The organism is Pseudomonas sp. CFII64, from assembly GCF_000416235.1.
Taxonomy (GTDB): Bacteria; Pseudomonadota; Gammaproteobacteria; order Pseudomonadales; family Pseudomonadaceae; genus Aquipseudomonas.
The window spans coordinates 57,672-231,492 of the sequence record NZ_ATLO01000053.1 but is presented as its reverse complement, the minus strand read 5'-3'; the positions used below and the strand labels follow the sequence as shown (position 1 = coordinate 231,492).

Below are 173,821 nucleotides of genomic sequence, written 5' to 3'. Positions count from 1 at the left end.
ACCAGCTATGGAGCAAAGGTGAACTCGCGACAAAGGAAACGCATACAGCTATCCTGGCCTCACGCGACGCCGCCCGCCAAGCGCAGGAAAAGGCTGAGGCCGAAACTGCAAAGGGCCGAGACTTTGCTAAGTATTGAGCACCGCTTTCGGTTATAAAAATGCAAGCGTCCAATAATCACATCTCGCCGCCTTGTGCTTAGCGAACGCTAAACACCGGCCGGTAGATGTTTGGTGACCATCGCTACTGCTTGCGCCGGCGAAGTTAAAGCGATGTCTGACGTTGGCGTAGCACGTTACCGGTATTTTCAGGTGCTAGCTGATCTATACTAAAATAATTCATTTAAACCTCTTCCGCTCTGTCAGGATCAGTTATGTTGGCAGCATTGGCAAATACAACTAGAGATAATCCGGCTACCTGAAGATAGGTCAGTGTTTGACCCAGCGTTATAACTCCGATAGCTAATGCTATTACAGGTTCTGCACTAGTCAGCATGCCGAACGTAGAATGCTTGAGAGTTTTCAAAGCTAGAAAATCTAAAAAGTATGGGGCAAGAGGTGGCTCTGCCGGCTGACGCATGACCGGGTGCCGCGATAGATCCATTCCCCGTTTACCCTTCTCGACCTAGAGGGTCGAAAGTGCCCTGCTTCTACTACTGCCGAAGCCTGCCAGTCGTCGGGCTGCCTTTTCCTATTTTCCCTAGATCCAAGGAGGTAGCACGCCCTTTGGTTACTAAATCTCCTCTAACCCTCCGTTGCTGCTGCTTGATAGGTCATAGGCACACTGCGCTCTTTCCAGCGCGGGGCCGTTGGCGAGCGACCAGTTGTAAAGGGCAGCAAAGGGCTCGCGTAGCGAGCAGCCAAGAGCGGTAATTGTGTATTCGACACCGATCGGGCGCGTCGGCAGGACTTTGCGACTGATAAGGCCGTTGCGCTCCAAACGCTTCAATGCGTCAGACAAAGCCTGTGGGTGATGCCGTCGAGGCGGCGCTTGAGGTCGTTGAACCGCGCCGGTTGCGTGCAGAGGACGCTCAGGATCAGCACCGTCCACTTATTGGCGATATGTTCGAGGATGGGCCGCGTCGCGGTGACATCAAGCGGCAGTTCGAGAACGTCTTTGGACATGGGTATACGCCTCAATATCTAAGCACCATCTGGTGCCTTCTTGTGATTAGATATAGGAATGATACCTTGTTCGTCACTATTAGCGATGGGTGGGCGTATGAGCAGGCTTTCAGGAAAAATCGCCGTCGTGGTCGGAGGCCATGGCGGCATCGGTGGCGCTATCGCAGAGCGGTTCGCGGCGGAAGGCGCCACCGTTTATGCAACCAGTCGCCGCGCCGAAGACGGGGAGGCCGAGCTTGGAGCCGGCAAGCTGCGTGCGCGCCGAGTCGATGCTTCCGACTTGACGGCGCTCGCCGCTTTCTTCGAGGCGGTGGGCAGCGAGGCCGGACGGGTGGACGTGCTCGCCGTCAACGTCGGCATCTCCGAGTTCGCGACCCTCAACGACATCAGCGAGGACCATTTCGACCGGACCTTCGACCTCAACGTGCGCGCGCTGCTGTTTGCCGCCAAGGCTGCGACGGCGATTATGCCGGATGGTGGCTCGATCGTGTTGGTGGGCTCGATCGCCGACGCGATCGGCACAAAAGGCTATGGCGTCTACGGGGCAACCAAGGCCGCCGTGCGCTCGTTGGGGCGGACCTGGGCCAACGAGCTAGCGCCCCGCAACATCCGTGTCAACGTCGTGGCACCGGGACCAACCGACACCGCCATGATGGCGGCGGCGTCCGACGAGGTCCGCGAGACGCTGAAGAAGCTGATCCCGCTCGGCCGTATGGGGCGTGCCGACGAAGTGGCCTCGGCCGCGCTGTTCCTCGTCAGCGACCAAAGCAGCTTCATCACCGGGGCCGAGCTGCCGGTTGACGGCGGCATGGCGCAGGTCTGATCTGTGCCTCCTGCCAAACGACATGGCGGGCCGTCGCAGACGTCGGCGTTCTCGGCATGACCGGATTCATCGCCTGGTGAGGACTGACCGCTCAGATGCCGGGGCGCTGTTCGTCGAGCGCCTCAATCCTCCCCAGACTGTCGGCGACGGTCTTCGAAAGGTTGATGATCAGGCGCCACGCACTGGCGCCTTTACGAAACTGGTAGAGCAGCATGGCGCCTCCGGTTTGACGGCCAAGGATGATTTCTTCGTCGACACCGTCCGAAGCTAAAAGGTGTGTAGTGCTTGGCTCGCTAAGGAGTGCACGGCCTGACGGGTCGTACGCATGCGCGTGGCAGAGTGGTTCGCTACGGCTTGCTCCTTCTGGCCGAAAGCGACGGAGTGCGAGCGGCTTGCCTTCAAGGCAGCAGGTAGGTTGAGGTCGGCTGGGGCTTTTTTCGGAGGCGACTCCAGCCCTACCCATTTTTTGCAAACCGGATTGCCCATAGCATCCATTGCCTTCCTGACTGAAGTTTCAAGTCAGAAAATATAATTCTGGTTATACAAAATATTTCTCATGACTGGCCGATACTGTTAAAGGGTGCCCGGACTCTTTTGCAGTCGCGCCCGCGTTGACAAGCCTGTCTACTTGTTAACGAACGACGCACGGAGTGCATTTCGTTGTCTTCCAATGAGAATAATTCATGTACCTGAGAAATATAAATATCGCACCGCGGGCGTTTCTGGGATTTGCATTTATCGCTTTGTTGGTCATTGCTCTGGGTTTTTTTGCCCTCAATCGGATGTCTGTCATCCGGGAAGCGACTATTCAGATGGAGACGAATAGTCTGCCCAGCGTAGGCTACCTTGGGGATATCACGGAAAACGTGTTGCGTTTGCGCATTACCTCATTCCGTATTTTGATCAATCGTGAGCCCGCGCTATTAAAAGGCACCGACGAAAGAATGCGTGAGCTTGCCGGCAAAGTTCAGCAAGCCAAAAGCAACTACGCGGCACTGCCTTCTGCAGGCGAAGAACTTGATTTGTATAAACAATTCGATGCCACGCTGGACAAGTACCTGGTCGCGCAAAACGAGGCGCTGGAGCTGTCGCGGCAAGATAAAGTCGACGAGATGCGGACACTGATCAACTCCCGGATGAAGGACGGTTCGGACTTGATGGGTGAGCAACTCAGAAAATTGGTGGCGATTAACAAGACCAATGCCAGCGCGGATTCAAAAATTGCCGGTGAGCAATACAGCGGGGCTATCAAGGCGATCATTGCCGTGGCGGTCGCTGCGGCACTGTTGACTGTGTTGTTGGCCTGGCTGTTGACCCGCAGCATCGTGACGCCTCTGAACCGGGCTGTGCGCGCGGCACAGGATATTGCCGGGGGCAACCTCACCATGCCCATCGAGGTCGATGGCAAGGATGAATCCGCCCGCTTGCTTGAAGCACTGGCAATCATGCAGCGCAATCTGCGCCAGACCATTGAACAGATTTCCGGATCTGCCACGCAACTGGCCTCGGCGGCCGAAGAATTGAGCGCCGTCACTGAAGAGTCCTCACGAGGACTGCAGCAGCAAAATAACGAGATCGAACAGGCGGCCACCGCCGTCAACGAGATGACCGCCGCGGTGGAAGAAGTCGCGCGCAACGCGGTCTCGACCTCCGAGGCTTCCCAGGCGTCGAATCAGACGGCACGCCAGGGCCGCGATAAAGTGCTCGAAACCGTCAAGGCCATTCAGGCCATGACTCAGGACGTGCAAACCACCTCCAATCTGGTCGAAGGCCTGGCCGAGCAAGGTCGGGATATCGGCAAGGTGCTGGATGTAATTCGCTCCATCGCCGAGCAGACCAACCTGTTGGCCCTCAACGCGGCGATTGAAGCGGCACGGGCAGGCGAAGCGGGACGCGGGTTTGCGGTAGTGGCCGACGAAGTTCGCGCCCTGGCGCACCGCACCGCTCAATCCACTCAGGAGATCGAGCAGATGGTGGCCGGGATTCAAAGCGGCACCGGCAACGCCGTGCAGTCCATGGCGCTCAACACCAACCGTACGCAGTCGACGCTTGAACTGGCGCGCTCTGCTGGCGACGCACTGGAGCAGATCACCGAAGCCATTTCGCAGATCAACGAACGCAACCTGGTTATCGCCAGTGCGTCAGAGGAGCAGGCTCAGGTTTCCAGGGAAGTGGACCGCAATCTGGTCAACATCCGCGATCTGGCGACCCAGTCGGCTGCCGGCGCCAACCAGACCAGCGCGGCCAGTCATGAGTTGTCACGGCTGGCAGTGGACCTGAACGCAATGGTCGCGCGTTTCGTGGTTTGACCTGGCCTGCATGTCGCACGCTGAGCCGGTCCTACGAAATGCATCCAATTCAATGACTATACACACGTATGAATGAAGCCGGCTTCAAGACTGCGTATCTTGCCTGGGATTGAGCCTGCCAAGGCTCCAACCCGGGCGTTGCATGCCAAGGAAGGATAATGAACACCATCTCTACGTCAGCGGGCCTGACGACGTCGGCGTCTACCTATTCGGTGCAGACCGCGTCAGCCGCCTATGGGCAGAAACGTCCTGCGTACGATGACTCGGCCACCCAGCAAACCGGCAATGAAGACGCGGTCAGCTTCTCCCGCACCGCCAGCGATTACAGCAGTGCCATCGGCAGCAATGCGCCTTACTTCCCCATCCGCTCGGGCATGAATGCCGACGCGCTGATTCTGGGTGTATCCAGGCCAGGCACGGTGTCCAGTTCCAAAGATAAAACCTTTACTGAAGTGGCCACCGATGCCCGCAAGCGCATGGATGACAAATACGCATTGATGAATGCCAGCGGCAAGCCTTACGACAAGAGTGATCAGGATCGCAACTCACTGATGGGCGATCTTGACCGGCGTTCGCTCAATGCCGTCGCCACCAATAAAGACGGGAAGTTCACGGCAGAAGAGCAGGATGCGGCCAAAGGCCTGATGCGCCAGCAATCGAGGCTCGCAACCGGCTATTACGTCGGGCCGGACGACCAGAAGAAAGGCTGGAAGGATCCCTTTGCCAATGATCCTGTCGGCCGTGCCAATGCGGCGTTGAGTTTCCTGGAAGGCATGAGCCCCGAGGAAAAAGCCACGCCAGAATGGTTGTCCCAGCACCAGACGCTGCAGTCGGCACTGGCACAGGTCGATCAGACGGATCCGACCCGCGCCGCCCCTAAAAAGCACTTCCCGATCCTTGCGGAAATCCTTGCCGAGAGCGGCAGTTACTTCGATTAAGCCAATACCTGTCAAAAAACAGCGTTCCCGAAGGCCCCTCTGGTGGGCCTTTTTGGTGTCCGGGCCCGTGCAAATCGGCCTGAGACATACCTGAGTATGAATAGCTAAGACCTATACATGACGCAGCCGACCGTGAGTAGGACAGACGCGACCCAGGCCAGTCGCTAAATTGGACCCATGCACCAGCGCCTGCGGAACCCGCTCGGAAGTTCCGGACCTGGCACTGAAATCAGGGTTCACACCGTCTTATCCATCGACCGGAGTCATTGCCATGTCTGTATTAAACGCACCCGTCGAACTTCAGGTATCGACGCGCAATATCGAGGTAAAGGGCAATTGGCTCGAACGCATAAACCTGCCCTTTTTCTTTTCGCCTGATTTGCCTGGCAGCGTTGGCAACGTAGTCGATCAGCGCAGTGACCTGCTGGAATCCCGGTTATTGCACGCGTCGATGTCAGCGCGACTTCTGTATGACGGCCAATCGAATCAATACGCTTTACCGCTTTGATCTAACACCCCGGTTTGGCCTCTCCTTCCATGGCCGGGTTTCAGCGCTCACCCCATTGGGGCTGAGCGCTTTTTTTATGGGGCGCCCGTTTTCCGAACACTGACCGCAACAGATAAACATCAAGGAACCGCTATGCATCCGGACTCATTACGAACTAATCGGCTCAGGGGCGGATTAGTAAAACTTTCCAACCGGCAAACTATGGAGGTGCTTCATGGATGAATACCGCAAGTTATGGTGGGGCTTGATCGGCATCCTGGGCATCACGTTTTGCCTGTTGGGCTGGTTTGGCCGCGAAATCTACCGCCAGGCGCCGCCTATCCCTGAACGCGTGCAAAGCGTCGATGGACAGCTGTTGTTCGATGCCAAGACCATCCTCGACGGTCAAACCGCGTGGCAAAGCATCGGCGGCATGCAGTTGGGATCGATCTGGGGCCATGGTGCCTATCAGGCGCCGGACTGGACAGCTGACTGGTTGCATCGCGAGCTGACCGCCTGGCTGGAGCTGGCCGCAGAGCACGCCTATGGCAAAGCCTACAACGAGACCAGCGACGATCAGCAGGCCTTGCTGCGCCATCAACTCAAGCGCGAATACCGGGGCAACCGTGTGGTCGACGGGACGCTGGTTTTGAGTGATCGCCGGGTCCAGGCGATTGCACAAACGGCCAGCTACTACGACGCACTGTTCAGCGGCGATCCCGCCCTGCACGCCAGCCGTGTCAGTTTCGCCATGAAAGAAGTCACGCTGCCTGATCCCGCCCGCCGCCAGCAAATGACCCGCTTCTTTTTCTGGACGGCCTGGGCCGCTGCAACCGAACGCGACGGGCAACCGGCGACATACACCAACAATTGGCCGCACGAGCCGTTGATCGACAACACTCCCACTGCGGAAAACATGATCTGGTCCATGGTCAGCATCATCGTGCTGCTTGCCGGGGTGGGTTTCCTGGTCTGGGCCTGGGCCTTCCTGCGCAAACATGACGAAGCCGAGCCGGTCGTGCCGAGCCATGACCCCATCTGTCTGTTGACTCTGACTGCGTCACAAAAAGCCTTGGGCAAGTACCTGTTGCTGGTGGGCGCGCTGTTTGGTTTCCAGGTCATGATGGGCGGCCTGACGGCGCATTACACCGTTGAGGGCCAGGATTTCTACGGCCTGCCCCTGTCCAAGTGTTTCCCCTATTCGCTGACCCGCACCTGGCATCTGCAAAGCGCGATGTTCTGGATTGCCACGGGCTTTCTGGCTGCCGGACTGTTTTTGGCGCCGATCATCAACGGTGGCAAGGATCCAAAATGGCAGAAGCTGGGAGTTGATCTGCTGTTCTGGGCGCTGGTCGTGGTGGTCATTGGTTCTTATACCGGCAACTTCCTGGCCATCGCGCAACTGATGCCGGCCGAGTGGAGTTTCTGGCTGGGCCACCAGGGTTATGAATACGTGGACCTTGGCCGGGTGTGGCAAATCGGCAAGTTTGTCGGGATCGTGTTCTGGCTGGTGTTGATGCTGCGCGGCATGGTGCCAGCCCTGCGCAATCCGGGGGACAAGAACCTGCTCGCGCTGTTGGCGTGCTCGGTCATTGCCATCGGCCTGTTTTACGGCGCCGGTCTGTTTTATGGCGAACGGACGCACCTTTCGGTCATGGAATACTGGCGTTGGTGGGTGGTACATCTGTGGGTTGAAGGCTTCTTCGAGGTGTTCGCCACCAGTGCGCTGGCCTTTATCTTCACCAGCATGGGCCTGGTGTCGAGAAAACTGGCGACCACCGCCACCCTCGCCTCGGCCTCATTGTTCATGCTGGGCGGCGTACCGGGCACTTTCCATCACATGTACTTTGCCGGCACCACCACGCCGGTGATGGCCGTGGGCGCGACTTTCAGTGCTCTGGAGGTCGTGCCGTTGATTCTGCTGGGGCATGAAGCCTGGGAAAACTGGCGCTTGAAGGACCGGGCCCCGTGGATGGAGCGCGTCCGCTGGCCGCTGCAGTTTTTCGTCGCCTGCGCATTCTGGAACATGCTCGGCGCCGGGGTATTCGGCTTTCTGATCAACCCGCCTATCTCGCTGTTCTACATTCAAGGACTCAACACCACGCCCCTGCATGCCCATGCGGCACTGTTTGGCGTCTACGGCTTTCTGGCGCTGGGGTTCGGCTTGCTGATCCTGCGCTATATCCGTCCTGACCTGCGGTTCAATGAGCGGCTGATGAAAGTTGCCTTCTGGTGGCTCAATGGCGGCCTGCTGCTGATGATCTTGACCAGCCTGCTGCCGATTGGCCTGATCCAGTTCTACGCCAGTGCCAGCCAGGGTTTGTGGTACGCACGCAGCGAAGCCTTCATGCAGGGAGATTTGCTGCAAACCCTGCGCTGGTTCAGAACGTTCGGCGACGTTGTCTTCATGATCGGCGCCTTCGCGGTAATCTGGCAGTTCGTCAGCGGGTTGCTGTGGTCGTCCGCCAGGCTGCCGGTGAATGAAGCGGTGCTGCCAGGCCAGCCTTGATTCGCTCTTGCTGAAAACCTTGAAAAACGCTGATCGGGCCTGACCCGGTCAGCGTTTTTTTCGACAGCTCGTAACGCTATCAGCTACGCCCAGCTACACAAAAGCTACACAAAAGCTACACAACTGACTTGTCATTGGCCTCGCCAAGCAAAGCAGCAATTGAGTCGGGGCCAAAACCAAAGGCAATCACCATGCGCACAATAACTTCAGAAGTACCCAATGAAAAACCGTCGCTATCAACATGCGAGCCAATATCAGTAAACGCAACTTGATCGACGTGGCAGCACTCTCCAGTTCAGCACCCTGTAACCATTCTTGGGCAAATGGGCGTGAGCATCGACGCACAAGGACAGGGGATTGCTGTTGATCTGTTGCAGGACGCAATTGAGCGTGCGCTCGCCGCGTCAGCTGGAATCGGTTCAACAGCCATGATCGTTCACCCGCTGAATGAACGGCTGAAAAGTTCTACGCCAAAAATGCAGGTTTTATTCCTTGCCCCGCCATATCCCCGATGACGATGATGCTTGCACTCGTTTGATTGGGAGAATCAGCCCCGTTATTGCCTGGGCAAACAATGGGTTCAAGAAAGCGTTGTTGGCGAGGCGGACTTAGCGTTTCTGCAACCAGCCCAGAAATCCCGTTTTCCTGACTTGAATCGGCGTTTTCATCACCACCGACTCGCGGATTTCTTCGCGTTGGTGCTGCAAGTTGTCGAGTGCCAGGTAGAGTTCCCGGCAATGCTCCAGTTGCGCACCAAACGTGGCCTTTTCGATGCGGAACAAACGGCCGCTGGTGAGGCTGCGGAACTCGCCGCGTGAGCGGCCGTCACCCAGGATGCCTTCTTCGCCGATCACTTCACCCGGCCCCAATCGACCCACTTCAATGAACCGCTCGCCGTCGTGGATCGACACCGAGATAACCCCGGTGCTGATCACCATCAGGCTATCGGCAATGTCATCGAATGCGAGTATGACCTGGTCGGCCTGGTAATCCACCGGGCTCATGTCGGCGGCGAGTCGGTCACGGTCGTCCTGGCTCAAGGAACGGAAGATCCGCACCTCTTCCAGCAGCCGGCGCTGGCGAGTCCAGGCCAGGGAGGTCGGGCCGGAACCCCAGGTGACGCCTGATGCTTCGAGATGACGGTGCGCGAGGTCGAACATCAGGTTGCGCACTTCGGTTTTGTGCGCGATCGACTCGATGAAACCTTTGAGTTCGTATTCGTTGTATTCCAGATGGGAAGCCTTGACTGATGCCTTGGCCTTGCGCCCGGGCAACAACGCACGCGTGCCGCGCAGGGCTTTATCCAGCGCATCGAGCGCCTGGCGCGGCCGCACGCTGCTGGGAATGGCAATGGTGATACTGACGCCATGCGCGCTGCCCGGACTGCTGAAGTTCAGCACCTTGGCCTTGGCGGCCAAAGAATTGGGGACCACGGCCATGCTGCCTTGATCGGTCAGCAGATGAGTGGAGCGCCAGTCAATTTCCACAACCTTGCCTTCAACCCCGTCAATGCTGATCCAGTCATCGAGCTGATAAGGCTTGGTCGTGTTAAGCACGATGCCGGAGAACACGTCGCTCAACGTACTCTGCAGGGCAAGACCGACGACGATGGCCATCACCCCAGACGTGGCCAGCAACCCTTTGACCGGCAATTGCAGGATATAAGCGGCGGCGCCGACGATGGCCAGCAGGAACACCACTGCGCCGATCACATCATGCAACAGGCGCGCGGTATGACCGACCCGCGACATCAGGCCATGACCCATGATCACCGTCAGGGTTCGGGCGGCGAACAACCACCAGGCAACGCCCAATACGGTCGCCATCAGGTTCAGGATCGCATCGTCCGGCCACAGCGGTGGCTGCAGCGGGCTGATACCTGCCGCCATCATCACCCAGCAGAACGCTACGAACGCCAGCAGGCGCGCACACATGCGCAGGTTGCGCCGAGCATTGCCAAGGATCTGCCACAGCGACAGGTCGATAACGATCAGGAAGGTGCCGAAAATCAGCGGATGCGCCTGCAGGAACGTCAACACAAAGCCACTCCATCAGCCCGCCTGGGGCCGATTCATGCCACAGCGGAAATAAAGGACCGGTTCATTGCAGGGTGGATCTGCACTTCGGTTTGCTCGCCAAGGAATGCGCTGCAGCGCGCGCGCAACCAGCGTTCACCCGGATCATTGTGGGTCGCTGCGCGCCAGACCATCGAAAGCTCCTGCTGCGGCAGCTCTAGCGGGGCGAACTCGGCTCTCAATCCGCCGGAACCGGACATCGCCAGAGCGACGTAGTCCGGCACGATGGCGATCATGTCGCTGTCGGCCAGCAACATCGGCAAGGCGCTGAACTGCGGCACGGCCAGCACGACTTTGCGCTGCCGGCCGATCAAGCCCAGGGCGCGGTCGGAATCGTCGATGACATTGCCCATGGACGATACGACAGCGTGGGGACGACGACAGAATTCATCCAGGCCCAGTTCGCCGGGCTGGCCATCAGCGCGCAAAAGCATGGGCCGAATCGGCCGCAGGCCTTTGCGGCGGGCATTGGCCGGCAGCTCCAGGGTCTGGCTGATACCCAGGGAAATCTCCCCGGAAATCAGCATCTGTGACATCTGCCAGTGATCGGCTCGCCGCACCACCAGCGCCATGTTAGGCGCTTCGCTGCGCAGACGACGCAACAGAACGGGGAGCAACGCGTATTCGACGTCGTCGGAGAGGCCGATATGAAAGGTGGCCTCGCTGGAAGCCGGATCGAATGCCTGGCAGCGACTCAGCGCGGCAGCAATGCTGTCCAGTGCCGGAGAAAGCCTGGAGAAGATCTCTTCGGCCCGCGAAGTAGGCTCCATGCTGCGGCCTGAGCGAACAAACAGTGGATCATCGAACATCAAGCGCAGACGCCCAAGTGCGCTGCTGATGGTCGGTTGGCCGAGGAACAGCTTCTCGCCGACACGACTGACATTGCGCTCGTGCATCATGGATTCGAAGACAACCAGCAAGTTGATGTCAGCACGACGCAGGTCATTTCTGTTCATCATGGTAGCCGCCCAGGCCGAAGCCAGTAACTGAAGTGAATATGAACGTCGCTTCGCCATTCCCCTCAAGCCGGAGCAGCAATGCGCGGTGTATGAACAGGTTATGCAGGGCGGTGGCGCACGTCTGTCCTACCTGAGGTCATCTCACTCATCCCTTGGGTGCGTCCGTACATACTTGGGTATGTACAACCGCGGCACCCCGGAATTTTTTACCGGATTTCGGGCAGCACTGGCGTGGGCCGATATGCTTTAGAGGTTCAGCCATACGACTCAGGTTGAAACATGGCCGAAATTCAGGGTTTTATACCCATTCAAATGAGAAGAATTGCTATAAATTAGCCTCACAATGCCTCTATCTCCGATAACAGAAGTGTATGACCGACATGAAAAACAACAGGTCTTCGGATGTACTCAGCCGCTGGCCGCTTTTTTTCAGGCGCCTGTACGGCAACATGGCGTATGACCCGCACCGGATAAACTCCCGTCGACCGATCGGCATCAGCCCCAATCCGTGGGTCAATGGCCTGGGCTGGGTGGTGGGTTTGATCGTGGCGTGCGGCATTGTCATCATCAATTCCGAAACCCATACCGACTGGGCGCCGACCATCCTTTACATCACGTTGCTGCTGATGGCGGCCAACCTGTTTTCGATCAACCTGGTGATCAGCGTCGCGGTGATGTGCATCATGCTGTTGACCGCCATTTATGTTTACAACGGCGGTTATCAACGCTGGGAATCGACCACGGGGTTTTTCCGCTGTCTCACCGCCTTGTCAGCCATCACTTTCCTGGCCCTGCGCAGCAAGTACGCGTCCGACACCCTGCGCCATAACGAAGCCTATCTGATCGGCGCCCAGCGTCTGAGCCAGACCGGCAGCGTGACCTTCAGCGGCGACAGTGAAGCGATGTCCTGGTCGGACGAGCTGGCGAGGATTTTCGAATACCCTCTGGGCGAAGAACCCACGGCGTCGATGATTCTGGAGCGGACTCATCCCGATGACCGTTATCTGGCCCACGAGGTTTTCGCCAAAGCGGCGCGGCATGAGCCGCAGATAGAAGTCAGACACCGCCTGTTGATGCCCGACGGTCGCGTCAAGCACATCCATATGATCGCCAGCCCTCAATCCGCCCATAAGGGCCACGTCGAATACCTCGGCGCGGTGATGGACATCACCGCCAGCAAGCAGGCCGAAGAGGGTTTGTTCCGCGCACAGATGCAGCTGGCCCACGTCACCCGCGTGACCTCACTCGGCGAACTGGCAGCCTCCATCGCGCATGAAGTCAACCAGCCGCTGACCGCCATCACCAGCAGTGGCGAAGCCTGTCGCCGCTGGATCGACCGGCCGGAACCCGATCTGGACGAAGCCCGCCTGTCGCTGGATCGCATCATCGCCAGTTCCTGTCGGGCCAGCGATGTCATCAGCCGGGTCAGGGCGCTGTCGCGCAAATCCGATCCGCTGCGCCGGGACGAGTCGCTGGATGACATCGTCAGCGAGACGCTGGGCCTGGTTCAGCATGAGTTGGGGCATCACAAGATCAGCGCGAAAATCGAGCTGACGGCGGTCAACGTGCAGATCAGCGCTGATCGGGTGCAACTGCAGCAGGTAATCATCAACCTGATCATCAATGCCTGCCATGCCATGGAGGCGATCAAGGCGCGTGACCGGATTTTGCACGTCAGCACCTGGGTCCAGGACAACGAAGCCGTGCTGGAAGTGACGGACCATGGTTCAGGCATCAAGCCGGATGTGCTGCCTTCACTGTTCACTGCGTTTTTCACCACCAAGGAAAGCGGTCTGGGCATGGGCCTGTCGATCTGCCGGTCGATCATCGACTATCACGGCGGCAGGATCTGGGTCACCAGTGAAGTGGGCCAAGGCACCTCGTTCCGCTTCGCGCTGCCGGTACTGGCCAGTTGAGTCCAGACCCCCGCTCATACCAAAGTATGAAGCCTGTGTATTTTGGTGTTAGCGGATCGTCTGGTGGTAGGAGTGTCAGCGGTCCGGCATGGGATTAATGTGACGCTGGCGCATAGGAATCTGAACCCGGCGTGCGTGTTTTCATTCCTCTGAGTCAGGACAATCACCCCAGGGAAGCCCCGTGAACGAACATCACCCCATGAACAGAGTCATCAACACCGAACCCATGGTCTTCATCGTCGACGACGACGCGCCCCTGCGTGAATCCCTCGGCAGCCTGCTGCGCTCCATAGGCCTTCAGGTAGAGCTGTTCGGTTCGGTGGGCGACTTCATGAAGTTCACCCGCCCCGACATACCCAGCTGCCTGGTGCTGGATGTGCGCTTGCAAGGCGCCAGCGGGCTGGATTTCCAGAACGAGCTGGTGGCGGCCAATATCAATTTACCAATCGTGTTCATGACCGGGCACGGTGATATCGCCATGACCGTGCGGGCCATGAAAGCCGGTGCGGTGGATTTTCTGGCCAAGCCTTTTCGCGAGCAGGATCTGATAGATGCCGTCTCCGCCGCCCATGCGCGGGACAAAGTGCGTCGCGAGTCCGAGCGCGGCAACGACGAACTGCGCAACCGCTATGCAACCCTGACCGCGAGGGAGCAGACGGTGATGGCATACGCAGTGTCCGGCCTGATGAACAAACAGATCGCCGGCGAAATCAGTTTGAGCGAGATCACCGTCAAGATTCACCGGGGCCAGGCGATGCGCAAAATGGCCGCACGCTCGTTCGCCGACCTGGTACGCATGGCCGAAACCCTTGGGGTAACCCGCCCTCAGTGAAAGGCGTTCATACCCACGTATACTATGCCCCCCCTCAGGACAGCGTATCTTGCAGCGATGGCGGCGCCTTTCATGAGGCAGCCGATATCACCCCAGGTACCGAAATGTCTAATACGGCCATCATTTCCATTGTCGACGACGACGAATCAGTTCGAATAGCGCTGGACAGTCTACTGCGCTCCAATGGATTTACCGTCCGGACGTATTCCAGTGCCGAAGAATTCCTCGCGTCCAGCGGGCCGCAAAATACTTCTTGCCTAATTTCCGACATACAAATGCCCGGTCTGTCAGGGATTCAGATGTATGAAACGTTATCCATCAAAGGCCTGCACATTCCGGTCATCTTCATTACCGGACTGCCGGGCGAGCCGCCACCGATCAGTGCCCAGGCCGTCGAACCGATTGCGTTCTTCCCAAAGCCTTTTCCCTGCGCCCCATTGATCGCCTGCATCAATAGCGTATTGGATAACCAGGCGGATACTTTCCGCGCCTGATAGCACCCGTTCATGAATCCATTGTTTCTGCGACTTCATTCATTTTAATACTTTGGTATATCGACTTCACACCTAGGCGTGTGGGCACTGACCCTATGTAGAAGTGCCCTGCCCTTTGCCTCTGGATATTATCTTCTACAGCGAACCGGCCTTGAGTTGTTCTTGCGGTCAACCATTGAAGCATGCACTTCGATAACCACCGCACTTACGGTCACGCTTAAACAGACAACTATTCGCACTAATAACTTTGTCTCAGGAGCATACCCATGAAACAGCATATTCTCATTATTGGCGCAGGGTTCGGTGGGGTCTGGAGCGCACTGGGCGCGGCCCGTCTGTTGGACAAGCATGATCGTAATGACGTGCAAATCACTGTTCTGGCACCTCAGGCCGAACTGCGCATCCGTCCGCGCTTCTACGAAGCGGATGTACACAGCAAAATGGCCCCGCTTGGCGATCTGTTCGACGCCGTTGGCGTGAAGTTCGTCCAGGGCTCGGCCGACGGCATTGATGCGCAAAACAAGCAGGTCACCTACAGCGATGTGTTCGGCACACAGGGCAAATTGAGCTACGACCGCCTGGTGATGGCCGCCGGTAGCCGGGTGGTTCGTCCGGATCTGGAAGGCATGCTCGAACACGCTTTCGACGTCGACAAGATCGAACAGGCGACCGAGCTCGAAGCCCACATCAAGGCCCTGAAGAACCAGCCTGCCAGTGCTGCACGCAATACGGTCGTGGTCGCCGGCGGTGGCTTCACCGGGATCGAAACCGCTACTGAAATGCCAGCGCGACTGCGTGCAGCCCTGGGCGACGATGCCGCTATCCGCGTGATCGTTGTTGATCGCGGTCCGCAGATTGCCGCATCGATGGGCGATGGCATTCGTCCTTCGATTATCGAGGCTTCCGAGAAACTGGGCATCGAATGGGTGCTCAACGCCTCCGTTGCTTCGGTCGATGCCAACGGCGTCACGTTGGCCGACGGCCAGCGGATCGAGTCGAAAACAGTGATCTGGACCGTGGGTTTCCGGGCCAGCCCGCTCACTCAACAGGTTACCGGCACCCGCGACCCACAAGGCCGCCTGCATGTGGATGGCAACCTCAAGGTCAAGGGTTTGAACGACGTGTTCGCTGCGGGCGACGTCGCCTATGCCGCCTGCGACGACATCGGAAATTTCGCCGGAATGTCCTGTCAGCACGCTATTTCCCTGGGCCGTTACGCCGGTAACAACGTGGCGGCAGACCTGATCGGCGTTGCGCCGACCGCTTACAGCCAACCCAAATACGTGACATGCCTGGACCTGGGCGCCTGGGGCGCGGTGTACACCGAAGGCTGGGATCGCCAGCTGAAACTGGTCGGGCAGGAAGCCAAGGAACTCAAGACCCAGATCAATACCGTGTGGATCTACCCGCCGGTGGCTGATCGCGCCATTGCCCTGGCAGCGGCCGACCCGTCGATTCCGGTGGCATAACCCGCTGGCAATTGAATTGCTCACAACCCATGGCAACGCCATTTCAGGTGACCGACATGTATGGTTTTTTCGAGAGTCCGTATCGAGTATTGAAGTTGTCTCACACGCTGTTGATCGGTGGGCTGTTCATTCTGATCGCCGGGATCATCCTGGCTTACTTTCTTGATGCCTACCTGTCGCTGCCCGCTCTGGTGGGCGCTCATGCCCTGACGATTCTCGGTCCGACCGCGATCAAGCTGGGGTATGTGGCGCGTCTGCTGGCGTTCCATCGCCTGCGCCTGAATCTGCTGGTCAAAGTGCGTGGCTTCGCTGCGTGATCCTCGCCTCATTCCCTGTCCGGTCAGTGCTTCCCTGTGCTGACCGGCATTTCCAAAGCCCGTCACTGGTTATTTGCGGCGGGCTTTTTTTTTATTCAAGGACGACGACTGAACGTCGCCGACATGGAATATCTCCCAGTCACTCGACGCGCGACCACTCAGGTGCGCAACGGGTCATCTCCTGATAGTCACCGGATACCCTCATGACCTCCTTGAGCCTGAAAAAAGCTTATTTCGATACCGATGCAATGGCCTTGTTGATAGCACTGGCCGTCGCAACGTTCGTTGTGGTTTTCAAGTTCTTTACCAACTTGAGCGTGGCGACCACCGTGTTGTACGTCACCCTCGTGCTGATGTCCGCCAATGTCTTTTCCATCAGGATGGTCATTGCGGTGGCGTTGTCGTGTCTGTTGGTATTGACCGTCATTTTCGTCGTTGATCGGGACTATCTGGTGACCGAGGCCATCGGCGCCTATGTGCGCTGTGTGATTTCCCTGTCGGCGATCACCTTCCTGGCGCTGCGCAGCAAATATATGGCCGATGCCTTGCGGCGCAACGAAACCTATATGGTGAGTGCGCAACGCCTGAGCCAGGTGGGCAGCATCAGTCTGCGGGTCGATCGTTCGGAGATTTTCTGGTCAGCGGAGGCGGCGCGCATCTTCGGTTACCCGCCCGGAGAAACCCCGACCATGTTCACCATTCTGACCCGCACCCACCCTGATGACCGTTATCTCATCGACACTTTTTTCGAGCAGGCAACACGCCACGAACCACGCCTGGAGGTCGAACACCGCCTGCTGATGCCTGACGGCGCGGTCAAATACATCCACCTGATTTTCAACCCGCTGCCAGTGCAGCATGAGGGCTTTGAATACGTCGGCGCGGTCATGGATGTAACGGCAACCAAGGAAGCCGAGCAAGCCCTGTTCCAGTCCCAGGCGCAACTGGCCCACGTCACCCGTGTGACATCGCTGGGCGAGCTGGCCGCCTCGATTGCTCACGAGGTCAACCAACCGTTGGCCGCCATCCGAACCAGCGGCGAAGCCTGCCATCGCTGGCTCAATCGCAGCGAACCTGATCTGGGCGAAGTGCGCATATCCCTGGACCGCATGATCAGCAGTTCGACCCGAGCCAGCGAGGTCATCCGGCGCATTCGAACGCTGTCGCGCAACTGCGATCCCGAGCGCCAGAAAGAGTCGTTCAACGACATCGTCAGCGAGACGCTCGGCCTGGTGCAGTACGAATTAAGCCGCAGCCACGTCAAGTTACGTGTGGAGCTGGATGTGACTGCGGTAGCCATCAGTGCCGACCGCGTGCAGCTGCAGCAGGTTATCCTCAACCTGATCATCAATGCCTGTCAGGCGATGACCGAAGTCGATCCCCGAGAGCGAATCCTCAAGGTGCGCAGCTGGCAATACGACGGCGATTCCATGCTGGAAATCAGCGACTGCGGCATCGGGATTCCCGATCAGGCGTTGCCTTCGCTGTTCCAGCCGTTTTTCACCACGAAATCAGATGGCCTGGGCATGGGTCTGTCGATTTGTCGTTCAATTATCGAGTATCACGACGGTAGAATCTGGGCCAATAACAACGAGGGCGGCGGTGCCGTATTCACGTTGGCTATTCCAGTATTGAAAAATCAGCCAGTCGTCACCTGAACATACTCACGTATGATGTTACAAATTGCCACTAGTGCGAAACTTTAATTAAGCGAGGCTTTATTCAAAAGCTCCGAACTATTTAAGGTTGTCCTAATTGATAAACACTCCAATCATTACGATCGTTGATGACGACGACGTTGTTCGAATATCAATGGACAGCCTGGTGCGCTCAATGGGGTATGTCTCTCATTCTTATTCGTGCGCTGAAGACTTCCTGGCTTCTCGCTCCCTTGACGTCACGTCCTGCCTTATTTCAGATATTCGAATGCCCGGTCTCAGCGGCCTGCAACTTCTTGAAGAAATGCTCGCGCGTTCGATCCGTTATCCGGTGATATTCGTGACCGCCTGCATCGGCGACCTACCCGAACTCAAGGCGCGGGAACTGGGCGCGGTGGGCTACTTCAAGAAACCTTTCAATGGCGCTCAGCTGATGTCCCATATTCGAGGCGTACTGGATGCCGAACAGATTCTTGAAGCCTAATGCCCGGATTGGGGTCGTGCGACTCAGCGGCTCTTCAGCCTCAGCATTCTGCTAGGGCAACGTGTCGCGCTGGGCAAAGATGCTTGCCACTTGCACCGCGTTCTCGGTTCCCCAGGCGCACAGCGGCATGATCGCTTCAGCCAGGCTGCAACCCAGCGGGGTCAGCGTGTAGTCCACGCGCGGCGGCACTTCCTTGTAGTCGGTCCTCGCCAACACGTGGTCGGCTTCCAGATCCTTCAATTGCTGGATCAGCACCTTGTCGCTGACACCCGGGATCAAGCGCTTGAGTTCGCCGTAGCGCTTTGGACCGTCGCGCAGAAAAAACAGGACCAGCGGTTTCCACTTGCCCGAGATGATGCGCAGCGTGGCGTTGAGCCCGCAGCCGGTACCGCAGATTTCAGGAATTCTCGTCATTTTTTGATACTTACCAAAAGGTGCATACTTGTCCTTAGGTTAGCAGAGCTGCATCCTCGTCCTCAAGCAAACAGTTCCCTGTTTGCATACAACTCCAACGAAGGATGCACGACATGACCAGACTGAATGGAAAAACCGCGGTGATCACCGGCGGCGCTACCGGCATCGGCCTCGCCGCAGCAAAGCGTTTCATCGAGGAAGGCGCTTTCGTCTTCATCTTCGGCCGTCGTCAGGAAGCGCTCGACGCCGCTGTGGCTGACCTTGGGCCTAACGCCCGTGCGGTGAAGGGCTCGGTCTCCGACGAGGCCGACCTCGATCGACTCTACGCAGCAGTGAAGGCCGAGCGCGGCAGCCTCGACATCGTCTTCGCCAATGCCGGAGCGGGAAGCCCGCTTGCCCTTGGCCAGATCACCGCCGAACACATTGACGAAACTTTTGACACCAATGTGAAGGGTACGATTTTCACGGTCCAGAAAGCGCTGCCGCTGATGGGCCAGGGCGGTTCGATCATCCTGACCGGGTCGAGCGCCGGCACCACGGGCGCCCCGGCATTCAGCGCCTACAGCGCGAGCAAGGCGGCAGTGCGAAACCTCGCGCTGTCCTGGGCCGAGGACCTGAAGGGCACCGGCATCCGGGTAAACGTGCTGTCGCCTGGCCCGACTGCGACCGACCTAGCCAAGGCCGCGCTAGGCGAGGAAGGCATGAAGGTCTTCGCCTCGATGAACCCGCTCCAGCGCATGGCGGAACCGGCAGAGATCGGAGCGGTGGCCGCCTTTCTCGCGTCCCGGGACAGCAGTTTCATGACCGCCAGCGAAGTCGCCGTCGACGGCGGCCTGGCGCAAATCTGACTGGCTACGCCTCCCCGCCCGGGGAGGCATCGCGTTTTCCATGCCTGCACGCGGACCTGTTCCCGGCGCCCGGAAAACCTTGGCGTAGGTTATCCCGAGCTCTGCGCGCGCCCATCCTGCGGCGATGCGCGTCCGAAACGGCCACGGTAATCGCGCGGAGAAACAGCCAGATGCCGCTGGAACGTCGCGCGCATACGCTCCTCGTCGCCGAAGCCACAAGCGCAGGCAATCTGATCAATGTTTTGCAGGGAATTTTCCAACATTCGCCGAGCAGCGATCAGGCGGAAGATTTCGATGGTCTTGGCCGGTGTGCGACAGGTTTTTTCTTTATAGCGGCGGGCGAAGTTTCGACGGCTCATGTGCATCTGGCGCGCCAGCAGATCCACGCAAAGATCACTGCGACTGAGGTTGTCAGCCAGCCACAGGTGCAAGCGGTCGAAAACGCAGCGCCGCGTCACAGTGAGCAAGTCACCGGTTTCAGGCCGTGGAGCCTCCTTCTGTGTCACGTTTTCCGCCCCCTGCGCTCGCACCATGACTCCGAACAGGTGCAACGACCGGTCGGAGGAAAATCAACGCGGTCGATGCTAGGGCGTTTGCACAAAAAGATAAGCACCGCAGAGTGCGACGGGTTGTATGACCAAATTGCACAATGCCGACCAGCAACAGCGGCTCAGCCCTCGTGTTGCTTGAGGAAATCGATGAACACTCGAAGCTTTTGCGGCATCGCTGTGCGATTGAAGTAATACAGCGATAGGCTGCGCTGCGGGCTCCAGTCTTGCAGGACTCGCACCAGCCGACCGTCCGACAGATGATCGGCGACGTAGCGGTCATAGAAATAAGCAAAACCGCAGCCTTGCAGCGCGGCATTGAGCATGGTCATGCCGTCATTGCTGGAGATGCGCCCTTTGGTATCGACATCGACATCCTGCCCATCCCGGGAAAACTGCCAGCGCTCGTAAGCCCCGGTCACCGCGCTGTTGTAGCGAATGCAGTCATGCAGCAGCAGATCCGTCGGCACCTGGGGAATGCCACAACGAGCGATGTAATCCGGCGACGCCACGACGGCCATGCGGATGTCTGCGCCCAGCGGTACGGTAACCATGTCCTGTTCCAGAATCTTGTTGACCCGAATGCCCGCGTCATAACCGTCATTGACGATATCGACGAGGCGACTCTCGATAGCGATGTCCAGGTTGATTTCTGGATACGCCGCCAGAAATTTGGGCAGCATGGGTTCAAGAAACATGACGTAGGCGCTGCGGGACATGGTCAGGCGCAACGTGCCTGAAGGCGTGGCGGCCACCTGTTCAAGATCGGTAAAAGCAGTTTTCAGCTCCCTGACCAAGGGCGCGACCTTGCGATAAAAGGCTTCTCCCGCCTCGGTCAGGCCAACGCTGCGCGTGGTTCGATTGAACAGCCTGACCCCGGCGCGCTTCTCCAGTTGGCGCACCGCATGACTGATGGCTGACTTGCTGACCCCCATGATCACTGCCGCTGCGGTGAAACCACGGGCATCGGCCACACAGACGAACACCGTCAACAACTCGAATCCATCACTGTCTATTGTCAAGTTCGGCTTCACAGGCTGTGGCAGAGGAAATGATTATCGGTCCATCCTGAAATTATACAATCGCGTGGCAGTCGCCTCGCGCTGCAGCGTGTCGCCAGGAGAACCCTCGTCGCGCAGCAAGCACCGGCCCCCGTTGGAGCGAGGCTTGCCCGCGAAGGACGATGACGCGGTGGAGCTGGGTCACCGAGGCGCCTGATTCCCGGACAGGTCCGGTCCTACCTGATGCGTGCAGCGCCGGTAGGCAGTTCACCCTCCAGCCAGGCCTCGAACTGGTTGGCCGGCATCGGTCGGCTGATCAGGTAGCCTTGGCCATTATCGCAGCCGGCGCCTTGCAGGAACGCCAGTTGCTCGGGCGTTTCGATGCCTTCTGCGGTGACGGTAAAACCCAGGGCGTGGCCCAGGTCGATGATTGCCCGGGTGATCGCGATGTAGCCCGCGCCATGGGGCAGATCCGATATGAACGTGCGGTCGATTTTCAGATTATCGATGGGCAGGTCTTTCAGGTAGGCCAGCGAGGAATAGCCGGTACCGAAATCATCGACCGCCACCTTCAGGCCCATGGCCTGTAAACGACCTAGAACGTCCTGGGCCAATTCCTGGCGCTCCATGACCAGACTTTCCGTGACCTCGATTTCCAGCGCCTGAGGTGTAAGGCCATGGCGCTGCAAGGCCTGTCTGACTGCTTCCACGAAGTCGCTGCGCTCGATCTGCAACACCGCCACATTGACGGCTATTCGCTGGCTGAAACACCCGCTTTCGCGCCAGCGTCGAGCCTGACTGCACACCTCATCGAGCACCCATTCGCCAATCGGAATAATCAGCCCGGTGCGTTCGGCCAGCGGGATGAAATCCGCCGGCGAAACCAGGCCCAACTCAGGATTGCGCCAGCGGATCAATGCCTCCACGCCATCCAGAGCGCCCGTTGCGAGATCCAGCTTGGGTTGATACCAGATCTCGAACTCGTTGTGCTCCAGCGCGCGACGCAACGCTCTTTCAAGGGAAACCCGGGCCTGGATGAGTGTGGTCATCTGCGCCTCATAGAATCGGTAATCGTTGCGGCCCGACTCCTTGGCCGCGTACATCGCCGTATCCGCCTGGGTCAGCAGGCCTTGCGCGGTGACCCCGTGTTGCGGGCCCATGGCCACGCCGATACTGGCGGTCACCAAGGCAGCGGTCCCTTGCAAGTCAAAGGACTGATGCAGCGCTTGCAACAGCGTTTGCACCACGGGAATGGCATCGGCTGCGCTGTGCAGGTCATAGAGGATGAAGGCAAACTCGTCACCGCCCAATCTGGCCACGATGCCAGCCGGCCTGACGGCATCGCTGAAACGATGGGTGGCCTGTTGCAACAGCAAATCGCCCATGGGATGACCCAAGCTGTCGTTGACCAGCTTGAAGCCATCCAGATCCAGAATCAGCACGGCGAGGCTGGTATTCGCCTCGGTCGCTCGCTCAATGGCCTGGGTCAGAGACTTGTAAAAAAAAACCCGGTTGGGCAGGTTTGTGACGGAATCGAAATGGGCCAGGCGCTCAAGCTCCTGCTTGGCTTTCTTGCGTTCGGAAATATCCCGCACGATGGCGTAAGTGACGTGTTCGTGCGCCAGTTGCAGCGCGCACAGCGTCACTTCAGCCGGGAAAACACTGCCGTCGGCGCGCTTGTGCAGCCACTCAAAGCGCAGCGAACCTTCGTTTTTAAGCTGCTCCAGCACAACTTTCACTTTGTCCTCCGAGCGCTGACCATCGGCCTGAAACTCCGGAGAAATATCGAGTACGGTGATGCCCTGAAACGCTTCGCGATCAAAGCCCAAGGCCTGCAAAGCAGCTGAGTTGGCAAGATTGATCACGCGGTCCGGTCCGACAATCCAGATCGGATCGGGAGAACGCTCGAACAACGCGCGAAAGCGGTCTTCGCTCTGCACCAGTGACGAGGTGATGCTCTGGCGCTCGGTGATTTCTTGCCACAGTTCTCTATTGCGTCGGCGAATCAACCGGTGGCTCACACTGACCTGCAAAGCAAAAAGGCTCAGCAGCAGCGTGCCGCCCAAGGCCATGATGAACAGCGAGGAATCCAACAGCGAAATCGACGGCCAACCTGCAATGGGCTGGCCAGCCAGTTGCCAACTTCCGCCCGGGATATTTACCGAGACCAGGACCGGTTGGCCCTGAAACAACGCCGGGTCGCCGTGAATGATGTCGCCCGCCTCACCCAGCCCGTCATGGCCACGCAGCGCCAGCGCCAACTCGTCGTTGGCGTTGATGCCGCCGGCCAGCAAGAGCCGATCAATATCGGCGACCACTGAAATACTGCCCCAATACAGATCGCGCCCGGTATGGCCTGACAGAAAGACCGGACGCCGATAAATCAGCGCTCGTCCGCCTTGATAAAGGGATAAAGGACCTGCAATCAGGGCAGACCTGGACAGTTGGGCTTTCTGCAAAAGAGGGTATTGATCAGCCAGGGTTCGATAATCCAGGCGAACAACACTTTCATTGCCATCCAGGGGATACACATCACTGACGATGTCATTGGGTGCCAGGACGACATGCCGGATATAGGGCACTGAATCAATCGCGCTTTGCGCCATGCTGCGCAAATGCGTCGACGATATAAAACCATCGGAGCTCAACAGTTGGGCAATACCTTCGGTCTCGCTGAAAGCGGAGCGAATATGGTTTTCCAGTTGCGCGCCCACTCCGCTGACTTTCAGGGCGATTTTTGCTCGTTCACTGTTTTTTTGCCGTTCGTTATCGAGCCGTCCCACGCCGTAGGAAAGCATCGCGCCAATAAGCAAAACGCCAACGGGCAATAAACAGGTGCTATAGAAGCGAGCAACATATCGTGCAGTCAACGGGGCATTATTCACACAACTACTCTTTTATGCCTTTCGGGATTCAATCAGACTTTCAGCACGGTACGACGCCATTGCAGGTTTGCCTGCCGGGATCTGCCAAACCGAACCTATGATGCCATCTCCACGCACTATTCAGCAGTGCACACGACACACGGCGTATCAGCGGTGCCTTGCACCATGACGGACCACAGAAGCGTTGCAACTATCAATTTGAGCAATGATGGGTACCAATCGCAATGAGTTCTCAATAAATCTCAGCGGCGTAGCATTGCCTCCATACCGAGTTAACACCCCCATTATTCGATCTGGAGCAACTACCATGAAAACTTCAAAACTGATCTTCGGCCTGGCTTTCTCTGTATTGGCTTCGAGCGCTTTCGCTTTGCCAGCCGTGAATGGCCACGAACAACTGAACGCAACCGTCATCGCTGCTGATGGCGCTGATCGTGTCGGTGCAAACCGCGTTGCTGCTGATGGTGCCGATCGCGTTGGTGCAAACCGCGTTGCTGCTGATGGTGCTGATCGCGTTGGTGCAAACCGCGTTGCTGCTGATGGTGCTGATCGCGTTGGTGCAAACCGCGTTGCTGCTGATGGTGCTGATCGCGTTGGTGCAAACCGCGTTGCTGCTGATGGTGCCGATCGCGTTGGTGCAAACCGTGTTGCCGCTGACCCGCGTTGCTGCTGATGGTGCTGATCGCGTTGGTGCAAACCGCGTTGCTGCTGATGGTGCTGATCGCGTTGGTGCAAACCGCGTTGCTGCTGATGGTGCTGATCGCGTTGGTGCAAACCGCGTTGCTGCTGATGGTGCTGATCGCGTTGGTGCAAACCGCGTTGCTGCTGATGGTGCTGATCGCGTTGGTGCAAACCGTGTTGCTGCTGATGGTGCCGATCACGTTGGTGCAAATCGCCTGAGCTAATCCCTTCCCTGCTCTTCTCCAGCCCGGCTTTTGCCGGGCTTAATTGTTTCTGGGCATAAGGTTTAGCAAGTGCCTGAGGTTTGCCCCAGATAATCGGCGACCGCAATCTGATCGGCCTTGCGCTTTCCGGCTGCAAGAAATGCTGCAAAAGCCACGTCTTGCCATAACCGATCCAGCTCTGCGCCCATCTCATCCAACGCCCATTGCGGGACTTCGTCGCAGTCGAGTTCTACCCGATAGGCGTGCTGCAGGACCGTCAGCATTTTGCTGCGCAACTTATCCAGACCTTTACCGCTGGCCACGCGCTTGTAGGTCGACAGGAAGAATGTTTCCCCGCGACCCGGACCTTTGCTGGTGACATAAGCCACCGCACACAACCCAACGCCACTGCGTTTGCGCCAATGAACGGTTGAGCGCTGGTTCAAGGTCAGAACATCGCTGCCCTGCCAGGCATGGCCACTGTGGGTCAGATGGCCAATGGCGCACTCCAATGCCCGCAACGTGCCGCCAAAACGGGCATCGTTGAAACGCTCGGAGAGGACCAACTGCTTGTCTTTGATCGCCCGCACAATCCAGGCGTTACCCTTGGCGTCGCGGTTGATTCCGCGCGGCACGTTATAGGTAACACCGTCCACGACCTTGGCATAGGTTCTGAGGCCTGAAGCAGACACGCCAGCATCAGATTCACTCTGATCCTGCTGAAAAAGCGGCTGATTGAGCGGCTGACCGTTCTTGTGCAGAAAGCGGAGTATTTCAACCGAGCCTGCGGTGACCTGAAAACTGGTCAGGAAGGGCCAGCGTTGATGGATGAACTCCCTGACAGCGGGCACGTCGGTAGGTCGACCGGTGCTGGCAAGCCCAGCTTCCTGCAGGGCCTTGGCTTCATGAACCACATCATTCACGACCGCCTTCGCCTGATCAGGTCCCAGCAGCTCTTTGTAATGTTCGTAAATGCCGTCCAGGTCCGAGCTCGCCTTACGCGTTAATCTAAGAATCACTCCAGGCCCCACTTGCGTTCAATATCAGTCAATTCAATGAAGTTCCCTACCTTTGCATCATCCAAACCTTCCTGAATGGATCCAATCTGCCAGATCTGCTGTTCGATATAGTTAGCCAGCGCTTGTCGCAAATGATACGGCCGGTCCCGGTGAGTCGCTGCCACCAGAAGATTGAGCTGCTCAAAAAGTGCTGGATCCATACGAAACGAAACGACAGGGTTCATCGATTATGTCCTGCTCACCTTGAATTCAGGGTGCAGCGTCATCTGCACGCAACCTGAAAAAACCTATAACCTGATAGCATCCTGCCATGCGCTTACTTGGAAACTTTCGAAACCATAACAACTTTACAGCATATTGATCAACTTAGCATATAGTCGCTATAGGCCATCACCCTGTATGCAATTCAATACAAAGTCATTACATAGCCTTTATAAAACTCCATGATTCTTCTGAAAGACTAATAGTTTTCAAGCGTTCTACTAGTCAAATCATCGCCAGCCTGCGACATTCAATCACTTGCTATTTTGAACACAGGGATAAAACGTGAGTTATTGCTCATCAAGATTGGCAATATAATGGACAACGACAATGTGATCGGCTTTTCGTTTGCCGGCAGCCAGGAATAATCTGAAATCATCGCTCAGCAATAACGCATCGATCTGCGCGACCACTTGTTGATGCATCACTTCTGGCCCATTTGGCACTTGCTGCGCCGTCATGTAAGCGCTCTGCAGCACCTCGATCAGCCGCATGCGAAACTTCTCCATGCCGCGCCCGCTGGCCACGCGCTTGTAAGTCGAGAGAAAAAAGGTCCCGCCACGCCCGCGCCCCGGACTGGTGACATAGGCCACAGCGCACAGCCCAATCCCGCTGCGCTTGCGCCAATGCACCACCGCCGTGTCACTCAGTTGCAACACTTCATCGCTCAGCGAAGCATGCCCACTGTGCAACAGGTGAATAATCGCTGCATCCAGCGCATGCCGGACACTGCCAAACCGCGCATCGGTAAACCTGGCATTGACCACCAGCCGCGTATTCTTGATCACACGAACAATCCACACCCGACCTCGCGCATCGCGCGTGATACCGCGTGGAACCTTGTAGGTGACAGCATCGACAACCTTGTCGTAACACCTTAGACCCGATGTATCGGTTTCTGAGGGTGTGGTCATTGGGGTTTCAATTAGCTAATGACAAAACGGGACTGACAGTGACTTTAGAAATATAGCTGCACATCGGCCGAGCACAATATAACGCGACTGTATCGATACGTACCAGGGAACAACGCTTGCGTTGCATTTTTGAAACATAAATACCCAGGCTTTTTATCCGATTAGGCTGCACAACAATCGATGTCCTACTATGACTATCCGCTACACCTTTACAGGGAGTTTTAAGCATGTTCTCTAAAAAAGCGAAAATCCTGTCGGCCTTCATGATCTTTACAGTAACGCCAACATTGAGTTGGGCCGGGACATTTGACTGTGCGGTCCATGACAGGAAAATCACCAACGGCCTAGGTCCAGACGCTCGACAGGGCGACGTTCCTGTTGAAGCCGCCACTCTCGCAAAGGCTGTCAAGCAGACCCGCATCGACTACCCGGCCTGGAAAAATGCCAAACGCTACAAGATCGAGTGCCGCCCGAGCGAGGAAGGATAAAAAGCCCAATGGCCCTGGCAATCAGCCGATAAGCGCGCGTGGAGGATGACTTTCCCACATAATCCACCGCGTTCCTTTCACTGCCAGGTTTATCTTCAAATGAAAAAAATTCTTCCTTATTTGCTCAGCGCCGCCCTTTCTTTCGTTCCGGTGGCCTTTGTTCACGCTGCAACGGTGGCCAAACCCGTTGAGCTTATCGTTCTCAGCTCCGGCGGCATCATGGGTGCATTCAAAGCGATCAGCGCCGATTACGAACAGCGCACCGGCGTACGCCTGGTGGCTGAGGTCGCGCCGTCCATGGGCGCTACGCCGCAAGCCATTCCCAACCGGCTGGCACGTCATGAGCCCGCCGATGTGGTGTTGATGGTCAGCTCGGCCCTGGACAAGCTGATCAAGGATGGTCAGGTCGACCCCAAGAGCCGCGTCGACCTGGGCAAATCCTACATTGCCATGGCCATCCGTCACGGTGATCCGAAACCCGATATCAGCACCATGGACGCGTTCAAGCAAACGTTGATCGACGCCAAATCCATTGCCTATTCTGACAGTGCCAGCGGTGTTTACCTGTCTCGCGTGCTGTTCAATCAGATGCACATTGCCGACCGGATCAAGGACAAAAGCCACATGATCCAGGCCACTCCCGTGGGAGAAGTGGTGGCCCGTGGCGATGCGCAGATCGGCTTTCAGCAGCTGAGCGAACTCAAACCTGTGGAAGGCATCGATATCATCGGCCTGATCCCTGATCAGGCGCAGCAGATGACTCTGTATTCCGGCGGTGTGGCGTCACGCAGCGCTCACCCGGAGCAGGCCAGACAACTGCTGGATTATCTGGGCTCCCTGGCGGCTGCCCCGGCGATCAAAAACAGCGGACTGGACCCGATCGCCAAGTAATTACAGCGTCAGTTCAATCAACTCGCCACGCACGCCTTGCTCGTCGATGTGCAGCAAGCCCACCGCAATCGGTAGCTTGAAACGTCGCGGACCGGCGCTGCCCGGGTTGATGAACAACACGCCGTCCCGTTGCTCGATCAGCGGCTTGTGGGTGTGGCCAGTGACGACCACGTCGATGTTGGCTGGCAGCGTCTGCGGTACGTCCGCCGGGATATGGGTGACGTAGATGCCGACGTCCCCCGCACGCAGCATTGCCGAATGCGGCACATCGCCGGCCCAGGCGTCGTCCAGGTCGTTATTGCCACGCACCACGGTCAGCGGCGCAATGGCGCGCAAGGCGTCGAGGATCTGTGGCTTGCCGATATCGCCGGCGTGAATCAGCTGGGCGCAGCCGCGCAACGCCTCCAGGGCTTGCGGGCGTAACAGCCCGTGGGTATCGGAAATCAGGCCGATTTTCATGGGTATCGTTTATCTCATGGGAAGCGATGGGATTGATTCGACCCTTCATTGCCTGCACTGGCGCTATCGGGGACAAGTCCCCTCCTACCGGTATAACGCGGACCGGTAGGAGGGGACTTGTCCCCGACCAGCCGCCCGTACCTAGACTCCCGTATCGGGCGCGGATGTCGGCGGCGAGTTCATTTCCAGCGTCGCCAGATCAACCAGCGTGAAATAACCACTGCCATTGGAGCGCCAGCCTCCGGTGTCGATGTGCAACACATTGCCTAAGGTTTGCGGCTCTGGCAGCGGCGTATGGCCGACGATCAGCGCGCGCAGGTCGGGAATACCGCTCATGTCCTGCAACTGCAGACGCTTGCGCGACCATTGGCAGAATTCCTCAAGCCCGCTCTGCTCGGGCATGTGCCCCAATAACGTCGTGCGTAATAAATCCCAGGTCGGCAACGGGCAATCGGCATGCACCAGACCAATCAGCCCGCAAGCCGTTTCCACTTCCAGCGCCAGAGGCATGCGGGCGAATTGCGCCGCGAAAAGCGCCTGGGCATCAGGCTTGAGTTCAAGAAACCAGGCGCCACCGCTGGCTTTGTACATTCGGTAATCCAGCGGCCGGTGCTGGACATGCTGAATCGCCAGAAACTCATGGTTGCCCTGAATGGCAAAGAACCACGGTCTGGCCAGCCAATCCAGCGCCAGCTCGCTTTCCGGGCCACGGTCGACCAGATCACCCACGCTGAACAACCGGTCCACGACAGGATCAAAACCTGCCTCATCCAGCACCCTTTGCAGCCGACTGAAATGCCCGTGGATATCGCCCACCGCAAAATCGCGGCCATCCGGATTAGCGTCAAAATGCTCGAACTTGCTCATGTCACAACCCCTTGGGTCAGTAGACGAAGGCCGATCGACCACGACAGCTTTCCCTGAGTCGGCTCATGTACAGCACACCCGCGATGATTGGGGGTCTTTAATTGACTGGGTTTTGGGGGGCGGGTTCAGTGGCCACTATAGGACTCTGTAAGGACCCCACCGTTGACATGCCACTTGATAGAATCGGCGTGCCCCCATTATTTGGGATGCATGGGATATCCCAAGGAGAGGTCATGGAACAATCCACGGTATTCAAGAGCAACCGAAGCCAGGTCATACGCCTACCCGAAGCATTGGCACTACCTGATGACGTCAAATATGTCGATATCGTGGCCGTGGGTAGAACACGCATCGTCACTCCGGCGGGGGAAAGCTGGAACAGCTGGTTTGATGCAGAAAATGTCACTGTCGACTTCATGGATGAGCGCAATCAGCCTTCAGAACGGTCTGCCACATCGTCATCTTCACCCTCCTCGTCCTGAAGCCAGAGTGCGCCCCCAGTGGCGCATTCACAGACTCCGATAACGTTCTTCGAAGTCGTTGGCCAGCTGTTCAAGCGTCACACTGCCCAGTCGCGTTATCAGCAGCGCCTGAGCGGCATCAAATGCATCGGTCAGCGCGGCATTCACCGCTTGCTCAACAAGGCATTGGGGGTGGTCAGTGGACAGTCCGATGGCAAACAGCGAAGACGAGCCCAATGCCTGATGAATATCCAGCAGGGTTATCTGCGCCAAAGGTTTCGCCAGCGTCCAACCTCCGCGATGTCCCTTCTCCGAGCGGACATACCCCTCATTTTTAAGCAAAGCCATCGTCCGGCGGACCACGACCGGATTGGTACCGAGCATCTGCGCGATGGTATCGGAAGTGGCGGGTTGTTCGTGACGAGCGATGTGAATCAACACGTGCAGCATCCGGGACAAGCGAGTGTCTGTTCTCATGAACGACGATTCCGGGCAAAAGATGCACTGAGTATGAATTGATACATCTAAAGTTACGAGATAATTGACAGCACGCTTTCACGTAACTTACGGTGTATCGAGAATTCATCAAGCGTCTTGAGCGCACGGAGTTTCAATCATGGTGTATGACGTGATCATCGTTGGCGGCAGCTATGCCGGTATTTCCGCTGGTTTGCAGGTGGCGCGGGCGCGCCGCAAGGTGCTGGTGATCGATGGTGGTCAACGCCGCAATCGGTTTGCCAATCACTCCCATGGCTTCCTTGGGCAGGATGGACGTGACCCCGCCATGATTGCCAATGATGCGCGGGCGCAGTTGCTGGTTTACCCGACAGTCGAATGGGTTTCGCAGTTAGCCGTCCGAGCGGTCAGCCAAGGTGATGAGTTCGAGATAACGACCGCTGATGGGCAATCGTTCGCCGGCTTGCGGCTGATTCTGGCAACAGGGGTTGTCGATGAGTTGCCCGACATTCCAGGTCTGGCGCAACGCTGGGGAAAGACGGTATTTCATTGCCCCTATTGTCATGGCTACGAATTGAACGGTGGCCCGATCGGAGTCTTGGCAACAGGGCCGCTTGCCATTCACCACGCGCTGATGCTGCCCGACTGGGGGCCGACGACCTTGTTTCTCAACGGAGCGTTCGAGCCTGATGCCGAGCAACTGGCAAGCCTGAAACGGCGCGGCGTTGCCGTGGAGCGCGAACCCGTAATGTCGTTGGGCGGGCACGCAGATGTAAGGTTAAGCAGCGGACGGATGATCACGCTGGCAGGGCTATTCACACTGCCACATTGCAAGATGGCTTCGCCATTGGCTGAGCAACTGGGGTGTGAGTTCGAACAAGGGCCCATGGGGGCATTCATCAAAGTCGACGCGCTGCGAGAAACCAGCGTAGAGGGTGTATTTGCCTGCGGCGATGCGGCTGTGGCCGCAGGCAATGTCGCCACTGCGGTGGGCGACGGCGCGCGCACCGGCGGTGCCGCTCATCAATCGCTGATTTTTCGCGAATAGCATCATTCAGCCAGGTTTTATGACCTGGCACACCTCACTATCCCGTCAGCCTCAACAGTCAGACCGCCGCCCCCTAGACTTTCGTCTACAGATGGATTGACAAACCTACTACAGGCTGTAAATAATCCATCAAAGTTGTACGACAACAGATAACAAAAATAACAATAATCAGGGAATCCAACGTATGACGACCTCCGTCTCTACCGCTCCCCCTTTGTCCCGCGTCCGCGCCGAGACAAAAAACCTTGTGCCAACTAACCAATCCCTTCCTTTATTCCGATTAACCACGGGATGAACGTCTGTCGAATTCGCTAAAGGCTAGACCTGAAGCAAAGGCTCGTCCGCATCGGCGGTTTGAGTCAAAAGCCCTGGCATAAGGGGCATCACAATCCTCCAGCTTAATGGCCGTAGCTATCGGTCAGTGGGGGACAGCTTTGCAAAAAAAGGGAGCACAACAATAATGAGATCTCAAAACACCCGGTCTTTGGTCCTGTTGGGTTTGGGCAGCATGAGCCTGGCCATGCCACTAATGGCCAGTGCCGAAGGCTTTGTCGATGACACCAAAGCCACGCTCAACTTCCGTAACGCCTACTTCAACCGGAATTTCACCAACCCCGCCTACCCCAACAGCGCATCGCCCCAGGGCAAGGCTGAAGAGTGGACACAAAGCTTCATCCTGGACGCCAAATCCGGCTTTACCCAAGGTGTTGTAGGCTTCGGCGTAGACGTGCTGGGCATGTACTCGGTGAAGCTTGATGGCGGCAAGGGCACCGGCGGCACACAGTTGTTGCCGATCCATGATGATGGCCGTCCGGCCGATGACTTCGGGCGTCTGGGTGTCGCTGCCAAGGCGAAGATTTCCAACACTGAATTGAAAGTCGGTGAGTGGATGCCGGTATTGCCGATCCTGCGTTCGGACGACGGTCGCTCCCTGCCGCAAACCTTCCGCGGTGGTCAGGTCACTTCCAAGGAATTCGCCGGCCTGAGCCTGTACGGCGGCCAGTTCCGCGGCAACAGCCCGCGTAACGATGCGAGCATGGAAGACATGTCGCTCAACGGGCGCGGCGCCTTTACGTCGGATCGCTTCAACTTCGGTGGCGGCGAATATGCCTTCAACGAAAAGCGCACCCAGGTCGGCGTGTGGTACGCGCAACTGGAAGACATCTACCAACAGAAATTCCTCAACGTCCTGCACAGCCAGCCAATCGGCGATGTAACTCTGGGCGCCAACCTGGGTTATTTCTGGGGCGAAGAAGACGGCAGCAAACTGGCCGGCGATCTGGACAACAAAACCGCCTACGCCTTGCTGTCCGCCAAGTACAAAGGCAACACGCTGTATGTCGGCCTGCAGAAAGTCAGCGGTGACGATGGCTGGTTCCGGGTCAACGGCACCAGCGGCGGCACCCTGGCCAACGACAGCTACAACTCCAGCTATGACAACGCCAAGGAAAAATCCTGGCAGCTGCGTCATGACCTGGACTTCGCCATCCTCGGCGTACCGGGCATGACCCTGATGAACCGCTACATCAGCGGTGACAACGTGCACACCGGCGCAATCACCGACGGCAAGGAATGGGGCCGTGAATCGGAACTGGCCTACACCGTGCAAAGCGGCACGTTCAAGAGCCTCAACGTGAGATGGCGTAACTCGAGCATCCGTCGCGACTACAGCACTAACGAGTTCGACGAAAACCGGATATTCATCAGCTATCCGCTGTCGCTGCTTTGACTTAGCCTGCAAATCGAAGGACTGGCTTTGGTCGGGAGAATGCCCTCCCGACTAAAGCCGGCCCTACGATACCTTTCGACCTAAGTCGCGTTGACAAAATCGAGAATGACTGTCGATAATCCGAGCCAAGTCATACGACAACAGATGACATCAATAAGAATTCCAGGGACTCTCCATGACCACCACTCACACCGTCCAAAATCCCTTCAATCGCCTTCTTCTCACTGGCGCAGCTGGCGGTCTGGGGAAGGTATTGCGTGAAAGCCTGAAGCCTTACGCCAAGGTACTGCGACTGTCCGACATTGCCGAAATGGCGCCCGCTGCCGGCAGCCATGAAGAAGTCCAGATCTGCGATCTCGCCGACAAGGCCGCCGTTCATCAGCTGGTTGAAGGCGTAGACGCGATCCTGCATTTCGGTGGCGTCTCGGTAGAGCGTCCGTTCGAGGAAATCCTCGGCCCGAACATCAGCGGTATTTTCCATATTTACGAAGCCGCACGCCGTCATGGCGTCAAGCGCGTGATCTTCGCCAGCTCCAACCACGTGATCGGTTTCTACAAACAGGATCAAACCATCGACGCCCAGTCGCCGCGTCGGCCGGACAGCTATTACGGCCTGTCCAAATCCTACGGCGAAGACATGGCGACCTTCTATTTCGATCGCTATGGCATCGAGACCGTCAGCATCCGCATCGGCTCTTCGTTCCCGGAACCGCAAAACCGGCGAATGATGAGCACCTGGCTGAGTTTTGACGACCTGACCCAACTGATCGAACGCAGCCTGTTCACGCCTGATGTCGGCCATACCGTGGTGTATGGCGCGTCGGCCAATCGTGACGTCTGGTGGGACAACCGTTTTGCGGCGCACCTGGGTTATCAGCCCAAGGACAGCTCCGAAGTCTTCCGTGACAAAGTCGAGGCCCAACCCATGCCAGCCGCCGATGATCCGGCCATGGTCTATCAGGGCGGCGCGTTCGTCGCGTCAGGACCGTTTGGCGACAACTGAAACACCCGGATCAACAATAAAAACGAAGTGGATCGAGCTGCCATGGATGCTGAACTGATTCTCGACGCACGTAACGCCACCGGCGAAAGTCCGGTCTGGAGCGCCCGTGAACAGGCGCTTTACTGGGTTGATATCCCGGCAAAACGCCTGCACCGCTGGAGTCTGGCGGACGGAACCAGCCAAAGCTGGGAAGCGCCGCAGATGCTGGCCTGCATTGCGCGTTATGGCGACGGCAGCTGGATTGCGGGCATGGAAAACGGCCTGTTCCGGCTCGTCGCCACCGACGACGGCACCCTGAGCGGTACGCCGCTGACCAGCGTTGCGCATGCGCAACCGGGCATGCGCTTCAACGATGGTCGCTGTGATCGCCAGGGTCGTTTCTGGGCGGGCACCATGCTGCTGGACATGGCCGCCGGCCAACCGGTCGGCGCGATGTATCGCTACAACGCCGGGCAAACCGAGCCACTGCACGCGCAGCTCAACGGCTTCATCGTTCCCAACGGCCTGGCGTTCAGCCCTGACGGGGCAATCATGTACCTCTCGGATTCGCACCCCGGCGTGCAGAAAATCTGGGCTTTCGACTATGACACCGACAGCGGTACGCCCCACAACCGCCGCCTGTTCGTCGACATGAATGACTACCTGGGTCGGCCCGATGGCGCAGCAGTCGATGCTGACGGCTGCTATTGGATCTGCGGCAACGATGCCGGCTTGATCCATCGCTTCACGCCTGCGGGCAAGCTCGATCAATCTCTTGTGGTCCCGGTGAAGAAACCCACCATGTGTGCGTTTGGCGGGCCGAATCTGGACACCTTGTTTGTGACGTCGATTCGCCCTGGCGGCGATATCAGTGATCAACCCCTGGCCGGTGGCGTGTTTGCGTTGCGACCGGGTGTCCAGGGCCTGCAGGAGCCCGAATTCAGGGGCTGAACCCCCCACTTTTTTCCCAACAATGCCGCTGCACACCATTAAAAAAACAACAACAAGACTGGAGTTATCCATGGATTTCAAACGCAAGCTTCTGATCGCAGCACTTCCGCTGGCTTTCTGCATGTCAGGCCTGGCTCAGGCGGAAGTCAAAATCAAATTCGCTGAAGTTCACCCGGCCGGCTATGCGCCAGTCGTGGCCGAACAGAACATGGGCAAGAAGCTCGAAGAGCAAAGCAAAGGCGAGATCACTTTCAAGATGTACGCGGGTGGCGTGCTGGGCTCCGAGAAAGAAGTCGTGGAGCAAGTCCAGAGCGGCGCTGTGCAGATGACCCGGGTCAGCCTGGGGATCGTCGGCCCGGTAGTGCCGGACGTCAACGTGTTCAACCTGCCGTTCGTGTTCCGTGATCAGGCGCATATGCGCACGATTATCGACGGTGAAATCGGCCAGGAAATCCTCGACAAGATCACCAATTCGCAATTCAACATGGTCGCGTTGGCCTGGATGGATGGCGGCACCCGCAACCTGTACACCAAGAAGCCAGTACGCCAGATCTCTGACCTCAAAGGCATGAAGATCCGTGTGCAAGGCAACCCGGTATTCATCGACACCATCAATGACATGGGCGGCAACGGCATCGCCATGGCCACCGGCGAAATCTTCAGTGCCCTGCAGACGGGTGTGATCGACGGCGCAGAAAACAATCCGCCGACCTACTTCCAGCACAACCACTATCAGAACGCCAAGTTCTTCACCATCACCGAGCACTTGATCCTGCCGGAACCGATCGTGATGTCGAAAACCACTTGGGAAAAGCTCTCTCCAGAGCAACAAACCCTGGTGAAAAAACTCGCCAAAGAAGCACAGGCTGAAGAACGCGTATTGTGGGACAAGTCGTCGGCAGAGGCTGAAACCAAGCTCAAGGCCGCTGGCGTGGAATTCATCACCCTGACACCTGAGCAGAAAAAAGCCTTCTATGACGCCACTCAGTCGGTTCGCGACAAATACGGCGCGCCTTACAAAGACCTGATCGGTCGCATCGAGGCTGTCAAAACCGACCCGGCCCTGGCCTCGGCGAAAAACTGATCTGCCCATAAGTCCGTTCGATAACGCCGCAGGGGCGAGTGCCAACTCGCTTGCTCCTGCCGTGGTGAGCCCCCATGAAAAACACGCTACTAAGCATTAACGACATTTTGTATCGGGTCTGCGTCGGGATCGCCGGTATGTCGATCCTGATCATGACTCTGATCATTCCCTGGGGCATTTTCGCCCGTTACGTACTGGGCAGCGGTTCGAGCTGGCCGGAACCAACGGCCATTCTGCTGATGGTGGTGTTCACCTTTTTCGGTGCCGCCGCCAGCTATCGCGCGGGCGCGCATATGGCTGTGGCCATGGCGGTCGACCGCATGCCGGCTCAGGTGCGCAAATTTGCCGCCCTGGCGGTGCAAATCCTGATGGCTGTGGTTGCCCTGTTCATGATCTTCAAGGGCTTCAAACTCTGCGCCACCACCTGGAATCAGTTCGTCGGCGAACTGCCGTTCCTGCGGGTCGGCATTTCTTATCTGCCGATCCCCATCGGCGGCATCATGACGTTGATTTTCATAGTGGAAAAACTCTTCCTGGGTGACCAAAGCCACCGCTCGGTCATGCGGTTCGACGTGATTGAAGAAAGTGAAGGTGCCGCATAAATGGACGCTTTTATACTGTTGGGCAGCTTCATCGCGCTGATTCTAATCGGCATGCCAGTGGCCTACGCGCTGGGCCTGTCGGCACTGGTCGGTGCCTGGTGGATTGATATCCCAGCCGACGCCTTGATGATTCAGATCGCGGGCGGGGTGAACAAATTCTCTCTGTTGGCGATTCCGTTCTTCGTCCTGGCGGGCGCGATCATGGCCGAAGGCGGCATGTCACGACGGCTGGTGGCGTTCGCGGCGGTACTGGTCGGTTTTGTTCGCGGCGGCCTGTCGCTGGTGAACATCGTGGCGTCGACTTTCTTCGGCGCAATCTCCGGTTCTTCCGTGGCCGATACTGCCTCGGTAGGCTCGGTGCTGATCCCGGAAATGGAACGCGCCGGTTATCCCCGTGATTTCTCCACGGCGGTGACGGTCAGCGGTTCGGTACAAGCCTTGCTGACCCCGCCGAGCCACAACTCGGTACTCTACTCGCTGGCCGCTGGCGGCACGGTGTCCATCGCTTCGCTGTTCATGGCCGGGATTCTGCCGGGCCTGCTGCTCAGCGCAGTGATGATGGGCCTGTGCATGATCTTCGCCCGCAAGCGCAACTACCCCAAGGGTGAAGTGATCCCGCTGCGCCAGGCGTTGAAAATCGCCGGTGAAGCGCTCTGGGGCATGATGGCCATGGTCATCATTCTCGGCGGCATCCTCTCGGGTATTTTCACCGCGACCGAATCGGCGGCCATTGCCGTGCTCTGGTCGTTCTTCGTCACCATGTTCATCTACCGCGACTACAAATGGCGCGATCTGCCCAAGTTGATGCACAGGGCGGCACGCACTATTTCCATCGTGATGATCCTGATTGGTTTCGCCGCCAGCTTCGGTTACATCCTGACGCTGATGGAAATCCCGATGAAGATCACCACGGCGTTCCTGACGCTGTCGGATAACCGTTACGTGATCCTCATGTGCATCAACGTCATGTTGCTGCTGCTGGGTACCGTGATGGACATGGCGCCGCTGATTCTGATCCTGACGCCTATCCTGTTGCCGGTGATTGTCGGCGTCGGTGTGGACCCGGTGCACTTCGGCATGATCATGCTGGTCAACCTGGGGATCGGACTGATAACACCGCCGGTTGGCGCGGTGCTGTTCGTCGGTGCTGCGGTGGGCAAAGTGACCATCGAAGCCACGGTCAAAGCCTTGCTGCCGTTCTACCTGGCGCTGTTCCTGGTGCTGATGCTGGTGACTTACATCCCTGCAATCTCGCTGTGGTTGCCGAGCGTGGTGCTGTAATAAAGGTTATACGGCGGTTCCGTAGGACCGGCTTTAGCCGGGAGCACGCTCTCCCGGCTAAAGCCGGTCCTACGGATAACAACCGCCGTTTTCCAGCCAAGGAGGCTGGTTGCTCATGTCCGTTCCTGCGCTGTTCCCCCGCCACATCGCCGTACTGATCCTCGCTCTTCTGGCCTGCGCGTTCGCGGGCAACCATATCGCCGCACGTATCGCTTTCGACCATGATGCCGGCTTGCTGCTGGCCATCCTTTGTCGCTCGGGCGTGACGTTGTTGGTGCTCACCGGCCTGGTGCTCTGGCAACGAGAACGCCCGCGCCTGACTGCGCGAACCTGGCGCTGGCAATTGCTGCTGGGCTTGTTGATCGCAGCACAAAGTTTCTGCATTTATTCCGCCGTCGCACGGATTCCCGTGGCGCTGGCGTTGCTGATCACTAACATCGCACCGATCCTGCTGGCGCTGCTGACCTGGGCGCTGGGCGGCCCGGCACCCACGCGTCGCGCGGCGTTGCTGATGGGGCTGATCCTGATCGGGCTGGTATTTGCGCTGGATGTTCCCGAGCGCCTGTCCAGCCAGGCCACTACCGAGGCGCAATGGCTGGAAGGCATCGCTTTCGGCTTTGCCGCTGCGGGCGTGTTCGCCTGTGCGCTGTGGATCACCGACCACAAACTGTCGAGCATGCGCGGCACAGTGCGCAGCATGCTGACCATGCTGATCGTGTTCTGCGCCGCCGCTCTGGCAGGTTTCAGCGGCCTGTTGCCGGGCGGTGTTTCGTTGCCCGGCACGTCCACGGGATGGACCGCTCTGGCGTGTCTGGTGGCGCTGTATGGCCTGGGCTTCTCGCTGCTGTTCATCTGCATGACGCGCCTGGACATGGCCCGTAACGCGCCAGTCATGAACGTCGAGCCGGTGGCCAGTCTGCTGTTCGGCTGGTTGATCCTGGATCAATTGCTCAGCAGCGGCCAGGTGGTCGGCGGCCTGATCGTGGTGACCGGTATTGTCCTGCTGACCTGGCGTCGCGCCACGCCTTGAGTCGTCATTCCTTCAAACCCCAACGGTGAATCATCATGCAGCCGCAACTCCTGACCCTTGAAGACGGTGTGACGCGCCTGACCCTGGCCCCGCAAACCGGCGGCAGCATTGCGAACTGGAGCGTCATTGCCAGCGGCCAGCCCTTGTTGCGGCCCAACGATGAACAGGCCTTGAGCACGGGAACGCCGCGCAAGCTGGGCTGTTATCCCTTGGTGCCCTGGTCGAACCGCATCGGTAATGGAGGATTTGCGATCCCTGAAGGTTGGCTGGCGCTGGAACCCAACAGCGCCAACGACACCTTGCCGATTCATGGCAGCGCCTGGCAACAATCCTGGCAGGTGATCGAACAAAGCGAGCGCCACGCGTGCCTGCAACTCGACAGCGCCATTCCTTTCGCCTACCGCGCGCAGTTGCGTTACACCCTGGAAGAAGGCGCGCTGAGCATCGATCTGAGCGTCACTCACCTTGATCCGCGCGCCGCCTGGCATGGCCTGGGTTTGCACCCGTACTTCCCGCGCACCGCCAACACGCGCCTGCAGGCCCATGCCGCGCAGGTCTGGCGCTGCGATGACGCGGGTCTGCCAACGCATCTTGAGGCGCTGCCGGCCGAATGGGATTTCAATACGTCGAACATCCTGCCCGAGACGCGTCTGGACAACGGCTTCACGCAATGGGACGGCAACGGCCTGATCAGCCAGCCGGATCTGGGCTATGAGCTTGAATGCCAGGCCAGCGGCAGCCGCTTCTTTCTGGTTTTCTGCCCGCCGGGGCTGGATTTCTTCTGCTTCGAACCCGTCAGCCACCCCGTCAACGCCCACCACCTGCCGGACCATCCGGGGTTGCAGTTGTTGCAACAGGGTGAGTCAGCGGAGTTGAGCTTCAGGTTGCGGTATCGGGGGGTGTGACGAGATTTCACACAGTCTGCACAATTCCCTATAGATCCTTCAGCGAAACCCTGACCCGACGAGGATTGGCCAGCCGCTCGCGGGCGGTGCCAATCAGGGTTTCATCATCCAGCCCAGCATTCTTCTCAGTTTCCGCGGGCCGGTTCAGGCTCTTCGACGCCCGAACCGGTTCTACCGGGTCAACCGGTTTGTGTCCGTCCTTCATCCCTCGCGCTCTACCTTCACCCCCAACGACTGCAACGCATCCCAATAACCGGGATAGGTCTTGCCCACGCAGTCGGGGTCGAGGATGTTGATGCCGGCGATTTTCAGGCCGGCCAGGGCGAAGCACATGGCGATGCGGTGGTCGGAATGGGTGTCGATCAGCGCGTCCACGGTTTGCCCGGCCAGTTGCGGGTTGGCGTGGACGATCAGGTCGTCGCCCTCTTCCACCGCCAGGCCCGGCGCAATGGCGCACAGGCCGTGGGACAGCGCGGAAATGCGATCGCATTCCTTGACCCGCAGGTTCGCCAGGCCGACGAAACGCACCGGCTGATTATTGAATGCCGCCAGCACCGCCAGGGTCGGGATCGCGTCCTGCATTTGTGAGCCGTCGATGACCGCCGGCATGTTCGGGAAGCTGCTGATCAGCTGGCTGGCCAACGCATCCGGCTGGGTGAAGTCCTCGGCGGCGACGCCCAGATCAATCGCGCCATCGGTCAGCGCCTGGGCAGCCCACAAATAAGTGGCCGCCGAGGCATCAGGCTCGATATGAAAATCGGTGGCTTGATAGCCGGTGGCGGCGACTTTCCAGGCAGTGTCACCCACGGCTTCAACCTCGGCACCGAAGGCTTTCATCGCCGCTAATGTGAGATCCACATAACCGCGCGCACCGATATCGCTGCCGGTCAACGCCACTTCTATCGGACCTTTGCCGCACGCGCCGGCCATCAACAAGGCCGACACGTATTGGCTGGACAGACCGCCATCAATTTCAATACGCCCTGCCGCGAGGCCGCCCTGGCCCTTGATCGCGACCGGAGGGCAACCGCTGGGCGCGCTGATGTCCACGCCCATGCGCTGCAATGCATCCACCAGCGGACCAATCGGACGCTTGCGCATGTACTCGTCGCCGTCGACCACGAACTCGCCTTGAAAGTTGGCCAGCGCGGCGGTCAGGAAGCGCGTGGCCGTGCCCGCATTGCCCAGGAACAGCGCTTGCTGCGGCGCGTGCCATTGGCCGGTGCTGGTGACCACGAAGGTGCTGTCGTCCGGCTCGTCGATCTGCACGCCCATCAGGCGCAAGGCGTCGGACATCACCCGCGTGTCGTCGCTCTTGAGGGCGCCGCTCAGGCGACTGGTGCCCTTTGCCAGACCGGCCAGCAACAGCGCGCGGTTGGTAATCGATTTCGAGCCAGGCGGGCTGACACGGCCGATCAATGGCCGGTCCACCGGCAATACAGTGAGAGTGGATGAAGGTCGCATGATGCCCCTGATCGTCGCCGGAAAAATCGCGATCCTACCAGCAATCGACCCTGCTCCAGAACGCAGGCGGGCATAAAGCCGGGATTTTTCTATACGGGATCGGCTGGGCAATAGCAGATAGATAGCTAGATATCTAGCTATCTATCTCGATACACCCCGCTCCAGCCAGGGTTTACGCGTGTACGGAGACCTGATTGCGGCCATTTTCCTTCGAGACATAAAGCGCCTGATCAGCCCGCTCGATCAGGGTTTTGTAACCCGGCATCGGCGTGGCGAGGTCCGCTACACCAAGGCTCACGGTGCAACGGATCGCGTGCCCGTCGTGCTCGACCACTTCGGCCTCGATGGCCTGGCGCACACGCTCACTGAAGATCCGCGCGCCCTCTTTATCGGTGCCGGGCAGCAGCACCGCGAACTCTTCGCCGCCATAACGCCCGGCAATATCGACATCCCTGACATGATGCCGGATCACCTCGGCGACCCGCTGGATCACGGCGTCACCGGCCTGGTGGCCATAGGTGTCGTTGACCCGCTTGAAGTGGTCGATGTCGAACATCACCAACGAGGAATTGGAGGCATAGCGACTGTGCCGCGCATATTCGAGCTTGAGCGCTTCTTCCCAGTGACCACGGTTAAACAAGCCCGTCAGGCGATCGGTGCTGGACAGTTTTTGCAGCTCGGCGTTGGCCGCCTGTAATTGATGACGGTTGGTGGCAACGTCGGTGACGTCGTAGATCACCAGACAGATATGGCTGATCTCACTGTTGGTCGAGCGCAGCGGAAACAGGGTGGTGTTCTGGTACATGAAATCTTCCTGCCCGGTAATAGGCTGGTAGTTCTTGAACCGCACCAGATAGGGCCGCTGTTCCCAGATGGTGAACGCCGGCGTACCGAGCGTCACCACATTGTCGATTTTCCTGCTGAACCACTGTTCGTTGATTTCCGGGAACATCTTGAAAAACGACTGCCCTGCCGCTTCAGACGGCACCACGCCCGAGCGGTTTTCCATGAAGGTATTCCAGACCTGCACCCGGTAATCCCGATCCAGCACCACAACCCCCACGTCAATACTCTGGGTGATCGTCAGCAACCAATGCAGTTCTTTGAGATCGATATTGTCGTTCATGGGTCAGCTCATCAGGTACGCGAGTTTGCGAGTCAGCAGCTCTACCGAGTCTTCGGTGAACAACATCAGCAGATCGAAATGGATATTGTGGCCTTCAAGGCTGTAGCTGATTTCCACCGCCAGGGTTTTCTTCCAGCGTTGCTGGTTGATGCGAATCAACTCGTCGATGCCGCCATGCGTGCCCAGCACTTGCGGATGGCCTTGGGAAAACTCCACGTCGATCTGCTCGGCGATGCCACTCAAACAGGCGCCAATCAGGATCGTGGACAGATCCAGAAGCATTTCCATGTCCGAATATTCGGCCGAGTCGCGGTTCATCAACTTGCCCATGTCGGCGACTTCCGAATCATGGAAAATCAGCAGCGCCTCACCGGCGATGCCACCGCCGATATAGCCCTGGCAGACGGCGGTCAGGCGATCACTGGTCTGGGCATCGGCCAGCGCCATGTGCAACTCGCCCACCTCCAGCATGTTGACGTTGGGCACCGGCAGTTGCACAAAAACCCCAAGGACCCGCGCCAGCAGCGCTGCCGCACGGCCCATGGCCACGTTGATGGTTTCGCGAAACGTGTCCTGGAAGCTGATCAAGCCGGTATTGCCTGCCGGAATCACCGCCTGCACCGTCGGCTCGCCCAACAAGCCAAGGCGATTCAGGGTTTGCTTGAGTTCTTCGGGGTCAGCCGGCTTTTTCAGGAATGCCAGCGCGCCCAGCTCCATGACCCGGCGAACGGCTTCTTCCTGAATGTCGCCGGAAACCACGATGATTTTGGCGTCCAGGTTTTCCGCACGAATGGCCGCCAACGCCTGGTAGCCGTCCATGACCGGCATGGTCAAATCCAGCAGGACAACCTGCCCCAGCCCGTTGCGAACCGCATCAAGACCTTCCTGGCCATTGGTCGCCATGGTGACGGACACGCCCCAATCGGCGGGTAAAGCCCTTAATAGCTGCTTGCGCGCCATGTTTGAATCGTCGCAAATCAGCAGGGGAATCATGGGCATTGCTTGCTTTCTCACTGCAAAAGAGTTTCGGGCGGATACGCTCGAGAATATCGGTGCGTTTGTTTCAACGACGGGTAAATGAAACACATCCACGGCTGCGTGGCTTGACCCATGCCTTTATAACGCCGGGATTGAGTGAAATATTCACCCCTGACACTCACCGCTGGGCTCTATGCAATATCTGTGCTCAACAAATATTTGAAGGTTCTGGATCAACGCACGCGCCTAAGCATCTGTTTTTTATACTCACCCAGCCACCGCCAATACCTTGACCTGTCCTCCTGTATACAGGCAGACCGTGCTGATCGGCTAATTGCAGCGATGGGTGGCGGACAAACCGCACTGCAGGAATGACCACTTCGAACGCCGCAAAAAATAAATGCACCATCGCTGCCGCATTTGAAGATCCGTGAGCCATAACGGTACTGACGGTTTATTTCCTACCGCAAAGCACCGCAAATCCAACTGTTTTTGAGCATTTCAATGGCGGGGTTATAAAAAATTCTGCCTGAGTCAGCTCGCAAAACTGCGAATCGACCTTTTCGCGGCCTGAACTGATGTCTTTGGAACCCGCCTCGCACCTTGAAAAGCGTGAATACCTTGACGCCATAAAGTCGCTTTTTCCCGCCTTCCCGGCAATCAAACAGAATATTGGCGTCAGGAACAACAGCAAAAGAGCACTTTGTAATCTGTCGGTATTACTTAAATTGGCGTCAGAAAAAATATTTTAAAATTAATGAAAATAGTAATGGCACTTTGTACCAGCTCTTATATAAATTGCCTTCCAACCCGTCAGCGACTTTGCAATATGAATTACTCACTGCTCATGAGTGCAACCGTTTTGCAGCTGTGCCTTGTCACAACAAGCTTTGCTGAATCGAGCGTCAGCGATACAGCGACACTGGCACAACAACGAACGCTCAACAGTAAAGAAGTCGGCGGGCTTGTTGTAGGACAAACGATGACTGTGGTCGGGCGAGCGTTTTACGACAGTTTCGCCAGTGCCTGGAGCGACAAGGATGAAAGCGGGCGGTTCACTGTCTCCATCTCCGAACGCCCCACGGCTCGACTGGGCAGTCAGGTGTTTGTCGACTACGGCAATCGGCGCATGTTTCAGACGTTTCTGCCACCCAATCGCAGCCTGGTCCCTGCGATAGGAGCCGATGCGGCGACACTGGTTTATCAAGCGATCCTGGATTATCAGCTCGCACAGTTTTTTGGCGACCCCGATGTCGGGCGTGATGAATTTTGAAAGGGAATTATATGTACCGTCCATTTCTGGTAGTTGTCGGTCTGGGTGTGTTGTCCGCCCTAAGCTGTAGCGTCAACGCCAGCGAATTGGTCTATACCCCGAACAATCCATCGTTTGGTGGTAACCCGCTCAATGGCCCGGTGCTGCTGAACCAGGCCACGGCGCAAAACAAGTTCAAGGAGTCGACGACCTCCAGCGAACAGACCGCCCTGACTCAATTCAACACCATGTTGCAAAGCGCCATTTTAAGCCGGGTTTCATCGGCGGTGACGTCCAGCATTGTGAGTCCAGACGGTTCGCTTATTCCGGGAATCGTGGAAACGACGGATTTCCGTATTTCCATTACCAATTTGCAAAGTGGGATGCTGCAGATCGTGACCACGGATAAAACGACTGGGCAGACTACTCAGTTTCAAGTGAACCAACCGTAAGCGTTGTAATTGTTGCAACCCGCTCGACATCACTAACAACACTCAAAACTACTTTTTATAAAAGGAAGGCTTTCATGCGCGCTCGTAAATCTCTTCTGTCTATTGCTGTACTTGTTGCCATCTCCGGTTCGGCACTCGCTGACTCGAGCACTGCCAACGTTAACCAGAACGGTGCCAAGAACAATGCTGTCTCCGTTCAGGAAAGTGCTACCAAGTCTTCGGTCTATATTGGCCAGAATGGCGAGCGCAACGAAGCCAACGCAAAACAGACTGCCAATGACAGCACGCTGAGTGTTGCCCAGAAAGGTAATCGCAACGATGCCACCAGCCGCCAGAAAGGCGGTTTCAACGATTCCAGCATCAACCAGATCGGTAACGGTCAGACTGCCGAAATCAATCAGGGCAGCCAGCGCAACACCGCCAGCATCGGCCAGACCTACAACACCACCACCGGTGCAAAAATCGACCAGGGCTATACCTACAACGGTAGCTACAACAAGGCTTCGGTCGTTCAGCAAGGCAACACCAACTCCGGCGCCAACATCACTCAATGGGGTTCGGGCGACAAGGCTTCGACCAACCAGCTGAACAACGTCAATGTGCACGCCACTGTGACCCAGCGTGATGGCAACGCCAACGACGGCTCGATCAAGCAGGAATACAACAACGGCAGCAACGCCCAGGTATCCCAGCGCGACGGCAACAATAACAACGGTTCGATCGCTCAGCTGACCACCAACTCCAGCGAAGCCACCATTGCCCAGTCGTGGGGCAACAACAACGCTGCTTCGGTCAAGCAACAGTTCGTCACCGGCACCGAAGGCACCGTTACCCAGACTCGCGGCAACCACAACGAAGGCAACGTGGTTCAAGGCGGCGTTGCAGCCAGCAGCGCAACCATCTCGCAATCGTGGGGCGACCACAACGTAGCCAACGCTTCGCAGACTATCGGTTACGACCAGAACGCCAGCGTTGCCCAGATCGGCAGCTTCAACACTGCGACCACCACTCAGGCCTACGCCAGCGATCTGCAAGCCAACGTTGCCCAGGACGGCCGCAACAACAAGGCTGAAGTCAAGCAAACCAACGGTTACAAACTGGACGCCACTGTTGCCCAGAAAGGCAACGGCAACTCGGCCTACGCTTCTCAGAGCGGCTACAAACTGGAAGCTGACATCACCCAGAAAGGCGACAACAACAAAGCGACCAGCATCCAGACTGCTGCTTACAACGAAGAAACCCTGTTGCAACAAGGCAACAACAACACCGCTTACGTCAGCCAGTCCGGTCAGGGCATCTATGGCCAGGCCAACGTCGTTGCTGTTAGCCAGTTCAGCAACAACCAGGTTGCCAACGTTGTACAAACCGGCGGCGCCGGCAACACCGCAACCGTTACCCAGCGTTAAGAGCTAACACGTTCATGGCTGTAGCCCCGCCGAGCGTCGGCGGGGCTTTCTTGTAGAGGAACGACGATGCACATCCGCTCGTTATCAATGGTTGTATGTGCAGTATTGGTCGTCAGCGGCTGTGCCACTTCTCGTCCAGCGGCTACTTTCAATCCCGCTTCGCTGTCACCGCCCACCCAGATTTCCCGTGACCTGACCAACCTGCCCGCACCGGCCGGCCCCATCGCCGTCGCTGTGTATGGTTTGCGTGATCAGACCGGACAATACAAACCGTCGCCAGACAGTTCTTTTTCAACCGCTGTGACCCAGGGCGCTGCGTCCTTGCTGGTGACCGCGCTGCGTGATTCGCGCTGGTTCAAACCGGTCGAACGCGAAAACCTGCAGGACCTGCTCACCGAGCGCAAGATCATCCGCGCCCTGGAGCAACCGCAGGACAAGGCTCAGGTCCAGCTGCCCGCGCTGCGTCCGGCCAACCTGATCATCGAAGGCGCCATCGTCGCCTACGAAAGCAACGTGCGCTCCGGCGGTATCGGCGTGCGTTACCTGGGCATCGGCCCGTCCGAGCTGTACCGCCAGGACCAGGTGACCGTCAACCTGCGTGCCGTGGACATTCGCAGCGGCGAGATTATCCAGAGCATCACCACGACCAAGACCGTGTTCTCGATCCAGGTCGATTTCGGCGTGTTCAAGTACGTCTCGCTCAAGCACTTGCTGGAAGTTGAAACCGGGTTCAGCCGCAACGAACCGGTGCAGCAATGCGTGCGCGAAGCCATTGAAACCGCCTTGGTGCACATGGTGGCCCAAGGCGCGCGGGACGGCAGCTGGCTGCTGAAGAACCCGGACGATCTGAACAAGCCACTGCTGCAAAGTTATCTGAAGAGTTACGACGACCTGACGCTGTCCATGCCGCTGACCGGCTCGGATAAATAAAAACTTCTCAAAACGGAGCTGAACATGGCGTTTAACACCCAATACCTGCGATGGCTGGCAGCAGGACTGCTGGTCGCCAGTGGAATGTGTCAGGCATCAGACCTCCAGTCCGAACCACGTTATGCCGACATCAGCCGCGGCAACGTAGCCGCCATCACCCAGATCGGCGACTACAACAAGACGCGTATCGATCAGAACGGATCTGCGCAAAAGCTCGAGCAGATCCAGACCGGCACGCGCAACCAGGCGGTGATCAGCCAGAGCGGTACCGCCAACCAGGCCTACGTGCAGCAGACCGGGCGCAACAACGACCTGACACTGACTCAAACCGGCAGCTACAACCAGGCCAGCGCGGTACAGAACGGCACGGGCAACTCGGCCGTGGTCGCCCAGACCGGCGCGTACAACCAGGCTTACGTCAATCAATACGGAACCGGCAATCAGGCCAGCGTGCAACAGGCCGGTTTCAACGGCACCGCCACGGTCACCCAATACGGCAACAACTCCACCGCCAGCGTAAAACAGTGGTAAGCCAATGATCGACGTATCGCAACTGAGCCTGTCCATCGACGCCCAGCGCCACGGTGAAGCGGTCCTGATCCGCCCGCAACTGCAAAGCCCGACCCCGCTGACCTTGCAGTACCGCATGACGGTACGCCAGAGCAGCGCCAGCGGCACCTCCAGCATCAACCAGAGCGGCGACCTGCAAAGCGGCGCCGCAGGCTCGCTGGTCACCCTGAGCATGCCCAGCGGCGCCAGCTGCCAGGTACATCTGCAAGTGTTCCAGGATGACAAGCTGCTCAAGGAAGCTGATAGCGATTGCGAGTAACCTGGTCGGGGACTGGTCGACGCCTTCGGGGACAAGTCCCCTCCTACCGATTTGCACAATCCGGTAGGACCGGACTTGTCCGGGAAGGCGGCGGTCCTGCTGACAAGATCTTCAGCGTTTGCACGGGCGTCTTCGGCAATGAACGCCTCCTGCCGGGGTGCCGCCACCTACTCCCTGCAATAACGATCAATAGTCCCAGAACGCCGCGATCCAGCGAAAGGCGTCACCGTCGACGGCCACTCGGCCAACGGAAGGAAATGGCAAGTGGGTGGCGACCAACCATTCACCGCTCGCCGCCGCCTCTTGCATCAGACGCACCCGAACGCGAACCGACTCCTCAGGGTCATGTTCAAAGCCGTTGTGCCACTCGGGGTGCTGGAAAGCGACCGGAAACAGCGCGTCGCCGGCGAAGGTCAGGCGTTCGCCGAGGGAGTTTATGTAGACCACACTGTGTCCAGGGGTATGGCCGCCGGTCAGTTTGACGACCACGCCCGGCGCCACCTCATACTCGTCCTCGAACGTACGCACGTTGCTGCGGTAATCGTCTATGAACTGATTGGCGGTGGCGCGCAGGACGTCCGGCACCGGTGCCGGCATTTCGGTGTAGGTGAAATCGGGCAACTCCCAGAACGCAACCTCAGCCGCCGCAACGTGGATGCGTACATCCGGACGCAGACGGCTCTTCACTTCGTCAGCCAGCAGCCCGCCGATATGGTCCATGTGCATGTGCGTAATCACGATGTCGGTCACCGACGCGAGATTGATCCCGGCCGCTTCCAGTCGTTTGGGGAGCTGCCCGGCCCGCGGAAAACCGGGGAACTGCCCTCCCAGTCCAGCGTCGACGAGTATGAGCTGGTCGCTGCTGCGCACCACCAGTACGTTCAGCGCCCAATCGAACGCATCCGGCCCCAGATACATCTCCTTGAACCAGGCGGCACGATCAGCTGGACTGGCGTTGGTAGACATCGTCGAGGTCGGCAGCGGCAGCACCCCATCGCTGACCACCAGCACGTCAATTTCGCCGACCCGCAGCGCATAGCGCGAAGGCACCAGCTCCCCGAAGCCCAACCCGCCGTGCGAGGCGTGCAAGCTCACGTCTGATTGCTGCTGATCGTTGATTTGCCGATTTTGGGTTACGTGGTTCAGATGCGTTGTCATGATCGCTCTCCTGTTGCCTGGGTCAAGAAACTCGGGGGCTGGCCGCTCTCTCAAGATGAGCGCAAGGGCTTGCCAGGAGATAAGTCTGCGTCGCGACCATCGGACCCGAAACCATACCCGGGTATAGGCTGTGACCGCCGACTGGGCGCTGCAGGCCTGAATATCCGGGCTGAAGGCGAGTGCGAACGGCACACGTACGGACCGCAGAGGCGGCGGCATCACAGCGGCCGGGCTTCATACCAATGTATGTTTGGCCGCTGTGCGAATGCTGTGGTTATCACCGGAGTAAAAAGCAACTTCACTTTGAGCTGTCATCAGGAATATCACTCCGCGAATACCTTCGTTCCTCAGACATGCGTTAATTGCCACGATAGGCCTTTGATACTCCGACACCTACCCGATATAATTGACATCAATGTGCCACCACCGAATGAAATGTGAATCATTCGATGTTCTTTTTAATTAATACGCTTGCAACTGAACTTTTATTGTTCGACACTCGCTGCCTCGGGTCCGACAATATACAGGCGTCATTCCCGTGACTCTCACCTCCCCGCTTACCCCGTATTATTTCTATATGCCGCCGCTCGCGACCTCGGTATATAAGAAAAGGTCAATGCTTGCAGACGAGCGGTATTGTCCAGTTGCCAAACCCCTGTAAACAAAGGGCGAAACGCTAAACCAACAGCCTCTAAGGTTTCACCTGTTAAAAAGATCAAACCTGTAAAAGACCCATTAAAAAAACAAAAGTTTCACACCTAAGAATTAAACATTAATTTCGCACATTACCCTTTGCAGTTATCGCCGTTAGTGCTAATAATCCGGCCAGATCCGGGAAGCAAGGCAATGCGCCATCTCACACGAAGTGAATATCAAGCCTCCATTCCGATTAAGTCCCCGGCCCGATAAAACTCAATACGTTAGTTTGCTCAAGATGCCATCACACCTTGAGCAACTGTTGTGCGGCGCAAAAGCTGCGCGAGGAGGGCATCATCGCTCGTAGTCATTCAAGGATTAAAATCCTGTCGATTTTCGGCACACGTCCAGAAGCCATCAAGATGGCTCCTTTGGTCAAGGCACTGGCTGCAGAACCGGGTATCCACTCGCAGATCTGCATCACCGGCCAGCACCAGAGCATGCTTAAACAGGTGCTGGAGCTGTTCGATCTGAAAGCTGATTTCACTCTGGATGTGATGACGCCGCACCAGACCCTCAACTCGCTGACCGCTGCGCTGTACGGGGCGATTGATCCGGTGTTGGAGATGACCCAGCCTGATCGTGTGCTGGTGCATGGCGACACAACGTCCGCCATGGTCGCGTCGATGTGTGCCTTCCATCGCCGTATCCCGGTGGGCCATGTGGAAGCCGGGCTGCGTACCGGTGATATCTACAGCCCATGGCCGGAAGAGATGAACCGTCGCTGCATCGACCTGGGTGCCGACATGCTGTTTGCGCCGACTGACGAATCACGTCGCAACCTGCTGGGCGAACGCCTGCAAGGTCGCTCTTTCGTCACCGGCAACACGGTGATCGATGCCCTGCAGCTGACCGCGCAACGCATCGAGCAGGATGCCGGGCTGCGTGCCGGTCTGGACCAACAGTTTTCTTTCCTGCAGGCCGACCGCAAGGTCTTGCTGGTGACCGGGCATCGTCGGGAAAACTTCGGCGACGGCTTCCTCGATATCTGCAAAGCCCTGCGTCAGCTGGCCCAGCGCAGCGATATCCAGATCGTTTACCCGGTGCATTTGAACCCCAATGTTCTCGGGCCTGTGACGGAACACTTGGGCGACCTGCCCAATGTGCACCTGATCCAGCCACTGGATTACCTGGCGTTCGTGCGCTTGATGCAGCGTGCCCACGTGATCCTCACCGATTCCGGTGGCGTGCAGGAAGAAGCGCCGTCGCTGGGCAAACCGGTGCTGGTCATGCGTGATGTCACCGAGCGGCCTGAAGCCGTTGCGGCGGGCACCGTGCGTCTGGTCGGCACTTCGCCGGACTCGATCATCAGCGGCGTCAATGCGCTGTTCGACGATGACTTGCTGTGGCGTCGCGCCTCACAGGCGGCCAACCCTTACGGCGATGGCCAAGCCAGTTCGCGCATTGTCGATGCCTTGATGGGCCGTCCGGTCAACGACTTCGTCGTCGGTCAGTTGCAATTGCCCAAGTACCTTGAGCATGCGCAGACGCACACGGCAGCGGACAATACCCAGCCGGCGTCCACCTATCAGTAACAAACGCTCGTCCCCTCTATCAGCTTGAGATCTGCCTGAATGAAGTCTTCCGTTGCCACCCAAACGGGCGCGCTCAGCGCCCTTGCCTGTGGCGTGAGCCTGCTCGCGCTCATGCCGAACTTTGCCCTGGCGGCGGACAGTCCGCTCACCCAGGCGATCAATCGCCTCAATGCCGATACGCAGCAACAGCGAGAAATCCGCTTGCGGGATCTGGGGATCGACGCACCGATCATCCTCGGTTCCACCGATGCGCGTCGTGAGCTGTACCTGCCGGTTCCGGCCGGTGTGCCGCTGACCGATGCGTCGCTGACCTTCGATGCCAGTTACCTCAATGGCGAAGGCGGTCGCAACACCTTGCTGCTCTCGCTCGATGGCTACCCGGTCCGTGCCGAAGGCTTGAGCGAAGCCCAGGGCAACGCCAGCTCCACGCTGGGCGTCGACAAAGCCGCTCGCGACAGCGGCTCGGTCCGTCTGGGCGTGGCCTGGTCGTCGGTGGTTTCCCGGGTGCTGTGTGAAGACGAACGCGCCATCGGCAACGTGTTGCGCATCGAGCCCGATACCCGCCTCAATTACAGCTACGACGCCAACCTGTTGCAGGACGTCGGTGCCGCCTGGACCGCATTGCCGGGCAAACCCGGGATCATGGTCGCCCCGGGCAGCCTGAGCGCTGGCAGTTACGATGCCGCCTGGCGTCTGGGTGTGGCTCTGGAGCGGATCGGCAAACATGCGCGCATCCTGCCCTTCCCTGCCGTGCAAGACAGCGTCGACCTGAGCGCTCTGCGTATCCCGGCCGAACTGCAGAATATTCCGGCGTTCGCCGCACTCAATGGCAAGGGCGCGCATACCCTGGCCAACCCGGCGGAAATCGGCGCATTGCTGATGCTCGGTCAGACCCCGAACGTGCAGGCCGACCTGGCGATCAACGACCCGCAATTGCTCAAGGCGATCAATGAATCCCTGGACGCCTTGCAGAGCCAGTTTCAAGGCGCCGACGCAACCGCAGGCGCTGCGTTCACGCAATGGCGCGAGCGTCATGTGAATGCAGGTCTGGCTGCCAAAGGCACCGACAACGTGCGTCTGGCCTTACTCGGCACGCGTCCGGTGTTGATGATCGCGCCAGAAGCCACCGGCAAAGCCATGGCCCTGTTCAGCAGCGCCTGGAACAAGCTGGCGCGCAGCCGCACCTTGACGGTCAGCGAAGCACAAATGCCGTTGAGCGCCGATGGCCGCTTGGCCCTGGCTAATCTGGGCGGCAACCCCGGCACCATCGACGTACTCGCCAAGTCCGACTGGAGCGCTTCGTTCCCATTGGGCAGCGTCGCCTACGACGGTCGTCTGCCGGTCCAGGCGGTGGTGGACGTGTCCGCCGCACCAGGTGCTTCGGACACCGCGCCAGTGGCTTCGGTGTTTCTCAACGACTACCTGATTGGCGCGCAACAACTGGTTGCCAACGGCGAGAAGCAACGTATCGAAGCGCGAATTCCAAGCTACGCCCTGGGCTCGAAAAACGTGCTGCGCGTGTCGTTCCAGCGTCAGCCGGTCAGTGATCGCTGCCTGGAAACTCCGCAAGCGTTCCCGGTTTCGGTATTGCCGACCAGCCACATCGTGCTGGACAAAATCAGCCTGAATGATGGCTTCTCCGGCATGGCCGCGCGCTACGCCATGAACACGCAAATCCTCGTGCCTCAGGCGTATCTGGATCACCCGGCAAGCAGCTTGCCGCAAGTGATTTCGGTGGCCGATGGCGCGGGTGTTTCGCCACTGCGCGCTGAACTGAAAGTCAGCGCCGATCCAAAAGCCACGGTCACGCCGGACAAAGACTTCCTAGCCTTCGAGTTGCCGCTCAAGGACAGTAAGGAATCGGTTCAGGTCGATGATCAGGGTCGCCTGCGCATCAATCACAAGGACCAGCCGCTGCTGGATCTGCACCCGCTCAATCACCTGGCTTCGCTGCAGGCCGTGGACGCCGGTGGCCAGCACGGCCTGATCTACCGCGCCCTGGGCAGCGACGCGCCAACCTTCGCCAAACCGGTGCTGTTGACCCGTGGCGACGTGACGATTCTGGGCGACAACGGCGTGGTGACGACTTTCGATACCAAGGACCCGAGCGGTAGCCAGTTCATCGATAAAGAAGAACCTAAAGGCCTCGACGCCTGGCGCACCCCTTCGCTGTTGTGGCTGATTCCCGGCGGCATCCTGTTGGTGCTCATCCTGATGCTGGCTGGCCGTAGCGCCCGTCGCAATCGCCAGTAACGGAACCCTTCGATGACGTCGCTTTATTGGCCCTACTGGCTGGCCCATTACTACAGCTTCCTGGAAGTCGCGACCATTGTGATCGCGGTGCTGATCCTGATCTCCAGCCTGGACGATCTGTTCATCGACCTGTGGTACTGGTCTCGCCGCCTGTTCCGCAAGTTCACCGTGGACCGCAAATACCGGCCACTGACCGCCCGGCAACTGCTGGATCGGGATGAACAGCCGTTGGCGATCATGGTCCCGGCCTGGCTGGAATACGACGTCATCGCACCGATGATCGAGAACATGGTGTCGACTCTGGATTACCAGAACTATGTGGTCTTCGTCGGCACCTACATCAATGACCAGCGCACCATCGATGAGGTGGAGCGCATGCGTCGGCGCTACAAGCAGTTGCACCGCGTGGAAGTCCCGCATGCCGGGCCGACCTGCAAGGCCGACTGTCTGAACTGGGTGATCCAGGCGATTTTCCTGCACGAGAAAACCCACGGCATGACCTTCGCCGGCGTCGTGCTGCATGACAGCGAAGACGTGCTGCATCCACTGGAACTGCGCCTGTTCAACTACCTGTTGCCGCGTAAAGACATGATCCAGTTGCCGGTCGTGTCTCTGGAACGCAACTGGTACGAATGGGTGGCAGGCACCTACATGGACGAGTTCGCCGAATGGCACGGCAAGGATCTGGTGGTCCGCGAAAGCATGACCGACACCGTGCCTTCGGCCGGCGTCGGCACCTGCTTCTCGCACCGCGCCCTGCAAGTGCTGGCCGGGGAAACCCAGAACCAGCCGTTCAACACCGACAGCCTCACCGAGGACTACGACGTTGGCGCGCGCCTGGCCAAAGTCGGCATGAACGCGATCTTCGTGCGCTTCCCGGTGGAATTCCGCGTGCTGCGCAAATCGTGGTTTCGCAAACCCTATGAATCGACCCTGAAGATGCCGCTGTGTGTGCGCGAATTCTTCCCGGACACTTTCCGCACCGCGTTCCGCCAAAAAGCGCGCTGGACCCTGGGTATCGGCCTGCAAGGCTGGGAACAGATGGGCTGGAATGGCTCGCTGGCCAACCGTTACCTGCTGTTTCGCGATCGCAAAGGCGTGGTGACGGCGTTCGTCAGCATCCTGGCCTACGTGATTCTCGTGCAACTGGTGGCGCTGATCATCCTGCGCCAAAGCGGGTTGTGGGACGTGAGTTTCCCGACGCCGTTCGAAGCCAATGGCTGGATCAAGTACCTGCTGATCGCCAACGGTATTGCCTTGGGCTGGCGCATCCTGCACCGCTGTTACTTCACCACGGTGTTGTACGGCTGGCAGCACGGTTTGCTGTCAATCCCGCGCATGGTGGTCGGCAACTTCGTCAACTTCATGGCCGCGTCCCGGGCGTGGCGTATGTTCCTGGTCGGCAAGGCGCTCAATCGCAAGCTGGTCTGGGACAAGACCATGCACGATTTCCCGTCCACCGATCTGGTTGCCGCCGCGCCGCGCAAGCTGGGCAGCGTGTTGCTGTCCTGGCAGGCGATCAACGACACTAACCTGCAAACCGCTCTCGACGAACAACAGACCCGGCACATGCCGCTGGGGCGCATCCTGCTCAGCCACGGCTGGCTGGATGACGAAACACTGGCTGAAGCCATCGCCTTTCAGAACGATCTGCCACGGGTTTTTGATGTCGCGCATAAAGCCAAAGCGTCGCTGTTGACCGACGAATTCGCCCTGCGCTGGCGCGTGGTGCCGTTGGGGCTCAACGAGGAAGGCCGCGCGCAAATCGCCGTGGCCAGCCCGTTGACCGCCGAAGGCCTGCAACAGATCAGCGACGAACTGGGCAGCGAGCCGGTGCAGCTGATTGCCCGGGAAAGTGAAATCGTCGCGCAATTGCGCAACGTCAACGCTATCGATGGCCAGTCCGTGCCCAATGCCAAAGCGCCGCTGCTGGGCGATTTGCTGATCGAAATGGGCTTGCTGGACCGCGACGTGTTCAGCCGCGCCATGCTCAATTATCGCCCGCAGCATCACGGCCGCATTGGCGACTATCTGGTCGATATCGGCGTGTTGCCCCGCGCCACCATCGAACAGGCCGTGGCCCGTCAGCACAGTCACTATCCAACGGAGCTTCCGGCATGAACCGCCCCTTCCTGACGCTCATGGCCACGGGGCTGAGCCTGTTGCCTGCGCTGGCTCATGCCGAAATCCTGCCGCTGCCGTTGAGCGGTCCGGCTTACCAGACCGCCAACGATGCGTACAGCGCTTACGACCGCAAGGACTACGATCTGGCCATCGCCAAGGCCCGCGAAGCCTTGCGTCAGCGCGCCGATGTCACCCGTTTGAACCGGTTGATCGTGCAGGCGCAACGCGACAAGGAACTGCGCGATCACCCCAAACGCTACCCGCAATCGCGTCAGGCGCCGGGTTTTGGCGCAGCGGCGCAGGCGTTCAAGGCTTACGATCGCGACGACTTCGGCGTGGCCGCCCAGTCCGCGCGCAAAGCCATCGCCCAGGCACCCAAGCGCATGGATTATCGGCTGCTGCTGATTGAATCACTGCAGCGCCAACAGCATCTGCAAGAAGCCGATCAGGCCACCACCGAAGCCCTTCGGGTATTCCCGGATGACGACACCTTGCTGATGCGCCGCGAAGCCATTCGCCGTCAGTTGGCCGCACCGCTGGCCATTGCCGGTTATCGCGCCCTGGAAGGCGGCAACCTGCCGCTGGCCGTGGACCAAGCGCGCAAGGCCGTGGCCTGGGCACCGGAAATCGGCGCTCATCAGCAACTGCTGATCAGCACGTTGATCGCCGCCAAGGATTACCGCGCCGCCGAACTGGCCGCCACCGGCGCACTGGCTCAGGACGATGGCGAAACCGCGCCGTGGATTCTGCGCAGTTACGCCCTGGATCGTCAGGGCAAGACCCAGGCCGCGCAGGCTGATCTGAATCGCGCGCTGGCCATCGACGGCCTGCTGGATTCGGAAGTGCGCGAGATTCGTTTCTTCGCCGCCGACCTGGCGCTGGCCAACAATGAGCCGCAACAGGCGTTGGACCAATTGCAAAAACTGCCTGCTGATACCGGCGGCGAAGTCGCCCGCCGTCGCGCCGCTGCGCAGGTCGCCTTGCGCCAGAAGAACAACGGCCTGAAAACCGCGATTCGCTTCCCCGCGCCGGCGCTGAACTGCCAGGAAAGCGCGTTCGGTCTGATCTGTGATATCTGGCCCGGTAACCAACGCGACGGCGGCACTGACATGGCCGTGCAGGCTTACGCTGCACTGGCCCGCAAGGACTCCGCTTCAGCGGCGGCGCTGGCGAGCCAGGCCATTAGCCGTGCGCCGCAGAACCCGAATTATCGCAGCCTGTTGGTCAGCGCCCTGACCGAGCAGAAACGCCTGCCCGAAGCGGTCGGCGCAGCCACCGATGGCCTGCAAGCCAATGGCGACGATGCACGCCTGTTGGCCCAGCGCGGTCGTCTGCGTCAGCAAACCGGAGATGACGCCGGTGCGCGTCGAGACTTCACCCAAGCCCTGGCGCTGGGCAGCCTGCCGACTTACGAAGAAGCCAGCCTCTACGCCGCGCTGGGTCAGCGCCGCACCGCCCGAGAACGCTTGCAGCAAGCACGCAATGCCGGCGAACTGGATGGCATGACTGATTTGCAGGTCGCTTATCTGTCGGTTCAGGCCGGCGACGATGATGCCGCTCATGAGTCATTCCGCAAGGCCGATGCCGCCAGGCCACTGCCGCCGACCGCCACTCAGGATGCGGCCTACACCGCCATGCGGGTCAATGACGACGAGCACGCGGTGGGCTATTTCAAGCGGGTGATCGACGCGAAGAATGCTGGCGCGCTGGACATGCCTGAACAGCAGCTGTTCGACACCCGACGCGCCGTGGCGGATGTCTCGCGCACCTGGGGTTTGACCAGCACCACCAGCTATCGCGGCAACAGTTCCAGCAGCGGTTTGAGCTCGGCGCCAAGCACCGGCACCAATAATGGCAATGGCGGCAGCGGCAGTAGCAGCAACGACAGCCTGCAAAACAGCACCGAGCTTTCGTGGCGTCCGCTGGGTTACCGCAACGCCCGCTTCGTCGAGCTTTACGGTCGGGTCACTGACACGCTGTGGAGCAAGAACAGTGATTCCGATACCGGTTTCGACGCCTTGCAAGGCGCACTCGGCGTACGGGTCAAGCCGTTCACGTCGCTGAACGTCATGGCCGCCGTTGAGCGCACCTTCCCGCTGGGTTCCTCTGATGTCGATGGCGACTGGCTGCTGCGTCTGGGCTACGGCTCCAGCATCGGCACCGACCTGCGGGTCGATACGCCCAGCTGGTGGACGTCGCAGTTGTTCGCCGAGGCCGGACATTACGTCAATGATTCGCGCAATTACATCAATAGCGAATGGCAAGGCGGTCGCAGCTACGCCATCGGCGGCACCGGCTCGCGCTGGGTGACCTTTCCCCACGTGGTGGCCGCGTTCGACTACGACTCGAAGATGGACAGCGAAACCAGATCCGACGGCAGCACCGACTATTCGTCCGGCCGCGCCGGTGGCGTTGGCGTGGGTAACAACGTGCGTTACTGGTTCCGCGAAGACACCTACAACGCGCCGCGCTCCTATGTGGATTTCTCGCTGCAATACCGAGTGAAAGTGTTTGGCGATGATCGCGCCAAAGGCGTGTTTGCTCGCCTGACTTACTCCTATTGAGGACTTTTATGCACCCTCGTATTCGTCTGTTCCTGGGCGTCGGCCTTGGGCTGGGCCTGGCCTCGACAGCGGCGCAGTCCGCGTCGGAAATCGCCCAGCTCTACGCGCCGAAACTGCCGGAAGGTTCGGCCTGGGTGCGGGTGGTCAATCCATCTGACAGCGCCGTGCAGGTGAGCGTGGATCAAAAGCCCGCCGTTGCCCTGTCGGCGCAGTCGCTGGTCGCAAGCCCGTTTCGGGTAGTGGACTCACGACAGCCGCTGAACATCACGGTCAACGGTCGGCCGCTAAAAGGCCTGAGCGTGCCGAAAAACGCCTTGGTCACGCTGGTACTCGATAACGAATTCGCCGCCGCACCTCGGGTCATCATCGATCCGCAGTTGCGGGGCAAAGACCTGCGCGCCGAGCTGAACATCTACAACCTCAGCGCCGGCTGTGAAAAGGCCGACATCAAGCTGGCCAATGGCGCCAGCGTGTTCAGCCAGCTGCCGCTCAAAGGCCAGGCGCAACGCACCATCAACCCGGTGCAGGCGACCTTGATTGCCAGCTGCGAGCAAAGCGCCAGCCTGCCGCTCACCCTCGAGCCGTTCAAGGCAGGTGATCGCTACAGCCTGTTCCTCGTCGGCTCGCGCCAGACCCCACGCCTGATTGGCCTCGTTGACCAGACTGCCCCATGACTACTCACGTAAAACCTCAGCGTTTCCTGCCCGTCTGCGCGCTGTTGGCTGGCGTGCTACTCAGCCTGTCCGGCACCGCCGTGCACGCCGCTTCGGCGGTCATCACCGGCAAGGACGGCTGGCTGTTTCCGGCGTGGGAAAGCCTGAACAAAGTCGATAACGCCGGCACTGCGCGCAGCATCGGCCTGATCAAGGACGTTCAGCAGCAACTTGCCCGCGAGAAAATCGCCCTGGTGGTGCTGGTGGTGCCGATGAAAGCGCCGTTTTACGCCCAGCGTCTGCCAGCCGATCAGCCGCTGAGCCCGGCGGTGGTGCAGCGTTACGACCGTTTGCAAAACGAGCTGGGCAAAGCCTCGCTGACCACGTTGAACATCAAGCCGATCCTGCAACAGACCGAACAAGGCAAACAGACCGCGTTTTACCGCGCTGATTATCACTGGACCGCCTGGAGCGCCGAAAACACCGCCGACGCCACCGCGAAACTGATCACCGGCCGCTATCGCCTGCAAGGCGAACCCGGCGGTGGCGCGGTGCTGGGCGAATGGTTCGACAAGCGTGCGTTCGGTGATCTGGCCAGCAACTTCCTGCCCGCCATCAAGCGCAAGGCGATTGGCCGCGACATCTACACCGTGCGGCATCAGGTCGAAAAAGACCTGCTGATCGACGACGCTCCGGCGCCGGTCCAGGTGATCGGCAACAGCTTTGTGCAGCCGTATCTGGGCTTTACCCAGAAGCTGTCCAACGCGCTGGATCGTCCCGTCACCCTGACCTGGAACCCCGGCGATGTCGGGCCTTGGGCGACGCTGCTGCAATATCTGGAATCCTCGGACTTTGCCCAGCACAAGCCGCAAGTGATTGTCTGGCAATTCAATGAGGGCCAGTTTCATCTGGGCCCCGACGCGGCTGCCAACTGGAACGCCAAAGGCGTGACTTCGCTTAACCAGTGGCACCAGCGCATCAAGAAGGCGCTTCCTTGAAGATTCTCGGCAAGACCCTCAGTCGTGCCAGCCTAGGTGTTCTGCTGGTTGCAGCGACGCTTGGAACAGGTACCGCCATGTTGTACGTCACGGCTGTAAAACCGCTGGACCCCGGCATCGTCGGCATCGTCTGGCAGCCAGACAACAAAACCGTCGGCATCAAGGGCGACTGGCAAAAACTCGGCGCTCGGGAGTTGCTGGTGCAATGGACCGTGGTCGACGATCAGGCGTTCGTGCCTGGCACCGGCCTGCCCAACGTGCCGGTATTGCCGGACTGGGCACGCATCGCCAAAGAGCCCTGGGCTCAGGATGTGATCGTCGGGTTGGCGGGTTACTTCAGCGAAAACCGCTCGCGGGACAACATCGAACAACTGGCCGCCGTCTCCGAACGCATCGCTAAACTGCCGACGCCGCTGCACGTCACCGGCTATTACTTCCCGGCCGAAGTCGACCCCAGCTGGACCCGCGCCAAGGAACTGCCCGCGCTGCTGGCCAAGCTGCCGCGTCCGTTGTGGATCAGCGTCTACGACGGCGCCAACATCGGCCCCGCCGCCACTGCCGACTGGCTCAAGCAATGGCTGCCGGACGACATCGGCGTGTTCTTTCAGGATGGCGTCGGCGTCTATGCCCGTACCGCGCCGGTGGCCCGCACTTACGCCGACGCTCTTCGCGAACGCCTGGGCAAAGACCGCGTGCGCATCATCGTCGAGGCTTTCCGCCCCAACTACGGCGGCGGCTTCCGCTCTGCCACCGCCGCCGAGCTGAAACCGCAACTGGCCGCCTACGACGGCTACCCGCTGTATCTGTTCGACGGCCCGCACTACGTGACGCCGGCGTTGGTCAAGGCGTTGGCGAAGTAAGACCTGCCATGTCGCTGACGCCCCCTGGATCAGGTGCCGCCGATCAATCAGGTTGCGCGACGAGACGTGCGCCTTTCTGAGTGACCTTCTGGCCTGGGGTGAAGCGGGCGTTGGGGGAGCGCACGATGCTGCGCTCGCCCTGGCTGTTTTCTATTTCATAGGCAGTGCCGCTCAGGTCGGACGCTTCCTGAACGGTGCCTCCCATCCAGAAACCGGCACCCACGCCAGCAATTGCCCCAATAGGGCCAGCAGCGGCACCTATCATCAATCCGGTCAGCGCGCCGTAACCTTTGCCTGCGGTGGTTTCGGGCACTTCCCGAATAACCTGGTCTGCCAGCGTCAAAGCGGGTACGAAGGCGCATACGGATAAGCAAAGGAGGATTGCACTTCTCATGTTGATTCCTATAAATCAGTTAAAGGCATCTTGTCCTTTCATTAAGCGTGCCAATGAAAAATTCCTTTACATTCATATAGATAGGATTTCATAGGTCATAATGACCCTGTCAACAAGGGTCTTTATGACCTTTCTACACGTGTCTTTATGACTCAGATCAATATTCGGGAACAGGCTTGAGAGGATGATGGACGAGCCGTCACGAAGACTTGCACTGCAATCCTGAGCATCTTGATACGGATTCCCACGTTTTCCGCGTAGGGGATAATCACAATCATCAACTACCCAATGCCTGTAGTCCCACGAACTGTAATTACCGCGGCCTATAAGATAGCCAGCTAATAGTTAGCGAAGTGTCTTCTCAGTGACAGCTGTATTTAGCGATAACAGCAGTTGGATCCAAATTTTACAGCAAACAGCACAACAGTGCAGTTCAAAACGCCTGACTGCTATGCATTCGCATCAACTCCCCGCCAACACATCCGCTTATTAGATATTCTTGAGCCTATCGCCAGAAAATATAAACATATCCGATACCTAAGTAGCATATACACAGGTAATGGCTAATTGGAATTATGGCAATGCCTTGGTGTACATCCTGCCGCCCTTATTAGCAGGCGACAATTGTTTCTGAAAGCCGTACAGGAACCCTACCTATGAAATTCAAATCCTTGCAGACCCGCATTTGTACCACCGCCGGTATCTGTCTTTTTATTTCCTGTACAAGCCTTGTTTTGTATGGACTCTATTCTTCAAAAGCCAATGAAGCGTTCGTCTCCACTGAAGTCTCGAAGCTGGTTCAGGATGCGACTATTCGCGAGGTAAAAAACCTTGCTGAATCACGCGCCACGGCTATTCAGGCCAAACTGCAGACAGCGCTGGATGCTGCGCGAGTCATGGCCAACACCTTCGCGACGAGTAAATCAGCCAATAGCTCACTGCTGGTGGGCCGCGAACAGATCAATGCCGTATTACTGGGCGTGCTCAAGGACAACCCTGAGTTCAATGGCACTTATTCCTGCTGGGAGCCCGATGCGCTGGATGGTCTGGATGCCTCCAACCGTGACGGACAGAATGGCAACAACCCGGCGACAGGGCGCTTCACCCCGTACTGGACGCGCAGCGCCGATGGTCGTGTCGCCGTGCAGCCATTGGTTGAATACGACACTCAGGATCGTCATCCCAATGGAGTATTGAAAGGCGGCTGGTACAGCGGCCCTCGCGACACCCTTCAAGAGAGCGTGCTTGACCCTATCCCCTATGTGGTTCAAGGCAAGAACGTCTGGCTGACCACTCTTTCAGTGCCGGTGGTGGTGAATAACAAGTTTTACGGCGTTGTCGGCGCCGACTACAACCTGGATTTCATTCAGAAACTGAGCGAAGAAATGTCAGCCGGTTTGTATGGCGGCAAGGGTTCGGTTTCGATTCTGAGCAATCAGGGCCTGGTCGTTGCAGACAGCCAGCATGCCGAGTTGATCGGCCAAAGTTTGAAAACACTTATACCGCAGACCTGGGAGAAAACACTCGCCGATATCAAGTCTGGAACCGGAAATGGACATTTAAATGAGGCGACGCAAAACATTGAAGTATTGATGCCTATTGCGTTGGGACGCACCAGCAAGCCATGGTCGATATTGATTCGGCTGCCCAAAGCCGAGGTAATGAGCCAGGCGATTGGTCTGGAGAATGAACTTCAGGCCCGCAGTAACAGCAGCAGCATGTTGCAAATCCTGGTCGGACTGGGTGTTTCTGTGTTGGCCTTGATAGCCCTGTGGATTGCCGCCGGTAAAATTGCCGGTCCGATCAAGGAAGCCGCCACACTTGCCTTGCAAATCAGCCAGGGCGAATTTTCAAAACGTCTGGAAAAAACTTCCGAAGATGAAGTCGGGCAACTTTCTGTTGCACTCAATGAGATGTCCGACAGTCTGCAAAGACAAGTAAAAGTTGCCGAACGAATATCCGAAGGCGATCTTGATCTTGAGGTGACGCTGTCCTCACAAAACGATCAGTTGGGCAAGGCCTTGCAGAAAATGGTGCGCAACCTCAACAACCTGATCATCGAAGTGCAGGCGAATGCCACGCAAATCACCGGCAGTTCGGCACAGGTCAGCGAGCTGAGCCATAACCTTTCCGACGGCGCCGCTAACTCAGCCTCTTCGATCACCGAAATCAGTGCCGCGATGACCCAAATGGCAGCGCAAACCAACGAAAACGCGGAGAACGCAGAAAAGGCCGATGAACAATCACAATCCTCACGCTCCGATGCCGGACAAAGCGATCAGTTGATGAGCGAACTGATCTCGGCCATGGGCGAGATTGATGAAGCGGGTAAAGACATCACGGCCATTATCACCACCATCGACAACATCGCTGCCCAGACCAACCTGCTGGCGTTGAATGCTGCCATCGAGGCCGCGCGCGCCGGGGAACTGGGCCGCGGCTTTGCAGTGGTCGCCGATGAAGTACGCAGCCTGGCCGCCCGCAGCGCCGAAGCCGCACAACAAACAGCGGCATTGATTGCCGACTCGTCAATCAAGACCCAACGGGGCATGGTCATTGCCAGCCGCACCGCCAGCTCCCTTAAAGGCATCGTTACCGGCACCAGCCAGGTCTCGACGCTGGTTTCGTTGATCTACCAGGCCTCCAGCGAACAGGCTTCCGGGTTGCGCCAGGCCAGCATTGGTCTGGAGCAAATTGACGAAGTGACTCAGCAGAATAATGCCAGCTCCCAGGAATGCGCTGCCGCTGCCCAGCAACTTTCTGAACGCGCCGCCGCGATGCAGCGGGCCTTGAGCAGTTTCAAGGTCAAGCGCGCCTGAGGATCACAAAGGCTCCACATGCAGCAATCTGTATCGGCACTGACACAATTCGGTAAACCAGCCTTGTTAACGTCCGAGGTCTTTAACTCCAAGACGGACCTCGGTAGCCATGGCCACGACGCTCGAAACAGTCAGTTCCTTCTATAAAAACATGCTCGGCCGCGATGCCTCCGCCAGCGAAACAGCCTACTGGGTCGGGCGTATCGACAGCGGCGCGCAAAGTGTTGCGGACGTGGTGACGGCCTTCACCGTTTCGGCAGAAGCGGCGACTAACGTGGCGCCGATTGTCGAGCTCTACTTCACGGCTTTCGGTCGCGCGCCGGACACCGCAGGTTTGCAGTACTGGATCAGCGCCAAACAGAACGGCATGAGCCTGGGGCAAATCACCCAGGCGTTTACCCAGGCCCAAGAGTTCGCCCCCAGCGCCAAAAGTGATGACACGGGTTTTCTGACCACGCTGTTCCAGAACGCACTGGGCCGGGCACCGGACGCCGCAGGCCTGAGCTATTGGACTGACCAGCTGGCCAACGGCATGAGCCGGGATCAGGTGCTGTCATCCATCAGCGACTCGCGGGAAAGTGACAGCAGCGTGGCGGTCAAGGCGCAGGTCGCGCTCACGTACAACGGTTTACTGGGTCGTGCGCCGACGACCGCTGAACTCACCACCATCGTGCAGAATCAGGGCCAGAAAACCCTGGCCGACCTGATCAAATCCACCGCCGATGATCTGCTGGCAGGCGCTGGCAGCACGCCTGTCATTCCTCCAGTCACGCCAACGACACCCACCACGCCGACAACCCCAAGCCCTGCGCTGGAAGCGACTTTCACGCCCAAGGCGGGCACCAAAACCGGGTCTTCGGACGCCTCGGCGGCCGTGGCGCTGGACAGCAAATACATGATCGTCGGTGACGACGAGGCCAATGTCCTGCGCGTTTACGACCGCGAAGGCGGCAGTGCCGTTTACGAGTGGGATTACAGCGCAGCGCTGGGCATCAGTGGCGAAGTCGATGTGGAAGCGGCGGCGCTGGTGGGCGACACGCTGTACCTGACCGGCTCTCACAGCAACACCAAAAAAGGCGTCGATGCCGACAGCCGTGAAGTGGTGTTCAGCGTCAAGGTCGGCGGCACCGGCGCCAACACCACGTTTACCTATCAGGGCAAGTTCACTGGCTTCGAAGCGGCGTTGGTGGCTTGGGATCAGAGTGGCGCCAATGGCAAGGCGGCGGGCTATTTTGGTTTTGCCGCGTCATCAGGCGCAGGCATTGCGCCGGAAAATACCAATGGTTTTTCAATCGAAGGCATGACCACCTCCATCGACAATAACCAGTTGTGGCTGGGCTTCCGCGCCCCGCAAACCGACACCACAACCCGCGACAAAGCGTTGATCGTGCCGGTGGAAAACTACCAGGCATTACTGGCCGGCACCGCCACTGCGCCGGTATTCGGCGCCGCTATCGAACTGAATCTGGGCGGCCGTGGCATACGCTCCATCGACAAGGCCGCCGATGGCAGCGGTTACCTGATCATCGCCGGGCCGGCGGGCGGCGCTTCCGAGCAAGTCACCAATGACTTTCGCCTGTTCACCTGGGACGGCAAGGCAGCGAGTCAGCCGCAAGAACTGGACAACAATCTGGATGCGCTGCTCAAGGCCACAGGCGGCAGTTTCGAATCCATCGTGTCGCCGGCCAGCATCAAGCCCGGCACCCAGATCCAGCTGCTGCAAGACAACGGCGATACGGTTTGGCCCGGCCAGACCGAGGTATCCAAAGACCTGCCTCCCGCCAATCAGCAATTCAAAGGCAACCTGATCACCCTGGGTTCGCCGACGATCGACAAAACCGCGCCGGTCCTGGTGGCGGCAGCCCCAGCCGATGCGGGCACCGGCGTGGCAGTCAGCAGCTCGTTGTCGTTTACCTTCGATGAAGGCGTGGCACTGGGCAAAGGCACCCTCCAATTGCTGAACGCAGACGGTACGCTTGTACAAAGTTTCGCGGCGGGCAGCCCGCAGGTAAAAGTGGACTTCAACAAGATCACCCTGCAGCCCACCAGCAAGCTGCACGCCACCACCGATTACAGACTGGTGATCAACACCGACGCGATTACCGACCACTCGGGCAACGCCCTGGCGAGCAAAACCATCAGTTTCACCACCGGCGCATTACCGCACTACGACTTGCTGATCACCGAGGTCAACTCCAATGCCGAAGGTGGCGATTTTTTCGAGATCTACAACTACGGCTCCACCACCATTGACCTGAGTGGCTGGAAGATGAACGACGAGGCCGGCACTTTTCTCGGGGCAACCAGCCTGCCGTCGAGCCTGACCCTGGCCGCCGGCAAAAGCCTGGTGGTTGCCTCGATCACAGCGGACAAGTTGAGCGCCTTCAAAAGCGTATGGGGCTTGAGCGACACCAGCAATCTGATCAGCATCGATGGTCCAGGGTTGGGTAAAAAAGACGCCGTGATCCTGTTTGACAGCAATGGCAACGTCGCGACGTCGCTGAACTACGGCGCAGCCACCATCACCGCAAGCGACGGCACTCTGGTAGCCCAGGCGCTGGCGACCAAGACCTTCACCAACGACCAGCATGCTGGCGCGGCCTATGGCAGTACCGCCACCGCATCGGCCATGTGGGACGGCGTCTCGACCAGCAATCCGCATTACGTAGGTGCAGTCAGCGGGCAACTGGGCGCCTACGCCCAAACCGCCAAACCCGCTTCAGTCGGCTCGCCTGGCATCGTCGAAATAATCCAGAGCGGCGTACCGCTGGTTCAGGACCAAAGCCTGGTAGCGTAAACCGGGCGAGCAGAAAACAGACCCGGCGAGTCATTCGCGCCGGGTTTTGTCACCCCAGACGGGTTCCGGTCATGCCCAACATGATCAGCAGTGACACCAGCGCGCTTGCCCCTGCGCCCGCCCACCATAAGTTGTTGACCCGTAAGCGCGGGGCGCCATGGGCGAGCAATACGACCCGCAACCCCGACACAAGATGCGTCAGCACAAAAAACACGCCGATGGCGTAGTGCGGCAACAGCCGAATGCTCCAGGGATCGTGAAGCATCCCGACCGGATCACCTGAAGCAAAGGCCCATCCTGTTTCAATGCCGGCGTAAGTCCGCGCAAAGATGAACACGGCATTGAGGTGCCCGAGGATGAACACGGCTAAAAACACCCCCGAACCGATCTGCACGATTCGATAGGCATCCACCGAGTGGGCACTCCAGCTCCAGGCCAGACGCAGGCCACTGAACACTTGAAACAATAATGCGACCACCAGCACCGGCTCGACAAACGGGGCGCGATAAACCTGCCGCCCGACTTCCATGACCGCCGTATGAGCTTCAGGGCTGATCAGCCCAAACAAGTGATTGAACAGGTGGAAGGTCACGAACAGCAGAACAATGACCCCTGCCACGCCATGCGCCACCCGCAGCCAGGCCAGATCCCGCATGGATCTTTTGACTTGGGGCAGCGGCGCTTTGCGCGCGAATGTCAGCACGCAACCCAGCAACAGCCAGCCCGCGACCCAGATCGACTGATCCGAAACCGGGCTGCCCAGCATGATGGAGTTGACACCGATAAAGCAGTAAAGCGTCGGCGCCGCGACAATCATCAAGGCCAGTCGGCGTGCGCGGGTGGTGGTGACGTCATCGTAAGGTGCCCGGCTCTTCTTGCACGCAAGCGCCAGGCCCATGGCAGGCACGGCAAAAACCCCCAGCAATAGCAGAGCGGCAAGTACGGCTGTGGCGAGGGTCAGTGATGCACGATGCCCTTGATCATCAGTGACCAGATAATGAAAAGCGTCCAGCAGGAATGGATAGAACAATGTAACCGCAATCGGCCCCCAGAGTATCCACTGAACTTTTGAAACAGCGGATTCCTGAGTATAACTCGCTAAACTGTCGGAATATTTCCAGGGCTGCATGTCTTGATTCTCATATATAGGCAGGGGCTAATGGCATCGACTAGAACACGGAGACTTGATAAAGCACCTGTAGAATATCAGCTAATATGAGCACTCTATGGGTTGCCTGCGGACAGACTTCTAACACCAAGGTATAGCCAAACCAACCTTAAGTACGACGTTTATGTACTTTATCAGGCACGCCAGTTCGATCGATCACACTTACTATGGCCCCACTGTTTTATCAGCCATCCATACGCCTACGACTATCAAATAATCTGAATCAACAGAAGGACAGCTTCATGCGACGCTTGGCACTTGCAGTCATGGCAATATCGTTTTCTTTGGGATGTCTCGCCGAACTCAAGATTAAATCACCACCTCAGATCTGTACGCTTCTCAACGATACCCAGCTGCGCACCGGCGAGTGGGCGGTACACGCGGACGGCCAGGAAGGCTGCGTCGGCGCGGCTCGGCCCGCATCATCGGGCACCTCTGACCCGAACCAGATTTCCTACTCGGCCAATGGCACCCAGGGAGTTCCGTCTCGGGTCCAGCTACTTCTTTCGGTAAATGTGCCTTCTGATGAAGAGGCTGCCAAGCGCGAACTGGTCAAGGCCGCTAAACGTTTATCCATTAGAACATTAGGCTTATCGACGCCGCCTTCAATCGTCGAATCCATCATGAAAGGCAGGCCCGCAAAACTGGAAGTCGGCAGCGGCAGCATCACCGTCAGCCGGCAGACCAACAACAAACAAAACTATGTACTGACAGTGAGCATTGAGTGAAGCAAAGACTCACAGCCGCTGTATTAGCACCAACGTATGAGTTGACTACACCACAGCACTAGAGTGTTGGCCGGTATTACAGGCGAATATAGTCCAAAGGGAAGAAGACACTTTGTGTATGAAAGTGACCAGTCGCCCTGGATATTTATCTGTCTACCGGAGAACAATGATGAAACTACTGCCTTTGTTTTTTAGCATGGTCGCGTCTACAGCCTGTGGCGCTTTTGCAGTCACGAGTTGGGCTGTAGAAGGAACCGATTCACCGGCTGCGGCCAGTGTTCAAAGCCATCAGGCTGCTCGTGAAACGGCATCCGGCGCACAGCCAGCCGATGAGCGTCAAACCCTGGACAAACTGGCCTCGGACGGCGCCGATCATGTGGGCGCAAACCACGTCGCATCGGATGGCGCTGATCACGTCGGCGCAAACCGCGTCGCATCGGATGGCTCTGATCACGTCGGCGCAAACCGGGTGGCCGACGGCGGCTACCGCACCTCCGCTGAAATCCGTGTGGCGAACACCGGAGAGTCGCCATTCAATCACTCGGCAACATCGAGCTTCTGCGGCCCTTGCCGTTAGATTTTCGAGAGGCGATAAAGCGCATGCACCCTTAACATCATTTGATATAGTATCTAGATATCAAACGATCAAAAGGACCCGCCAATGTCCATCGCCATCCGCAATTATCAACCTGCTCCAGACCAGGCCTCGGGCTTCTGGCAGCAATTGGGTGTCCCGCCTCGGGGCACTCAGTTGTATGCCGCGCTGCGCAAAGGCTTGCCTTACGAGGTATTCGAACGCCTGGCGCAGTACACCGACCTTAACCGCTCGACATTGGCCATCCATTTAGGGATTGCGCCCGCCACCTTGCAGCGACGTCTGAAAGTGCGGCAATTCAATGCCGAGGAAAGCGATCGTCTGTTTCGTCTGGCGGCGGTCTACAAGGCGGCGCTGGATCTGTTCGAAAGCGATACCAACGCCACGCGGCGCTGGCTCGTCGAACCGGTGCGCGGGCTTGGCAATCATCGTCCGCTGGAAATGCTCGCCACTTCAGCCGAAGCCCAGGCCGTGCTGGACCTGATCGGTCGTCTTGAACATGGGGTCGTGGCTTGATCAGTCTTTATCGCCTGGTCAAACGCAAATGGCTGGCCCAGGCCTTCGATGGCGAAGGGGCCAGACTCTATGGCGGACGCTGGAACAGCAAAGGCAAAGCCTGCGTGTATTGCGCCGGCAGTGAATCCCTGGCGCTGCTTGAGGTGCTGGTGCACCTGGGCAACTCTTCGGTCATTCAGCATTACGCCATGCTCGAACTCAAGCTTCCCGAACAACACATTCTCAACGCCGGGCCAGACATCCTGCCCAGCGACTGGCGCGACGAGCCCGCCCCACCCTCGACCGCCAGCTTTGGCGATGTCTGGCTGGAATCCGGGCAAAGCCTGGCGTTGGCCGTGCCCAGCGTGATCATCCCCCGCGAGTCCAATTACCTGCTGAACGTCCAGCATCCGGCGTATCAAGCCATGGTGGCCGAGGCGCGGGAGCTGGACTTCATGCTGGATGAGCGTTTGTTCAAGGCTTAGAAATTGCCTTTCAAGGCTTCCAGGCCGCCTTCATAAACCCCCTGAAACAACTCGTGGGCCTCGGTATCGGAAATGCCATTGGGCGTGAAGCTGCCGGACCAGGTCACCTGCGTTTCGCTGTCGCCAACTGCCTCGACTTTTAGCGTAGCGAGGTAATCAGTGACCGGGAACGGCCCTTCGGTGATCGAGTAGCTGTAGGTGCGCGCCTGATTGTCGTAGGTTTGCAGGCGTTCGATGATAATCGCGCCGTCGTCAGTGGTCAGTTTGCGCAGACGTCCGCCTTCGGCAGGCTCGCTGCTGGCGATGAACGGCAGCCAGTCCGGCAGGGAAAGAAACCCGCCAACCAATTGCCAAACGGTGTCAGCTGCAACCGGAATGCGCAGGGATGCTGATGCTGTTGCCATGAAAAACTCTCCAGAATAGATGTCAGTAGCAGGCCGATCAGATCGCCATGCTGTCCACGACGCCGCCGTCGACGCGCAATGCGGCACCGGTAGTCGCCGATGACAAGGGAGAAGCAAGATACGCCACCAGATTGGCGACTTCATCCACTTCTGCCACACGTTGAATAATCGAGGACGGACGCGCGCTGCGCACAAAATGGTCCGCTTCGTCCCGTAGGCTGCGGCCTGATTGAGCGACAGCGTCCTTGAGCATCTCTTCAACGCCATCGGTAAAGGTCGGCCCCGGCAAGATGGCGTTGACGGTCACGCCGGTGCCGGCCAGGCGCTTGGCCAAACCATGGGAAACCGCCAGATTCGCGGCCTTGGTAGTGCCGTAATTGATCATGTTGGCCGGAATCGCAATGCCCGATTCGGACGAAACAAAGATCACCCGCCCCCATTTGCGCGCCACCATGTCGTTCGCGTAATGCCGCGACAGGCGCACGCCGGAAATCACATTGACCTGATAAAAGCGTTCCCACTCTTCGTCCGGCGTGTCGAAGAAATCCACTTCGTTGAACACGCCCAGGTTGTTGACCAGAATGTCGGCGGTCGGCTCGGCCTCGAACAAGCGCTGTGCGCCTTCAGCCGTGCCCAGATCCGCCACGCAGCCGCGCAACTGTGCGTCGGGCACCTCGCGTTTGATCGCTGCAATCGCTTCATCCACTTTGGCCGCTGCGCGACCGACGATCACCACGGTCGCGCCGCAGGAAGCCAGCGCCTTGCCAACGCCCAGGCCAATGCCTGCGGTGGAGCCACTGACGATGGCGAGTTTGCCGCTCAAATCGATTTTCATGTTTGATCTCTCTTTGAATTGAATTCAGGCGATGGCTGCGGGCAGCGGTGCCAAAGGTGAAATCAGGCCGTCTTTAACCAGCGCCTGCCAGAACTCGACCGGAATGTGCTGGGTCAACGCCGCCACATCCTGCTCGATACGGCCGGGACGGCTGGAGCCAGGGATGACCGCCGCCACAGCGGGATTGGCCAGAGAGAACTGTAGCGCAGCGGCCTTGATGTCGACGTTGAAACGCTGGGCAATCGACTTGATCGCTGCGACTTTGGCAATGATCTGCGGCGAGGCTTTCTGGTATTCGAAATGCTCACCGCCCGCCAGGATGCCCGAACTGTAAGGGCCGCCGACCACGATGTCGACGTTCTGCGCGTGGGCCGAAGTCATCAGGCGTTGCAGCGCGCGGTCGTGGTCCAGCAAGGTGTAACGACCGGCCAGCAGGAAACCGTCCGGCTGGGCTTCTTCCAGATCCAGGGTCAGTTCACACGGCTCGACGCGGTTGACGCCCAGGCCCCAGGCGCCGATCACGCCTTCTTCGCGCAGTCGCGTCAGCACCCGGAAAGCGCCTTTGCGCGCGGCGTTGAAATACTCCAGCCACTCATCGCGGTAGAAATCCTGAGCGATGTCATGAATCCAGACGATGTCCAGACGGTCAGTCTGCAAGCGCTTGAGGCTGTCTTCGATGGAACGCAGGGTCGCATCGGCGCTGTAATCGTTGACCAGCTTGTTCGGGCGGCCATGATCAAACACGCCCGCTTTGTCGCCCAGATCCCGGGCAGACACGTCTTCGACTTCGTCCAGCACCAGACGCCCGACCTTGGTGCTCAGCACATACTGATCGCGGTCGTATTGCTTGAGCGCTTCGCCCATGCGCAGCTCGGAAAGCCCCGAGCCGTAGAACGGCGCGGTGTCGAAATAACGCACCCCGGCGTTCCAGGCGCCATGCACCGTGGCCAGCGCTTCGTCCTCGGGAATCGCGCGGAACATGTTGCCCAGCGGCGCGCCACCGAAGCCCAGCACGCCGGGCAATTTGTCTCTGATGCTCATGATTGATCCTCTTTAATCTGCAAAGGACGGGAGACGACTCCCATCAAGTTGCCACCCTCAGGTGACCATGAAGCTAGGTTAGGTTGACTAGTAAAGACCGCCCAAGACATAATTTGGCTAACTTGAGTCTTCACAGGTCTTAACCCGTCATGATCGATTTACGCCAGCTTCGCTATTTCGTCGCCGTCGCCGAGGAAGAGCACGTCGGTCGCGCGGCGGAACGGCTGCATATCTCGCAGTCACCGCTGAGCCGACAGATTGCCCAGCTGGAAGAGTTCCTTGGCCTGAACCTGTTCGAGCGTAGCCAACAGCGTATTCGTCTGACAGTGGATGGCCGCACCTTCCTCGCCGAAACCAAGGCCCTGCTCACCCACGCCACACGCCTGGAATCGTTGGGCAAGCGGCTGGGTCGCGGGGAAGAAGGCGGGCTGTGCATCGGCTATATCGAAAACGCCATGCACACCTCGGTATTGCCCGACGCGCTGAAAATCCTCCGCGCGGCCCGGCACGATCTGCATATCGCGCTCTACAGCCAGGCGTCTGCGGATCAACTGGAAGGCCTGCGTCAGCGCAGTCTGGACATCGCCCTGGTGAGCGAACCGCCTGCGGCCGATGACCCGGATCTGGACAGCGCGCGGGTGCTCAACGACGTGATGCTGCTGGCGATGCCTGAACATCATCCGCTCGCGCAGAAGAACGTGCTGACCCCCGAAGACCTGCAGACAGCGCAGTGGATTTGCGTAGCCAGCGGCCTGGCGCAACGCACAGCGGGTTCCCATAAAGAGGGCTTTGTGGCGGCATGCATGAAGGCCGGTTTTTCCCCGGACATTCATCTGGAAGTCACCGAACCGATGACCGCGTTACGGCTGGTCGGCGCGGGCCTGGGCATCGCCATGCTGCAACGCAACCTTCGCTCCAGCGCACCGGAAAACGTGGTCTTGCGCGAAGTGTCATGGATGCACTACACCACACCGGTCTGGGCCGCCTGGCACCGCATCAACCTGCGCCCGCTGGTGGCGATGGCCAAGGAAGTGCTGCTTAGCGGGGAAAGTTCGGGGTTGGGTCCCGGGTTTGCACAAATCAGGTAGGACCGGACTTGTCCGGGAAGGCGTTGGCGCAAACACCGGGTTGGGTCAGGCGAAATGATGTTGGCCCAACCGACGCCTTCGGGGACAAGTCCCCTCCTACCGACCCAGAAACTCTGAACGCACATCGCTCAAGACCTTGAACATTGGCCTGCCTGCCGAGGCATTGATCGTCAGGTCGGCAAATACCGTTTCCCGGTTCACCAAGGCCTCCAGCGTCTGCTCGATATAGTCGTCTGGCTTGAGGTATTTGTAATCCTTGCACAGTGCCTTGATGAGTTTGCGGGTCGGTTTGCCTTTGCCCGCAAAAGCGGTTGTATGTTCGCCCATGCCTTGGGAAAAGGTCAGGTCGTACGCCGGTGCCAGCGTCCACTGGCCAATGTCTCCTTCAATTGCGGATTCGTTGCAGAGAAAGGCGAAGTTTTTCGTGTGGTCGTCGTAGTTGTGCGACAACGCATTGAAGATCATCAGCCGGGCCATTTTTTCGACTTCAACAGCGCTTCGGGTCAGCGCGTTGGTCAGCTTCAACAACTCGCTGTAATCCAGCGCGGGGGTTCGGAAATCCGCATGCACAAGGGCCGAGACGGTCATCATGTGCAGCTTTGTATTTTCCCGACGATCAAAGCGTTTGCTGGCAAAAAAACGTTCGGATCTGCCCTCCGGCATCGCGACGTCCAGCAGCCTTGATTCAGCCATTACAACCCCGGCCCGCCGGGCCATGACGGCATAGGCCTGTTCGATGGCGCCTGTTTCCCAAGGCTCATCCAACGACCTGAATTTGACCATATGGTGCTCATATCCCGGCGCAAGCGGGGCAAAGGCCGAAGCCGCGTGGCAACCATCGACGCTCAGGGCAACGACTGCCTTGGGTCGTGCGCCGCCCGGTGAACCACCGGCGATGCGCAATGCCTTGAGAACATGATCGGTCTCGCCGGCCTGGACTTCGTTGGACGCTTCAAACAGGCGGGCAAGGCTCAGCGTTTGTTCGCTCTCGACCTGCTCGGCCTTGGGCTGATAATCAAAGGCACCCATACCGCGATCACCCAGGTAAGCCAGGCGGTCCAGCTGGGTCAACTTGAGCGAAGTGCCCTGTCCGAAATGACTGTTGAAGAATCGATCCATGAGCCGCAGGCCCCAGCCATCCGGCAGGGAATCCGAAAATGGCCCATGCAGGCCACGAAATAGGTTATCCCTCGCCAGCTGTGGCTTGTCGTCAAAACTCATGGAAAAAGGCGAAAGATTGAAGCCCTTGGCAAGCCACTGCGGGTCATAAGTGAAGTAAATACCCTTAGCCTCGGCTCGATATAACTCGCCCACTGCGCGCCCGTTGGCAGACACGATCAACGCCTCGGCTGGTTTCAGTGGCTTGCTCATTTCGTACCCCGCTGCCGTTTCAAATTCTTCAATTGTGCAGATGAGCTCAATTGCGTCAGCTTGAAGAGGTTGGAGACAGGCGCCAGATCATCCAGCGCCGTCGCCAGCAGAATCATGGATTCCAGCGTGATGGACCCGGTCGATTCGAAACGCTTGATCGACGACTCGGAAACCCCGGACAGCTGCGCCAGGGTCTTTCGCGAAAGGTTCTTCGAGAGGCGCAAGGTCTGGGCGTTCTTGCCAATATCGCGGGCGATTTCTGCTGGCGAGTAAAGGAGGTGCATCAGGGACATAGCTCTGGCCTCCGTTGTAGACAATTACTTAACGGACTGTATTTGAACCATTATATGCTTTTATATGAAATAAAGGGCCTAATGAGGCCCTTTATTATTGAAGCGAGCGCCATCTAAGCGTTAGAAATGGGCAATAGCACCCATCCACAACAGGCGTATACTTTAATTGATGTTAAATTTAATTCAATTGAAGGTATTTCTATGAACGATGCCACCACGGCTCAGCGCCTGACAAAAAAGCAGGATGAAACGCGTCAGTCAGGCATCGCGATATTTTGGAATTTCAGCTCCAATCGAGGTGCGCTCAAGGACTCGGAGCGGCTGCTTCAGATCAAGGAGGGGTTTTCTGCGAACCTGTTCCAGGCTGTCCGCGTGACCTTTGGCCTACAAGAACACAGTCTGGAAACACTGCTCAATGCATCGATCTCCACGCTCGAACGGCGTAAACGAGAGAATAAAAACCTTGACCCTGTCGCCTCCGAACGTCTGGATCGGATTGCTGCCGTCTGCCACCTGGCCGAAGAAGTGTTCGAGGACAGGGAAGCCGCTGCAAACTGGATGTCGAAGCCCAATAAAGCGCTCGGCGGGGGCACACCCATCATGCTCTGTGAAACCGAGATTGGCGCCAAGCAGGTTCGGCGCGGACTTCAATCTCTGGAATGGGGTGGTGTTGTCTGATGCGGGCCTGGAGAATTGCCAAGGCTAAACGCGCCAACGATCTTTCGGGAATGGGAGCGGCCATCGAAGGGGGGCGATGGAACGATCAGGATGTTCCGGCGGTGTACATGGGACTAACCCCCGCCATCTGCTGCCTGGAAACGTTCGTCCATGCGGACGGTGAACCGACGTTCCCGATGAAGATCACCTGCTTCGAACTGCCCAGCGATCAGTCGCTGTTCCTGGAAGTCGATCCAGCAACCCTGCCGGATGGTTGGGCAAGCCTCCCGGCGGATCGTCCAAGCATGGATTTTGGTACCGCCTGGTTGAAAGCGAACACCCACCTGGGGTTGATCGTACCGTCAGCTGTTCTGGCTCTGGAACGCAACGTCGTGATAAATCCACATCACCCGGCATTAAGCCTGATAAAAATCGTCGAGGTGTATGACTTCATTTACGACTCGCGCATGTTCGGAAAAGGCGCAGACGTCCAGGGAAATCCAGGCACTTGATTGAACGGAAACATCCCCTGCCAGGCTCATTGCACCTTACGAATCAAACCGGTTCCTGTAGGCTGCAGACTTCTTTCCTGTCCTTGTGCCATCAGGAGACCGCCCTTGCCTAAAGGGACGAGCGCGCATGCTACCGATACGTTCCCCACGCTTGAGTCTTCGGATTTTGCCGGTGAAGGGTCTTTCTATTTCGAGCTGGTGCGCCTGGAAGATCACGACGACATCCCGCGCGAATTTCTGCATCGCCACAATTACTATCATCTGCTCTGGATGACGGAAGCGAGAGGGACACACATGCTGGATTTCGAGCAATTCGACGTCCGCGATCACTCGGTGTTTTTCCTGTCGCCCGGCCAGCTTCATACCTGGACAACCTCGGTCAAACCGCGCGGTTTTGTCTTGAACTTCAGTACCGATTTTTTTGCCCAGATGTTCCCCCGGGTCGACGACATCGCCAAGTTTCCGTTCTTTCACCTGACCCGTGGTGCGCCGGCGATTTACCTCACCCGTGAGCAGCACGATGCAATGCTGCCGCTGCTCAATGAAATCGAAAGTGAATCCCGGGATCGTCAGGTCGGCCGCTTCGATGTCGTGCGTTCTTACTTGCTGATCCTGCTGACGCAACTGCGGCGCCTGTATCCGGCTGACGAACATGGGCGCAGTTCGGGGCTCAATTATTCGCTGACCAAACGCTTCGCGCTGTTGCTGGAAGAGAATTACCTGAGCTTCACAACCATCCGCCAATACGCCGATACGTTGTGCATCAGTGAGCGGCAGCTTAATGAGGCGCTCAAGCGCACGGTCGGCAACACGGCCAGCCGCCTGGTTCAGGAAAGGATTGCACTGGAAGCCAAACGCCTGCTCAGCAACACCAAACTGAGCACCGCACAGATCGCCTTCCAGCTGAATTTCGATGATCCGGCTTACTTCACCCGCTTCGTCAAAAAGCACACCACCTGCACGCCCGGCGAATTCCGTAAAAAGTATTCCCACCCTTCTGACTAAGCCCGCAGAAAAGTACAAAACAACGTCTGAACTGTCCTAACGCGCCCCTGGACGGGGTGCGTACATTCCATCGGAAGAAGCCGCGGTCACGCGCCAATAAGAAAATATTCCGATGCCCATGATTCAGGAAATGACGCTGCGCGTGCGCAGTCCTGCCCTCTGCTGTCTGGCCTTTAGTGCAACGCGCAAGCAGCCCGTTGCCCATCGGCCAACGGGCATTCGTGACCCTGTTGCCTGTGCGCCCTCCTCTTCTCGACATCTGGCTTTTCACCGCGCGCCTTCCAACGCATGCGGTGGCCGGAGTCATCGCTGCAATTCCTCTTTCAACTGGAGTAACCGCCATGCTTTATGACGTTCGCACTTACACCTGCCGCCCAGGGACGACCAAGAAACATCTGGCGCTCTATGCCGAACATGGTTACGAAATTCAAAGCCGCCACTTGGGCAAACCTCTGGCATACCTGCAAACCGAAAGCGGCAACATCAACAGCTACATGCACATCTGGGTATACGAAAGCGCCGCCGATCGTGATGCCAAGCGCAAAGCGCTGCAGAACGACCCGGCGTGGTCGGTGTACCTGACCAAAAGTGCCGAAGCGGCCTATTTGATCAGCCAGGAAAACCGCTTGATGAGCCCGACGCCGTTCTTCAAGCCCTGAGCCAAAACAGCGTTTTTCAATAATAAAAAGCTCCGCAAAAGGAGAGACAAATGTTCCAGCAGGTATACGACCCGGTAGGAGGTTCGCTCCTCTTTTCGTCGCTTTTTGCTGCATTGCCATTGGTGACAATGTTCTTGTTGTTGGGGTGGTTGCGGGTGACGCCGCACATTGCCGCGCTGGTTTCGCTGGTGGTGTGTGCCCTGGTGGCTATTTTCGCCTATGGCATGCCGGTGGCGACGACCTTGAACGCCGGCTTCTACGGCGCGGCGTTCAGCGTGCTCACCGTGTTATGGATCATCCTGAACGCCATCTGGCTGTACAACCTGACCGTCAAATCCGGCCACTTCGCCGTGTTGAAGGACAGCTTTGCGATGCTCAGCAAGGACACGCGCATCCAGGCCATTTTCATCGCTTTCAACTTCGGCGCCTTGATGGAGGCGCTGGCAGGTGCGGGCACGCCCATTGCGATCTCAGGCGCCATGCTGCTGGCGATCGGCGTCAGACCGATCAAGGCTGCGGTCCTGGCCTTGGTGGCAAACACCGCACCGGTGGCCTTCGGCGCATTGGCCGTACCGATCACGACGCTGGCTCAGGTCACTGGCTTGCCTTTCGAAACACTGGGCGCCATTGTCGGTCGTCAGACGCCGATCATTGCCGCCTTTGTGCCGCTGATTCTGGTGGGTTTGATGGATGGCCGGCGCGGGCTGGTTCAGGTCTGGCCTGCGGCGCTCGTGGCCGGTATTGCATTCGGGATCAGTCAGTGGTTCAGCGCCACTTACGTTTCGGTAGCCCTGGCTGACGTGGCAGGCGCCTTGGGTTCTGCAGGCGCATTGATCCTGTTCCTCAAGTTCTGGACCGCGCCTCATGTCGATGACATCGACGGCATGGATGCTCCGGTGAGCAGCAACATTCGCCACACGTCCAAGGCGATGTGGCTGGCGTACTCGCCCTACATCCTGATCATTGTCATCTTCTCCCTGGCGCAGATACCGCAGGTCAAACAATGGCTGTCTGCGGGCACGCTCATGTTTCCATGGCCAGGGCTGGAGATCGTCAGCACCAGCGGCAAGAAAGTGGCGACCAACTTCACCCTCAACAGCCTGTCTGCTACCGGCTCGCTGCTGCTGTTGGCCGGGGTGATCAGCGCCTGGATGCTGCGTGTTCGGGCCAGCACCGCCATCGCGACTTACGGCGAGACCGTGCGCCAGCTACGCTGGGCTATTCCAACTGTGCTGTGCGTGCTGGCCATCGCATTCATCATGAATTACTCGGGGCAGACGGTTACCTTGGGTGTCTGGCTGGCGCAGGCCGGACCTGCCTTTGCGTTCCTGTCGCCGGTGATTGGCTGGATCGGCGTGGCGGTGACCGGCTCGGACAACTCGGCCAACGCCCTGTTCGGCGCACTGCAAGTTGCCGCTGCGCATCAGACCGGGCTTGATCCTGCCTTGCTGGCCGCCGCCAACGCTTCCGGTGGCGTGCTGGGCAAGATGATCTCCCCGCAAAGTCTGGCGGTGGGCGCCGCTGCTGTGGGCATCATCGGCCAGGAAGGGCTGATCTTTCGCAAGGTTATCGGCTGGAGTCTGGGGCTGCTCGCGGCAATGTCGCTACTCGTATTCCTGCAGACGGGCCCGCTGGCCTGGATGCTTCCATGATTCATAAGGAGTCTCTATGACTGACTATCGCGAACTCTTCAGCCTCAAGGGCAAAATTGCCGTGGTGCTGGGCGCAGCATCGGGCATCGGCCAGGCCTCGGCCCATGCGTTGGGGGCGATGGGTGCTCATGTGGTGTGCGCCGACCGCGACGCTGAAGGAGCCAGGGCAACCGCGCAAACCATCAGCCAGGACGGCTCAAGCGCCTGGATGAAAACAGACGCCGCCAGCGGCGAGGCCATCGGCGAACTGGCGGCTAAAGTGCTGGCCGATCACGGCCGGGTCGACATCGCGGTGTCGACGCCTGCGCTCAATATCCGCAAGCTGATCGTCGATTACACGGACGAGGAATTCGATCAGGTCGTGAATCTGAATCTCAAAGGCGCGTTCCATTTCATGCGCCACTTTGGGCGACCCATGATGAAGCAGGGCTCCGGCAGCCTGATCCTGTGCTCCTCGATGCGCGCCGTGACCATTGAACCCGGCCTGGGTATTTACGCCTCCACCAAGGCCGGTATCGAAATGATGGTCAAGGCCTTTGCCGCCGAAGTCGGCAGCTACGGGGTTAGGGTCAATGCGGTCATGCCGAGCATCATCGAAACGCGCCTGACCGCGCCGCTCAAGGAGCGCCCGGATATCTACAAGACCTACGCCGGTCATACGGTGCTGAACCGTTGGGGCCAGCCCCATGAAGTCGGATCTGCCGTGGCCTTTCTAGCCTCCGACGCGGCCAGCTATATTTCTGGCAGCAGCCTGTCGGTCGATGGCGGCTGGACGGCCATTGACGGGCCGCCGACCGGACTGACCCAAACCCGGCCTTCGGAATAGGCCTGCCGGGATAAGCGAACCTTGCCGCACCATTGCAGCAAGGTTTGGCTGTCCCGCTCCGCCAACACGTCATTTGACCTTTGGAGCTTTCAGCTCATGCCTGATTCCATTCCCACGCGCAACGGCGGCCAGATCCTGGTCGAGGCGTTGTGCCGCAATCATGTCGATACGCTCTATTGCGTACCCGGCGAAAGTTACTTGCCGGTGCTCGATGCGCTGCATGATGAAAGCGCCATTCGCACTATCGTCACGCGCCATGAAGGCGCGGCATCGAACATGGCCGACGCCTACGGCAAGCTGACCGGACGCCCGGGAATTTGCTTCGTGACCCGTGGCCCAGGCGCCACTCACGCCGCCAATGGCGTCCACACGGCCAGGCAAGACTCAACACCGATGATCCTTTTCATCGGTCAGGTCGAAAGCAGCTTCATGGGCCGCGAGGCGTTCCAGGAAGTCGATTACCGACAGATGTTCGGTGGCCTGGCGAAATGGGTGACAGAGATAGACAGTCTGGAGCGCATCCCGGAAATTGTTTCCAAGGCCTTTTCCATCGCGCAATCGGGACGTCCCGGTCCGGTAGTGATTGGTCTTCCTGAAGAAGTGCTATTCGGTTCGGGCATGGTTGCCGACGTCCCGGCGGTACGTATCGCCTACGCCGCGCCCGAGCCGCAGGCCATGGCTGAACTGCAAAACCTGCTCAGTGCTGCACAACGGCCGCTGGTTGTCGTGGGTGGAACGGGTTGGAACGCTGCGGCCTGCGAGTCCTTGAAGCACTTCATCACGGCCAACAATCTGCCGGTGGCGGCTTCGTTTCGGCGCCAGGATCTGTTCGACAACCGTGACCCGCACTACGTCGGCCAGCTGGGTCTTGGCGTGTCCCCCAAGCTCGCCGAGCGCGTACGCGATGCGGACGTACTGTTAGTGATCGGCTCGCGGCTTTCGGAAACCGTGACCAATGGCTACACGCTGATTGAAAGTCCGCACCCCCGGCAGACGCTGATCCATGTGCATCCGGACCCGCAAGAACTGGGCAAGGTCTATCAGGCGCAACTGCCGATACTCAGCGCGCTGCGCCATTTCGCCACGGCGCTGGAACAGCTGCCGCCTTTTTCTGCGCAACCTTGGGCAGCATGGACACACGCGGCTCGCGCGGACTATATCGCCCACTCGACACCGCCGCTGGCGCATCCGCAGCTGGCGGGCGTCGACATGGCGCAAGTGATCGCGCACCTCAATGACGTGTTGCCAGACGATGCAGTGATTGCCAATGGCGCAGGCAATTACACGGTCTGGGTGCATCGTTTTTACCGTTATCGTCAACCGGCCACCGAGCTGGCGCCCACCAACGGCGCCATGGGTTATGGGTTCCCGGCCGCGATTGCCGCCAAGCTGCACCAGCCCGAGCGAAGCGTGATCTGCTTTGCCGGTGACGGCTGCTTCATGATGTATCCCCAGGAGCTGGCCACCGCCGTCCAGTTCGGCGCGCCGCTGATCGTTATCGTGGTCAATAACGGCATGCTGGGCACCATCCGCATGCACCAGGAACGGGAGTATCCGGGCAGGGTGTCGGCCACCGACTTGATCAACCCGGATTTCGTCGCCTTGGCCAAGGCCTTCGGTGCCCATGCAGAAACGGTGCACCTTACCGAAGACTTTCCCGCCGCCTTGGCAAGAGCCCAGGCCGCTGGCGTTCCGGCCTTGATCGAACTGCGTACCGACCCGCGTCAGATCGGCCCGCAGGTTCGTCTTCAGTAGCAGAACCAGGCGCTATAACTGGGCAATGGCAGATTGGCGATCATGATGGATAGCTATATAGCTATCCATCATGGCCGCGCAGCGTCATGCCCCACGCAACTGCGTTACCTGACTTCGTAATACGAGGCAAAGACACTCGCGTTGGAGCGGGTTTCCGGTAGGACGTACACAACGCCATTCGTTGCGCTGAACGCCGGGCTGATGAAGCTTCGGTAGAAATCGGCCGGCACGTTGATGCAGCCATAAGAGATGCGCTTGTCCTGAAGGCTGGACGACGCCAGACGCTCTGTACGGCGTTCTTTCGGGTTGCTGGTCACGACCGGGTGCATCGCAATAGCGTTTTGATAATCCACCCAGAGAATTTCTTCGCCTTTCAAATTGCGCGCCAGTGAAGCAACAAAACGTCCTGCGGGAGTGGTTCGCTCTTGCGGGCGGATACTGGATAGTTTTTGCTGCCCGATGCCAGGCACCGAGTCATCGCCGATAGCCAACCCCAAGAGTACCGATGCCGAGCCGCCGAGCTGGCCGTTGGCACTGAACACCAATACGCGAGCCTGCTTTTTATCGATGATGAGAAAAGGCATGCCCAGGTTATCGCCCGAGTCGACCACCCAGTTGGCGGTGTCTCGGGCTTCCCGGGATACATCGTTGTTGCGCAAGTCCGCACGCCGACCCAATTGGGCTAACTGCGCAGAAGCGCCGTTCTGTGGCGCAGGGGCAGCCAGTGCCGGCAGCTGGAAGCCAGAAGCAACGACCAGCAGCCCAAAACAGACGAGTGCCGATACCCGGGCAAGAGCCTTGCTCGGGGCGCTGCTGTTGTTCGTGCTGGGCAAAAGGTGCAAGGCAATACTCCCATCAAGACTCATGACAAGCCCGACAACCCGGCAGCCAGCGCCTCGGCCCTGGCTGTCGGTTGGGGCGGCGTGGTTCAGTTACGTTCCTGCTTGGGCAAATAAACCGGGGCTTTGTAGGGGTAAGGTATTTGCTGGGTTTGCGCCTTCGCCGGGTCGCCGAGTGGATCTTTGACCGGAATTGGCAGCATCGGCGTGACCTGCGCCAACTGATTGCCTGGCACGTTGACTCCTGCCCCCACGACGGTGAGCGCGGCCAGTGACGGGATATACGGCGCGGCGCCATAGGCATGGCCATTCTGCGGGTCGTTGTTGTTAGACGGGCTGCCAGGCTCGTTTGGATTGCCGGGGCTGCCTGGATCGTTCGGATTGCCTGGGTTGTTCGGGTTACCCGGATTAAGCGGAATACCCGGATTACCCGGATTACCTGGGTTGCCCGGATTAAGCGGATTGCCTGGATTGCCCGAATTGCCGATATCTGGGGTCTTGGCGCCCAGGTATTCCTGCACCGGCAAACCCGGTGGCGTGGAAGCCAGCGGCAGCCCCGGTATGCCCGAACGTGGGAATCTTGAACCCGTGGCATTCGGATCCGTCGGCGTCGAGCCAAGCGGGGCTGAAACCGGAGTCGCGCCCCCAGGCAACGTGGTCACCGGCGGGGTCGCTCCCGGCACGGTTGTCACCGGAGGCGTCGCACCCGGCACGGTCGTAACCGGTGGCGTCGTACCCGGTGTCGTACCCGGCACAGTCGTACCTGGCGTTGTACCCGGTGATGTCGGCTCAGGCACCGTCGTGACCGGCGGCGTAGTTACGGGGGGCGTCGTCACAGGCGGCGTGGTCACCGGTGGTGTCGTGACTGGCGGTGTCGTAACCGGTGGCGTGGTCACAGGTGGCGTTACCACCGGCGGGGCCGTGATCAATAAGTTGCCCGGCGCATAAGTGATCGTGTAGTTGGCCGGATTGAACGTGCCTGCGGTCGCGTTGCTGGCCGTGATCAGGTAAGGACTGCCGACCGCGCTAGCGTTCGCCGCGGTGCCCGGGCTCGTCAGTGTGGCGCCGCCAACGGTCTCGCCATTGACCAGCCCCAATGGGGTGAACGCCGAATTCGGAATTACCAACGTATTGCCTTCGGTCTTGCTGGCGTCGTTGGCCGTGATCGTCAGCGGCGCTGGCGTGATGTTCGCCAGGGTAGTGCTGGACCCAGGATTACCGGCAACTGCCGTCACGTTGTCGAACGGCGCGAACAAGGCGAACAGGCCACTATTGGCACCGCCAAGGGAATAACTGCTGTAAGTCACCGTTTTGCCAGTGCCCACATTTGCCGTATTGAAGGTCGCCGTGCCGCCCTGCGCCGTGACGCCAGCCGGGTTGTCGCGCAGCGACAATATCGCCGCGTTCTTGCCGTCATAGACCTTGTTGTCAGCCTGGAGGTAAGTCCACATGAACGGCGTCAGCGTCGCGCCACCGGTCAGGGTGAAATTGCCGGTGAAATTCGTTGGCGTTGTGTAGCTGCTCGGCGCGTAGTAAATCTTAACGGTGGACACCGTCCCGGTCACCACAGCCTTGGCCCCGAAGGTGACAGTGCCCTTATTCAGGCCGTCATTGGCAGCCACCAGTAACGCATTGCCGTTGGTCACGGTGAGGACCTGGTTGAGTTTGACATCCTTGCCAGCCACCATCGTGACATTACCGCCGTTGCCACCAGCCTGCGTCGCGCTGATCGTGGCGTTCTGATTGACATCACGCACCGCGAGCAGCTGCAGATTGCCCCCGGTCGTGGTGATGGGCGCGCTCACCTCGATATCACGCGCGGCACTCAGGGTCAGCGTGGTCGTGGCCGTCCATGTCACTGGATCCTTGACCAGAATATCGCCGTTGCCTGTGCCTATCGGGTTTTGGATCAGGACGTTATTGGTAGTCAGGTTACCCGAGAGCGTGGTGCCGGAAATATTGCCCGTGCTCGAAATAACGTAATCCAGGGGATCGATCAGCCAGGTTCCCGTCTTGCCAGTGGGCGCCAGGGTGGTCACCTTGGTGCCGCTGGCGACGTTGACGTGTGCTGCGGAGGTCTCGACAAAACCTCCGGAACCGCCATTGGGCGCGCTGGCATCCAGGGTGCCGGCCACGTTCACGGTGCCGCTTTGCATATCGCCCATCAACATGATGGTGCCGTTGCGATTTTCGAGGGTCTGGGCCCGAACCACGCCGGTGTTGTTCACGGTGGACGGCAACAGGTTGTTGGCCGACTGAGCGGTCATCAGTACCCGACCGCCATCGGCCTGGATCAGCCCGCCGTTCTGCACCAGCGCATCGACCGCGCCCTTGTTGACCGCCACATTGAGCAGCCCGTCGCCCGCCACATCCAGGGTGAACGCGTTGCCGGCCGCCAGGGCGACCGTGCCCAGTTGCGCCTGAATGACGCCCTGATTGCTGACATTGGCGCCCAGCAAAGCAACCGAGCCGCCATTGGCATTGATCGAACCGTGGTTGACCACGCTGCCGGCCCCTGTGCCTTCGAAGTTATATTTACCCGCCATGAAATCGTTGTCGCTGATGTTGCGCGTAGAGCCCACCAGGCCGCCGACATTGACCGACGCGCCCTGACCGAAAACGATGCCGTTGGGGTTGACCAGGAACACTTTGCCGTTGGCATTGAGGTTGCCCAGAATGCTCGAAGGGTCCGCGCCCAGCACCCGGTTGAGGGCCGTGGCGCTGCCACTGGGCTGCACGAAATTGACCGACTCGCCCGTTCCGATATTGAAACTCTGCCAGTTGATCGCGGCATTCTGGCTGGTCTGAGTAATGGTCGTAGTGCCTGCACCCGAACCGATGGTGGCGCTGCCGGCCGACACCGCTCCGCCGACCGGCAGTGCATAAGCGCTGCCTGCGCCAGCGAAGAGGATGGCAGCCGCCAGCAGTTTCAGCGTGAAATGGAAAGGCATCACGGCGACGAAGGTGCCGGCCTTGGCATTCCTGCTGGATGGGGAACGGGTATTCATGGTGTTTACCTACTTGATTCAGGCATTGCTGACGTGGGGTTCGCTGCGGTAACCGGGCCTGCGATCAAAAATATTTGACCATCTGGACCCAGAAGCGGCCGCTCGAATCCGGAGCCGAGGTAGCTTTCTCGCCACCCAGCTTTTGCGCGTAGTAGGTCTTCACGGAATAGTTATTGAAGTCGAACCAGTTAATGCCCACCCCCGCCCCGCTCAGCGTTCGGGTCCGGTCCGAGTTGTCCCAACGATTCTCATTGAGCGTGACCGTACCGGTATCGACGAAGCTGACCAGTTGCAGTTGCCCTAACCACTGTTGCGAGAATTGCGGCAGCAAATACCGGGCTTCCAGGGTCGCCAGATAACCTTCATCACCGAAGGCTTCGCCTTGGGGATAAGCCCGAACGCCGTCGATCCCGCCCAGGTACATCTTTTCCGAGATATCCAGGTTCTTGGAGGCAACTTGTCCATTGATCGCGCCATAAAGCGAAAACGCATCAGTGACCCGCTGCAAGCGCATGGCGCTGAAACCCAACTTGTCGTAATGGCCGTTACTGCGCGCCGTCAGTCCATCGGCCGAGCGCGCTTCGCGGGTTTCGATATCCAGGTTGCCCGTCGACCAGGTCAGGGCACCTGCCGTCAGTCCACCGCCGCCGAAATCATCGCGATGATCGCCGCGCAAGGTGGTCATCAGCACCTCGACGCTTCTGTCGACATGTGACGACACCAGATCGATACGGTCCTCGAACCTCTTGTAATCAAAACCCACCTGAACATAGAGATTGCTGCGACGTGAACGCAGCAGTGGGTAACTGCCGTAGACACTGGCAATGTCCGCCGTGCCGTTGCCGTGTAAATCGCTGAACTCCTTACCTAGCTTATAATCCAGCCGGCTGTAAGCTACGCCAGCAGTCGCCTTGCCAAACTGCATCTGATAGGCCGCGCGGGCATAGTCCAGACCGTCAAAACTGGAGAGCGCGCGAAGTGTCGCAACGTCACCCTGCCCTGCCAGATTGTTGATATTCAACGTCCCGCCCAGACGGTACTGACCGGTGTAGCGATTGCCGCCGTTATCGGCGTCGATGCTGCCTGTCACCAGTTGGCCAGGCGTGACATCGACAATCAGGTCGGCAGCGCCTACTGACGCACCGGGCACCAGCGTTGAGCGCACCTCGACACCGGGCGTGTCCGACAACAGCAGCAGATCGCTTTCCAGCGCAGCGGAGCTGATGGCATCGCCGCTGTGCAGGTCGTCCACTGCGCCATTGGCCAATCGGTCGGAAAGGTTGCTCTGATTACGCATCGTGACGGCCCCGTAGTGGCCTTCGATGACGGCAATGGTGACAGCGCCGTTCTTGATTTCCTGGGCAGGCAAGTAGGCCTGCGCAACGAAATAGCCCTTTTGGTGGTAGAAATCGGCGATCTGCGCGGCCATTGTCTGCAACTGGCCAAGGCTGAGTTCCTTGCCCGCCGTGAAGCCCGTCAACTTGAGCAAATCGGCTTCGGGATAGAGCTTTTGTCCGGTCAGGTGCAGAGAATTGACCTTGATCCGGGCGCTTTCTGAAGCAGGAACGGCGGCTGCCCGAGTCTGCTCGACCTGTATTTGCGGCTCCACTTTTTTCAGTGTGGGCGAGGCGGGAATCTGTTGTATCTGGCTCCCGCCGCTCGGCGGAAGCTGTACCGCGTACGCCCCCTGGCTCAAGGTCAATAGCACACACGCCACAAACTTCTTCTGCACAATAATCCTCTCGGTATTTCTACCTAATGGTATTTCTACCTAATACAAGAGTCCTGCGACTCCACAGGCTCGATGCTTTCTAAATAAACTTCATGAAGAAGTGCATACGGTAAATGACAGTCAATGCATGGCCCGCAGAGCAACATCCCGACTGTTATAACAATCGGTGCGCCTTCGGCACTTCCAGGTGTGCAGACATCCATTTTTACTGTTCTGTTTGCAAAAACTCACACGAACTTTCGCCTGAAAGCCATGAACGTTGCTTGCAGTGAACTCACCACAGACAAAGATCCGGCTACAGGACGGATGACTGATTCAGTGTTTTACGGTGTGTGCTCACTCATCGGCCAAGAGACACATTAGGGCTGCAATCAGCACCCTTGCGGGTGGCGGCCGAATAAATCCAAACGTGTCTTGCCAACAAAACGCGTTCACAAAGTGGATAAATAGCAGCTTAATCACCACAGTTTATGGCCACTGTTTATTTTGGCAAGAGACAAAATGCCACTATAGGTATAAGTACCTATTCGGAAAATAACACCGCGATTAACCGCGGTCTGCGTATTCAGGATTCGCTCGTTACGCTCATGACATGGGAATACAGAAAAGCAGGGTCCAGCCCATGATCAACTCAGTAATAGTGCTCGCGCCCATTTTCTGCATGACCCGGGTCCGATGGATATCCACGGTTTTCTTGCTATTACCCAACTGCGTGGCGATTTCCTGGCTGGTCATATCCGCCAGCATCAAATCCATAACTTCTCGTTCTCGAGCCGTCAGGTTGTCGAGCCGCTGGCGGTAATCGTCAGCGAGGGCGCGACGGGCAAAAACGGACTTGGCCTGATGGGAAATTTTCTCGAGCTTTTGCAACAATTGATCGTTGCTGAACGGTTTTTGCAAAAAACCAATCGCCCCGGCACGGGTGATCTGAATGGCAGCTTCAACCGTTGCATGCCCGGTCATGATGATGACAACCACATTGAATTTGAGGCGCATGATCTCATCCAACAACGCCTCGCCTCGCATTTCAGGCATCGCTAGATCAAGAATCATGCAGCCAGGAAGCCCGTCGTAAGCATCCAGAAACGCGGCGCCGCTGGCATGCAGCTGTACCGGATAGCCGGCAAACGTCAGCAGTTGGTAGAGAGCATCCCGTGTATTGCGATCATCATCGACGACATGGACAGTCACCGGGGCGTTGGCATCATTGAAAGTGTTTTGAATGGTCATGTCCACGGCCCAGGAAAGCCAAGCTCGGATCGGACCCACGTCCGCTCGTGTCTTGGTGGGGCGAATATAAACCCAAGCAGGGCTTTTGACCCAAACATAAACGCTGATTCAAGCGTCTGGCCAGTTAATACCGGTCATTTGCTGGCGCTGACGCAAAAACCCCATAACAACATGACGCAGTCCGACGACCACCATGCAACTTTCTGATCGTTAGCGAGCCTATCTATCAGCCATGATCGTTCGGTTTTTCACCACGCTCGGCTAGCACGCGTTGACTGACTCTCTCAATCAGCGTTGAGCGCAGCATGACGAGTAGGAAATCAATATGCGGTTAGGCGATTTCATTTTAGAAAATCTCGAACCCATCTTTGAGCAGTGGGAAGACTTTGCAACGACAATGGCCCGCAACAAGGGTCTGGATTCACTCGAATTACGCGCCCAGGCGGAAAAACTGCTCAGGGTGGTCGCCCGTAATTTAATCACTGCTCAAACCCACGATGGGCACATCAGCAAGTCGCATGAAACCGCGCTTGAACAACACGATGAAATAACCGCCGACATTTACTCTATTACTCCGCTGATGACCGGTTCAAGCATCGACCAGATCGTTGCGCAATACCGTGTGTTGCGCATGAGTGTATTGATGAAATGGTTGCAACGGATCAAGTCGGGAACCGATTTCGAAGTCCAGGACATGCTGCGTTTCAACGAATCCGTGGATCAAGCCGTTGCCCAATCCATCGCGTGTTATTCCCACGCCGCCGAGCAAGCCCACGCCGATTTTCTTGGCAACCTTGGACATGACTTGCGCACACACCTGGGGGCGATATTGCTCAGCGCCGACTTCCTGTTATTCCGCAAGGATATCGGCGCAGAGTCCACCCAGGCGGCAACCAGGATTCATACCAGCGTCAAGCGCGCTGACGAGGTAGTCGGGAGTCTTCTGACATTCCAGACTACCCGCGCCGTTACCGAGCCAGCATAAACGTGTCGTACTCCAGATCATCCAGTGCCTTGGCAAGGCGGTGCAGCGCAATCAGTACACACACCAGCAATGACAAGGTGAACCCGTAGCCGAAGAAGCTCGGGCCTAGGTGTTGGCTGAGCAAGGTCAGGCTGGCGTTGAGCACGGCGAACAGCACGCACAATTGCAGGACGATGGCGCGTTTGTCGAGGTAGAAAAACACGTTGAGCAAGGCCATGAACACCACCTGAATGCTCACGCCGATCACGTCGATGTAAAACAGCGGCAGGTAATAACTGGAGATCCCCAGCCACTCCAGCAAGCGCGGTGCGAAGAGGAACAACAGCACCACAGTCAGGCCCTGAACCTTGCAGATTTCCAGCAGACCCTGACGAATCGACAGGGTCATTTCGGTTTTCAGCTGGCCGATGTGTTGCAGGGTTTCGCCGTCGCAAATCGCCCGGAACAAGCGCTCATACCAGTGGGCGAAATCGGTTTCGATGCGTACCAGAAACACCGCCATGCCGGGGATGATCGCCAGGTACGCGAGGAAAATCGGCATGTCGTACAGGATCGAGGCACGCAACGGGCCGACCACCAGATTGGAGGTTCCGGGATTGAACCAGAACAGAATCTTGTCGATCCAGATGCCCAGATTGTAGAAAAACCCGGTCGCCAGCAGGCTCACAAACACCTGACGGTTGTCGAGGAAATCGAAGGCAATCAAATGCTCTGCGCGGTATTCGCGCAGCACGTCGTAGAGGAATACGAACAGCAACGTGCTGTGCCCGATCAACAATGCGAGCAGCAAACCCGGCATCTGCAGAACGCTCAGGACATAAGCACTGGCCACCATCAATGAATAGCCCACGGCCATGACCAGCAAAATGCGGTTGTAGGCCTTCATCCCGGAAATGAACACGATCACCAGCCACAAATTGCACAGCACCACGAAGTTGGCCAGCACCAGCACTTGGTAGATCAGCGGCTCATCGAACAACACGCCCAAGACGATGACGCCCAGCACGCCGGAACCCAGCGTGATCAACAGCAGCACGCCCAGCAGGTTGGGCAGGATCTGCTCGTATTTGCGTTCGAACAGACGATCGGACACAAAGCGCGTGAACAACAACTGTACGCCGCCAGTGAGAATCAACGAGCTGGCCATCAGGTAAGTCACTGTCACCAGAAACTGGCCGACCAGGGCATTGGGCAGCAGCATCCCGACACTGATGACCCCCACCAGCATCACGCTGATGATCGACAACACCCACGGCCCCGAGCTGATCAGGCCAGCATACAAGTAAGCGCGCAGCGTCGCGGTGTAGGAATCGCGCGAGAGGATCTTGCGCAGTTCGAAGCCAATCCCGGCCATGTCAGTTGTTCTCCATGGCGGCGTGATACAGGTCGCGATAACGCTGCAACATCAAGGCCTCGGTATAGTAATGATTGACCCGCAGCAAGCCGCTGGCCTGAGCCGCCTGCCAGCGTTGCGGGCTGCGCAATAATTCGAGGATCGCCGTACTGGTCGCTTGTGGGTCGGCAATCGCGACGACTTTTCCGGCGTGGCCGAGGTCGCGGTCTTCGGTGCTGCCGCCTTCGATCATTTCCCGGCAAGAACCGACGTCCGTGCTGATCACCGGCGTACCGGCGGCCCAGGCTTCGAGAATCACCAGCGGTTGTGCTTCGCTGATCGAGGTCAGCACCATCAAGCCCAGTTGCGGCAGGATGTCCTGAATATTCTGGAAACCCAGAAAATGCACTTTGCCCTCCAGGCCAAGGCTGGCCATCAGGCTGCGGCATTCGCTGACGTATTCCATATCCTCTTCTTCGGGCCCGACGATCCAGCCTTCGACTTCCGGCATGGCGCTGATCACGCCGCGCATGGCGCGCAGGAAGGTCTTGATATCCTTGATCGGCACCACGCGCCCGATCAAGCCCACCACCGGCGCAATGCCCGCGGGCCGGGATTCCAGCACCGAGTTCCAGCGCGGCAGGTCGATGCCGTTGGGGATGACTTGCGTGCGGATCGGGTCTGCGCCGTCCTTGATCTGGCGCTGACGGTTGCCGTCGTACAGGGCAATGATGTGATCGGCGCTGTTGTACGTCAGCTGGCCCAAACGCTCGAAAAAGCGCACCCACAGCGCGCGAATGTAGCCGGAGCTGGCGTCGAGGCTGCGGTTCAGCGCGTGACCGGAGCTTTCGGCAACCCAGCTGGCCTGCGCCAGGTCGATCTTGCGTTCCTTGGTATAAATCCCGTGCTCACTGAGCAGAAACGGACACTGCCAGCGCTGCTTGAGAATGCAGCCCAGCAGCCCGGCGTAACCGGTGGAAATCGCGTGCAGGACACGGGCGCGCGGCATGTTTTGCGAGGCTTCGGCGAGCATCAGCAACGGCGACTGCATCGAACGCAGGGTCCAGAAATAATTGATGAAGGATGGGTCCGCGCAATGCTGGCGATAGCCTTCACTCAATGCCGCCCAACTGCTGCGACTGCGCAGCACGTCATCAAGCGTCAAATGGCCGTGGGCGATGGATTCCAGCACCCGCTCGCCCAGTTCGGTGGACGGTGCGTCCGGATGATGCAGCAGGCGGTACATGTCCTGCAGTTGCTGCTCGTCAGCTTCGCGCGGCGCGCGGCGGATGTCCACCGAATGGGTGGCGTCTTCCAGGAACACTTCTTCGATGTGCAGCACATTCGGCGGGATTTCATAACGCCGGCCCGAGTACGCCTGGCGCTGGCCGCCAATGAACATGACCGTGAACGTCAGCTCCGGCAGGCCGAGAATCATCTGGTGAATCCAGCTGGAAACACCGCCGCGCACATACGGCCAGGTGCCTTCGAGCAGCAGGCAGATATCGGCCGTCGGTGTGGTGGGCGCGGGCTTCATTTCCAGCTCCTTATCAGCGCGGCGAATGGCGGGCGCTGACGGGTTTCTTCGGGGAGGCTGGCCAGCAGGCTCGGGATGTCGTGATAACGCCCGGCTTCGAACGCCAGCTCGGCACGGAACGGCACGATCTGCGCGGCGCCCATGCCGTGTTCCTGCGCCTGCTTGAGCAGCACCTCGGCGCGCTCGATGTCGCGCAGTTCCAGGGCAATGCGCCCGGCCAGCAGAAACAACTCACCGCCCTCGCCCGCCTGCAGGCCTTTTTCAGCATGTTCGCGGGCCTGATTGAGAACGTGTTCGAGCACGCTGCCCTGAGCCAGCCCGAGATAAGCCAGCTCCCAATACCAGCGCGCCAGCGTGCCATGCAGCGCGCCTACGGCTGGCGCGGAACCCTCGGACAGCTGTCGCAGCGCGGTCTGGATGCGCAGATTGATATCGCTTTCCTGCTTATCGAGCATCGAGTACGCCAACAGCCGTACGTCATCGCTCGGGTCGGCCAGCGCCAGCTTGAGGATCGGCACCGCTTCCTTGCCCGGAATCCGGCGCGAGGCCAACAAGGCCGTCAAACGCTGGTCGGGATCGGGCGCATGTCGCAATACATCCTGCAAACCACCGTCGGCAAAAAACGGCGAATGCAGTTGCTGTTGTGCCTGGAAGGGCAAACCCGGAATGCCCACCGATTGCCAGGCTTGCTTGTCGCGTTTGCGGGGCAGGTACAGCGCCGGGAAAATGGCCGCCACGACACCCACGATGCCCATCCCCGGAATGAAGAACGCCAGGCTGAAGATAAACAGCGGGCTCCACGGCAAGGGATAGCGGTAACGACTGGGCAGCGAGCGCCAGATCGCTGCACACAGCAACAGGCACGCCAGCGCGTGACTGGGCACAAACACCAGCAACGGATGGGCGATCGGCTCGGGGATCAACAAGCCGGTCCAACCGCCCGCTTCCAATACCAGGGCGCTGCTAAACAGCCACTTGCTGATCATTCAGACCACACTCGTTGAATAGGAAATTGCGCAGGTCGCTGCGATCAGAGCCCGGTTCCAGGTTGAACGGCAGGACCTGGACGCCGAGGCTGGTCAAATCGCTTTCGCTGCCAAAATGCTCGCGCAGCAACAGGTTGATGCGCGCCAGATAACCTTGAGTGCCTTCAGGGCTGGTCAACGGCAAGAGCACCAGCAACAGCTGATTGCCGCGGCTGTTGCGCACCGGCAAGTGCAGATCCAGACCGCGTTGGCTGCGTTCAAACAGCCGCGACAGCTCGTCATTGGCCTGGGTCAATTCAAAGGCGAACAAACCCGCCAGCAGACCGTGTTGCTCGACATCCGCCAGCGAGCGCTTGAGTTGCAGGGTGAAGTGCTGGGCGTCGGCGTCCGGCAACTGCAAGACCTGCCGATCAGGGTGCAACAGGTCGGCGGTGTGCCCGGCGAGCAACGCCAGCAGGCTCAATGTCCGGTCCTGAAAGGCAAAGAACGGCATTTGCCGCACGGCCAGAACCGCCAGCAATTGGCCTTGGGCATTGATCAGGGGAATGCAGGCCTGCAGCGAGGAGAATTGCGCCGAGTCCCCGGCATCGATCAGTTCCTGGCGCACGCTGACCAGCTCGCCACGCTCCAGGCACAACTTGACCAAATCATCGCGGGTGTCCAGCGGGCCCATCACGCCGATGGTCGCCAATGCTTCTGGCACGACCTGCTCACGTTCGTCCACGCGGTACAACCCGGCGACGCGCAAGGAACCGTACTGGCCGAGCATGGCAATGATCGGTTCGGCCAGAACGCCCAGCGCATCACGCTCATCGCAGGTGATGCGCAGCTTGTCACGCAGGCCCAACAACGAACTGCGCAAGCTCTGATCGCTGCCCGCCACGCGCTGCTCTAAAAGGTCGTGGGAGACGCGCAAGATCTGGTGCGAGCGGGTGAAATCATCGAGGCGGTACTGGCGATAATCGTTGGCCATCTGCAACCGCTGCAAACGCCGCTCCCAGAGATCGCGCACTTCGCCGACCAGCATGCCGCAGACCAGCACGCCGACAATGAACGACGGATCGAGCTGCGCGTAGCCGGGATGGCCGCTGTAGCGCAGCGCAAACAAGGCCAACACCAGCAAGCCGGCACTGACCATGCCGCGCACGAAGCCATAACGCACGCCGAGCAGCAGCGGCGCCAGCACCGGCCAGGGGAAACCTGCGTGCATTTGCAGCGGATCATCCGGCGTCAGCCACAGTCCCAGACCGACGGCAGCGCCGGTCACGACCAGAGTTTCGAGCCAGGACACCGGGCCGCTGGCACTGGGCGCCAGGTTGTAATCCATGTGTGGAGAGTTCATGCAATCACTCGAACCCGAGGGCGCCTACAAGTTTATCGAGCACCTGTTGTGCGGTACCGGCCAGGCTTTCGCGAGACCAGCCGGCACGTGCGCCGCTTTTGCTCCACAGCACCTGACCGTTGCTGGCTTGCAGCACGCGCAGGCTGATGCCGACGGCCGGTTCGCCATCCAGGCCGTTCTTGTACTGCCACTCTTCAACGCTGCCGGACACCACGTAATCGAGCTTCTGCGCGCGAGCCCAATCCAGGGCTCCGGCCAGGCGCTCGTTGTCATCCATCAGCGCTTGTTCGCCCTGAGTGCTGACCGGGTAAACCCGTGGATGCAGGCCATGGCTGCTCAACACGCTGAGCAGGATCTGCTCGCTGCGCTCGCCCGCTTGCGGGGTCTGCGAATAGTTGACCATCGGCACAATGCCCCACTTGGCGGTGCGCGGCAGGTTCGGCCCGGACTCGCCGGTGAAGCTTGCGCAGCCGGCGACCAACAGGACCGTCAACGCCAGACTCATGTTACGAATTACGTGCATCGGTATTCCCCTGTAAACATTCGATAATCAGCGTCCGAAACGCACGCCGTAGCTCATACCCAGTGTTCCGCCTGCCTTGCCGTCGCCGCCTTGTGGCGCAGATTGGTAGCCGACCGTCAGGGCCAGTTGATCATTGCCCAGCACTTCAAAGCCGATCCCGGTATTGATGCCGTAGTTGAAGGTCTGATCGGTCCATTGCCAGCCGGCCGCCACGTCCACCAGCCAGCTGTACTGCGGCACGCTGCTGTTGAGGGCGCCGGGCATGCCGCGACTCCATGAACTGCCGACATACAGCTGTCCGTAACGGCTTTGCAGCAAGTCGCTGGCAAATACCGTGCGTGGATCGAGCGAGTCCTGATTCTTCACCGCGCCGCCGTTGCGACTGGACAAGGCATCCAGCTCGCGGTTGTTGAGCTGGTTGCGCTGATAATCGACACCACTGCGCAAGGTCCAGCTGGGGCCTTCGAATTGCAGGCGGTGGCCGTATTCCAGCTTCAGCGCCTGACCGTTGCCCAGCGAATCGCCGTCACGGGTGGAGAAGGATTTCTGCGCCACTTGCCAGCTGATCTGGTCACGGGCCGAGAAGCCGTGACGCCCGCCCAGCCACACACTGTCGTGCTGGCCAAAGGCGCGCATCAGGCCGCTGTCTTCGCTCTTGCGATGCCAGTCGACGCCCGCTTCGAGGGCGCCGCGTTCGTCCAACTGCCAGGTCCGCGCGACGGCCAGGCCATTACGGTCTTCATCCTTGCGCTGACTGGTGTCGGCGGACAGCGTGTAGCTGCCGTTTTCGACCCGACGCTTGAGGGCCACGGCCGCATTGCGCTCCTGGCCCAGACGCGATGAAACCAGTTGATCGCTGTCGTAGGTGCCCTGCTCCAGTTGCACATCGGCGTACCACTGATCACCCAGATTGTGGGCAACCTGCACACGCGCCGCGTTGAACTCCAGACCACCGAAATCCTGCTCACGCCAGGACAGCTTCGCGCCCTGAGGCGTGCTTTCCTGAATGGCCACGGCCTGCCGCCGCAGTTGCTCGCGGACGATGGCCGGCTGCTCGTCGCCGAGTGCCGACAGACTGACGTCGAGCGCTTGCGCCAGACGCCCAAGACGAATCAACGCCTGCGTGCGCTGCGCCGGATCAAGATCGCTGCGCGCCAGCAGCGTTTGCACCTGGGCCTTGTTGCGGCTGCGCAAGGCTTGCTGAATGTGTTCGTAACGGTCAACGCGCAACCCCTGAGCCTGCGCCCAGTCCAGCCATTGGTCTTTCTGCGCGGACTGGTTCGTCGCATCCAGACGCGCCATCAGCCGCTCGAACCACAGGCTCAGCATGGCCGGCGAACCGTCCTGCCATTGCAACGCTTTCTGTTCGGCCATGCGCGGCGAATAACTGCTGGCCATCAAGCGCAGCCAGACCGCGTAGTGTTGCGCTGAAGGCTTGACCTGTTCGCTTTCCGGGCTGCGCAGCAACTTGAAGCGCAGCCGCTGGGCCATGTCCAGATAACCCGCACTTTGCAGCGCATCGGCATACGCCGCTTGCACCAGCCAGTCATCCGGGCTCTTTTTCAGATACATCCGATACCAGGCCAAGGCTTCGCTGCCGCGCCCGAGCATCTGGCTCGCGCTGGCGAATGGCAGCCACAACGTCCGGTCCTGCCGCGCCCGTGCCCGCCAAGTGGTGAGCAACGGCTTGAGATCAGCCGTGCGGCCCTGATCCACGTAGAGCCACATCAAGCGCTCGCGGAACAGATTGTCATCCGGGTACAGCGCCAGGCCCTTGAGGTACAAGCGCTGCGCTTCGTCGTGGTTGCCTTCGCGGGTGGCGAGCGTACCGCGAATCGCCAGCACTTGCGCTTGATTATCAGCGGCCGGGTAATGCTCGGCGTCCTTGAGCAAGGCGGCCACTTGCGGCCAGTCCTGAAGTTCCTGCGCCTGCTGCAAGGCTTGCACCAGGCGTTGCGGATCATGACCGCGCTTCCAGCTGGCGACCGAGAGATCAAGCGCGCGCTGCGGATCGGTCAGGCCGTACAAGGTGATCAGCTGGCTCTCTTCGCCAAAATCCAGCGAGCCTTTGAGTGCCAGGAGTTTTTCCAGCGCAACTTGCAGCTCGGCATCAAGCTTGAGGTCCCAGGCCAGAATCGCCCGGGTGCGCCAGTAAGGCTCGTAGGTGATGGCGCGATTATCCACTTGCAGCACGTTCCAGGCCGCCTGTTTATCGGCGAGCTTCAGGTAAGTGCCGGCCCAGTCCACGCGCTCGGGAGTGGTCAACGCAAAACGTTTGGACAGCTCGGTATAGGCCTGCGCCTTCGCGGCGAATTGGCCGCTGTTTTCCAGGTTTTGCAGCAGGCGAGTCCAGGCCTGACGCTGCTTGGGGTACTTGCTCACATAGCTGGTCAGCCAGCTCGCCGCCTGGGCTTGATTACCCTGTGCTTGGTAGCCGTACAACAGCGCATCGAGTTCGACTTCGGTCAGCGCGCGCTGGGTCATGATCTCGGCGAGCAAGGGAATCATCCGCGCAAAATCCGCTTGCTGGCTAGCCAGACGCCAGGCGTGCTCGCGGGTTTTCGGGTCTTCACGCAGGTTGAGCAAACGGATCCAGTAGCCCAGCGCGGCTTGCGGCTCATTGCGCCATTCGCCGAGTCTGGCCATCTGCTCCAGCAGCTGCGGATCCTGAGGGTTTTTCTCAAGCAACTGCTGGCCGCTTTTCCAGGCACCCGGCAAGTCATCAAACGCCAGCCGCATGTTGAAGTCCTGAACCAGAATCTGCGGATTGTCCGGCTGCAGCACGCGCCATTGGGCCAGGATGCGCTGCGCCAGATCAAAACGCTTGCTCTGCACCGCGACGGTCACGCCCTGCTCCAGCCAGGCCGCATCGCTGTGCGGGTCCTTGAGCCGGTCCAGTTCGTCGGCAAGCACCTGCGCCGCTTGTTCGCCCCGGTTGGCCGCCAACAAAGCATCGAAGGCCAACTGCGCGTATTTACGGCGCTCGGCGACGAAGTTCTTGTCGTCCTTGAGTTGCAGATAAACGTCCGCCGCACGCCCCGGTTGCTCACCCGCCAGATACCACTGCGCGGCAGCCATCAGCGACGCCCGACGCTGCTCGGGATCGCGCCGGGCGATGTCTTCAAAGACGCCAGCGGCGAACGCCGGTGCCTGCAACGACAACGCCAGACGGGCCAGCTCCTGCAATTGCGGTAACGGCAAGGTGCTGTGATCGACGTTCTTCAGCCGTTCGAGCAAGCCCTGCTGTGCGACCGGATCATTGCTCTGCACAGCCACCAGCGCGTCCAGTTCAAGGCGATAAAACGCCTGTATTTGCGGCTGCGGCGAAATCCAGCCATCCAGATGCTGACGCGCCTTGGGGTAATCACCCAGACGAATCAACAGATCCACCAACTGCAAACGCAGGCGATCGTCTTCCGGGTGAGCCGCCAACAACAGCTCGGCATAGTTAGCCGAAACCGCATCGGGCTCACGGCCATCAGGCTGGAACACTTCTTCACGCTGGAAGGTCGCCCAGAGCACACCGCCGACGGCAATCGCCACGGCAGCCAGAGCCCAAGGGTTGAGTAAACGGCTCGGCGCAGGGTCTTTACGCATTACTGACCTGCTTCATGAGTGACTTCGATACTGCCGACGCCCATCGAGCCCAGATCGGGAGGCGCAATGTAGGGCACGAAACCTTCTGCACGCAGGCGCTTGACCAGAAGCCGAGCTTCTTCATGCCGCTCGGCTGGCAGGTAGTCGATGGCCACCAGCGGAATATCCTGGGCGCGCAAAGGTTGCAGCTGAGTTTCCAGCCACTGCCGATCAGCCTCGGGAACCGGGCGAAAACGCTGGTTGGCGGCATCCCAACCGGCATGAATCGACTCCACCGCCACAGCGGCAGCCACACCTTGCAGGTCACGCAACACTTCAAAACCACGGTTGAAAAACAGCTTCAACTGCGGCTGACGTTGATGCAGCTCACGCAACAAGCTGACCAACGCCAGGCGCTGCGCTTCACGCTCCGCTTCGGGCAATAGCTGAAAACTGTCGAGGGTATCGAGAAACAGGCCGGCATAACCCTGGGCGCGCAACGCGGCAGCGCGGCCGAACAAATGCTCACGCCAGGCTGGCGATGCAAGGTTCATGACCTGGCTGTTCCAGGCATTGTTGCGCATGGAACTGACGGCGCCGGACAACGCTGCGGCGTCGAGTTCAGGCTGACCGCCATGAAACTCGCCCACCGAGAGATAAGCGAACGGCAGACCGCCCCGAACGCGCAGTGCTTTGACGTCGGCGGCAGAAAGATGCCCTGGCTCGACCACCGCCCAATCAAACTGAGCCAGCTTGGCAAGCGGTGGTTTATCCGCATACCAGAAGACCACGCTGGAAAACTGCGCGGGTGCTGCCTGAACGCCGGGGACGGGAATAAATACGGTCAAAACAGCCAATAGCTGTTTAACGGCCGAACAGACTCGGGCCCTGCGGGAATCCTTTTCCATAACTCACTCTTGACTGACTGAACCGATAACACGTGTGTGCGTGAAGCGCTCCAGCAGGCGAGCGTTATCGGCACGCGAATGGAGAAAATCATCCATACGAAAGGCGTGATAAGTCGTGAGAGCAGAGCAAGCAAGGCTATGGCGGAAGGCCATTAGCTAGTGGCGCAATGGTTATTTAAACCCGGATTACTGTCAATCTTTTGTCTTTATTTATTAGAAAGTTACGACCAGCGGCAAACCGAAAATAGTCGCCATTTTTTTGGCGTGACAAGTTTAGAACTTCCACATGTGCATTCGTTCAGGTTTGGTGTGGCTGATCGATAGCATGGGAGAGTGTCCGAATATTTCGTTGAGCAGGCCAATAGCTAGCTATATAGCTATCTAGCAGTGCTCGGGATTCGTAGGACCGGCTTCAGCCGGGAGGGCGAGAGTTCTGACGACGAATCCGTTACGGATGGACTGGCCTCCTCCCGGCTGAAGCCAGTCCTACAGGATGCATTGCAGATTTATATCCCGCTTCAACCCGCCGGCAACGCCATCCCTTTGGGCCACAGCAGCCAGATATTGCCCTTCTGCTTCATGTCGCCCGCCAGGTGGCCGGCTTCTTCGCCGGTGCCCCAGAACAGATCGGCGCGCACTTCGCCAGCGATGGCACCGCCGGTGTCTTGTGCTGCGACCGGACGCACCAGGCTGCTGCCGTCGGGGCGCGTGGTGGATAGCCAGAGCAGGCTGCCCAACGGAATAACCTTGCGATCAATCGCCACGCTGTAACCGGCGGTCAGCGGCACGTTGAGCGAACCGCGCGGGCCTTCGTTGCTGTCCGGGTTGCGGGCGAAAAACACGTAACTCGGGTTGCTCGCCAACAGCTCGTTGATGCGCTCCGGATGCGCCTTGGCCCAGGCACTGATGGCGCCCATGGTCACGTCTTCTTTCTTCAACTCGCCCTGCTCCACCAGCCAGCGACCAATCGCTCGATAAGGACGACCGTTCTGATCGGCATAACCGATGCGCAACTGCTGACCGTCTTCCAGACGAACCCGACCCGAACCCTGGATTTGCAGAAACTGCAGGTCCATCGGGTCGGTCAGCCAGGCAACGACCGGCGCATTAAGGCCCTGACTGGTGATGGTCGCTGCGTCGTCATAAGGCTTGAGCACTCGACCTTCGAGCCTGCCGCGCAAGCGCTTGCCCTTGAGCTCGGGATAAATGCTGTCCAGGTTCACCACGATCAGATCGTCGGGCACGCCGTACACCGGCACCGGGGTGTGTGGCGTCTGGGTCAGGCTGCCGGGATAGACCGGCTCGTAATAGCCGGTGATCAAACCGTCAGTGCTGCCCGCCGCGGAACGCAGGACGTAAACCTGCAACTGGGCCTGCAGGAAGGTGCGGATGTCCGCACCGCTGGGCGTCGCCGCGAGCGTGCTGGCCGCCGCGCAGGTCGCGCCCCAGACCGCATCGGCCTTGAGTCGCACACAAGCGCTGCGCCATGAAGCGAAACCGGCCTGCAAATCGCTGTCGGTAACGGCTGGCAACACATCCCATCCGGCCTGGGTGTAAGTGGTGTGCGGCGGCGCGGGTGTCGGCGGGGTGGACGTTGGGGGTTTTTCGCTGTTGTCGCAAGCGCTGAGGAACACCGCCAGTGCAGCCCAGGCCAGACCGTTACGCCAGTGTGTGAAGAAAGGTGTCATGTGCAGTGCGGTTCTCGTGGAGCGACTTTTGGCCAGCAAGGGTACTCAATGCACGAGCAATGCAAAAGCGTTGATCTGCGGCCGCGCCATAACAAGGCAGGGACGCCCCGGCGATGTGCAGCGGCCGGGTCTTCCAGGCGCAATCAACCTGTCAGCGAGTGACCCAGGCGCCCCGCTATTCCCGGCGCTCACGTCGAAAAAAGCCTGAATGGGCGCTCTCGAAAACTGAATTGGCCCGCGTATTGCTTTGTGTAATTTACACAACTGTGAAAGTTACACATGACCATGCCAACGACCAGCCCCGACATAGCGCCCGTTTTGCCGACCGATGAAACCTCGGCTTCCGCGCACCGAATCAACTCGATCATCGATCTCTGGTTGGGCGAACAACTGCGTCAGCGGCGCAAGGCGCTGGACAAACCGCTGCGCCAGGTGGCGCTGGCATCGGGCATTTCCGTGAGCCTGTTGAGCCAGATCGAACGCGGCTTGCGCTCAATCTCGCTGCGCACCCTGAGCGCGCTGGCGCAAGAACTGAACATCCCGCTGGAAACCCTGATCCGCAACTCCCAGCCCCGGGACAACGAAACCGCGGGGGCCGTGGTGCGCGCGGGTTTTCACACCGGCATCGACCTGGCGGACAAGGGCATCCAGAAGGTCAACCTGACCCCGCCCGCCGCTCGCGGCAACGTGCAGATGTATCGCGCCGTGATTGCGCCGGGCGGCTCGACCGGCAACGAGTTGTTTTTCACCCACACCGGTGAGCAGGTCGGCTACGTGGTGCAGGGCCAGCTGGAGCTGTGCATTCATGACCAGCTGTTGCGGCTCAACACCGGCGACAGTTTTTGCTACGACGGCAGCACGCCACGCCGCTGGCGCAATCCGGGCATCACCGAAACCATCGTCATGTGGAGCGTCACGCACATCAGCAAATAGGCGACGGCAGAACAGAGATTGTTGGGAACACACCTAATCACTTGAGGAACGCATATGAAAAATCCATTGGCACTCGCCACATTGTTCTGCGCGCTGACCCTGACGTTCACCAGCGCAGCCCAGGCTGCAACGCTCAAGGTCGCCTCGACACCCACCGGCAGCCCGTTCACCTTCCTGAACACCAAGACCAACAGCGTCGAAGGCGTGATGGTTGACATCGTCAATGCCGTCTCCAAAAAAGCCGGTTTTGAAGTGCAGATCGAACCGATGCCGTTTGCCTCGCTGATCGGCTCCCTGACGTCCAAGCGCGTGGATCTGATCTCCGCTGCGATGTTCATCACCCCGGCACGGCAACAGGTCGTGGACTTTTCCAGCCCGGTCTACAGCTATGGCGAAGGCGTTGTCGCGCCCAACAGCGACACCACGGCCTACACCAGTTTCGAAGAAATGAAAGGCAAAAAGGTCGGCGTGCAAGTGGGCACCGCCTTTGTCGAGCCGCTGCAAAAGAGCGGGCTGTTCAGCGAAGTCAAACTCTACGAAACCACCGCCGACTTGATGCGCGACGCCAACGCGGGTCGCATCGACATCGGCGTGCTGGATTACCCGATTGCGGCCTACGCCATCAATCAGAAGGTGTTCCCGGCCCTGCATCTGGTGACCACCTATAAGGCAACCATGCCCAACAACATCGGCATCGCCGGCCGCAAGGGCGACACCGAATTGATGGGCAAGATCAACACCGCGCTGGCTGAACTCAAGGCTGACGGCAGTATCGACACGATCCTCAAGAAGTGGGGTCTGTAAGCACGCTTCGCAGTGCCCGGCGCGCTGCCTTGCGCAGCGTGCCGCGCGCGTTCCCTGCACCCTGACCCGAGTAGTCGATCATGTCCGAGTTCCTGACCCAATCCTGGCAATTTCTGCCCATTCTTCTGCAGGGCGCGTGGCTGACCATTCAGGTGACCATCGGCTCGCTGCTGCTGTCCACCGTGCTGGGCCTGGTCTGGGCGGCCATGCGCGTATCGGGCGTGCCGGTCCTGGCGTGGATCAGCTCCGCGATCATCAACCTGCTGCGCGGCATTCCGATCATCGTGCTGCTGTTCTACATCTATTTCGTGATGCCGGATTTCGGCATCACCATGAGCGCCCTGCAAGCCGGCATCATCGGTCTGGGCATCGCTTATTCGGCGTATCAGGCCGAGAACTTTCGCGCCGGGATCGAAGCGGTGGACCGTGGCCAGCTTGAAGCCGCGCAGTCCATGGGCATGGGATGGTGGCTGATGATGCGCCGCGCCGTGTTGCCCCAGGCAGTGAAAATCGTTCTGCCGCCTTACGGCAACACCATGATCATGATGCTCAAGGATTCGTCCCAGGCCTCGACCATCACCGTTGCCGAGTTGGCCCTGCAAGGCAAGCTGATCGCCACCTCGACCTTCCAGAACGCCACGGTGTTTACCCTGGTCGCGCTGCTTTATCTGATCATGTGCGTGCCGCTCATTCTGCTGGTGCGTCACTTCGAAAAACGGGGGAGCAAATGATCGAGATCCGTGCACTGCGCAAATCCTATGGCGACCTGCAAGTCATCAAGGGCATCGATGCCTCGGTAGCCAAAGGTGAAGTGATCTGCATCGTCGGCCCGTCGGGCTCGGGCAAATCCACCATCCTGCGCTGCATCAATGGCCTGGAAAGCTACGAAGGAGGCGTGATCGACATCGACGGCATCAAGGTCGACCGCAAGGCGCCGACCATCAAGGCGATCCGCACTGAAGTGGCCATGGTGTTCCAGCGCTTCAACCTGTTCCCTCATCGCACGGTGCTGGAGAACGTGATCGAAGGGCCGATCTACGTCAAAAAGGAAGACCGCAAACAGGCCACCGAACACGCCATGGAGCTGCTTTACAGCGTCGGCCTGGCCGAAAAAGCCGAAGCCTTTCCGGCGCAGTTGTCCGGCGGTCAGCAACAGCGCATCGCCATTGCACGCGCGTTGGCGATGCGGCCCAAGGCGATTCTGTTCGATGAGCCCACCTCGGCACTCGACCCGGAACTGGTGGGCGACGTGCTGGACGTGATGCGCCGCCTGGCCGAAACGGGCATGACCATGGTGGTGGTCACCCACGAAATGCAATTTGCCCGGGAAGTCGCCGATCGCGTGCTGTTCATCGACCAAGGCGTGGTGGTCGAGCAAGGCCCGTCCGCCGAGGTCCTGAACAATCCGCAACACCTTCGCACTCAGGATTTCCTGCGGCGCGTCCTTCATCCGATGTAAGCGCGAGGTTCGCTGCAATGACCCGTACATACTTTCCATTGGCCCCTTCGCTGTGGGCCGCCACGGCAGTTGAAGCACCCCCGAGCGAGCCGTTGGCGCAGGACATGCAAGCCGACGTGGTGATCGTTGGTGCCGGATTCTGTGGTTTGAGCACGGCGCTGCATCTGGCCGAACAAGGCGTTCGGGTGGCGGTGCTCGAAGCCCAGGAAGTCGGCTTCGGCGGTTCCGGTCGCAACGGCGGCCAGGTGATTCCCGGCCTGAAATATGACCCCAGTGAACTGATCGCCAAGCTGGGCGCGGACCAAGCCCAGCCCTTGATCGACTTCGCCGCCGGCACCGTGGACGCGGTGTTCAACCTGATCGACAAGCATCAGATGGACGTGCCCCGCGTGCGCAACGGCTGGATTCAGGGCTCGCACACGCCCGCCGCCCTGAAGCTGGCGGAACGCCGCGTGCGTGACTGGAACGCCCAGGGCGTCGCCGCGCGGTTTCTTGAGCGTGACGAAACCGCGCGCCTGCTCGGCACCGACAAGTATCACGGCGGCTGGCTCGACCCACGTGGCGGCGGCATTCAGCCGTTGAGCTATGCCCGAGGCCTGGCCCGCGCCGCGCTGGCCGCCGGGGTGCAGATTTACACGCGCTCGCCGGTCACCGAACTCAACAACAGCGGCGGCAAATGGCAGGTCAAGACCGCGCAAGGCTGTCAGGTTTCAGCAGAGCGCGTGGTGCTGTGCACCAACGGCTACACCGACAATCTGTGGCCGTCGCTGAGCAAAACCATCATCGATGCCAACTCGTTCCAGATCGCCACCGAACCGCTGCCGGAAGCCGTGCGCCGCACGATTCTGCCCGAAGGCCATGTGTCCTCGGACGCGCGCAACCTGTTGCTGTATTACCGCATTGATCACACCGGGCGGTTGATGCTGGGCGGACGCGGCACCTTTCAAGACCCGGACCCGTCGCGCAAGGATCACTGGTCGCATCTGGAAAGCGCAGTCCAAAAACTGTTCCCGCAAACCGCAGGCATTCCGATTGCCTACCGCTGGTGTGGGCGCGTGGCGATTACCCGGGATTACTTTCCGCACATCCACGAACCGGCGCCGGGGCTGCTCATCGACATCGGTTGCCAGGGGCGCGGCGTCGGCCTGCAAACCCGCATGGGCCAGGCGCTGGCCAGTTACGTGCACAGCGGCGATCGCAACGTGTTGCCGGTGGCGCCAACGGACATCAAGGCGTTCCCGTTGTATGGCCTGCGCAGGGCGTACGTCGCGGCGGCCATTGCCTGGTACAAGATGACCGATGGCGGGCTTTGATTGCAGACAAAAGGACGTGAGGTTTGTAGTCAAACCTTATGCTGCGAGAGAAACCTCCAAGGTCAGTACGCAATTGCCCACCACAAGCTTTGGGTCAGCAACCAGCGCAAATCGGGCTACAAAAGGCGCTGCGCGGCATAATCTAAACACGTTTGCGTGCAACATTGGCATCGTTGCGACGCAAAGGCACACGGTAGCAGGCACTCCAAGATGACTAGAGCTTCGGATAGCCAGCCTCCGCCTACAGCCCCTCTGCGCAATGGCCGTGGCATTGGAGATAGTCTGAAAACGTAATCATTAACCCACTAGCCATCTGTTCTCTGTCGAAGGAGCGATCCATTGGACACGGCGTATCGCAACAGCATTGCCAGTATTGCCGGTCACTCTATTTAGCGCCTCGCTCTCAGAGATGCACCGATATATGCCAAGAAACAGCTAGGCGTCAATCTATGAGAAGACGGCGTCTGTTCCGCTCGAGTGCGCAGCACTAGGTCAAAGCTTTCCTCCCAGTTGAAGACCCTTGGTATCGCATGAGTGCCGAGGCGAGCGGGATTCGTTAATTTGGGTGGCTGGTTCTTACGGATATCTGCTTCGGTTTTATCAGCAGCTCGGGGCTAGACCTAGTCTAGGTGTAGATCAGGCTTAGGAGTTTGTGAACAGCGTGGGGCGAATAATTGACCAATCGCTGGTAATCAGGAAAACGAAACACATGACGCCAGACGCATATTTTCGAAGACACAAGGCAAGACTATGGCCTATGAGACCCAAGGTTAGTTTGTCAGTGCGTAGCCCGATTACGATGTGTTTCACTACGCAGGCCATACACCAGGCGAGGAGATGTTAAAGCGACTAAGTGAAAACTTCCCATTTTAACTCAAATATTCTACCGCATGGCGTGCCTCATTTAAATCGCTGGCGTGACGGGCCTCACTTCAGGCACGCCTTGCTACACCTTAATCATCGTCGGGCATGAACTTAATCTTAACTAAGCTGTTCAATGTCAATGTTGTTCAGAGCCGTCTCCAAACTGATGTGACCATTTCCGGTGATTTCATATGCAGCACTCAAGCCATAATTAAAGATGTAATCATCTCTATAAGTCAACAGTACTTCATACCAACGATATCAATGATATCAATGATATTTATTCGCAGATTGAGTACTCGCTTCTCCTTTCATACTCATTCAGGGTTACAAAAAGATACCTTCGAGATTTTACACCACGGCCAGTTTGTATGCAGCACAACTTTTAGTATTATGATTTTTTATTAGGTGTAAATTTTAGATAAAACTATCAACAGCTATTTGTTATCCTAGTAACTTCTGAATCAGTTGCCGTGTCTCTTTCCAATCACTTATGACGGTGGAGATTTTCTTCTGATGCTTAAATATTTCAGACGAGTGCCGGCCTAGTTTGCAATGTGAAATCAAATCCTCAGTAAGCCACGGTGTAGGCAAACGATTTCTTTGCCGATTCGCTGCCTGCTCGACCTCCGCTGCATCAGGCGGCCGCCCTAAGGATTTTTCTAGTTTCTCCATTAGCCTTTGCTTTGCTAGGACCTGCTTGTATGTCTGAACATCCTTACTGGATCGTCCGCCTGTGCGCCGATTGAAATTGACGATCACCCTAAACTTCGGTTCAGCGGGTGAAAGGAGGTCTGAATTCGAGCAATCCCTCCGGCAGATGATTGAGTTGAATCTTACCGGTTGTCTCGCTGCATTGAACTCGAAAACGAGGTCATTTAATTCAGTGTCGAGTTTCAGAAATCTTTCAACGACCGTTGTGGCCCTTATGCTCGCCTTCTCTGTCAGCCCACCTATTGCCGTAATCCAATGATCAAATCCCGAGCGAATCGCTGGCCGGTTTAGAAAGTCGAGTGCCTCGCCAGGGAGTGTATTGATCCATCTCACGGCTTGATCGGCGTTCAAGAAAAAGGTGTCGACGTCTTTTGTGAATTGTCGCGCAGCTCGGATGCCTAGGATTGGGGTCATCAGTTCTGTCCGCCTCGATCGCTCTCGAAGCGAGAATTTCGTCATAGCGCCCACATCTAGGCGAGTGTCCAAAAGAAGGTACAACTCGATTGGCGAGACCTTCATTTTGTTCGTGTGGGGACTCCACGTGCAAAAAAGTGAAGCACGCGGCCGGTGCAACCTCGCGCGATCCGACTCCAAATGTCCTCGTACTCTTTCTATATTTTCGGTTAGCCGCTCCTTGCAAAAGGTCATGTGATCGATCAACCCAGTTAGTGAATTAAACCTGCGCTCAGTAGCAACGCTCAACTTCTCAATAAACGGATCGAGTAGTGTCTTGTCGCGAACATTCTTTGACATTATGAATTCTCACAAAACACTTACTTTTGGTCGCATTGGTTGCAATGGGTGCGCTCTATGACCCTTTGCGGCACCGTTGATGCCCATTGGCACCCTTTGCAGCACCCTCAAGGCACCATCACAGCACCATTGCGGCACCCATTCATTCTCCAGCGGCGTTCGCAAAGAGTTGCAATGCCCCTTCAAACCAGCGCCATAGGTGCCCTTCACTTCCCATCAGCACCCTGTCATTTCCCTTCAGCACCCCGACATTTCCTTTCGCGTCACCCATTTAAAGGGATGAGCCTGAGAACGACCGGATTTGGTTGCATTTAGGTGTTTTATGCGTCCAAAGGTGCAAAAATGGAGCTCGAAGGGACACCAGCTAAGGGCGTTTTGCTTCGGGGTAAAATGCTTACATCCCCGTCTAATGTAATTATACACACATAGCGCTATTTTGTTTTGGCTTCGTTGAGGTTCCTTCATGCAACCAAAATCCAAAAATAAGCTTAAAATCCTCAGGATCTGGCTTTCTGAACCTCAGGAAGTGCTTCGCTCTTCGGAGATCTCTTTCTTGAGCCGCGAGACAAGTAGGAGGGTCAGTAGCCACAGAATCGATGGCTGTAGCGCGAACCAAAAACCCAAAAAATCAAAAAATCAAAAAATCAAAACAGGACGCTCCAATCCGCGGCCGTGTTCAATTTTCAAACTTTAGTTAAGGGGCAGAATTCATACTGGCTTGTCGTGCTATTGAACCGCTCCACTGAAGCTCATCGATGTGGCTGTATTTGCACCACTCTCGCGGTACAAAGTTACTGTGGAACTCGAGACAATCCTTTACCGTAGGTCGTCAAGAGCAAGAGCGCGACGGGGTCCAGGCTGTCCCACGGTAACTGTCCTGTCAGCAGCGCAAGAAGGGCACATCCGGTGTGCCGATCCCTGACGTTCACTTGCGGGGCCTTTTTCGGATCAGGTGTTAAATTCGGCTACAACAAGCACCCAATCCCATTCTGACTTCGACATCAGAACATCAAATCGCATAGCGTCCTCCAAGCAAGCGGCTGGCTTGCACCTTGAAAAACACCTCTGACGACTGCGTAACCGTAGTTGTAAATAGACTGATAGATTAATTAAGCTGGTAGCAACGCCATCCTAATCGGCACGTGACGCGCGAGCTGCAGCGGCGTTGGCTTACCAGACCTATCGCTGGTCCCGCTCCCAATCTACAGGACCGTTTTGACATACCTCAACGCACCGGATATCACCATTATCGCCATGGTTAAAAACCATCTGAAAACTCTTGTCCGTAGATTTAGTCAGCACGAGACGATTAGCATTCTGCTCAACAAGCATAGGTATAGGTGCCAACGGCTTTGTAAAGGGTTGGGCAATGGTTAATGCGCCTAGCGAGCCCTTTACATGTATGATAACAAGGGTAGCTATCGGACCTACACCAATGTGGGCCGTGTATATTCCATTGAAGCTGGGTTCAGCCGAGCAGGCTGTCAATGGCATCATTGAAATAAGCCTTAAAAAGGCTGTCAATGGAATACATCGCTTGTCCATGATTTTCAGCCTAGAAGTCACTGTTCTTGATAATTTTCTGCCAAGCCTTTGGTAAACCTGTCCCGAAACCACAGTTCAAGCACTCTAGGTCTTTCTCGTTAACCGACCGTGAAAACGCGAAGGTTTTTCCACGGTTGTTTGTAATCAAAAGCTTTTCGCTCTTATCCTCCACGGTGAAATCTTCCTCAGAAAGTACAATTTTTCGGATGATGTCCACTTTCGTGGCGTACGCTTTTCTTCCTGTGACCTCGAGCACTATTAACGGCCCAAGAAAACCATCCAGTGCACGGTAAGTACCCTCGTAGGCATTGCCACAACCGATTAACAAGCTGAATGAGGAGGCTATCGCTGCACAAGCCATTACACGTTTCGATTTCACTTCTGCAATCCTCTGAAAACTGGGCGGTGTCTAATGATCGACGCTGACGATCAGTGGCAGAACCCCTGACGAGATTTTTTTAATTAAAAACGGGAAGTGAGTGCTTATGATCCAACACTCCCATATCAGCAGAACAGCATATCGCGCTGACTCATGCTTACGAAGCGGCGTACAGTCAGGTCAAGCCCTTCCGACATAATCGACATTAACTTTCGGAAGCGCATTGATCCGCGATTGGTGCCAGTGAGCATGGATATCAACTAAGCGATCGTCCATATGGTTGCGACGATTGAGCTCCGCCGTGACCAGATACCAGTTGACTGTGTCCAGATTTGGAGTTTCAAACAGCCGAACCTCAATGGGTGTTTCTTCATCCCAATCAAACGCGCCGATACCAGTCAGTTGAGGCCGAGGATGAAATGGGTCACCCCGGGTGACCCACACAAGGCCAGGCAGAATGGCCAAGCCGTCAAACAGGTACCGAAGATCAACGGGGGAGTCCCATATGTTCCCGTAATTGGTCGTTAAGTAGTCGTCAAAAGACAAGCTCATAGGATCCATCGCATCATCTCCGCGCAGTGAAAATCCATAGAAGCAGGGTTTACCCCGTGCCAGAATCCCTTTAGCAATCACAATATTGGGGTTTTATATTGGCTCTTACATATCAATTCTGAAAATATTGCTCGTCGCCTGACCGGGAGCCCTTTGCTGCGCTCGTTACGAAGCGTTTGATGCTTACCAGAATTACTTTCCTCACATCCACGAACCGGCGCCGGGCCTGCTCATCGACATCGGTTGCCAAGGCCGCGGCGTAGGCCTGCAAAGCCGCATGGGCCAGTTACGTGCACAGCGGCGATCGCAGCGTGTTGCCGGTGGTGCCAACGGACATCAAGGCGTTCCCGTTGTATGGCCTGCACCGCGCTTATGTCGCGGCGGCGATTGCATGGTACAAGATGACGGATGGCGTTGGATCCAAGCGTCAGCGGGCAGCCCACTGAGCACAGCATGGTTGCGCGTTAACCCACAGCAAATGTCCTGTTCGCAAAATACGAACACGAGAATGCGCCCGGCGCCTAATGGATAAAGGCTTCGGGCCGATAGGCCGACAACTGTCGCGGTGCTCACCGCATAATTGACAACAATAAAAGGCCTTCACCATGTTGCTGAGACGTCTGAAAGTCGGTCCCCGTGCGGCGCTGGGATTTTCCGCTGTCGCACTGCTTGTGATCATCCTCGGGCTATTTGCCCAGAGCCAGATGCAGACTATTCGCAATGGCACCGTGGAGGTGCTGGACAACACGCTCCCCAGCTTTGTCGCCCTGGGCTCGATCAGCGACAGAATGCTGCGCCTGCGGATCATCTCTTTCCGGATTCTGGTAGACCGCGAAGAAAGCCAATTGCGCGGCAGCATCAGTCGCGGCGACGAACTGATTGCCGAGCTGGGCAAGGCGCTGGATAGCTATGCCGCGCTGATCAACAGCGACAACGAAAAAGCCCAGTTCGCGCTGTTCAAGGAGGTCCTCGCCGACTACGTGCGCATTCATAAGCAACTGGTGGAAAAATCCGCCACCGGCGATATCGAAGCTGTGCGCGCCCTGCTGGGCGGCGACTACACCAAGTACTCGGTCAAACTCGGCGCGCAACTCAACGAACTGATCAAGCTCAACACCAGTGCCGCACAATCGTTCGCGACGGTTTCACAGAGCCAGTACGAACGCTCCAATATCGGCGTGATGCTGTCGATGGCATTGGCGGTCGCCTTGACCATCGTCCTCGCCACCCTCTTCACCCGCAGCATCGTCGCCCCATTGCGCGAAGCCGTGCAGGCAGCTGAAGCGATCGCGGGCGGCGACCTGTCGCGGCCTATCAAGGTAGAAGGTAACGATGAACCAGCGCGCTTGCTCGATGCACTGCACAGCATGCAGCAGAGCCTGAAAAATACCATTTTGCATATTGTCGATTCGTCGACCCAGCTGGCGTCCGCCGCCGAAGAACTCAATGCGGTGACCGAGAATGCGGGCAAGGTATTGCAGCAGCAGAATCAGGAAATAGAGCAGGCCGCGACGGCCGTCAACGAAATGACCGCGGCAGTGGACGAGGTTGCCAGCAACGCCACCGCGACGTCCGTGGCCTCGCGAACCGCTGACCAAAGCGCCAGCAATGGCCGCGACCAAGTGGACCAGACCATTGCCGCGATTCATCAAGTGGCACAAAACGCCGGCACCACCGTCAGCCAGGTCACGCAACTGGCCGAGCGCGTGCACGGCATCAGTTCGGTTCTCGACGTGATCCGTTCCATTGCCGAACAGACCAACTTGCTGGCGCTCAACGCCGCTATTGAAGCCGCACGGGCAGGCGATGCCGGACGTGGCTTCGCGGTGGTGGCGGACGAGGTTCGCGCCCTGGCCCATCGCACGCAGCAGTCGACCCACGAAATCGAACAGATGATCGCCGGCACCCGCAAAGACACCGAGCAAACAATGGCGGCAATGAGCACCAGCAATCAGCGGGTTCAGGAAACCCTGGAAATCGCCAGCGCGGCGGGCCAGGCACTGCAACAAATCACCGAGGCGTTCAGCCAGATCACCGAGCGCAACCTGGTCATCGCCAGTGCCTCGGAAGAACAGGCCCAGGTTGCCCGCGAAGTGGATCGCAATCTGGTCAATATCCGCGACCTCGCCATGCAAACCTCCACAGGCGCGCACCAGACCAACGTAGCCAGCCAGGAACTGGCACGGCTGGCGGTGGACCTGAGCGCGCTGGTCACGCGCTTCAAGCTGGCCTGATCCGGTTACTCGACAATGGCAGGCGCGGAGCCTGCCGTTGTGCTCGCCTGGCGTACCGGTTACTTCAACTGATTGGCAAAACGCCCCACTGCGTTGACCACTTGTTTGGCGCCTTCCTGGATCTCGACGATCACCGCGCCAGCATCGTTGGCCAGCCCGAGGCCTTGTTCGGCCTGGCCTCGACTGTTGGCCATGCCGCGCACCGCTTCATCGACCAGCGCCTGGTTCTGCTGTACGACGTTGACGATTTCTTCGGTCGCCGCACTGGTGCGTCCGGCCAGTTGCCGAACCTCATCGGCGACCACCGCAAAGCCCCTGCCCTGCTCGCCCGCCCGCGCCGCTTCGATGGCGGCATTGAGCGCCAGCAGGTTGGTTTGCTGGGCGATGCCGCCAATGGTTTGCACAATGGAGCTGATCAACAGCGACTGTTTGCCCAACGCTTCGATGCCTTCGGACGCGGACTGCATTTCTTCGGAGATCTGGCGCATGGTCTGCACCGTCTCCTGAACCACCGTGGCCCCGCGCTGGGCGCTCAGGTCGGTTTGCTGGGAAATCTCGAAAGCGATGCCTGCCGCGTCCGCGACTTCGGCTTCACGCTCGACCTGATCGGTCACCACCGTGGCGAACTTGACCACTTTGTAGAGTTTGCCCTGCGTGTCATGGACCGGGTTATACGTCGCTTCCAGCCACACCACGCGCCCGCTGCTGTCGACTCGCTTGAAGCGATTGGCGACAAACTCGCCACGGTTCAGGGTCGCCCAAAACTCTTTGTACTGGCTCGATGCCGTTTCCTGCGGGTCGCAAAACAGGCTGTGGTGCTTGCCTTTGATTTGCGCAAGGTTGTAGCCCATCCCGCGCAAAAACTGATCGTTGGCGGTCAGCACATGCCCACCCAGATCGAACTCGATCACCGCTGTTGAACGCAGCAACGCCTGAATGAAGCCCGCGTTTTCAGTCGCCAGCTCAATCGCCGGGGTAATGTCCGTGCCAAAGAAGCGGATCAACGACAACTCGCCGTCCTCACCCATGATCGGATACCAGATGGCCCGAACCCAGGCCAGGCTGCCGTCCTGCCGCAGGAAACGGTAGTTGTCGACAATGGACTCGCCGGTATCGATAGCCGCGCGCAGATTGCGATAGCAATCGAGCTGCTTGACGTAAGCCGGCACGATCTCATCCAGCGCGCGCCCCACCAGACGCTCAGCGGTATAGCCCAGCGCGTTGAGGAAATTGGCATTGGCGTAAGTGATGCGAAAACTCGCATCCAGGATCACCGACAGCATTTGCGCGTCCATGCCCGTTTCCATTTGTTTGTAGACAGACAGCTCGGCTTCTCGCGCCTGCAATTCCTTTTTCAAGCGGGTGTTGAACATGGCGTCACCGATCCTGATTGAGTACTCACGAAATATCGGCATTGGGCAAAGAAACTGAATGTCTCTTCGTCCGAATGCAAATTAACTTATAGACACTCAAATGGATGCGCGCTCAAAAAAACCTGCGCTATCAAAGCGCGGGCTTCCTATTGCGTATCTCGTCCTTTGTGGGAGAGGACTTGTCCTCGATAAGGCCAGCCGAGCAGCCTCAATCTGCCTGATGCAGCTTCAGTGCCTGCGTCAACGCTTTCCCGGACAAGTCCGGTCCCACTGAATCGTGCAAACCCGCAGGGATATTTTCACCCACCCCCCGTCAGTTTCATCAAAACCTGCCGATAATATTCAGACGCATTGGGGGACCAAGGAGCAGACGCAGTATGCAGACCTACATCGACAACCTCACAGAACAAGGTGTATGTCTGTTTGGGGAGATTCTGGACGTGAATCAGACTCAGGAGCTGTATCAGCAAATGATCTCGACACGGGCGTTCGGTCCGGGTCTGTTCATGGAAGAGGCCGAGTATCTCGCTCAAGAAAACCACTTCAACGCCAATCCGACCAAAACGTTCAACTTCCTCAACGCGTTTGAACCGCAACTGCTATTTATCGAGCAAGACCCGATCCTGACTGGGGTTCTCGGCAAAGTGCTGGGTGATGACTATGAGGTGGTGATAAAGAAAGCGGTTTGCGGTGTACCCGATGCCTGGCTTCCGCAATGGGTACGAGCAAGGATTCACGACGTCAACGTGGCAAACCTGGGGCCTTATATTCGCAAGCCGTTTCGCGACATTACCTATTTTCGTGGCATCGACTTTCACCAGGACATCATCGATTGGCCACAAGGTCGCGTCGAACTGGATCCGTCGTCATTTCTGACACTTTATGTGTATCTGCATGAAGTGACCGAGCGTGATTCCCCTCTGCACCTGCTACCCGGCTCGCATCGTTTGGGCGCGACGTTGTTTCCCCATCGGTTGGAATGCCTGGGGGATGACCGTTGGACGTATGAAGACGATCACGGTCAGCAGATCGAGTGCCGGGATCACACCCTGGCAGGCGGTCCGGGTTATGTAGGCCTTTGGCACAACTGTATGTTGCACGGTACCCGTCCACTGGATGATGAATCCGATCGTTTTCGATTGTCATTGCGCTACTTGATAGGCAAGTCTAACGACCATAAAGGCTCGACGGCTATCAACAAGATAAACGACACCCTCCAGGGTGAACTCAGGCCGATCAGAACCCGCCGGGACCTGGATGCCAACGGCGTTGCCCAAATCAAAGGCAATATCATCAATAACGCCTAGGCGTGTGCCGGACAACAGGCTAGCCATTGGGTGCAGTTGGGTGACTCACGCAGTGCCATCACTGATAATTTGAAAAACGTAGCACGAGGCGGGTATGCGGATGTGGTTCAGGCAAAAAGTACGGGTCTTGATTTTTGGCACCGGCGCCGGCGGTATCAATTACTACAAGAGCTCCCGTGGTAACCACAAGGTCATTGGCTTTCTGGACAATAATCAGCAAAAACAAGGCCAGTCGCTGTTTGGCAAAACCATCTATGCCCCCGAACAACTTGCCCACCTGTCCTACGATAAAATAGTCATTGCCAGTGATTATTACCGCGAAATCAGGGATCAGCTCATCGGCAAGTTTGCCATCAGTGAAAACACGATCAGCGTATATTTCGCCACTCCGGTATCTCGTTCAAGGCTTCAACGTTTGAGGAAGAGCGCTGAACTCCTTGGCTATGAGCGTATTTGCCGGAACCCCGGATGGGTTTCCGATTGGCTATACCGTTTTATGGTGGGCGTCACAACCGATCACATCAAGCGCATGCAAGTGCGTTGGCTGGATGACATGAGTGGCAACAAAGTGCACACTTTTCGCCCGGCCATGGAAAGCCAGGTCCAAGGGCCACGGTACTTGAACCAGCACGTGAAGCCGACCGACATTACCTTGCCGGAAGTGGCGCTCTATCATTTTCGCCATGGGCAAATTCACTCCGTATCCCGCTCGGTCATCCTGCCAGATGAGCAAATAGTCATTGAGCGCGTCATCACTTCCGGGTCAGCCGAAGCTGACTACAGCTGCGCTCACTTACTCCATCATGGCCAAAACTTGGCGCTGGTCCGCACCAGCCAACCCGAACACATTGAAAAAGGGATATTGATTTCGGGCTGCAACGAGCTTAATTATTACCACTGGGTATTGGAGATACTCTCGCAACTGCAGTTTATTGAAGAGCTGCCTGGCCAATACGCCGACTATCCCATTCTAATATCCATGTCCAGCCAAAAGATCCTCTCGATTAAAACCTTGATCGAGAGTTTCGGCATCCAGAGACCCTTTATTTATCTTGCCAGTCTTACCGCTTATAAAGTCGACGATCTACTGCTGCTCAGCGCACCCAACAACCTCATCCCCAATATCAAGGGCACGGCCTGGAACGTAGCTGAAAACAGTTTTGCGCGTCACGAATCCATCATGTTTCTGCGGGAAAAGGCCCTGGCATTGAGCCGACGCACAACCCAGAATGCGCTACCCAAGCGGGTGTTCCTGGCCAGAAAAGGCTTTCTGAGAAATTATAATCAGGTGGAAATAATGGCGCAGTGTGAGGCTCATGATTTCGTCAGTGTTTACATGGAAGATCATGATGTCAGTCAACAGATAGCTATCATGGCGAACGCTGAAATAATCGTTGGCCCGACAGGTGCCGCCTGGACCAACATTATATTTGCTTCAGCAGGGGCGAAGGCATTGTGCTGGATGGCTCAAGAGTGGGGGGCGTTATCCTGTTACTCGAACCTGGCCGCCATTGTTGGCGTAGAGATGGACTACATTCCCTATCAAGCCGGGACCTCTGACTCCAGAGAGCTCTACTACGCCCCCTATTCCATTGATGCCAATACCGTCACGACCTGGTTGCAGCGTCATTTACCTGTAACGGCTGTCAGGGAAAGTCTATGAATATCCAGTTTCTGCAACTGCAAACTCATGGCGACGACCGTGGCTCGCTGATTGCCTTGGAGGAAGGTAAGAACATTCCTTTTTCCGTCAAGCGTGTCTACTACATGTTCGATACCCGTGAAGGTGTTCGCCGGGGCTTCCATGCGCACAGGACCCTCAAGCAAGTGGCCGTCGCTGTGCGCGGCTCTTGCCGCTTTATGCTGGACGATGGTCGGGAGAAAATCGACATCAGGCTGGATCATCCCCATCAGGGGCTTCTGATCGAATCTTTTATCTGGCGCGAAATATACGATTTTTCTGAAGACTGCGTGTTGATGGTGCTGGCCGACCAGCTCTACACCGAGTCGGACTATGTGCGTGACTACGCCAGCTTTTTAACGGAAGTTGCGAAATGATCCATCCCTTGAGCTATGTTCAATCACAGTCCATTGGCGCTGGCACCAAGGTGTGGCAGTTTGTCGTGATCTTGCCAGGAGCGGTGATCGGTAATGATTGCAATATCTGCGCGCACACGTTCATCGAGAACGAGGTCGTCCTCGGTCACCGGGTAACCGTCAAGTCGGGAGTGTATTTGTGGGACGGTCTGACCATTGAAGACGATGTGTTCATTGGCCCGTGCGTAGCGTTCAGCAATGATAAATACCCGCGCTCGAAAGTTTACCCTGACGCATTTGCGCAAACCCTGGTCAAGCGTGGCGCTTCAATCGGCGCCAATGCCACGGTGTTGCCCGGCATTGTTCTGGGAGAAAACTGTATGGTCGGCGCAGGCGCTGTCGTGACTCGTGACGTACCTGATAATGCCGTCGTAGCGGGCAACCCGGCAAGAATTGTGAGGTATATCGATGCACGTTCCTTTCCTTGATTTAAAGGGTATCAATCACGAATATGCCGCTCAGCTGAAAGCGGCCTGTGGTCGGGTGATCGATTCGGGTTGGTACATCGCGGGCGACGAACTGGCTCAGTTCGAGAGTGAATTTTCAGCCTATTGCAACAGCCGCTTTGTGATCGGCGTCGGCAATGGTTTCGATGCGCTTTCATTGGTGCTGCGCGCCTGGAAAGAACAAGGAAAGCTCAGCGCTGGCGATGAAGTGATCGTGCAGAACAACACGTTTATCGCCACGATTTCAGCAATCGTGGAAAACGATCTGGTTCCGGTACTCGTGGATGTTGATCTCGCGACCTATAACCTGGACATGACGGCAGTCGAGGCCGCGCTGAGCGTGAAAACCCGGTTGATCCTGCCGGTGCACCTGTACGGTCAATTGGCGCCTGTGCCGCAAATCATGGCGCTGGCCAGGCAGCATGACCTGTTGGTGCTGGAGGATTGTGCACAAGCACATGGCGCTCAGTTACAGGGAAGCAAGGCAGGCAGTTGGGGGGACGCGGCAGCTTTCAGCTTTTATCCTGGCAAGAACCTCGGTGCTCTGGGGGATGCTGGCGCAGTAACCACCGACGATCCTGAGCTGGCAAAACTGGTGCGCGCATTGGGTAACTATGGCTCCAGCGTCAAATACCGACATGATTTGCCAGGCATCAACAGTCGTCTGGATGAAATCCAGGCGGCCATGTTGCGTGTCAAGCTCAAAGGACTGGACACTGATACCCAGCGTAGACGCCTGATTGCCGAGCGTTATCGGGCGCAGATCGTGAACCCGATCATCAGACTGCCCGCCGTGGCAGAGCCTTGCACACATGTCTGGCATCTGTTTGTCGTTACCTGTCCGTGGCGTGACCTGCTCAAGGCCTGGCTGGCGGAGCGTGGCATCCAGACGATGATCCACTACCCGTTGCCCATCCATCACCACAAGGCCTATCGGCATCTGGCATCGGCCGCGACGGCGCTCAGTGAGTCCCTGCCCCATCAGATCCTGTCGTTGCCTCTATACCCTACGTTGACCGAGGCGGAGCAGGATTACGTCATTGAGTCCATCAATCAGTTTTCGGGGGCATGACCGAATGGAAATTATCGTGACACCGCTACTGAAAATTTCCATTCCGTTGCTCAGCGCAGCGCTTACTTAGCCAGACGCCCGTAACGGTCTTCGAGCGCACGATATAGTCTTCGCCCAGGTAAGCCCCGAATTGCACTTCGATCAAAGACGCCGTGCAGCGGAGCACATTGGCAAACTGCCATCCGAGGCTGATCTCTAAAGAATCAACAATACGTGCCGCTACTATCAGGAACTGTAGGTAACCACCACCTCTAAACCGCAAATGAGCCTAGTCAATATGAACGCTGACGTTACCGGACACGTGATGTGGATTACCGGCCTGTCGGGGGCGGGGAAATCGACATTGGCCCGTGAGCTGGTTGCCCGGCTTCGACACGATGGCCACTCGGTGGTCCTGCTGGACGGCGACGAGCTGCGCGATGTCTTTGGTGCAGCAGCTGCCAACGCACAAAACCATGGCCGTGAGGGTCGACTGGCGCTGGCGATGCAGTACGCTCGCCTGTGCAACGTCATTGCGGCGCAAGGCCACATCATAGTGATCGCCACCATTTCGTTGTTCCGCGAGGTTCATACGTGGAATCGAGCCCATCTACCGGGTTACTTTGAGGTGCACTTGAAGGTGCCCATGGAGGAACTGCGCCGCCGGGACCCCAAGGGTATTTATCGACGCTTTGATGCGGGTGAGTTGCACAATGTTGCCGGGCTCGATTTATCGGTCGATGAGCCGGACGCGGCAGATTGGGTGGTAGCGTTTGACCCTCTGCGCTCCCTACAAACGATCAGTGATGATTTACTGCAGCATTTTTATAAAAGGAAGTGGGCATGAAAACCGAATGGGATTACACCACCCTGGCCGACGCTTATCTGAAACGGCCTGACTACGCCGAGGCCGCGATAGACGCGATGCTCTCGATAGCAGGCGCAGAAAAAGGCGACAGCTTTTGCGATGTCGGCGCAGGTGTCGCCCACCTGACCATCATGCTGGCCAGTCGCGGTCTGGATGTTGTAGCCGTAGAGCCCAATGATGCGATGAGAGCCAATGGCATCCAGCGTACCGCGGACCTTGCCAATGTCAGCTGGCATGAAGGCACCGGTGAAGTCACCGGGCAAGCGGCGAACGCTTTCGACATGGTCACTTTTGGCAGCTCGTTTAATGTCTGCGACCGCCAGCAGGCGCTCAAGGAAACGGCGCGCATTCTGAAACCACGCGGCTGGTTTGCCTGTATGTGGAATCATCGCAATCTTGATGACCCGATTCAGAGCCGGATCGAGGCCATCATCAAGGCGCGGGTAGAGGGTTATGGCTACGGCACGCGACGTGAAGATCAAACGGCGGTAATCGATGCCAGCGCACTGTTCGGTGCGGTTGTTCATCTTGATGCGCGGGTCATTCACGAGCAAAGCATTGCAGAGTGTCTGGAGGCGTGGCGCTCCCATGCGACGCTGGAGCGCCAGGCCGGTGCGCAATTCCATGAGGTGATTAGCGCAATCGATGAGTATCTGCAAAGCCTCGATACGTCCTCGATCCAGATTCCATACTCGACCAATATTTGGGTCGCACAGTTGAGATAAGGCTGATGCCGCTGCATTTCTCCACCAAAGCCGGCACGTTGGTCACCCTGCAAGAATCGCTTGTGTCGGCTCGTATTGCGGCGCTGCTGTCGTTCACCGTGAAGGACTGGCAACTCGGTGGGCAAGCCTGTTTGCGCGATGTCCAGGGCCAGGTGGGAGCGGGTCCGTGGATCGTGCGCTCCAGTTGTCTGCGCGAAGACAGCGCGCAGGGGTCGTGTGCGGGGGCCTTTCTCTCTGTTCCAGGGGTCGATGAAGCCGGGTTGGTATCGGCGGTTGAGCAAGTAATCGCCAGTTATGGCGAGGCACATCCGGCAGATGAGGTCCTGATTCAACCGATGTTGAACAACGTCGTTCGCGCAGGCGTTGCTTTTTCCCACGACCCCAATACCTGTGCGCCCTATCGGCTGGTGAATTGGTCGCAAGGCAGTGACACCGCGTCGGTCACTGGCGGCATGGGCGGGCGACTCTGGCAACAGGCAGCAAACAGCAAAGTGCCGCCACCGCCCGATATAGCCCCCGTGATTACCCTGCTCGAAGAGTTACTGGGGTTGTTCGATGGCACACCGGTGGACTGCGAGTTCGCCGTCACGCGTGAGGCCGGAGACGACGTATTGTGGCTGCTACAGGCCCGGCAGTTGATTTTGTCGGCGCCTGCGCAGTCCCCGGCAACACAGGCCGCTCGCCTGGACAGTATCCAGCGCAAAGTGGCCAGGGGCATGCAGCCGCACCCCTTCCTGATGGGCCAGCGCACTGTCTATGGCGTGATGCCGGACTGGAATCCAGCCGAGATTATCGGCATCCGTCCCAAACCGCTGGCACTCTCGCTGTACCGTGATTTGGTCACTGACTCGATCTGGGCTTACCAGCGCCACAATTATGGCTACCGCAACTTGCGTAGCTTCCCGTTGATGCCGCACTTCTTCGGGTTGCCGTACATTGATGTACGCCTGTCATTCAACTCTTTCATTCCGGCAGACCTCGATGAGGGACTGGCCGGACGGCTGGTCGATTACTATATCGATCGGCTGTTGGCCGAACCGACATTGCACGACAAGGTGGAGTTCGAGATTGTTTTTTCGTGCTACACACTGGATTTGTCGCAGCGACTGGAGCGTCTGGCCAGCGCCGGCTTCCTGGAGCATGAGCTAGAAGCCATCAGCACCAGTTTGCGCAAGTTGACCAATCGCATCGTTCATCCCAAGGATGGCTTATGGCGCGCGGATGCCAATAAGCTCGACATGCTGAGTGCGCGACGTGAAGAACTGCTCGCCTCCAATGCCGACCCGCTGGAGCGGATCTACTGGCTGCTGGAGGATGCAAAGCGCTACGGCACGCTGCCCTTCGCGGGCCTGGCACGTGCCGGCTTCGTCGCGGTGCAAATGCTCAGGTCCCTGGTGACTGTAGGCGTGTTTTCCGAGGCCGACTACGATGGTTTCATGGCCGGCGTCTCCACCGTCAGCGGCCAGTTGGCACGTGACCGGGCGACCCTGGACAAGACCACTTTTCTCGCGCGCTACGGACACTTGCGGCCGGGCACCTACGACATCCTGTCGCCTCGATACGATGAAGCACCGGAACTCTACTTCGACTGGACTCAGCGCCCGGCCGTCCCCGAGCCGGCAAAACCGTTTTCGCTGACCCTTCCGCAGATGCGCGCAATCGTCAAGCAACTGGAAGAGCACGGCCTGCAACCTGATCCGGTCGGTTTGCTGGACTTCCTGCAGGCCGGAATCGAACTGCGCGAGCTCGCCAAGTTTCACTTCACCCGCAATCTCTCGGATGCCCTGGCTTTAATCGTCGAAGTGGGCGCTCAGCACGGCATTGGCCGCGAAGAGCTGGCCTATTGCGACATCAGTGTATTCAAGGAGCTACACGTTGCCGCAGTCGACCCCAAGGATGTGCTGTTGCGCAGCATTGAGCAGGGCAAGGCTCGCTACGAAGAAACGCTGAAGATATCGCTGCCGCCGGTCATTACCCGACCCGAGGATGTCTGGTCCTTCGAATGGCCGGAAACAGCCCCCAACTTCATCACCCAGAAACAGGTAACTGCCCCCGTGGCCGGCAGTGATGACCGAGAGCGGTTGGCGGGGGCGATTGTCTGCATTCCCAATGCGGACCCGGGGTTTGACTGGTTGTTTGCCTATCCGATTGCCGGGCTGATAACGGCCTGGGGCGGCGCCAACTCACACATGGCCATTCGTGCCGGCGAACTGGGTCTGCCGGCAGTCATCGGTGCCGGTGAAGTGCTCTATCGCCGCTGGTCAACGGCGCAGCGCCTGCATGTGAACTGCTCCGGGCGCTGGGTGGAGATACTGTCGTGAAGATTGTGGCCGTAAGCCAGCGTGTGGACGTATTTCCTGAGCGAGATGAAAGCCGTGACGCGCTCGACCAGCGCCTGATCACGTTTCTGCTAAGCGCCGGCCTTTTACCAGTGCCGGTGTCCAACGTATTGGCCCTGCAAACACTCGACGGCGAGCAGCCTGATGATGCCCTGCATGAGTGGCTGAACGCGCTAGCGCCGCAGGCGATTGTGCTTTCGGGAGGCAACGACGTCGGCCAGTGCCGCACACGTGACCTGACCGAAACCCGTTTGCTTGACCATGCACGCTCCCACTGTCTGCCAGTACTCGGTATTTGTCGGGGCATGCAGATGATCGCGCAGTGCGCAGGCGGCGAGCTAAAACCGGTTACAGGTCATGTCCGGACGCGGCATAAAGTGTCCGGGCAAATAATTGCCGACGTGAACAGCTATCACGGTTTTTCTCTGGCCGCTTGCCCAGAAGAATTTGCGGTTCTGGCGCGTAGTGAAGATGGCGAAATAGAAGCCATCCGACACCTCAGCCTGCCCTGGGAAGGCTGGATGTGGCATCCCGAACGCGAAGAGGCTTTTGCCGCACACGACGTTCATCGATTGAAGCAGTTGTTCGATATTTCATGAGGTAAAACTGTTGTGAAAGCCATTATTCTGGCTGCCGGCCGTGGCAGCCGCATGAAAAGCCTTACTGACGAACGTCCAAAATGCCTGGTCGAGTTACGCGGCAAGACGCTGCTGGAGTGGCAACTTGCGGCGCTGCGCGGTGCAGGTATTTCCGAGATCGCCATCGTCACGGGCTACAAGCGCGAGTTGCTGGCAGACCAAGGGCTGGTTGAATTCCATAACGCCCGCTGGGCAGACACTAATATGGTGTCGTCATTGGCGTGTGCCGACAGTTGGCTACAGGCGCAACCATGCATCGTCAGCTATTCCGATATTTTCTACAGCCCGGCAGCGGTTCTGTTGCTTATGGCGAGCAAGGCTGCCCTGGCGGTGACGTATGACCCGAACTGGCTGGAGCTGTGGACAGAGCGTTTCGGCAATCCATTACTGGATGCCGAAACCTTTCGCCTGACACCAGCCAACACGTTGGCCGAAATCGGCAACAAGCCCACATCTGTCAACGATATTCAGGGCCAATACATGGGGCTATTGCGCCTCACACCCGACAGTTGGGCAGAAATAGTCCGGCTTCGCTCAGCGTTAACTCCGGCGCAGTGTGACAAAGTGCATATGACCAACACCCTTCAGCAGGTCATTGATGCGGGTAAGATCCCGATACACGCCCTTGCGTATTCAGAAGAATGGGGAGAGGTAGATTCTTCTGAAGATCTTTTTCTCTATCAGTAGCGCGTAGGCCTTCCAGCACGCATTTCGGGGGACAGGGCGATAAGCGCCTGGGTGGACATGCCATAGGTTTCATCGAGACTGATCTCTTTCACGCCCCAGCGATGATGATCATCGCCTGCCCGCCTCTACTTCTTATTCGTGTCGATGGCAAATAGTGACGATCAGCGCACAAGGCCATGATTGGCAATGCCTACAGAGCGGTTTGCACTATTTTATATTTTCTTGATCCGCCTTCATTTAGACCCAGGCCCGCCGATAACTGGATTTGAGTGCCGGAGTGGATAAAAATCTGACCCTCTCGGCCCAGACCGCGATGCCGCTGAGCCAGCAGATTTTGTCGCTACCGCTCTATCACACCCTCAGCGACGCCGAGCAACTCATCTGATCACGACGCTGAATGCATTCAACGGGGCAACAAAATGAGCGTACAGGCACTGCTTGCCAGGGACTTCAGGCCCATCGCCTTCATGGTCCATGTCGCCGAGATGTTCAATCACTATCAACCGATATGGCGGTTGCTGGGCGAAGACAGCTTCGACATCGTGATCCACGGCACCCATGAAGAGCGCGCCAAAAGCCGAGCCCTGGCCGACGCCTTGGGTTACCGCTGGTTCGAGAGCGTGAGCATCCTCAATACCGGGCATCGCTACGACATCGTGGTTTCCAACGTGAGCATGTACGATCACGGCGATCAGCCGCTGATCAAGGCACTGGGCAATATTCAGGTGCGCTTCATGTACGCCTTGGGCGCGGCCAAACACAACTTCGCTGCCTGGAACAGCCACTACGACCTGATCCTCTGCTTCGGGCCCTGGGAGCCCAAGCAATTGAAAGCGTGCTGCGATGCCGTGACCTTCCAGATGGGTTACCCGCGTTACGACGAATACTTCCGCAATCCGCAGCTGCTGGGTGTGAGCCCGCCGGGGCTGAACCTGGATCCGGCGAAGAAAACCGTGCTCTGGCTGCCGAGCTGGCTGGAGTTGTCGTCGATCAGCCGTTTTGCCGACGCGATGGCCGCGCTGTGCAGCGATTACAACGTGATCGTCAAGACTCACCCGCTGTCGGTTGAAGCCGAACCCCACGTGCTGGCGATTCTCGACGATTATGACTTCACGGCAGTGATCGTCACGGTCTATGACAACCTGAACCTGTTCCGCTGTGCCGATTATGTGGTGTGCGACTACGGCGGCACGGCGTTTGGTGCCCTGTACCTGGACAAAAACCTGCTATTGCTGAACGTCCCCGACGCCGAACAGAGCGCTATGACCGGTGAAAGCTCGCCGGATGTGCTGCTGCGCGAAGAGATCATCAATGTCGAAGAGCAAGAGCGCTGGAATCTGCCCGCACTGCTCGCCGATGACACACTTTGGGCGGCCCAGGCCAAAGCACGGCAGCGCCTTCGTCAGCAGTACTTCGTCAACAGCTATGGCTTTTCCGCCGAGATGGCCGTCATGGCTTTGTGCAATGTCGAAACCCTGCTCAAGCAAGGCTAAAAGCCACGACGCTAATCGCCCAGCAAGTGCTCGAAGAACAACCGCGCCGCAATCGACAACCTTTCGCGCGAGCGCACGCACAGGCTCAGGATTCATCTGCTCCCTGGTCTCGGCATGTTTCTGATCGCCCGCAGGCGTGGGCAACTCAAGCGCCGCTTTTTCATGCCGGAATTTGCCTAGGGCACGCTATTAATGCCAGGTCGATAGAGCGGTGCTCAACGCAGAATTGTCTGCAGTCCGTCAGTTGGAGACTGTCGGCTCTTGGGTCACCCACTGATGGATCGCTTTTCTTAATCCTGATGCAGCTGCTCACGAAATTCGCTGGGGCTTAACCGGGTATGTTTTCGGAAGAACCGGCTGAAATAGCCGACGTCGCCGAACCCAAGATGATGGGCGATCTGTTTCACACTCAGGCCTGAATGAGCCAGTTCACGTCGCGCATCCAGGATGATCCGTGCGTTGATCAGGGTCATTGGCGTCATGCCCAACTGTTCTTGGCACAACCGGCTCAGGGTCGCCACCGTGATGCCCTGCTCATCAGCGTAATAGGCCAGTGTGCGATGCTCGCGAAAGTGCATATCCACTTGCTCGCGAAATTGCGTGATCTGCTGGCTTCGGCGCGAAGGCAGGGTGTTGCCTGGGTGAGGTTCGTCCGTGGCATGACGCAGGATCTGAATCATCAAGCCGAGCAGCAGGCTCATGCTGCAGGCAATGTGGTCCTGGGCACGGTTGTGGTACTCCTCACGAAGATTGCGATAGATGCCCAGCAAAGGGTTATCGGCATCGCTCCAGTGCGGCAGTTCGATAACCCTGGGCTTGAGCAACCGGCCCAGCAATGGTGGCGAGAGCATCGCCGCCATACTTTCCAGAGGGTGCTGCACCGCTGTGATCACCAAGCCTTCAACCGCACCATCCCAGTTGAAACCATGGACGATTTGCGCTGGCACGATGATCACACAGGGGGATTGGGCGCGGAGGGTATCGCCATCGAACAGCACGTGTCCGGCACCGCTCTGCAGATACAGAATCTGCAGCAAGCCTTCGTGACGATGGGCAGCAATCTCCCAGTTATGGGCACCGGAACGCAATGAAATCGATTCGACGTGCAGGGCGTCATTCCACACGGGTTGTGCGGCTTCGCCATACAGGGCGTAGTTGGGAATAGCCGTCATCTTTTGGTTTTTATGGGCCTGATGTTGATTGGGATAGTTCTTATTCATGAAGCCTGACTGTGCCACAGGTTCCTGTGAGGCATCAGTGCTTTGTCGGTAAAGTGTAGTGGTTTAGCGGTTTTGTCCCTTCTTGCCGGGCACGCTGCGGCCTAACCTGACTTCAGTTGAAGCGTCGTAAGAACGCGACGCATGCTGGAGAGTTTTATGAATAACAAGAAAACAGGTAATGACTGGCTCGGCTTGACCTCCTCCGTATGTGTTATCACCGGTGCCGCTGGCGGCATTGGGGCGGTTGTGGCACGGGAGCTGGTAATGCAGGGTGCCGCAGTTGTACTGCTGGATCTGGACCTGAAAAAGTGCCGTGAACTGGCTGCGACACTGAGCGAATTCAGCGAAATCCCAGTTGCCGCGTTCGCCTGTGATATCAGCGATCCCGATAGCGTGCGAGGTGCCTGCGAGCAAGTACGAGCCCTGCACGCACGCTGCGATGTGCTGGTCAATAACGCCAGTGTCCTGCGTCCGGCCTCTTTGCAGGACATTACCCTCGAGCAATGGAATCAGGTGCTGTCGGTCAATCTCAGTGGCTACCTGTTATGCACCCAGGCCTTTGGCGAACTGATGCTGACTCAGGGCAGCGGCAGCATCATCAACATCGCTTCGATTGCCGCCCATTCGCCGCAGCCCTGGAGTGGCGCCTACAGCACTGCCAAGGCCGGCGTGGCGATGCTGTCCCGACAGTTTGCGGTGGAGTGGGGCGACCGCGGCGTGCGCAGTAATGCAATCTGCCCGGGCCTGATCCGAACGCCATTGTCCGCCGCGTTCTACGCCGATGCGGCGATCGAGCAGCAGCGCAGCGCGATGACCGCCAGCGGTCGAATTGGTGAGCCGCTGGACATCGCAAATGCCGTCCTGTTCTTGGCAAGTACTCGTTCGGACTATGTCAACGGCGCCGAGCTTCTGGTGGATGGCGGGTTTGAAAGCATGCCGATGGCGTTGTTGCCACGGCCCGGCTTTGACAGGAGCCGACCATGAACCGTGTCTGCGATGTGCTTGTTATCGGTTCGGGGGCTGGCGGCCTGAGCACCGCGATTACTGCGAAAAAAGCCGGGCTGGATGTGATCGTCATCGAGAAAGCGGATTGTTTCGGTGGCACCACCGCGTTTTCCGGTGGAGTGCTGTGGATCCCGAACAACCCGTTGGGCGACGCCCGCAACGGCGTCGACAGCCTGGCGCTCGCACGGACTTATCTGCGCGACCAGGCTGGCGAGCATTATGACGAACAGGCCGTGGATGCCTTCCTCGAACACGGCCCGAAAATGCTTGAATTCTTCGAGCGTGAAACCGTCGTCAAGTTTGTCCCCACCCTATATCCCGATTATCACCCGGACGCACCGGGCGGGCTGGACATCGGACGATCAATCCTCGCCGCCCCCTTCGACATCCGCCAGTTAGGGGCGGACATGGCGCGCTTGCGCCCGCCACTCAAGACCATCACCTTCATTGGGATGATGTTCAATTCGTCCAACGCAGACCTCAAGCACTTCTTTAATGCCACCCGTTCGCTGAAGTCTTTCGTCTATGTGGCGAAGCGACTCGCGACCCACATCAAGGAGATGATCCTTTATCGGCGTGGCACGCAGGTGACCAGCGGAAATGCACTGGCGGCGCGACTGGCGAAGTCGGCGCTGGATCTTGGCATACCGATCTTGACCGGCACGGCTGCACGGCAGTTGATCAAGGATCAGCAACGCGTCACAGGCGTCCTCGCCATGACTTCGCAAGGGGAGTGTCGCATCGACGCGCGACGGGCAGTCGTGTTGGCGGGTGGTGGCTTCTCACATGACAAGGAACGTATCAAGCAGGCCTATCCTCATGTGCGGCGAGGTGGCGAACATTTCTCGCCAGTGCCGGACAGCAATACCGGCGATGGTGCGCGCATGGCCGAAGCCGTAGGCGGGCGTGTAGATATTCGGTTACAGGCTGCTGCCGCGTGGATGCCTGTGTCCAAGGTGCCTATCGGAAACGGGCAGTTCACCGCCTTTCCCCATCTACTGGACCGTTACAAGCCCGGCATCATCGGGGTCGATGTGCAGGGCCTTCGATTCACCAATGAATCAGAGTCCTACCACGACGTTGGCGCCGCAATGATCGATAACGACGCTGAGCGCAAGCAGACCTGCATGTGGCTGGTGTGCGATGCCAAGACACTGGGCAAATATGGTCTGGGTTACGCCAAGCCGTCACCGATGCCTCTTGGGGCCTTGATCCGAAATGGCTACCTGCTCAAAGGGCAAACCCTGGCCGAACTGGCCCGGGTGGCAGGGATCGATCCGCAAGGTCTGGAGCGCACAGTGCAAAGCTACAACGAGGGTGCAAGTGTGGGCGAGGATCGCCAATTCGGACGAGGCACTACATCTTTCAACCGCTACTTGGCTGATCCCCAACAGCGACCGAATCCCTGCGTGGCCCCCGTCGGTGCAGGTCCGTATTACGCGGTAAAAGTACTGATGGGCGACCTCGGCACCTTCGACGGGCTGCAAACCAGTCTCACGGGCCAGGTACTGGACCATCAGGACCAGCCGATCGAAGGCTTGTATGCCGTTGGCAACGATCGCGCCAGCATCATGGGGGGCAACTATCCCGGTGCAGGCATCACCCTTGGGCCGATCATGACCTTCAGCTATATCACGGGCCGCCATCTGGCGGAGACGACCTCGGGTGCAGTCAAACGCAAGCGTGAGGAGGTGGCATGATCGCGTCCAAAGCAGTGGTCGACCACCGGATCTACACCATTGTGCCTCGTGGCATGGCGGAATTTCTGGAGGTGTTCGAACGTTTGGCGATGCCCCTGTTGCTGCGGCATTTGGGTCAACCGCTGGCGTTCTACACCAGCAGCATCGGCCCTCTAAACCAAGTGGTGCACTTGTGGGGCTACGACAGTCTGGATGACTTCGAGAAGCGCAGTCTCGCCCGGGATAGCGATCCAGATTTCAACGCCTATCTGCAGGCCACCCGCCATCTGGTGGTCGCCCAGGAAACGCGCATCATCCGCCCCGTGCCCTTTGCGTGCCTGGAGCCGCGCTAAATTCACCACCTCACCAGCGACCCCGAAAACAATAATAATCCGAGGTAGACGCGATGACGCTGCAAAAACCAATCGATGTGCGCGAGTTGATCGACAGTCGGCCGGTAGGACGGTTTCAGAAATGGGTCGTGTTTCTCGGCTTTCTGATCATCGCCCTGGACGGCTTCGATGTCGCAATCATGGGGTTTATCGCCCCTCAATTGAAAATTGATTGGGGGTTAAGCCCCCAAGCCTTGGGGCCGGTGCTTAGCGCTGCATTGATCGGCCTGGCAGTGGGAGCATTGACCGCTGGCCCGCTGGCGGACCGATATGGACGCAAGATTGTATTGCTGTGCAGCGTGGTGCTGTTCGGCGTGCTGACCATGGCGACGGCGTTCGCGCCGGATGTGCAATGGCTTGTGGTCTTGCGATTTCTCACCGGTCTGGGGTTGGGTGCTGCTATGCCCAATTCAAGCATCCTGGTCAGTGAGTACGCGCCACAGCGCAGCCGCTCGTTCCTGATCACGATTGCATTCTGTGGATTCTCTCTTGGCGCAGCCGTGGGAGGCTTTGCCAGTGCCTGGATGATCCCCAACCTGGGGTGGCAGAGCGTGCTGATCATGGGCGGGGTATTGCCGCTGCTGGTGGCGCCGGTGCTCTATTTCAAACTACCGGAGTCGGCGACCTTCCTGGTTGCGCAAAGGGCGGCGCCCGAACGTATTCGCTCAATCATGCGCCAACTGGCACCGGACTGTGTGAATGACCAGACTTCCTTCGTTCTACCCCCGGTCGGCAAACCCACCGAGAGCGCCATTTACGTGGTGTTGTCGCGCGATTATCTATTTGGCACGCTGATGCTGTGGGTCGCATACATCATCGCGCTGTTCATGGTCTACCTGTTCAGCGGCTGGCTGCCCACTCTGGTCAAGGAAAGCAGCCAGTACAGCGTGGCGGATGCCGCTGTCGTCACGGCGATTTTCCAAGTCGGGGGCCCTGCCGGGGCGATCTTCGTTGGCTGGGCGATGGATCGCTGGGGCAAGCGCAATGTGTTGACCTTGGCCTTCCTCGGCTGCGGGTTGTCGATTTTTGCCATTGGCCAGTCCACCGGCCACTTTGCGCTGCTGTGTGTCGTGGCCTGTATCGTGGGCTTTGGGCTTAACGGCGTGAGTGTTGGGATGAATGCATTGGCGGCCAGCTATTACCCGACCCACGCCAGGGCCACCGGCGCTAGCTGGATGAGCGGAATAGGCCGGTTCGGCGCGGTGCTCAGCGCGTTCGCCGGAGCTCTAATGCTCGGGCTGGGCTGGTCCCTGGCAGAAATCTGCATGACCATGCTGGTGCCCGCTGGTATCGCTGCCTTGGCGATTTATTGTCAGTGCCAACACGCGGCACGATCGCCTTCCCCGCAGTTGGCCGCCGACAAAATGGCTTCGTTATGAGCGCCCTTGTGCATGCAGGGCGGGTCGTGGTCATCACGGGAGCCGCGTCGGGAATTGGCGCGGCAACCGCCCACTTATTCGCTGAGCAGGGCGCGTACGTTGTGTTGGGAGACATCGACGAAGCCGCCAGAGAGGTGGCTGCCGAGCTAGCCATGCCCGGTTTATTCGTGCGCACCGACGTCACCCAACCGGACAGCGTAGAACAACTGATGAGCGCAGCAATTGAGCGGTTTAGTAGACTGGACATTCTGGTCGCTAACGCCGGCATCGCCGAAACCAAAAGCCCGATTCACGAACTGGATCTGGTCGCCTGGCAACGGGTGATCGATATCAACTTGACCGGCGTTGCGCTTTGCAACCAATACGCGGCATTGCGAATGCTACAGGGCTCAGGCGGGGTGATCGTCAATATGGCATCCATATTGGCTCATGTCGGCCAAGCCAACAGTCATGCCTATTCAGCATCTAAAGCAGCGGTCGTCAATCTCACTCGCAGCATTGCCTTGACCTATGCCCGCCAGGGTATACGCGCCAATTGCGTGTCGCCGGGGTATATAGAGACGCCACTGCTGAGTCGCCTGCCCGAGCAGGTCATTACCGCGATACTGGAAAAGCAGCCCATCGGTCGTTTGGGGCAGCCCGTTGAGGTCGCGCGCGTCGTGTCATTTTTGGCCAGCGATGCGGCGTCATTGATTACTGGGGCTTGCATCAATGCAGATGGAGGTTATACGGCAGTCTAGCCATTGACGCGCCCTTAACCCAGCAGGTGAAGGTAGGTAAACACCTGGCGGTTTTTATAGAGGCATCAACGACCCCCTTCGCGACCGTTCATGAAAGCCCGCGTACCAGACGCGGGTTTTCAGACGGGATCTGAGCAGTGCAGCTCTTACTTAGCCAGACGCCCGTAACGATCTTCGAAGCGCACGATATCGTCTTCGCCCAGGTAAGCCCCGGATTGCACTTCGATCAGTTCCAACGGCACCTTGCCCGGGTTGGACAGCGAGTGCTTCACGCCCAGCGGGATGTACGTGGACTGATTTTCGGAAAGGATCAGTTCAGCATCGCCACAGATCACCCGCGCCGTGCCGGACACCACGATCCAGTGCTCGGCGCGGTGGTAATGCAGCTGCAATGACAGGCATTCGCCCGGCAAAACGCTGATGCGCTTGACCTGATAACGCTCGCCCTTGTCGACCGTGTCGTAATGGCCCCAGGGGCGATTGACCAGCGGGTGGGTCACGAACTCGGCGCGCTCTTCGGCTTGCAGACGCTTGACCACGTCCTTGACCTGCTGGCTGTCGTGCTTGTTGGCAACCAGCACGGCGTCCTTGGTTTCGATGACGATCAGGTCTTGCAGGCCAACGGTGGCCACCAGCCGGTGATGGGATTGCACCAGGCAGTTATGGGTATCGATCGCCATCACATCGCCTTCGAGACGATTCTTGTTGGCATCATGCGGACCCACATCCCAGATCGCCGCCCAGCTGCCCAGATCGTTCCAGCCGGCATCCAGCGGCACAACCAGACCGGCCGAGGTGTGTTCCATCACCGCGTAATCCACCGACTCATCGGCGCACAGTGCGAATTGTTCGGCCGGAATGTGCATGAAGTGGCTGTCGTTTTCAGCCTGGCTCAGGGCAACCCGGCAGGCGGACAAAATGTCCGGGCGATGCCGGCCCAGTTCTTTCAAGAACACCGAGGCGCGGAACATGAACATGCCGCTGTTCCACAAGTAAACGCCCGAAGACAGATACTCTTCGGCCATGTCCGGCGATGGTTTTTCCTTGAACGCAGCAATGGCAAAACCGCCCTGCTCGATGGCTTCGCCGCACTGGATGTAACCGAAACCGGTCTCGGCGTGGGTCGGCGTGATGCCAAACGTCACCAGACGACCGGCTTCGGCGTAGGACTGCGCCACACGCACAGCGTCGCGGAACGCGTTTTCATCATGGATATGGTGATCGGCGGCCAGCACCAGCAGGATCGGATCGCTGCCATCGGCGGTGGCTTCCAGCGCAGCCAGGGCAATGGCCGGCGCCGTGTTGCGGGCCAACGGCTCAAGAATGATCCGGCGACTTTTCATCTTCGCCACACGCAGCTGTTCGGCGACGATAAAGCGGTGATTTTCGTTGCTCACTACCACCGCAGGCGAATGCTCAAGGCCATCCAGCCGAGCCAGGGTGCGCTGGAACATCGTTCCCTGATCCTGACCGTCGAGGGCAAGAAACTGCTTGGGAAAGCTTTGGCGCGACAGAGGCCACAGACGCGAACCATTACCGCCAGCCAGGATTACAGGGGTGAACATAGAAGCTCCATTCTTGTGCCACGTGGGTGCAGCGAGGGGCGCATTATCCGGGGGCTGTAGGGGGGATGCAATATGGCGTGTTGCTATTAGAACTTCTTGATAGGGGCATCTGTCCGAAGATACCTAAGAACAAAGCGTTTTAACTGACTCACGCTTTGGAAAATGCTTGGAACGCCCGCGCATGTTAGGCTCCGCGCCCTGATTACCTCTCACGCAGCACGCCTGAGTTGTCACGCAATTGCTTGGATCGAGAAAGACAAGAATGGAAATAGGCTTCAGCTGTACCGTCTGGGCAGGCGGTGAACGCGCGGGACATCTGGACGGCATCGGCATTTATTCGCGCGCACTCTGGCAAAGCCTCAACGAAGTGGCCCAAGGCAGTGATACTCGATTCAAGCCTTACGCGTTTGGCAAGCACTTGCCGGCCATGCCGTGTGGCGCGCCACAAGTATTGGCCAAGGACTATCGGATTCACGCCATTCTCAGCGGCGTGCTCAAGCTGCCATTGAGCAACAGCGCAGCCATCAGCCGCGAACTCGACCTGTTTCACGCCACCGATCACCATATCCCGCTGATTCGTGGCGTGCCCACCGTGGCCACGATCATGGACCTGATCCCCTTGTTGCATCCGGAGTGGATCAAACAGGATCTGAAAAGCCTCAAGAGCTGGCTGTTCGCAACCAGCATCCGCCGCGCCGATCACATCATCACAATCTCCGAATACAGCAAACAGGACATGGTCCAGCACCTGGGCATCGAGCCTGAGCGCATCAGCGTCACCCCGCTGGGCGTCGACCCGATCTATTTCGAACGCATCGAAGCTCCCCAGCGCGAGGCGGTTCTGGACAAGCATGGCCTCAAGCCCGGTTTCTTCCTGTTTGTCGGCACCCTGCAACCACGCAAGAATCTGCCGCGCGTGCTGGAAGCTTTCCAGCAATTGCCTGAAGACGTGCGCAAGGCCCATCCGCTGGTGATCGTTGGCCGCGACGGCTGGAGCAATGAAGAATTGCTGCCGCAACTTGAAGCGCTGCAGCAACGTGGCGAAGGCCGCTGGCTCAGCTACTTGCCGCAAAGCGAAGTATTGGCCCTGCTGCAAAGCGCTGGCGCGCTGGTGTTCGCCTCATTGTATGAAGGCTTCGGTTTGCCGGTGATTGAAGCGTTTGCCGCGCAATGCCCGGTGATCGCCTCCAACACCACATCAGTGCCGGAAGTCACCGGCGACGCAGCCTGGTCCGTGGACCCTTCTAGCGCCCAGAGCATCAGCGCGGCAATGCTGAGCGTTCTGGAGCACAGCGATGAACGTGAGCAAAAAATCCAGCGCGGCCTGGCGCGTGCCAAACAGTACACCTGGCAGGCGTGTGCAGAGCAGACGCTTGCGGTGTATCGCAAAGTGTTGGCCAATAAAGGCTAAAGCGTTCTTCTGCAGGTCTGCGCAATGCGGCCTTACAGGAGTTGAAATCGGGTTAGTGCAATCGCCCAGACGAGTTGCCTGACCTGGTTGCAACTAACAAATACGGAACTGAATCGATTTTTCCCCCTCTATAGACGTCCGCAGAGCGGTTGCGGCATCGCCAGATGCCTGCCTTCAATCATTCTCGAATCAAGGAGAAGGAAACTCCCATGTCCAACATTACTTACTCTCGTCCTGCCAGCAGCTACGACATCAACGCCTGGAACAATCTCGCGGTTTCAAGCAGCAGCGTTACCCAATTCCAGCTCACCGATGGCGTGCACACGGTAGATGCCAAAGGCATCTTTGTCTCGAACACCTCCACCGGCCTGGCCGGTAATCTGACCGCCATGACCTGGTCCGAATCCGGCGCGCCGGTGCTCAGCGTTTCCGGGATCAATATCAACGTTCAACAAATGTTGGCCGGCCGTATATCGATTACCGAAAAACTGTTCGACGGCGATGACACCATCATCGGCTCGTACGGCAACGACGGTTTTGCCACGGGCGCCGGTAACGACAACATTGATGGTCGCGGCGGCGTGGATACGGTTTTTTACGCAGGCACCAAAAGCAACGTCAGCGTGGTCAATAACGGCTCAAGCTTCACCGTCAAAGCCAATGGCAAGGTCGACACACTGACCAACGTAGAACGTGTGGGCATGGGCGACGGTTCGGTGCTGGCACTGGACGTGAAGGCCGGTGAGAACACCGGTTCCGCGTATCGCCTGTATCAGGCGGCATTTGATCGCAAGCCGGATGCGGCAGGTTTGAAATTCTGGACCGGAGCGCTGGATTCAGGCGCCAGCGCGACCCAGGTGGCTCAGGGTTTCGTGTCCAGCAAGGAATTCCAGACGCTTAATCCAGGCACTGACCCGACGTCGCTGGTCAACAGCTACTACCAGCACGTTCTGCATCGTCCCGCTGATGCGGCCGGGCTGGCGTTCTGGAGTGATGCCATGAACCACGGCACGACGTCCGCCCAGTTGCTGGTCTCGTTTTCCGAAAGCCAGGAAAACATCAACAACACGGCCGCCGACCTGAACAATGGCGTCTGGCTGGTCTGATCCGCTTGCGCTGAGCTGCATCGCAAGGCCTGTGCCTTGCGATGCAGCTCTATATTTAGGGAAGAATAAATGGCCACCTTGAAACTCTATCAACCCATCAACATGAACACGCTTCAGGCATGGGATGGCGAGTTCACTATCGTCAACTCTGCCCAGATACGGGTCACCGACGGCGTTAAAACCCAGGATTACCTGGGTAACTTCCAGTTCAGTGCCGACTGGCTGAGCGGTGGCACGCTAACGTCCACCATCGCCTATCAGAACGGCCTTTATTACGCGATTACCGGTTTAAACGTCGACGCAATGACCGTCGAGCGCTATATCGATAATTTCGACTTCAATGGCGCACTCAATGAAGTGCTCAAAGGCAACGATACGGTCATCGGATCTTCGGGCAACGACCTGATAAAAAGTGCCGGCGGCAACGACACAATCGATGGCGGCAGTGGCGTGGATACCGTTTTCTACGCAGGCACTAAAAGCAACGTCAGCGTGGTCAATAACGGCTCAAGCTTCACCGTCAAAGCCAACGGCAAAGTCGACACACTGACCAACGTCGAGCGTGTGGGCATGGGCGACGGTTCGGTGCTGGCACTGGACGTGAAGGCCGGTGAGAACACCGGTTCCGCGTATCGCCTGTATCAGGCGGCATTTGATCGCAAGCCGGATGCGGCAGGTTTGAAATTCTGGACCGGAGCGCTGGATTCAGGCGCCCTGGACGTGAAGGCCGGTGAGAACACCGGTTCTGCCTATCGCCTGTATCAGGCAGCGTTTGATCGCAAGCCGGATGCGGCAGGCTTGAAATTCTGGACAGGAGCGCTGGATTCGGGCGCGAGCGCGACCCAGGTGGCTCAGGGTTTCGTGTCCAGCAAGGAATTCCAGACGCTTAATCCAGGCACTGACCCGACGTCGCTGGTCAACAGCTACTACCAGCACGTTCTGCATCGTCCCGCTGATGCGGCCGGGCTGGCGTTCTGGAGTGATGCCATGAACCACGGCACGACGTCCGCCCAGTTGCTGGTCTCGTTTTCCGAAAGCCAGGAAAACATCAACAACACGGCCGCCGACCTGAACAATGGCGTCTGGCTGGTCTGATCCGCTTGCGCTGAGCTGCATCGCAAGGCCTGTGCCTTGCGATGCAGCTCTATATTTAGGGAAGAATAAATGGCCACCTTGAAACTCTATCAACCCATCAACATGAACACGCTTCAGGCATGGGATGGCGAGTTCACTATCGTCAACTCTGCCCAGATACGGGTCACCGACGGCGTTAAAACCCAGGATTACCTGGGTAACTTCCAGTTCAGTGCCGACTGGCTGAGCGGTGGCACGCTAACGTCCACCATCGCCTATCAGAACGGCCTTTATTACGCGATTACCGGTTTAAACGTCGACGCAATGACCGTCGAGCGCTATATCGATAATTTCGACTTCAATGGCGCACTCAATGAAGTGCTCAAAGGCAACGATACGGTCATCGGATCTTCGGGCAACGACCTGATAAAAAGTGCCGGCGGCAACGACACAATCGATGGCGGCAGTGGCGTGGATACCGTTTTCTACGCAGGCACTAAAAGCAACGTCAGCGTGGTCAATAACGGCTCAAGCTTCACCGTCAAAGCCAACGGCAAAGTCGACACACTGACCAACGTCGAGCGTGTGGGCATGGGCGACGGTTCGGTGCTGGCACTGGACGTGAAGGCCGGTGAGAACACCGGTTCTGCCTATCGCCTGTATCAGGCAGCGTTTGATCGCAAGCCGGATGCGGCAGGCTTGAAATTCTGGACAGGAGCGCTGGATTCGGGCGCGAGCGCGACCCAGGTGGCTCAGGGTTTCGTGTCCAGCAAGGAATTCCAGACGCTTAATCCAGGCACTGACCCGACGTCGCTGGTCAACAGCTACTACCAACACGTTCTGCATCGTCCGGCTGATGCGCCCGGGCTGGCGTTCTGGAGCGATGCCATGAACCACGGCACGACGTCCGCCCAGGTGCTGGTCTCGTTTTCCGAAAGTAAGGAGAACATCAACAACACGGCTGCCGACCTGAACAATGGCGTCTGGTTGGTCTAGACACGTTCATGGAGCGCGCCGTCTGAACTGCGCGCTCCAGCGGCTTACTCTTCGGTTGCTGCCTGGCAACCGAGCAAGTCGTCATCATCGATCGAGAATTTTTCCGATGCGCTGATTTGCTGATTTTTTACAATGCACTCGTCTTCGTCTTCATCGACCAGACGTACATCCCACTTGCCAGCGGTTACACCGGTCAACGTCAACGTCATCCCTGGCTTGAGCACTTTCTTACCCAAGTGATCGTCGCCCCAATCATCCTGGCTCGAGGGTGCGAAATAAATTTCATGGATTTCCCACGACGATTTGTTTTCGATGTTGATTGTCGCAGCGACAGCATGCGCTGCAAAAAGCGAGAGGCCAGCAGCGGCAAGAATTCTTTTCATAGGGGGCTCGATGAAACATCGTGGATGATATTGAAATGCCACAATGATTCCCGGCAACAGGGCCGTCAACTGTCAAATGAAAATATAGTTACGGATGATTCGAACGCTATTTTTTGTACATAAGGTTGAGCCTCGCGGTCTGACCGATCACACGGCCACGATGCGGCCGTATCAGCATTCGGCTGCAACGGCGGCGCCTGTTAAACTCGCCCGCTTGCGCCCATGCACTTAAGGAAGCTGCGACCATGCAACGCATTCTCATCACAGGCGCCAACGGTTTCGTTGGGCAGATTTTGTGCAAGATCCTGCAAGAGGCCGGGCATCACGTCATTGCGTTGGTCGGGGCGACTTCTCCACTACCCAAGCATGCCAACCAGACCCTGCAGTGCGACATCCGTGACGCCCAAGGCCTGGAACTCGCCATTGCCGAAGCCGCGCCCACACATGTGGTGCATCTGGCGGCCATCACCCATGTGCCGACCAGTTTCAAAGAGCCGCTGCTGACCTGGCAAACCAACGTCATGGGCAGCGTCAACCTGCTGCAAGCCTTGCAGCGTCACGCCCCGAAAGCCTTTGTGCTGTTTGTCAGCTCTTCGGAAGTCTACGGCGCCAGCTTCAAGCAAGGCATCCCGCTGACCGAAAACACCCTGTGCCAGCCAATGAACCCTTACGCCGCCAGCAAACTGGCCGCCGAGGCCGCCTTTCAGGAGTATTTCCGCCAAGGCATGCCGGGGGTCATCGTGCGACCTTTCAACCACATCGGCCCAGGCCAGTCAGCGGACTTCGTGACAGCCTCGTTCGCGCGCCAGATCGCCTTGATCGAAGCCGGTCAGCAAGCGCCGCAGCTCAAAGTCGGCAACTTGCAGGCTGAACGCGACTTTCTCGATGTACGCGACGTGTGCGGCGCCTACATCAAATTGCTGGAACTGGCCGATAAACCCGCGACCTATCCGCGCTGCTTCAACATCTGCAGCGGCCAGCCGCGCAAAATCCAGACCATGCTCGATACCCTGCTGGAACTGACCGGCAAGACCATCGAAGTCGTAGAAGATCCCGAGCGCATGCGCCCTTCCGACATCCCCAGCGCCAGCGGCAACAGCGACGCCATCCGCCAGACCACCGGCTGGCAACCGGCCTTCGCCCTGCAAGACACACTCAATGACTTACTCATCGACTGGCGTGATCAGGTGAGTAAAGGCTGAGGGTTTAAGGCGCGATTCGTAGGACTGGCTTTAGCCGGGAGAGCGTGCTCCCGGCTAAAGCCAGTTCTACACAATAACGCGGTCGCGAACAGGCCGACCTACATCCAGATCCCGTCTTTCAAAGCGCCAGCCGTGCCGTTGACGTTCTCGGTGCTTTCGGAAAAAGCCGCCAGTATTTCATGAGGCCGCAGGCCATTGGCGGCGGCCGTGCTCCAGTACTGTAAACCGGCGGCATCGGGCGCACGGTGCAAGACGTGCAGGTAAAAGTTGTTGATCAGCGCCGTGGAATCATTGGTCGGGTTCAGCGCCTTGAACTCGGTGCTATTGACCACGCCTTGTGCGACCTGGGTCAGGCTGGCACCTGCATCCATTTGCTTGATCCAGTACTTGAGGCCCGACAGGTCGGGTTTGCGATCAAATGCCGCCTGGTAGATACGATAAGCGGAGCCGGCGTTTTCACCGGGCTTCACGTCCAGCGCCAGCACCGACCCGTCACCCAGGGCAATACGCTCGATACCGCTCAAGGTGTCCACCTTGCCAAACGTGCTGACCTTATAACCGCTGCCACTGGCGCTAACCGTCACCTGGCTGCGCCCGCCATCGTAAGCCGCTGTGTCCACGCCCAAACCGCCGACAAACGTGTCGTTGCCGGTATAGCCATAGAAAACGTCATTGTCATAGGAGCCAATGATCGTGTCGTTGCCTTTCAAAACCTCCGCCAAGATACCGGCTGGAGTGGAATTGAGTGCCTTTAAAAAATTGAGGTTCAGCCCGGAAATACTGACCACCGGCGCGCCGCTTTGCGACCAGACAAATCCGGTCACCAGGCCGCTGGTGACGCCGGTGGAGTTGTCGGCAAAGAAGCCGTAGACATCCGTGGCATGAAAGCCGTCCGTTATCTGAAAGTGCGACGAAGTCAGTATCGAGCGATACCCTCCCCAGTCTGCCAAGTCATAACTGTCTTGCGGGCGATGGAAAGTCAGCGTCGTCATGGAGGGTCCTTCTCCTTATGTTTTGAAGGGCCATCATGCGCCGAAAACAGTGCATCTGCCTGCCTGGCGTTAATGTTGTGGGAGCAAGCTTGCTCGCAAAGGCCATCTCCCGATCAACCAATAAGCATCGGATCTCCCACAATGGAAGTGTCATGGGCTGCGTGCCTTTCTGAACGCCCAGCCTTGATAACTGCTGCACCAGCGGCCATCTAACAGGGACGTTGGCCTTTTTGTTCAGGCTGCGCACTGAATCTGGAGTGTATGAGTGAGTACCGAATCTGCTACGCCGGCGCCGATGGACCTCAAGCGTGTGACCACCGAAATGCATGACCTCCAGGACCGCCTGCAACTGACGGGCGAGCTGGCGTCGGGCGGGACTGTGGTGTTCTGGTTGACCCAGCGTCTGGTCAAGCGTTTGGTGCCGCATCTGTTGAGCTGGTTGCAACCGGCTGCCACAGGCGGCGTGACTGCCGCTGCACCGCTGCCGGATTACCACGCCGATGCGCTCCAGAGCTTCGCCCAACAAGCCGCCATCGCCCAGTTGCCCGAACAACTGCCCGTGCAGGCTGCGCAGCAGGACAGCACCTTGCTGATCGACGCGATTGATGTGGCCCGCACCCCGGAAATCATCGCCCTGACGTTCAAGGTCGGCGAACAGAAAGCCACGCTGCTCATGGCCCAGCAACCGCTGCGGCAATGGCTGGCCGTCCTCCACGACCAATGCCGCCAGGGTGAATGGGCGCTGGATATCTGGCCGGACTGGATCATCGACAGCGCGCCAGGCGAAAGCCAGCCGGTGCGCACCACAGTGCATTGATCGCCATCCCGTTGGAGCGAGGCTTGCCCGCGAAAAAGCCGGTACATCCGATGGATTTTTCGCGTCTGGCACGCCGCTTTCGCGAGCAAGCTCGGCTCCCACAGGGTTGTGCTGCCCAAACCATCGCCTTTCCGGATAAATCCGTCCCACTGTGACGCGGTCGCGAATTTGCCGGCTTTGCAGTGGTCAGCAATGATCAGACCTGCCCAAAAGCAGGCCTGATCGCCGCGTATCAGCCAGCAAAGTCCCAATCGGTCGCTGCTTTGTACTGCCCGACCAACTCTGTAGACACTACAAACGCTTGCGCAAGGCTGGCAAGCGACGCACCGTTATCCTTTTGCTGAGTCCAGAACGCGAGGCCCGCTGCGTCCGAGTCACGGCCCAGAAGCGCTTTGTACAGCACCGCGACGTCATGGGCGGAATTGCCATTCATGGCAAACCCGTTACTCGCATTTTCGACTGACTGAGCCATGGCCAAGGCAGTAGCGCCGAGGCTGTTCGCACTGGTTCCGGTGACGGTATTCCAGAACTCGAAACCTGCCACATCCGCCTGGCGCCCCAGAATGTTCTGATACAGGCTGGCCACGGCCAACTGCGTGGTGGAAGAAGCGACGGCAACCGAGCTGTCGGCAAAACTCAGGGTTTCAACGTTGACCAGTTTGACCTGATTGGCCGGGTCATCAATGCGCGTAACTAGCGTGTAGCCCGCATGCTGCTCGATGTTATAGGCCGATTTTGCGTCCGAAAATGCCCCGGTATCCACGCCTTTGCCGCCATGCAGTTGGGTGGTCTTGGCCGTGGTGCCGGTGCTCGACGCAGCAAAACTGAGCGTGTCGCTGCCGCCGCCGGCAAAAACCTGGCTGCCTGCCGCCGTTACCGTGAAATTCTGGCTGGCCGCATCGCCACTCAGAATCTGGCCCGCTGTATTGCCGGTGACCGAGACGGCACCCACGATTGCCGCAAAGTCCACGCCGTTAAGCGTGAGCGCGCTGCCCGCAGGTAGTTTGGAGGCATCGATGACCAATGCAGTGTGCTGAGTGGCACTCGCGGTGCCCTCGATCACCAAAGGTTTGGCGGGGGCTGAACTGGCGGCAACCGGGGTGATCGTCTGAATCACCACATTGCTGGTACTGGCCATGGCATTCAAAGCAGCCTGACCATTGGCATTCAACTGAGTGTTATCGGCGACATTGCTGGTCACCGCATCAATCGCGGATTTCAGCGTAATACCGCCCGGCGTTACGCCAATGCTGGCGGTGCCGGTGGCACTGAGGCCGTAGCCGACCGGCACTTGAACTTGCAGGATCGTGCTGCCATTGCTTTGCACCAATGGGATATCCGCAGCATCGGCGCGGCCCGCTTCCTCGGTGCGCGAAGTTGTCACCAGCGGGATCGACAGCGTTTGCCCGGTCACACCGCCGGGCAGCACCAGCGACGAAGTGGTGACGCTGACACCATCGATCATTGGCGCAACGACAACCACTGGAGCGTCCTTGGCAGTGAGGTTGTACAGCGTCGTGGCCGTCGTATTGTTATCGTCGGTCACCTGAATCTGCAGGCTGGCGCTACCTTTCGCAGTGGCCTTGAGCGTAGCCGCCGCTAATGCAGTGTTCAGCTCGGCCGCCGTCCCGGTTTTACTCCAGTTCGCCCCCGTCTGTGTCCAGCCGTCGAGGCCGGCGACACTGCCGTTGGTAGGCGTCAACAGCACGGTCAATGTGCTGGAATCGGCGTCTTGCACCGTGAAGTCCGCCAATGCAGTCGCGCTGCCGACGACGACGTCCTGCGCAAGTGTCGGGACCCCGGCAATCACCGGCACATCGTTGCTGCCATTAATCGTCAGCTCCAGCACCGTGGTGCCGACATTGCCATTGGCATCGGTGGCGGTCAGCGTATACGAGAGCAACAGTTTTTCGCCGGCCCGCAAATACTTGAACGCCTCGCTACCGGAGTTGAACGCCCAGGTCAGATTGCCAGTGACATGCGCGCCATCCAGCACCGGGTCCGGGGAAACGCCCATCATCGCCAACAACGTCGCGTTATTGGGCAACTGATCATTGGCGGCAATCACCGCCCCCGCGCTGTCTTTCTGCACCACGGCCACAGCCGACACGGCAACCGTCACAACATCGCTGTCGGCATCCGACAACACCAGGGTGTTGGTGCGCTCTAGCCCGGCACCGGTCTGGTTGAGGATGTAGTTTGACGCCAGCGCAGCGGAATACTCCATCGCCCGCGGGATCATCTGCGTAACCCAGACATCGGTACTTGCCGAGCCGGTAGTCACATCAGCCAGATACTGCGGGGCTGATGCCTGGAAGCCCGTCCCGGCAATACCGGCGTCATAGTAATCAAACCCCAGAAAAATGACCGTGCCCTTGCCGTAGGAGATAGCCGCTACCGTCGCATTGCTGTCCGTGCCGTAAATTGCCTTGAAGTTGGCAACCGTGCCCTTGCCAATCGCATCAGTGGCGCTCAGGTTGGACAGCGTTGCGGGGCCACCGGCAAAGGGTGTACCGGCCGCATTCGCCGTGTTGAGCGCCCAGGTCGACCCGCTGGTGGTGGTCAGGTCCCAACCAAAAATCGTATTGAGGAAGACCGTGTCGGCGCTCCCTCCTGTGGCAGTCATCATGATGACGCCGCCAGCGCTGACCCAATCGCGGATCGTGGTCTGGGCAGCCACCGGCAAAAAAGCCGTGTCGGTTGGGCTGCCGTGCTCCATATCCGTCATGAAAAAGAAGCCACTGGCGTCCAGCTTGGCGCGCAGGTCTGTATCCGTGAAATTCTTGATCGACGTATCAAGCCGGTAGTCGCCGCCACGATTGATGACCGACTGAACGATACTCGCCAGGTTGGCATTCTCCGTGCTATTACCTGGACTCGCATCCGAACCGTTCAAGTTTGGGTAACTGAAAACCGAAACCTGGTTGGACTTGGTAATCGCGGCAAATACCGGCGCAGTGTTCGCAATGCTCATGCACAACTCCAACGAATATCAAAAGATTGGTCAGCGACAAAAAATCGGAAAATACAAAGAAAGGTGTAGGCGTTCAATTCATTAACGACGAAAGGTGGCAATGCGCCTTTATTTATTCAGATCCTGACCAAAAGGCTCTACAGGCCTTGCTACTAGAGGCCTGACGCCTTTTTCAAGGCGTCATATAACCGACGTATTTGACCCTTCTGCCGCATGCCTCTTGGCACAGCAAAAACCGCGCCAGGGGAGGCGCACAGTCAGGTCATTTTCTTGCCTCGGCTTTGCTCGGCCCACCAAATGCCGGGCCCAGCAGGTCAACGGCGGTGTTGACCGCCGCCAGCAGCGTGTCTTGCGACAAGTGGCTGTAGCGCTGGGTGGTTTTGATTTGCGTGTGGCCGAGAATCTTCTGCACCTCGTAGATCGAGCGGCCGGCGTTGATCAGAAAGCTGGCGAAGCTGTGCCGCAGGTCGTGAATCCGCACTTCGGGCAGGCCAGCTTTTTTGCGGGTGGTGTCCCAGGTGTAATAGATCGAGGAATACGGCTTGCCGGTATTGGGATTGGGGAACGCCCACAAACTGCCACGCTGCGCCAGCGGCCAATTGGCGTGTTCAGCGCGCAGTTGATCCAGCAGCAGCACCACGCCTTCGGACAGTGGCACATACCGCGCTTTACCCGACTTGCTCAACGCAATGCGCCACACCCGCTGTTGCAGATCGAAATCCCCCCAGCGCGCATCCAGCACTTCGCGTTTACGCGCGCCGGTCAAAATCAGCATCGGCACGATAAAGCGCAGCATCCGCGATTCGCTTTGCTGCACCGCGTCATACAGGCGCTGCGCCTCTTCCTGAGACAAATAGCGTTCGCGCTTGTTGTTCTCCTCCAGCAGCGGCACGCCTTTGGCGGGGTTTTTCAGCAGGCCGGGGGTTTCCCACTTCAGGGCCAGGTTGAAGATGTAGCGCATCAGGATCAGCAAGCGATTGGCCGACGCCGGCGCGCGGCCCTTGGCGCGATGGCCGTGATGCAGGGCGATGATCTCGTCCTTGCGGATCTGGTCCAGGTATTTGCCGCCCAGTTTGGGCAGCAGATGGTTGCGCAGCAGCGATTCGTCGATGTGCCAGGAACGCTTGTAGCCTTTGACGTATGGCAGGTAGCGCTCATGAACGAACTCGGCGAAGGTCGGCATTTGCTTGAGCATGGCCTTTTCTTCCGCCGGATCACGACCCAACGCGACCTGGCTGCGCAGTTCATCGGTGCGCTTGCGGGCGCGCTCCAGGGAAATCACGTCGGCGTCGCCGATGCGCAACTGGCGCTGTTTGCCGCGAATGTCCACGTAACGCACGTACCAGGTGCGCCCGCCGCTTTGCCGCACTTCCAGCATCAGGCCTTTGCAGCGCGCGTCCCAGATATTTTCCTTGGCCTTGTCGGATGGGCAAACCAGCGTCTTGAGCGTCTGGGCGCTGAGGGCGATAACGCTCATAAGCACCTCCCGCCGCGAGAAGGCGATACAAGCCCGCCAGAACGCCAAACCGCAGCTACACTCCCCATGCCCCTCCCACGTTGAGAAACGCCGTTATAGACGCGTTTTACGACGCGATTGGGGAAGGCAGGCGGCATTGGCCGCACAAAAAAACCGTCAACGGCCCATAACGACTGATCAGCGCTTGCTGAAATTGATGGGATTTGGGGGTTTCTGAAGTGGGACGGCGGTGGGATATGGACCGCAATATCCCGCTGCTGCGCTAAGAGCCGGTAACGCCGGGGCCTCGATTGGTGAGGATTGTCACTGACACTGCTGGCACTTCTTACAACGCTTCGGCCGGTGCTGCTGTGCTGGTTGGCGTGAACAGTTCGTCTGCTTCGGTGACCACTGCAATCGCTAACATCAACAACGGCACCCTGACCGGTCTGATTCCAGGTGTTTCGCTGATCAATGCTGTTGCAGCTGCAAATGCTGACAAAGCTGCTTTCGGTGTTGCTACCGCTTCGACCAACCCAACTTATGATGGCATCGTTACTGGTACCACTAAAGACGGTTCGGTTTCTGCAGTTGAAGCGGGCCAAGCGGCAACTGCTGCCGATACCGCTCGTACTACAGCTAGCGCCTCTACTACCAAAATCGTTACAGACCTCTCTACAGCCGCTACCCTGGCTGCATCGAATGCCAAAGCTTTGGCAGTCGCTAACGGCAGCTCTAACGCTGTAAATGCTTACGACAGCGCCGTTGCTGCACAAAAAGTACTGGTCGGCACTTCGACTCCAGCCGTTGCTAAAGCTGCTGCAATCGTTGCTGAGAACGCAGCTGTTGCTGCTGCCGATGTTGCCTTGACGGCTAACGTTGGTGTTACCACCACTGGTACCGTTAACTACGCTACATTGCTTGCCAAGTACAACACTGCACTGGGCACTAACGGTACAGCGTTGACAGTTGTTGACAAAGCAGCTCTGCAAGGTTTCTTGGACAACACTCCAACTACCGGCACTGCTGGCGGTGCTGGCGCAACAGCTTACACAGCTGCTCAAAACCTGACTGCTCTGTTGGCCGCTAAAACTGCTATCACCGCTGAACTGGCTAAGCTGCCTACTTACGGTCAAGCAGCTGTTGATTCCGTTGCTAAAGTGAATGTTCTTATCGCTGCTGAAGACGCTGTAAGCACCGCTAGCGGCGCTGCTGGTGTTAGCGGCGTAACTGGCTATGCAGCTCTCGCTGCTGACTCGGCTACTAAAGCAGATACCTTGGCTAAAGTAACCGTAGCTGACGCTGCAGTTGCCGCCGCTAAAGTTGTAGTTGACAAGTACGCTGCACTGGACAACTCCATTGCAATCGCAAAGGCTTCGCTTTCTACTTTCGCAGCAGCCAACACTGACAAAGTAACTATCAGCGATATCTCGGGTGTTGCTGCTACTACTCAAGCAACTGCCAAGTCCGACGTTTTCTACTTCGGCAACACCAAGGCAGTAGCTGCTAACGATTTCGCAATCGGCGGCACTACTAACTTCGGTACTGGCGACAGCATCGTTCTGGGTTCGGCTTACACCTTCAATTCCGGTGCTCTGACCACTGGCAACGCTAACGCTCTGGAATTCTTCCTGGTTAAAGGCGCTACCGGTACTCAGGTTGTTATCGAAACTGAAGCATACGGCAACTCCAGCACTACAGTCGGCACTGACGGCACCGTTCTGGCTTCGCCAAACGCTACCGTAATCAACCTGGTTGGCGTAACTGCTGATCACCTGGCTGTAAACAACGGTGTTATCAGCTACGTCTGATAATCGCTGATGTGAATCCATCATCGGGCCTTCGGGCCTTGTGAAGGACTCTCGAAGAACCCGCCTCGTTAAAAGGGCGGGTTTTTTAATGGGCGTGATTTGATAACGACGCGTGGCGCTTTCGGGATATTGCTCTGAAACGTTGATGAGCACTGTTCCCTTTTCTACCTCTGGCACCTCCTGGCGCCGAGTGAGCCGTTATTAACAACGGCAGGGCTTGAAAAACAAGGCCAAAGTGCCACTATCGAGCATTTTCTGTCAGACCACTCCTACATTTTCCAGTCATGGCGACCGATGTATCCCTTTCATTTGTATGAAGTTTCCTAGAAAATCCGCCCTCTTGCGCCTGCCGATTCGGGCTACTATTCTGCGCCGGGCGCTGCACATTCAGCGATCAGGTTTAGTAGCCTGTGTTGTGTTAGGCGCATTGCGCCTCCTTTCGCGAGGCGCTTTTTTACGGCCTGCACGTTATGGTGGCCGTGCGCAGGGCGCTTTCGGGCGCACCGGTTCCTAACCGCCGGGCTACTAACCTACGCACGGCCGCCACCCTAGAAATCGTAGCGATGGTGATGGCTTTAATTTTCGGTTAGAAATCAAAGCAAATGCTCATCACAAACCTCGCTGCAACCCCGCAGAACCGGCTTCTTCCGGGCAAACGAAGGCGTCGGCCTTGAACAAGCGCTGGTCCATGCCTCGGAATTGTTGCGTTGCGTTGCGTTGCGTTGCGTTGCGTTGCGTTGCGTTGCGCCACGGCAACGGCTTACGAATGCGGCGACAGCCTCAAGGGCAGCCAACGGGATCTGGCGTTTTCCGTGATGCACCTGGTGCAAATGGTCCAGACCTTGGTGGATAAATCCCTGGATAACCTGCCGTTGCGGGATTAGACCCGCCCGTTTGCACGTCGGACACTGCGCCACCGCCCGATCAAAACCCGTAGACCGGGCTTCAGCCGAGAGGGTGGCATTTCTACCGATAGAGCCGTCGCGGATGATCGGGCTTGCTCCCGGCTGAAGCCGTCCTACGGGGTAGCGGTCGCCATGACCAGCCGAAATCAGCTGTACAACGGGATGCCTTGATCCACGACGCCGGCGAGTTTGATGGCCATTTCCGGGGAATCGACAAAGTTGGCAATCACGTTGGCCAGCCCCGCAGCGCCGGGGTTTTTGGCCAGTTGGGCAACATGAAAAGCCAGGCCTTCGGCATCCGGCGCGCGGCCAAAGGCGTTTTGGTACAGCTGGGTGACGAAAGCGGTGTTATTCGGCGTGCCATACAGCTTGGTGAACTCGGCACTGCTGACGAAATTCAGCGCCAATTGCGCGGTGCTCAAGCCTTGGCCGCTGACTCCAACGTAAAAACCCAGCCCGTTTTCTTCAGGGTTACGCCCCAATGTCAGGTGATACAGCTCGGCCACGCGGCTTGAGGTCGGGGTGACGTCCAGGGCGATGGTCTGGTTATCAAAGGTCAGGCGCTCGACATTCTTGACCGTCACCACCGAGCTTGAATCGGTCAACGAACGCACGCTGAAACTGCCGTCGGTCTGATGAGTTATGCCGAATTGCGCCCGGCTGCCGGCCAGAATCACGGTGTCGACGCCCGCGCCGCCATCCACCGAATCCGCGCCACCGGCGGGGAAAAAGGTGTCTTTGGCGCTGGAACCGACGAAGGTGTCGGCGAACGGTGTGCCAGTCAGCACCCCGCCATTGGCCGGCGCTGTCACAGTAATGCCGCCGCTTACAGGCGGCACGACAGGCGGCGCGACGGTGTTATTGATCACCGCTGTAGCGCTGAACGTGGCGGCATCGGTGCCAGCGGCGTTCTGCAAGGCGTTGGCGTCGTTGCCAGCGGTCGGGTCGTTGTAGGCGACGGTAACGCTCTGCCCTGCGGTCACTGGCGTGGTCAGGGTCAAGATCGCGGTTTTGGCCAGCGCATCGATGGTCAGGCCCGTCACGACATTGGCGACACCGCCGACAAGTACGCTGTAAGCGCCCGGCGCGGGAGGATGCGCCGCGTCCAGTGTAGTGGCTTCGGTGTAGCTGATCACCAGGCTAATGCCGTTGACCGCTGCAGTGTTGAAAACCGGCGGCACAGCGGGCGCACCGACCAGCACGTTAGTGGTGCTGCCGATTGCATTGAGTGTCAATACCGCGTTATTGCCAGCAGTGTCTTTTAATGTGCCGCCATTGAGGATCACCGAGTTTCCAACGACTATGCCGTCATTATCGGCGACGTTGGCGGCAATCACATAAGTGAACGTCAGCGCGCTAGTGCCTGAGCCGCTGGCATAAGCGGCTTGTACTATACCGCCGGTATTGAGGAGCAGGGCAATGGTGGGCGTGCCGGTTACGCTGATGGCTTCATTGAAGATGACGGTGAAATTCAGCGCTTGCCCGGTTGTATAGCTGGCATTTAACGGGACGGTAACGCTGCTTACGGAAGGGGCCGTTGTGTCGATAGCCACCCCCAACCCCGCCGATGCAGCGCTGACATTACCTGCTGCATCGGTCGCCTTGGCCGTAATGGAATGAAGACCTGGGCTCAACGTATTGGACGTAAGTATCCAGTTACCGGAACCGTCGGCCGTCGTTGTACCCAACTCAGTCGTGCCGTTGGTGTCAAACAGTTTAACGGTGGCATTGGCTTGGGCGGTGCCGGTGAAGCTGGGTGTGGTCACGTTGGTGAGCTTGTCGGAATTGGATGACCCGGAGTCACTGGCGGCCAGTAAATTGGGTGTGCTGGGCGCTGGCGGGGCGGTGGTGTCGATCACCAGGGCTTTGTTCGCGCCCAAGGAGTTGGCGGCGCCTGGCGTTGGCAAGGTGAGGGCCGCGTTCTCTAAAAGGATCGGAGATTGGATGGTCCCGCCATTGAGCGATAGGGCAATAGTGCTGGAGTAGTCCAGATCTGCACTGTTGTCCCCGGCCTGCACGGTATAGGTGAAGTTCAGCGCCGTTGGACTGCTACCCACAGCGGTATATGACGCAAGGCGTACCGAACCGAGAGTCAGTTCAAGCTGCGGTGGTCCATTGGTTACTTCTACTGCCTCACTGAACACTACCTGGATACTGATGACATCGCCGGCTTTGTACGCACCGTTTGCGGTGCTGGACGATACGGACACTACGGTGGGGACTGGGACTGCCATGAAGAACCTTCCTTGAGTTAAGAACCAATTGTCCGTCAGTGTTACACGGGTTATGTGCCTTGGCGCTTAAATTGAACGAAATTAACACAGGCGCCCACAAACCCTGTGGGAGCAAGCTTGCTTCCGAAGGCAGTAGCCCAGGCGCACTGCACTCGCTGGCTGTACCGGCGCTTTCGCGAGCAAGCTCGCTCCCTCAGGGGAATGTTTCAAGCACAACCTACGAGATCAGCGCTTTACTCAAAGAAGGACAGTGAAAAAAGTTTGACGGAGGTCTTATGCCGCTACTTATAGCGTCCATAAAAAAACCCGCCCTTTTAACGGGGCGGGTTTTTCGGGAGTCCTTCACAAGGCCCGAAGGCCCGGTGATGGATTCACATCAACGATTATCAGACGTAGCTGACAACACCGTTGTTGAAGCTCAAGTGATCAGCAGTTACGCCAACCAGGTTGATTACAGCGGTGTCAGCGGACGAAGTCACGTTGCCGTCGGTCCCAGTAACAGTAGTAGCGCTGCCTACTGCGTTGGTTTCGATAACAACTTGAGTGCCGCTTGCGCCTTTAACAAAGAACACTTCCAGAGCACTGTTGTTGCCAGTGGTCAGAGCGCCAGAGTTGAAGGTGTAGCCCGAACCCAGAACGATTGCGTCGCCGGCGCCGAAAGCGGTAGTAGTACCGATTGCGAAGTCGTTAGCGCCAACGATTTTGGTTGGGAAGTAGAACACGTCTTTAGCAACGGTGCCTTCAGTAGCGCCGGTCAGACCGGTGATTGCTACTTTGCCAACGTTTGCAGCGTTAGTGTTGAAAGCAGTGATCGCAGCAGTAGCGTCAGCCGATGCTTTGTTCAGGATGGTGTACTGATCAACAACAGTCTTGGCAGTGGCAACCGCAACGTCAGCAGCCTGAGCTTTAACCAGAGTGTCAGCAGCAGTAACGGCTGCAGCAGCTTTGGTAGCGTAGTCAGTAGCCTGAACGCCAACAGTACCGGCGTCAGTGTCGATGCCTTCCAGAGTTGCTTTGGTAGTAGTAACCAGAGCGTTAGCCTTGGCTACAGCCAGGCCTTTGTCAGCAGCTGCGTTGAACGAAGCACCGTAAGTGGTGACTTTGTTCAGTTCGGTTACTACAGCAGCGCGCTGAACAGCGTTGGTCGCAGGATCTGTCAGGTAGGTGTACAGAGCAGCGGTGTCAGCGAAAGTAGTACCACCGGCAGTACCCAGAGTAGTCAGGGTAACGGTAGCGCCAGCAGCCGATACAGCAGCAGCCAGACCTACGTCGGCAGCGGCTTTAGCCGAAGCAGCAGCAGTTTGTTCAGCAGGAGTACCCAGAGTTACTTTCTGAGCAGCCAGAGCGCTGTCGTATGCAGTAACAGCAGCGGTGCCGCCAGCCAGAGCAGAAACGATTGCCTTGGAAGCAGTAGCAGCGTTGGTAGCGTTAGTTACGTTCGCTTGCAGAGTTGCAGTAGTAGCGGCGCCACCGTTAGCAGCGTCTGCACGCAGTGTAGTTGCGGCGTTGAAAGCAGCAGTTGCTTCAGCCGAAGTTACCGAACCGTCTTTAACAGTGTCGAAAGTCGGGTTGCTGGCAGCGATTTGCTTGGCGTAGGTGTCGATTGCAGTAGCGGCAGTGGACACAGCAGCGATCAGGTTAACGCCTGGAGTCAGGCCTGGCAGGCTACCGGAAGTGATAGCGGTGATTGCAGTGTTAACCGAAGCAGCGGTGCTGTTCACGCCAACCAGTACCGAAGTAGCGGCCGAAGCGTTGTAAGAAGTACCAACAGTGTCAGTGTAAGTCTGTGCTACGAAAGTTTTGTTGTTGATGGTCTGCTGATCCTGGGTACCCAGGCTCGAGATCAACGAAGCAACGAAAGTGTCAGCCTTAACGGAACCGTTAGCGAACGAAGCAACCCAGAAGGCTTTACCAGCTGCGTCAGCAGGGCGGCCCAGAACGTTGGTGTAAACCTTGTCAACCAAAGCGTCGTTGGTCAAACCAGCGTAAGCAGTTTTGTATTCGTTAGCCAGGGTCAGACCGGTAGCAACCGAAGCAACGGTAGCGGTACCAGTGGAGATTGCGTTGGACCAGAAAGCCAGGCCAGCGGAGTCAGCAGCGCGACCCAGGTACGAAACGTAAAGTTGTTGTACTGCGGTGATTTGAGCTTGAGTTGCCATGTTAGGTACTTCTCCAAGATTTTAGTCGATTCGACAGGCAGGCCTGGGTGGTGCGGGCCCGTCGGCCCCAGCCTGATGCCATCCCCCTTCCAAGGGTATGGCCCCTTGATGGGTAAAACACTTAATGCCTATTTGTAGTAGCACCCACTACGTTCGTATCCGTAACAAAATTGGGCGCTTAGGCATAAAGCCCGGCCATCGTACACATCTTTCCTACCTGTAAACAAGATGATTCCTACGCGTATTTACTATTTATTTTACAACCGCTTTTTCTATGGACACGGCTTCGCCCAACAGGACAAGGCGTTTGGCCATAAATTCCGTGAAATCTTTTAAAAGCAGGAGGTTGCCGTTACCGCTCAGGTGATCCCCGTCAAGATACAACGGCTTACCATCGCGAAAGGCATAACAATATTCCTCAGGGCACAGAATCGGGAACGGATCCCATACAGTTGCATTCGGAAGTTGCCGTGTGATGTCAGTCAACGATCTCAGAATAGGTTGGCGATAACGGTTGAGTATCATTTTTGAAACACTAAACCCAGGCGCGCATATTGGGTTATTTGCATTAAACCAATCGCCACATCGGAATGGCGGCGCCTTGAAAACGGGCTTGGGTCCTTCAAAGACGATCTGCACTCCGTTGTCGGCAAACTCCTTGAGCGTGTCCACTGCGGCAACCACCGCACGCCTGCGACGCGCATACCCTTTTGCCCCCAACATTTCTCTATCGGCAGTGGCTTCACTTATTCCAACCCACTGGTCGGAAAGCCGCGTCACGCGTAGCGATGGCAGGAACAGCACATCACCAGGCTTAACGTTGGCGCGCAGGTCACGCAGGCTAATTTCCTGATTGCGCATGCAAACCGGATTTTCGATATCGCGCCAGGGCTGCAAGGCCACGAACGGGCAACCGCCGTTGCTGTAAACCACTACGTTGCGGGCATTGCGCAGGGCGTATTGCTTGAACATGCCTTCGTAGGCCATGGCGTGGGAATCGCCGATGACGTAGATCGTGTTGGTCGCCACCGGACGCTCTGGCTGACACCCGTGCGGCTTGAACATCAGCTTGGTGGTGCCTTCAACGTTGATGTATTCGGGGTCGGCGATGCAACCGGGATTATTGGCGTCGGTGGCCGGGCCGTGGGGATACCAGACATCCGGATTCCGGGTGACGGTGCTCATGGAAATTTGCGGTTCGCTGAGGACGATTTTTCCAGCCGCCCACCAGCTGCCGCCGATGCAGGCCAGGCCAATCAAGACCAGCGCAAACTGGGGCACGCGACGCAACAGGCGCGAGTGACGAACCGGGTTTTCCACCCACCGATACGAAGCGTATGCGAGGGCGAAAGCCAGCACGACTGCCGCAATGCGCGTCCACACGGCATCCAGGCCAACAGTCCAGCGAAACAGCACGAAGACCGGCCAATGCCAGAGGTAGAGGGAATAAGAAACACGCCCGATAGACACCAATGGTTTGCTGCCCAGCACCGCATGCAGACGGCTCAATTCGTCGTGGCGGTGCAGGCAATAAATTACGCCCACTGTGCCGATGACGGCGAACAATGCGCCGGGGAACGGGAAGCCCAACGGTGAGGTGAACGCCAGCGCGCCAAGCAGTAAAAGCAGGGACAGCAAACCGAAGATGCCGCGCGTTTTGCCCGGATTCGCGGTGGCCAATACTGGCTTTTGCTGGGTCAGCTGGAACAGCAGCACGCCGGCCGCCAATTCCCAAAAGCGGCTCGGGCTCAGGAAATAAGCCGAGGTTGGCGCGGCGTGGCTCTGCCAGTAGGCAAAGATCATCGAGGCAATCGCGCCAACCACGAACAGGCCGATGGAGACAACGCGACCTTTGGGACCAATCAACCAGGCCATGAACAGCAGCGGGAAGACCAGGTAGAACTGCTCCTCAACCGCCAGGGACCAGGTGTGGGTGTAGGGATTGAATTCAGTGGTCGGGGCGAAATAATCGCGGCCGGTCTGGGCTAGCAGGAAGTTGCTCAGGCCAAAAAATGCGGACAGGCCGACACGCTGGTTGACGTCGCTGAGCCAGGACGACGGCACCAGCAAGGCCGTCATGTAGGCCGTGACCAGCAGGCAAACGATCAGCGCCGGGAAGATTCGCTTGATGCGCCTGGCATAGAAATAAGCGAAAAAGTGAAACGGATTTCGGCCCTGAAAGCTGCCAATGGAGGCGCTGACGACGAAGCCGGATATCACGAAGAAAACATCGACGCCGACGAATCCACCGGGCAGCCATGAGGCGTGCAGGTGGTAGATCAAAACAGCCAGGACAGCCAGGGCCCGCAGGCCGTCGATGTAGGGGAAATACGGGGTACGGGTCACGGGGGACAGCGGTGTAGAAGTCATTAGACGATCTCAACAAAAACCGCTGCAACCCTAACGAGGTTTCCTACTGTAAACAAGGTAAAGCCTACCGTGTTTGTGGACTTTTCTTACAGTGTTTGTGGCATTCCGATGGATAGCTTTATATCTAGCTAGCTAGATAGCTATATATACAATCTGGAGGGGATGAAAGGGGTACACGATCGGCGTCGCAATGGGGGCAGTTGCGGCCGGATTTGCTCGCAAAGGTGGGTATTTCGGGTTGGGAAAGTGGGCGGATCGACCATCCCTTTCGCGAGCAAGCTCGCTCCCATGGGATAGGTATTTATCTGAGGGATACCGCGCAGCAACAGGCCCCCTGATCAGGGGAGCCAGTTGCCTTCTTTATAGAGCGGTTTGCTGGGCGTTTTCGATGGCGTGAACCAGGACTTCCGGCGACAGGTCCTTGAGCAACAGATGCTGAAGGTTGTCGGCACTTTGGCGCCAGGTCAGCCATGGCATGGCCGTAGAGGTCGGCTGGCAACCCTGCTCCAGCCATTGGGTGATGGCGGCGGCCAGTTGCGCGGGTTCGTCAGCCTTGAAATAGAAGGCATGTTCACCCGCCACTTCGCGGAATACCGGGATATCCCGCGCCAAAATCGGCAGGCCTTTTTGCGCTGCTTCGATCAGCGGCAGACCAAACCCTTCGTTTTCGGAGGCGGCCAACAGGCCACTGACGCCGCTGTACACCTGCTCCAGAAACTCGTCGCTGATGCCATCGAGCCAGAACAGGTGCCTGCCCTTCTGCGGATGGTTGTTCAGGCGCTCAAGCAACTTGGGAATAGTGCGCTGTTGATCTTGCGGCAGTTGCTGCCAACCCGCACGACCCACGATGACCAGATTGACGTTGACACCGTTTTCCCAAAGCTCGGAGAAGGCCTCAAGCGCTTGCAGGTAACCCTTACGCGGCTCAAGGGTGCCAACCATCAGCACGCTTGGGCAGCTGGCCAGACTTTTAAGCACTTGCGCGGCATTGTCGGGCAAGCCCATGGTCGGCGCGGTGTGCGCCAGGTCGGCCCCAAGGTGGAAGTGCTCGATCGTCAATGCGTCCAGACGCTCAGGTGCATTGACCTTGACCCACTTGTGCATGTCTTGGGCGACCGTATCGGAAATACAGATCACGCCGTCGAAATGCGCAACGGTGGCCAGCCAGTCAGCAAAATGAACGTTGGCATTGGGCGGGAAGAATTCCGGATTGAGCACCGGCAACAAGTCAAAAACCAATGCCTTGCAGGTGACGCCGTGTTCCTGCAGGCGCTTGATGACTCCGGCTTGGCTGGCCAGAACCAGCGATTGGCCAGAAACATCCAGCGTTACCAGCTGGTCACCCGGTGCGAAATCCACACCCTGGTCGGCCAGCTCTTTGCTCAAGTCCAGCAGCCCGGCGGTATAAGCCGTGGCGTAACGGTAATGCCACTGGCCACCGGAGAACACCAGATAGACCGGCTCGATGCGATAGCCCGCAGGCGGTTCGGCCAACAGCGCCAGGGTCAGCGCGCGCGCAACGCGTTCGATGCCGGTCTGGCGATCAACCTGGCAGGTTGCAGTGATGTCGAGCAGCAATTGCCGAGGTTGCAGCGGATCAGGCTGACCTTGTAGCAGTTGATCGGCCAAGGCCAGCAAGGCGTCATTGACGACCTGCGCGTGGGCTGCGTCCTGCTGGCGCGCGGCTTCGAGCACCGGCGCCGGCAGTTGTTTGATGGCTTCACGCAATTGCACGTCGCGCTGCTCGGCGCGCTGGGTGAATTTGCTGATTGCCACATGGTAAAGACCGGCGCAGTAGTCCGGATCATGCTGTTCTTCGATGATTGCCCTGCCCCGCTCGCCCAGATCACGGCGCGCTTGGGGATCACGCCACAGCTGCTCGATGGCGTGAGTCAGATCGGCGTCTTCGAATTCGTCGTCCAGGCGGTACACCGCCAACGGCGAAAGATCAGCCATGCTGCCGTTGGCGTTGACGATGGCCGGCAGACGGTTATTCATGCAGTCGAGGACGGTCGCCGAAGTCTCGCCGCGCGACAACGTGCGCAATTGCACAGCCAGATCGGCGCAGGCCAGGTACTGCTTGAAGGTGGTGTTGTCGCACCAGCCGGTTACCCGGATGCGCGCGCCCAAGCCGCTGTCGGCGATGGTTTGCAGCACTTCCTTGCAGTACGGCGTTTCGCCGGCCACGCCGACGAGTACCAGCATGCAGGTTGGGTCCAGCGCGAGTTCGGAGTCCAGCCAGGCACGAACCAGACGATGGTTAAGCTTGGTGACGCCCAGCAGGCCAAAGCTGCAAATGACGAAGGCGTCTTGCGGCAGGTCGAGCAAGCGACGCAACGCTTCACGGTCTTGCTCAATGGCACGCTCGCGCAGCAGCGGCACGAGCGACCAGTCGGCTCCGGCATGTTCGCCGTACCACTGACGCGCCAGGCGCAGGGAGACTTCGGAGTGAACGATGACGCCCGTGGCCTGCTGCAACATTTTGCGATTGACCGGATAGTCAAACGAAGTGGACTCGGCAAGCGGGTCCACCAGCGCTGGATAACCATGGCCGTAATACAAGGTTTGCAGGGTCTGGCGATGGCTGTTGTCGCGAGCGCTCATGGTGCGGTTGAGGTCGCTGATGAAGAAATCATGGAGGACCACGATGCCCGGCACTTCTTCCATCAGCTCGACCATGAAGCTGTGATACGAGGAGTTGCCAATGTGGTAGAGCACAGCGTCGTACTGGTCGGCGCGCTCACGCAGCCAGTCGGCGTCATGCACCTGACAATGCTCGTGAAGCCACTGACCTTCGACCAGCGGCTGCTCGACAATCAGATCGATCTGATAATAAGCGGCCAAGGCCGGCAGCAGTTCGGCACTGTAGTCGGCAATACCGGTGCGTTCCGGCGGCAGCGGCGAAACATAGGCCAGACGCGGCAGGCTGTCGGACGAGGCCTGATCAATAATGACAGGGGCGTCGTGACCCACCAGCTTGACCAGATGGCGCTGCAAATATTCGACGCGCGGCGAATAGTTGGAGATCGGATCGGCCGGGATGGCGATGTCCGATACGGCTTTTTCCAGAGACGCCTGGTAAGCGCGGAAACGTTTATCCAGCGCAGGTACGCGCTCAACCACCGATTTGAGCACGCCCATGAAGCGACGTTTGCTGCGCACATAGCGCAGGCCACTGTTCAGCGGTAGCAAGGCCGCACGCTTGACGGTCAATTTGAAGAAGCCGGGTTCGCGCACCAGCCTGACCACGCCGCGTAACGGGCGGGTCAGACGCCAGGAACTGCTGCTGTAAAGGTCCAGCAATTGCTGATCGGCTTTGGTCGCGCGCTCGATGCTTTCGGCATACCAGGCGTAAAGACGCTCTTCCTGCTGTTGCAGGCGATCGGCCTTTTGATCCAGACGTGCTTCGTGCTTGATCAGGCGAGCCTGATGTTCCTGCAACAGGACTTCGTGGGCCTGGAACGATTGTTCCATGCGCACCCGCTGCTGTTCCAGACGTTCGTCGAAATCATGGCCCAGCTGCTCGACGCGCAGGTCAGTGCTTTCTATGCGCAGGTCGATAATTTCGTCATAACGACCGGCGAGGGTATCGAGCTTGATCCCGAAGTCCTTGGCGAACAGTTCAGCAAATGGATCGATTTGCTCTGGCGCTGGCAACGCTTTGCGGGCTACGACGGCGTAATCCGGGCTGGCGCGGAACAATACGTCCACCAGGCCAATGCTGGCATCGGGCTCGCGCAGGGCGGGATCTTCTTGCAGACGCAGGATTTTACAGCGCTCGAAACCGCTGTATTGGCAAAGGAATTCGAGGAATACCGGTGGCAACGGTTGAACGTGGGTAGGGTCAAGCCAGAAATCGCAGGTCCCTACCGACAGGTTTTCTATGTTGGGTGTTTCCAGAATCAGCAAGCCCTGGGGCGACAGCACCCGCTGGGTTTCCTGCAACAACTCGCGAAGATAGTCGAACGTCAGGTGTTCGACCACATGGAACGAGGAAATCAGATCAAGGCTGTTGTCGGGCAGCGCTTGCAGGGCTTTGAGGGCGTCGAGGTTTTCGGCGTTCAGGCCCCGCTCGTGACAGGCCTCAAGCATCGAGTCATCAAGGTCCACGCCCCGGGCTTCAAAACCGTTTTCTACTAATAGCTGCAGCCATTCGCCGCGACCACAACCGATGTCCAGGGCGCGCGGTTGCGCGACTTCCTGGCGTAAAGCCTGCAGAAACGGTTGATAGACCTGTAAACGCTGACGAATTACAGCTTGAGAGGAGCGAAAGCGTTCCTCCAGAACCCGGTAAAAATCATCAATCATGATGCTGACGGCTCTCCAGTTGGGCGCCCAACCAGGACACTCCGATAAATTCGCTGTGACTGCGGTTCACGACTTCAAACAATACCGCGCGTTCCTGCCAGGCGTAATTGCTCTCGATATGACCGGCATGCCCATGCAGCGCAATGGTGATCGAGTAAGTGCCCGGCCCGAGGTTGGCGGGGAACGTGAACGTCCAGGCCATGTCGCTCTCGGCCTTGATGTCGTAGCACACCTGGTCCAGATGGCGGGTGTTGGTGCCGAAAACATCCTGCCCGTAGCGGTCCTTAATCAGGAAACCCAGAACCAGATCCGGCAACGCTTCGTGGATGCGGGCATCGACACGCAAGGTCACCGATTGACCCACATCGACGATTTCAATGTGCTGGCCGTTCTGGTCGAACATTTCGACTTTGCTGAAGGCTGCCTGGCCTGTCCCCGAAAGCAGCGCACCGCTGTGTTCGGGATTGTTAATGATCTGCTGATCCTGGTGGGCGGCGAGCAAGGCGTTGTAGTAATCCATGACCGCGTTGGGTTCGCCTTGCATGGCGATGGTGCCGTGCTGCAGGAGAATCGCGCGGTTGCAGATGCTCTGGATCGCCTGTTTGTCGTGGCTGACCAGCAGCAAGGTGGTGCCTTCGCGGGTGAACTGCCGAATGCGGTCGAAGCTTTTGTGCTGAAAGTAGGCATCGCCCACGGAAAGCGCTTCGTCGACAATCAGGATTTCCGGACGCTGGGCCGTGGCCACGGCAAAAGCCAGGCGAGCCTGCATGCCGCTGGAATACACCCGCACCGGATGCTCGAAGTAATCGCCAATTTCCGAGAAATCATGCACGTCATTGATGAAGCCGTCGATTTGCAGCTGGGTGTAGCCCATCAAACCGGCAACGTGATAGACGTTTTGCCGCCCGGTCAGGTCCGGGTGAAAGCCCATGCCCAATTCGAGAATCGCTGACACGCGGCCATTGATCTGCACGCTGCCGGTGGTCGGTTTGAGGGTGCCGGTGATGATTTTCAGCAGCGTGCTCTTGCCCGCGCCGTTAAGCCCGATCAAGCCCACGGCTTCGCCGGGGCGCAGGGCGAAGTTGATGTCTTCGAGTACCCACTTGCGCTCTACCGATGACGAGGGAAAACCCAGCCACGCCAGCAGTCGCTGACTTTCACGGGAGTACTTATTGAAGGCTTTGCTGATGCCTTCGACACTCAGGGCCGGGGTCATAACACGTCCACCACTTCATCAATGGCGCGGTGGTAGATAAAAGCCCCGATCAGCAAGGCAACCCCCGCGAAAATCGCTGGATACACCAACAGGGAGAAATCAGGCTCGCGCCCGTAAACCAGCACGCTTTGATAAGCCTGGACGATGCCGGTCATGGGGTTCATGTGCAGCCATTGGCGGTATTGCTCGGGAATCATGTCGACGTTGTAGACCACCGGGGTCAGCCAGAAGCTGAACTGCAGCACAATGGTCACGACCTGACCGACGTCGCGGAAAAATACGTTGAGCAAGCCCAGCGTCAGGCCCAGCCCCAGTGCCAGCCCCATCAAGAGCAGCGTGAGCACGGGCAGCCACAACAATTGAATATTCGGGATGTGACCCAACAAGGCAAAGATCGCCAATACCGAGGCCAGCAGCACGATGTTATTGAGCAGTGCGCTGCCGCAAACGATGGCTGGGAGTGCCATGCGCGGGAACACCATTTTCTTGAGCAGGTTGCCGTTTTCAATAAAGACGTTCAGACAACGGGTCACGATCTCGGCAAAGAGCGTCCATGCCAGGATCCCCGCCGTCAGGTAGATCGGATAAGCATAGGTGCTGTCGATACCCGGCAGCTTTGCCGCCATGACCATAGACAGGACGAAAGCATAAATAACGACTTGGGCCAGCGGGAACAGGACGATCCAGAGCAGGCCAAGACGGCTGCGTACTACGCGGGTGACGAATTCGTTGCGAATCGAGTTCTTGATGAAATGGCGAGCCTGCCAGAGTTCGCTGATAGATGTATTCAATCAAGGCATTCCTGTTGAGGACCGTTAGCGTACGGTCAGAAGAGACAGGCCGGAATCAGGCCCTGCACGGTATGGGCATCCGCTTGCGGAGCCTGGAGTACTGGTCACGCGTTGGCGTTCGGGTCGGCTGGCACCAGAGGCTGGGTCACTCAGAACGAGGTACCGCTCTTGTTGCGTTTGAGGTCCGCATCAACCATCAACTGGCACAGCTGCTCCAGGGTGGTCTTGGCTTCCCAGCCGAGCACGCGCTTGGCTTTTTCCGGGTCGCCGATCAGCAGTTCGACTTCGGAAGGACGGTAGAACTTCGGATTGACCTGAATAACGGTTTTGCCGGTATTGGTGTCGATGCCGTGTTCGTTGTCGGCGCTGCCTTTCCATTCCAGATTGATGTCGACGGCCTTGAAAGCCATGGACACGAAATCACGAACGGTTTCAGTGCGGTTGGTGGCCAGGACGAAGGTGTCCGGCTCATCGGCTTGCAGAATGCGCCACATGCCTTCGACGTATTCCTTGGCGAAACCCCAGTCACGCTTGGCGTCCATGTTGCCCAGTTCCAGGACGTCTTGCATGCCCAGAGAAATGCGCGCCACGGCGTCGGTGATCTTGCGGGTCACGAATTCTTTGCCGCGCAGTGGCGACTCGTGGTTGAACAGGATGCCGCTGGAACCGAACATCCCGTAGGACTCGCGGTAGTTGATGGTCATCCAGTGGGCATACAGCTTGGCCACGCCGTACGGGCTGCGCGGGTAGAAATCGGTGGCTTCGGTCTGCGGAACCTGCTGGACCTTGCCGAACATTTCCGAGGTCGAGGCCTGATAGAAGCGGATTTTCGGGTTAACAATGCGGATCGCTTCGAGCAGGTTGACCGCGCCCAGGCCGGTGATTTCAGCGGTGGTCAGCGGCTGGTCGAACGACACGCCCACGAAGCTCTGAGCGGCCAGGTTGTAAACCTCGGACGGCTCGGCTTTCTGTAGCAGGCGAATACTGGCGCTCAGGTCAGTCAGGTCGTGTTCGACCAGTTCCAGGTTCGGGTGATTGGCGACGCCGACTTCTTCAAGACGCCAGAAATTGACCGAACTGGTGCGACGATAGGTGCCGTAAACCTTGTAGCCTTTTTCCAGCAGCAGCTGGGTAAGGTAAGCGCCGTCTTGACCAGTGATACCGGTGATAACTACGGATTTGCTAGGTGCATTCATTGCTTCGAGTTCCGGTCGGGGACTGGGTCCGTTTTACTGTTGTTGCTCAACCATACGTTTACGCTTTGGACGCTTTCTTCGGAAAGCTTGCCGGCCCAGCGATTGAGGATGAACAGATTGGTAATAAAGTCGTACTGGGTCTTGAGCAGGTCGCGACGAGCCTTGAACTCGTTTTGTACGCTGGTCAGGACATCCACGGCATTCACTACACCATACGTGAAGGCTTTCTCGGAGGCGATGCTCGACTGCTCAGCTGACGCCAGGGCATTACGATTGGCGCGTATTTTTTCGACGCTTGAGTCTGCGGTCAAGTACGCATTGGTAGTTTCTTTGACCACCTGGCGACGAGTCGCCTCCAGTTGCTGCTCGGCAGAAACCTGCTCCTGATACAAACCACGAGCCCGAGCCGAAGTAGAACCACCACTGTAGATGGGCACGGACAGCTGCAGGCCGGCTACATAACTATCGGTTTTCGGCGCCAAGGCATTGTTATAGCCTTCGTTAGTGTTCTGCGCACTCAAATTCAGAGACAAGGTCGGATAATGGCCGCCCTTGCCTCCGCGTACGCCCGCTTCTGCTGCCTCAACGGCACTCTGGTTGGCTTTGATTGATGGGTTATCGGTCTGCGCTAACTCCACCCAGCTGTCCAGGCTTTCGTCCGAAACTTTGAGCTCGACGTCACTGCGAACACGGCTGAGTTTTTCTTCCACAGGACGACCGACGATTTCCGACAGCGCAGCCCGACTCAAACGGACCTGATTACGCGCGTCCACTTCCTGGGCAGCCAAGGCATCGACACGAGCCCGCAGGTCCAGGACGTCCGTGATCATTGCGTACTTCTTCTCATACAAGGCGTTGACCCGGTCGAGGTTTTTTTGCGTGGCACGGCGCTCGGCCTGCACCAATTCAAGCTCATCGTCTGCTGCCAGCGCGGCAAAGTAACGCTGTGCCAAGTCGACAGTCGCTTCGGCCTGAGCTTCATCTGCTTCGGAAAGCGATTGCTTGGCCATGCTTTTGTATTTCTGGTAGTTCTCCCAAGTGGCCTTGTTATAGAGCACCTGACTCAAACCAATGCTGTAGTTCTCGCTGTTGTAGATCTGATTGACCTGTTCGTTGACCTGCTTGATGCGATTGGCACCGGCATTGGCAGAAATCTGTGGCAACAGGGAGCCGAATGCTTCTTTTTGATGCTCTTTACCCGCTTCAGTGCGGGCATAGGCAGCGAGTACACGTGGGTCTTCCAGACGAGATTCGCGGTACAGCTGCATCAGGTCCGCTGAATACTCTTTGGCGCTGATACCGGTCGGCGCCGGCTTGGGCGTGGACGGTTCGGCGGTTTTCGGCTCGGCAGCGTGCACCTGCAGTGCCAGTAAGCTCCAGGTCAGGCATGTAAACAGGCGCATTTTCATTGCTCGATCATCGATTCAGCGATGGCATTGCGCGCTGGTTGCAGAATGTATTGCAGCATGGTGCGCTTGCCGGTGTTGATCAACACGTCGGCAGGCATGCCCGGCTGCAGCTTGCGATCCCCTAACTTGCGTGCACCGGCTTCGGTGACTTCGACCCGCGCCAAGTAGTAAGGCTGGCCAGTGCGTTCATCGGTCAGACGGTCTGCCGATACCTGCGTGACCATGCCTTCAATGGGTGGAGTCGTCGCGCTGTTGAACGCGCTGAATCGGATGTCCGCGAGCTTGCCGATGGCAATACGGTCGATATCTACCGGCTGAACATGAGCCTCGACGACCAGATCAGATACTGAAGGCACGATGTCCAGCAATGGCGTCGCTGGACGCACAACACCGCCAATGGTGTGTACGGTCATGCCGATGACCATGCCGTCATCCGGGGCACGAATAACGACGCGGCTCAGACGATCCTTGAGAGCTGCGGTACGTTCTTGCAGGTCATAGGCCTTGGTTTGTACATCAGCCAGCTGCTTGGTGACTTCAGAGTTGAAGTCCTTGTTGATCTGCAGAATCTGCAATTGGGTTTCGTTGATCTGCAAACGGGTCTTGGTAATGGTCGAGCGATGGTCGGCCACTTCGGACTTGAGCATGTCGAGCTTGCGCTCCTGCTCCAGCAAACGCTGTTTATCCACAAAGCCTTGTTTCAGCAGTTCGTCGAGTTCGCCGATTTCCCCACTGTAGGATTTGCCCAGATCGTTTTTGGTACCGATCATGGAGTCGGTGCCTTTGATTTGCTGATTCAGCTGACCAATACGCTCTTGCAGAACGGCGATCTCACCCAGACGCGAGCCACGACGGGCATTGAACACTTGGGTCTCGCTGTCACGCGCTTCCTGACCGCGCGGCGTGTTGGCTGGCAACAGCGCCCCAAAATCGATCTCAGACTTGCCGTCGCGTTCAGCACGCAGGCGCGCCTCCATGGCTTTGGCCGCTACCAGCTGGCTGTAAGTCGTGTCATATTCAGCCTTGAGCTGAGCATCATCGAGCACAATGATCGGATCGCCTTTCTTGACCATATCGCCATCATGGAAGAGCACGTCTTTGACGATGCCACCTTCCAGATGCTGAACGGTCTTGCGGTAGCTTTGCACGGTGACCACGCCCGGCGAGTAGGCGGCGCTGTCCAGCGGTGCAAATGCGGCCCAGGAGCCGAAGATGCCAAAGGTCACGAAGACAATCCAGAAACCGACGCGCCGGGTCTTGGTATCGGATACCGGAACGCCATCAAAGATGTCGGCGGTTGTAGTGAGCGTATTTCGGGTCATCGACAATCTTCCTGTCAGACGCTGGTAGGCGCTGCGTCTGAAGCAACCTGGGCTGCTTTTTGTTGAGCTGCGAGATGTTGGGCGTTGAGTTCAGCCATCACTTGTTCACGCGGACCATACATGCTGATCCCGCCTGCACTCATGACCATGAGACGGTCGAGCTGCGACAGGATGGTCGTGCGGTGCGTGATGACGAAGATCGTCGAGCCACTCAGTTTCATGTGCATGATGGCCTGGGCCAGCGCTTGCTCACCGGTGTCATCAAGGTTGGAGTTAGGCTCATCAAGAATGATCAGGCGCGGCGAGCCATAAATGGCGCGAGCCAGACCGATTCGCTGACGCTGACCTCCGGAAAGGTTGACGCCATCGCTGCCAATGACCGTGTCGTAGCCTTCAGGCAGCAACAGAATCATTTCGTGAACGCCGGCGATACGTGCCGCGCGGATCACTTCGTCAGCGTTGATATCGGCGAAACGCGCAATGTTCTCGCTGATACTGCCTTCGAACAACTCGATGTCCTGTGGCAGATAGCCAACGTGCGGCCCCAGCTCGTTCTTATCCCAGTTGGCAATATCAGCACCATCCAGACGAACAACGCCATGCTGCGGAGTCCAGATGCCCATCAAGGCACGCGCCAGGGTGGACTTGCCGGAAGCACTCGGACCAATGATGCCAACCACTTGACCAGCGGGGACCGTGAAGCTGATGCCTTTGATGATCGGCGTCTTGCCGCCCGGGGCACTGATGATCAAATTCTCGACCACAACGTGACCTTCCGGTGCAGGCAAAGCCATGCGCTCAGGTTCTGATTCCTGCTTATCGAGGATTTCATTCAAGCGAGCATATTGTGAACGCGCCGAAATAAAGCCTTTCCAGCTGCCAATGATCAAATCCAGAGGCGCCAGGGCACGACCCAGCAATACAGAACCGGCAATCACCAGACCTGCACTGATTTCGTGATTGATCGCCAGATAGGCACCCAGGCCAAGAATCAGGGACTGCACCAGCATCCGGAAGGTCTTGGAGATGTTGGCCATCAATCCGCCCTTGTCACTGGCGATCGATTGCAGGGTCAGGACCTTTTTCTGGCGGTGTGCCCAACGATCGATCAGGGTATTGAGCATCCCCATGGACTCGATCACTTCGGCATTACGCAGGTTCTTGTTGGTGTAAAGGCTGGCGGCAATGTTTTCTTTGTTCGCAGCGGCCAGGGTCGCACCGGTCATCTTCTCGTTCAGGATCGCGAAGATCACCAGGATGATGGCACACACAATTGCCATCCAGCCGTACCACGGGTGGAACATGAACATCACAGCGATGTAGATCGGCAGCCACGGGGCGTCAAAGAACGCAAACAAGCCATTGCCTGTCATGAACTGACGCAGGCCTGTCAGGTCGTTCAGAGCCTGGGCCGAAGAATCCATACCACCGCTGTCCAGTGCACGCTTGAAGCTTGCGCGGTACAGGTCACGGCTCAACAGGATATCGAGCTTGCTGCTGACACGAACCATGATCCGCGAGCGAACGAGCTCAAGGGCACCCATGGTCACCATCAGAACAGTCATGATGATTGTCAGCATCACCAGCGTAGAAACGCTGCCGCTGGTCACCACTCGTCCGTAAACCTGGAGCATATAAAACGTCGGGACAAGCATCAGGGCATTGATGAATAAGCTGAAGAAGCCAACCGATATGAAACTGCTCTTACAGGCCTTCAAAGCAGCCTGCAAGCTGTTTTCATGTGTACTGCGCATAATCTCAGAACTGCCAAGAGGGGTATGGAAAAGCGCGCGAGTGTACCATCCGCCTAACTGGTAGGAAATGAAAAAGGATTTAATGTAAACAGTCTGCATGCCTTTTCGATGTAGGCAATTTCCGATTTTTTATTGTTGCATGGCCTTCAACGCCAAAGGTAAAGTCCGCGACTAGCCAGTTTCAGGCCATTATTTCTGCAGGCAACGGCCAGCAAAACAAGCCGTTCTGTATCTTGTGCGGACACTAGTACTCCACCTTTAAATGCTTCAGTTAGGGTCGTCATGCGTATTCTGCATTTTTTCAAAACCTATTACCCTGACACCACCGGCGGCATCGAGCAGGTTATTTTCCAGCTCTGCCAGGGCAGCCGCGCCTTTGGCGTTGAAGGCCAGGTACTGACGCTGAGCCCTAACCCCTCCCCTGCCCGGCTGCAGGTTGCCGATCATCAGGTCACCCGGGTCAAAGAGAATTTCCACATTGCTTCAACCGGTTTTTCCCTGAAAGTGTTCAGCCAGTTCAAGGAAATGGCCGCTGAGGCCGATCTCGTTCATTTTCACTTTCCGTGGCCCATGATGGATCTGGTGCATTTCGCTACGCGTCATGGCCGACCGACGGTACTCAGCTATCACTCGGACATCATCAAACAGCGCACATTGCTCAAGCTCTATGACCCGCTGATGAACCAGTTGCTCAAGAGCATGGATCGCATCTTGGTGGCTTCGCCTAATTATCTGGAATCCAGCGAAACACTCAGGCCGTTCAAAGACAAAACGACGGTGGTTCCCTACGGACTTGATCAGTCGGCATACCCGATAGTCTCGACGCAAAAACAGGAGCAATGGCGCAACCGAGTGCCGGAGAAGTTTTTCCTGTTTGTGGGTGTGCTGCGTTATTACAAAGGTCTGGACAGCCTGCTCAGCGCCCTTGAAGGCGTGGATTATCCGGTGGTGATCCTCGGCGGCGGTCCGCAGGAGCAAGAACTCAAGGCTCAGGCGGAAAAGCTGCAGTTGCAAAATGTGCTGTTTCTGGGTCGGCTAGATGATGAAGACAAAGCCTGCCTGCTGCAGATGTGCTACGCGCTGGTGTTCCCTTCGCATCTGCGTTCCGAGGCATTCGGGATTTCCCTGCTGGAAGCCTCGATGTACGGCAAGCCGATGATCTCCTGTGAGATCGGTACGGGCACCACGTACGTCAACATCCACGAAGAAACCGGTCTGGCCGTCCCGCCCAATAACCCGCCGGCCTTGCGGGAAGCGATGCGCAGGCTTTGGGATAACCCCGAGCAAGCTCAACAATTCGGGCGTACAGCCAAGGCTCGATTCGAACAAAAATTTACTGCCCGACGAATGTGCGCGAGTACTACAGAGGTTTATCAGAACTTGCTGAGCAGCCATGCAACGGCTCCTCTGTAGCTGCGTGCATACCCGCGAGATACCCTGCGTTAATGAATACGCGTCTTAACCGTGATAAGTTTGCGCGCTAATCAGATTGGGAGCGGACAAGCAACTGGACGTGCCGCGCCCAGTTGGCTTGTCCGCTCCCGACCCACACCTCACATTGGCTGAATACAGACCCTCAATGGAACAGACATTAACCAACTCAAATACTCCGGATGTCGAAGGCCCTGATACCTCGGTGGTAAAGCTTTCTTTGGTCGTTCCTGTTTACAACGAAACGGAAACGGTCAGTTTGTTTCTGGACGAAGTTGGCAAGGTGTTCAAGGATCAGCCCTGCGTAGATGTGGAGATCGTGTTCGTCAATGACGGCAGCACGGATGACACACTGGAACAGCTGCTGATCTGTCAACGTACTGATTCTAGGGTCAGGATCGTCGATTTGAGCCGTAACTTCGGCAAAGAGGCAGCACTGACGGCCGGCTTGCAGGCTGCAGCCGGGCAAGTCGTCGTGCCCATCGATGTCGACCTGCAGGATCCTCCGGAGTTGATTCTGGAAATGATCGCCAAATGGCGTGAAGGGTATGAAGTGGTCCTGGCGAAACGCGCCAACCGCGACTCAGACACCTGGGCTAAGCGTGCCTCGGCCAGTTGGTTCTACAAAATTCACAACAAGATGGCTGATCCACAGTTGCCCGAAAACGTGGGGGATTTCCGCTTGATGGATCGCTGCGTCATCGAGGCTCTGAAGGACCTTCCGGAATCACGACGTTTCATGAAAGGCCTGTTTGCCTGGGTCGGTTTTCGCACTACCTGTGTGGAATACACCCGACTGGAACGTATCGCCGGCACTACCAAGTTCAACGGCTGGCGACTATGGAATTTCGCGCTTGAAGGCGTGACCAGCTTTAGCACCGACCCGTTGCGGATCTGGACTTACCTGGGTTTCGGGGTGTCACTCATCTCGTTTTTATTCGCGACCTTCATCGGCCTGCGAGTCCTTATTTATGGAGCAGACGTTCCAGGCTATGCCTCTTTGATGGTGGCTGTGACCTTCCTGGGCGGACTGCAATTGATGGGCATTGGCGTGATAGGTGAGTACCTGGGCAGAACCTATCTGGAATCCAAGCGCCGTCCTGTCTACCTGATCCGCCGCGTTTACGACCCTAAGGATTGAATCAATGGACCTGAAAGAAACGGAAATTCTGGGTGCTGATATTGCCGGGCATTGGTATTACAGCTCCAAAGCCAAGGCCATGAGCCGGCTGCTTGGGACTATAAAGCCCTCGAAAATCCTCGATGTAGGCGCAGGGTCGGGGTTTTTCTCGCGCTATCTGCTCAACCATACGAACGCTCAGGAAGCCTGGTGCGTGGACATCAGTTATGACGCCGACTCTGATGCCCAGGAAGCTGGAAAAGCGGTCCACTACCGCCGTTCAATCGATTCAATCGATGCAGATCTGGTGCTGTTGATGGACGTGCTTGAGCACGTCGACGACGACGTAGGGCTTTTGCAGGACTACGTGAACAAAGTACCAACGGGCAGTCAGTTTTTGATTACGGTCCCCGCATTCCAGTTTTTGTGGAGCGGCCACGATGATTTTCTTGAACACAAACGCCGCTACACCTTGAACCATCTTGAAGACGTGGTGCGACGCACCGGACTAACCGTCAAACAAGGCACTTATTATTTCGGCTCTGTGTTCCCCATTGCCGCCACGTTACGTCTGGCGCAAAAACAGACCGGTGGTGCAAAGCCTGCTCAGTCTCAACTGACCAAGCACAGCCCCTTGGTCAATACCGTCCTGAAATCCCTGTGTGAGGCCGAGTTGCCCTTTATGAATTTCAATCGTACGGCAGGGCTGACCGTTTTTTGTCTGGCTCAGAAAGCATAAGTAATGTGGGAGTATGGACCGGTTCTTCTGGGGCTCCATCTCAGGTTTTCCAGTCACCATGTTGATCTCACGGGGAGCGCAGTTACTAGAACTCGGCGCTCTGACCCGCTTTCTATTCGTTGTACGTTCGCTTGCGAACTTCAACTTTGTGCTTCACCACTTTTGGACTTATAGATGACTGCCTGGACAAAAATACCCCTTCCTTTATGGCCGTTTTTGTCGATCATGTGTGGTCTCATAGCGTTTATGCTGATCACAGGCGGTCATATTCTGTGGCCGCAGAATGTGGGTTGGTTGATGGATGGAGATCCCGCCACTCATTTGTTGGGATGGGAGTTTTTTCGACACTCTCCTTTCTGGCAGTGGCCTATCGGTGCCAATCCTGATTATGGGATGGAAATTGGCAGTTCTGTAGTTTTCACAGATTCGATTCCGCTCATGGCCTTTATCTTCAAGCCCCTTGGCTTCTTGCTGCCTGAGACTTTTCAATACATCGGCATCTGGATAGCACTTTGCTTTTCTCTTCAGGCCTACTTCGCCTGGAAACTACTCTCCTTACTGACCGAACATAAATTGCTTTCCCTGGTTGGGAGTCTATTTTTTATCGTGGCGCCCATTGGGCTTTTTCGCTTAGGTGTCCACTATGCCTTGTTCGGGCAGTGGGTCATCATTGCGGCTCTCTATTATTATTGTGACGGCCGCTCCCTCGCCAGACGCTGGGGCATTCTGTTAATTGTTACATCACTTATTCATGCCTATTTGTTGGCCATGGTCCTCGCGATCTGGTTAATGGATATCGTGCAGCGTCGGTGGCTAAAACAACGGACTACGGCACGCAGTCTGGTTCATATCATTTCAGGCTTCGCCCTCGTCGCCTTCGTCATGTGGGCAGCGGGCTATTTCATGCTCAAATCCGGCGTGCAAAGCACCGGATTCGGCTTCTATCGCATGAATTTACTGGCCTTTATCGATACCGACAATGTCTGGTCCCGCATGCTCCCCGATCAGCCGGGACTGGGTGGAGATTACGAAGGCGCCAGTTATCTGGGAACCGGCATGCTCGGGCTTGCGGTCGTGGCGCTTGGCACGTTGCTAACCAAGATCAAAACACCGTGGGGGTTGCGCGCGTTACCCCTAGTCATACTGA

Annotated in this window: 143 protein-coding genes and 7 pseudogenes (1 of these 150 running past the window's edge); 92 read left to right on the top strand and 58 right to left on the bottom strand. The window is 58.0% G+C overall.

Annotation, left to right across the window (positions count from 1 at the left end):
* Window positions 1-340 precede the first annotated feature (340 nt).
* The gene (locus CFII64_RS30690; protein WP_177325464.1) at window positions 341-577 is read right to left on the bottom strand and encodes an EamA family transporter; all 237 of its coding nucleotides are present in this window, start codon (window positions 575-577) and stop codon (window positions 341-343) included.
* 153 nt (window positions 578-730) lie between these two features.
* A pseudogene (locus tag CFII64_RS28510) lies at window positions 731-1,122 on the bottom strand (winged helix-turn-helix transcriptional regulator).
* Between the two features lie 97 nt (window positions 1,123-1,219).
* Here CFII64_RS28510 and CFII64_RS28505 point away from each other — a divergent pair.
* A complete protein-coding gene (locus CFII64_RS28505) occupies window positions 1,220-1,945 on the top strand; it encodes an SDR family NAD(P)-dependent oxidoreductase (protein ID WP_044901775.1) in 726 nt (241 codons plus the stop codon).
* 91 nt (window positions 1,946-2,036) lie between these two features.
* Here the strand turns inward: CFII64_RS28505 and CFII64_RS30405 are convergent, their stop codons facing one another.
* On the bottom strand, window positions 2,037-2,159 hold the full coding sequence (locus tag CFII64_RS30405; RefSeq protein WP_020294361.1) for a hypothetical protein: 123 nt from the start codon (window positions 2,157-2,159) through the stop codon (window positions 2,037-2,039).
* A gap of 469 nt (window positions 2,160-2,628) precedes the next feature.
* On the opposite strand from CFII64_RS30405, the pseudogene CFII64_RS30685 reads away from it, so the two are divergent.
* The 6 genes and pseudogenes from CFII64_RS30685 to CFII64_RS29970 all read left to right on the top strand — a co-directional run.
* Window positions 2,629-3,399, top strand: a pseudogene (locus tag CFII64_RS30685) (MCP four helix bundle domain-containing protein); the annotation flags it as partial.
* On the top strand, window positions 3,391-4,254 hold the full coding sequence (locus CFII64_RS30680) for a methyl-accepting chemotaxis protein (protein ID WP_371106479.1): 864 nt from the start codon (window positions 3,391-3,393) through the stop codon (window positions 4,252-4,254). The pseudogene CFII64_RS30685 and the gene CFII64_RS30680, both read left to right, overlap by 9 nt.
* A gap of 158 nt (window positions 4,255-4,412) precedes the next feature.
* Window positions 4,413-5,192, top strand: a complete 780-nt coding sequence (locus CFII64_RS28490; protein ID WP_020294358.1) for a hypothetical protein — start codon at window positions 4,413-4,415, stop codon at window positions 5,190-5,192.
* Between the two features lie 271 nt (window positions 5,193-5,463).
* Window positions 5,464-5,700, top strand: a complete 237-nt coding sequence (locus CFII64_RS28485) for a hypothetical protein (RefSeq protein WP_020294357.1) — start codon at window positions 5,464-5,466, stop codon at window positions 5,698-5,700.
* 214 nt (window positions 5,701-5,914) lie between these two features.
* On the top strand, window positions 5,915-8,188 hold the full coding sequence (locus tag CFII64_RS28480) for a nitric-oxide reductase large subunit (RefSeq protein ID WP_020294356.1): 2,274 nt from the start codon (window positions 5,915-5,917) through the stop codon (window positions 8,186-8,188).
* 329 nt (window positions 8,189-8,517) lie between these two features.
* Window positions 8,518-8,703 (top strand): hypothetical protein, encoded by a 186-nt coding sequence (locus CFII64_RS29970; RefSeq protein ID WP_156883318.1) that lies wholly within the window; start codon window positions 8,518-8,520, stop codon window positions 8,701-8,703.
* Window positions 8,704-8,796: 93 nt separating this feature from the next.
* Here the strand turns inward: CFII64_RS29970 and CFII64_RS28475 are convergent, their stop codons facing one another.
* On the bottom strand, window positions 8,797-10,227 hold the full coding sequence (locus tag CFII64_RS28475; RefSeq protein ID WP_020294355.1) for a mechanosensitive ion channel family protein: 1,431 nt from the start codon (window positions 10,225-10,227) through the stop codon (window positions 8,797-8,799).
* Window positions 10,228-10,259: 32 nt separating this feature from the next.
* Entirely contained in the window at window positions 10,260-11,222 is a 963-nt protein-coding gene (locus tag CFII64_RS28470) for a LysR family transcriptional regulator (RefSeq protein ID WP_044901806.1), read from the bottom strand.
* Between the two features lie 371 nt (window positions 11,223-11,593).
* Between CFII64_RS28470 and CFII64_RS28465 the strand changes: the two genes are divergently transcribed.
* From CFII64_RS28465 to CFII64_RS29615, 7 genes are all read left to right on the top strand, one after another.
* A complete protein-coding gene (locus tag CFII64_RS28465; protein ID WP_020294353.1) occupies window positions 11,594-13,138 on the top strand; it encodes a sensor histidine kinase in 1,545 nt (514 codons plus the stop codon).
* Window positions 13,139-13,337: 199 nt separating this feature from the next.
* The gene (locus CFII64_RS28460; protein WP_020294352.1) at window positions 13,338-13,970 is read left to right on the top strand and encodes a response regulator transcription factor; all 633 of its coding nucleotides are present in this window, start codon (window positions 13,338-13,340) and stop codon (window positions 13,968-13,970) included.
* Window positions 13,967-14,464, top strand: coding sequence for a response regulator transcription factor (locus tag CFII64_RS28455; protein WP_371106477.1), 498 nt, complete (start codon window positions 13,967-13,969; stop codon window positions 14,462-14,464). Before CFII64_RS28460 ends, CFII64_RS28455 begins: the two co-directional genes overlap by 4 nt.
* Before the next feature lie 266 nt (window positions 14,465-14,730).
* Window positions 14,731-15,933, top strand: a complete 1,203-nt coding sequence (locus CFII64_RS28450) for an NAD(P)/FAD-dependent oxidoreductase (protein ID WP_020294350.1) — start codon at window positions 14,731-14,733, stop codon at window positions 15,931-15,933.
* Between the two features lie 56 nt (window positions 15,934-15,989).
* A complete protein-coding gene (locus CFII64_RS28445; RefSeq protein ID WP_044901804.1) occupies window positions 15,990-16,250 on the top strand; it encodes a hypothetical protein in 261 nt (86 codons plus the stop codon).
* A gap of 203 nt (window positions 16,251-16,453) precedes the next feature.
* Window positions 16,454-17,908, top strand: a complete 1,455-nt coding sequence (locus CFII64_RS28440) for a sensor histidine kinase (RefSeq protein ID WP_020294348.1) — start codon at window positions 16,454-16,456, stop codon at window positions 17,906-17,908.
* A gap of 97 nt (window positions 17,909-18,005) precedes the next feature.
* Window positions 18,006-18,392 (top strand): response regulator transcription factor, encoded by a 387-nt coding sequence (locus tag CFII64_RS29615; protein WP_044901773.1) that lies wholly within the window; start codon window positions 18,006-18,008, stop codon window positions 18,390-18,392.
* Between the two features lie 51 nt (window positions 18,393-18,443).
* Here CFII64_RS29615 and CFII64_RS28430 read toward each other — a convergent pair whose 3' ends face one another.
* Window positions 18,444-18,806, bottom strand: coding sequence for a helix-turn-helix domain-containing protein (locus CFII64_RS28430; protein ID WP_020294346.1), 363 nt, complete (start codon window positions 18,804-18,806; stop codon window positions 18,444-18,446).
* Window positions 18,807-18,919: 113 nt separating this feature from the next.
* Here CFII64_RS28430 and CFII64_RS28425 point away from each other — a divergent pair, with 113 nt between their 5' ends.
* A complete protein-coding gene (locus CFII64_RS28425) occupies window positions 18,920-19,654 on the top strand; it encodes an SDR family NAD(P)-dependent oxidoreductase (protein ID WP_020294345.1) in 735 nt (244 codons plus the stop codon).
* 89 nt (window positions 19,655-19,743) lie between these two features.
* On the opposite strand, the pseudogene CFII64_RS28420 reads toward CFII64_RS28425, so the two are convergent.
* From CFII64_RS28420 to CFII64_RS29115, 3 genes and pseudogenes are all read right to left on the bottom strand, one after another.
* A pseudogene (locus CFII64_RS28420) lies at window positions 19,744-20,094 on the bottom strand (helix-turn-helix domain-containing protein); the annotation flags it as partial.
* Between the two features lie 230 nt (window positions 20,095-20,324).
* Entirely contained in the window at window positions 20,325-21,224 is a 900-nt protein-coding gene (locus tag CFII64_RS28415; RefSeq protein ID WP_156883316.1) for a LysR family transcriptional regulator, read from the bottom strand.
* A 215-nt stretch (window positions 21,225-21,439) separates the two neighbouring features.
* Window positions 21,440-24,088, bottom strand: coding sequence for an EAL domain-containing protein (locus tag CFII64_RS29115; protein WP_256208204.1), 2,649 nt, complete (start codon window positions 24,086-24,088; stop codon window positions 21,440-21,442).
* A gap of 307 nt (window positions 24,089-24,395) precedes the next feature.
* On the opposite strand from CFII64_RS29115, the gene CFII64_RS28405 reads away from it, so the two are divergent.
* Together CFII64_RS28405 and CFII64_RS28400 are read left to right on the top strand one after the other, a co-directional pair.
* Complete coding sequence (locus tag CFII64_RS28405; RefSeq protein WP_020294341.1) at window positions 24,396-24,761, top strand: hypothetical protein; 366 nt, start codon at window positions 24,396-24,398, stop codon at window positions 24,759-24,761.
* Window positions 24,748-24,993, top strand: a pseudogene (locus CFII64_RS28400) (hypothetical protein); the annotation flags it as partial. The gene CFII64_RS28405 and the pseudogene CFII64_RS28400, both read left to right, overlap by 14 nt.
* Before the next feature lie 62 nt (window positions 24,994-25,055).
* On the opposite strand, the gene CFII64_RS28395 reads toward CFII64_RS28400, so the two are convergent.
* From CFII64_RS28395 to CFII64_RS28380, 3 genes are all read right to left on the bottom strand, one after another.
* Window positions 25,056-25,895: a hypothetical protein gene (locus CFII64_RS28395; RefSeq protein ID WP_256208203.1), complete on the bottom strand. Its 840-nt coding sequence runs from the start codon at window positions 25,893-25,895 to the stop codon at window positions 25,056-25,058.
* 92 nt (window positions 25,896-25,987) lie between these two features.
* Window positions 25,988-26,215, bottom strand: a complete 228-nt coding sequence (locus CFII64_RS28385) for a CopG family ribbon-helix-helix protein (protein WP_020294338.1) — start codon at window positions 26,213-26,215, stop codon at window positions 25,988-25,990.
* Window positions 26,216-26,542: 327 nt separating this feature from the next.
* Complete coding sequence (locus CFII64_RS28380) at window positions 26,543-27,166, bottom strand: hypothetical protein (protein ID WP_044901771.1); 624 nt, start codon at window positions 27,164-27,166, stop codon at window positions 26,543-26,545.
* A 227-nt stretch (window positions 27,167-27,393) separates the two neighbouring features.
* Between CFII64_RS28380 and CFII64_RS28375 the strand changes: the two genes are divergently transcribed.
* Together CFII64_RS28375 and CFII64_RS28370 are read left to right on the top strand one after the other, a co-directional pair.
* Complete coding sequence (locus tag CFII64_RS28375; RefSeq protein ID WP_020294336.1) at window positions 27,394-27,654, top strand: hypothetical protein; 261 nt, start codon at window positions 27,394-27,396, stop codon at window positions 27,652-27,654.
* 99 nt (window positions 27,655-27,753) lie between these two features.
* Window positions 27,754-28,545, top strand: a complete 792-nt coding sequence (locus CFII64_RS28370; RefSeq protein ID WP_020294335.1) for a substrate-binding domain-containing protein — start codon at window positions 27,754-27,756, stop codon at window positions 28,543-28,545.
* Here the strand turns inward: CFII64_RS28370 and CFII64_RS28365 are convergent, their stop codons facing one another.
* Window positions 28,546-29,004 (bottom strand): metallophosphoesterase family protein, encoded by a 459-nt coding sequence (locus CFII64_RS28365; RefSeq protein WP_020294334.1) that lies wholly within the window; start codon window positions 29,002-29,004, stop codon window positions 28,546-28,548.
* A 141-nt stretch (window positions 29,005-29,145) separates the two neighbouring features.
* Window positions 29,146-29,871 (bottom strand): metallophosphoesterase, encoded by a 726-nt coding sequence (locus CFII64_RS28360; RefSeq protein WP_020294333.1) that lies wholly within the window; start codon window positions 29,869-29,871, stop codon window positions 29,146-29,148.
* Between the two features lie 233 nt (window positions 29,872-30,104).
* Here CFII64_RS28360 and vapB point away from each other — a divergent pair, with 233 nt between their 5' ends.
* The gene (gene vapB / locus CFII64_RS29610; protein WP_084488328.1) at window positions 30,105-30,353 is read left to right on the top strand and encodes a type II toxin-antitoxin system VapB family antitoxin; all 249 of its coding nucleotides are present in this window, start codon (window positions 30,105-30,107) and stop codon (window positions 30,351-30,353) included.
* A 27-nt stretch (window positions 30,354-30,380) separates the two neighbouring features.
* Here the strand turns inward: vapB and CFII64_RS28355 are convergent, their stop codons facing one another.
* The gene (locus CFII64_RS28355; protein WP_044901770.1) at window positions 30,381-30,809 is read right to left on the bottom strand and encodes an Rrf2 family transcriptional regulator; all 429 of its coding nucleotides are present in this window, start codon (window positions 30,807-30,809) and stop codon (window positions 30,381-30,383) included.
* A 139-nt stretch (window positions 30,810-30,948) separates the two neighbouring features.
* Here CFII64_RS28355 and CFII64_RS28350 point away from each other — a divergent pair, with 139 nt between their 5' ends.
* The 9 genes from CFII64_RS28350 (at window position 30,949) to CFII64_RS28310 (ending at window position 40,400) form a co-directional block, all read left to right on the top strand.
* Window positions 30,949-31,836 carry an NAD(P)/FAD-dependent oxidoreductase gene (locus tag CFII64_RS28350; RefSeq protein WP_020294330.1) on the top strand — a complete coding sequence of 296 codons (888 nt, stop codon included), beginning with the start codon at window positions 30,949-30,951 and terminating at the stop codon, window positions 31,834-31,836.
* Window positions 31,837-32,296: 460 nt separating this feature from the next.
* Window positions 32,297-33,565 (top strand): OprD family porin, encoded by a 1,269-nt coding sequence (locus CFII64_RS28345; protein ID WP_044901769.1) that lies wholly within the window; start codon window positions 32,297-32,299, stop codon window positions 33,563-33,565.
* 175 nt (window positions 33,566-33,740) lie between these two features.
* Entirely contained in the window at window positions 33,741-34,568 is an 828-nt protein-coding gene (locus tag CFII64_RS28340; RefSeq protein ID WP_020294328.1) for an NAD(P)-dependent oxidoreductase, read from the top strand.
* A gap of 42 nt (window positions 34,569-34,610) precedes the next feature.
* Window positions 34,611-35,498 carry an SMP-30/gluconolactonase/LRE family protein gene (locus tag CFII64_RS28335; protein WP_020294327.1) on the top strand — a complete coding sequence of 296 codons (888 nt, stop codon included), beginning with the start codon at window positions 34,611-34,613 and terminating at the stop codon, window positions 35,496-35,498.
* 70 nt (window positions 35,499-35,568) lie between these two features.
* Complete coding sequence (locus CFII64_RS28330; protein WP_020294326.1) at window positions 35,569-36,582, top strand: TRAP transporter substrate-binding protein; 1,014 nt, start codon at window positions 35,569-35,571, stop codon at window positions 36,580-36,582.
* 74 nt (window positions 36,583-36,656) lie between these two features.
* Window positions 36,657-37,184: a TRAP transporter small permease gene (locus CFII64_RS28325; RefSeq protein ID WP_020294325.1), complete on the top strand. Its 528-nt coding sequence runs from the start codon at window positions 36,657-36,659 to the stop codon at window positions 37,182-37,184.
* Window positions 37,185-38,465, top strand: a complete 1,281-nt coding sequence (locus tag CFII64_RS28320) for a TRAP transporter large permease (RefSeq protein ID WP_020294324.1) — start codon at window positions 37,185-37,187, stop codon at window positions 38,463-38,465.
* 115 nt (window positions 38,466-38,580) lie between these two features.
* Window positions 38,581-39,495, top strand: a complete 915-nt coding sequence (locus CFII64_RS28315; protein ID WP_020294323.1) for a DMT family transporter — start codon at window positions 38,581-38,583, stop codon at window positions 39,493-39,495.
* A gap of 35 nt (window positions 39,496-39,530) precedes the next feature.
* On the top strand, window positions 39,531-40,400 hold the full coding sequence (locus CFII64_RS28310; protein ID WP_020294322.1) for an aldose 1-epimerase: 870 nt from the start codon (window positions 39,531-39,533) through the stop codon (window positions 40,398-40,400).
* Between the two features lie 201 nt (window positions 40,401-40,601).
* Here the strand turns inward: CFII64_RS28310 and aroA are convergent, their stop codons facing one another.
* The 3 genes from aroA to CFII64_RS28295 form a co-directional block, all read right to left on the bottom strand.
* Window positions 40,602-41,864 carry a 3-phosphoshikimate 1-carboxyvinyltransferase gene (gene aroA / locus CFII64_RS28305; RefSeq protein WP_020294320.1) on the bottom strand — a complete coding sequence of 421 codons (1,263 nt, stop codon included), beginning with the start codon at window positions 41,862-41,864 and terminating at the stop codon, window positions 40,602-40,604.
* A 172-nt stretch (window positions 41,865-42,036) separates the two neighbouring features.
* A complete protein-coding gene (locus CFII64_RS28300) occupies window positions 42,037-42,990 on the bottom strand; it encodes a sensor domain-containing diguanylate cyclase (RefSeq protein WP_020294319.1) in 954 nt (317 codons plus the stop codon).
* 3 nt (window positions 42,991-42,993) lie between these two features.
* On the bottom strand, window positions 42,994-43,989 hold the full coding sequence (locus CFII64_RS28295) for a response regulator (RefSeq protein ID WP_020294318.1): 996 nt from the start codon (window positions 43,987-43,989) through the stop codon (window positions 42,994-42,996).
* A 748-nt stretch (window positions 43,990-44,737) separates the two neighbouring features.
* Here CFII64_RS28295 and CFII64_RS29605 point away from each other — a divergent pair.
* The 6 genes from CFII64_RS29605 (at window position 44,738) to csgH (ending at window position 48,837) form a co-directional block, all read left to right on the top strand.
* Entirely contained in the window at window positions 44,738-45,241 is a 504-nt protein-coding gene (locus CFII64_RS29605) for a CsgE family curli-type amyloid fiber assembly protein (RefSeq protein ID WP_177325462.1), read from the top strand.
* 11 nt (window positions 45,242-45,252) lie between these two features.
* Entirely contained in the window at window positions 45,253-45,672 is a 420-nt protein-coding gene (locus CFII64_RS28285; protein ID WP_020294316.1) for a curli assembly protein CsgF, read from the top strand.
* A gap of 74 nt (window positions 45,673-45,746) precedes the next feature.
* Window positions 45,747-47,078, top strand: a complete 1,332-nt coding sequence (locus CFII64_RS28280; protein WP_020294315.1) for a curlin-associated protein — start codon at window positions 45,747-45,749, stop codon at window positions 47,076-47,078.
* Between the two features lie 66 nt (window positions 47,079-47,144).
* Window positions 47,145-48,008 (top strand): CsgG/HfaB family protein, encoded by an 864-nt coding sequence (locus CFII64_RS28275; protein WP_020294314.1) that lies wholly within the window; start codon window positions 47,145-47,147, stop codon window positions 48,006-48,008.
* Window positions 48,009-48,032: 24 nt separating this feature from the next.
* Window positions 48,033-48,539, top strand: coding sequence for a curlin-associated protein (locus CFII64_RS28270; RefSeq protein ID WP_020294313.1), 507 nt, complete (start codon window positions 48,033-48,035; stop codon window positions 48,537-48,539).
* Between the two features lie 4 nt (window positions 48,540-48,543).
* Window positions 48,544-48,837, top strand: a complete 294-nt coding sequence (gene csgH / locus CFII64_RS28265) for a curli-like amyloid fiber formation chaperone CsgH (RefSeq protein WP_020294312.1) — start codon at window positions 48,544-48,546, stop codon at window positions 48,835-48,837.
* A gap of 186 nt (window positions 48,838-49,023) precedes the next feature.
* On the opposite strand, the gene CFII64_RS28260 is transcribed toward csgH, so the two are convergent.
* On the bottom strand, window positions 49,024-49,995 hold the full coding sequence (locus CFII64_RS28260) for an MBL fold metallo-hydrolase (RefSeq protein ID WP_020294311.1): 972 nt from the start codon (window positions 49,993-49,995) through the stop codon (window positions 49,024-49,026).
* 992 nt (window positions 49,996-50,987) lie between these two features.
* Between CFII64_RS28260 and wecB the strand changes: the two genes are divergently transcribed.
* The 7 genes from wecB to CFII64_RS28225 are packed head-to-tail and all read left to right on the top strand — an operon-like array spanning window position 50,988 to window position 61,678.
* On the top strand, window positions 50,988-52,226 hold the full coding sequence (gene wecB, locus CFII64_RS28255; RefSeq protein ID WP_080290897.1) for a non-hydrolyzing UDP-N-acetylglucosamine 2-epimerase: 1,239 nt from the start codon (window positions 50,988-50,990) through the stop codon (window positions 52,224-52,226).
* A 39-nt stretch (window positions 52,227-52,265) separates the two neighbouring features.
* Entirely contained in the window at window positions 52,266-54,479 is a 2,214-nt protein-coding gene (locus CFII64_RS28250) for a cellulose biosynthesis cyclic di-GMP-binding regulatory protein BcsB (RefSeq protein WP_020294309.1), read from the top strand.
* A gap of 12 nt (window positions 54,480-54,491) precedes the next feature.
* Window positions 54,492-56,600, top strand: coding sequence for a glycosyl transferase family protein (locus CFII64_RS28245; protein ID WP_020294308.1), 2,109 nt, complete (start codon window positions 54,492-54,494; stop codon window positions 56,598-56,600).
* Entirely contained in the window at window positions 56,597-59,167 is a 2,571-nt protein-coding gene (locus CFII64_RS28240) for a bacteriophage N4 adsorption protein A (protein ID WP_020294307.1), read from the top strand. Before CFII64_RS28245 ends, CFII64_RS28240 begins: the two co-directional genes overlap by 4 nt.
* Before the next feature lie 8 nt (window positions 59,168-59,175).
* Window positions 59,176-59,841 carry an alginate O-acetyltransferase AlgF gene (locus CFII64_RS28235; protein ID WP_020294306.1) on the top strand — a complete coding sequence of 222 codons (666 nt, stop codon included), beginning with the start codon at window positions 59,176-59,178 and terminating at the stop codon, window positions 59,839-59,841.
* The gene (locus CFII64_RS28230; RefSeq protein ID WP_020294305.1) at window positions 59,838-60,818 is read left to right on the top strand and encodes a twin-arginine translocation pathway signal precursor; all 981 of its coding nucleotides are present in this window, start codon (window positions 59,838-59,840) and stop codon (window positions 60,816-60,818) included. The genes CFII64_RS28235 and CFII64_RS28230 overlap by 4 nt, the downstream gene beginning before the upstream one ends.
* Window positions 60,815-61,678 (top strand): hypothetical protein, encoded by an 864-nt coding sequence (locus CFII64_RS28225; RefSeq protein WP_020294304.1) that lies wholly within the window; start codon window positions 60,815-60,817, stop codon window positions 61,676-61,678. The genes CFII64_RS28230 and CFII64_RS28225 overlap by 4 nt, the downstream gene beginning before the upstream one ends.
* A 43-nt stretch (window positions 61,679-61,721) precedes the next feature.
* On the opposite strand, the gene CFII64_RS28220 is transcribed toward CFII64_RS28225, so the two are convergent.
* Window positions 61,722-61,991, bottom strand: a complete 270-nt coding sequence (locus CFII64_RS28220; RefSeq protein WP_020294303.1) for a hypothetical protein — start codon at window positions 61,989-61,991, stop codon at window positions 61,722-61,724.
* Window positions 61,992-62,728: 737 nt separating this feature from the next.
* On the opposite strand from CFII64_RS28220, the gene CFII64_RS28215 reads away from it, so the two are divergent.
* Together CFII64_RS28215 and CFII64_RS28210 are read left to right on the top strand one after the other, a co-directional pair.
* Window positions 62,729-64,891, top strand: a complete 2,163-nt coding sequence (locus CFII64_RS28215; RefSeq protein WP_020294302.1) for a methyl-accepting chemotaxis protein — start codon at window positions 62,729-62,731, stop codon at window positions 64,889-64,891.
* A gap of 109 nt (window positions 64,892-65,000) precedes the next feature.
* Entirely contained in the window at window positions 65,001-67,688 is a 2,688-nt protein-coding gene (locus CFII64_RS28210; RefSeq protein WP_020294301.1) for a DUF3616 domain-containing protein, read from the top strand.
* A 49-nt stretch (window positions 67,689-67,737) separates the two neighbouring features.
* Here CFII64_RS28210 and CFII64_RS28205 read toward each other — a convergent pair whose 3' ends face one another.
* Window positions 67,738-68,718, bottom strand: a complete 981-nt coding sequence (locus tag CFII64_RS28205) for a hypothetical protein (RefSeq protein WP_256208200.1) — start codon at window positions 68,716-68,718, stop codon at window positions 67,738-67,740.
* Between the two features lie 380 nt (window positions 68,719-69,098).
* Here CFII64_RS28205 and CFII64_RS28200 point away from each other — a divergent pair, with 380 nt between their 5' ends.
* From CFII64_RS28200 to CFII64_RS28185, 4 genes are all read left to right on the top strand, one after another.
* On the top strand, window positions 69,099-69,584 hold the full coding sequence (locus CFII64_RS28200) for a DUF6030 family protein (protein ID WP_044901767.1): 486 nt from the start codon (window positions 69,099-69,101) through the stop codon (window positions 69,582-69,584).
* A gap of 166 nt (window positions 69,585-69,750) precedes the next feature.
* A complete protein-coding gene (locus CFII64_RS29965; RefSeq protein ID WP_156883312.1) occupies window positions 69,751-70,161 on the top strand; it encodes a hypothetical protein in 411 nt (136 codons plus the stop codon).
* 84 nt (window positions 70,162-70,245) lie between these two features.
* The gene (locus CFII64_RS28190) at window positions 70,246-70,695 is read left to right on the top strand and encodes an antitoxin Xre/MbcA/ParS toxin-binding domain-containing protein (protein WP_020294297.1); all 450 of its coding nucleotides are present in this window, start codon (window positions 70,246-70,248) and stop codon (window positions 70,693-70,695) included.
* On the top strand, window positions 70,692-71,159 hold the full coding sequence (locus CFII64_RS28185; protein ID WP_020294296.1) for an RES family NAD+ phosphorylase: 468 nt from the start codon (window positions 70,692-70,694) through the stop codon (window positions 71,157-71,159). Before CFII64_RS28190 ends, CFII64_RS28185 begins: the two co-directional genes overlap by 4 nt.
* Here CFII64_RS28185 and CFII64_RS28180 read toward each other — a convergent pair.
* From CFII64_RS28180 to CFII64_RS28170, 3 genes are read right to left on the bottom strand one after another with little or no spacing between them, the layout of a single operon-like run.
* The gene (locus tag CFII64_RS28180; protein WP_020294295.1) at window positions 71,156-71,563 is read right to left on the bottom strand and encodes an SRPBCC family protein; all 408 of its coding nucleotides are present in this window, start codon (window positions 71,561-71,563) and stop codon (window positions 71,156-71,158) included. The genes CFII64_RS28185 and CFII64_RS28180 overlap by 4 nt on opposite strands.
* A 37-nt stretch (window positions 71,564-71,600) precedes the next feature.
* Window positions 71,601-72,398 carry an SDR family NAD(P)-dependent oxidoreductase gene (locus CFII64_RS28175; protein WP_020294294.1) on the bottom strand — a complete coding sequence of 266 codons (798 nt, stop codon included), beginning with the start codon at window positions 72,396-72,398 and terminating at the stop codon, window positions 71,601-71,603.
* Between the two features lie 24 nt (window positions 72,399-72,422).
* Window positions 72,423-73,439, bottom strand: a complete 1,017-nt coding sequence (locus tag CFII64_RS28170; RefSeq protein WP_020294293.1) for an aldo/keto reductase — start codon at window positions 73,437-73,439, stop codon at window positions 72,423-72,425.
* A gap of 149 nt (window positions 73,440-73,588) precedes the next feature.
* Between CFII64_RS28170 and CFII64_RS28165 the strand changes: the two genes are divergently transcribed.
* Window positions 73,589-74,527, top strand: a complete 939-nt coding sequence (locus tag CFII64_RS28165; protein ID WP_020294292.1) for a LysR substrate-binding domain-containing protein — start codon at window positions 73,589-73,591, stop codon at window positions 74,525-74,527.
* A gap of 96 nt (window positions 74,528-74,623) precedes the next feature.
* Here CFII64_RS28165 and CFII64_RS28160 read toward each other — a convergent pair whose 3' ends face one another.
* Together CFII64_RS28160 and CFII64_RS28155 are read right to left on the bottom strand one after the other, a co-directional pair.
* Window positions 74,624-75,898, bottom strand: coding sequence for a type II toxin-antitoxin system HipA family toxin (locus tag CFII64_RS28160; protein ID WP_020294291.1), 1,275 nt, complete (start codon window positions 75,896-75,898; stop codon window positions 74,624-74,626).
* Entirely contained in the window at window positions 75,895-76,191 is a 297-nt protein-coding gene (locus CFII64_RS28155) for a helix-turn-helix transcriptional regulator (protein WP_020294290.1), read from the bottom strand. The genes CFII64_RS28160 and CFII64_RS28155 overlap by 4 nt, the downstream gene beginning before the upstream one ends.
* A gap of 201 nt (window positions 76,192-76,392) precedes the next feature.
* Between CFII64_RS28155 and CFII64_RS28150 the strand changes: the two genes are divergently transcribed.
* The 7 genes from CFII64_RS28150 (at window position 76,393) to CFII64_RS28120 (ending at window position 83,257) form a co-directional block, all read left to right on the top strand.
* Window positions 76,393-76,869: an antitoxin Xre/MbcA/ParS toxin-binding domain-containing protein gene (locus CFII64_RS28150; protein ID WP_020294289.1), complete on the top strand. Its 477-nt coding sequence runs from the start codon at window positions 76,393-76,395 to the stop codon at window positions 76,867-76,869.
* The gene (locus CFII64_RS28145) at window positions 76,869-77,360 is read left to right on the top strand and encodes an RES family NAD+ phosphorylase (protein WP_044901766.1); all 492 of its coding nucleotides are present in this window, start codon (window positions 76,869-76,871) and stop codon (window positions 77,358-77,360) included. Before CFII64_RS28150 ends, CFII64_RS28145 begins: the two co-directional genes overlap by 1 nt.
* Window positions 77,361-77,465: 105 nt before the next feature.
* On the top strand, window positions 77,466-78,365 hold the full coding sequence (locus CFII64_RS28140; protein ID WP_020294287.1) for an AraC family transcriptional regulator: 900 nt from the start codon (window positions 77,466-77,468) through the stop codon (window positions 78,363-78,365).
* 341 nt (window positions 78,366-78,706) lie between these two features.
* Window positions 78,707-79,024 (top strand): NIPSNAP family protein, encoded by a 318-nt coding sequence (locus CFII64_RS28135; protein WP_020294286.1) that lies wholly within the window; start codon window positions 78,707-78,709, stop codon window positions 79,022-79,024.
* A gap of 50 nt (window positions 79,025-79,074) precedes the next feature.
* Complete coding sequence (locus CFII64_RS28130) at window positions 79,075-80,676, top strand: L-lactate permease (protein ID WP_020294285.1); 1,602 nt, start codon at window positions 79,075-79,077, stop codon at window positions 80,674-80,676.
* Between the two features lie 16 nt (window positions 80,677-80,692).
* Window positions 80,693-81,502, top strand: a complete 810-nt coding sequence (locus CFII64_RS28125; RefSeq protein WP_020294284.1) for an SDR family NAD(P)-dependent oxidoreductase — start codon at window positions 80,693-80,695, stop codon at window positions 81,500-81,502.
* 96 nt (window positions 81,503-81,598) lie between these two features.
* Window positions 81,599-83,257: a thiamine pyrophosphate-binding protein gene (locus tag CFII64_RS28120; protein ID WP_020294283.1), complete on the top strand. Its 1,659-nt coding sequence runs from the start codon at window positions 81,599-81,601 to the stop codon at window positions 83,255-83,257.
* Between the two features lie 104 nt (window positions 83,258-83,361).
* Here CFII64_RS28120 and CFII64_RS28115 read toward each other — a convergent pair whose 3' ends face one another.
* The 4 genes from CFII64_RS28115 to CFII64_RS30400 form a co-directional block, all read right to left on the bottom strand.
* The gene (locus tag CFII64_RS28115; RefSeq protein ID WP_020294282.1) at window positions 83,362-84,099 is read right to left on the bottom strand and encodes a hypothetical protein; all 738 of its coding nucleotides are present in this window, start codon (window positions 84,097-84,099) and stop codon (window positions 83,362-83,364) included.
* 86 nt (window positions 84,100-84,185) lie between these two features.
* Window positions 84,186-87,104 carry a filamentous hemagglutinin N-terminal domain-containing protein gene (locus CFII64_RS28110; RefSeq protein ID WP_020294281.1) on the bottom strand — a complete coding sequence of 973 codons (2,919 nt, stop codon included), beginning with the start codon at window positions 87,102-87,104 and terminating at the stop codon, window positions 84,186-84,188.
* A gap of 64 nt (window positions 87,105-87,168) precedes the next feature.
* Window positions 87,169-88,836, bottom strand: coding sequence for a ShlB/FhaC/HecB family hemolysin secretion/activation protein (locus tag CFII64_RS28105; protein ID WP_020294280.1), 1,668 nt, complete (start codon window positions 88,834-88,836; stop codon window positions 87,169-87,171).
* A gap of 585 nt (window positions 88,837-89,421) precedes the next feature.
* Window positions 89,422-90,066 carry a response regulator transcription factor gene (locus CFII64_RS30400; RefSeq protein WP_052026682.1) on the bottom strand — a complete coding sequence of 215 codons (645 nt, stop codon included), beginning with the start codon at window positions 90,064-90,066 and terminating at the stop codon, window positions 89,422-89,424.
* Between the two features lie 325 nt (window positions 90,067-90,391).
* Here CFII64_RS30400 and CFII64_RS28095 point away from each other — a divergent pair, with 325 nt between their 5' ends.
* A complete protein-coding gene (locus CFII64_RS28095) occupies window positions 90,392-91,051 on the top strand; it encodes a histidine kinase dimerization/phospho-acceptor domain-containing protein (RefSeq protein WP_020294278.1) in 660 nt (219 codons plus the stop codon).
* Here CFII64_RS28095 and pelG read toward each other — a convergent pair.
* The 8 genes and pseudogenes from pelG to CFII64_RS28055 form a co-directional block, all read right to left on the bottom strand.
* Window positions 91,035-92,405: an exopolysaccharide Pel transporter PelG gene (gene pelG / locus CFII64_RS28090; protein ID WP_020294277.1), complete on the bottom strand. Its 1,371-nt coding sequence runs from the start codon at window positions 92,403-92,405 to the stop codon at window positions 91,035-91,037. The two genes, CFII64_RS28095 and pelG, sit on opposite strands and share 17 nt — an antisense overlap.
* Window position 92,406: 1 nt before the next feature.
* Window positions 92,407-93,921 carry a GT4 family glycosyltransferase PelF gene (gene pelF, locus CFII64_RS28085; RefSeq protein WP_020294276.1) on the bottom strand — a complete coding sequence of 505 codons (1,515 nt, stop codon included), beginning with the start codon at window positions 93,919-93,921 and terminating at the stop codon, window positions 92,407-92,409.
* Window positions 93,918-94,907: a HEAT repeat domain-containing protein gene (locus tag CFII64_RS28080; protein ID WP_020294275.1), complete on the bottom strand. Its 990-nt coding sequence runs from the start codon at window positions 94,905-94,907 to the stop codon at window positions 93,918-93,920. Before CFII64_RS28080 ends, pelF begins: the two co-directional genes overlap by 4 nt.
* Window positions 94,885-96,249: a PelD GGDEF domain-containing protein gene (locus CFII64_RS28075; RefSeq protein WP_044901764.1), complete on the bottom strand. Its 1,365-nt coding sequence runs from the start codon at window positions 96,247-96,249 to the stop codon at window positions 94,885-94,887. Before CFII64_RS28075 ends, CFII64_RS28080 begins: the two co-directional genes overlap by 23 nt.
* A gap of 4 nt (window positions 96,250-96,253) precedes the next feature.
* Complete coding sequence (locus CFII64_RS28070) at window positions 96,254-96,772, bottom strand: hypothetical protein (protein ID WP_020294273.1); 519 nt, start codon at window positions 96,770-96,772, stop codon at window positions 96,254-96,256.
* Window positions 96,773-96,799: 27 nt separating this feature from the next.
* The gene (locus CFII64_RS28065) at window positions 96,800-100,369 is read right to left on the bottom strand and encodes a tetratricopeptide repeat protein (protein ID WP_020294272.1); all 3,570 of its coding nucleotides are present in this window, start codon (window positions 100,367-100,369) and stop codon (window positions 96,800-96,802) included.
* Window positions 100,370-100,389: 20 nt separating this feature from the next.
* Window positions 100,390-101,256: pseudogene (locus tag CFII64_RS28060) on the bottom strand (endo alpha-1,4 polygalactosaminidase); the annotation flags it as partial.
* 518 nt (window positions 101,257-101,774) lie between these two features.
* Window positions 101,775-102,944: a murein transglycosylase A gene (locus tag CFII64_RS28055; protein WP_020294270.1), complete on the bottom strand. Its 1,170-nt coding sequence runs from the start codon at window positions 102,942-102,944 to the stop codon at window positions 101,775-101,777.
* A gap of 279 nt (window positions 102,945-103,223) precedes the next feature.
* Between CFII64_RS28055 and CFII64_RS28050 the strand changes: the two genes are divergently transcribed.
* The 5 genes from CFII64_RS28050 to CFII64_RS28030 all read left to right on the top strand — a co-directional run bounded on the left by CFII64_RS28050 (window position 103,224) and on the right by CFII64_RS28030 (window position 107,453).
* Window positions 103,224-103,877 carry a helix-turn-helix domain-containing protein gene (locus CFII64_RS28050; RefSeq protein WP_020294269.1) on the top strand — a complete coding sequence of 218 codons (654 nt, stop codon included), beginning with the start codon at window positions 103,224-103,226 and terminating at the stop codon, window positions 103,875-103,877.
* Window positions 103,878-103,931: 54 nt separating this feature from the next.
* The gene (locus tag CFII64_RS28045) at window positions 103,932-104,681 is read left to right on the top strand and encodes an ABC transporter substrate-binding protein (protein WP_020294268.1); all 750 of its coding nucleotides are present in this window, start codon (window positions 103,932-103,934) and stop codon (window positions 104,679-104,681) included.
* Between the two features lie 80 nt (window positions 104,682-104,761).
* On the top strand, window positions 104,762-105,412 hold the full coding sequence (locus tag CFII64_RS28040; protein ID WP_020294267.1) for an amino acid ABC transporter permease: 651 nt from the start codon (window positions 104,762-104,764) through the stop codon (window positions 105,410-105,412).
* Complete coding sequence (locus CFII64_RS28035) at window positions 105,409-106,140, top strand: amino acid ABC transporter ATP-binding protein (RefSeq protein WP_020294266.1); 732 nt, start codon at window positions 105,409-105,411, stop codon at window positions 106,138-106,140. The genes CFII64_RS28040 and CFII64_RS28035 overlap by 4 nt, the downstream gene beginning before the upstream one ends.
* Window positions 106,141-106,157: 17 nt before the next feature.
* Window positions 106,158-107,453: an FAD-binding oxidoreductase gene (locus CFII64_RS28030; RefSeq protein ID WP_020294265.1), complete on the top strand. Its 1,296-nt coding sequence runs from the start codon at window positions 106,158-106,160 to the stop codon at window positions 107,451-107,453.
* Window positions 107,454-111,339: 3,886 nt separating this feature from the next.
* On the opposite strand, the gene CFII64_RS28020 is transcribed toward CFII64_RS28030, so the two are convergent.
* Together CFII64_RS28020 and CFII64_RS28015 are read right to left on the bottom strand one after the other, a co-directional pair.
* Window positions 111,340-111,708 (bottom strand): hypothetical protein, encoded by a 369-nt coding sequence (locus tag CFII64_RS28020; protein ID WP_156883310.1) that lies wholly within the window; start codon window positions 111,706-111,708, stop codon window positions 111,340-111,342.
* 180 nt (window positions 111,709-111,888) lie between these two features.
* Window positions 111,889-112,269 carry a hypothetical protein gene (locus tag CFII64_RS28015; protein ID WP_020294262.1) on the bottom strand — a complete coding sequence of 127 codons (381 nt, stop codon included), beginning with the start codon at window positions 112,267-112,269 and terminating at the stop codon, window positions 111,889-111,891.
* Between the two features lie 281 nt (window positions 112,270-112,550).
* Here CFII64_RS28015 and CFII64_RS30180 point away from each other — a divergent pair, with 281 nt between their 5' ends.
* A complete protein-coding gene (locus CFII64_RS30180; RefSeq protein ID WP_020294261.1) occupies window positions 112,551-112,706 on the top strand; it encodes a hypothetical protein in 156 nt (51 codons plus the stop codon).
* A 159-nt stretch (window positions 112,707-112,865) separates the two neighbouring features.
* Window positions 112,866-114,494: a methyl-accepting chemotaxis protein gene (locus CFII64_RS28010; RefSeq protein WP_020294260.1), complete on the top strand. Its 1,629-nt coding sequence runs from the start codon at window positions 112,866-112,868 to the stop codon at window positions 114,492-114,494.
* 59 nt (window positions 114,495-114,553) lie between these two features.
* Here CFII64_RS28010 and CFII64_RS30675 read toward each other — a convergent pair.
* Both CFII64_RS30675 and CFII64_RS30670 read right to left on the bottom strand, forming a co-directional pair.
* Window positions 114,554-114,988 (bottom strand): annotated as a pseudogene (locus CFII64_RS30675) (methyl-accepting chemotaxis protein); the annotation flags it as partial.
* A gap of 102 nt (window positions 114,989-115,090) precedes the next feature.
* Window positions 115,091-115,777: pseudogene (locus tag CFII64_RS30670) on the bottom strand (PAS domain-containing protein); the annotation flags it as partial.
* Window positions 115,778-116,244: 467 nt separating this feature from the next.
* Between CFII64_RS30670 and CFII64_RS28000 the strand changes: the two are divergent.
* The 11 genes from CFII64_RS28000 to CFII64_RS27950 all read left to right on the top strand — a co-directional run bounded on the left by CFII64_RS28000 (window position 116,245) and on the right by CFII64_RS27950 (window position 127,518).
* Entirely contained in the window at window positions 116,245-117,174 is a 930-nt protein-coding gene (locus tag CFII64_RS28000; protein ID WP_020294258.1) for a phytanoyl-CoA dioxygenase family protein, read from the top strand.
* Window positions 117,175-117,268: 94 nt separating this feature from the next.
* Window positions 117,269-118,837 carry a glycosyltransferase family 61 protein gene (locus tag CFII64_RS27995; RefSeq protein ID WP_020294257.1) on the top strand — a complete coding sequence of 523 codons (1,569 nt, stop codon included), beginning with the start codon at window positions 117,269-117,271 and terminating at the stop codon, window positions 118,835-118,837.
* The gene (locus tag CFII64_RS27990) at window positions 118,834-119,232 is read left to right on the top strand and encodes an FdtA/QdtA family cupin domain-containing protein (RefSeq protein ID WP_020294256.1); all 399 of its coding nucleotides are present in this window, start codon (window positions 118,834-118,836) and stop codon (window positions 119,230-119,232) included. The genes CFII64_RS27995 and CFII64_RS27990 overlap by 4 nt, the downstream gene beginning before the upstream one ends.
* Window positions 119,229-119,699: an acyltransferase gene (locus CFII64_RS27985; protein WP_020294255.1), complete on the top strand. Its 471-nt coding sequence runs from the start codon at window positions 119,229-119,231 to the stop codon at window positions 119,697-119,699. Before CFII64_RS27990 ends, CFII64_RS27985 begins: the two co-directional genes overlap by 4 nt.
* Window positions 119,680-120,789: a DegT/DnrJ/EryC1/StrS aminotransferase family protein gene (locus CFII64_RS27980; protein ID WP_020294254.1), complete on the top strand. Its 1,110-nt coding sequence runs from the start codon at window positions 119,680-119,682 to the stop codon at window positions 120,787-120,789. The genes CFII64_RS27985 and CFII64_RS27980 overlap by 20 nt, the downstream gene beginning before the upstream one ends.
* A 277-nt stretch (window positions 120,790-121,066) precedes the next feature.
* The gene (locus CFII64_RS27975) at window positions 121,067-121,615 is read left to right on the top strand and encodes an adenylyl-sulfate kinase (RefSeq protein WP_020294252.1); all 549 of its coding nucleotides are present in this window, start codon (window positions 121,067-121,069) and stop codon (window positions 121,613-121,615) included.
* Window positions 121,612-122,361 carry a class I SAM-dependent methyltransferase gene (locus CFII64_RS27970; RefSeq protein ID WP_020294251.1) on the top strand — a complete coding sequence of 250 codons (750 nt, stop codon included), beginning with the start codon at window positions 121,612-121,614 and terminating at the stop codon, window positions 122,359-122,361. Before CFII64_RS27975 ends, CFII64_RS27970 begins: the two co-directional genes overlap by 4 nt.
* A gap of 5 nt (window positions 122,362-122,366) precedes the next feature.
* A complete protein-coding gene (locus CFII64_RS27965; protein WP_020294250.1) occupies window positions 122,367-124,682 on the top strand; it encodes a PEP-utilizing enzyme in 2,316 nt (771 codons plus the stop codon).
* Window positions 124,679-125,299: a gamma-glutamyl-gamma-aminobutyrate hydrolase gene (locus CFII64_RS27960; RefSeq protein WP_020294249.1), complete on the top strand. Its 621-nt coding sequence runs from the start codon at window positions 124,679-124,681 to the stop codon at window positions 125,297-125,299. The genes CFII64_RS27965 and CFII64_RS27960 overlap by 4 nt, the downstream gene beginning before the upstream one ends.
* Before the next feature lie 12 nt (window positions 125,300-125,311).
* Window positions 125,312-126,025, top strand: coding sequence for a phosphocholine cytidylyltransferase family protein (locus tag CFII64_RS27955; protein ID WP_020294248.1), 714 nt, complete (start codon window positions 125,312-125,314; stop codon window positions 126,023-126,025).
* A gap of 419 nt (window positions 126,026-126,444) precedes the next feature.
* Window positions 126,445-127,518 carry a CDP-glycerol glycerophosphotransferase family protein gene (locus CFII64_RS27950; protein WP_020294246.1) on the top strand — a complete coding sequence of 358 codons (1,074 nt, stop codon included), beginning with the start codon at window positions 126,445-126,447 and terminating at the stop codon, window positions 127,516-127,518.
* A 290-nt stretch (window positions 127,519-127,808) separates the two neighbouring features.
* On the opposite strand, the gene CFII64_RS27945 is transcribed toward CFII64_RS27950, so the two are convergent.
* Window positions 127,809-128,690 (bottom strand): helix-turn-helix domain-containing protein, encoded by an 882-nt coding sequence (locus CFII64_RS27945; RefSeq protein WP_044901792.1) that lies wholly within the window; start codon window positions 128,688-128,690, stop codon window positions 127,809-127,811.
* A gap of 204 nt (window positions 128,691-128,894) precedes the next feature.
* Between CFII64_RS27945 and CFII64_RS27940 the strand changes: the two genes are divergently transcribed.
* From CFII64_RS27940 to CFII64_RS27920, 5 genes are read left to right on the top strand one after another with little or no spacing between them, the layout of a single operon-like run.
* Complete coding sequence (locus CFII64_RS27940) at window positions 128,895-129,722, top strand: SDR family NAD(P)-dependent oxidoreductase (RefSeq protein WP_020294244.1); 828 nt, start codon at window positions 128,895-128,897, stop codon at window positions 129,720-129,722.
* On the top strand, window positions 129,719-131,443 hold the full coding sequence (locus CFII64_RS27935) for an FAD-dependent oxidoreductase (protein WP_020294243.1): 1,725 nt from the start codon (window positions 129,719-129,721) through the stop codon (window positions 131,441-131,443). The genes CFII64_RS27940 and CFII64_RS27935 overlap by 4 nt, the downstream gene beginning before the upstream one ends.
* Window positions 131,440-131,775, top strand: a complete 336-nt coding sequence (locus CFII64_RS27930) for an NIPSNAP family protein (protein WP_020294242.1) — start codon at window positions 131,440-131,442, stop codon at window positions 131,773-131,775. The genes CFII64_RS27935 and CFII64_RS27930 overlap by 4 nt, the downstream gene beginning before the upstream one ends.
* 53 nt (window positions 131,776-131,828) lie before the next feature.
* Window positions 131,829-133,193, top strand: a complete 1,365-nt coding sequence (locus tag CFII64_RS27925; protein ID WP_020294241.1) for an aromatic acid/H+ symport family MFS transporter — start codon at window positions 131,829-131,831, stop codon at window positions 133,191-133,193.
* Window positions 133,190-133,933, top strand: a complete 744-nt coding sequence (locus tag CFII64_RS27920; protein WP_020294240.1) for an SDR family NAD(P)-dependent oxidoreductase — start codon at window positions 133,190-133,192, stop codon at window positions 133,931-133,933. Before CFII64_RS27925 ends, CFII64_RS27920 begins: the two co-directional genes overlap by 4 nt.
* A 146-nt stretch (window positions 133,934-134,079) precedes the next feature.
* Here CFII64_RS27920 and CFII64_RS27915 read toward each other — a convergent pair whose 3' ends face one another.
* Window positions 134,080-135,498 (bottom strand): mannose-1-phosphate guanylyltransferase/mannose-6-phosphate isomerase, encoded by a 1,419-nt coding sequence (locus CFII64_RS27915; RefSeq protein WP_020294239.1) that lies wholly within the window; start codon window positions 135,496-135,498, stop codon window positions 134,080-134,082.
* A gap of 262 nt (window positions 135,499-135,760) precedes the next feature.
* Here CFII64_RS27915 and CFII64_RS27910 point away from each other — a divergent pair, with 262 nt between their 5' ends.
* From CFII64_RS27910 to CFII64_RS27895, 4 genes are all read left to right on the top strand, one after another.
* Window positions 135,761-136,909, top strand: a complete 1,149-nt coding sequence (locus CFII64_RS27910; RefSeq protein ID WP_020294238.1) for a glycosyltransferase family 1 protein — start codon at window positions 135,761-135,763, stop codon at window positions 136,907-136,909.
* Window positions 136,910-137,118: 209 nt separating this feature from the next.
* On the top strand, window positions 137,119-138,015 hold the full coding sequence (locus CFII64_RS27905) for a DUF4214 domain-containing protein (RefSeq protein ID WP_020294237.1): 897 nt from the start codon (window positions 137,119-137,121) through the stop codon (window positions 138,013-138,015).
* Window positions 138,016-138,084: 69 nt separating this feature from the next.
* On the top strand, window positions 138,085-139,110 hold the full coding sequence (locus CFII64_RS27900) for a DUF4214 domain-containing protein (RefSeq protein ID WP_020294236.1): 1,026 nt from the start codon (window positions 138,085-138,087) through the stop codon (window positions 139,108-139,110).
* A gap of 69 nt (window positions 139,111-139,179) precedes the next feature.
* A complete protein-coding gene (locus tag CFII64_RS27895) occupies window positions 139,180-140,085 on the top strand; it encodes a DUF4214 domain-containing protein (RefSeq protein WP_020294235.1) in 906 nt (301 codons plus the stop codon).
* A 44-nt stretch (window positions 140,086-140,129) separates the two neighbouring features.
* Here the strand turns inward: CFII64_RS27895 and CFII64_RS27890 are convergent, their stop codons facing one another.
* Entirely contained in the window at window positions 140,130-140,468 is a 339-nt protein-coding gene (locus CFII64_RS27890) for a hypothetical protein (protein ID WP_020294234.1), read from the bottom strand.
* A gap of 245 nt (window positions 140,469-140,713) precedes the next feature.
* Between CFII64_RS27890 and CFII64_RS27885 the strand changes: the two genes are divergently transcribed.
* Window positions 140,714-141,670: a GDP-mannose 4,6-dehydratase gene (locus CFII64_RS27885; protein WP_020294233.1), complete on the top strand. Its 957-nt coding sequence runs from the start codon at window positions 140,714-140,716 to the stop codon at window positions 141,668-141,670.
* Between the two features lie 98 nt (window positions 141,671-141,768).
* Here CFII64_RS27885 and CFII64_RS29105 read toward each other — a convergent pair whose 3' ends face one another.
* Window positions 141,769-142,662: a DUF4214 domain-containing protein gene (locus tag CFII64_RS29105; RefSeq protein ID WP_020294232.1), complete on the bottom strand. Its 894-nt coding sequence runs from the start codon at window positions 142,660-142,662 to the stop codon at window positions 141,769-141,771.
* Between the two features lie 265 nt (window positions 142,663-142,927).
* Here CFII64_RS29105 and CFII64_RS27875 point away from each other — a divergent pair, with 265 nt between their 5' ends.
* Window positions 142,928-143,479, top strand: a complete 552-nt coding sequence (locus CFII64_RS27875) for a hypothetical protein (protein WP_020294231.1) — start codon at window positions 142,928-142,930, stop codon at window positions 143,477-143,479.
* Between the two features lie 232 nt (window positions 143,480-143,711).
* Here CFII64_RS27875 and CFII64_RS27870 read toward each other — a convergent pair whose 3' ends face one another.
* Both CFII64_RS27870 and CFII64_RS27865 read right to left on the bottom strand, forming a co-directional pair.
* Complete coding sequence (locus CFII64_RS27870; RefSeq protein WP_020294230.1) at window positions 143,712-146,453, bottom strand: DUF4214 domain-containing protein; 2,742 nt, start codon at window positions 146,451-146,453, stop codon at window positions 143,712-143,714.
* Window positions 146,454-146,715: 262 nt separating this feature from the next.
* Entirely contained in the window at window positions 146,716-147,930 is a 1,215-nt protein-coding gene (locus CFII64_RS27865) for a site-specific integrase (protein ID WP_020294229.1), read from the bottom strand.
* 362 nt (window positions 147,931-148,292) lie between these two features.
* Here CFII64_RS27865 and CFII64_RS27860 point away from each other — a divergent pair, with 362 nt between their 5' ends.
* A complete protein-coding gene (locus tag CFII64_RS27860) occupies window positions 148,293-149,720 on the top strand; it encodes a hypothetical protein (RefSeq protein WP_156883306.1) in 1,428 nt (475 codons plus the stop codon).
* A 707-nt stretch (window positions 149,721-150,427) separates the two neighbouring features.
* Entirely contained in the window at window positions 150,428-150,604 is a 177-nt protein-coding gene (locus CFII64_RS29955; protein ID WP_020294227.1) for a DUF6124 family protein, read from the top strand.
* Between the two features lie 167 nt (window positions 150,605-150,771).
* Here CFII64_RS29955 and CFII64_RS29100 read toward each other — a convergent pair whose 3' ends face one another.
* The 10 genes from CFII64_RS29100 to CFII64_RS27810 all read right to left on the bottom strand — a co-directional run bounded on the left by CFII64_RS29100 (window position 150,772) and on the right by CFII64_RS27810 (window position 169,384).
* Window positions 150,772-152,859, bottom strand: a complete 2,088-nt coding sequence (locus tag CFII64_RS29100) for a SwmB domain-containing protein (protein WP_020294226.1) — start codon at window positions 152,857-152,859, stop codon at window positions 150,772-150,774.
* A gap of 386 nt (window positions 152,860-153,245) precedes the next feature.
* Window positions 153,246-155,018 carry a DUF4214 domain-containing protein gene (locus tag CFII64_RS27850; protein WP_020294225.1) on the bottom strand — a complete coding sequence of 591 codons (1,773 nt, stop codon included), beginning with the start codon at window positions 155,016-155,018 and terminating at the stop codon, window positions 153,246-153,248.
* A gap of 252 nt (window positions 155,019-155,270) precedes the next feature.
* Window positions 155,271-157,388, bottom strand: a complete 2,118-nt coding sequence (locus CFII64_RS27845; protein WP_020294224.1) for an acyltransferase family protein — start codon at window positions 157,386-157,388, stop codon at window positions 155,271-155,273.
* A gap of 360 nt (window positions 157,389-157,748) precedes the next feature.
* Window positions 157,749-161,696 (bottom strand): glycosyltransferase, encoded by a 3,948-nt coding sequence (locus tag CFII64_RS27840; RefSeq protein ID WP_020294223.1) that lies wholly within the window; start codon window positions 161,694-161,696, stop codon window positions 157,749-157,751.
* A complete protein-coding gene (locus tag CFII64_RS27835; RefSeq protein ID WP_020294222.1) occupies window positions 161,689-162,912 on the bottom strand; it encodes an ABC transporter ATP-binding protein in 1,224 nt (407 codons plus the stop codon). Before CFII64_RS27835 ends, CFII64_RS27840 begins: the two co-directional genes overlap by 8 nt.
* Window positions 162,909-163,703: an ABC transporter permease gene (locus tag CFII64_RS27830; RefSeq protein ID WP_020294221.1), complete on the bottom strand. Its 795-nt coding sequence runs from the start codon at window positions 163,701-163,703 to the stop codon at window positions 162,909-162,911. Before CFII64_RS27830 ends, CFII64_RS27835 begins: the two co-directional genes overlap by 4 nt.
* A gap of 149 nt (window positions 163,704-163,852) precedes the next feature.
* Window positions 163,853-164,899 carry a GDP-mannose 4,6-dehydratase gene (gene gmd, locus CFII64_RS27825; RefSeq protein ID WP_020294220.1) on the bottom strand — a complete coding sequence of 349 codons (1,047 nt, stop codon included), beginning with the start codon at window positions 164,897-164,899 and terminating at the stop codon, window positions 163,853-163,855.
* Window positions 164,896-166,308 (bottom strand): TolC family outer membrane protein, encoded by a 1,413-nt coding sequence (locus CFII64_RS27820; protein WP_020294219.1) that lies wholly within the window; start codon window positions 166,306-166,308, stop codon window positions 164,896-164,898. Before CFII64_RS27820 ends, gmd begins: the two co-directional genes overlap by 4 nt.
* Complete coding sequence (locus CFII64_RS27815; protein WP_020294218.1) at window positions 166,305-167,630, bottom strand: HlyD family type I secretion periplasmic adaptor subunit; 1,326 nt, start codon at window positions 167,628-167,630, stop codon at window positions 166,305-166,307. The genes CFII64_RS27820 and CFII64_RS27815 overlap by 4 nt, the downstream gene beginning before the upstream one ends.
* Before the next feature lie 14 nt (window positions 167,631-167,644).
* Complete coding sequence (locus CFII64_RS27810; RefSeq protein WP_020294217.1) at window positions 167,645-169,384, bottom strand: type I secretion system permease/ATPase; 1,740 nt, start codon at window positions 169,382-169,384, stop codon at window positions 167,645-167,647.
* Between the two features lie 282 nt (window positions 169,385-169,666).
* Between CFII64_RS27810 and CFII64_RS27805 the strand changes: the two genes are divergently transcribed.
* From CFII64_RS27805 to CFII64_RS27790, 4 genes are all read left to right on the top strand, one after another.
* Window positions 169,667-170,797, top strand: coding sequence for a glycosyltransferase family 4 protein (locus CFII64_RS27805; RefSeq protein ID WP_020294216.1), 1,131 nt, complete (start codon window positions 169,667-169,669; stop codon window positions 170,795-170,797).
* A gap of 166 nt (window positions 170,798-170,963) precedes the next feature.
* On the top strand, window positions 170,964-171,956 hold the full coding sequence (locus tag CFII64_RS27800) for a glycosyltransferase family 2 protein (RefSeq protein ID WP_020294215.1): 993 nt from the start codon (window positions 170,964-170,966) through the stop codon (window positions 171,954-171,956).
* Window positions 171,957-171,960: 4 nt separating this feature from the next.
* Window positions 171,961-172,674, top strand: coding sequence for a bifunctional 2-polyprenyl-6-hydroxyphenol methylase/3-demethylubiquinol 3-O-methyltransferase UbiG (locus CFII64_RS27795; protein WP_020294214.1), 714 nt, complete (start codon window positions 171,961-171,963; stop codon window positions 172,672-172,674).
* Window positions 172,675-172,848: 174 nt separating this feature from the next.
* A protein-coding gene (locus CFII64_RS27790; RefSeq protein WP_020294213.1) for a DUF6311 domain-containing protein crosses the window boundary here: on the top strand, window positions 172,849-173,821 show its start. 1,148 nt of this gene lie beyond the right edge of the window; 973 of the gene's 2,121 nt are visible here — the first part of the coding sequence; the start codon lies at window positions 172,849-172,851; its stop codon lies off the right edge, out of view.

Bases quoted from the DNA above. Each gene is read 5' to 3' on its own strand.
- CFII64_RS30690 (WP_177325464.1), bottom strand. From the start codon at position 577: ATGCGTCAGCCGGCAGAGCCACCTCTTGCCCCATACTTTTTAGATTTT.
- CFII64_RS28505 (WP_044901775.1), top strand. From the start codon at position 1,220: ATGAGCAGGCTTTCAGGAAAAATCGCCGTCGTGGTCGGAGGCCATGGC.
- CFII64_RS30405 (WP_020294361.1), bottom strand. From the start codon at position 2,159: ATGCTGCTCTACCAGTTTCGTAAAGGCGCCAGTGCGTGGCGCCTGATC.
- CFII64_RS30680 (WP_371106479.1), top strand. From the start codon at position 3,391: ATGCAGCGCAATCTGCGCCAGACCATTGAACAGATTTCCGGATCTGCC.
- CFII64_RS28490 (WP_020294358.1), top strand. From the start codon at position 4,413: ATGAACACCATCTCTACGTCAGCGGGCCTGACGACGTCGGCGTCTACC.
- CFII64_RS28485 (WP_020294357.1), top strand. From the start codon at position 5,464: ATGTCTGTATTAAACGCACCCGTCGAACTTCAGGTATCGACGCGCAAT.
- CFII64_RS28480 (WP_020294356.1), top strand. From the start codon at position 5,915: ATGGATGAATACCGCAAGTTATGGTGGGGCTTGATCGGCATCCTGGGC.
- CFII64_RS28470 (WP_044901806.1), bottom strand. From the start codon at position 11,222: ATGATGAACAGAAATGACCTGCGTCGTGCTGACATCAACTTGCTGGTT.
- CFII64_RS28465 (WP_020294353.1), top strand. From the start codon at position 11,594: ATGACCGACATGAAAAACAACAGGTCTTCGGATGTACTCAGCCGCTGG.
- CFII64_RS28460 (WP_020294352.1), top strand. From the start codon at position 13,338: ATGAACAGAGTCATCAACACCGAACCCATGGTCTTCATCGTCGACGAC.
- CFII64_RS28450 (WP_020294350.1), top strand. From the start codon at position 14,731: ATGAAACAGCATATTCTCATTATTGGCGCAGGGTTCGGTGGGGTCTGG.
- CFII64_RS28445 (WP_044901804.1), top strand. From the start codon at position 15,990: ATGTATGGTTTTTTCGAGAGTCCGTATCGAGTATTGAAGTTGTCTCAC.
- CFII64_RS28440 (WP_020294348.1), top strand. From the start codon at position 16,454: ATGACCTCCTTGAGCCTGAAAAAAGCTTATTTCGATACCGATGCAATG.
- CFII64_RS28430 (WP_020294346.1), bottom strand. From the start codon at position 18,806: ATGACGAGAATTCCTGAAATCTGCGGTACCGGCTGCGGGCTCAACGCC.
- CFII64_RS28425 (WP_020294345.1), top strand. From the start codon at position 18,920: ATGACCAGACTGAATGGAAAAACCGCGGTGATCACCGGCGGCGCTACC.
- CFII64_RS28405 (WP_020294341.1), top strand. From the start codon at position 24,396: ATGAAAACTTCAAAACTGATCTTCGGCCTGGCTTTCTCTGTATTGGCT.
- CFII64_RS28385 (WP_020294338.1), bottom strand. From the start codon at position 26,215: ATGAACCCTGTCGTTTCGTTTCGTATGGATCCAGCACTTTTTGAGCAG.
- CFII64_RS28380 (WP_044901771.1), bottom strand. From the start codon at position 27,166: ATGACCACACCCTCAGAAACCGATACATCGGGTCTAAGGTGTTACGAC.
- CFII64_RS28375 (WP_020294336.1), top strand. From the start codon at position 27,394: ATGTTCTCTAAAAAAGCGAAAATCCTGTCGGCCTTCATGATCTTTACA.
- CFII64_RS28370 (WP_020294335.1), top strand. From the start codon at position 27,754: ATGAAAAAAATTCTTCCTTATTTGCTCAGCGCCGCCCTTTCTTTCGTT.
- CFII64_RS28365 (WP_020294334.1), bottom strand. From the start codon at position 29,004: ATGAAAATCGGCCTGATTTCCGATACCCACGGGCTGTTACGCCCGCAA.
- CFII64_RS28360 (WP_020294333.1), bottom strand. From the start codon at position 29,871: ATGAGCAAGTTCGAGCATTTTGACGCTAATCCGGATGGCCGCGATTTT.
- vapB (WP_084488328.1), top strand. From the start codon at position 30,105: ATGGAACAATCCACGGTATTCAAGAGCAACCGAAGCCAGGTCATACGC.
- CFII64_RS28355 (WP_044901770.1), bottom strand. From the start codon at position 30,809: ATGAGAACAGACACTCGCTTGTCCCGGATGCTGCACGTGTTGATTCAC.
- CFII64_RS28350 (WP_020294330.1), top strand. From the start codon at position 30,949: ATGGTGTATGACGTGATCATCGTTGGCGGCAGCTATGCCGGTATTTCC.
- CFII64_RS28345 (WP_044901769.1), top strand. From the start codon at position 32,297: ATGAGATCTCAAAACACCCGGTCTTTGGTCCTGTTGGGTTTGGGCAGC.
- CFII64_RS28340 (WP_020294328.1), top strand. From the start codon at position 33,741: ATGACCACCACTCACACCGTCCAAAATCCCTTCAATCGCCTTCTTCTC.
- CFII64_RS28335 (WP_020294327.1), top strand. From the start codon at position 34,611: ATGGATGCTGAACTGATTCTCGACGCACGTAACGCCACCGGCGAAAGT.
- CFII64_RS28330 (WP_020294326.1), top strand. From the start codon at position 35,569: ATGGATTTCAAACGCAAGCTTCTGATCGCAGCACTTCCGCTGGCTTTC.
- CFII64_RS28325 (WP_020294325.1), top strand. From the start codon at position 36,657: ATGAAAAACACGCTACTAAGCATTAACGACATTTTGTATCGGGTCTGC.
- CFII64_RS28320 (WP_020294324.1), top strand. From the start codon at position 37,185: ATGGACGCTTTTATACTGTTGGGCAGCTTCATCGCGCTGATTCTAATC.
- CFII64_RS28315 (WP_020294323.1), top strand. From the start codon at position 38,581: ATGTCCGTTCCTGCGCTGTTCCCCCGCCACATCGCCGTACTGATCCTC.
- CFII64_RS28310 (WP_020294322.1), top strand. From the start codon at position 39,531: ATGCAGCCGCAACTCCTGACCCTTGAAGACGGTGTGACGCGCCTGACC.
- aroA (WP_020294320.1), bottom strand. From the start codon at position 41,864: ATGCGACCTTCATCCACTCTCACTGTATTGCCGGTGGACCGGCCATTG.
- CFII64_RS28300 (WP_020294319.1), bottom strand. From the start codon at position 42,990: ATGAACGACAATATCGATCTCAAAGAACTGCATTGGTTGCTGACGATC.
- CFII64_RS28295 (WP_020294318.1), bottom strand. From the start codon at position 43,989: ATGCCCATGATTCCCCTGCTGATTTGCGACGATTCAAACATGGCGCGC.
- CFII64_RS29605 (WP_177325462.1), top strand. From the start codon at position 44,738: ATGGCACTTTGTACCAGCTCTTATATAAATTGCCTTCCAACCCGTCAG.
- CFII64_RS28285 (WP_020294316.1), top strand. From the start codon at position 45,253: ATGTACCGTCCATTTCTGGTAGTTGTCGGTCTGGGTGTGTTGTCCGCC.
- CFII64_RS28280 (WP_020294315.1), top strand. From the start codon at position 45,747: ATGCGCGCTCGTAAATCTCTTCTGTCTATTGCTGTACTTGTTGCCATC.
- CFII64_RS28275 (WP_020294314.1), top strand. From the start codon at position 47,145: ATGCACATCCGCTCGTTATCAATGGTTGTATGTGCAGTATTGGTCGTC.
- CFII64_RS28270 (WP_020294313.1), top strand. From the start codon at position 48,033: ATGGCGTTTAACACCCAATACCTGCGATGGCTGGCAGCAGGACTGCTG.
- csgH (WP_020294312.1), top strand. From the start codon at position 48,544: ATGATCGACGTATCGCAACTGAGCCTGTCCATCGACGCCCAGCGCCAC.
- CFII64_RS28260 (WP_020294311.1), bottom strand. From the start codon at position 49,995: ATGACAACGCATCTGAACCACGTAACCCAAAATCGGCAAATCAACGAT.
- CFII64_RS28250 (WP_020294309.1), top strand. From the start codon at position 52,266: ATGAAGTCTTCCGTTGCCACCCAAACGGGCGCGCTCAGCGCCCTTGCC.
- CFII64_RS28245 (WP_020294308.1), top strand. From the start codon at position 54,492: ATGACGTCGCTTTATTGGCCCTACTGGCTGGCCCATTACTACAGCTTC.
- CFII64_RS28240 (WP_020294307.1), top strand. From the start codon at position 56,597: ATGAACCGCCCCTTCCTGACGCTCATGGCCACGGGGCTGAGCCTGTTG.
- CFII64_RS28235 (WP_020294306.1), top strand. From the start codon at position 59,176: ATGCACCCTCGTATTCGTCTGTTCCTGGGCGTCGGCCTTGGGCTGGGC.
- CFII64_RS28230 (WP_020294305.1), top strand. From the start codon at position 59,838: ATGACTACTCACGTAAAACCTCAGCGTTTCCTGCCCGTCTGCGCGCTG.
- CFII64_RS28215 (WP_020294302.1), top strand. From the start codon at position 62,729: ATGAAATTCAAATCCTTGCAGACCCGCATTTGTACCACCGCCGGTATC.
- CFII64_RS28210 (WP_020294301.1), top strand. From the start codon at position 65,001: ATGGCCACGACGCTCGAAACAGTCAGTTCCTTCTATAAAAACATGCTC.
- CFII64_RS28200 (WP_044901767.1), top strand. From the start codon at position 69,099: ATGCGACGCTTGGCACTTGCAGTCATGGCAATATCGTTTTCTTTGGGA.
- CFII64_RS29965 (WP_156883312.1), top strand. From the start codon at position 69,751: ATGATGAAACTACTGCCTTTGTTTTTTAGCATGGTCGCGTCTACAGCC.
- CFII64_RS28190 (WP_020294297.1), top strand. From the start codon at position 70,246: ATGTCCATCGCCATCCGCAATTATCAACCTGCTCCAGACCAGGCCTCG.
- CFII64_RS28180 (WP_020294295.1), bottom strand. From the start codon at position 71,563: ATGGCAACAGCATCAGCATCCCTGCGCATTCCGGTTGCAGCTGACACC.
- CFII64_RS28175 (WP_020294294.1), bottom strand. From the start codon at position 72,398: ATGAAAATCGATTTGAGCGGCAAACTCGCCATCGTCAGTGGCTCCACC.
- CFII64_RS28170 (WP_020294293.1), bottom strand. From the start codon at position 73,439: ATGAGCATCAGAGACAAATTGCCCGGCGTGCTGGGCTTCGGTGGCGCG.
- CFII64_RS28165 (WP_020294292.1), top strand. From the start codon at position 73,589: ATGATCGATTTACGCCAGCTTCGCTATTTCGTCGCCGTCGCCGAGGAA.
- CFII64_RS28160 (WP_020294291.1), bottom strand. From the start codon at position 75,898: ATGAGCAAGCCACTGAAACCAGCCGAGGCGTTGATCGTGTCTGCCAAC.
- CFII64_RS28155 (WP_020294290.1), bottom strand. From the start codon at position 76,191: ATGTCCCTGATGCACCTCCTTTACTCGCCAGCAGAAATCGCCCGCGAT.
- CFII64_RS28150 (WP_020294289.1), top strand. From the start codon at position 76,393: ATGAACGATGCCACCACGGCTCAGCGCCTGACAAAAAAGCAGGATGAA.
- CFII64_RS28145 (WP_044901766.1), top strand. From the start codon at position 76,869: ATGCGGGCCTGGAGAATTGCCAAGGCTAAACGCGCCAACGATCTTTCG.
- CFII64_RS28135 (WP_020294286.1), top strand. From the start codon at position 78,707: ATGCTTTATGACGTTCGCACTTACACCTGCCGCCCAGGGACGACCAAG.
- CFII64_RS28130 (WP_020294285.1), top strand. From the start codon at position 79,075: ATGTTCCAGCAGGTATACGACCCGGTAGGAGGTTCGCTCCTCTTTTCG.
- CFII64_RS28125 (WP_020294284.1), top strand. From the start codon at position 80,693: ATGACTGACTATCGCGAACTCTTCAGCCTCAAGGGCAAAATTGCCGTG.
- CFII64_RS28120 (WP_020294283.1), top strand. From the start codon at position 81,599: ATGCCTGATTCCATTCCCACGCGCAACGGCGGCCAGATCCTGGTCGAG.
- CFII64_RS28110 (WP_020294281.1), bottom strand. From the start codon at position 87,104: ATGAATACCCGTTCCCCATCCAGCAGGAATGCCAAGGCCGGCACCTTC.
- CFII64_RS30400 (WP_052026682.1), bottom strand. From the start codon at position 90,066: ATGACCATTCAAAACACTTTCAATGATGCCAACGCCCCGGTGACTGTC.
- CFII64_RS28095 (WP_020294278.1), top strand. From the start codon at position 90,392: ATGCGGTTAGGCGATTTCATTTTAGAAAATCTCGAACCCATCTTTGAG.
- pelG (WP_020294277.1), bottom strand. From the start codon at position 92,405: ATGGCCGGGATTGGCTTCGAACTGCGCAAGATCCTCTCGCGCGATTCC.
- pelF (WP_020294276.1), bottom strand. From the start codon at position 93,921: ATGAAGCCCGCGCCCACCACACCGACGGCCGATATCTGCCTGCTGCTC.
- CFII64_RS28080 (WP_020294275.1), bottom strand. From the start codon at position 94,907: ATGATCAGCAAGTGGCTGTTTAGCAGCGCCCTGGTATTGGAAGCGGGC.
- CFII64_RS28075 (WP_044901764.1), bottom strand. From the start codon at position 96,249: ATGAACTCTCCACACATGGATTACAACCTGGCGCCCAGTGCCAGCGGC.
- CFII64_RS28070 (WP_020294273.1), bottom strand. From the start codon at position 96,772: ATGCACGTAATTCGTAACATGAGTCTGGCGTTGACGGTCCTGTTGGTC.
- CFII64_RS28065 (WP_020294272.1), bottom strand. From the start codon at position 100,369: ATGCGTAAAGACCCTGCGCCGAGCCGTTTACTCAACCCTTGGGCTCTG.
- CFII64_RS28055 (WP_020294270.1), bottom strand. From the start codon at position 102,944: ATGACACCTTTCTTCACACACTGGCGTAACGGTCTGGCCTGGGCTGCA.
- CFII64_RS28050 (WP_020294269.1), top strand. From the start codon at position 103,224: ATGACCATGCCAACGACCAGCCCCGACATAGCGCCCGTTTTGCCGACC.
- CFII64_RS28045 (WP_020294268.1), top strand. From the start codon at position 103,932: ATGAAAAATCCATTGGCACTCGCCACATTGTTCTGCGCGCTGACCCTG.
- CFII64_RS28040 (WP_020294267.1), top strand. From the start codon at position 104,762: ATGTCCGAGTTCCTGACCCAATCCTGGCAATTTCTGCCCATTCTTCTG.
- CFII64_RS28035 (WP_020294266.1), top strand. From the start codon at position 105,409: ATGATCGAGATCCGTGCACTGCGCAAATCCTATGGCGACCTGCAAGTC.
- CFII64_RS28030 (WP_020294265.1), top strand. From the start codon at position 106,158: ATGACCCGTACATACTTTCCATTGGCCCCTTCGCTGTGGGCCGCCACG.
- CFII64_RS28015 (WP_020294262.1), bottom strand. From the start codon at position 112,269: ATGGATCCTATGAGCTTGTCTTTTGACGACTACTTAACGACCAATTAC.
- CFII64_RS28010 (WP_020294260.1), top strand. From the start codon at position 112,866: ATGTTGCTGAGACGTCTGAAAGTCGGTCCCCGTGCGGCGCTGGGATTT.
- CFII64_RS28000 (WP_020294258.1), top strand. From the start codon at position 116,245: ATGCAGACCTACATCGACAACCTCACAGAACAAGGTGTATGTCTGTTT.
- CFII64_RS27995 (WP_020294257.1), top strand. From the start codon at position 117,269: ATGCGGATGTGGTTCAGGCAAAAAGTACGGGTCTTGATTTTTGGCACC.
- CFII64_RS27990 (WP_020294256.1), top strand. From the start codon at position 118,834: ATGAATATCCAGTTTCTGCAACTGCAAACTCATGGCGACGACCGTGGC.
- CFII64_RS27985 (WP_020294255.1), top strand. From the start codon at position 119,229: ATGATCCATCCCTTGAGCTATGTTCAATCACAGTCCATTGGCGCTGGC.
- CFII64_RS27980 (WP_020294254.1), top strand. From the start codon at position 119,680: ATGCACGTTCCTTTCCTTGATTTAAAGGGTATCAATCACGAATATGCC.
- CFII64_RS27975 (WP_020294252.1), top strand. From the start codon at position 121,067: ATGAACGCTGACGTTACCGGACACGTGATGTGGATTACCGGCCTGTCG.
- CFII64_RS27970 (WP_020294251.1), top strand. From the start codon at position 121,612: ATGAAAACCGAATGGGATTACACCACCCTGGCCGACGCTTATCTGAAA.
- CFII64_RS27965 (WP_020294250.1), top strand. From the start codon at position 122,367: ATGCCGCTGCATTTCTCCACCAAAGCCGGCACGTTGGTCACCCTGCAA.
- CFII64_RS27950 (WP_020294246.1), top strand. From the start codon at position 126,445: ATGAGCGTACAGGCACTGCTTGCCAGGGACTTCAGGCCCATCGCCTTC.
- CFII64_RS27945 (WP_044901792.1), bottom strand. From the start codon at position 128,690: ATGACGGCTATTCCCAACTACGCCCTGTATGGCGAAGCCGCACAACCC.
- CFII64_RS27940 (WP_020294244.1), top strand. From the start codon at position 128,895: ATGAATAACAAGAAAACAGGTAATGACTGGCTCGGCTTGACCTCCTCC.
- CFII64_RS27935 (WP_020294243.1), top strand. From the start codon at position 129,719: ATGAACCGTGTCTGCGATGTGCTTGTTATCGGTTCGGGGGCTGGCGGC.
- CFII64_RS27930 (WP_020294242.1), top strand. From the start codon at position 131,440: ATGATCGCGTCCAAAGCAGTGGTCGACCACCGGATCTACACCATTGTG.
- CFII64_RS27925 (WP_020294241.1), top strand. From the start codon at position 131,829: ATGACGCTGCAAAAACCAATCGATGTGCGCGAGTTGATCGACAGTCGG.
- CFII64_RS27920 (WP_020294240.1), top strand. From the start codon at position 133,190: ATGAGCGCCCTTGTGCATGCAGGGCGGGTCGTGGTCATCACGGGAGCC.
- CFII64_RS27915 (WP_020294239.1), bottom strand. From the start codon at position 135,498: ATGTTCACCCCTGTAATCCTGGCTGGCGGTAATGGTTCGCGTCTGTGG.
- CFII64_RS27910 (WP_020294238.1), top strand. From the start codon at position 135,761: ATGGAAATAGGCTTCAGCTGTACCGTCTGGGCAGGCGGTGAACGCGCG.
- CFII64_RS27905 (WP_020294237.1), top strand. From the start codon at position 137,119: ATGTCCAACATTACTTACTCTCGTCCTGCCAGCAGCTACGACATCAAC.
- CFII64_RS27900 (WP_020294236.1), top strand. From the start codon at position 138,085: ATGGCCACCTTGAAACTCTATCAACCCATCAACATGAACACGCTTCAG.
- CFII64_RS27895 (WP_020294235.1), top strand. From the start codon at position 139,180: ATGGCCACCTTGAAACTCTATCAACCCATCAACATGAACACGCTTCAG.
- CFII64_RS27890 (WP_020294234.1), bottom strand. From the start codon at position 140,468: ATGAAAAGAATTCTTGCCGCTGCTGGCCTCTCGCTTTTTGCAGCGCAT.
- CFII64_RS27885 (WP_020294233.1), top strand. From the start codon at position 140,714: ATGCAACGCATTCTCATCACAGGCGCCAACGGTTTCGTTGGGCAGATT.
- CFII64_RS29105 (WP_020294232.1), bottom strand. From the start codon at position 142,662: ATGACGACGCTGACTTTCCATCGCCCGCAAGACAGTTATGACTTGGCA.
- CFII64_RS27870 (WP_020294230.1), bottom strand. From the start codon at position 146,453: ATGAGCATTGCGAACACTGCGCCGGTATTTGCCGCGATTACCAAGTCC.
- CFII64_RS27865 (WP_020294229.1), bottom strand. From the start codon at position 147,930: ATGAGCGTTATCGCCCTCAGCGCCCAGACGCTCAAGACGCTGGTTTGC.
- CFII64_RS29100 (WP_020294226.1), bottom strand. From the start codon at position 152,859: ATGGCAGTCCCAGTCCCCACCGTAGTGTCCGTATCGTCCAGCACCGCA.
- CFII64_RS27850 (WP_020294225.1), bottom strand. From the start codon at position 155,018: ATGGCAACTCAAGCTCAAATCACCGCAGTACAACAACTTTACGTTTCG.
- CFII64_RS27845 (WP_020294224.1), bottom strand. From the start codon at position 157,388: ATGACTTCTACACCGCTGTCCCCCGTGACCCGTACCCCGTATTTCCCC.
- CFII64_RS27840 (WP_020294223.1), bottom strand. From the start codon at position 161,696: ATGATTGATGATTTTTACCGGGTTCTGGAGGAACGCTTTCGCTCCTCT.
- CFII64_RS27835 (WP_020294222.1), bottom strand. From the start codon at position 162,912: ATGACCCCGGCCCTGAGTGTCGAAGGCATCAGCAAAGCCTTCAATAAG.
- gmd (WP_020294220.1), bottom strand. From the start codon at position 164,899: ATGAATGCACCTAGCAAATCCGTAGTTATCACCGGTATCACTGGTCAA.
- CFII64_RS27820 (WP_020294219.1), bottom strand. From the start codon at position 166,308: ATGAAAATGCGCCTGTTTACATGCCTGACCTGGAGCTTACTGGCACTG.
- CFII64_RS27815 (WP_020294218.1), bottom strand. From the start codon at position 167,630: ATGACCCGAAATACGCTCACTACAACCGCCGACATCTTTGATGGCGTT.
- CFII64_RS27810 (WP_020294217.1), bottom strand. From the start codon at position 169,384: ATGCGCAGTACACATGAAAACAGCTTGCAGGCTGCTTTGAAGGCCTGT.
- CFII64_RS27805 (WP_020294216.1), top strand. From the start codon at position 169,667: ATGCGTATTCTGCATTTTTTCAAAACCTATTACCCTGACACCACCGGC.
- CFII64_RS27800 (WP_020294215.1), top strand. From the start codon at position 170,964: ATGGAACAGACATTAACCAACTCAAATACTCCGGATGTCGAAGGCCCT.
- CFII64_RS27795 (WP_020294214.1), top strand. From the start codon at position 171,961: ATGGACCTGAAAGAAACGGAAATTCTGGGTGCTGATATTGCCGGGCAT.